Here is a 230686-nt window from a genome sequence, read left to right as displayed (position 1 = left end):
AGGCGGTCCAGCGCAACGTTCATGCGGAAGGTGCCGGAGCCATTCTTCCAGTGCCGGATGCGGCCGAGGAAGTCCGCAGGAAGCGCGTCGGCCGCGACCAGCCGCGTGTAGAGCAGCTTTGGATTGACATTGGCTGCGACATATTTGGCGCGGATGGCCGTGCCGTTCTCCAGCACGACGCCGACGGCGCGGTCGCGCTCGACGATGATCTCGCGGACGCCGGCATCCGTTTCGATCACGACCCCGCGGCCCTGTGCCGCGCGCGCCATCGCCTGCGCGATCGCGCCCATGCCGCCGATGGCGTGACCCCAGACCCCCTTCTTGCCGTTCACCTCGCCGAAGGCGTGATGCAGCATCACATAGGCTGAGCCGGCGGCGTAGGGGCTGGCATAGTTGCCGACGATGGCGTCGAAGCCGAACAGGGCCTTGACCAGATCATGCTCGAAGCGCTCGTCCAGCATCTCGCCGGCCGAGCGGGTGAAGAGATCAAGCAGGCTGCGGCTCTGTTCCAGCGTGAGACCGCGCAGGATGTTGGCCGTCTTCCAGGCGTTGACGCCTTCGCGAACGGCTGCCGCGCCAAAGCCGTCGACGAGGTTCGGCGGCGCGCGGAGCACGAACTGCCGCAGCACGTCGGCGATGTCCTCCAGCTCGCGCGAAAATCCGTCGAGCGCGTCTGCGTCATGCGCGCTCAGCCGCGCGACTGATGCCTTCGTCCGCCCTTCGCCGGTGAGGAGATAGCTGGCATCCGGCGAGGGCAGAAAGTTCTGGGCGCGCCGTTCGACGATACGGAGGCCCTGCTCGGCGAGCTTGAGGTCGCGGATCACTTGCGGATTGAGCAGGCTCACAGTGTAGGCCGCGACCGAATTGCGGAATCCGGGGTGAAACTCCTCCGTGACCGCGGCGCCGCCGACCACCTTGCGGCGCTCGACCACGCGCACGCGCAGGCCTGCGCTCGCGAGATAGGCCGCGCAGGTGAGGCCGTTATGCCCCGCGCCGATGATGAGGACGTCGGTTTCGCTCATGATTCCCTGGTGTCTTTCCGGGGCGCGCGAAGCGCGAACTATGGTGCGGGCTCCGCACCGGAGAATATCGAGGTTCCGGGTTCGATGCTTCGCATCGCCCCGGAACGACATCTCTATATCAAGCATTCCTCGCTGCAACATCACGAGCGCCTTTATTGCCCGTTCAGGCGCCTTGTGCTCCATTGCGCGCGTCCGGCGCCCGCCGGGGAATGTAGGCTGGAGCTTCCATGGATTCGATCGTGCAACCTGCCGCCACGGAGCAGCCGTCGTCCTCGCGCAACCGGTTGCTGCTGACGGTCTACACCGCTGCGATCTTTGTCAGCGCGCTGCTGCTATTCTCGGTGCAGCCGCTGTTCACGAAGATGGTGCTGCCGCGGCTCGGCGGCTCGCCGGCGGTGTGGTCGGTGGCGATGGTGTTCTTCCAGTCGCTGCTGCTGGCGGGCTACGCCTATGCGCATCTGTTGATGCAGGCGAGGAGCCGCGTCGTGCCGGTGGCCGTGCATCTGGTATTGCTGGTGCTGGCCTTCGCCACGCTGCCGCTCGGAATAGCCTCCGCCTATGGCGAGCCGCCCGCTTCGGGCTATGCGTTCTGGCTGCTCGGCCTGTTCGTGGTTTCGATCGGCCTGCCGTTCTTTGCGCTCGCCGCCAACAATCCGCTGCTGCAGGCCTGGTTCGTCCGCACCGGCCATCCCGCTGGGCACGATCCCTACTTCCTCTACGCTTCCTCCAACATCGGCAGCTTCCTCGCGCTGTTGTCCTATCCGTTCCTGCTCGAGCCGATGTTCACGCTGCATGCGCAGAACCGGTTCTGGACCGGTGGCTATGGCCTGTTGATCCTCCTGATCGCCGCCTGCGGGGTGTTGCTGTTGCGCTCGCCGAAGCTCGCAATGGCCGATGCGCGGACCGAGGACGCCAATGCGCCGGCGCCGGATATCGTGACGCGGCTGCGCTGGATCTTCCTGGCCGCGGTGCCTTCGGGTCTGCTCATCGCGGTCACCGCGCACATCTCGACCGACGTCGCCGCGGCGCCGTTGCTATGGGTGCTGCCGCTGTCGCTGTATCTGCTCACCTGGGTCGTGGTGTTCCAGTCGCGGCCGCTGCTGCCGCACAAATGGATGCTGATGCTGCAGCCGGTCGCGATCGCGGGCGTCGTCGTCCTGCTCGCCTTCGGCGGCGAGCAGAATTTGCTGCTGACTCTCGGCGGCCATCAACTCTGCTTCTTCGTCATCGCCATGGCTTGCCACGGCGAGCTGGCGCGGACGCGGCCGGCGGCGAGATATCTCACCGGTTTCTATGTCGCGCTGTCGTTCGGCGGCATGGTCGGCGGTCTCTTTGCTGGCCTCGTTGCTCCCTTCACCTTCTCGTGGATCGCCGAATACCCGATCCTGATCGCGCTTGCCGCGCTGTGCCGGCCGTCCGCGAACGAGCGTCTCGCAGGTGTCGTCAAATGGTACTGGCTGGTGCTTGCCGCGCTCGCGATGGCGCTGGTTGCGCCGTCCTATACCACCGGCGGCCTCCCGACCTGGTTGGAGGATCACCGCGTCTGGGTCGCCGGCGCCGTCGGCGTGCTCGCCGCGCTGCTCGCTCTGGCGCTCAATGCCGGCCGCTGGAAGATCTTCGCCACCGTCGCACTCGCGCTGGCGTTGATCCGCGTCTATCCGGCGGACGAAGGCCGGGTCACGACGGTGCGCAGCTTCTTCGGCGTGCACAAGATCGTGGTGACGCCCGGCGGCTATTTCCACGTGCTGATGCACGGCACCACCATCCACGGCGCCGAGCGCTTCCGCAACAATGACGGCACGCCGGTCACCGGCCGGCCGGAGCCGATCACCTATTATCACAAGGACGGCGGCATCGGTCAGGCCGTCAGCGCGATCCGCGAGCGCAAGGGCGCGCCGCTCAAGGTCGCCGCGATCGGCGTCGGATCGGGCACGCTCGCCTGCGCCGCCGAACCTGGCGAGGACTGGAAATTTTTCGAGATCGACCAGTCGATGGTGGATGCCGCGCGTGACCCCAAAAATTTCCGCTACATCTCGAGTTGTCTGCCGGACATGAAGCCGGTGATCGGCGATGCGCGCCTCACCTTCGCAAAGGAGCCCGACGGAGCCTACGACCTCATCATCGTCGATGCCTATTCGTCGGATGCGATCCCGATTCATCTCGCCACCGAAGAGGCGATGAAGATCTACAAGGACAAGCTCGCGCCGAACGGGGCTGTGGTGATGCACGTCTCCAACCGGCATCTCGATCTCGAGACCGTCGTGGTCGGCATCGCGGACGCCAACGATCTCAAGAGCTGGGTCTTCAACGAGGATTCCGGGCGTGATGGCGACTACATCTTCTCGACCGACGTCGTCATCTCCGCGCGCGAGGAGGCCGACGTCGGTCGGCTCGCGTCCTCCAAGGTCTGGGAGCAGACCGAAGCCGACGACAGGGTACGGGTCTGGACCGACGACTATTCCAACATCCTGGGCGCCCTGTACCGGCGTTTGAAGAATGGAGAGTAGGGCGGCACCCGTCTCCATCCCCGGACGCAGCGCAGCGCTTCCCTGGCGATGCGAAGCATCGTCCAGTTCAGCGGTGCGCTGCAGAGCCGGGGCTGATGGCGCGGCGCTCTGGGTCCCGGCTCTGCGGAGCAGCGTTGCATGCTGACCGCGTCCGGACACGAGACCGACGGTTACGGCGCGATCGGCGTCCCCGCCGGCAGCACAATGCCCTTCTCGCCGGCGACCTCGCGCAGCAGATCGGGCCTGTCGGAAATGATCCCGTCGACGCCGAGCTCCATCATCCGCGCCATGTCTTCGCGCTTGTTGACCGTCCACACCACGACGCGTAATCCGAGCTCGTGGGCTTCCGCGACCAGCGCGGAGGTCACATCGCCGAAATAGGGCGACCAGACTGCGCCGCCCGCCGCCTTGATCGTCCGTGGCAGCGAGCTGACGTGATCGGCCGGGCTGAAGCCTGCCGTCCAGTTGGTGGCTTTGTCCAGCACGACTGTCTGGCCTGTGCCGCGCTGGAGCGTCAGGTACACCGTCGGTATCTTCGGCGCCTGCTGCTGGACGAGCTGCAGGGTCCTCCAGTCGAAGGATTGGATCATGACCCTATCGGAAAACGTTTCGGCGTCGATCAATCCCAGCAGCTTCGCGACAAAGGCCTGCGGATCGAGCGTTTCGTCCGGATGGTTCGGATCGATCTTGGTCTCGATGTTAAGGCGCACACGCGAGTTGCCGGATTTCCGCACCAGCGCGAACAGCTCGCTCAGGGTGGGAATGCGTGTCCCCGGCACGGCGCGCTGGTCGGGGAATTGTTTCGCATAGGCACTGTCCGGTCGGATCTGGCCGACGTCATAGGTCCTGACCTCGTCCAGCCGCAGTTTTACGAACGGCGTGCCGGGCGGAGCAATGTAAGTCCTGCCAGCACTGCGCGCGAGATCCGGATTGAGCCCGCGCTCATGCGAGACGACGACTTCGCTGTCAGCGGTCACGCCGACGTCGAGCTCCAGCGTGTCCACGCCCATCGAGAGCGCGTTGGCGAAGGCCGGCAGGGTGTTTTCCGGCAACAGCGCTCGCCCGCCGCGATGCGCCTCGATATCAAAGGCCATGACCCGCCCCGTTATCAGAACTGAGAGCACAGTCAGAATGGTCGTGGCACGTGACGGCATGGTGCCTCGAATAGCTATCCTGTTGTTCGCGCTGACGACTGACGACGGTGACGGAGCTGCGGCCGCGTCAGTTCTGGTAGTAATAGCCGCGCGGCTGGTAAACCTGCCGCGGCTGCGGTTGATAGTAATAGCCCTGCTGGCCGGAGCCTTGGTCGTAATAGGGACGCGGCTGCTGCTGGTAAACCTGCGCATCATAGAGCGGGCGTGTGCCGCGCGGTGCCGGATACCGTGCGCCGGTGTCGCTGCCGTCGGCCGGATAGATGTAATTGTCGTCCTGCGGCATGTAGCGGCGGGCGGGCTGCGCCGGCGGCGTCAGATTCACGGGATCGCCCGTGGTCGCGTACTGCTCTTCGGCTGGCTGCTGCGGCGCGCGGGCGACGGCATTGTTGGTGCGGCCGCGCGGATTGCGCGCCAGCGCCACCTGCGCCGAGCCGGTCAGCGTCACCGTGGTGTTGAGCACGCCCTGCTGCTGCACCAGCGCATAGAGTGTCGAGGCATTCTGGCGCGACAGCCGCACGCAGCCGTGGGACGCCGGCGAGCCGAGACGGCCGACCGAGTCGGTGCCATGGATGGCGTGGCCGACCTTGGTGAAGAAGATCGCGTGCGGCATCGGCGCGTCGTCGAATTCCTTGGAGTAGTGATCCTCTTCCATCCGGAAGGTGCGGAACGCGCCGTTAGGCGTTTCGCGCGAGGGGATGCCGGTCGACACCGGCCAGTGGTAGCGCGCGACGCCGTCGACCGCGACGGTCATCTGCTGATTGTCCTTGTCGACGGTGATCTCGACCTTGGCCTGCGCGCTGCCTGCGCTCAAAAGCATCAGTGAGGTGAAAGCGATAAAAAATGAACGCATCTGGAAACGCATTTGAATCCTGGCCTCCGGCCTGTTCACGCTAGGCGCCGCGGCTCTCCGTCCCCGACGTGCAATATGCCTGCAATCCGGCTTTCGTTCCAGCGGCCTGCCCGCCCATCGTTAACGCGGCGCCGGGCGTAAGCAAGGCCGCTTTGTGCCGCGCCGCGCGCGGTGGCGCTGACATTTTCGCGAGCGGCGCGCCGTTCATAACGCCGACAATTCGTCACAAAGGCGCAACCATTTGGCCGCCCGGTGCGTTGACGATCACCTGCCTCGACAGGCGGCGCTCGCCGCCATTCACCGTTTGGGATCGAAGATGAACAAAGCCCGCATCGCCGCCGCGCCGTCGCCGGCCGGTTTAGCCTTCCGCCTGGTGTTCGCAGCCGCCGCCATCCTGCTCGCGCTGTTGTCGCTGCCGCAGGCCGGCCACGCCCAGGGCATCGTCCGCGGCGCCCAGGAAGGCTCTTACGAGGGCAACCGGATTGCCGGCCCCGTGGGCGGTGCGGTCGGTGGCGTCGTCGGTGCCGGTGTCGGCGGCGCCGTTGGTGCGGTCGAGGGTGTGCTCGGCATTCCTCATCGTCACTACCGTCACCGCTGCCACGGCTATTACGACGGCTATCACCGCTTCCATTGCTATCGGTGAGGTCGCGTCAATTCTTCAGCCGATACCCCGTCCGAAAAATCCACCAGATCACGACGAGACAGATCACCAGGAACGCCGTCGTCATGCCGACGCTGACGGACATGCTGACGTCCGCGATCTCGTAAAAGCTCCAGCGGAAGCCGGAGATCAGATAGACGACCGGGTTGAGCATCGCCACCGTGCGCCAGGTGGGCGGCAGCATGTCGATGGAATAGAAGCTGCCGCCGAGGAAGGTCAACGGCGTCACCACCAGCATCGGGATCATCTGCAGCTTCTCGAAGCCGTCGGCCCAGATGCCGATGATGAAGCCGAACAGGCTGAACGTCACTGCCGTCAGCACCAGGAAGGCCAGCATCCAGATCGGATGGTGGATATGCAGCGGCACGAATAATCCGGCGGTCGCCAGGATGATCAGGCCCAAGATGATCGACTTGGTCGCGGCGGCGCCGACATAGCCGAGCACGATCTCGAAATAGGAGATCGGTGCCGACAGGATCTCGTAGATCGTGCCGGTGAATTTCGGGAAGTAGATGCCGAACGAGGCGTTGGCGATGCTCTGGGTCAGCACCGAAAGCATGATCAGGCCCGGCACGATGAAGGTGCCGTAGCTGACGCCCTCGACCTGGCTGATGCGAGAGCCGATCGCGGCGCCGAACACCACGAAATAGAGCGAAGTGGAGACCACAGGCGAGACGATGCTTTGCAGCAGCGTGCGCCAGGTGCGCGCCATTTCGAACAGATAGATGGCGCGGATGGCGCGGTGGTTCATGACGTCCTCACGAGATCGACGAAGATGTCCTCGAGCGACGATTGCGTCGTGTCGAGATCGTTGAAGCGGATGCCGGCGGTGCGGAGATCGCCGAGCAGGCTGGTGATGCCGGTGCGCTCGCCCTTGGTATCGTAATCGTAGACCAGCGTCGCGCCGGCATCGCAGAGCTCCAGCTCGTAATGCCCAAGGCTCTCCGGCAGCGCGTCGAGCTTGCCCTGTAGATGCAGCGTCAGCCGCTTCTTGCCGAGCTTCTGCATCAACGTCGCCTTGTCCTCGATCAGCACGATCTCGCCCTTGTTGATGACGCCGATGCGGTCGGCCATCTCCTCGGCTTCCTCGATGTAATGCGTGGTGAGGATGATGGTGACGCCGGACTGCTGGAGGGTGCGCACCACTTCCCACATGCCCTTGCGCAGCTCGACGTCGACGCCGGCAGTGGGCTCGTCCAGGAACAGGATCTGCGGCTCGTGCGATAGCGCTTTGGCGATCATCACGCGACGCTTCATGCCGCCGGAGAGCGTGATGATCTTGTTGTCCTTCTTGTCCCACAGCGAGAGGTCCTTCAGCACCTTCTCGATATGATCAGGATTCTTGGGCTTGCCGAACAGGCCGCGGGAGAAGCTCACGGTCGCCCACACGCTCTCGAAGGCGTCGGTGTGCAATTCCTGGGGCACGAGGCCGATCAGCGAGCGCGCCTTGCGGTATGAGGTCTGGATGTTCTCGCCGCCGACCAGAACCTTGCCTTCACTGGGGTTGGCGATGCCGCAGATGATCGAGATCAGCGTGGTCTTGCCGGCACCGTTCGGGCCGAGCAGCGCAAAAATCTCGCCCCGCTTGATGTCGAGATTGATGTTCTTGAGCGCCTTGAAGCCGGACCCATAGGTCTTCGACAGGTTGGCGACGGAGATGATGGAGGACATGGATGGCCGTCAGGCTGAGGGGGCAAAGGCTGGGGAGGGAGGCTGGAACCTGCCGGGAAGGGCGGGTCAGCGGAGCCCTGAGATAAGAACGCCTTTGCCGGGTCGCAATTGGCGAGAGAAAAATGGTCTCAAAACAGGCCCTTCGGTGGCAGGTTTCGGGCAGGTGTTGCGCGATGGTCACGGGCTGTGGCTAAGATTGCCATTCACGCGGCTCTTTGTTGCGTCTGCGAGCAGGCCATGGCTACGATTCCGACCAATCGCAAAGCGTATTGTCCCCAGGGAAAAGATCGATGAGACCGAACGGCCGTCACACCGCCGGCGTCAGCCAGTTGTCCGCCCTCCGTGTATGGGCGGTGGGCCTGCTCCTGCTGTCAGCTGTTGCCATCAGCCCGACCACGGCCCGGGCGGCCCCGAGCCAGGCCCAGGTCGCGACCACGCATGTCTATCTGCTCCGCGGCGTGCTCAACATCTTCTCGCTCGGCCTCGACACGATCGGCGCCCGTCTCCAGGCGCAGGGCATCCCGGTGACGGTCGCCAACTTCGTCTCCTGGTCCTCGCTCGCCGATGAAGCCGCAACCGCCTACAAGGCCGGCCGGCTCAAGACCATCGTCCTGGTCGGCCATTCCTCCGGCGCGACCGCGCTGCCCGACATGATCGCGAAACTCAACCGGCTGGGCGTGCCCGTGAAGCTGGCGATCGGCCTCGATTCCGTGTTCAAGACCAAGCTCTCGACCGGCGCGGAGCGTTACATCAACATCTATATCGGCGACGGCCCCGGTGAGCCGGTCAAGCGTGCCGACGGTTTCCGCGGCAAGCTCGACAATGTCGACGTGCGCGGCACCGGCGTCGGCCATATCTCGATCGACAAGAACGAGGCGATCCAGCGCCGCGTCATCGCCGAGATCGACGCCGCCATCATGCGCTCGCGCGCGCCGGCGGCGGTCCCGATCGCCGAACCCGGCGCACCGCGGCAGGCGCGCTCGGCGGCCGCAACGGCGCCGGCAAGGAACTGAGCCGTCGCATCCTCCCCCGCGTGATGCCGCCTAAGCGGGCGTCACGCGGACCGGCATGCTCTCCAGCCCGCGCAGGGAATTGTTGAGCCTGCGTTTCGGCTCCGCCGTGAGCTCGATGGTCTTCACGCGCCTCGCAAGCTCGCTGAAGATCAATTCGCCTTCCAGACGCGCGATCATCTGACCGACGCAGGCGTGGATGCCTGCGCCGAAGCCGACATGGCCGGTCGCGGTCCGTTCGACCTCGAAGCGATCGGCTCCGTCCCATCGGGCCGGATCGCGGTTGGCGGAGGCCATGAACAGCAGCACCTTGCGGTGTGCCGGGATCACGCCGCCGCCGATCTCGACGTCGCGCGAGGTGGTTCGAAAGAACGTCTGCACCGGTGAATCGTAGCGCAGGCCTTCCTCGAAAGCGTTGCGCGCCAACTCCGGCCTGTGGTGGAGCTTGCGGTATTCATCCGGATGGGTGGCGAGCGCGAGCAGGGTGTTGCCGATGCCGTTGACGGTGGTGTCGATCCCCGCCGTGAGGAACGGCCGCACCAGATGCGTCGCCTCGTGCTCGGTAATCTCGCCGTCGTCGGCTGCCTGGTAGATCATCATGCCGAGGCTGTCGGGCCGCAACGCATCTCGTGCGCAGCAGTCCATGATCCAGCTCTGGGCGGCGAGGCCTTCCTTGCGTGAAGCCGCTAGCATCTCGTTCTCGGGGCCAAAGCTGTCGAACACGAATGTGCTCCAGGCCAGCAGCTTCTCGCGGCCGTCCGCCCGGATGCCGATCGCATCCGGAAACACCTTCATCGGATAGGCTTCGGCAAGATCGGTGACGGCATCGAACGTGCCTTTGTCGATCAGCTCCGTGACCTTCTTCTCCGCCTCCTGCTGAAACGTCTCGCGCAGCTTCCTCGCGACGCCCGGAGACAGCGTGCGGCCGAGGACCCGCCGGCCCTTGTCGTGATCGGGCGGATCGATCTGGAGCGTCAGCGGCTTTGGCAGCGCAGGGTTCATCCCGTTGAGCCCGACGCCCTCGCCACTGATGAACGTCTTCCAGTCCTTCAAGGCCGGCTCGACCTCGCCATAGCCCGCCATCGCCCACACGCCGTAACGCTCCAGCGCGAACACGGGCCCGAGCGCGCGTAGCGCTTCATAGGCAGGATAGGGGTTCAACAGGAAGTCAGGCGCAAACGGGTCGACCTGACTGGAGGCGATGCCGCTCATGGTCAGCTCCGCGTCTATGGTTTGCTGAGCGGGCACTGGCCATCGCTCTCCGAGCGGAACGCGTCCTCGCCCTTGATGGTGGCGACGACCTTCAGCAGATCCCACGCCGAGGTCGATTCCTCGGGCGACTTGACCTGCAACAGGTAGAGCGGGTGGATCTTGCGTCCGTCCTTGCGGATATAGCCCTTGCCGAACAGAACATCGTCGGTCGGCATCTCCTTCATCGCGGCGACGACGGCCTTGCCATCCTTGGCGCCTCCGACCTTGTCGACCGCTTTGAGATAGTGAATGACCGAGGCATAGACGCCGGCCTGCATGTCGTTCGGATAGGCCTTCGAAGGAATCCGTTCGGCGAAGCGTTTTGCGAAGGCCCGCGTGCCGTCGTTCAGATCCCAGTAGAACGGGTTCATGATCTGCGCGCCTTGCGCAAACTTCAGGCCCAGTGCGGGAAGCCCGTTCATGCCGAGGATCAATCCGACCAGCTTGTGGTCCTTGGTCAGTCCGAACTCGGCGGCCTGCTTCATCGACGTGATGGTGTCGTCACCGGCATTGGCGAAGCCGACGACGTTCGCGCCCGACGCCTGGGCCTGTAGCAGGAAAGAGGCGTAATCGGCCGTTCCCAAGGGATGCCGTACGCTGCCGAGCACCTCGCCACCGGCCGCTTTCACGGCCTCCGCAGCCTGCTTTTCCAGATCATGACCGAAGGCGTAGTCGGCGGTGATGAAGAACCATTTCTTGCCGCCCTGCTGGACGATCGCCTTGCCGAGACCGCGGCCGTAAGAATAGGTGTCGTAGGTCCAGTGCACGGTGTTCGGCGTGCATTTCTCGCCGGTCAGCAGCACTGTTCCGGCGCCCGATCCGACGAAGACCTTGTTCTTCTCGGCGCTCATGCCGGCCACCGCAAGCGCGATCGACGAGTTCGGGAGGTCGAAGATCGCATCGACGCTGTCGTTCTCGTACCAGCGCCGCGCGATGCCGATCCCGATGTCGGTCTTGTTCTGGTGGTCGGCCGCGACGACCTCGACCGGCTTGCCGGCGGCCTTTCCGCCAAAATCCTCGACGGCCATTTTGGCGGCAACGACCGAGCCGATGCCCTGGTAGCTCGCGAACGGACCCGACTGGTCGTTCAGGATGCCGATCTTCACGACGTCCTGGGCCAACGCCGGCGCCGTGGCGAGCGTTGCGGCCAAAATGCACAATTTGTGCAGGAATTTGCTGTTCATTGTGTCCCTCCCATAGGCGGTCTTGGTGCCGCTGAATAATAGTTATATTTTATAGCTATTTTTGAGAGTGTCAATTCGACCGTCCCTGAGATTGAGAATCATGAGCCCGAAGCCTCTAAGCGGAGCCAAATCCGCTCCGCAAAAGTCCGCTCAGCAGACGGAGAAATCGCTGGACCTGCGCGCGCTCCAGCGCACCCCCGGCTTCATGCTGCGCCTGGCGCAGCTGAAATTCTTCGAGGGCTTCTACGAGGAGTTCGCCGCCTTGGGCCTGACGCCCGCGACCTATGCGATCTTCGCCGTCATTCGCGACAATCCCGGCGTGCCGCCGAGCAGCCTCGCCGGCCTGCTGCGGCTGCGGCTGCCGAACCTGATCAAGATCCTGAACGAGCTGGAATCATCCGGCTTCATCAAGCGCAACCGCTCGAAGTCCGATCGCCGCGCCGTCGAGCTCATGCTGACGCCGAAGGGCGCAAAGCTCATTGCGGAGGGTGCAAGGCTGACGGAGCCCTATAATCGGAAGATGCTGGCGCCGCTCAGCGAGGCCGAGCAGCGCACGCTGCTCGAATTGTTGAACCGGATGCTGCCATTTTAGCCGTTCGCGCGCGAGGACTGGGGCCAATCGTCGCAAAGTCCGGTCGCGCCGCCAGGCGTGCGGTGAGAGTTCGCACTCGGAGGAGATAGCCGGTTCCGTGCCCCAAATTCCACCCAATCGGCCGTCACTAAGCCGGCGGGGGAGGTGATCGCCTCCCGTCGTGGGACTGCTGGATTGATGATTGATTTGAGGCGACTAGTCGCGCTGGCAGCCGTTGCGCTGCTCGCCCTGAGCCCCGGCATGGCCGCCGCCTCTCCTGCCAAGTCCAAGGCCACCGCGGCCGCACCCGCCGCACCCGCCGCGCCGCCGTTCGAGCCGTTGCCGCCCCCGAACGTCTATCTGTTCCGCGGCGCCATGGGCCCGATCTTCTCGACCGGCATGGACCGGCTCGGCGAGAAGCTGACACAGGCCGGCTTTTCCGCCGATGTCTACGAATTCACCCTCTGCCGGTTCATCGGCAACCGCGTCATCGCCAGCTACAAGGAGAAGGCGGCGCCGATCGTGCTGATCGGGCACTCCATGGGTGGTCTGTGCTCGATCGTCATCTCCGAGATGGCGGCCAAGGAGAGCATCCCGATCAGCCTCGTCATCGCCATCGATCCCGCGCATGCGACCGGCGACGTGCCGCTCAATGTCGAGCGCTTCATCAACATCTTCCTGTCCGACAGCGTGCTCGGCGGCGGCGACGTCGTCGCGGTCCCCGGCTTTCGGGGCCATTATGCGAGCTACGACTTGAAGGAAAACAGCCGCGTCTCGCACATCAACATCGAGAAATCCGACGACATCCATCGCCAGATCGTCGAGATGGTGACCCAGCTGCCGCGCATTCCGCCGCAGACCCAGGCCGGTGCCGTGCCGCTGCGTTATCTGGTGCCTGCGGATACGCTGGTCGAATTGTGGGATAGTGGCGTCCGGGTGCCGGTGCGGCGCGGCGACACCATGGAGAGCATCGCCGCCGCCAATCGCGTGCCGCTGTGGACGCTCGCGCAGAGCAACTCGCTTGCAGAGAACGCGCAGCTCACGCCCGGACAGACCATCATCGTGCCGCGCCATCTGGCACCGCCGGAGCCGGCCGCCGCGATGGCGACGCCGGCTCCTCCGGCGGGGCGGAGGTAGTTAATTCACACCCGTCATGCCCGGGACAAGCCCGGCCATGACGTCGAGGGGCGATCACACATTCGAGCCGTTGATCGCGTCGATCACGGCATCGGTCACTTCCTTTGTCGTCGCCTTGCCGCCGACATCCGGCGTCAGCACGCCCGCTGCGCAGACGCGCTCGACCGCCGCCATCAGCCTTGAAGCGGCGTCCTTCTCGCCGAGATGCTCGAGCATCTGCGCGCCGGTCCAGAAGGTCGCGACCGGATTGGCGATGCCCTTGCCGGTGATGTCGAAGGCCGAGCCGTGAATCGGCTCGAACATCGAGGGGAAGCGGCGCTGCGGATCGATGTTGCCGGTGGGCGCCACGCCGAGGCTGCCGGCCAGCGCGCCGGCGAGGTCAGACAGGATGTCGGCATGGAGATTGGTCGCGACGATGGTGTCGAGGCTTTTCGGATGCAGCGTCATGCGCACCGTCATGGCATCGACCAGCATCTTGTCCCAGGTCACGTCGGGGAATTCGGTCGCGACCTCGGCCGCGATCTCGTCCCACATCACCATGCCGTGGCGCTGCGCGTTCGACTTGGTCACGACGGTCAGGAATTTGCGCGGGCGCGACTGTGCGAGCTGGAACGCATAGCGCATGATGCGGGTGACGCCGACGCGGGTGAAGATCGCGACCTCGGTGCCGACCTCTTCCGGCAGGCCCTTGTGGGCGCGGCCGCCCATGCCGGCATATTCGCCTTCCGAGTTCTCGCGCACGATCACCCAGTCGAGATCGCCGACACCGACATTGCGCAGCGGCGAGGCGACGCCGGGCAAGATCTTGGTCGGCCGCACATTGGCATATTGGTCAAAGCCCTGGCAGATCGGCAGGCGCAGGCCCCACAGCGTGATGTGGTCGGGCACATCAGGTGCGCCGACCGCACCGAAATAGATCGCGTCGAACTTCTTCAACTCGGTGAGGCCGTCGGCCGGCATCATCACGCCGTGCTTCTTGTAATAGTCCGAACCCCAGTCGAACGTCCTGACGCTGAAGGCGAGGTCGCCGCTGCGTTTTGCCAGCGCCTCCAGCACGCGGATCCCGGCCGAGATCACCTCGGGGCCGATGCCGTCGGCGGGAATGGCTGCGATCGAATGAGTGCGCATGAGAATGCTCCGTGTGAGAGATCGCGCCGGCATATCCGGCTGTCTGCGTCGCCAGCGAATCTAGACGGCAGTGCAGGGCGGACTCAATTGGCGCTGGTTTATACAAAAAAATGATATAATCCTCGCGAGGCGAGAGGATTTGCGGAATGGAATTGCATCAGCTCCGGTGCTTCGTGGCGGCGGCCGAGCAGCTGCATTTCGGCCGGGCGGCGCAGCAGCTCCAGATGCTGCCTTCCGCGCTTGGCCGCCAGATCAGGCTGCTGGAGGAGGATCTGGGCACGCGGCTGTTCGCGCGGACGACGCGTGCAGTGTCGCTCACCGAGGACGGCGCGACGCTGCTGCGCGATGCCCGCGCTATCCTCGCCAAGGTCGAGGCGGTCGAGAGCAATCTGCGCAACCGCTCCCGGGCGGGGACTGCGCGGCGGCTCCGGATCGGCGCCATCGACAGCGCAGCCGCCGGGTTGCTGCCGCCGCTCTTGCGCGACTTCCGCGCCAAGCATCCTGACATCGCGGTGCAGCTGCTCGAGGACAAGACCATCCGGTTGCTGCCGAAGATCCTGACCGGCGCGCTGGATCTCGCCTTCGTTCGCCGGCCCGATCGTGTGGACAAGCGGCTCGAATTCCGCGATCTGCTCCAGGAGACCGCGATCGTGGCGTTCCCGCAGCGCCACGCGCTGGCCGCGCGCAAGTCGATCACGCTGGCCGACATCGCCGACGAGGCGATGCTGGTGCCGGACCGCCGTTCGCGGCCGCACAGCCATGACCTCACGATCAAGCTGTTCGAGCAGGCAGGCCTGACGCCGCGCATCGTGCAGGTCGCCGACGAGAAACAGACCATCATCAACCTGGTGGCCACGAAGCTCGGAGTTGCGATCGTGCCGCGCTGGACGGCGCGCATGGCGGTCACGGGCGTGCGCTTCGTGCCGCTGCGGCCAAGGCAGAGCGGGCCGGTCGGCCGGCTGCCGCTCGCCGCCGCGTGGTTGCGCGGCTCGCGCGATCCGGCCCGCGATGCCATGCTGGCGGTGCTCGAGGCGCGCCTGCGCAGCTATGCGCGGGAGGCGTGAGGGGCTATGACGGAAGCTCGGACCAGAGGTGAGTGCGATGACTGAACAGAGAGCTTCGAGCGCGTTGCGGGTCGCCATTGCCGGGCTGGGCTCGATCGGCACGAAGATCGCGACCGCGCTCGATCAGGGCATTGAGGGACTGGCGCTGTCGGCGGCGGCTGTGCGCGATCCCGCCAAGCATCAGGCCTTCATCGGCGGTCTGCGTCATCCGCCAAAGATCCTGCCGATCGATCAGCTCGGCGAGGTCGCCGACATCGTGGTCGAGTGCGCACCGAGCAGCCAGTTGCGCGCGATCGTCGAGCCCGCCGTGAAGCGCGGCAAGGCGGTGGTCGTCGTGAGCGTCGGTGGCTTGCTCGACAATTTCGATCTCGTCGATCTCGCCCGCGCCAATGGCGGCCGCATCATCGTGCCGACCGGCGCGTTGATCGGGCTCGACGCCGTCAACGCCGCCGCAATCGGCACCATTCATTCCGTGAAGATGGTGACGCGCAAGCCGATCGACGGGCTGAAGGGCGCGCCCTTCATCGTGCAGAACAAGATCGACATCGACAATCTAGGCGAGCCGCTCAAGCTGTTCGAGGGCAGCGCACGCGAAGCGGCGAAGGGCTTTCCGGCGAACGTCAATGTCGCCGTTGCGCTGTCGCTGGCGGGAATAGGGCCCGATCGTACCGAGATCCAGGTTTGGGCCGACCCGACCGTGACGCGCAACGTTCACCGCATCGAGGTCGAGGCGGATTCGGCGCGGTTCTCGATGGGCATCGAGAACATCCCATCCGAAAATCCAAAGACCGGCCTGATCACCGCGCTGTCGGTGATCGCGCTGCTGAAGAAGCAGCGCGCCACGCTGTGTGTGGGGACGTGATCCTTTACGCGCCCGTGACGCGCCAGATCACGTTGCCGACGTCGTCCGCCATCAGCAGTGATTTCTTGTCGGGGCCGATCACGACACCGACCGGGCGGCCGTAGGATTCCTTCTCGTCCGGGGACAGGAAGCCCGACAGGATGTCGCGACCGGGGCCGGACGGCTTGCCGTTCTCGAACGGGATGAACACCAGCTTGTAACCGGACAGCGTGCTGCGATTCCACGAGCCGTGCTGGCCGATGACCATGCCGTCGGGGAAGCCCGGCAGCGTGCCTGCGGGCATCCAGCACAGGCCGAGCGAGGCGGTGTGGCCGCCGAGCGCGTAGTCCGGTTGAAGCGCCTTGGCGACCATCGCAGGATCCTGCGGCACGCGGTCGTCCACCGTCTTGCCCCAATAGCAATAGGGCCAGCCGTAGAAGCCGCCGTCGCGCACCGACGTCAAATAATCCGGCGGCGTCTCGTCGCCGAGCCCGTCGCGCTCGTTGACGACGGTCCAGAGCACACCCGTATTCGGCTCCCACGCAAGCCCGACCGGGTTACGCAGGCCCGCGCCGAAAATGCGGTGCGTGCCGGCAACGAGGTCGAGCTCGTAGACCGCGGCGCGGCCTTCCTCGACCTCCATGCCCATCTCGGCGATGTTGCTGAGCGAGCCGACTCCGGCATAGAGCTTCTTGCCGTCGGGGCTTGCCAGCAGGCTGCGGGTCCAGTGTCCGCTTGGTTTGAACGTCGTGAGCCGCTTGCCCGGCGCGGTGATGCGGTCGGCACCCGCGACATAGGGAAACGCCATCACGCCGTCGGTATTGCCGACATAGAAGGTCTCGCCGACCAGCGCCATGCCGAACGGCTGGCTGAGATTTTCCATGAAGGCGCCGCGTTGCTCGGCGACGCCGTCGCCGTCCTTGTCACGCAGCAGCGTAATGCGGTCGGCGGACACGCCGAGCGCCGCGGCGCGCCGCATCGTTGCCTGCATCGCGTAATGAAACACGCTGCGCGGTGCGCCCGCGATCTGCGTTGCCTCCGCAATCAGCACGTCGCCATTGGGCAGCACCTCGATCCAGCGCGGATGGTCGAGCCCGGTCGCGAACGCGTTGACCTTGAGCCCGGGCGCGACCGTCGGCTTCTGGCCCTCGCTCCAGCCGCGCGCGGTCGGCATCTTCAAGGTCGGGATCGCGCCTTGCGGCTTGGCTTCGGGAATGGCGGGCTTCTCTCCCCAGGCCGGCGCAGGCACGGTGCCCGACAGCTTCCGCCATTGCAGTGCGACGCCGCCGAGGAGCGCAACGAACTGCGCAAAGATGCTGGAGAAGGTCATGAGAGGGCCCCTGTTTGCGCGCGCATCCAACTGGCTGACGGGGCAGACGTCAACCTGTGCGAGGCGCCGGCCGGGCCTATTCCCGCGGAATGGCAGCCGATCGATTTTGCATGGGACGAACGCTGGCGGGGCTTGCCCGGAGATCAGCGAGGGATCTGCCGCTCCAGTCGCCGTGCCGCACGAAAATCGTTGAGGTGATGGATGTTCGGCACCAGCGCGGCCTCCTTGGACAGCAGATGATAGACCCGCGCCACCGTGCGCTGCTTCTGCTTCGGTCGCCCGCGCGGCAGCGCCCGCGCCTTGCGGACAGCGGCGATCGCATGCTCGCGAAAATAATCGTAGGCGTCCGACATGGCTCGATGCTCGCGCAGGTGGCAGCTGTCGAGGGATAACGGGCTTGGGGAGGGGCGGTTCCTTGGTGCGTCCAAGCACGCGCTTGGTGCCCCGGACGCAGCCCGGCGCGTCTTCGCGGTGCGATGCAGAGCCGGGGCCCATCTCACCGCCATGTAGTACGTCGCTATCTGGGTCCCGGCTCTGCGCAGCAACGCCAAGGGCGTTGCAGCGCGTCCGGGACACGAGAGTGAGGCGAGCTGCTAAGCCCTCACCGCGGCGACAGGAACGGGATGATCATCGGCACGCGGCGGCAATAGGCACCGTAGGCGTCTTCGCCAAGCTCCTTGGAGAGGAACACCTCTTCCATCCGGCCCTTCTGCCACATGCCGAGCGAGATCAGGATCGCGCCGAGGATCGCGGTGACGGTGCCGACTGCGATGCCGGTGGCGAGCATGCCCGCGATCAGGCCGGTGTAGATCGGATGGCGCACGATGCCGTACGGCCCGGTGTCGACGACGCGGTGGTCTTCTTTGTGGGTGATGGTGTTCGACCAGAACTTTCCGAGATGCAGCCGTCCCCACCAGGTGAAGGAGATGCCGGCAAGCACGATCAGCGCCGTGATGTAGACGGCGGTATTGCTGAACACCCAGAGCGGCTTCTCACCGAGCACTTCCGCGGTCCACGGCGTGAACAGGATGCCGCCGACCAGGATCGGGATGCGATAGCGGCCCGACTCCAGCGTCAGCACCTGCTTCTGGGTGCGGCCCTGCCAGAACGAGGCGCCGACCCAGCTGGCGAGCCAGGCGAGCCAGATCAGGGCGAGCAGTTGCGTCGGCCAGGTCGTGGTCCAGCCACCCCAGGCGACAGAGAGAAGCTTGCTGAAATCGAAGGACATGAAGGTTCTTTGCGTTGGGCGGCGGCTTCAGCTCGCGCGCGAGGAGAGCGCGTGATGCTTGATGGCGCCGGAGGGCTGCTGGCCGTTGCGGGCGAGCAGATGGGTGATGGTTTCGCGCAGCACGGGCTCGATCGGACGCGGCGCGTAACCGAGCTCGGTGCGCGCCTTGCCGATCGAGAGGTCGCTCGCCGCGAGCGCAATGCGCACGCCCTCGGCGGTGCCGTTGGGCGGCCGGCGCGTGACACGATCGGCGAGGTATTCGAGCATGATGCCCGAGAGCTCGGCGATCTTGCCGGGCACGACGACCGGGAACTGCCGGCGGCCGCTCATCGCCGACATCATCCGCAGGATGTTGCCGAGCGGGACGCAGTCGCCGCCGAGGATGTAGCGCTGGCCGATGCGGCCGCGCTCCATGGTCAGCACGAGTCCCATGGCCACGTCGCGGACGTCGACGAGGTTGACCAGGAAGTTGAGATGCGGCTGCACCTTCTTCTGCAGGAAGTACCACAGCATCGCCGTCGGCGGCGTCAGATTGTGGTCGGCCGCGCCGATCGGCATGGTCGGCGTGCCGATCACGAGCGGAAAGCCGCTGGCCGCCGCGTTCGCGGCATGATGCTCGGCGAGCGACTTCGACCGCGTATAGGCGCCCGGCATCGCGTCGGCCGGCTGTAGCGCCTCTTCGGCGGCTGCGCCTTTGAGGTCGGAATAGGGGAACAGGATCGATTCCGTCGAGCAGTGCAGGAAGCGCGACACGCCGCGCTTCATTGCGGCCGCGAGCACGATTTCGGTGCCGCGACAGTTGACCTCGTGAAAGTCCTGCTTGTTGGCGACCCACATGCCGGGCAGGCCGGCGAGGTGATAGACCTGATCGACCCCGGCGATCGCAGTATCGACTGCTGCGCCGTCGAGCACCGAGCCGTGGACGAATTCAACGTCCGCGTTGGCCGCGGCCGGCGCGCGGACATCGAGAACGCGCACCCGCTGCCCACGGGCGCGGAGCGCTTCGACGAGGTGATGTCCGATGAAGCCACTGCCACCGGTAACCAGTACGAGAGCCATGCAGAAGGTTGCTGTTTCGCGTCTAGAGCTATCGGGTTGAAAGGGAATTGGCCGGAAGAGGCGCCAGAATCGCGGCAAGGTCGCGACGGAAGCCCAATGCAATGAATAATTTTGCCATCACGAACATCGGTCCAAGCAAAAGATGCGAAGGAAAAGTGAACAACGAGGCTTCGCGGCCCTCAAAAACCTTGTGACCGATGGCCTGCGCGGCGAGGCCGAGCGCCACCAGGGCGGCGAAAATCGCCCACATCGTCGCGGTGCCGACTTGCGCCGCAACGGTCGTCGCAACGGAAAACAGCACGATCGAGACCGCCAGAATGCCGATCCCGAGCGCCACATCGAGCAGCAGCCAATATATCAGGACCGGCAACGCCAGGATCACCGCGAGGCTGACATCGAAACCGAACAGCGGAAGCCTGACCAGCGTCAGCGGCATCACGGCGCCGGTGAACAACAGGAGAATACCGACCACATGCATCGCCGTGTTCCGGGGGTCGCGATGGTACTCGACATAAACGGCAAGTTGGCGCTGAAAATAGCCACCCATTTCGGTCTCATGCAGCACGGGGTCGGGGAAGGGCGAACAGAGGCTATAGCACTGGACCGGGCGGTGCACAAACCGGCGCTTTTGTCGCGTGAAACCGCATTTGTGCGCCCCGAACAGGCTACAAAACGATCGGGACTTCAAAGGGTTCCGTCGGGTGCGAAGTTGCGTTTGCTCAGCGCTTCTTGGCGGGCTTTTTCGCCGCAGGCGCAGGCGCCGCAGCCGGATGCGCAGGCGCCTCCTCGGGCACCTTGGCGTAGGTCAGGATCTGCAACTGGCCGTTGACGGCCGAGGTCGGCTTGGCCCGGTCGAGAAACTGCTCCTCGCCGAGCCCGATCGGATGCAGCCGCTTGGTCGAGATCTTGAACGTGTTCACCAGCACGTCGCGGATCGCGTCGGCGCGGCGCTGGCTCAGGATCGCGTTGGCCTCGCGCGTCTTCGAGTTGGATTCGACGTGGCCGACGATCAGGAACGTGTAGGGCAGCAGCGAGGAATGAACCAGCGCGTCCGCGATGCGGCCGACGGTCTGGTAGGAGGCCGGCTGGATGATCGGCGTGTCGGCATCGAACTGGATCTGCGCGTTGAAGGCGGGAAGCTTGGCGAGGTCAGGCGCGATCGGCGGCCGGTTCACCGGACCCGGATCGTTCTTGATCCTGGCCTTGGCGCGCTCCATCACCTGCTGCTTCAGCGCGGGAAGGTCGACCTCGGCGGCTTCTTCGAAATGGTTGAGCTTGCCGACGATGTCGTCGCGGGTCGGCGCCGCCGTCTGGGCACCGGCAGCGCCCGCGAGCAAAGCGAGGCCGAGCGCGACCGCAGTTCCGGCAATGAAAAGCCTGCTCGCGCGCATCAGCGGTACCCCGCGTCGTCGACGGCTTTCAGGCAGTTGTTGCTGATGCCCTTGGGCGTCGAAACCAGGCAGGGGATCGACTTGCTGGTCTCCTTGGTCGAGCCGCCGCAGACCTTGACGATCTCGCGCTGGCAGGCGTTCGCCACCGTAACACGCGCGGCGACGCGCTTCTGGATGGCGTCGAACGCGCCGAGATAGTCGCTCGCGCACTGCTGGGACAGCACGTCGCGGTTGCGCGACAGGCACTCCTTCAGGCGGGTCGAGTCCGGGTTGACGCCGCGGCAATTGGCGACGATTTCCGCACCGCAGCTCTTGGCGAGGAGCCCGATCGAATCGCCAAAGCTCATGGTCTCCGCCGCTGCAAGCGACGGCATCCCCAATGCCAGCAAGATCAGTGTGATGGAGCCCCGGACCATGGCTGCATCTGATACGGGGAAGTTCGGGCTGGTCAAGGGCTGTTCGGACGAGAACTGTCGAAGGCCCGGCGAGTGCGGCGAACAGTCCTCACTCGTCGGCGTCGTCGCGGGGCGGCCATTCGATCAGGGCGACCGTGTGTTTCCTGAGGTCGTCGGCGAACTCAGGGTTGACCTTGAGCTCGTCCAATGTTCTGGGCGGAGGAAGCTGCCGGCCGTCCGCGATCAGCTCCTGCGCATAGAAGGCGAGTGCCTCGGGTGCACTCTCCAGGGCCTCCTCGACATCGTCGCCGCCGGAGATGCAGCCGGGCAGGTCGGGAAACCACAGGCTGACAGCGTCGGGATCGGTGTCTTCGATGATGGCAACATACTGAGCCATATCGGGCGCTCACGCCCGCTGCACAAAGCTGTCCACGACCTTCTTCTCGCCGGCCTTGTCGAAGGCGATGGTGAGCTTGTTGCCGTCGATCTTGGTGACGCGTCCGTAGCCGAATTTCTGGTGGAAGACGCGGTCGGAGAGCGAGAATTCGGAAGTTGTGCCGGTGGATTTGGCGACCAGCTCGCCCTCGATCGTCAGGGGACCGCGGCGGCGCGAGGAGAAGCTGCCGAAGTCGGGGCCTGATGACGAGGAGGATGAGAACGTCGCAGCCTCTTCCTCGAAGCCGCCGCTTCCAACGCTGCCGCCACCGCCGCCATTGCGGCCGCCGCCCCGGTTGCGGTTGGCCTGGGCGCGCTGCCAGCCCGGCGTCGAATAGGTGGAGCCGAACGCCTCCATGTCGTCGAAGCGTGAGGCGCCGTAGCCGCCGGTGCCGCCCCAGGCCGAGCCGCCCTTGGATTCGGTGATCTCGACATTGGCCGCCGGCAGTTCGTCGAGGAAGCGCGACGGGATCGTGGTCGACCAGGTGCCGTGGATCCGGCGGTTGGTGGCGAAATAGATCATGGCGCGGCGGCGGGCGCGGGTCAGGCCGACATGGCCGAGCCGGCGCTCCTCCTCGAGGCCGGCGCGGCCCTGTTCGTCCAGCGTGCGCTGGCTCGGGAACAGGCCTTCCTCCCAGCCCGGCAGGAACACGTTGTCGAATTCGAGCCCCTTGGCCGAATGCAGCGTCATCAGCGACACCGCGTCCTCATCGGCGCCGCTGTCGCGGTCCATCACCAGCGAGATGTGCTCGAGGAACCCTTGCAGGTTCTCGAACTCCTCCATCGAGCGCACCAGCTCTTTCAAATTCTCCAGCCGGCCTGCGGCGTCCGCCGAACGGTCCTTCTGCCACATCTCGGTATAGCCGCTCTCGTCGAGCACGATCTGGGCGAGGTCGGTGTGCGCGGTGACCTCGCGCTGGGCGCGCCAGCGGTCGAACTGGGCGACGACCTCGCGAAGCGAGCCGCGTGCCTTCGGCTTCAGCTCGTCGGTCTCGACTACGGCGCGCGCCGCTTCGAACAAGGGAATGCGGCGCTTGCGGGCGTGGTCGTGCAGCATCTGCACGGTGGCATCGCCAAGGCCTCGTTTAGGCACATTGACGATACGCTCGAAGGCGAGGTCGTCGGCCGGCGAGTTGATGACGCGCAGGTACGCCAGCGCATCGCGGATTTCGGCGCGCTCGTAGAAGCGAGGGCCGCCGATGACGCGATAGGGCAGACCGAGCGTGACGAAGCGGTCTTCGAACTCGCGCATCTGATAGGAGGCGCGCACCAGGATCGCGATCTCGTTGAGCTTCTCGCCCTTGCGCTGGATCTGCTCGATCTCCTCGCCGATGCCGCGGGCCTCCTCTTCGGAATCCCACGAGCCCGTGACCGTGACCTTCTCGCCGTCCTGGTCCTCGGTACGCAGCGTCTTGCCGAGCCGGCCTTCATTGTGCGCGATCAGGTGCGAGGCGGCGGCGAGGATGTGGCCGGTCGAGCGATAGTTGCGCTCGAGGCGGATGACCTTGGCGCCGGGAAAATCGTGGTCGAAGCGCAGGATGTTGTCGACCTCGGCACCGCGCCAGCCATAGATCGACTGGTCGTCGTCGCCGACGCAGCAGATGTTTTTGGTGGGGGGCGTCTGCTCCCTCGCCCCGCTTGCGGGGAGAGGGTTGGGGTGAGGGGGAGTCTCCACGAGCGCGGTGCTCGGAGAGTCCCCCTCACCCGCCGCGCTTTGCGCGTCGGCCTCTCCCCGCAAGCGGGGAGAGGCGAAGGACGGGGACGACGGCGCCTGCGACAGCAGCCGCAGCCACAGATACTGCGCGACGTTCGTATCCTGGTACTCGTCGACCAGGATGAATTTGAAACGCTGCTGGTACTGCCGCAGAATATCCGGATGCTCGCGGAAGATGCGGATATCTTCCAAAAGCAGATCGCCGAAATCGGCTGCGTTCAAAATCTTCAGCCGCTCCTGATAGCTCGCATAGAGCTTGCCGCCCTTGCCGTTGCCGAAGACGGCGGCTTCGCCTGACGGCACCTGCGACGGCATCAGGCCGCGGTTCTTCCAGCCGTCGATCAGGCCGGCGAGCATGCGTGCTGGCCAGCGCTTGTCGTCAATGTTCTCGGCCTGCAGCAGCTGCTTCAGCAGCCGCACCTGGTCGTCGGTGTCGAGCACGGTGAAGTTGGACTTGAGCTGCGCCAGCTCGGCATGGGTGCGCAGGATGCGGCCGCCGATGGAGTGGAAGGTGCCGAGCCACGGCATGCCCTCGACGGCATGGCCGAGCATCTGGCCGAGCCGGTGCTTCATCTCGCGCGCCGCCTTGTTGGTGAAGGTCACCGACAGGATCTCGGCGGGGCGGGCGCGGCCCTGGCTCAGGATATGGGCGATCCGCGTCGTCAGCACGCGCGTCTTGCCGGTGCCGGCGCCGGCCAGCACCAGGACCGGGCCGTCCAGCGTCTCCACGGCCTCGCGCTGCTCGGGATTGAGCCCGGACAGATATTTCGGGCCCACCGAGGCGCGCGCACGCGCGGCGATGCCGCCGGCTGCGGGTTGGTGGTCGGGGACGTTCTGGGACGTGATCTTGCTCGGCTCGGTCATGCGAATCATTGGCCCCACGATGGCACCGCGGGGTGGCGGAAGGGAGCCTTCTAACAGGGATGGTGCCTATATGGGGCGGCGGAATGAGGTTTTCCACGTGCGCGGCAGGCCAATTTGTTCCTGCGGGCCTTTCGAATTTCCACCCTGCGCGGATCGGAACCATCGTTCCCGCCTCGAGATTGTCTGGGCAGGTGGCGCGGCCAGCCGCGCCAAACGCAGACAGACATCAAGACGAGGATTTGACCATGCTTGGCTGGGTTGTGACGTTTCTGGTTATCGCATTGATCGCCGGCATCCTGGGCTTCGGCGGCATCGCCGGCGCCTCGATCGAGATCGCCAAGATCATCTTCTTCATCGCGGTCGTTCTGTTCCTGGTCTCGGCCGTGGTCGGCCTGGCCCGCGGCCGCAACAGGGTCTAGTGCGCCGGATCACGCGCTACCGCTTCGAGGGCATCGCCACGTTGCGGCCGATGCCCTCGGGGCGCGAGACCGCGCTGTGGGCCTTTGTGACCGCAGCGATGCGCTCGCTTATATCCGGCGGAAAAGGCGCAACCTTGCGCGAGTTCATGTCCATATGAAGCGACATGTTCTCGGACGTCGCCGACAGCCAGCCTTCGCTTGCGTGCCGCATCTCCTCGAACGTGTGCAGCCGCTTGTCGTCGGCCTCCAGCAGCCAGACCAAGATCTGCACGGGATCGCCGAGGTGGATTTCGCGCAAGTAACGCACGTGGCATTCGGCGGTGAAGGTCGAGCCGTGGCGTTCCTTCATGTAAGTCGGCCCGATGCCGAGCTCGGCCCAGAGCTGGTCGATCGCGCGGTCGAACATCACGTTGTAATAGGCCATGTTGAGATGGCCGTTATAATCGATCCATTGCGGCTCGATCTGCATGATCGAGGCGCGGAATGGCTGTGCTTGGGGCGCTGAGGCGGCGGTCTCCGGCATGTTTCCTTCCAGCTATGCGTCCGGTCGCTTGACTTGACCGGTTTTATGTCCTTTGCCACGGTTCTTCTGTCGGGAGGAATTCCGTGGGTACGACCATCACCAATAATCCGCCGCGGCCGGAGCCGAAAGCCCTCGCGAGCGCACTGGAGCAGCTTGCCGCACGCTTCGGCAACCGCCTCATCACCTCGCAGGCCGTGCGCGAGCAGCACGGCCATACCACGACCTGGATTCCCAACCAGCCGCCTGATGGCGTGGTAATGGCGCAGGAGACCGCCGACATCCAGGACGTGGTGCGGATCTGCGCCAAGAACCGCGTCCCCGTCATTCCTTTCGGCACCGGCACCTCGCTCGAGGGCCAGGTCAACGCGCCGGCCGGCGGTATCTCGATCGACCTGCGTGACATGAATAAGGTGCTCGCGGTCCACGCCGAGGACCTCGACTGCGTGATCCAGCCCGGCGTCACCCGCAAGGCGCTCAACGAGCATCTACGCGACCAGGGCCTGTTCTTCCCGATCGATCCCGGCGCGGATGCCTCGCTCGGCGGCATGGCCTCGACCCGCGCCTCCGGCACCAATGCAGTGCGCTACGGCACCATCCGCGAGAGCGTGCTGGCGCTGAAGGTGGTGCGCGGCGACGGCGAGATCATCACCACGGGCACGCGCGCCAAGAAGTCATCCGCCGGCTACGACCTCACCCATCTGTTCGTCGGCGCCGAAGGCACGCTCGGCATCATCTCGGAATTGACCATCCGCCTGCGCGGCATCCCCGAGACGATCGCGGCCGGTGCGGTGTCGTTCGAGAGCGTGCACGGGGCCTGTCAGGCCGTGATCCTGGCGATCCAGACCGGCATTCCCGTGGCGCGCATCGAGCTGCTCAATGCCGCGCAGGTGCAAGCCTGTAACGCCTATTCGAAGCTGACGCTGCCGGAGACGCCGCTGCTCCTGATGGAATTCCACGGCAGCGAGATCGAGGTCGCCGAGCAGTCCAAGGCGTTCGGTGAGATTGCGAGGGATTGCGGCGGCGGCGAATTCTCCTGGACCACCAAGCCGGAGGATCGCACGAAGCTGTGGCAGGCGCGGCACGACGCCTATTGGTCGGTGAAGGCGCTGCGGCCCGGCGACAGCATCGGCGTGGTCGCAACCGACGTCTGCGTGCCGATCTCGCGGCTTGCCGATTGCGTCAGCGAGACCGAGGAAGATCTCAAGCGCCTCAATCTGTTGTCGCCGATCGTCGGCCATGTCGGCGACGGCAATTTCCATTGCTCGCTGGTCTGCGACACCAACGACGCGGCCGAGATGGCGCGCGGCGAAGAGTTCATGCATCGCCTGGTCGAGCGCGCGCAGGCGATGGACGGCACCTGCACCGGCGAGCACGGCATCGGCCAGGGCAAGCAGAAATACCTTAAGGCGGAACTCGGCCCCGAGGCGCTCGATGCGATGCGGGCACTGAAGAAGGCACTCGATCCGCTCAACATCTTCAACCCCGGCAAGATCGTGCCGGAGGCGTAGGCCTTCGGCACAACAAAGCCGCCGCAGGGCCCATGCCGTCCACCGGTCGGGGGGCGGGAACTTTCGGCAATCCTGTCGGTTCCAATTCCCGCCAAGTTCCGATGCCTCAATGGCGCGGCTCTGCGGGAGGATGCGATGGTGCGACCGGTCATTGGAATTGCCGCGATGGCGCTTGCCTGCATGCTGGCGGGCGCGGCTCTGGCGAAGGGCGGACATGGCGGTGGCCATGGAGGCGGGCATGGCGGTGGCCATCACGGCGGCGGACATTTCCGTGGCCACGGCGGTGGACATGGGCATGCCGGCGGGCATCATCGCGGCATGCGGTTCACGTCCGGGGTCCGACGCGGCGGGCCCAACTTCGGTCAGATCCGCAATGCGGCGATCCGCCCCGCGAGCTTCCGCAATGCCCTGAACACCAGCGCATTCCGGAACGGCCGGCTGATCAGCAATCCGGCAGCGCGTACACAGATCGTGGCAGCAGCCGCATTGGCCGGCTGGAGCGGCGCAAGCAGCGGATGGTGGCAGCATGCGGGCGGCGGCTATGGCTGGGTCGGGCCGCTGTTCTGGCCGTTCGCCTATAACGACCTTTACGACTACACGATCTGGGGCGACGGGCTCGGCTTCTGGGGGTACGGCTATCCGGACATCTATGCAGGCATTTTCGGCCCCTATGGCTATGATCGCCTGTCGGCCTATCTGCCGCAGCAACCGCAGGGACGACGACGGGGGCGTAGCGCACCGCTCGATCAGCTCTGCGGCAGTGACCGCCGTGCCATCGCCGGACTACCGATCGATCAGATCGCATCCGCGGTGCAGCCGACAGATGCGCAGGGCGCCGCTCTCGATGCGCTCGGCAATGCCTCAGTCGACGCGGCAGCGCTGATCCGCACATCCTGTCCGACGCAGGCCGCAGCGACGGCGCCCGGCCGGCTCGCAGCGATGCAGCAGCGCATCGAGGCGATGCAGAAGGCTGTCGAGCTGGTCCAGCCCGCGCTCGACCAATTCTATGGCTCGTTGAACGACGAGCAGAAGGCGCGCTTCAATGCGCTGGCCGAGGATCAGCGTCGTGCGACGGCACCGAACAATGCGAGGGAAGCGTCGGTGCAGTCTTGCAATGTGACCGCCGCGTTCGATTGGCCCGGTGCTGCGATCGATGAGAGGCTTCGTCCGAGCGACACCCAGCGTGCGGCGCTCCAGGTGCTCCAGGATACCAGCGCCAAGGTCAGCGCATCGCTCAAGGCGGGCTGCGAGCCCAATGATGTGATGACACCGCCGGCACGCATGGCCACAATCCGCAAACGGCTCGATGCGATGCTGGACGGGATCAAGTCGGTGCGCGCGGCGCTCGATGATTTCTACGCCACGCTCAACGACGAGCAGAAGGCGCAGTTCGAGGCGATCGGGCCGCGCCGCACGTCCTGAATAGTGCAAGCCAATAAAGGCCACGGGTGGGGCAATGAAGTGGTTTGCAAGGCGGCAGCCGGCCGACATCTGGGATGAGCCGATCCAGGGACCGATCGGCGATATCGACGCGGCGGAGCGCATTCGTAACATCTGCGAGGCTGCGAGAGCGGGCGCGGAGGCTGTCGGAGGCTCCGCACAGGCTGATAAGCGCGAACGTGAGCGCTTTGAACGTGCAGCCCGCGTCGCGATGGAAATTGCGATGAAGATCGCAGACGATCTGATGCGCGACGATGCGGTCCGCCGCATCGTCGACCTCTGCGTGAAGGCAAATGATATCAAGACGGCGCAGATCCTGTTTCGCGCGATCCAGGCGGGCTGGATCCGGGAGGCCGTCCAACACGACTATCCGGCGCTGGCGCAGTAGATCCGGCTCGCGCGTCGGGCGCGAGCCAGATCAATGTCTATGCCGGACAGTCTCAGTATCTGCGGTAGTCGCCGCGATAATGGTCGCCGCCGCCGCGGCCGCCCATTCCCATGCCGATCCCGATTCCGATGCCGATACCCTGCATCACGGCGCCGGGCGGCGGGCCGGGGGGCGGCGCGCGCTCGTAGACCACTTCCTCGGGCGGCGGGCGGCGCTTCGGCGGTGTCTCGACCACCTTGCGCTTGGGCGGGGTGTCGTCGACGCGCTTCTTGATCACGGGCGCGACGCTCGGAGTGACCGGCGTTGCCGGGCTCGACGGCGTCGAGCACGGGCAGGTCGGGCCCATCGCGACGGCGACCGGGGGCGCTGCGGCGGCGATGGGGACGCCGTAGTTGCGGTTCTGCACGCGGAGCAGCAGCCTGCGCGCGGTTGCCGCGAGATCGCTGTTGTCCCAGTTGGCGAGATAGGCCTCGAACGAAGCGCGGGTGTTGATCGCAGTTGCGCGTTCCCAGGCCAGCATCTGGCGTCGCCGTTCCAGCACCGTGCGCACGCGCGGCGTGCGGGTGTCCTGAGCGTAGAGCTCGATATAGGCCTGATACGCCGGCACCGTGTCGTCGGTGATGACGAGTTCATAGGCGACCATGGCCGGCTTGCCCTGTAAGTCCCTGCGCCAGTCCTCGACGCTGCGCGTGCCGCTGGCGAGCGCCATCGAGGAGGCGCCCGGCATGGCCGGCTGGCTGCCGCTGCTCTCGCCGAAGAACTTGAAGTCGGTTGTCAGCGAAGAGCTTTCCCAGGGGATCTGCCGTCCGTCGGTCGATTGCGCGACGGCGACGCGGATGCGCTTGAACACTTCCTCGATCGGTAGATTGGGCTGCTTGGCAACGGTCAGCGCTGCCGTGGTGTAGGGGCTGTCGATGCCACTGCCGTCCTCGGCCTCGGCGCCGGGCGAGGTTGAATAGGAGATGAAGGAGCCCGGCGCGCCGGCCTTGGTGTCGACGATCGCAAGCCCGTGGCCGGCGCCGCTGAGCGCCGGGAACGGATTGTTGCGGCAGGCATCGAGCATGAAGATGCGCGCCCGCGTCGGCAGCGCGCCGAGCGTGTTGAGCATGTCGTTCAGCCGCACGCCCTGGAGCGGAATGTCGGCCTCGCGCTTGGGATCGAGATCGACCGGCACCAGATAATTCTCGCCGTCGATCTGCAGGCCATGGCCGGCATAAAACACCAATGCCACCGTGTCGGCGCCGCTGGCGCTGACCTTGCCGGCGAAATCCGAGATCGCCGCGCGCATCTCGCTCTGCGCCAGGTTGGAGGCCGTGGTGACGGTGAAGCCGGCATTGCCGAGCAGCTCCGTCATGCCCTTGGCGTCGTTGGCGGCGTTGGGCAGCTCGGGCACGGTGCGATAGGCGGATTGGCCGATCACCAGCGCGAGCCGCGCTTCGGCCGCGGCCCCCGTCGGTGTCATCAACTGTGCGAGCGCAAGAAAACCGGAAGCAAGAAGCAAATTGGGAAGGGCTGGACGGCGCATGATGTCACCTCCATCGGCAATACGTGCGATGATGTCACTTTTTCTAGGGGGCCGCCATGCGCCTGTCTGTGCACTGGATCACGCTCGGCGTGCGGCAAAATGGGGCAGAACGTTTGCCGGAGCTGGAAGGGCATCGTTCTGGGCACATCCATGTGAATTGCGCATTGATCCATGCTCCAATTGGATCGATGCCAAGTCTACGCGAAAGCGCCCTCGCGCAGATGAGGCCGCAGGCCGATCCGCATCGCAAATGCCGGGAATCACAGTCGTTCTGGAGCGCTCGCGGACTGACGGAACGCGCCGCGGGCGCGCTCTGCGGCGGCCGGCCGCCACGCTTGCCTGCGCCGTCGCTTTGGCCATACAGTCCACGCAACAGGCCACGGCAACGACCGCGGCGAACAAAAAATAATGTGGGAGAGACCGCACCATGACCATCGTGCCCGTGAACCGTCGCGCGTTCATCAAGTCATCGGCGGCGGTCACCGCCGGCCTCGTGCTCTCCCCCGCCATCATCGGCCGCGCCGAAGCCGCGACGCTCAAGCTGAAATGCTCCTCCTCGCTGCCGAACGATCCCAAGTTCGCCAACGGCCGCGTCTACTACGACAACCTCGTCAAGAATTTGAAGGGCAACGGGCTCGGCGAGCAAGTCGAGGTCGCGTTCTTCCCCGACAACCAGCTCGGCCAGGAGATCGACGTCATCAACTCGGTGAAGCTCGGCGTCATTGATCTCATGGTGTCAGGCTCCTCGATCTCGGCCAATCTGGTGCCGCTGGTCGGCACCTACGATCTCGGCTTTCTGTTCTCCAGCTTCCCGCAGCAGACCAAGGCGTTCGATGCCGGCGCCGCCAAGCCGATCGAGGACGCCCTGCTCAAGGGCGGCAACATCCGCATCATCGCCTGGGCCTATAATTTCGGCTCGCGCAGCGTATTGGCGAAGAAGCCGGTGAAAACGCCGGAAGATCTCGCCGGCCTCAAGATCAGGACGCTGCCGAACCCGGTCATCACGGAATGCCTGCGGCTGATGGGCGCCGCCGCGACGCCGCTGGCCTTCGGCGAAATCTATACGGCCTTGCAGGCCGGCGTGCTTGACGGCCTGGAGCACGATCCGCCGACGATCCTGGCCAGCAAGTTCTTCGAGACGGCGAAATTCTACGCCCTGACGCAGCACAATTTCTCGCCGCTTGCGATCTACTTCAGCGACATGACCTACAACCGCATGGACCCGAAGCTGCGCGAGGGCTTTCTCGATGCTGCGAAGAAGGCCGCGGCCGACACGCGTGCCCATGGGCTTGCGGTCGAGAAGGAGGCGCTGGCGGCCTTGACCGAGAAGGGCGTGACGGTTGCCGAATGCGACCGCGAGGCCTTCAAGAAGCGGGTCGCGCCGCAGACCGAGAACTTCATCAAGGCCCGGCCGGAATCCAAGGCCGTCATCGACATCATCCGCGCGACGCAAGCCTGATGGCCAGGTCTGAGATGGTGGTGACGGCCGCCGTGCCCGTTTCGGCCGGCCGCCACGGCAGCATCGCCCTGCTGCTTCAGCTCAGCGACGCGATCGCGGCCATCCTGCTCGCCGCCGATCTCGTGGTGGTCTGCGTCTCGGTGCTGCTGCGTTTCTTCTTCAACGCGCCGGTCGAATGGTCCGACGACGTCGCGCGCGGGCTGATGGTCGGTTCGGCCTTCTTCGGCGCGGCGAGCGCGCTCGCGCGCGGCGAGAATGTCGGCGTGTCGTTCTTCCGCGATCTCCTGCCGCTGCGCCTGCGCGCGCTGGTCGATGCCGCCGGCGCTCTGCTGGTGGTGCTGATCTCGGGTTACGTCGCCTATAATGCCATCAAGCTGGGCTCATTGACTGCAGGCCAGACCACCGGTTCCGGCCTGCCGCTGGAGCTGACGTTCTATCCGATGGGCGTCGGCGCGCTGTTCATGACGGTGTTCGCCATCGACCATCTCTGCGCGAGGCCGCTTCCCGATATCGTCAGGGGGATCGTTGCGATCATCGTCGTCACCGGGCTCTATCTCGCCTGGGATTATCTGTCGCCGTCCTCGGTGCCGTCGGCGGGCACCTTGATGCTGATCGGCTTTTTCGTGACGCTGTTCGGCGGATTGCCGATTGGCTTTGCGCTGGCGCTTGCCGCGCTCATCTTCATCTGGGTCGAGGGCGCGCTGCCCGGCGTCATCTTCGCCCAGCAGATGGCGCGCGGCATCGACAATTTCGTGCTGCTTGCGATCCCGTTCTTCATCCTCGTCGGCTATCTCATGGAAGCCAACGGCATGTCGGTGCGCCTGATCGAGCTGTTGCAGCGCGGGGTCGGCCGCATGCGCGGCGGACTGAACGTCGTGATGGTGGCGTCGATGGTGCTGTTCTCGGGCATCTCGGGCTCGAAGATGGCCGATGTCGCCGCGGTCGGCTCGGTGCTGATCCCGGCGGCGCGCCGCTCGAAGCAGAACCCCGGCGGCGCAGTGGCGCTGCTGGCGGCGTCCGCGGTGATGGCGGAGACCATCCCGCCCTGTATCAACCTGATCATTCTGGGCTTTGTGGCCAACTTGTCGATCGGCGGCCTGTTCGTTGCGGGGCTCTTGCCGTCGGCGCTGATGGCGCTGGTGCTGATTGCGGTGTCCATCATCTTCGGCAAGCGGCCGGACAAGGTCGAGGACGTCGAGCCGCAGATGCCGGTGTCGGGGCTGTGGAGCGGCGCGATCGCCTCGTTCGGCCTGATCTTCATGATCTTCTTCGGCTTCAAGAGCGGCTTTGCCACCGCGACCGAGATCTCGGCCTTCGCGGTGGCCTATGCGCTCGTCGTCGGCAGCGTGGTGTTCCGCGAGCTCAGCTTCAAATCGGCCGCGCACAGCTTCGTGCAGGCGGCGACGCGCGCCGGTCTCGTGCTGTTCATCGTCGCCGCCGCGCAGTCGCTCGCGTTCACGCTGACCTTGCAGCAGGTGCCGCATGCGGTCGGCGATTTCATGCTCGGTTTGTCGAAGACCTCAGGCGTCTGGCTGTTCATCCTGCTCGCGATCGCCGTGCTGATCGTGATGGGCTCGGTGCTGGAGGGCGCCGCCGCGCTGATCATCTTCGGGCCGCTGCTGTTGCCGGTGGCCGTGCAGCTCGGCGTCGATCCCCTGCATTTCGGCGTCGTGCTGGTCATCGCCATGGGCATCGGTTTGTTCGCGCCGCCGCTCGGGCTCGGCCTTTACGGTGCCTGCCTGATCGGCAACGTGCCGATCGAGCAGACGGTGAAGCCGATCATGGGCTATCTCGGCCTGTTGTTCCTCTGCCTGCTCGTCATCGCCTTCGTGCCATGGCTGTCGACCGCGCTGCCGCGGGCATTCGGTTACTGAAGGAGTTTTGTCGTGAAGGTTCTGCTCGCTCACACGCCGGAGATGCGGCGCAATTACTATGGGGATCGCAGCCTGAGCGGCCTGCGCGCGGCCGCCGAGGTGATCCTGCACGAGAGCGACGAAACCCTGGACGCCGCCGGCCTCGTGCGCGCCGCGAAAGATGCCGACATCATCGTCGCCGATCGCATGACCGAAGGGCGCGGCGAGATTTTTGCGCAGCTGCCGCGTCTGCGGGCCTTCGTCCGCTGTGCCGTCGACATCCGCAACGTTGACGTCGAGGCGGCATCAAAGGCCGGCGTGCTCGTGACCCGGGCCGGCCCCGGCTTCGTGCAGGCGGTCGCGGAGCTCGCACTCGGCTTCATGGTTGATCTCTCCCGCGGCATATCCCGGGCGACGGCGGACTACCAGGCCGGGCGCAAGGTCGAAGCGCGGATGGGCCGCCAGCTCGCCGGCGGCACAATCGGCATCATCGGTTACGGCAGCATCGGCCGCTATCTCGCCGAGGTCGCAAAAGTGCTGCGCATGGAGGTGCTGGTCTCCGATCCCTTCGCGACCGTCAACGATGCCGCGATCCGGCAGGTCGGCCTCGACGAACTGCTCGCCGCGTCGGATTACGTCGTCTGCCTTGCGATCGCCAACGAGCAGACCGAGAACCTGATCGGCGCGGCGGCGTTGGCGCGCATGCAGAAGCATGCCGTTTTCATCAATCTCTCGCGCGGCAATCTGGTCGACGAGGCGGCGCTGGCGCGGGCGTTGCGCGATGGCCAAATCGCCGGCGCGGCGATGGACGTCGGCCGCGCGCCTGATCAGATGCCGACGCCGGAGCTGGCGAAGCTCCCCAACGTCATCGCGACGCCGCATGTCGGCGGGCTGACGCCGCAGGCGATCGAATATCAGTCGCTGGAGACGGTTCGGCAGGTGGAAGCGATCGTCAAGAGCGAGATCCCGCCGGGCGCGGTCAACGCCGAGCGATGGACGCGGCGGCCCTAGAGCCGATCCACCGCCCTAAACGTTCCGTCCTTCTGGATCACCGTCAAGAACACCTTCGGCGGCGTGTCGATCATGCGCAGGCCGACGGTGACGGCGCTGCCGCTGATGTCGAAGCGGCCGACATCGTTGATGGCGCGGAGCAGGTTTGCGCGCGTTGGCTTCGGCCCGGCCTGTTCCAGCGCCGCGGCCGCGAGGCGGCCGGAGAGATAGCCTTCCAGCGACACGAAGTCCGGTGTCAGCGTCGGATCGAACGCCTTCTGCGCCGCCTGGTAGTCGGCGACGATCTTGAGCGAGCGATCCCATGGAAACGGTACGACCTGCGAGACGATGACGCCTTCACCGTCGGGACCGAGCTCCCTGGCCAGCGCATTGGCGCCGACGAAGGAGACGTTGACGAAGGTCGGATGGAAGCCGCTGCGGTGCGCGAGCTTGATGAACTCCGCGCAGGGACCATAGGTCCCGACCATCACGATCGCCTCGGGTTCGGCGCGCCTGATCACCCGCCAGGCTGCGGTGACCGCGCGGGTGTTGCGCTCGAACGTGCCTTCGGCGGCAAGCTCGAGGCCGCGCTTGGCGAGCGCGCGCTTGACGCCGACCAGACCGTCGCGGCCGAAGGAATCGTCCTGGTAGAAGATGCCGATGCGGGTGAAGTGGCGATCCTCCGTGAGGTGCTTGATCCAGGCCTCGGCCTCCGCACCGTAGCTCGCGCGGATGTTGACGACGTTGGCAAGCTCGAGGTCGCGCAGGAATTCGGCGCCGCTGAACGGACCGATGAAGGGGACGTTTCTGGCGCTGGTGATCGGGATTGTCGCCATCGCGGTTGGCGTGCCCACCGCGCCGATCAGCGCGAACACCTTGTCGTCCTCGATCAGGTGCAGCGTCTGCGCCACCGAACGATCGGGGTCGTAGCCGTCGTCGCGGCTGATGAGCTGGAGCTTGCGGCCGTGGACCCCGCCCTTGGCGTTGATCTCGGTGAATGCTGCGACGATGCCTTGCCGCATGCGCTGTCCGAGCGCGGAGGAGGGGCCTTCCAGCGCGGCGGCCTGGCCGAACAGGATCGCATCCTCGCTGACGCCGGCCTCGTCAGCTCTCGCTGCGAGCATGGTCGCGGCGAGGAGCGCGATGGTCAGGACGAGGGATGTCGCTGATCGAAATCGATACATCGGGGAAGTCTTGCCGAATGATGGGGAGGAGCCTCGCGCAACATATTCCTGCGAGCCTGAATAGCTCGCTAACCGGCGGCGCGTCGGCAGCCCGTAGTACTCCGGGCAAAACCGGCAAGTTGTTTCAACAATGCCGGATCATTCGGGCAGTTCATTAACTAATTCACGCGTTGCGGAATGGTCGGGTTCCGAAATTGTGCAGTTCTTAACCGCGGTCTTGTTCCGATAGCGGCGCCGGTACCTCAACCAGAGGTTCGGTTCGTCGCGGACAGGGGGACGGCGGCTTCAAGATGGGCGATCGCGATCAGAACGATCAGGATCGGAGGCGTATGACCGGATGGTGGCGTGCCGCGCCGCTGCTCGGGCTGTATCGCCCTGCGCTCGTCGCGGTCGGCGTCGGTCTTCTGTTCTCGGTCGTCGGCGCGGCTGCCGTGGCGCGGTGGGAAGATCGCGTCAACAGGATCGAGTTCGAGAACGCGGCCGAAACCGAAGCGATCGTCGTGCAGAATGGCATGGGCGAATACATCTCCAGGCTCGTCGCGCTGCGCACGCTGTTCGAATCGACCAACGACGAAGTCACCCGCAGCGAGTTCGAGACCTTCAGCGCGCGTCTGTTCGAGCGCCATCCCGGCATGCTGCGCATTGCCTGGCTGCCGCGCGTCAACCGCAAGGAGCGCGCCGAATACGAGACCGCGGCGATCGCGGACGGCGTGTCCGGCTATCGCATCAAGTCGCTCCAGAGCGCGGGCTTTGCCACGGCGCCGCAGAGCGACGAGTACTTTCCGGTGTTCTACTCGACCCAGCCGAAGACCTCGCCGGTCTACGGCATGGATTACGCCACCGTTCCGGAGCGCCGCGCGGTGCTGGAGCGCGCGCGCGACAGCGACAAGGTCGCAGCCATTCGCACGCGCCTGTTCGAGCCGAAGGAGGGGGGCCGGCTGCCCGACGTTCTCGTTGCCATTCCCGTCTACGCCAAGGGAACGTCGCGCGAGACGGTTGCGGACCGGCGCCGCAATCTCGCCGGCTTCGTGGTCGGCGTCTTCGACCTGCCGCTGTTGATCCAGGCCATTCGCGTCACCACCGGGGCAAGTCCCGCTGTCAGCATGAACGTCTATCCGCCCTTCACGGCGCAGATCGTCAGCCTGGAGCAGATGCTGCCGGATTATTCCTCGGCGGCCACGGCGCCGCAATCGATGCGGGACGTCGCGCGGGCGCTGCACTGGGCAGGCAGCCTCAAGATCGGCGATACCGACTGGCAGGTGCGGGCGGTTCCAACCGCCGGCGGTCCGCTGGAGACGACTTACGATCGCGCCGGCGCGGTGCTGATCGTCGGCATGCTGCTGACGCTGTCGCTGTCGACCTATCTCATGCTCGCAAGCCGCAATTCGCGGCGGCTGTCGCTGGCGAACCGGCGGGTGCTCGAGCTCGCCCAGACCGACATCCTGACCGGACTGCCGAACCGCGCCTTCTTCCTCACCCGGCTCGACGAGATGAACAGCCAGCTGAGCGTAAGGGGCCTGCCGTTCTCGATCCTGATGCTCGACCTCGACCGCTTCAAGAACGTCAACGACTCCCTCGGTCACGGTGCCGGCGATGCGCTGCTGCGCCAGGTGGCGCAGCGGCTGAAATCCGCCGTGCGCGCCAACGACGTGCTGGCGCGGCTCGGCGGCGACGAGTTCGCCATCATCCAGGAAACCGGCGCCGATCAGCGCGCCTGCTCGACCGAGCTGGCGGCGCGGATCGCCAAGCTCTTGACCGAACCGTTCCTGCTGCCCGGTCACCGCGTCGAGATCGGCACCAGCATCGGCATCGCCATCGCGCCGGATCACGGCAGCGATCAGGAGCAGCTGCTGAAGAAGGCGGACCTTGCGCTCTACCGTTCGAAATCGGCAGGCCGCAACTGCTTCACCATCTATGACGAGGCGATGTCAGCGGAGCTGGAGGCGCGCAACACGCTGGAGGGGGATCTGCGCGATGCCATCGCGCGGTGCCAGCTGGAAGTGCATTACCAGCCGTTCGTCGACGCGCTCAGCGGCGCGCGGCGCGGCTTCGAGGCGCTGGTGCGCTGGCGGCATCCGACACGCGGATTGATTCCGCCGGACCAGTTCATTTCGCTTGCGGAGGAGACCGGGCTGATCGTGCCGCTCGGCGAGTTCGTGCTGCGGCGTGCTTGCGCGGATGCGGCCGGCTGGCCGTCCGGCCTCGCGGTCGCCGTCAATTTGTCGCCGATCCAGTTCAAGGAAGCCCGGCTGTTCGAGGTGATCTGTGCGGCGCTCGCCGATTCCGGCCTGCAACCCCAGCGGCTGGAGATCGAGATCACGGAATCCGTGCTGCTGGAGCGCGGCGGCGAGAACCACGCCTTCATGCAGCGGCTGAAGCAGCTCGGCGTCGAGCTCGCGCTCGACGATTTCGGCACCGGCTATTCCTCGCTCAGCTATCTGACGGCGTTCCCGTTCGACAAGATCAAGATCGACAAGTCGTTCATCCGCAACCTCACCCAGCAGCCGCGCAGCTCCGCCATCATTTCCTCGATCGTGACGCTGGCGCGTGGGCTGGACATGTCGGTCACCGCCGAGGGCGTCGAGACCCGCGAGGAGTACGAGCGGCTGAAGGCGCTCGGCGTCAATTTCGCGCAAGGCTATCTGTTCGGCCGCCCGCAGCCGATCGAGCGGATCCTGTTCGACGCGCCGGCCAAACCCTCACGGCGGGACGCCGCCTGAGATCGCCCTGAAGCATCTCGCCCGACGGGCATGCGCGGAATTCGCTTGACCCGGGCACCCCCGGATGGTCGGTAGGACCGTCCAGGGATGAAACACACAAATATGCGGCTTCCGTTCTTCTACGGCTGGGTCGTGGTCGCCGTGACCTTCGTCACCATGGCCATTGGCGTCAACGCGCGCACCGCCTTTTCACTGTTCTTTCCTCCCATCGTCTCCGAATTCGGCTGGGAGCGCGGCGTCACCGCGGGCGCCTTCTCCTTCGGCTTCGTGGTGTCGGGCGTGGTCAGCCCTCTGATCGGCCGCCTGATGGACCGCGCCGGCCCGCGCGCGGTGATGGAGCTCGGCGTCGTGCTGATGGGCGGTGGGCTGCTGCTTGCGCCGCTCACCAGCGCGCCCTGGCATCTCTATGTCACCATCGGCGTCATGGTCGGCGCCGGCTCGGTGTGTCTCGGCTATTCCGGCCAGTCGCTGTTCCTGCCGAACTGGTTCATCCGCAAGCGCGGCTTCGCCATCGGCATCGCTTTCGCCGGCGTCGGCATCGGCTCGGTGACGTTGCTGCCCTGGGTGCAGCACATGATCGAGCAGACCGGCTGGCGCACCGCCTGCACCGCGATGGGCCTGCTCATCCTGGTCGTGCTGGCGCCGGTCAATCTGCTGCTGCACAAGCGCCCGCAGGACATCGGCCTCGAGCCGGACGGCGATGCCGTCTCGGCCGCGGGCGCGGCCGAACCGATCTCCAACGTCGTCGATCCCGTCTGGGTCGGGACCGACTGGACGCTGAAACGCGCGGTGGCGACCGCGCGATTCTGGTGGATCGCACTCGGCTATTTCTGCGGCCTGTACATCTGGTACGCGGTGCAGGTGCACCAGACCAAATTCCTGCTCGACATCGGCTTCAGTCCCGGTGTCGCGGTGTGGGCGCTCGGGATCGTCAGCCTGCTCGGCATTCCCGGCCAGATCCTGCTCGGCCATGTCTCCGACCGGATCGGGCGGGAATGGGTGTGGGCGATCAGTTGCGCGGGCTTTGTGATCTGCTTTGCGGCGCTGATGGCGTTGAAGTTCCAGCCGTCGCTATGGCTGGTCTACGTGATGGTGTTCACGCAAGGCGCGCTCGGCTACGGCCTCACCTCGATCATGGGCGCCGTGGTGTTCGAGATTTTCCAGGGCAAGCACCAGGGCAGCATCTTCGGCACGATCATGCTGGCGGCGCTGGCGGGCGGTGCGGCTGGACCGTGGGTGACCGGTTTCCTCTACGATCGCACCGGTGACTACACGCTCGCCTTCGCCATCGCGATGATCGTGAGCGCCTTGTCGGCACTCTCGATCTGGCAGGCCGCGCCGCGGAAGGTGCGGGCCGTCGCCGGCCGGCTGCACAAGCTCAAGGCTGGAACTGGCGCGGATTAGGTTCCGCACGCTTCAACATACCGTCGTCGTTTTCGCGGATCGTTAAGCATGCCGCCTCTTGGCGAGGGGGCGATGGCGCAGCAAGAACGTCTTGGACACCATCGGAGCGTTAGCGTCTGAGCGATTGCCGCATTTTCCCGCTCGCCGGGTCAAACGATGTCCGCCTTCGATTGTCTCACTGAAATTCCGGATGTGCTGCGAGCCGCGCTCGAACGCGCCGAGGATGGCGTCGTCATCGTCGATGACGCCCATCGCATCACGCATTTCAACGCCGCCGCGGAGCGCATCTGGAAGCTGGCGCGCACCGACGTGCTCGGTCGCGATGCCGAGATTCTCACCCTCAAGGGCTTCCAGGCCGAGCAGGTGACCGATCTCCGGGACGAGATCAGTCTCGTGCGCCCTGACGGCAGCCGCATCAGGGCGGCTGTCGCGCTGTCTTCCGTGACCATCGGCGGCGCCAATCATTACATCGTGTTTGCGCGCGACGTCACCATCGAAGCCGAGCGGCGCGTCAGGATTGGACTTCTCCACGCCGTCTCCGACCAGACCAACCGGGCGGTGATCATCAGCGACACCGAGCAGAACATCGTCTACGTCAATTCCGCCTTCACGACGTTGTTCGGCTACACCGACGCGGAGGCCGAGGGCCGCCGCGCAGGCGAGCTGATTGCCGGCCGGCACACCGATCGCAAGGCGATCGCGAAGCTCATCAAGCGCCTGATGCATGGCGGTCGCCGCGGCGAAGCCGAGGTGCTGGCCTACGACAAGGACGGCGAGGAGATCTGGGTCTGCGCCCGGATCGATGCCTTCCGCGACATGAAGGGCCGGGTCAGGCACATCTTCGCGCTACTCGAGGACATCACCGAAACCAAGCAGCTGCGCTCGTTGCAGCAGCTCATCATGGGCGCGCTCGCCGACGAGGTGCCGATCGGCGAGATCGCCGACAGGCTGTGCCGTCGCGTCGAGGAGATCGCGCCCGACGTCGTCTGTTCGCTGCTCCATGTCGATGCCGCGGGCCTGATCCATCCGCTCGGCGGCCCGAGCCTGCCCGATGATTATTCCCTCGCGCTGGACGGCGTGGCCATCGGCCCCAACGTCGGCTCCTGCGGCACCGCCGCCTTCTATGGCGAACCGGTGCTGGCGACCGATCTGGAGACCGATCCGCGCTGGCAGCCCTACAAGGCCATGCCGCTTGCGATCGGGCTGCGCGCCTGCTGGTCGACCCCGGTCAAGGCCAAGGACGGCCGGGTCATTGCGACCTTCGCCTTCTACTATCGAGAACCCCGCGCGCCGAGCAATTGGCACCGGCGTATCGTCGAGGCCTGCGTCAATCTCGGCGCCTTCGCGATCGAGCGCAAGGAAGCACGCGCCGAGATCGCGCGGCTCGCCTATCACGACATCCTCACCGGCCTGCCGAACCGCGCGCAGCTGCGGAACCTGATCACCACGGCGATCGATGCCTGCCCGACCGGCAGCCACGTCGCACTCGCTTTCCTCGACGTCGATCATTTCAAGGACGTCAATGACACGCTCGGTCATGCCGCCGGCGACGAACTCCTGATCCAGCTCGCCCAGCGCCTGCGCGAGCAAATCGGCCCGGAGGACATGCTGGGACGGCTCGGCGGCGACGAGTTCGTCATCCTGCTGCCGCAACGCAACGCCGAGAGCGCCGCGCGCGTCGCGGCCGACATCACGGAGGCGCTGGCTGCACCCTTGAAGCTTGGATCGAAGCTGATGCCGATGTCGGCCAGCATCGGCATCAGCCTCTATCCCGACCATGCTACCGACATCGACACCCTGATGCAGCAGGCCGATGCCGCCATGTACATGGCCAAGCAGGCGGGCCGCTCGACCTATCGTATCTTCAGCGCCGAGATGAACGGGCTCACCGAGCAGCGGCTGGCGCTGATCGCGGCGCTCCGCCGTGCCATCGCCGAAGGCGCGCTGACTCTCAGCTACCAGCCGCAGATCCGCAGCTGCGACGGCGCCATCCACGGCGTCGAGGCGCTGTCGCGCTGGCGCGATGCCGTGCTCGGCGACGTCTCGCCGGCAAAATTTATCCCGCTCGCCGAGGAATGCGGCCTGATCGAGCAGATCGGCCTGTGGTCGGTGCGCGAGGCCTGCCGGCAGATGGCGAGCTGGCGCCGCGCCGGGCTCAACATCCCTTGCGTGTCGGTCAACCTGTCGCCGATCAATTTCCGCAACGTCACGCTGGCGGCGCGGCTCAAGGACATCCTCGCCGAATACGATCTGTCGGCGGACGCCTTGATGCTGGAGATCACCGAAGGCGCATTCATGCAGGATGGCGTCGCCGCGCTCGAGACCATGAACGCGATCCGCGAGCTCGGCGTTGGGCTCTCGTTGGACGATTTCGGTACCGGCTATTCCAGCCTCAGCCGTCTCGCGCATCTGCCGATCCGCGAATTGAAGATCGACCGCAGTTTTATGCGCGACATCGAGCGTGACGCCAGCGCGCTTGCGATCGCCACCGCGGTGGTGCGCGTCGGTCAGGGCCTCGGCATGACCGTCGTCGCCGAGGGCGTCGAGACCGAAGGCCAGCGCAAGACTTTGGCCGAGCTCGGCTGCGACGTCGTGCAGGGCTTCTTCTACGCACCCGCACTTCCCCCCGTTGCCTTCGAGCGCTGGCTGATCGAGCACTGCGCCGAGCAGGCGAGGGCGATGCTGGGGCGGCTGGATGTGACGGCGGCGGAGAGCGACGCTGTGCGGAAGTCGGCCTAGTTGCCTTTGAGATATTCCCAGCCGGTAGGAACACATCGGCGGCCGGCGGTTTGGTCCCGCGGCGTCCGCCGCATGGGCACCGCCATCTCTGAGGGGGGCCCTAGATGTCGCAATTCTACTTCGACATCTGGGACGGTGAAGCGATCGTCGTAGACGAAGAAGGCCTGGATCTGGCCAGCCGACGGGCCGCGGAGGTCGAGGCCGCGTTGTCTCTTGCCGACATTGCCAAGCAGCTTGAGCCGTCGCCAGCAGCGATGGCCTGGCCATCAATGTCCGGGATGCGAGCGGTCTGGTGTTGAGAGCGATATCCGTCTGCGTAAGAGACCAGCCGGTCAATTGAGATCACCACAAGCGGCATGCCCGCTGATGGGTCTGGCTAGAGCAGCGAAAGCACGATGATCCCGTCTTCGAGTTCCCCTGAAGCGAGGCGCACCCGCGCCATACGCTCGAACTCCGTGCGATGCTTCTGGAGGTAGCTGAAGGCCTGCTTCTGCGTGTTGAATGTGGTGGCAAGCCGGCACGTCTTCCGGCTTGCGCCAAACGCAAGAAGGAAGGTGATGGTTCCGCCGTCCAGTTTGACTCTCACCCGGCCCCGCAAACAACCAAACCCGCTCAATCCGGAGATTGAGCGGGCAAAACGACCGTTTCAGTACATCCGTGAAACGGCGCCACGATATCAAGCCAGCGAGAGGTTCTCGGCGCTGACTTTACCTCGCATCTTGTCGGTCTTGGTCTCGAAGTTGACCTTTTGCCCCTCTGCGAGGCCGGCAAGGCCAGCTCTCTCAACAGCGCTGATGTGAACGAACACATCATTGCTGCCGTCGTTGGGTTGAATGAAACCGAAGCCCTTTTGGCCGTTGAACCACTTGACGGTACCTGTCGTCATCTTCTTCTCCAAAGCGCGCAAACGCGTTCCACGTGACGATCACGCGGTTATCTTCAACTTCGTCGATGTCGTCGGAAAAGGAGCCCGCGGGCGCATTCAACAAGGCACAGCGGCTAATGGAATCATCTCGATATAAGGGGCTTTCGGGATTTTGCAAGGAGCGAAGGCGGCTTGTTGTTGCGGAGCAGTTCTGGGTGTTCCCCGTCGAGGCGGTTTCGCGTGTGTCTGCCGACCTGCAAGCAAGCCGTTGTCGATTGACAGCGCTGCACGACAATGGTCACGTGGACCTCACCAAGCTGCTTCGCCGTGACAGGCAGGATCGGCTCGTCCGAAGCCGCGACGAGTGTCGCCGCTACTATCCTCAAAAATCGCAATGAAGCTCCTGCGCAATTTGGCTGCCGGCAGGACGTGTCGCATTCGCAGCCTCAGTCAGGAGGATCAATTGCACGTACTTGTCAGGGACAACAATGTTGAGCAGGCACTCCGTGTTCTCAAGAAGAAGATGCAGCGCGAGGGCGTCTTCCGGGAAATGAAACAACGGCGTTCCTATGAAAAGCCGTCAGAGAGAAAGACCCGCGAGAAATCTGAAGCGATTCGTCGCGCCCGCAAGCTTGCCCGGAAGCAGGCGATCAGGGAGGGGTTGCTGCCCGCGCCGCCGAAAAAGAAGCCCTTTGAACGCAAGCCGCCTTTGCCGGAAGTCAAAGCACGGACGGAGTAGAGAAGACCTTGGACCATGTGACGGCGATACCGGGGCCTTCTGCCTTGCATCGGGCGTCGCGGTGTTGCCGTGCTCTAGGGCCTGAAATCGATGCCGCGTAGCACGATGCCGGGCGGCGGGAAATTTCAGGGGCAGGGCTGTCGTTCAATAGCGACAGGACTTTACTCCGATGCCAGCCCCGTCCTCCGCCGCAAATCCGTGATCGCGCGCAGAAAGCTGTCCGCGGGCGTCGTCTCGGGATCGATCAGCCGGTGCAGGCGAAAGCCGTCTTCGAGCGCCAGCACGACGGAGGCCATCCAGGGCGGGTTCAGATTGTCGTTCCGTCCGTTGCTCTTCAACGTCGCCTCGACGATGTCGGCCACCAGCTTGCGCCGCGCGCGCAGGCGTTTGGCGAGCTCGGGGCGGCGCTTCTCGGCGCGCGCGACGAACAGGATCATCTCCATGTGCAGGAGCGGCGAGCGGGCGAGGGGATCCTGCCTGGTGCGGTCCATCGCTTTCAACGCCGCGATGAAGTCGTCGAGATTGTCGTGCCGGGCAAGGATGTCGAGGTTGCGCCGGATCGACTGCTCGACATGGTCCTCGAGCATGGCGATGATCAGCTCGTCCTTGCTTCTAAAGTTGGAATAGAACGCGCCGCGGGTGAAGCCCGCCGCCGCCGCGATCGCCTCGATGCTGGCGCCGCCGATGCCGTCCTCCTCGAACACGCGCGCGGCCGCCTCGAACAATTTGTCGCGCGTGTCGTCCCTGGTCGGCCTGGTTCTCAGCCTTGACATCGGATGAGGTTAGGGCAGAATGCAACTCGATACAACAATGTATCGAGTTGATAAATCTTGGGGATGGTTGCGCCGGGCAGTGGGGCTGCGATCGGCGTATTCGTGTCATCGGCAACCAATTTTGAGGTCACCATGAACGAGCACGTGCAAGGCGCCGGCGGCGCGCCGCTGTTCAACCCGCTGTCGCCGGACTTCATCCGCGATCCCTATCCGCACTATGAACGGCTGCGCACGAACGATCCGATCCACGTGACGCCGTTCGGCCAGTTCGTCACCAGTCGCCACGCCGACGTCAGCCTCGTGATGCGCGACAAGCGCTTCGGCAAGGATTTCGTCGAGCGCACGACGCGCCGCTATGGCGAGAAGATCATGGACGAGCCAGTGTTCCGCAGCATGAGCCATTGGATGCTGCAGGCCGATCCGCCGGATCACACCCGCCTGCGCGGCCTCGTCGTAAAGGCCTTCACCGCGCGCCGGGTCGAGGACATGCGGCCGCGCATCCAGGCGATCGTCGACCAGGCCATCGATGCCGTGATCGATCGCGGCCACATGGACCTGATCGAGGATTTCGCCTTCCGCCTGCCCGTCACCATCATCTGCGAGATGCTCGGCATCCCCGAGGACCATCGCGAGGTCTTCTACAAGAGCTCGCGTGACGGCGGCCGGCTACTCGACCCCGTGCCCCTCACTGCCGAGGAGATCAGGAAGGGCAACGAGGGCAACCTGATGGCGCAGATGTATTTCCAGCAGCTGTTCGAGCTGCGCCGCAAAAATCCCGGGGACGATCTCACCACCCAGCTGGTGCAGGCCGAGGAGGACGGCAACAAGCTCACAAACGAGGAGCTGACCGCCAACATCATCCTGTTGTTCGGCGCCGGCCACGAGACCACGGTGAACCTGATCGGCAACGGCCTTTTGGCGCTCCACCGCAATCCGGACCAGCTTGCGCTGCTCAAGGCGCGCCCCGAGCTGATGGAAGGCGCGATCGAGGAATTTTTGCGCTACGATTCCTCGGTGCAGATGACCGGCCGCGTCGCGCTGGAGGAGATCGAGGATCTCGGCGGCAAGAGGATCCCCAAGGGCGAGACCGTGCTGTGCCTGCTGGGCTCGGCCAACCGCGATCCCGCAGTCTATCCTGACCGGCCGGACCGGCTCGATGTTACCCGCCAGAACGTGAAACCGTTGTCGTTCGGCGGCGGCATCCATTTCTGCCTGGGTGCCCAATTGGCGCGCATCGAGGCCGAGATCGCCATTGCCACCCTGCTGCGGCGGCTGCCCGATCTGCGCATCGACGACGTCGAAAACCCGGAATGGCGGCCGACCTTCGTGCTGCGTGGCCTCAAGCGGCTGCCGGCGAGCTGGTGAGGCGGCCCGGCATTAACCTCCGCGCGCAACAGTCGCTGTGACTTCGCCACACTTCCCTCTATATAAGGGGCTGTTCCGGCGCGCCTGAAGTCCACTAAGGCCAGGGTTTGGTCCGGATGCCGGTTTGGCCGAGGGGAGACCCGTGCAGACGACGCTGCTCGGATTGGCGATTGCCTTCATCATTGCGCTGCTGGCCGCGCTGATCGGGCCTTACTACGTCGACTGGAACCAGTTCAGGCCCCAGTTTGAGGCGGAGGCTGGCAAGATCATCGGCGTACCGGTGCGGGTCGCGGGCGAGCTCGACGCGCGGCTGTTGCCGGCGCCGACGCTGCGGCTGCGCCAGGTCACCTTCGGCGGCAACAACGATCTCGGTCGCCTGCGCGCCGACAAGCTCGACGTCGAGTTCAGCCTGGGCTCCTTGATGCGCGGCGAATGGCGCGCCACCGAGCTTTCGGTGGGCGGCATGGCGGTCGACCTCGGCCTCGATGCCCGGGGGCGGGTCGATTTGCCCTCCACCGCGAGCGGCACCTTCAATCTGGCCTCCCTCGCCATCGAGCGGCTGAATCTCACCGGCCGCATTGCGCTTCACGATGCCGCCAGCCGCTCGACGCTGGAGCTGAACGACATCGCCTTCTCCGGCGACGTCCGCTCGCTCGCGGGCTCGGTGCGCGGCGACGGCAGATTCACCGCCGCCGGGGTGCGCTATCCGTTCCGCGTCTCCTCGGGCCCGAGCGCCGACGGCAGCGCCACCCGTCTCCACCTCAACATCGATCCTGGCGAGCGCGCCATCCTCGCCGATCTCGAAGGCGTGCTCGCCTTCGACAACCGCCTGCCGAAATTCGACGGTGCGCTGACGCTGGCCGTGCCGGCGGTCAAGAAGGCGGGCGAGGCGGGTCCGACGCCGTGGAAGCTCACGACCAAGCTCAAGGCTGATCCGGCCGGCGCGAAGTTCGAGCAGATCGACGCGAACTTCGGCGCTGAAGACAATGCGCTGAAGCTCGGCGGCGTCGGCGACCTCAGATTCGGCGCCGCGCCGCTGCTGCGCGCGGTGCTGTCGGCGCGCCAGGTCGATGCCGACAAGCTCGCGGGCAAGGACGATGCCGAGCCGCTCCGCATCCTGCCGGCGTTGCGCGCGGGGCTGGCTGCCATTCCGCAGGCGCCGATCCCGGCGCAGATCGAGTTCAACTCCGACCAGATCATGCTCGGTGGCCGCCCGCTGCAGAACATCGCGGCCGAGCTTCAGACCGATGGACGATCCTGGACCTTCCAGCGGCTCGAGCTGCGCGCGCCCGGCATGACGCAGCTCTCGCTCAACGGCGCAGCCCCGGGCGCCGACAGTTTCAGCGGCCGTCTCAGCGTCGAATCCTCCGATCCTGACGCGCTGGTGGCCTGGCTCCAGGGCCGCAGCGAGATCAACCGCCGCAGCACGCGGCCGCTGCGTCTTGCCGGCGACGTGACGATCGCCGCCAACCATCTCGCCATCGACAGGCTGAAGGCCGACATCGAAGGCGGCACCGTCGAGGGCCGCATCGCCTTCGTGCAAACAGGCGCGAGCAAGGGCTCGCGGATCGACGCCGAGCTCAAAGCCGACCGTCTTGACCTCGATACCGCCGCAAGCTTCGTGCGCGCGCTTGCGGGGCCGCAAGGCGAATGGCCGGAAGAGGCAAAGCTCTCGCTCGATATCGGCCGCGCGATCTCCGCCGGCCAGGAGCTGCGGCCGTTCGCGGCAAAGCTCGCTTTCGGCCCCGCATCGCTGTCGCTGGAGCAGCTGCGCTTCGGCCAGGCCAGCGGCGTGACCACGGAGGCGAGCGGCAGCTTCGACCGCACCAAAGCCACCGGCAAGCTCGCGCTGAAATCCTCGGCCAATTCGCTGCGCGAGCTCACCGCGTTAGTCGAGCCGTTTGCGCCCGCGGTGCGCGCGCGTTTCGATGCCATCCCGTCATTGCCAGGCGCGACCCGCCTCAAGCTCGATCTCAGCCTCGACAAGAATGCCGAGCATGCCGATCGCAGCAATGCCCGCGCCGTGCTTGATCTCGACGCGCCGCAGCTCAAGGCGACGGCGACGCTGGCCGCGCAGATGCCGGCGGCGGCGGTCAACGGCGTCGATATCGACAAATTGCGCAACAGCGACTTCACGCTGGACTCGAAGGTATCGGCCCCGCAGGCCGGCGCGCTGCTGGTGCTGCTCGGGCTCGATCGCGTGGTGGCTGCAGGCGAGGGCGCTTCGCAATTCGAAGGCAAGCTGACCGGAGCGTGGCGGCGGCCGTTGCAATTGAATGCCAAGCTCAGCGGCGGCGGGCTGGACGCCGATGCGCAGGGCAGCGTCGAATTGTCGGAGTCGAAAGCCAGCGTGAATCTGCGCGTGCGCAAGGCCAATCTGGCGCCGCTGTTCGGGACCAGCCCGGCCGACAAATCGATGCAGGCCGTGAGCCTGTCCTCCCGCCTCACGCTCTCCGGCAACCGCCTGACCTTCGACGATCTCGACGGCAACGCGGCCGGCTCGCATTTGCGCGGTCATCTTGCGGTGACGCTCGATCAGGAAAGGAGCGTCGACGGCGAAGTCGGCCTCGATACGCTCGATCTGGCGCCCGCGCTCGCGATGGCGATCGGCGCCGCCGGGCACGAGTCCGGCGAGCCGCTGAGTGCGGGGTTGTTGGGCGGCTGGCGCGGCCGCATCGCTTTCCAGGCGCTGCGCGGGATGTTGCCCGGTGGCATCGAGCTGCGCCCGTTCGGCGGCACGCTTCGAAGCGACGGCCAGTCGCTCGCACTCGATGCGCTGAAGGGCGGCCTCAGTGGCGGCGAGATGTCGGCGAGCTTCGACGCACGCAACGGCGCGAATGGTCTTGCGCTGAACGCGCGCATCGATCTCAGCAATGTCGATGCGGCGACGCTGCGCTATCGCGATCTCGCGCTGCCGAAGGGGCGCGCCACGGTGCAGATGGCGCTGACCAGCCAGGGCCGCAGCGTCGCGGCGCTCACCGGCGCGCTCGCCGGCAACGGCACGGTGACGCTGGACTCCGCGGAAATCGGCGGCCTCAATCCGCGCGCCTTCGAGATCGCCATCCGCGCCAGCGACGGTGGCCAGGTCGCCGACGACAACCGCCTGCGGCAGCTCGTCGAGCCCGCGCTTGCCGCCGCGCCGATCGCGGTGGCCTCGGCGCAGATCCCGTTCACGATCCGCGACGGACGCTTACGCGTCGGCGCGACCCCGCTCGAAGCGAAGAATGCCCGCGCCATCGTCTCCGGCGGCTACGACATTCCCGCCGATCAGGCCGACATCCGCGCCAGCCTGACGCCGATCATGACCGGGCTCTCCGGCGCGCCGCCCGAAATCCAGCTGTTCGCGGCGGGCCCGCCCGACAGGCTCAATCGCACGATCGACCTTGCGCCGCTGTCGTCGTGGCTTGCGGTGCGCACGATCGACCGCGAGACGCGCCGGCTCGACGCCATCGAGCGCGGCGAGCCGCCGCCGGCGACCGCCGCGCTGCCGACGCTGGTCTCGCCCGATCCCGCGCCGGAGCAGGCGCCGGTCAATGTGCCGCTGCCGGGCCAGGATCCGCGCCGCGCACCGTCAAAGCCGAAAGCCGCGCCGCTGCCAAAGGCCCCGCAGGCCGCGCCCGCCGCGCCAAGCCCGCCGCTCGCCCAACAGCTTGCGCCGCTGCCGCCGGCCATCGACGTGAAGCCTGCACCGGGTCCGCCGCCCGCCAAGCCCAAGCCGAAGCCGCCGCTGGTCCTGACGCCGCAGAATCCGTAAGGGTGATTTTAGTGAGATGAACGCGCGGGCTCGGTTCAACCTCTCCCGCTTGCGGGGAGGTCGGCGCGAAGCGCCGGGTGGGGGCTCTCTCCACATTGGGAGTCTCTCCGTTGAGACAGCCTCTCCCCAACCCTCTCCCGCAAGCGAGAGAGGGAGCGCACCTTCCGAGCCGCCTTGTCCGCCCGTGAATCCATTCCCTCGCATTTGAATGAATTTTGCCCGGCAAAACTGATTTGCCGATTTTACCGAATTCTCGCGTTTGATCTCTAGCGTCAGTTCCCAGAGGAATCCGGTGTCCCGCCACGAGTGGCGGGGCGCCGCGCCAAAAGAACTGCCAAGAATTACTCGCCAAGAACTGGGGTTATCGAGATGAACGGGGCGAAAACGCTTCTACAGGATCTGGACGACGCGATCGCGCGCGGCACTGACGAGAGCCGGGCGAAGGCGTTGTGGCATGCGACCGACATTCTGATCACCGGCCGCTACAGCGACGACGAGATCAGCATGTTCGGCGAGGTCATCGGGCGGCTCGCCGACGAGATCGAGGTCGCCGCGCGCGCGCAGCTCTCGGAGCTGATGTCGGCATGCGATCACGCTCCGCTCAACGTCATCGAAAAGCTGGCGCTCGACGACGAGATCGAGGTCGCCGGTCCCGTGCTGCGCGACTCCACTCGTCTCGACGAGAAGATGCTGGTCGAGAGCGCCATGACCAAGGGCCAATCGCATCTACTCGCAATCGCCCAGCGCAAATCGATCGGCGAGGCCGTCACCGACGTGCTGGTCAAGCGCGGCGATCAGGAGGTCGTGACCTCGGTGGCCAGGAACGAGGGCGCGCGCTTCTCCGGTTCGGGCCTGTTGCACATGGTCCGCCGCGCCGAAGGCGATTCGATCCTCGCCGAGCAGCTCGGCCTGCGCAAGGACGTGCCGCGCCACATCTTCCAGCAGCTGATCTCGAAGGCGTCGGAAGACGTCCGCCGCCGCCTCGAGACCGAGCGGCCCGAAATGATGGCGCAGATCCAGAGCTCGGTGACCGAGGTCACCGGCGATCTTCAGTCCAAGTTCGGCCCGTCCTCGCGCAGCTATTTCGTCGCCAAGCGCGTGGTGACGACGCAGTATCGCCAGGGCAACCTCAACCAGGATTCGATCTCGAACTATGCGCGCCAGCACCGCTTCGACGAGGTGCAGATCGGCCTGTCGCTGCTGTCGGCGCTGCCGGTCGACGTGATCGAGCGCGCGATGATGGACCGCAACCGCGAGATGATTCTGGTGCTGTGCAAGGCGCTCGACTTCTCCTGGGACACGACCATGTCGCTGCTGTTCCTCGGCGCCAAGGATCATCTGATCACGGCGCGCGAGCTGCACGACAACGAGCGGGATTTCGGCCGGCTGAAGATCGAGACCTCGCGCAGCGTCTTGAAGTTCTACCAGTCGCGCAAGACCGCCGGCGATTCCACCGCGGGCGGCCGTCAGCCCGAGCTTCAGGTCCACTGAACAGGTGCACTGAGCATCGTCCCGGACTTCAAAGGGGAGTATTTGCAATGTTGCCTCAATTCGGCACCGCGGTTCGCAAGAAGAACCTCAACAGCGCCGTGACCGCCGATCTCGGCGCGGGAGCGCCCGACAAGGCGTCGGTGGACGCCGCCTGGCTCGTGCTGGAGGCCGCCAACGACCTCGGCGACCACGCCGCGATCGACGCCTGCCGGCGTGTCATCGACGCCGAGCTGAACGGCACGGTGGCCGGAAGCTCGGACATCGATCTCGTGCTGGGGTATTTCCGGTAAGCTGCCTCCCACACCGTCATCATCTCTCTCGCTTCGCCGTGAGGCGTCGCCCCATCTTAGAGGGTGATCAACGTCTTGATCGCGCGCCGTTCGTCCATGGCGCGGTATCCCTCGGCGACATCGGACAGCGGCAGCTTGAGGTCGAACACCTTTCCCGGCTTGATCTTGCCGGCGAGGACGCGGCCGATCAGGTCAGGCAGGAAGCGCCGGACGGGGGCCGGTCCGCCCAGCATGCGCCGCTGCGCGAAGAACATCGCCTGGCCGTCGAAGGTCACGCCGTGCGGCACGCCGACATAGCCGATTGATCCGCCGGGCCGCGAACAGGCGATCGCCTGCGCCATCGATTCCTGCGTGCCGACGCACTCCAGAACGGAATCGGCGCCGACGCCATCGGTGAGGTCCTTGATGCGGGCAATTCCCGCCTCGCCGCGCTCGGCCACGATGTCGGTGGCGCCGAATTCGACCGCGAGCTGCTGCCGCGTCTTGTGTCGGCTCATGGCGATGATCCGCTCGGCGCCCATCTCCTTGGCCGCCAGCACGCCCATCAGGCCGACGGCGCCGTCGCCGACTACGATCGCGGTCGATCCCTTGCGAACGTTGGCGGCATCGGCGGCATACCAGCCGGTGCCAAGCACGTCGGAGGTCGCGAGCAGGTCGGCAATGAGATCGGGTGACGGATGCTCAGCGGTTGCGACCAGGGTGCCGTCGGCCAGCGGAACGCGCGCGTAGGGGGCTTGCGCGCCCGACATGAATTCGCGCTGGACGCAGGAGGAATGGAAGCCGAAGCGGCAATGCGGGCAGGTGTTGTCGGAGATGCAGAACGAGCCGACGACGAACTGCCCGGGTCGCACCGTCTTCACCGCGCTGCCGACCTCCACGACCACGCCGCAATATTCGTGGCCCATGTGCTGCGCACGACCGTCGATCGGCTGCAGGCCGCGATAGGGCCAGAGGTCGGACCCGCAGATGCAGGTTGCCGACAGCTTGATGATGGCGTCGGTGGGCTTGAGGATCTTGGGATCGTCGACCTCTTCGCAGCGGATGTCGCCGGGACCATACATGAGTGCTGCCAGCATGGCTGAACCTTTCGGGTTTGATCGTCAGGAGAGAAGCTCGAGCCGCAGCGGATATTTTCCGCGCGTGAGCAGGGGCTGAGCGCCGCCGTCGAGATGGCCGAGACGGATCAAGCCCTTCGAGTAGCGATAGCTGCCGTGGAAGAAGGCGAGATTGCCCCAGGGCGCGAAGTAGCAGAGATCGCCCGGCGCCTCGTCGGCGAACGGGACGCTGTCGAGCTCCGTCAGCTTGCGCGGCAGATAGGCGGTCTTCTCGTTGGTCGAATAGTCCTCGATGGCGAGGTCGAGCGGCAGCAGAGCGACGAGGTCCCTCGCCGACGGGTTGTCCAGAAGGGTTGCCGTAAAACTGTGGCGGTCGAAGGCGCATCGCATCTGCATGTTCGCAGCTCCCGTCCGCCCGGCGGCGTTCGTCACGGTGAGGCCGGCGACGGAGCCGGGAACCGCGGCGATGGCCACGAGGCCGCCGACAACGGTCCGGCGCGTGAAGCAACGTCTGGACATGATACATGCGCCTGTGGTCGGGGCCGGAGGGCACGAGAGCCGCGGCCGCCTCCGCCATTGGACATAACGCCCGGCGGGCGATCCGATTAGATGGATTAATCCGCTTGCGTTGATCGATGGGAGGCATGAATGGGAACTCTCGGCGGTGGAAGGCGATGGCCAGGCAGGATTCAACGACCTTCGCCGGCGAGCGGCTGCGGCAAGCGATGGCACCGCGCATCGCGAAGATCGAGGCCGACATCGCCGACCTCATGGCGTTCCGCGACAAGCCGTCCGGGCGGACCAGGATGACGATCTCGAACCATGCATTCGAGAGCGTGGTGTGGCCGAAGCTGGAGCCGGTCCTGAAGAACTATCCGGACATCAAGCCCGAAGTCAGCCTCGACAGCGGATTTCGCGACATCGTCCAGGAGGGCTTCGATGCCGGCGTCCGTCTCGGCGAGAGCGTCGAGAAGGACATGGTCGCGGTGCGGATCGAGCCGGATTGGCGCCTGGTGGCTGTGGCTTGACCCGGCTACTTCGCCGAGCACCGCGCGCCCAAGCATCCCCACGAGCTCGTAGGGCACTGTTGCATCAGCCTGCGAATGGAACGGGCGGGCGGGCTTTACGCGTGGGAATTCGCCAAGCGCGGCCAGGAGCTTCGCGTCTGGGTCGACGGGCAATTGACGTTCAACAGCTCCTACACCCAGGTCGAGGCGGCCCTGAGGGGATACGGCATCGCCTACGTTCCGGAGAACATCATGAAGGCGCACATCGCCTGGGGCGACCGCGCGTTGGTGCTGGACGACTGGTCTCCGACGTTCGACGGCCACCACATCTACCATCCGAGCCGGCGCCAGAACTCGCCCGCCTTCAAGGTCATCGTCGACGCACTGCGTCATCGCGGGAAGTGACGGCGGCCGGCGATGCGGTTCGGTGCCGTCCCGTTCGTTCGAAGTCAGTACGAACCCGAGCGCTTTGATCCTGCATCGAGCCGTAGACTTGACCTCGCCGCGCTCAGCGCCGCAGACAGCTCGTCGATGTGGTAGGGCTTCGCCAGGATCTGGATGCCCGCCGCCTGCGCCTCATGGACGGAGGCTTCGGCGTAGCCGCTGGTCAGCAGAACCGGTATGTCGTTGCGACGCCGTTTGATCTCGTGTGCGAGTTCAACCCCATTCATGCCGCCGGGCATCATGATGTCCGAAAAGATCACATCGACGGAGCGACCATCGGCCAAAGCGCCGAGAGCCGCGGCAGCGCTGGCGGCGCGTGTGACTTCGTAACCGAGTTGGCCGAGCATCTCGGCGACCAGTGCGGCAACCTCGTCGTCGTCTTCGACCAGCAGGATTCGGCCCTGGTTGCTTTTCTTCGGTCGCACCCTGGTGAGGTCGATGAGGTGCCGCTCGCTCGAAGGGACATCGAACGATCGCGGCAGGTACAGTTCGATGCTGGTGCCCCGGCCGGCCTCCGATTGAATGCGGACCGTGCCCCGAGACTGCGTCGCAAATCCATGGACCTGCGCGAGCCCAAGTCCCGAGCCCTTGCCGACGTCCTTGGTCGTGAAGAAGGGCTCGAAGACCCGCGACAGGATCTCCGGAGCCATGCCGACACCTGTGTCGATCACGGACAGCCGGACATAGTCGCCGGCGATCTCCGCGTCGTTCAGCTCGGGCAGGTTTTCGCCGCGGACGAGGATCGTGCCGCCGTTCGGCATGGCGTCGCGGGCATTGACGGCCAGGTTGAGGATCACCAGCTCGAGCTCCCCGGGATCGACCTCCACCGGCCACAGCGAATCCGGAAATTCGAACTCGACATGGACGTCGCCTCTCAGGCTTCGATCGAGCAGCTCGCGCATGCCGCCGATCTGTGCGGCGACGTCGACGGGTTCCGGGCGCAGCTTCTGTCGGCGCGAAAACGCCAGAAGCTGCTTGGTCAGGCTGGCCCCGCGCTGCGCCGCCTGGATCATCCCGTCCATCAAGCGGCGACGGCGGTTGGGGTCCGTCTGGCGGTCGAGCATGTCGAGGCCGCCGGAAATCACCATCAGCAGGTTGTTGAAGTCGTGAGCTACGCCGCCGGTGAGCTGGCCGATGGCTTCGATCTTCTGAGCCTGGCGAAGCGTCTCCTCGACGCGAGCGCGCTCGTTCATTTCGAGACGCAGTTGCTCGTTGGCTTCCTTCAGCTCGCGCGTCCGCTCGACCACCAGCTTCTCGAGCTCCTGCGCGGTCTGCTCGCGGGCCTCGAGCAGAGCCCGGATTTCATATTGACGCCGGCGTGCCCTGATCGCCGACTGGATGGCGCTGGTCAGCGTGATTGGCTGAACCGGCCGTTCGAGCAGCGAGACGTTACGGAGAAGCTCGACGATACTGCGTCGCCACGCGACGACCGCCGGCTGTTCTCGATGGCTGGTGAGAACGACAAAAGGGAGGTCGGACCACGGCGGTTGGCGCTCGATCCATTGTGCCAGCGGCGCCGTGTCTCTCCCGAACAATCCTTCCTCGGCCAGGAAGACCGCGCCCACGCCTTCGGTCATCGCGCTGACGAGCGCGGACAGATCGCGGCAGTTGACCGCCTCCAGGCTCGCGCCGCGAAAGAGTTCGGTCGATGCCGGCCCGTCGCGGCCGATCGGGGCGAATACGAGAACGCGGTGATCCGGGTCGAGGCTCATTCGAATGGCCCTTCCGGCAGTGCCCTGCCGGTATAATGCGGATTGCCGGAAAAGATGCCGCTGAACTCCTGCAGTGGCGGGCCGAGCCTGATCCCGCTGCTGCCGAGCCGGAATTCGCGAATGCTATGCTCGTGATTGCCGCTACGCTTCTTGACGACTGACAAGGCGCGCCGCACCGTTCCACCGAATTCGAAATAGCGCAGCATCAGCACTGCATCGCTCAAATAGCTGATGTCGAGCGGCGTATCCATGGGACCTACAAGCCCATGCTGAGCGAGGATCAGGATGGTGAGGACGCCCTGCTGTGCCAGGTAGCTCAGGAGTTCATGCATCTGCAGGATGAGAAAACGTTCATCCGGCATCGCGTTCAGGTAACCGTTCAGGCTGTCGATGACGACAAGGCGGGCGTTGTCGGCCTCGACGCTTCGGCGGAGCGTCGCCGCGAACTCACCGGGCGACAGTTCGGCCGGATCGATCTGTTGAAACCGGATTTTTCCCGAGGCGAGATGTTTCTCCAGAGGCAAGCCAAGTGTCCGTGCACGTGCTTCGACCGTTCCACGGCCTTCATCGAATGCGAAGAATACGGCGTGCTCGCCACGTTCGGCCGCCGCAATGGCATAGGTCAGTGCGACCGACGACTTGCCCGCACCGGCAGAGCCGAGCAGAAGCGCGTTGGTGCCGCGTTCGAGCCCGCCTCCCAAGAGCTGATCGAGCTCGGCGTTGCCGCTGGACATGGGCTCACCGGCGAAGGACTTGTGATGTTCGGCCGCGACGAGCCGGGGGAAGATCCGCAAGCCGCCTTCCGAAATTGTAAAATCGTGGTAACCACCGCGAAACCGGATGCCCCGCATCTTGATCACGCGAAGACGGCGCCGCTCGGCCCCGTAGTCGATGGCGAGCTGTTCGAGCATCACCACGCCGTGCGCAATCGAATGCAGTTGCAGGTCGTCCTGAGAGGACGAGAGATCGTCGAGGAGAACGACAGTGCAGTTGCGGTTGGTGAAAAAGTGCTTCAGGGCCAGAACCTGACGCCTATAGCGCAGCGGGTTCTGCGCCAGCAGGCGCAGTTCGGACAGGCTGTCGAGCACCACGCGGGTGGGATCAATTCGTTCGACCTCCCTGAAGATCAAATTGGTGGTTTCGCTCAGCTCCATTTCGGCGGGATGGAAGACCGTGAGCTCGCGCTCCGGGTCGAGCGTCGTCTCCGGTGGCACCAGTTCGAAGATGTCGACCCCGTCCAGCGACCAGCCATGCCGACGCGCGACGACACTCAGCTCCCTCTTGGTTTCGGACAGGGAGATATAGAGCACGCGTTCGCCATCACGCACACCTCTCAGAAGGAATTGCAGCGCGATCGTGGTCTTGCCGGTGCCGGGCCGGCCCTCGTAAAGATACATCCGATTGGCGTCCAGGCCGCCGCCCAGGATGTCATCCAGGCCGTCGCTGCCGGTCGAAACTCTCGGCGAATCCTTAAGGTCGCTGTCTGGAGCAGCCCTCGACGGACCGGTCATTGAACCCCCTCGCGCATATCTTCCGGAAGCTGATTTTGCCCGAGCGCCCAGAGGCTGGCAGCCGGGGTTGGACCGAAGAAGAGGTCCTTCCAAGGAACTCTTCAGACAGGAACGAGTTCCCGCAAAGAGGTTTGCCCGGGCGATCGGTGGCCCCGGCTTGAGCTATCGTGCAAGAAGCCAGTTGCGGGTCGGGAGCGTCCAAGGGACGAGCCGCAATAGACTGTGCCGATAGCTCGGTGCTGTCGGTTCAAAACTGAACACAAGCTCCTGTGCTCGCCGCAGGTGGATCCGGTCGCATCGTGGCGGTCATCGCCTTGCGCGGTAGATCACCACGTCCTCGCCGTGACGACTCGTGCGCCGCTCGAGCAGGTAATTCGATTTCTCCAGCACGCGGCGCGATGCGCCGTTTGCGGTATAGACGATGCCGATGAGAGACGGCAGCTCGAGTTGTGACAGCCCGATCTCAGTCAGCTCGGTCGCGGTCTCGCTGGCAAATCCCCGGCCCCAGAGACTGGGTGTGAACGCGTAGGCGATCTCGATCTCGTCCACGTCATCCACCAGGATGTGCCGGATGCCGGCCCGCCCGGCAAATGCGCCGTCTTTCGTGCGCAGGGTCCACAGGCCAAAACCGTATTGATCCCAGTGCGCCATGTTGACGGCGAGATATTTCTCCGTTGCCTCCGCCGAACGCACGCCGCCGATGTAACGCGACGCTTCGGGATCCAGATGGAGCGCGACGAGGTCGGCGAGGTGACTTTCGTTCAGCCTCTCGGCGGTCAGGTTGTCGGTACTGAAGCGATCCATGGAAGCAGGGTGTCGCGCGGAGCTGGTCGCGATCTGGATGTTGTTGAGGCCGATGATGCCATCGTGCCGCTGTTTTGCCCGACAGGTCAACCGGCTCGCGGCCTTTAGGTTTTTGTTCAAGCATGGTCCTTTCGGGAAAACCGCCGCGCACTTTTCCGGATCATGCTTTAGACCGGGCCGTGCGAGCCGGGCGGGACCATGTAGAGCGTCATCGCGAAGATCGTGTAGATGCAGAGCAGGAGGGCACCGACGAACCAGGCGGAGCGTCCGCCATTGGTGACGAAGCTCGTCACCACGGTGGCGATCATGACCATGGTCACCGCTCCCGGCCAGAATTGAAGGTCCATGGGCTGCGGCCCGACGACGTAGCTCAGCAGCACGAGAACGGGTGCGACGAACAAGGCGATCTGGCTGGCGCTTCCGAGCGCGATGCTCACGCTCAAGTCGAGCCGGTTGCGGCGTGCCGCGGAAAACGCCACGGCCATCTCGGCCGCAGCCCCGACCAGGGCAACGACGATGAATCCGACGAATGCCGGGGTCATGCCGAGCGTTTCGGCGGCCTTCTGCACCGATGTCACGAAGATCTCGCTCACGAGTGCCACCAGCACGGTGACGATTCCCAGTGTCGGAACGGCGATCGCAATCGGCAGTATCGGGCCGCCTGCCTCGCCATGGTCGCTGCTTGCAAACAGCTCCTTGTGCGTCTTCAGCGAGAACAGCAGGCTGAGACCGTAGGCCGCAATCAGCAGGACCGCCAAGGCGGTGCTCAAGCGCTGCACCGTCGCCTCGTGGCCGGGAAAGTCGAGGTCGGCCACGGCCGAGGGTGACAACAGGGCGATCGTGGCCATCAGCAGCAGCGCGGAATGGAGCCTGCCGCCTGCCCGGTTGTATTCCTGCACGCGATGCCTCAATCCGCCCAGAAACAGCGATGCGCCCAGCATGAATAGCGAGTTGGTCACGATCGCACCCGCAATCGAGGCTTTGACCAGCATGTATTGACCGGCCTGCAACGCCGTGACCGCGATGATGAGCTCCGTGAGATTGCCAAGCGTGGCGTTCAACAGCCCGCCGACCGCATCGCCGGTCTTCTCGGCCACGGCCTCCGTCGCGTGGCTGAGCAGGCTCGCGAGCGGCACGATGGCGATCACGGCCAGCACGAACAGCAGCGTATGCGCGTCCGGCATGACATGCTCGAGCACGATCACGACAGGCACGACAGCCAGCAGCCACAGCAGCGGGCTGTGCCGGATTTCCCTGAGCAGCGCGTTCATGGTCCGTCCTACGCGGTCAGACCTCGACGCTGCCGCCGGAGTGGGGCCCGGTGTTGATCTAGCTCAACGGCTTGTGCGCCCTCGAACCGGCGCCTCAATAGCAGGGCGGATAGGGGTGATATCCACAAGCCCGGCGATAGCCATAGGCGCCATAGGCGGCAGCTCCCGCCGCTGCGGCACCGTAGTAAGCCCGCCGATGGACCCTGCGGTTGACGCCGGCAACGCTTCCCGGCGTGAGCGGGCGTCCGACGCGGGCCTCGGCGGTGTCAACGGACACGGCGAGCGCATCCACCGGCGAGGTGTGGAACGACAGGGGCGCTGCCGTGAACAGCGCGGCGGTGACGAACAGTCCGATCAGCTTGGCATGTCCAGTCATGTGCTCTCTCCCTTTGCAGGACGACGAGAAAGCGTGACAGGCGGGTGAGGTGGACCATTGACCGAAATCAATGGTCGCGGTTTCCTGGGATCGCCTGGCCCGGATGATTCCTGCACTCGCGTAAGCCATTGATTTCACAACCCCGGTCTACTGTGCATGGGGTTGTTTTCGCAATTTTAGTTTTGAGGGCTTCAGCCGGCGCCCAGCGCCACCGCGACGTTGTACGTCAGGAGGCTCGCGGCATAGGCCAGCACCAGCATGTAGGTGAAGGTCACGGCCATCCAGGTCCAGCTTCCGGTCTCGCGCCGGATCACGGCCAGCGTCGAGGCGCATTGCGGCGCGAAGATGTACCAGGCCAGCATCGACAGCGCGGTGGCGAGCGACCACTTCGTCGCCAGCACCTGGCCGATCTGCTCGGCCGCTTCCTTGCCGCCTTCGATCGCATAGACGGTGCCGAGGGCGGCGACCGCGACCTCGCGCGCCGCCATGCCCGGGATCAGCGCGACCGCGATCTGCCAGTTGAAGCCGACCGGGGCGAGCAGGGGTTCGAGCGCCTTGCCGATGATGGCGGCGAGGCTGAAGTCGATGGCGGGCTCGGTGGCGCCCGCCGGCGGCTGCGGGAACGAGGCCAGGAACCAGATCAGCACCATCATCGAGAAGATCGTGGTGCCGGCGCGCACCAGGAACATCTTGGCGCGGGTGTAGATGCCGATCGCGATCGATTTCAGCTGCGGCATCTTGTAGTCCGGCAGCTCCAGCATGAACGGCGCCGGCGCAAAGTCGCGCAGCATGAAGAACTTGATCAGGAACGAGACGGCAAGCGCGCTGATGATGCCGGCGGCGTAGAGGCCGAACATCACGAGGCCCTGCAGGTTGATGAAGCCCCAGACGTCCTTCGCAGGGATGAAAGCCGAGATGATCAGCGTGTAGACTGGAATACGCGCCGAGCAGGTCATCAGCGGCGCGATCAGGATCGTGGTCAGCCGGTCGCGCTTGTTGTCGATCACGCGCGTCGCCATGATGCCGGGAATGGCGCAGGCAAAGCTCGACAGCAGCGGTATGAAGGCGCGGCCGTGCAGGCCGGCGCCGCCCATGATGCGATCCATCAGGAACGCGGCTCGCGCCATATAGCCGAAATCTTCCAGCAGCAGGATGAACAGGAAGATGAGGATGATCTGCGGCAGGAACACAATGACGCTGCCGACGCCGGAGATCACGCCATTCTGCAGGAAGCTCTGCAACAGGCCGTCGGGCAGGGTGGCCTGCACGAGCTCCCCGAGCGCGTCGAAGCCGGACTTGAGCACGTCCATTGCTGGTTGCGCCCAGGCGAACACCGCCTGGAACATCACGAACAGGATCAGCGCGAGCACGATGAGGCCGCCGACCGGATGCAGCACGATCGCGTCGATCCGCGCGGTCCAGGTGTCGGGCCTAGCAGGCAGGCTGACGCAGTCGGCGATGATGCGGTCGGCCTCGCGCTGGGTCGCGCGTAGTTCGCCGACGCTGAGCGCGCGCCAGCTGTTCGCCGCCGCCTCGGCGGCGAGCTTTGCCGAGATCTCGTCGGTCAGCTTCAAGAGGTCGGCGGTGCCGCCCTTGCGCACCGCGATCGAGGTGACCACGGGCAGGCCGAGCTCCTTGGCGAGCCGCTCCGTGTCGACGGTAATGCCGCGGCGGGCCGCGATGTCGAACATGTTGAGCACGAGCAGCATCGGCCGTCCGGTGCGCTTGAGCTCGAGCAGCAGGCGGATGGTTAGCCGCAAATTGGTCGAATCGGCCACGCACAGCACGAGGTCGGGCACAGTCTCGCCGGACGCCTTGCCGAGCACGAAGTCGCGGGTGATCTCCTCGTCGGGGCTGCGGCCGCGCAGCGAATAGGTGCCGGGCAGGTCGACCACCGAGACCTGACGTCCCAGCGGAGTGACGAAGAAGCCTTCCTTGCGCTCGACGGTGACGCCCGGATAGTTCGCGACCTTCTGCCGGCTGCCCGTCAGGGCATTGAACAGCGAGGTCTTGCCGCTGTTCGGCGTGCCCACCAGGGCGAGATGCAGCAGGGGTAATTCCATGGAATCACTGGTCCGGGATCAGAGGTCCGGTCGCTGTCTAGGCGACGATGATGGCCATGGCTTCGCGGCGTCGGACCGCAATCGTGATGCTGTCGACCCGCACGGCGATCGGGTCGCGCCCGACCAGCCCCTCGTGCAGGACCTCGACCCGGGCGCCTTCGACGAAGCCGAGCTCGATCAGGCGGCTCTCGAGCTCGATGTCGGAGAGCGCCGAGCCCGCCTCGCGAGCGGAAAGATGCTGGATGACGCCGGTATAGCCGCGCTGGGCCAGACCCAGCGGCATGTGCGGGCGCGTGTCATTGGTGTCGGTCATGCCCTGTATTTTCAACGCAAGGCATTGAGGTCAAGCGCGCGCGCTCCCTGAAACCGCACCTTAGAGTGATTTTAAAGTGCGGGTGGCGGAGCGCCGTCGAAGGCGCCCCCGAGGGCTGGGTTGGCTACTGGGCCGCGACCTTGTCCGGCTGGGGGGCCATGGCCCGGCTCTTGAAGTAGTCCAGCACGAACAGGCGGATCGCCGACGACAAATTGCCCTGCTGGCGGTTGTTGTCGATCTCGCCGACCAGCTCGGACAACGTCATGTTGCGCAAGCCGGAAATCTCCTTCATGCCGTTCCAGAACGCCTCTTCCAGGCTGACGCTGGTCTTGTGCCCGGCGACGACGATCGACCGTTTCACGACCGGCGACTTCATGGCTGCTCCTCGCGATCGATCTGATGCTGATCCAGATGCGCTTTCGCCTTGTCCGCGCGCGTCTCCTGCGCTGACCGTTCCGCCTTCGTGCGGCCGAACTTCGTCCGGTTGGCGTCCGCCTGCTTCGCCGAGGCTTCCCGTTCGGCGCGCTTCCTGAAACGATTCAGGTTGATGACGTTCCCCATGCCGCGTCTCCATCATCCGATCCTTTCCAGGCAGGATGAAACACTCAGAAACAGGGTGCCGCACTGCGCCCCACAAGACTTGATCGCCATTCGCTTGTCCTCGTCAATCGGCCTCTAGGGCCATCAAACGATGAATTTCGCCCCCGTCGAGGGGCGGAAGGGCTGCGTAGCACGCCGTCCTGCCGGAACATTGACGGTAATCAAATCCCGCCCCCAAAGCCGCACATTTCTAGGGCGCCGAGCGTCCGTATCATTACGGATGGCTATCGGAATTCGGAGTTCTATCCCGGGCTGGTCATCTTCTCGGGGCGTACCAGGCGATCGAACTCATCAGCCGAGACGAAGCCGAGCCGCAGCGCCTCCTCCTTCAGCGTGGTGCCGTTGGCATGGGCCGTCTTGGCCACCTTGGCGGCGTTGTCGTAGCCGATCTTCGGGGCGAGCGCCGTCACCAGCATCAGCGAGCGCTGCATCAACTCACTTATGCGCTTTTCGTCGGCACGGATGCCGCTCACGCAATGCTCGGTAAAGGACCGCGCCGCATCCGCCATCAGGCGGATGGAGTGCAGCATGTTGTGGGCGAGCACGGGCTTGTAGACGTTGAGTTCGAAATGGCCCTGGCTGCCGGCCACCGTGATCGCGGTGTGATTGCCGAACACCTGGCAGCACACCATGGTCATCGCCTCGCACTGGGTCGGATTGACCTTGCCCGGCATGATCGAGGAGCCCGGCTCGTTCTCCGGCAGGACAAGCTCGCCTAGCCCCGAGCGCGGGCCCGATCCCAGGAGGCGGATGTCGTTGGCGATCTTGAACAGCCCTGTCGCGACCGAATTGATGGCGCCGTGCACCAGCACGTAGGCATCGTTGGAGGCCAGCGCCTCGAATTTGTTGGCGGCGCTGGTGAAGGGCAGCTTCGTGATCCCGACCACGTGCTTGGCGAAAAGCTTCGCGAAGCGCGGCTTCGAGTTGAGGCCGGTGCCGACGGCGGTGCCGCCCTGCGCCAGCGGATAGAGGTCCTTCACCGCGACCTTGAGCCGGGCGATGCCGCTTTCGACCTGCGCGGCATAGCCGGAAAACTCCTGGCCGAGCGTCAGGGGCGTTGCATCCTGGGTGTGGGTGCGGCCGATCTTGACGATGTTTGCGAACGCCTTCTCCTTCTTGCGCAGCGCGCGGAGCAGCTCATCGAGCGCAGGAATGAGATCGGCAGTGATGCGACTTGCGGCCGCGATGTGCATCGCGGTCGGAAACGAATCGTTCGACGACTGGCTCATGTTGACGTGATCGTTGGGATGCACCGGCTTCTTGGCGCCGAGCTCGCCGCCGAGCAGCTCGTTGGCGCGGTTGGCGATCACCTCGTTGAGGTTCATGTTGCTCTGCGTGCCCGAGCCGGTCTGCCACACGACGAGCGGGAAATGCTCATCGAGCTTGCCCTCGATCACCTCGCGCGCGGCGCTGATGATCGCATTGGCGCGGCGCCGGTCGAGCAGGCCGAGCTCGAGGTTGGACTGTGCTGCGGCGAGCTTGACGATGCCGAGCGCGTGTACCAGCGAGATCGGCATGCGGTCGGTGCCGATGCGAAAGTTCTGGCGCGAGCGTTCGGTCTGCGCGCCCCAATAGCGGTCGGCAGGGACCTCGATGGGACCGAAACTGTCGGTCTCGATGCGGGTGGCGGGGCGGGCGGTCTTCGCGCGGGCGGCTTTGGCCATGAGCACATCCATTCTACCGCGCGAAACACCGCGCGGCTCTTTCGTGTGCTTCTCTATATAGGGAGTTCGGCCGCGTGCGACGGGCTCGAACCTAATCTAGATCATTTCTTGCGGAAACGATCGAGCCGCACGACTTCGGCGCCGCCCTGGTTCGGGGCCGCCGGCTCCTCCGTGCTTTCCGCCGTTTCAGGGGCGGGCGTCTGCACGGCGACGGCCGATGGCGCGGGAGCTGTCGGCAGCGTCTCGGGCGCGACCTCGGCGACGTCAGACGTGTCGAACTGCAGGCCGAACTTCACGGACGGATCGAGGAAGCTCTTGATGGCGCTGAACGGCACGATCAGCCGCTCCGGAATGCCGCCGAAGGACAGGCCGACCTCGAAGCGGTCCTCGAGCACGGTCAGGTCCCAGAACTGATGCTGCAGGATGATCGTCATCTCTTCCGGATATTGCGCCAGCAGCCGCGACGACAACTTCACGCCCTCGGCCTTCGACACGAAGGTGATGAAGAAATGGTGCTCGCCCGGCAGGCCCTGGGCCGCGGCATCGGTCAGCACCTTCCGCAGCACGCCGCGCAGCGCGTCGCGGGCCAGCACATCGTATCGGATATGATCGGTCGCCATGGTGGTCCTGTTGCATCCCCGAAGCCGGACCGTGCCGACTCGCCAAGCCGCAATAGTACCGCGCCTGACGGGTCAGCAGGAGTCCCCGCCGGGGAAGAAATCAAGAGTAAAGTGGAGGCTTCTGTTGCCAGGTGCCTCCGAACCCCGCCTAACGGAGCTTAACCCGTTAGGACTTTAAGATGGTCTTTCAAACTGCGTTACGCAGCCTGAGCAACCGGAGCAAAGTTGTCGTTGGCAACTATTGCAGTAGCCCGATAACGGCGGAACAATACCGGGAAAAAGTTCGCCCTTTACGCCCTCGTCGATCCTATTTCGCCCCCGCCAAAGCCCGCTTCGGGACGACCCGTTGGTGGGCTTTGGTGGAGGCGCCGGGTACCGCCCCCGGGTCCGAATGGTTTATTGCGACGACCGTTTATTTCCATAGCCGGCGAACCGGCAGCCCCAATATAGGGCGCAAAGGTTTCGAATGACAGGTGTTTCGCGCAGCGATCCCAGGGTTCCCTTTGGATAGGTTCCGGACGGGCAGGGGCCGGAGCTTGGCGGCGTGGCGACCGGCCCTCTAAGCTCCTGTGATGCCCGACGATTCCGCACCGGCGGCCCAACAACCAGATCAGGTGCCGGATCAACCGGCCGCCGGCGCCGCGTCGCCCCGCCTGCTCGCGCTGTTCCTGGCCTTTGCCCGGATGTCGCTGGCCGGCTTCGGCGGGGTCTTGGTGTTTGCCCGGCGGGCGATCGTCGAGCAGCACCGCTGGATGAATGCGGACGAGTTCAACGAGACTTTTGCGCTCTGCCATTTCCTGCCCGGGCCCAACATCGTCAATCTGTCCATGGTGTTCGGATCAAGGCTGCGCGGCATCGCGGGCGGGCTTGCCGCCTTTGCCGGGTTGTTGCTGCCGCCGACGCTGATCATGACGGTGCTTGCGATCATCTACTCCCGTTACGGTGACCTCGACGTGCTGCGCCGCAGCCTCGCCGGCATCTCCTGCGCGGCGGTCGGTCTCTTGATCGCGGTAGTGTTCCGCATGATGACGCCGCTGCTGAAGAGGACGGATCCCCTCGCACTGATCCTGATGGCCGGCGTGTTCCTCGCCATCGGCGTGCTCCGCCTGCCGCTTCCGGCGGTGCTGCTGGTCGCGATCCCCATCAGTGTCGGCGCCACTTTTTTCCTGCGGCGGAAAGTAGCAGCATGAAGCCTGAGAATCCGATCTGGGCGCTGATCTCCACCTTTGGACTGATGTCGCTGTTCGCCGTCGGCGGCGCCGCGGCGGCGGTGCCCGAGATGCACCGCATCGCGGTCGAGGTGCATCACTGGATGACCGACAAGCAGTTCACCGATGCCTATGCGATCGCGCAGCTCTCGCCAGGTCCGAACGTGCTTATCGTGACGTTAATCGGCTATGCCGTCGCCGGCATCCCCGGCGCGCTGGCGGCGACGCTGGCGATGTGCCTGCCGACCGCGTTGCTTGCCTATTATGTCAGCCGCCTCCTGAATCGGCCCAGCAAATCGCGCTGGCCCGGCTTGATCCAGGCTGCACTGGTTCCGCTTTCGATCGGATTGATGGCGGCGAGTGCCCTGATCCTGGCCCAGTCGACCGATCGCACAATTGCTGCAGTGCTTCTGACCGCAATGGTTGCGGTGATCGCCTCGGTCTCGCGCATCAATCCACTCTGGCTCCTGCTCGCCGGGGGACTGTTGGGTTTTGCTGGCATTGTGTAATGAAAATCGCTAGGCAGTGGTCGGGCGGGGGATCCATTTCCAGCCGATTTAGAACAACAGTGCTCGTGACTTACGGGTCGCGGAGGAGACATGCATGGCCGATACGATGGGCCACTCGGCGACTGCCACCCGAAACACATCGGTGGCGCTCGGCTTCTGTCTGCTGGCGATTGCGCCGCAGATTTTCGAATTCATCTGGTCGATAGGGACGATTTTCGGTTGGGGCGCGGGCCGCGGCCCGGCCACGGTCGTGATCAGCCACGCCACCGCGTTGCTCGTCGGTGCGCCCGGTACGTTGATGGGAGCGGCCACCGGTGACACCAAGAAGGCGTCGTCCGAGGTGCTGCTCGCGCTGATCTATTCCTATCCGATCTTTGCGGTGGCGATCGTCACGCTGTTCATGACCATCAAGTCGGCGCAGGACTATGTCGGCGGGGTCATCCTGATGGCGCTGGCCCTGTTTGCACTGTGGGCCTCGAGCGATCTGCAGGGGATGCGCGGCTTCTCCTTCGGCGCGGGCACTGCGCCGCGGATGTTCGGCGGACTGCTGGTCGCCTTGTCCGCCGGCATCGCCCTGACCGGCCTTTTGACCGATGGGCCGGCGATGGCCCATTACTCGTGGCGCGGGCCGATGTTCGTGATGGCGGCGATCCTGTTCTTCGCGCTGGCGATCCGGCCGCTCGGCCTCGTGGTCACGGCCTTTGCGAGCTTCATGATCGCCGCGACGGGGTCGCACGAGACGCGCTGGCTGGAGGCCGCCATCGTCGGCGCCTGCCTGACGATCGGCTGCGCGATCCTGTTTCCGTACGTGCTCGGGCTGCCGATGCCGATGTACCCGCGTTTCCTGATCCAGTGAGGGTGTGATGGATATCTTTGCCAACCTCGCTCACGGTTTTGCAGTCGCGCTCTCTCCGATCAACCTCCTGATGTGCCTGATCGGCGCCCTCGTCGGCACGCTGGTCGGCGTGCTCCCGGGCATCGGCACCATCGCCACGGTCGCGATGCTGCTACCGATCACCTTCGGATTGCCGCCGGTCGGCGCGCTGATCATGCTCGCCGGCATCTATTACGGCGCCCAGTATGGCGGCTCGACCACGTCGATCCTGGTCAATATTCCAGGTGAGGCGACATCGGTCGTCACCGCCATCGACGGTCACCAGATGGCCAAGCAGGGCCGCGCCGGCCCGGCGCTGGCGATTGCGGCGATCGGCTCGTTCTTCGCCGGCTGCGTCGCGACCGTGCTGATTGCCGTGCTCGGCGCGCCGCTCACCAAGCTCGCGCTGGCGTTCGGCCCGGCCGAGTATTTCTCGCTGATGGTGCTCGGCTTGATCTTTGCGGTCGTGCTGGCCAAGGGCTCGGTGCTGAAGGCGATCGCGATGATCGTGTTTGGCCTGCTGCTGTCGATGGTCGGCTCGGACATCGAGACCGGCGCCTCGCGCATGGCCTTCAACATTCCGGAGCTCGCCGACGGCCTCGGCTTTGCGACGGTGGCGATGGGCGTGTTCGGCTTTGCCGAGATCATCCGCAATCTCGACGCCGGTGCCGAGATGAACCGCGACCTCGTGCAGCAGAAGATCACCGGCCTGATGCCGACCAGGAAGGATCTGATCGACTCGACGCCGCCGATCCTGCGCGGCACCGTGCTCGGCTCGATCCTCGGCATCCTGCCCGGCGGTGGTGCGGTCATCGCCTCGTTCGCGGCCTATACGCTCGAGAAGAAGCTTGCCAAGGATCCGAAGCGGTTCGGCCGCGGCGCGATCGAGGGCGTGGCGGCGCCGGAAAGCGCCAACAACGCCGCCGCGCAGACCTCCTTCATCCCGCTGCTGACGCTCGGCATCCCGCCGAACGCGGTGATGGCGCTGATGGTGGGCGCGATGACCATCCACGGCATCGTGCCGGGTCCGCAGGTGATGCAGAAGCAGCCCGACCTGGTCTGGGGCATGATCGCCTCGATGTGGATCGGCAATCTGATGCTGATCATCATCAACCTGCCGCTGGTCGGAATCTGGGTCCGGTTGCTCCGCGTGCCGTACCGGCTGATGTTCCCCTCGATCGTGATCTTCTGCGCGATCGGCATCTACTCGGTGAACAACGCGCCGGTCGACGTCATCCTTGCCGGCGTGTTCGGTCTCGTCGGCTACTGGCTGATCAAGCACGATTTCGAGCCGGCACCGCTGCTGCTCGGCATGGTGCTCGGACCGCTGATGGAAGAGAACCTGCGCCGTGCGCTGCTGATCTCGCGTGGCGACTGGAGCGTGTTCCTGACGCGTCCGCTGTCGGCGGTGCTGCTCGCGATCGCGGCGAGCCTGCTGCTGCTTACGGTGCTGCCTGTGTTGCGGTCGAAGCGCGACCAGGTGTTCACGGAGTCCGAGAACTAGGTCCTGCGTCGGCGCGCCGCATTCGGAAGTCGAATCGACTTGTGTTACGGCTTCGTGAAATGAAAATGCCGGCCTTTGGGCCGGCATTTTGCTTGTGTCCAAGGGAACGACGGGGATCGACATGACCTTCATTCGCGCGCTCACGAGCGCATGTGCCGCAGCGCTCGCCTCGCTGTGCGCTTTTGCTGCGCCCGCCGATGCGCAGACTTATCCGACGCGCAGCATCACCATGATCGTACCGTTCGCGGCTGGCGGACCGACTGACGTGATCTCGCGCATCGTCACCGGGCATATGGCGCAGACGCTGGGACAGAGCGTCATCATCGAGAACGTGGTCGGCGCCGGCGGCACCACCGCAACCACCCGCGCCGCGCGCGCGGCCAATGACGGCTATACGCTCATCACCGGGCATATGGGCACGCATGCCGCCTCCGTGCCGCTCTATCCCAAGCTCGCCTATCATCCCGAGAAGGACTTCGAGCCGATCGCGCTGCTCGCGGGTACCCCGATCCTGATCCTCGCGCGCAAGGACTTTCCGCCGAAGGATTTGAAGGAGTTCGTGGCCTATGTGAAGGCCAACGCCGAGAAGGTGAACGCTGCCCATGCCGGCGTCGGCTCGGTCTCGCACGTCTCCTGCGAGCTGCTGCACTCGATCCTCGACATCAAGCCGGTCGGCGTGCCCTTCAACGGCACGGGACCTGCGATGAACGCGCTGGTGGCGGGGCAGGTCGACTACATGTGCGACCAGATCGTCAATGCCGTGCCGCAGATCAATGCCGGCACCATCAAGGCCTATGCGATCGCAACGCCGGAGCGCAATCCGTCGCTTCCGAACGTGCCGACGACGGCAGAAGCGGGCCTGCCGAAATTCCAGGCCCAGGCCTGGAATGCGATGTTCGCGCCCAAGGGAACCTCGCCGGCGATCCTGGCCAGCCTGAACGCTGCGGCCAACAAGGCGCTCGACGACGAGACCGTGAAGAAGCGCCTGCTCGAGCTCGGCAGCGTCATCCCGGGTCCCGCGGAGCGGACGCCGGAGGCGCTGGCCACCCTCGTGAAGAACGAAATCGCGAAATGGACCCCGGTGCTGAAGCCGGCAACTTAGGCAATGCGATCAAGCTGATAGGGCAAGGGGCGGGACGTAAGTTCCGCCCCTTGTCGTTTGCGCCGGGAGGACTCACTTTTCCGGGTATAATCGGAGCGGACAGCGAATCGCCGCTGTTGCAGCGCGGGGGCGGCCGCTAAGTTCGCCGGCTCCCCAAAGGCTCAGTCGCACATGCACCAGTATCAGGACCTGCTCGAGCGGATTCTTTCAGACGGCGCCGAAAAGACCGACCGGACCGGTACCGGCACGCTCTCGGTGTTCGGCCATCAGATGCGCTTCAATCTGTCGGCCGGCTTCCCGATGCTAACCACCAAGCGGCTGCCGCTGAAGGCGATCATCCACGAGCTGCTGTGGTTCCTGAAGGGCGACACCAACATCAAATATCTGCGCGATAACGGCGTCACCATCTGGGACGAATGGGCGGACGCCAATGGCGATCTCGGCCCGGTGTATGGTCATCAATGGCGCTCCTGGCCGGCGCCTGACGGCCGCAGCATCGACCAGATTGCGAACGTGGTCGATATGATCAAGCGCAATCCGGACTCGCGCCGCCTGATCGTCTCGGCGTGGAATCCAGCCGAGGTCGACAAGATGGCGTTGCCGCCATGCCATTGCCTGTTCCAGTTCTACGTTGCAGGCGGCAAGCTGTCCTGCCAGCTCTATCAGCGCTCGGCCGACGTCTTCCTCGGCGTGCCTTTCAACATCGCCTCCTATGCGCTGCTGACCATGATGGTGGCGCAGGTCACCGGCCTGAAGCCCGGCGACTTCGTGCATTCGTTCGGCGATACCCATCTCTATTCCAACCATCTGGAGCAGGCCCGGCTTCAGCTCACGCGCGCGCCGCGCGCGCTGCCGGTGATGCGGATCAATCCCGATGTGAAGGACATCTTCTCCTTCCGCTTTGAGGATTTCGAGCTCGTCGGCTACGATCCTCATCCGCACATCAAGGCGGAAGTCGCGGTCTAGCGCCGATGTCGCTCAACATCCGCCGTGTGCGCCCGGGCGAAGCCGGGCTCGTTCTCGCTTTCATCCGAGAACTCGCCGAATACGAAAAGCTCTCGCACGAGGTCGAGGCGACCGAGGCCGACATCGCTGACGCGCTGTTCGGCGAGAGACCGCAACTCTATTGCGCGATCGCCGAGTGGGACGGCGAGCCGGTCGGCTTCGCGGTGTGGTTTGCGAATTTCTCCACGTTCAGCGGCCGCCATGGCATCTATCTCGAAGATCTCTACGTGCGGCCGTCGCACCGCGGCAGGGGCCTCGGCAAGGCGCTGCTGGTCCATCTCGCCAAGGAATGCGTCGAGAACGGCTGGTCCCGCCTGCAATGGGCGGTGCTCGACTGGAACGCGCCGTCGATCGCGTTCTACAAGTCGCTCGGCGCGGTCATGATGGACGACTGGACGCTGTGCCGTGTCACCGGGCCGGCGCTGACGCGGCTTGCCGGGAGTGCGCCCTGATGGAGATCGTCTTCGTCGTCGCGATCGCGGAGAACGGCGTCATCGGCGCCGGCAACGCCATGCCGTGGCGCATGAAATCCGACATGGCGCGCTTCAAGGCGCTGACGATCGGCAAGCCCGTGGTCATGGGCCGCAAGACCTTCGAATCCTTGCCCCGGCCGCTGCGGGACCGCACCAACATCGTGATCACGCGCGATGCGGCCTATCGCGCCAACGGCGCCATTGTCACGACATCGGCCGCGGATGCCGGCGCGGTTGCGCTTGGCGACGCCCTGCGGCGTTCGGTCACCGAGATCGCGGTGATCGGCGGCGCCGAGATCTATCGGCAATGGCTCGACCGCGCCGATCGCCTCGAAGTTACCGAAGTGCACGCGCGCCCCGAAGGCGACACGCGTTTCGACATCGACAAGGCGGAATGGGACGAGGTTGAACGTATCCGCCATGCTGCCGGCCCCGACGACAGCGCCGACTTCTCCTATGTGACATATCGTCGGCGGCGCGGCCATTAACCGCTTTCGTCAATGTTTACATTGACTTTTTCGTGCCCGAGCATAGCTCGGAAGACGGGCACCGCTGCGTTGTAAGGGACTTGCCTGTCCCCTATAAAGCCGGACCGGACAAAGCGGGCGGGGGCAATTCCACCCTGCCGAGGAGAGCGTCGAATGCCGTGGAAGAATCAGGGCGGTGGCCCATGGGGCTCGGGTCCGAAGGGACCATGGGGCTCAGGCCCGCAACCGGTCGGGCCGAGGCCGCCGGATCTGGAAGACCTTCTGCGGCGCGGCCAGGACCGCCTCCAGCAGATCATGCCGGGAGGCTATTTCTCCGGCATCGGCATCACGCTGATCGTGCTGCTGATCGTCGCGTTCTGGCTGCTGTCGGGCTTCTTCCGCGTGCAGTCCGAAGAACTCGGCGTCGTGCTGCGCTTCGGCAAGCATGTTCGCACCGTGCAGCCGGGCCTGAACTATCATCTGCCCTATCCGATCGAGACAGTGCTGCTGCCCAAGGCGCTGCGCGTCAACACCATCTCCATCGGCATGACGCTGATCGACGATCCGGCGCGGCGCGGCCGCTCCATTCGTGACGTGCCGGAAGAGAGCCTGATGCTGACCGGCGACGAGAACATCGTCGACGTCGACTTCACCGTGCTCTGGCGCATCAAGCCGGATGGCGTCGGCGACTTCCTCTTCAACATCCAGAATCCCGAAGGCACCGTGAAGGCGGTCTCCGAGAGCGCGATGCGCGAGGTGATCGGCCGCTCGCAGATCCAGCCGATCCTCACCGGCGCGCGCAACGTCACCGAGCAGGGCGTGCAGGAGCTGATCCAGAAGACTCTGGACAGCTACGGCGCCGGCATTCAGGTCAGCCAGGTGCAGATGCAGAAGGTCGATCCGCCGGCGCAGGTGATCGACGCCTTCCGCGACGTCCAGGCGGCGCGCGCCAATCTCGAGCAGTTGCAGAACGAGGCACAGACCTACGCCAACCAGGTGGTGCCGCAGGCGCGCGGACGCTCGGCGCAGATCATGCAAGCCGCCGAAGGTTACAAGGAGCAGGCGGTTGCCGAGGCCAAGGGCCAGAGCGCGCGCTTCCTGAAGGTGTACGAGGAATACAAGAAGGCGCCCGACGTGACGCGTGAACGGATCTATCTGGAGACGATGGAGCGCGTGCTCGGCGGCGCGGACAAGCTGGTCTATGACGGCGGGCCCTCGGGCCAGGGCATCGTGCCCTATCTGCCGCTCGGCGAACTGACGACCAAGCGGCCGCCTACCACCGGTCCGCAGTCGAGCGGAGGTAGCCGATGAGGTCCCCGGTCACAGGTATCGTCACGCTGCTTGGGCTCCTGCTCGTCGTGATCGTCGGCTACATGTCGCTATTCACGGTGCAGCAGACCGAGCAGACCATCGTGCTGCAGTTCGGCCGGCCCGTCGACGTCGTCACCGCACCCGGCCTGCACTTCAAGGCGCCGTGGAATTCGGTGATCAACATCGACAAGCGGATTCTCGACCTGGAGAACCCGTCGCAGGAAGCGATCGCCTCCGATCAGAAGCGGCTCGTGGTTGACGCCTTCGCGCGCTACCGCATCAAGGATGCGCTGCGCTTCTATCAGAGCGTCGGCTCGATCCAGGCTGCCAACATCCAGCTCACCACGCTCCTGAACGCGGCGCTGCGCCGCGTGCTGGGCGAGGTCACCTTCATCAACGTGGTGCGCGACGATCGCGAGAAGCTGATGCAGCGCATCCGCGACCAGCTCGATCGCGAGGCCGACGGCTACGGCATCCAGGTCGTCGACGTCAGGATCCGCCGCGCCGACCTGCCGGAGCAGAACAGCCAGGCGGTCTATCAACGTATGAAGACGGAGCGCGAGCGCGAGGCGGCCGAGTTCCGCGCACAGGGCGGCCAGAAGGCCCAGGAGATCAAGTCCAAGGCCGATCGTGAGGCGACCGTCATCGTCGCGGAAGCGAATTCGCAGGCCGAGCAGACCCGGGGTGCGGGCGATGCCGAGCGCAACCGCCTGTTCGCCGAAGCCTACAGCAAGGATGCCGACTTCTTCGCCTTCTACCGGTCGATGACGGCATACGAGAACGGGCTGAAGTCGAACGACACCCGCTTCCTGCTGCGGCCGGACTCGGATTTCTTCCGGTACTTCAGTAACCCGTCCGGCAAGACGGCGACCGAGACGCCGGCGAAGCCGTAAGCTAGACAAAGGGCGGCGGATCTCGCCGCCCTTCGTCCAGACAAGAATAGCATAACGGGAGGTTCCAATCCGATGAGGTCCATTGCGTTCGCCGACTTCCTCATCGGCTTGGGCATCCTGTTCGTGCTGGAAGGCTTGATGTTCGCGGCAAGTCCTAACTGGATGCGCAAGGCCATGAAGAGCGCCATCGCCACGCCGGACAACATCCTGCGGGCGGTCGGGATCGGTTCGGCCGTCGTCGGCCTGGTCCTGATCTGGGTTATGCGGCGCCCCATTTAGGCGTCGCGCCAACGCCAAAGTGAAGGCGACAGACCGGTTTTCGCCGTATTATCGGGGTTCTGAGGCCCGTTAAGCTCCGCGCTTGCGCCGTCCTCCCGTCAAGCGCAGTCTGGCGCCGAATCCCTCTCTCTGGAGATCACAATGACCGCTGCCACCATTGCCCCGTCCCGCTCGCGACTTGGTGTGCGAATTGGGCTGGCCGCGCTCGCCGTCGCTGCTTTCAGCGCGTTCGGCACGCCGGTCTATGCGCGCGGACCGGAGGGCATCGCCGACGTCGCCGAGAAGGTGATCGACGCGGTCGTCAACATCTCGACCTCGCAGACCGTCGAAGCCAAGGGCGGCGGCAGCAACGCCATGCCGCAATTGCCGCCCGGCTCGCCCTTCGAGGAGTTCTTCGACGACTTCTTCAAGAACCGCAAAGGTCCGGGCGGCAGCAGCAAGGGTGGCGAGCGCGGAGACGGCGGCCCGCCGCCGCGCAAGACCAACTCGCTCGGAAGCGGCTTCATCATCGACACATCAGGCGTCGTCGTCACCAACAACCACGTCATCGCGGATGCCGACGAGATCAACGTCATCCTCAACGACGGTACCAAGATCAAGGCCGAGCTGGTCGGTGTCGACAAGAAGACCGACCTTGCGGTGCTGAAGTTCAAGCCGACCAAGCCGCTGGTCGCGGTGAAGTTCGGCGACAGCGACAAGCTGCGTCTCGGCGACTGGGTGGTCGCGATCGGCAACCCGTTCAGCCTGGGCGGCACGGTGACGGCCGGCATCGTCTCGGCCAAGAACCGCGACATCTCCTCGGGTCCCTATGACAGCTACATCCAGACCGACGCATCCATCAACCGGGGCAATTCCGGCGGTCCGCTGTTCAACCTCGATGGCGACGTCATCGGCGTCAACACGCTGATCATCTCGCCCTCCGGCGGCTCGATCGGCATCGGCTTCGCCGTGCCCTCGAAGACGGTCGCGGGCGTCGTCGACCAGCTCCGTCAGTTCGGCGAGCTGCGCCGCGGCTGGTTAGGGGTGCGGATCCAGAGTGTTACCGACGAGATCGCCGAAAGCCTCAACATCAAGCCGGCGCGCGGCGCGCTGGTTGCGGGCGTCGACGACAAGGGCCCGGCCAAGCCGGCCGGCATCGAGCCGGGCGACGTCGTCGTCAAGTTCGACGGCAAGGACGTCAAGGATCCGAAGGACCTGTCCCGCGTCGTCGCCGACACAGCGGTCGGCAAGGAAGTCGACGTCATCATCATCCGCAAGGGCAAGGAAGAAACCAAGAAGGTCACGCTCGGCCGTCTCCAGGATCCCGAGAAGGTGCAGGCCGCGGTGAAGACCGACGAGCCCGCGCCCGAGAAGCTGGTGACGCAGAAGGCGCTCGGCCTTGATCTTGCGGCGCTGAACAAGGATCTGCGCACTCGCTACAAGATCAAGGAGAGCGTCAAGGGCGTGGTCGTCACCAATGTCGACGCCAATTCCGACGCCGCCGAGAAGCGCCTCTCCGCCGGCGACGTCATCGTCGAGGTGGCGCAGGAGGCCGTCTCCAGTGGCGCGGACATCCAGAAGCGGGTCGACCAGCTCAAGAAGGACGGCAAGAAGTCGGTGCTGCTGCTGGTGTCGAACGCCGACGGCGAGCTGCGGTTCGTGGCGCTGAGCGTGCAGTAGTTTCGGGCGCGGTCTCGTAGGGTGGGCAAAGCGAAAGCGTGCCCACCGTCTTTCCACCGCCGCAGCAAGAATGGTGGGCACGGCGCCAGCGCGCCTTTGCCCACCCTACGGGTGCGGAGTGCGCCGCGAGAAAGGCTACCCCTCCACGAACTCGTCCCGCCGATACCCCTGCGCATACAGCAGCGCGGTGAGATCGCCGTGGTCGATCCGGGCCGCAGCCGCAGCCGCCACGGCCGGCTTGGCGTGATAGGCGACGCCGAGCCCCGCGGCCTGGATCATGGCGAGATCATTGGCGCCGTCGCCGACCACGACCGAGTCGATGTCGTCGAGATCGAACGACTCCATCAGATCCACCAGCGTCGCGAGCTTTGCCGCGCGGCCCAGAATCGGCTCCTTCACCTCGCCGGTGAACTTGCCATCGCGCACGACGAGCTCGTTGGCGCGGTTCTCCTGGAAGCCGATCTTGGCGGCGACTGCGGTCGTGAACAGCGTGAAGCCGCCGGAGACGAGGCAGGTATAGGCGCCGTGGGCGCGCATGGTCGCGACCAGCTCACGGCCGCCCGAGGTCAGCGTGATGCGCTTGGCCAGCACCTCGTCGACCACGCCGGCGGGCAGGTCCTTCAGCAGCGCCACGCGCTCGCGCAGCGCCGGCTCGAACTCGATCTCGCCGCGCATGGCGCGTTCGGTGATGGCGGCGACGTGGGCCTTCATCCCGACGAGATCGGCGAGCTCGTCGATGCATTCCTGGCCGATCATGGTGGAATCCATGTCGGCGAGAAAAAGCTTCTTGCGCCGGGCGCCGACTGGCTGCACGACGATGTCGACGGGCAGGTCGCCGCGAAGCTCTCGGAGCCGCTCCTCGATGGCGTGACGGTCGCCTTCGAGGTTACTGTCGGCGCCGAAGGGAATGTCGACCGCGACCCCGTCGAACAGCCAGTGCGCGGGCGCCGCCTGGGGCAGCACGGCGCGGGCGCCATCGACGATGGTCGAGTCGAGCGCGGGATTGTCGGGATTGCAGATCAGCGTGGCGACGAGGGACATTTGAGGTTTTCGTGAGCGAGGGGCAAGTCAGCAGAAGCCATGTTGGCAAGGCCGTGCTTATCGCAGGCCCGACCGCCAGCGGCAAGTCGGCGCTGGCGCTGGAGCTTGCCCTCAGCACGGGCGGGGTCGTCATCAATGCCGATTCCATGCAGGTCTATCGCGACCTCCGCATCATCACGGCGCGTCCCACACAATTCGAGGAAGCGCGCGCGCCGCATCGCCTGTACGGTCACATCGATGCAGCCGTGAATTTTTCGGCCGGCGCCTGGGTGAGTGATGCCGCCAAGGCGCTCGACGAGGCGAAAGCGGAAGGCCGTCTGCCGATCTTCATCGGCGGCACCGGGCTTTATTTCAAGGCCCTGACGGCGGGGCTCTCCGTGGTGCCGCCAATTCCTGCCGAGATACGCGAGGACGTGCGCGCGCGGCTGGAACGCAACGGTGCGGAGGCGCTGCATGCGGAACTGGCGCGTCGTGATCCCAGCGCGGCCGGGCGATTGAACCTGCGTGACCGCACCCGGATCGCGCGTGCGCTCGAGGTGGTCGAGGCGACCGGCCGTTCGCTGCTCGACTGGCACCGGGAGGGCCAGCCTCCGCTGCTGGCGAAGGACAGTTTTCGCGCGGTGTTTCTCGCGCCCGAACGGGACGAGCTTTATGCCCGCATCGATGCCCGCTTCGACGCCATGCTGGGCGCCGGCGCGCTGAGGGAGGTCGAGCGGCTCGCCGCCAGGCATCTCGATCCGCTGCTGCCGGCGATGAAGGCTCATGGCGTGCCGGCCCTGATGCGGCATCTGCGCGGCGAGCTCAGCCTGGAGGACGCCGCAGGAATCGGCCGCGCCGACACCCGCCACTATGCCAAGCGGCAATTCACCTGGTTCCGGCACCAATTGCCTGAGTTCGAATGGGTGAAGCCCGGGGAGGCGAGGGGATGGCTCGTCGCTATCGTGAACGCGGCCCGCGACCCCGCCTGAGGCGCTTTTCTGTCCGGGTTCCCGAATTTACCTCTCGCCGAACCCGGGGAACACCGCTACACTTGCAAAATCGCGCGGGAACGGCCGCATCGCCTTGACATCCAGGCTTTGGCCGCTATGTTTCGCGCAACCTTTGGGAAGCCGGGCACCTGCCATGCGTAACATTATTACCAAACTCCTTATCGCCGTCGTACCCAGGCACACCGCCGGGGGTGGCTAGCTGCCATCCACATGACAGGCGGTGTGCATGGGCCCTCTTCGGGGCCTTTTTTATTTCCCGAACCCGACACGAACGAAGCCGCTGACAACAGCGCATCCGGAGCAAGCCAATGAGCGACAAGAGCCACGATCCGAACCAGATGACCGGCGCCGCGATGATCGTCCGCGCGCTCATCGATCACGGCGTGACCGACATTTTCGGCTATCCCGGCGGCGCGGTGCTTCCGATCTACGACGAGATCTTCCAGCAGAGCGAGGTCCAGCACATCCTGGTCCGTCACGAGCAGGGCGCGGGCCATGCCGCCGAAGGTTATGCGCGCTCGACCGGCAAGCCGGGCGTTGCGCTGGTGACCTCCGGCCCCGGCGCCACCAACATGGTGACGCCGCTCACCGACGCGCTGATGGACTCGATCCCGCTGGTCTGCATCTCCGGCCAGGTGCCGACCCATCTGATCGGCAACGACGCGTTCCAGGAATGCGACACCGTCGGCATCACGCGTCCCTGCACCAAGCACAATTGGCTGGTGCGCGACGTCAACGATCTCGCCAAGGTGCTGCACGAGGCGTTCTACGTTGCGACCACGGGCCGTCCCGGCCCCGTCTTGGTCGACGTTCCCAAGGACGTGCAGTTCGCGATTGGCACCTATCATCCGCCGCGCAAGTCCGACGTGCACCGCTCCTACGCGCCGCGCGTCAAGGGCGATGCGACCCAGATCCGCAAGGCCGTGGCGCTGCTCGCCCATGCCAAGCGCCCCGTGATCTACAGCGGCGGCGGCGTCATCAATTCCGGCCCCGAGGCGACCAGGCTGCTGCGCGAGCTGGTCGAGGTCACCGGCTTTCCGATCACCTCGACGCTGATGGGTCTCGGCGCATACCCTGCGTCGGGCAAGAACTGGCTCGGCATGCTCGGCATGCACGGCACCTACGAAGCCAACATGACGATGCATGATTGCGACGTCATGCTGTGCGTCGGCGCGCGTTTCGACGACCGCATCACCGGCCGCGTCGACGCGTTCTCGCCGGGCTCGAAGAAGATCCACATCGACATCGACCCGTCCTCGATCAACAAGAACATCCGCGTCGACGTGCCGATCATCGGCGATTGCGGCAACATCCTCGGCGACATCCTCCAGGTGTTCAAGGCGGAGGCGAAGAAGCCCGACATCAAGGCGTGGTGGCAGCAGATCGCGCAGTGGCGCGCCCGCAACTCGCTCTATTACAAGAAGAGCAACGACATCATCCTGCCGCAGCACGCGATCCAGAGCCTGTTCGAGGCGACGCGCGGCAAGGATACCTACATCACGACGGAAGTGGGCCAGCACCAGATGTGGGCGGCGCAGTTCTTCGGCTTCGAGGAGCCGCATCGCTGGATGACGTCGGGCGGTCTCGGCACCATGGGCTACGGCCTGCCGGCCGCGGTCGGCGTGCAGGTCGCCCATCCCGACAGCCTGGTCATCGACATCGCGGGCGATGCGTCGGTGCAGATGACGATGCAGGAGATGTCGACGGCGGTTCAGTACGAGCTGCCGATCAAGATCTTCATCCTGAACAACCAGTACATGGGCATGGTGCGGCAGTGGCAGCAGCTGCTCCATGGCAACCGGCTGTCGCATTCCTACTCGGAGGCGATGCCGGACTTCGTCAAGCTCGCGGAAGCCTATGGCGGCGTCGGCTTCCAGGTGCACAAGCCCGGCGATCTCGACGGTGCCATCCAGGAGATGATCTCGGTCAAGCGCCCGGTGCTGTTCGACTGCCGCGTCGCGTCGCTGGAAAACTGCTTCCCGATGATTCCGTCCGGCAAGGCGCACAACGAGATGCTGTTGCCGGAACAAGCCAACGACGAGGCCACCGCCAAGGCTTTCGCCGGCGGCAAGGCGCTGGTGTGACGCGAGACATTTGAGGGGACGACAATGAACCAGCCCGCATCCGCCTACTTCATCGAAGAGCGTCACGATCCGAACGAGACGCACACGCTTGCCGTGCTCGTGCAGAACGAGCCGGGCGTGCTCGCGCGTGTCATCGGCCTGTTTTCGGGCCGCGGCTACAACATCGAAAGCCTTACGGTCTCGGAGACCGAGGCCCAGAAGCACCTGTCGCGCATCACCATCGTCACCACGGGCACGCCGATGGTGATCGCGCAGATCAAGAACCAGCTCGACCGCATGATTCCGGTCTACCAGGTCGTCGACATGACCCAGACCCGGCGCTCGATCGAGCGGGAGCTGGCGATGGTGAAGGTGCGCGGGCAGGGCGAGCACCGGGTCGAGGCGCTCAGGCTCGCGGATGCGTTCCGCGCCCGGGTGATCGACGCAACGACCGAGAGCTTTGTGTTCGAGATCACAGGCAATACGGACAAGATCAATCAATATATCGACCTGATGCGCCCGCTCGGCCTCGTCGAGGTGTCGCGCACCGGTGTTGCCGCGATCGGCCGCGGGCCTGAAGGGATGTGAACCATGCTGGCGCGCGACTGGTACTATAACGAGCGGAACCGGATGGGGATCGAGCCCGCGGTGGCCTCGATCTACGACGCCCACGACGATGCCGATCTGCGGGCGCGCGCCGCGCTGAAAATGCTGGGAGTCCAGCGCGGCTGGCGCATCGCCGACATCGGCTGCGGCAACGGCGTGCTGGCGACCGAAGCCGCGCTGCTGGGTGCCGAGGTCGACGCCATCGACATCTCGCCGGCGATGCTGGCGCTTGCCGAGATCTACGCGCGTGATCGCAAGGCGCCCGTGCGCACCCAGTCCGCCGGCCTGCTCAGCTTCGCCTATCGGCCGGAATCCTACGATCTGATCGTCAGCGAATTCACGCTGCACCATTTGCCGGATTTCTGGAAGGCGGTCGCGATGTCGCGAATTTTTCGCGCGCTCAAGCCGGGCGCGAGCTTTTATTTGCGCGATATCGTCTATGCCTCCATGCCCGACGCGATCGAGCGCGACGTGGAGCAATGGGCCGACTACCACATCAAGAACCACGATTTTTCGCGCGAGGGCGTGGTGATGCATATGCGCGACGAATATTCCACCTTCGGCTGGGTGATGGAGCGGATGCTGACCGATGTCGGTTTCACGCTGGTCTCGGCCGATTACCACGCACCGATGCACGGCACGTATCTGCTGCGCAAACCAAGAGCCGGCGAGCAAGGCTAGACGACAACAACAGGGCTGCACGACAGGGCAGAACCGAGAACAACAATGAAGCCGGCCGATATCCTCATCGCCATCCTGGTGGCGATCATCTGGGGGCTTGCCTTCGTGGCAAGCCGGATCGCGCTCGACGAGTTTTCGCCGGAACTGATGACCGCGATGCGCTTTTCCATCGCCGCGCTGCCGTGCCTGTTCATCCCCAAGCCGAAAGTCGCATGGTCGCTTTTGATCGCGATCAGCTTCACGTTGTTCCTCGGTCAATTCCTGAGCCAGGCCTATGGTATCGCCCATGGCGTGCCCGTGGGACTGACCAGCGTCGTGGTGCAGAGCCAGGCCCTGTTCACCATCGGATTTGCCGCGATCGCCTTCGGCGAACGGCCGACGCCGGTCCAGACGCTCGGCATCGTCATCGCGGCGATCGGCCTGCTCATGATCTGCGGCACGGTCGGTTATGATTTCAGTGTCGCTGCATTTGCGGTGCTGATGATCGCTCCGATCTGCTTTGCCGTCGGCAATCTCCTGCTGCGCGGCGCCCGCGGCGCGCCGATGTTCGATTTGTTTGCCTGGCTCTGCCTCACCGCCGCGTTGCCGCTGTTCGCGCTTGCACTGGTCGTCAACGGGCCAATGCCGACCTTCGAGTCGCTGATCCACATGTCGCTGACCGGCTTGATCTGCCTGCTGGTGATCGGCGCCATCTCGACCAGCATCGCCTATTGGCTCTGGGGCCGGCTGCTGCGCGACTATCCCGCCGCGCAAGTGGTGCCGTTCGCGCTGCTGGTCCCGTTCGTCGGCTCGGCCGCCTCCAGCATCGTGTTCGGCGAGCGGTTCGGACCCTTGCGGCTTGCCGGCATGCTGACCGTGATCGGCGGTATCGCGGTGATGGTGCTGGCGAAGCGGCCCAAGGCGTTACCCGAAGAACCGTTGCCGAAGACGGCGTGAGGTGAGCATGTCCCAGTCGCTGTTCTACGCCTTCCTGATCTTCATGGTCGTGATGTATTTCACGCCCGGGCCGAACAACATCATGCTGCTGTCCTCGGGCCTGACCTACGGCTTCCGCCGCACCATCCCCCACATTGTCGGCGTCGTCATCGGCTTCGCCTTCATGATCGCCGCCGTCGGCCTCGGGCTCGGCTCGGTGTTCCTGGCCTACCCGATCCTCCAGACTCTCCTGAAATATGCCGGCGCGGCCTATCTCGTTTATCTTGCTGCCGTGATTGCCATGTCCGGCCCGACCAAGCCGGGTGAAGGTGATGGTCGCCGTCCGATGACCTTCTGGGGCGCAGCCATGTTCCAGTGGATCAATGCCAAGGGCTGGGTGATCGTGATCGGCACCATGACCGCCTTTGCGGCCATCGCCCAATTCCCGCTCAACATCGCGATCCAGACCCTGATCAGCCTGCTGGTGGGGTCAGTGTCGTGCGTGGTCTGGGCGCTGTTCGGTACCGCGTTGCGGCCGGTCCTGACCTCCGAGCGGCTGGTCCGCGCCTTCAATATCCTGATGGCGATCCTCCTGCTGGTCTCCCTCTACCCCGTCTTCATGGATGCATGATGCCGCAGTTTTCCATGCAGAAACGGGTTTCCCAGGGGGCTGAAAATGCTCTAGACAGCCCCCGAAATCCGCAAATTTCACTGCCAAGACCTGACCAACGGCCGATTCTGGCCACCTGAACGAGGAAACGACCCATGCGTGTTTATTACGATCGCGACGCCGACCTGAACCTGATCAAGGGCAAGAAGGTCGCCATCGTCGGCTATGGCAGCCAGGGCCACGCCCATGCGCTCAACCTGAAGGATTCCGGCGTCAAGGACGTCGCCATTGCGCTGCGCAAGGACTCGGGCTCGGTCAAGAAGGCGGAAGCCGCCGGCTTCAAGGTGATGGAAGTCGCCGAAGCCGCCAAATGGGCCGACCTCGTCATGATGCTGACCCCGGACGAGCTCCAGGGCGACATCTACCGCGAGCACCTGCACGACAACATGAAGAAGGGCGCCGCCCTGGTGTTCGCGCACGGCCTCAACGTCCACTTCAACCTGCTCGACCCGCGCGCCGATCTCGACGTGCTCATGATCGCGCCGAAGGGCCCCGGCCACACCGTGCGCTCGGAGTATCAGCGCGGCGGCGGCGTGCCCTGCCTGATCGCGATCGCCAAGGACGTCTCGGGCAACGCCCATGACCTCGGCCTGTCCTATGCTTCGGCTGTCGGCGGTGGCCGCGCCGGCATCATCGAGACCACCTTCAAGGAAGAGTGCGAGACCGATCTTTTCGGCGAGCAGGTCGTGCTCTGCGGCGGCCTGGTCGAGCTGATCAAGGGCGGCTACGAGACCCTGGTCGAAGCCGGCTACGCGCCGGAGATGGCCTATTTCGAGTGTCTGCACGAAGTGAAGCTGATCGTCGACCTGATCTATGAAGGCGGCATCGCCAACATGAACTACTCGATCTCCAACACTGCGGAGTATGGCGAGTACGTCACCGGCCCGCGCATCGTCACCGCCGAGACCAAGGCCGAGATGAAGCGCGTTCTCGCCGACATCCAGGGCGGCAAGTTCGCCCGCGACTGGATGCTCGAGAACAAGGTCAACCAGACCTCGTTCAAGGCGACCCGCGCCAAGCTCGCCCAGCACCCGATCGAGGAGGTCGGCGCCAAGCTGCGCGACATGATGCCCTGGATCAAGAAGGGCGCGCTGGTCGACAAGTCGAAGAACTAAGCCGTTGTGCCCCGGACGCAGCGCAGCACTGTGGTGTTGCGCTGCTGATCCGGGGCCCAATGCGGCTCCTGGGTCCCGGCTCGGCGCTTGTCCGGGACATGGGTAAGAATCCAAGGCATGATCGCGTGAACTTCAGGGGAGAAGATCATGCGATCTGTCGTCGTCACCGGTGCGTCCACCGGCATCGGCTGGGCCACAGCAAAATTCCTGATTGAGCGCGGCTTTCGCGTGTTCGGCAGCGTCCGCAAGCAGGCCGATGCCGACAGGCTCAAGGCCGAGCTCGGCGCCAATTTCGCGCCGCTGCTGTTCGACGTCACCGATGAGGCTGCGGTCCTTGCTGCCGCGCGAACAGTCCGCGAGGCGCTGGGCGGCGAGACGCTGGCCGGCCTCGTCAACAATGCCGGCATCGCGGTCGCAGGCCCCGTGCTCGAATTGTCGGCCGATGATTTCCGCCGCCAGATGGACATCAACGTCATCGGCCCCGTGATCGCGACGCAGGCGTTCGGGCCGCTGCTCGGGGCGGACCCGTCGCTGAAGGGGCCGAAGGGGCGGATCGTGATGATCAGCTCGGTCGCGGGCAAGAACGGCAATCCGCTCTCGGCGCCCTACTGCACCTCCAAGCACGCCGTCGAGGGACTTTCGGAAAGCCTGCGCCGCGAATTGATGCTGTTCGGCATCGACGTCATCATCGTCGCCCCCGGCGCGGTGAAGACGCCGATCTGGAGCAAGGCCGAACAGACCGATCTGTCCGTTTACCAGAACTCGCCCTATCTGCCGGCGTTGAACAAGGTCATGGCCTTCATGATGGACCTCGGCGCGAAGGGCCTGCCGGCCGAGCGGATCGCCGAGATCGTGTTCGAGGCGCTGACGGCGGTAAGCCCCAAGGTGCGCTACCAGATCACGCCCGACCCGCTGCGCCATCTGATCGGCGCCGTACTGCCGAAACGGACGGTCGATCGCATCATCGCCAAGCGGCTCGGGCTGCTGCCGCAGGGGTGACTGACGCTCAGTTCGCCCCGGCCGCAAGCCGCGCGGCCTCCGGCCCGCGGTCGAAGCCTGACCATGCCCCGGGCGACCTCCGCCGTGTGCTGATGCGCTGCAGCTTGCACCGGAAGAGCAGGTGGCGGCCCAAGACCCGAGCCGTCCAGCCTGTCCGGCCTGCGGCCCATCGCCGCCCGCGAAACATTAAGCGAAGGTCGGATCACGGCGCGCGTTGCCTGTCCTTGACCGTTCAGTTACAGTTTTATGACACGGTGCAGGCTTTCCGGCTGCGCCGGACGCCCTGGCCGCCCTTATTCCCGCCTTGGGCCGGCCAGACGGCTAGGTATCATTGCGCCGGACCAGCTGTTGCGTGTCGTCGATGGCGTCCGCGCCCAATCCAGGTCCTTCTGCCGCCACCGCCGTCCTCGCCAGCGTCGCCGCGCTCGGCATCTGGCGGCTGCTCGCGGTTGCCGCGCCCCATCTGGCCGCGCTCGCGCTGATGTACCAGACCGAGACCGATTTCGGCTCGCGCCTCTCCTTCGCGCTGGCCTGGGGCATCCTCAATTTTTTCTGGATCACGCTGCTGCGCCGGCCGGCGCTCTCCGGCGCGCTGTCGCTGACCATGGTCGTGGTGCTGGTGCTGCTGTCGCGGCTCAAGCACGACGTCGTCCAGATGACGGTCAACTTCATCGACCTGATGATGATCGACCGCGACACCGTCGCGTTCCTGTTCACGATCTTCCCGAATTTGCGCTGGTCGGTGATCCTGGCCGGCTTCGTCACGCTGCCGCTGATGTATGCGCTGTGGTGGCTCGATCCGTTCCGTATCCGCCGTCTGCCGGCGCTCGCCTGCAAGCTGGCCTGCCTTGCCGCGCTGGTCGGCTATTCGCTCTATCATCCGGACGAAGCCTGGCGCGGCTATTACGACGACGGCTATCTGTCGAAATTCTTCCGCTCCGGCGTCAGCTCGGTCTCCGATTTCGTGCAATACGGCTTCATGGAATCGGCCGCCGCGACCAACGAGCGGCTCAACATGCCGCTGGTCGATTCCTGCCATCCGGCCGGCCGCCGGCCGAACATCATCATGATCCATGATGAATCGAGCTTCGACATCCGCGCCGCCCAGGGCATCAAGGTGCCGCAGGGCTATGGCAGCCACTTCAAATCCTGGGACGGCAGGCAGCGCACGTTCCTGGCCGAGAGCAATGGCGGGCCGAGCTGGTTCACCGAATACAACGTGCTCGCAGGCCTCTCCTCGCGCTCGTTCGGCCGCTTCGCCTATTTCGTGACGCGCATCGCCTCGAACCGCGTCGAGCGCGGCCTGCCGCTGGCGCTGCGCCGTTGCGGCTACGACACGATGTCGCTCTATCCCGCCCATGGCGGCTTCATGGCCGCGCGCAGCTTCCAGATAACGACCGGCATCGAACGCTTCCTCGACGCCAAGGACCTCGGTGCCAAGGACGTCGAGCCCGACGGCTTCTTCTACGACAAGGCGCTCCAGCTGATGGGCCAGCAGCCGCCCAACAAGCCGCTGTTCACCTTCATCTATCTCGGTGCCAATCATTTCCCCTGGGAGACGCGCTTCCGTCCCGACCTGCTGCCGAACTGGCGCGCGCCGGGCAATGTGGCTTCCATCGACGAATATCTGCGCCGGCAGGCGATCAGCGCCGAGCAATACAAGGCGTTCGTCGCGGGCCTGAAGAAGACGTTCCCGGGCGAGCCCTTCCTGATCGTGCGCTATGGCGATCATCAGCCTGAGTTTGCACCGGGTATCCTCGAGCCCGGGCTCGACGAGGGCGCTCTCGGCAAGAAGCTGGACGCCTACGATCCGCGTCTCTACGCGACCTATTATGCGATCGATGCCGTCAATTTCGAGCCGGTCAGAAGCGAGGCCGTGATGGACACGATCGACGGTCCTTATCTGCCGCTGGTGATCCAGGAGGCCGCCGGCATCCCGCTCGATCCGTCCTTCGCCGAGCAGAAGGAGATCATGCTCCGCTGCAAGGGCGTTTTCTACAGCTGCAAGGACGGCGCTGAAGCGCGGCGGCTGAACCGCCTGCTGATCAATGCGGGGATGATCAGGGGGCTGTAGCCGGCTTGCTATGGCCGCAAGCGATACTCTTTGACCGTCCACCCTGAGGTGCTCACCAAGCGGCGTCATATCGTAGGGTGGGCAAAGCGAAGCGTGCCCACCATCCCGTCGTGCGTGTTGAGAGACGGTGGGCACGACGCTTTCGCGCCTTTGCCCACCCTACGAAATCCGGGCCTACCGCCCGCCTACCTTCTCCCATAGCCACTTCGCGACCGCATCCGGCGAGGAATTCGCGTCGTTGCCGCTGGCGCGTAGATTCGCCTCGCGCATGGTGGCGATGTCGATCTTGCCGAGCATTGGCTGCAGCGCTGTCTTGAGCCGCTCGTCGCCGGCACGTTTCGGGGCCAGCAGCAGGATGGCGTCGTAGGGCGGGATGGCGTGCCTGGGATCGTCTAGCGCGGCCAGATCGTATTTCGCGATCAACCCGTCGCTGGTGTAGCCGGCGATCACGTCGACCTCGCCGCTTGCAACCGCTGCATACATGAAGTCGGGCTGCATTTGGCGCTGGGCGCGGAATGAAAGGCCATAGGCCTTTTGCAACGCCGCCCATTCCGGCCGCGAAAAGAACTCGTAGTCGCCGGCAATCGACAGCGTCGATGCGTGTGCGGCGAGATCGGCGATGGTGCTGATATGAAGCGCTTCGGCGCGCTTCTTCGGAAGCACCAGCGCATAGGCATTCTCGAAGCCGAGCTCGCCGAGCAGGGTGATGTTGTCCTTTGCCAGGCTTGTCTTCAAATCCGTCAACAGCTCTGCGCGCGGCTTGATGTTGGTGCGATGCAGCTGGTTGGCCCAGAGCGTGCCGGAATAATCGACATAGAGATCGATGTCGCCGGCCTTCAACGCCCCGAAGATCACGCTGGAGCCGAGGCCCGAGCGCGCCGTCGCGGGCAGACCGGCGGCCTGGAGGCGGTCCCTCATCAACGCCGACAGCACATATTGCTCGGCGAAGGTCTTGGCGCCGACGACGTAGCCCTGCGACGAGCGCCCCATCGTCGGCACCAGCGTTGCGGCGACCAGCGCTGCCATTCCGGCCGCGCCGAGCGCGGTTCGGGCGCGGCCGCGGCGGCGCAGGCCGCTCTCGATCAGGCCGAGCAGCTGGTCGACGGCGAGCGCCAGCAGGGCCGAGGCAAAGCAGCCGAACAGCACGAACACCCAGTTCTGGGTTTGAAGCCCGGCGAAGATGTAATTGCCGAGGCTGGTCTGGCCGATCGGCGTCGACAGCGTCGCGGTGCCGATCACCCACACCGCGGCGGTGCGGATGCCCGCCATCATCACCGGCAGCGCCAGCGGCAGCTCGACCATGACCAGCGACTGCCGCGCGGTCATGCCGACGCCCTTGGCGGCCTCGATCAGCGCGGGATCGATACCATTGAGCCCGGTGATGCCGTTGCGCAACACCGGCAGCATCGAATAGAGCGCCAGCGCCAGCATCGCCGGCAGGAAGCCGAACGCCGAGAAGGACACGCCGAACCAGGCCAGCGTCACCGAGGCGGCCAGCAGCAGCAGCGGATAGAACAGCGCGAGCAGCGCCAGGCCCGGCACCGTCTGCACGATGCTGGCGATTGCGAGCAGGATGGCTCGCGGCGCCGGGCGGTTGCGCGTCAGCATCGCCAGCGGCAGGCTGACGGCAAGGCCGAGCGCGAGCGCGGCAAGACTCACCCGCACATGATTGCCGAGATAATCGGGCAGATGCGCCAGCGCCTCGCCCCAGCGTGGATCGGCGAGGAAGCTCATGCCGCACCGCTTTGTGGCAGCAGCGCGTTCAGCCGCTCGACCTGGCGCCGCGGCGTACGCAGCAGCTCCAGCACGTAAGCGTCGCTGCTCTTCGAGAGCGCGGCGGGGGTGCCCTGCGCGAGCAGCTGTCCGCTGTGCATCACCGCGATGCGGTCGGCGAGCAGGATCGCCTCCGTCATGTCATGGGTGATCATCACGGTGGTCAGGCCGAGCTTGCGATGCAGCGAACGATAATCCTCGCCGAGGGCATCGCGGGTCAGGGGATCGAGCGCGCCAAACGGCTCGTCCATCAGCACGATGCGGGGCCTCGCCGCCAGTGCCCGCGCCACGCCGACGCGCTGGCGCTGGCCGCCGGAGAGCGCCTCCGGCAGACGGCTGCGATGCGCGTTGCGGTCGAGCTGCACGAGACCCAGCAGCTCGTCGACACGTGCTGCGATATCGGCCGCCGGCTCGCCCAGCAGTTTCGGCGTGATCCCGATATTGTCGGCGACGCTCAAATGCGGAAACAGCCCGCCGCTCTGGAACACGTAGCCGATCCGCCGCCGCAGCGCGACCGGATCGACGCTTTGCGCGTCCTCGCCTTCGATCGTGATGGTGCCGCCATCGGCCTCGATCAGCCGGTTGGCGAGCCGCAGCAGCGTGGTCTTGCCGGAGCCCGAGCCGCCGACGATCGCCACAAACTCGCCCTCGGCGATGTCGAGCGACAGATCGTCCACGGCCTTGAGCGAGCCGAAGCTCTTGGTGACGTGGGCATAGCCAATCATCGGCCTGGACAGCATCGGGCAGGGGCTCACCTTGCTGACCCGCCCACGGAGGGAGGGAATGAGAAGACCCATGCGTAGCACGCTTGGCGCCTTGATTGAACTTGGCCGCGCGAGCGGCTAAGGCATCGGGCCAAGTTCGGAGGGAACATATGTCAACGCCAACGGCAGTGGCGCTGGAAGATGCCAAGGTTGCGTTCCGGCTCGGGGACGGGCGGGTCTATACGGCGGTGGAGAAGGCGCATCTTGCGGTCGCGCAAGGCGAGTTCGTCGCCATTGTCGGGCCCACGGGCTGTGGGAAGTCCACGCTGCTCAACGTCGCGGCCGGGCTGCTGAAGCCGGCCGCGGGCAGCGTCAGGATATTCGACCGGCCACTCGCCGGGCTGAACCGGGATGCCGGCTACCTGTTCCAGGCCGACGCGCTGTTCCCGTGGAAGACCGCGCTCGACAATGTCGCGATCGGGCTGGAGATCAAGGGCACGCCGCGCGCCGAGGCACTGCCGCGCGCGCAGAAATGGCTGACCTCCGTCGGCCTTGGCGCGTTCGCGGGTCGCTATCCGCACATGCTCTCGGGCGGCCAGCGCAAGCGCGTGGCGCTGGCGCAGGTGCTGATCGGCGATCCAAAAATCCTCTTGATGGACGAGCCGTTCGGGCCGCTGGATGCACAGACCCGCCAGGTGATGGGCAATCTGCTGCTCGATCTCTGGAATGCCGACCGCAAGGCCGTGCTGTTCGTCACCCATGATCTCGAAGAGGCGATCGCGCTCGCCGACCGCGTCGTGATCATGTCGGCGGGGCCATCCTCGCGCATCATCGGCGACTGGCGCGTGAGCCTGCCGCGCCCGCGCGACATCTTCGAGGTGCGGCTGGACAAGGAGTTCCACGCGCTCCACCGCGAAATCTGGAGCGTGCTCAAGGACGAGGTGATGAAGGGCTACGCGCAATCCACCCAAGCGGCGGAGGCGGTCTGATGTCGCGTCCGACGCTGTTCGCGCTCCAAGTCCTGGTCGCGGTCGTCTGCATCGTGCTGTGGCAGGTGCTGTCGACCGTCCCCGTGTTCGGCAAGATCCTGCTGCCGCCGTTCTTCTTCTCCAACCCGCTCGACGTGTTCAGCCAGATCGTGAAATGGTTCGCCTCCGGCGTGATCTGGAAGCATCTCGGCATCACGCTGGCGGAATCGATCCTGGCCTTCGTGATCGGATCGGCCGGTGGTGTGCTGGTCGGCTTCTGGTTCGCGCGCCAGCCGCTGGTCGCAGCTGTATTCGACCCCTATGTCAAGATGGTCAACGCGCTGCCCCGCGTGGTGCTGGCGCCGATCTTCGCGCTGTGGCTGGGGCTCGGCATCTGGTCCAAGGTCGCGCTCGGCGTGACCCTGGTGTTCTTCATCGTGTTCTTCAACGTCTATCAGGGCGTCAAGGAGGTCAGCCGCACCGTGCTCGACAATGGCCGCATGCTCGGCATGAGCGAGCGGCAGCTGATGCGGCACGTCTATTGGCCGTCGGCGCTGTCCTGGATGTTCTCCTCGCTGCACACCTCGGTCGGCTTTGCCGTGGTCGGCGCGGTCGTCGGCGAATATCTGGGTTCGGCGGCGGGCCTTGGCTATCTCATTCAGCAGGCCGAGGGCGTGTTCGACGTCGCCGGCGTATTCGCCGGCATGTTCGTGCTGTCGGCCTTCGTCATCCTGATCGACTATGGGGTCACGCTGGTGGAGCGGCGCCTGTTGGTGTGGCGGCCGACCGCATCGGATGGGCGAGGCTAGGCGCGAGGCGGGACCCGCGTATCGGCGCGGGCCCCCGGTCGCGAAGCCTCAATCCAGCAGCTTGGTGTCGTCGGGCGCCTGGGGCGGCGTCTTGATTGCGATCGCCTTGACCTGTCCGCTGATCGGCTTGGTGCCGCCATGCGGCGTGCCCTTCGGAATGATGACGAGGTCGCCCGGCTTCACCGTGACCTCCTTGTCGCCGAGCCAGATCGTGCCGGTGCCATCGAGAATGTACTGGATCTCGTTGGTGTTGGGATGCATGTGCTTGGGCACATTGCCGACCTGGATCGAGATCGTGGCGCCGTCGGCACTCGCGAACATTTTTGAGCGGTAGCCGACATTGTTGGCGGCCCCGAGCGCATCGCCTTCCATCTCTCCGGTGTGGATGATCTGCGCGGTGATGTTCTCGGCGGCGAGCGCCGGCCGGAGCAGCTGGTTCGCGCCGCATCCGGCGGCAAAGGCGGCGGCGATCGACAGCCCGATTGCAAGGCGATTCATGGATGATCCTCCCCATCACGAGTTTGTTGTTGTACCCGCATGCTATTGCGCCAAAAGGCCGATGGCCAGTGCCTTAGGCCACGCTTCTCAAGCCCGTCGCGCTGCTCTATGGTGCCGCCGGCCGAACGGAGGAAACCAATGAAGAACACGATTGCCAGGCTCGCCGCGGCACTGCTCGCACTGACGCTCACCACCGGATTTGCCGCGGCGCAAAGCAAGGTCACCATCGCGGTCGGCGGCGGCTCCTGCCTGTGCTATTTGCCGACGGTGCTGGCCAAGCAGCTCGGCGAATACGACAAGGCCGGCCTCGATGTCGAGCTGGTCGACCTCAAGGGCGGCTCGGACGCGCTCAAGGCCGTGCTCGGCGGCAGCGCCGACGTCGTGTCCGGTTATTTCGACCATTGCGTCAATCTGGCTGCCAAGAAGCAGGAGCTCCAGGCTTTCGTGGTCTATGACCGCTATCCCGGCCTCGTGCTCGTGGTGGCGCCCTCGCGCACCAACGATATCAAGTCGGTCAAGGATCTCGCCGGCAAGAAGGTCGGGGTCAGCGCGCCCGGCTCCTCCACCGACTTCTTTCTGAAGTACATGCTCAAGAAGAACGGCATCGATCCGACCAGCGCCGCCGTGATCGGCGTCGGCCTCGGCGCCACCGCGGTCGCCGCGATGGAGCAGGGCCAGATCGACGCGGCCGTGATGCTCGACCCCTCCGTCACCGTGCTCCAGGGCAGCCACAAGGATCTGCGCATCCTGTCCGACACCCGCACGCAGAAGGACACGCTCGAGACCTTCGGTGGCGAATATCCCGGCGGCGCGCTGTACTCGACCGCGGCCTGGGTTGCCAAGCACGAGAAGGAGACCCAGGCGCTCACCAACGCGATCCTCGCCACGCTCGCCTGGATCCATTCGCATTCGCCTGAGGAGATCATGGCGAAGATGCCGGAGGAGACGGTCGGCAAGAACAAGGATCTCTATCTCGCCGCACTGAAGAACACGATCCCGATGTTCTCTGAAACCGGCAAGATGGACCCGAAGGGCGCGGACGCCGTGCTCGCGGTGTTCAGCGTCGGCTCGCCCGAGGTGGCCAACGCCAAGATCGACGTCAGCAAGACCTTCACCAACAGGTACGTCGAGCAGGCCAGGAAGACCACGGGGAACGCCAAATAGCTGACGCGAAGGCGTGATAGTCGCCCCCTCATGACGTCACCGATCATTCATCGCGTCACGACGCTTGCTCTTGCCGTGCGGCCGATCGTCTGGCCGTTCGCCGAAGAGCGTCGCGACGAGATCGCAGCGCATTTCGCCGAGAAGCAGCGCGAACGGCCGAAGATCTGGAACGGCCGCGTCCTGCTCGGGTGCGATCCCGTGTTCACGGACGGCCATTTCGCCTCGACCTATTTCGAGACCGATTTCGCAAGCTTCCTTGCCTGGCGCGACTGGGGCTTTCCCGGCGCGCCCGTGTTCAACGGGTTTGGCATGGGCGCGCTGCGCACGTCCGACGGCGCCTTCCTGATGGGCGAGATGGCGCAGCACACCGCGAACGCGGGGCGCATCTATTTCCCGTCGGGGACGCCCGATCTCGACGATGTCAGGGATGGGACGCTGGACATTCCCGGCAGCGTCGTGCGCGAAATTCAGGAAGAGACCGGCTTGACGGCGGCGGACTATGAGGCCGAGCCGGACTGGTATTGCGTCGTCAGCGGCCCCGCGATTGCGATGATGCAGGTGCTCAACCTCGATATGCCCGGCGACGAGGCTCGCGCCCGGATCGAAGCCAATCTCGCCCGCGAGGACGAGCCTGAATTGTCGGCCATTCATCTCGTGCGCGGGATGGGTGATCTCACGCCGACCATGCCGCGATTTGTCACGGCCTTTATCGAGCAGCAGTTCGCCTCGCGCTGATGCGCGAGGCTTGACATCCCTGCGCTCTGCCCATGTGATGGGGGCAACCAAAAGCAAGACGAATGCAATGCACAATCGTCCAGGGAGGTTTTGATGCGCCTGCGCATGGCTGCCCGATTGGTACGTGGGCTGGTGATCGCGATATCCGCGACGAGCCTGGCGGTGGCCGCCCAGGCTCAGGACAAGAAGATCAAGATCGGCGTCGTTTTTGATTTGACCGGACCTCTGGCCGGCGGCGGTTCCGAACTCGGCTATATCGGCGCAAAGATCATCCTCGACCATTTCGCCAGGACGGGCGTCGAAGGCTACAAGATCGAGGCGGTCTATGCCGATGCGCAGAGCAAGCCCGACATCGCCATCAACGAATCCGTCCGCCTGCTCGAGCAGGAGAAGGTCGACATGGTGCTCGGCTTCTTCTCCTCGGCGCAGTGCGTGCCGGTGGCCGCTCGCGTCGAGCAGCTCAAGAAGTTCATGTGGATGACGACCTGCATCTCGTCCGCCGTGTTCAACGAGAAGGGCTACAAATACGTTTTCCGCCCACAGGCCAGCGGCGACCAGTTCGGCATGATGACGATGGACTTCATCGCGCAGAACGCCAAGGCGAAGTTCGACAAGGAGCCAAAGGACCTGCGCGTCGCCATCATCCACGAGGACGGCGCCTATGGCGTCGACGTCTCGAAGGGCAACGAAGCAGGCGCGAAGAAAGCCGGCTTCAACGTCGTGATGAAGGAGGGCTATTCGGCGACCGCGCCCGATCTCTCCGCGCTGGTGACCAAGCTGAAGCGCGCCAAGCCCGACGTGATCTTCCACACCGGCTACAACCCTGACATCACGCTGCTGCTCCGCCAGGCCCGCGAGCAGGGCCTGAAGTTCGGCGCGCTGATGGGGCATGGCGCGGGTTACGGCGTCTATGAGAAGTTGAAGGAAGGCATGGGGGCGGATGCCACCTACATCTTCAACACCGACCCGATCTCGATCTGGCTCGCCAACCAGAAGACCATGGATCCGAAGCTTCCGCCCGTGATCAAGATGGTCGGCGAGGAGTTCGACAAGATCAGGCCCGGGGTTGCCATCCGCTCCGCCCATGTCGGCATCGGCGCGTCCAATACTTACGTGTTCATGGCCGACGTGCTGCCGCGCGCGATCAAGAGGTACGGCGGCGTCGATCCCGAGGCGCTGCGCAAGGCGGCGCTCGACACCGACATCCCCGAAGGCGGCACCATGCTCGGCTTCGGCGTGAAGTTCTACGGCGAGGGCAGCCCCATGGCCGGGCAGAACGAGCGCTCGTTCCCCGTCGTGATCCAGTACATCGACGACAAATCCTCCGTGGTGTGGCCGAAGAGCCAGGCGCAGCGCGAAGCCGTGCTGCCGCTGCCGAAAGGCACCACCTACAGCAACCAATAGCGGCGGAGTGCTCTGGTGCTGGAGGTCAGTGGGCTGGTGAAGCGGTTCGGCGGCTTCACCGCCGTCAACAACGTGTCGTTTCGGGTTGATCAGGGCGAGATCCTCGGCCTGATCGGCCCCAACGGTTCGGGCAAGAGCACGATCTTCAACATGCTCTCCGGCACGCTGGCGCCGACATCGGGCTCGATCGTGTTCGGCGGCTCCGAGATCGCGGGCCTCGCCCCGCACCGGATCATCAACAGCGGCGTCGGCCGCACCTTCCAGATTCCGCGGCCGTTCCGCCGCCTGACCATCTTCGAGAACGTCGCGCTCGCCGGCTTTTACGGCCAGGGCCGCCACAGCCGCGTCAAGGCCGAGGAAGCGGCCGAACGGTCACTCGCGATGGTCGGCCTGCCGACCGATCGCCATGCCAGCGTCGACGGTCTCGGCGCAGCGGGGTTGAAGAAGCTCGAGCTTGCGAAAGCGCTCGCCACGGCGCCGAAGCTGCTGCTGGCCGACGAGAGCCTCGGCGGTCTCGACGAAACCGAGATGGATCAGGCCGCCGACATGTTGCGCAACATCCGCGACGAGCTCGGCATCACCATCATCTGGGTCGAGCACATCATGGGCGTGCTGATGCGCGTCGTCGATCGCGTCATGGTGCTCGATCACGGCGAGAAGATCTCGGAAGGCTTGCCGAGCGCGGTCGCGGGCGATCCGCGCGTGATCGAGGTCTATCTCGGCACCGATGCCGAGACCACGCAGGCCGCGGCCGCCGAAGCGCGCCGCCGCGCGGGAGGCTAGGCATGCTGGAGCTCCGCGCCGTCAATGCCGGCTATGGCACGTTCCAGGCGCTGTTCGATGTCAATCTCGACGTGAAGGCCGGCGAAGCCGTCGGCGTCATCGGCCCCAATGGCGCCGGCAAGACCACCCTGATGCGTGTCATCTCCGGCCTGATCCGGCCCTCGCGCGGGTCGATCCGGATGGAGGGGACCGACGTCGTGGCAACGCCGCCGCACAAGATCGTCAGCCTCGGCATTGCGCATGTGCCGGAGAACCGGCGACTGTTTCCGCAGCTCTCGGTCGACGACAATCTCAAGATGGGGGCCTTCATGAAGGAGGCGCGCAGCCACTATGCCGATCGGCTCGAAGTGGTGTTCGGCCTGTTTCCGCGCCTGAAGGAACGGCGCCACCAGATGGCGGGCACCATGTCCGGCGGCGAGCAGCAGATGTGCGCGATCGGCCGCGCGCTGATGTCCAATCCAAAGATGCTGCTGCTCGACGAGCCCTCGGCGGGGTTGGCGCCGGTCGTGGTGCAGCAGGTGTTCGAGCTGGTGAAGCGGATCCGCGCCAGCGGGCTGACCGTGCTGATCGTGGAGCAGAACGTGCAGCAGGTGCTGAAAGTGGTCGATCGCGCCTATCTGATCGAGGCGGGCACCATCCGGGCATCCGGCACGTCCGCCGAGATGCTGGCGAGCGACACGGTCAAGGAAGCGTATCTCGGGGTGTGAGGGGGCATGCAGGCATTCTTGGACATCTTCGACATCTACCTGCTGGAGGCCGTGATCAACGGCATCCTGCTCGGCGGCGTGCTGGCGCTGCTCGCGCTCGGGCTGAACCTGATCTTCGGCGTCATCGACGTGACCTGGATCTGCTATGCCGAGCTGGTGATGATCGGCATGTACGCCATGTATTTCATGGTGCAGTATTACGGCGTCAGCTATTTCGTCGCCGCCCCCTTCACCATCCTGCTGGTCGCGATCCTCGGCGCGGCCCTGCATTACCTCGTGATCGCGCCGCTGCTGACCGCGCCGCCGATCAACCAGCTGCTTGCCACCGGCGGCGTGCTGTTCGTGCTGCAGAGCTTTGCCACGGTCGCCTTCGGCATCGACTTCCGCAATCTCGGCATCCGCCTGCCGGTGCTCGCCCTCGGCGACATGAACTTTAGTTACGCGCGACTCCTGTCATTTTTGGCGGCGCTGGTCGGCATGGTCGCGGTCTATCTGTTCATGACCCGCACCTTCACCGGCACCGCGATCCGCGCCATCTCCCAGGACCGGCAGATCATGGCGCTGATGGGCGTCGACACCAAGCGGATCTATCTCATCACCTCTGCAATCGGCGGCGGGTTGGCCGGGCTCGCCGCCTGCCTCCTGGTGCTGCAATATGACGTGCATCCCTTCGTCGGCCTCTCCTTCGGGCCGATCACCTTTCTGATCTGCGTGCTCGGTGGACTCGGCAATTTCATCGGCGGCTTCATCGCAGCCTTCGTGTTCGCCGAGATCATCTCGCTCGGCGGCCTGTTCTCCGATCTGGAATGGGGCTATGTGCTCGCCTTCGCCTTCTTCATCGTCATGATGTTCATCCGGCCCGCGGGCCTGCTCGCGAGGCGCCGATGATGGGGCAAGGGATGATCGAGCAACGGCGGCTTGCAGCATGGGGGATTGGGCTGGCGGCGCTGGTCGCGCTGCCCTTCGTCTATCGCGATCCCTATCATCTGCACATCCTGGTGCTGATCCTGATCTGGTCGTTCGCCTATACGTCGTGGTCGATGATGGGGCGGTTCGGCCTCGTCTCGCTCGGCCATGGCGGCTTCATGGGGATCGGCGCCTATGTCACCGCGCTGCTCTGGAACCACCTCGGCGTGTCGCCCTGGATCGGCATTCCCGTCAGCATGGTCGCGGCCGGCGCACTGGCGCTGATCGTCGGCTACCCCTGCTTCCGCTTCCGCATCACCGGACACTATTTCGTTCTGGTGACGCTGGCGCTGTCAGGCATCGTGCTCCAGGTCATCACGGCGACGCGCGACTACACCGGCGGCTCGCTCGGATACACGCCGAATCGAACCTCGGGCAACAAGCTGCTGGCACTGCAGTTCGACGACAAGATCACCTGGTATCTGATTGCGCTCGGGGTCTGGCTGTTCGGCATCGTGGTCTGGCACTGGGTCGACCGCAGCATGAGCCGCTACGCGCTGGAGGCGATCTCGGAGGACGAGGACGCAGCGGCCGCCGCCGGCGTCGACGTCACCGCGGAGAAGCTGAAGATCACGCTGCTCAGTGCCCTGATGACGGCGCTTGCGGGCGCGATCTACTGCCAGTACCAGCTGTTCATCACGCCCGACACCGTCAGCGGCATCGCGGTATCGCTCCAGATGGTGTTCGCAGCCATCGTCGGCGGCCTGTTCGTCTCGCTCGGCCCGACCTTCGGCGCCGTGATCACCATCCTGCTGGCGGAAACCCTTCGCATCGGCTTCGGCACCAAGGCGGTCGGCTGGGACAACCTCGTCTATGGCGTGCTGCTGGTCCTTTTCATCATATTCCTTCCCAAGGGCATCCTTGGTAGCGTGCTCGACCGATTGAAGCCGCAACGCAAGGTGCCCCGCGCTCATGAGCAAGAAGCCGTCCAAATCGCTCGCCCAGGAACTTGACCGCTACATCACGCCGTTCCGCTACGACGGCTCGGGCAAGTTTCATCTCAAGGCGCACAAGACCGACGAGAAAGGCGATCTCGACAAGGAGAAGGCGCTGGCGATTCTCGACACCAACAAGAAGCGGCTGATCGGGTTTCAGGAGAAGCTCTATGCCCAGGACCGCTGGTCGCTGCTGATCGTGTTCCAGGCCATGGATGCCGGCGGCAAGGACAGCGCCATCAAGGCGATCTTCGAGGGCATCAATCCGCAGGGATGCGAGGTCCATGCCTTCAAGGCGCCGAGCAGCAAGGAGCTCGACCACGATTTCCTCTGGCGCCACGCGATCGCGCTGCCCGAGCGTGGCCATATCGGCATCTTCAACCGCTCCCATTACGAGGAATGCCTGGTGACGCGCGTGCACCCGGAGATCCTCGCCAAGGAGAAGCTGCCGCAAAAGCTCGTCACCAAGAACATCTGGAAGGAGCGGTTCGAGGACATCTCGGCGTTCGAGCGCTACCTCTGCCGTAACGGCACCGTGGTGCTGAAGTTCTTCCTCAACGTGTCCAAGGACGAGCAGCGCGAGCGCTTCCTCGATCGGCTGGAGGATCCGGCCAAGCAGTGGAAGTTCTCCATGGACGACATCAAGGAGCGCGCGCTGTGGCCGCGCTACCAGGCGGTCTATCAGGACATCGTCCGGCACACCTCGACGCCTCATGCGCCGTGGTACGTCGTGCCCGCGGACCACAAATGGTTCGCGCGCGTCGTGATCGGCTCGGTGATCAATGCCGCGCTCGAAAAGCTCGACCTGCGTTTCCCCCGCGCCGACAAGGCCTCGGTGACCGAGTTCGAGCAAGTGCGCAAGGCCTTGGAGAAAGAGGGGACGGGAGGCAAGAAGAAAGCAAAGTGACAGCCAATCGGACCGCCGACCGCAAGACCGTCAATTTCGCGCTCCAGGGCGGCGGCGCGCACGGCGCCTTCGTCTGGGGCGTGCTCGACCAGGTGCTCGAAGACGGCAGGCTCGCGATCGAGGCGGTCAGCGCGACCAGTGCCGGTGCCATGAATGCGGTGGCGATGGCTTCCGGCATGGCGCACGGGGGTGCGGAGGCCGCGCGGGAGAGCCTGCACGCATTCTGGTACGAAGTGTCTCGCATGGACATGGCGTACGATTTGATGTCGCCGCTGAACCAGTGGATCCAGGCCCTGAAGCTGCCGCCGGAATATCATCCGGTTCACGCCGTCATCCACACGTTGACGCACACGCTGCCGCCGGGTCTGCTCAATCCCTTTCATTTCAATCCGCTCCGGTCGCTCTTGCAGCGCGTCGTCGATTTCGACCGGCTCAATTCCTCGCCCGAGGCGCCGCAACTGTTCCTCAACGCGACCAACGTCCGCACCGGCAAGATCAAGGTATTTCAGAGCCCGCATCTCACCGCGGAGACCGTACTGGCCTCGGCCTGCCTGCCGCCCTATTTCCAGGCCGTCGAGATCGACGGCGAGCATTATTGGGACGGCGGCTATCTCGGCAATCCCGCGATCTATCCGCTGATCTACCGCAAGGGCAGCCACGACGTCGTCATCGTGCAGGTCACGGCGATCCGGCGCGACGAGCTGCCGACGAGCGCGGCCGACGTCCTCCATCGCATCAACGAGATCAGCTTCAATTCGTCCCTGATGCGCGAGATGCGCGCGATCGCCTTCGCCACACGGCTGATCGATGATGGCGAGCTCGACAGCGGCAAGCACAGCCGCATGTACATGCACTGGATCGGCAACGACCAGCTGATGTCGCAGCTCGGCACGGCCACGCAATTCCATCCCGAATGGGGCCTGTTGTGCCGCCTGCGCGACGAGGGCCGCTCGTCGGCGCGAAGCTGGCTGGCGCGCAACTTCGACCGGGTCGGGATGGCCTCGACGGTGGATCTGGCCGACATGTTTCTCTAGGCCGCAGACAAAAACTACGAAAACGACCCCATGCACAGTAGCCGGGCGCAGCGGAATCAATGGCTTGCCGGCGGGTGTCATATGAATGCTGATTTTGCGAAATCGAGTTGACGCGGCGGGGCAAAACAGGGACTTGATGTCACCATGCCTATCCAGGGAACCGGCACATTCAAATGTGATCCCTCACATCATTGATCCCGCTTGACAGTGTTGTGGCACAGGAGGAGCATGCCGATGGTCGCAACAAGCGACGCGCAACGTCCACCTCATGAGCAAGGGGAGGTCTATGACTCCACCTCCGCAAATCCAGCCGCGTTAAGTGCGATGGAGCTCGTTCGGACTATCGCATAGCGGCGGAAAACCGCGAACGGCACGCCGGGTCAAGGTTTAGCGGGCTGCATCAGTGAGGCATAGCCCCTACCTTCCCGGCGCTGTATTTTGCATCACATCGATCGTGTCCGGATGGCCGTGACGAGGCTGACCGCGACAGGTGGTTTTGACATCCTGCCTTTCTCCTCCACCTTCCTCCTTGCCGTCATTCCGGGCCGCCTCCCGGAATGACGGAGGGTGTTGCTTGGCAGGTCGGCCGGCCCGAGCGCGCGCCTCGTCCTTCGAGACGACCGCTTTGCGGTCTCCTCAGGATGAGGCTAAGCAGCATTGCAGCTCGTTGAAACGGCTGCCGCGCACTCGGTCCTCATCCTGAGGAGCCCGCATAAGGCGGGCGTCTCGAAGGATGGCCGCAGCGCAATTGCCAGGCAACTGACCTGCGCCGATGTTGCGGTTCCCGATCTTCGCATTGCGGCAAATGCCAAGAGAATGTCGCCTCAAAGGCCTACTTCCGACACAGGCCCCGGGCGAATAGCTGCGATCCGACATGACGCATGTGCTTCGGCGGTGACGGTCCCGACGCCGCCGGCTCATTCATTTTTTCCAGGGAATCCTCGTGTCGCATAAGCTTGCCCCGGCGGTCCTCGCCGCTCTCTTCCTCGCGATCTTCTCTGTCTCCGGTGTCCGCGCCGACACGCCTCGGCCGGCGACGAATAACGCTGCCGCACTGTCGCCCGACGAAGCCAGGCGCGCGCTGGAGACGCTCCAGGACGACAAGAAGCGCGCGCAGATGATCGATACGCTGCGCGCGATCGCGAGTGCGTCCGGTCAGCAGCAGCCTGCGCCGCCCGCGCCCGAGCAGAAGTCGCCGATCCCGCTCTCGGCCGACGGCCTCGGGGCGCAGCTGCTGCTCTCGGTGTCGGAGGAGATCGGCGAAATTTCGAGCGAGATCGCCAGCGTGGCGCGGACGCTCACGCATTTCCCGGCCTTCTACTACTGGATCGTGCGGACCGCGAACGATCCGGCGGCCTATAATCTCCTGATCGAGATCGCCTGGAAGCTCGCGCTGGTGCTCGGTTGCGCGCTCGCGGCCGAATGGGTGATCTTCCGCCTGATCCGCCGTCCGGTTGCGTTCCTGGAGGGACGCGTGCCCCAGACCGCGCGCCTGCCGGCGCAAGCGCTGCCCATCGCCGATCCGCCGTCATCGGTGACGGATGTCATCGCCGAACCGGAGCTGCACAAGCGCCGCCACAGCCTGGCGCGGGTCTGGCAGGTCATGCTGCGACTGCCTTTCGTGCTGGGGCGCTTCGTCCTTGAACTGCTTCCCGTGGTCCTCTTTGTGGGCGTTGCCACGGCGCTGCTCGGCACCGAGATCGGCGAGCCCACGACGGTTCGCCTCGTGATCCTCGCCGTCGTCAACGCCTACGCATTCTCGCGCGGGCTCATCTGCCTGGTTCGGGCGCTGGCGGGGCCGTTCGGCCTGTTTCCGGTGCGCGCCGAGACCGCGGCCTATATCGAGATCTGGGCGCGCCGCATCGTCGGCGTCGGCGTCTCCGGCATCGCCTTTGCCAATGTGGCGCTGCTGCTCGGTCTGCATCGTGCCGGTTATGCCGCGCTGCTCCGCATGGTGATGCTGGTCGTTCACCTCTTCATCGTCGTCATCATCCTGCAATGTCGCCGGCAGGTCGCCGAGGCCATCCGTGCGCCGGCCGAGCGGCAGGGCATCGCGGCCCGCCTGCGCGACCGCATCGCCGGCGGCTGGCATTATCTCGCCATCGCACTGGATCTTGCGCTGTGGGCGGTGTGGGCGCTCAACATCCGCAACGGCTATTCGCTGCTGCTGCAATATTTCGTCGGCACCATCGTGGTCGCGGTGATCACGCGCGTCGCCATCATGCTGACGCTGAGCCTGATCGACCGCGGCTTCCGCATCAGGCCAGAGATCCTGCAGCGCTTTCCGGGCCTCGAGATCCGCGCCAACCGCTATCTGCCGCTGCTGCGCCGGATCGTCTCCAGCGTGATCGTCTTCATCGGCTTCGTGGCCGTGCTCGAGGTCTGGGGTGTGGACGCCATCGTCTGGTTCTATGGCGGCCAGATCGGCAGCCGGCTGATCTCGGCCGTGGTGACGATCGGCGTCGCCGTCCTGATCGCGGCGGCGACCTGGGAAGCCAGCAACGCACTCTTAGACCGCCAGATCAACACGCTGTCGCGGGACGGGCACTACGCCCGTGCCGCGCGGTTGCGCACCTTCCAGCCGATGCTGCGCACCGCGCTGCTGTGCCTGATCGCCACCGTCGTCGGACTCACCGCGCTGAGCGAGATCGGCGTCAACGTCGCGCCGCTTTTGGCGGGCGCCGGCATCGTCGGCATCGCCATCGGCTTCGGCTCGCAGAAGCTGGTGCAGGACCTCATCACCGGGCTGTTCCTGCTGCTGGAGAACACGGTCCAGGTCGGCGACAATGTCAGCGTGTCGGGGCTGTCTGGCGTGGTCGAGAACGTCTCGATCCGCACCATCCGTCTGCGCGCCGGCGACGGCGCCGTGCACATCGTGCCGTTCAGCGCGGTTACGACCATCACCAATGCCAGCCGCGGCGCCGGCAACGCCTCGGTCAGCGTCAACGTCGCCTACAAGGAAGACACCGACCGCGCCGGCCAGATCCTCAAGGACATCGTCGACGAGATGCGCCGCGAACCGGAATTCCGCCCGCTGATCCGCGGCGACCTCGATCTGTGGGGCATCGACAAGGTCGACGGCGCGATGGTGTCGATCGTCGGCCAGATCCGCTGCACCGAGGCCGGGCGCTGGCCGGTCCAGCGCGAATTCAACCGCCGCATGAAGCTGCGCTTCCAGCAGAACGGCATCGACGTCGCATCCGCCACCCAGACCATCTTGATGCACGTCGTGCCGCCGCTAGATGGCGCGGCCAATCTGACGCCGCGGCGGGCGGCCGGATAGTCGCTCGGTCGAAATTTCCGGCTTGCCTCCGCGCACCCGGCAGCGTTCACTCGGCCTCCAGCCCGCTGCCGACATGCGGGCGATGAAAATGGGTGGGTGGAATGCTACGAGGGCTATGGGCCGCCTTGCGCGGTCACGTGATCGTCTTGTGCGCCGTGGTCGGATGTGGGACGTGGATTGCACCGGGCCATGCCCAGCCGTTTCCCTCACGCCCCATCACCCTCATCGTACCGTTCGCCGCGGGCGGTCCGACCGACACGCTGGCGCGGATCCTGTCCGAGCGGATCGCCGCCGAGCTACGCACCACGGTCGTGGTCGAGAACGTGGCCGGCGCTTCCGGCAGCATCGCCGGTGCGCGCGTGGCGCGTGCGGCCCCTGATGGCACCACCATCACCATCGGCCATTGGGGCACCCATGTGCTGAACGGGGCGATCTTCAAGCTGCCCTATGACGTGGTCGCCGATTTCGAGCCGGTCGCGATGATCGCGATGGGAACGCAGCTCATCGTCGGCAGGAAGTCACTCGAGGCGAACAACCTGAAAGAGATGATCGCCTGGCTGAAGGCCAACCCCGGCAAGGCCACCGCCGGGACGGCCGGGGCCGGCACGGGCGCGCATGTCGCCGGCGTCTTCTTCAAGGACAAGACCGGCACCGACTTCCAGTTCGTGCCCTATCGCGGCGCAGGACCTGCGATGATCGATCTCGTGGCCGGCCAGATCGACATCATGTTCGACCAGGCCTCGAACTCGCTGCCGCACGTCAAGAGCGGTGCGATCAAGGCCTTCGCTGTGACCTCGCCGACGCGGCTCGCATCTGCGCCCGATGTGCCGACCGTCGACGAAGCGGGCCTGCCGGGTCTCTACATCTCCTACTGGCACGGCATCTGGGCACCGAAAGCCACGCCGAAGGACATCGTCACGAAACTCAACGCGGCGATCGTCGCCGTGCTCGCCGAGCCCGCCGTCAAGCAGCGCTTTGCCGAACTGGGGCAGGAGATTCCGCTACCGGCGCAGCAGACGCCCGCAGCGCTTGCGGCGTTCCAGAAGGCCGAGACCGAGAAATGGTGGCCGATCGTGAAGGCTGCCGATATCAGGCCGGAATAGCCGCGGCGTTAACCTTTTCCCGCGTGCAACTGCCTGTCGTTATCGAGAGTCTCGCTGCGGTGCGAGATCACAATCGATGCCTCGGTCGCTACGTCCTTGATCTCGATGGAGCGCTGGCCGACAATGTCCGCGGTTCAATGTGAAGCTTTTTGGGGGAATTCGTGAATAGACCTGCCCGGGTCGTTGCCCAATCGACGTCGTCCGATTCGCCGCAAGGCATGACACTGCTGCGCGATCCCTTGCTCAACAAGGGCACCGCCTTCACGGAAGCGGAGCGCGAGGCCCTGGGCCTGCGCGGCCTGTTGCCGCCTTGCGTGCTGACGATGGAGACGCAGGCTCAGCGCGTCCTCACCAATCTGCGCACGCTGCCGACCGATCTGGAGAAATACGTCGCGCTGAACGCGCTGCATGACCGCAACGAGGCGCTGTTCTTCCGCGTCGTCGTCGACAACATCGACGAGATCCAGCCGATCATCTACACGCCGACGGTCGGGCTTGCCTGCCAGAAATTCGGCCTGATCTTCCAGCGGCCGCGCGGCATGTTCATCTCCTCGCGCGATCGCGGGCAGATCGCCGAGATTCTGAAGAACTGGCCCTATCCGGCCAAGCTGATCGTCGTCACCGACGGCGAGCGCATTTTGGGACTTGGCGATCTCGGCGCCAACGGCATGGGTATTCCTGTCGGCAAGCTCTCGCTCTATTCGGCCTGCGCCGGCGTGCATCCGGAGGCGTGCCTTCCGATCGTGCTCGACGTCGGCACCAACAACGAAGAGCTTTTGAACGATCCCTATTATCTCGGCCTGCGGGAGCGGCGGCTGACGGGCGAGGCCTATGACAGCTTCGTCGACGAGTTCATGCAAGCCGCGCGAAAGACCTTCCCGGGCGTGCTGATCCAGTTCGAGGATTTCGCCAATCATTCGGCGTTCAAGCTGCTGCACAAATACCGGGATGAAGCCTGCGTCTTCAACGACGACATTCAGGGCACCGCGGCGGTCGCGCTCGCCGGCCTGTTCTCGGCGCTGCGCGTGAATGGCGGCAAGCTGAAGGATCAGAAGATCCTGTTCTTAGGGGCAGGCGAAGCGGCAACCGGCATCGCCGATCTCGTGGTCTCTGCCATGATGGCGGAGGGTGCTTCGGAAGCCGAAGCACTGCGGCGCAACTGGCTGGTGGATTCCCGCGGCCTCGTCGTCGGCGGCCGCGAAGGCCTCTCCGGCCACAAGCTGCGCTATGCGCACACCGGTCAGGCGCCGATCAGCGACTTCCTCACCGCGATCAAGACGCTGAAGCCGACGGCGATCATCGGGGTTGCCGCGGTCGGCGGCGCCTTCACGCCCGAGGTGCTCGAGGCGATGGCCGAGCTCAACGAGCAGCCGATCGTGTTCGCGCTCTCCAACCCGACCTCGAAGGCCGAATGCTCGGCGGAGGACGCCTATCGCTACACCAAGGGGCGCGCGCTGTTCGCCTGCGGCAGTCCGTATGATCCGGTGACGCTCAACGGCCGCAGCTTCGTGCCGCGCCAGGGCAACAACTCCTACATCTTCCCCGGCGTCGGCCTCGGCGTCATCGCCAGCGGCTCGAAGCTGGTGACCGACGAGATGTTCATGGCGGCGGCCCATACGCTCGCTAATTGCGTCGGCAAGGAGGATCTCGCGCAGGGCAGCCTCTATCCGGCCCTGCCGCGCATCCGCGAAGTCTCGGTCCGCATCGCCGCGGCCGTCGCGGACGTCGCCTATCAACGCGGGCTCGCCGACGGACCCGCGCCCAACGACGTCAAGGCTCTGGTGCAGTCACAGATGTACGAGCCGCATTACTGAGTGCCTCCACACCGTCATGGCCGGGCATAGCCGTCCGAAGGACGGCGTCGCTTCCGCTTGCCTATGTCCCGGCCATCCACGCCGTGCTCCGTGGCACGAAGAACGTGGATGCCCGGGCCTTCGCCTCGCCGAAGCGGCTTCGGCCGCGCAGGCGGGACAAGCCCGGGCATGACGACCTTCTGAATTCAAGCGGCTATTAGGTCAGCCCGGCGCCACCATCACAGGTGGAATCGCCGTTGCCTCGCGCGGCCGCATATGCGACAATCTGTAGCGTTACAAGAAAACTCAATCCGCAAGGTAAGCCGCCATGGACGATCGTTTGCCCGAACTGGGCGACCTCGAGCACGAGGTCATGCAATTGGTTTGGGCCCATGGTCCTGTCACGGCCGAAATCGTGCGCGAGCGGTTGTCCCGGCGTCTGAAGGAATCGACGGTGCGCACGGTGCTGCGTCGGCTCGAAGAAAAGGGCTATGCTAACCACACCGTGGACGGACGCACCTATGTCTACCACGCGGCCGAAGAGCGCTCGCGGGTTGCGGCCAAGGCGGTGCAGCGCATCGTCGACTGGTTCTGCAACGGCTCGATGGAAGAGGTCCTCGTTGGCATGGTGGACAACAAGATGCTCGACCAGCAGCAATTGCGCACGCTGGCCGACCAGGTGGCCAAGGCGAAGAAGGCGAGGGGAGTGAAGAAAGAATGATCGCAACTCTGGCGGAGGCGGCACTGCGCTCCCTTGTGCTGGGAGGCGTCGTCTGGTTCGGTCTCAATCTGTTTCGCGTGCGCAATCCGCACGTTCACATGACGGCGTGGGTCGTCGTGCTGCTGGCGTCGCTGGCGATGCCCTTCGTGATGCACTGGCCGACGCTCACGATCACCCGGCTGCCTTTGCCGGTCGTCGTGCCGGATGATTTTCTGCCGGCCGACATCTCGATGCCGGAGACGCCGCAGCCCGCGCTGCCAGTCGCGCCCGGCATTGCTATCGCGCCGCAAGCCAGAAGCGGGCTCTCGATCAATTGGTGGCTCATTGCCACCATCATCTATGCCGGCATCGCCGGCCTGTTGCTGCTGCGGCTCGCGATCGGGCTCTGCCTGACCTGGCGTCTGGCGCGCGCTGCAAAGCCGATGAATGGCCTGCAGATGATCGCCGCCGACGTGCGCGTCAGCCGCGATGTCGGCGGCCCCGTCACCTTCGGCTCGACCATTCTGGTGCCGCCGCAATTCGCCGGCTGGGACGCGAAGAAGCGCCTCGCGGTGCTCGCGCATGAAGGCGCGCATGTCGCCAATCGCGATTTCTACGTCCTCCTGCTGGCATCGCTCAACCGCGCGGTGTTCTGGTTCAGCCCGTTCTCGTGGTGGCAGCTCGCGCGCCTTGCGGAGCTCGCCGAGATCATCAGCGACGCCGAGGCGATCGAGGTGATCGACGATCGGCTGTCCTATGCGGAAATCCTGCTCGATTTTGCCAGCACCGTGAAGCCGCGGCCGGTCGAGCTAGCGATGGCGCGGGCCTCGACCGTGCGCGCCCGTGTCGAGCGCATCATCGCGGCTGCCGCCATGCCCGTCGCGGTCAGCTGGCGAAAGCGGCTGTGGATCGCGGCTGCGATCGTCCCCGTGGTGATCGTGTCCGCCGGCATGATCGCCTATCGCACGCCGGACGCGGCGCCCGCCGCCGCGGATGCCGGCGAGGTGCCCGCCCAGCATTACCGCCCGTTCGTCAATTTCTACGCTATGGGTCCGGCCTCGGTGTTCGCCATCTTCCGTGAGGGCGACGAGCTCTACGGCCAGCTCACGGGCCAGCGCAGGCTGCGCCTCACGGTCGGCAATGACGGCACGGCGTCCTACGCGGCCTCGTCCGGCGAGATCACCTTCGCGCTCGATGCGGAGCGCCGCTCCTCCGAGCTGACGCTGCGCATGAACGGCCGCGACATTCGTGCGGTTCGTGTCGCCGAGATGCCGGCGGCGGTAGCCGAGCCGGTATCGCTCGATCCGTATGTCGGTTGGTACAGGATTGCGCCAAACCGCGTGCTCACCGTGCGCCGCGACGGCGACCGTCTCTCATTGCGGGAGACCGGCCAGGACGCAACGCAGGTGCTCCCCGAGGGCACCGACGCCTTCTCCTTCCGCGGCGATCATCTCGTGATCTTCCTGCGCGACGAGCAGGCGAAAGTGTCGCGCCTGCTGGTGCAGAGCGCCATCTTCGGTGCCCGCCTGGGAGCCCGCGTCGACCCGGCGGTGGCCCAGGCGGTCGAGGCGGATTTCGCGCGCCGCCTCGCGAAGGTCTCCGACAGATTCAGGGAGCAGGTGCCGGCGGCCGGCAGTAAGGAGATGGTCTTGGCCGGCATCGAGGATCTTCGCCGCGGCACGCCGGACTATGATCGCATGAGCGCGTCGCTCGCGGCCAAGGTCCACCGCTATCTCGCCGAAATGCAAACGACTTTCGTGGCGCTCGGCGCGGTGGAATCGATCTTCTTCCGCGGCGTCGGGCCCGGCGGCTATGACATCTATGGTGTGAAGTTCGCGAACGGCAGCGCGGAATTTCGCCTGATGATCGAGCCGGACGGCAAGGCCGGCGACGTGTTCTTCCGCGCCGACGGCAATGACGAGATCGGCGGCATGGTGTCTTGCGCGGAGGAGGCGAGCGTCCGCGGCCGCGCCGGCACCTCGCCGATCAGGATCATGCTCTATAACGAGTTGGCCGACGACATCCAGGTCTTCAATCTCGATGCGGACGGCAATCGCAAGGCGCAGATCGTCAGGCCCAACATGACCTGGTTCACCACCACCACCGTGAACAATCCCTGGATGATCGCCGACAAGTCCGGACGGTGTCTGGAGATCGTGATGCCGGGGCGGCAGACCCGCTTCCACAATGTCGAAGCCTCGGCTATCGGCGCGCGTCCGGGCCGCGCCGCGCGCCGCGCCGTTCCGATCGCCAATGGCGAGGAGATGCTGCGCCGTTATATCGAGGGCGTCGGCAGGGGGCAGCCGGACTACGCGCACATGACGTCGGAAGTGGCCGACATCACGCGCCAGCAATTGCCGTTCGACCAGGCGATCCTGGCGCGGCTCGGCGCGCTGCGCGCGGTGTCCTTCCGCGGCGTCACCGCGCTCGACAGCGACATCTACATCGCCCAGTTCGCCAACGGTTCGGCGGAATGGCGCATCGGCGTCAGGAACGACACCATCACGAAGATTGCGCTCGGGCCGAATTTCTAGGGACGCCGGCGGCTCCCGATGTCGTGACGGAGGTGCTGCAATCTCCGCTTGTCGGCCAGTGCCTTGAATGCTACGGTCAGTAGCATTACAAATCGTAGCTTAGAGCCGGAACATTCGCCATGAGCAATTCCGCAAGGGCCGAAGCCGTGCTGGCTCTGCATCGTTTCGGGATGGGGCCGCGGCCGGGATCGATCGCCGCCGTCGGGAGCGACCCGCGCGGCGCGCTGATCGCCGAGCTCGACCGCCCGCTCGCGCTCACCGCGGCGAGCGCTCTGCCCCCCAGTGCGAAAGCCTATCGCACCGTGGCCGATGCCAATGCGCGGCGAGCCGCGCGGGCCAAGCAGGCGCAGCAGCAGGCCAAGAAGCAGCAGATGGCGTCGGCTGGCTCGGGCGATCAGGCCGAGGCGCGGCCCGAGGGGCAGGCACAGGGCTATGCCCAGGAAAAGGATGCGGCCGAGATGGCGGCGAAGCAGGCGGCCGACGCCATTCCCGATCCAGGGCGTCCGGTCTACCTGCAGGAAGCCAAGCTCCGCACGGAAGCCGCGCTCACGGCCGATATCGGTTTTGCCGAGCGGCTGGTCTGGTTCTGGTCCAACCATTTCTGCATCTCGGCCAACAAGATCCAGAGCATGTCCGGTGCCTATGAGCGCGAGGCGGTTCGCGCCAACGCGCTCGGCCGCTTCGTCGATCTCCTGCTGGCCGTCGAAGGCCATCCGGCCATGCTGTTCTATCTCGACAATCTGGAATCGATGGGCGCCAACTCGACGGCCGGCATCAATCGCAACCGCGGCCTCAACGAGAACATCGCGCGCGAGATCATGGAGCTGCATACGCTCGGCGTGCGCACCGGCTACACCCAGGACGACGTCATCAGCTTCGCCAACGTGATGACCGGCTGGACGCTGGTGCCGCCCGGCGCCGATCCCCAACATGGCGGCGAGTTCACCTTCAATCCGCGGCTGCACGAGCCCGGCGGACAGACCGTGCTCGGTAAGCGCTACGAGCAGGAGGATGTCGAGCAGGGCCGTGCCGTGCTGCGCGATCTCGCCGCGCATCCGGCGACCGCGACCCATGTCGCGACCAAGCTCGCGCGCCACTTCGTCACCGACGCGCCGCCGCCCACTCTGGTCGAGCAGATGACGAAGAGTTTTCGTGAGACCGATGGCGATCTCAAGCAGATCGCGATCGCGATGGTGTCGTCCGACGAGGCGTGGCGCGCGCCGCCGGCAAAGCTCAAGCGTCCGAGCGAATGGGTCGTCGGCATGGTGCGTGCGACCGGCATCACGCAGGTCGATCCCGTCCTCTACACCGGCGGCCAGCAGCTGCTCGGCGAGCCGCTATGGCGTCCGTCCGCGCCCAAGGGATATCCGGATGACGAAGCGAGCTGGATCGACGGCGTCGGCCGCCGGCTCGACGTCGCCAACAATTTTGCCGAGCGCATATCCGGCATGGCCGATCCGCAAGCCATCGTCGAGGACGTCTTTGCATCCGAGATCGCGGCCGAGGTGAAGCAGGCGGTCGGCCGCGCCGAGAGCCGGCAGCAGGCGCTGGCGCTGCTGTTCATGTCGGCGGATTTTCAGAGGAGGTGAGCATGGGCGTCAATCATCTGCCCACGCGGCGCGAGCTTCTGGTCGGCTCCGGTGCGCTGTTCGCATGGAGCCAGATGCCCAGGATCGCGCGCGCCGAAGGCCGCGACCCGCGCCTGCTCGTCATCGTGCTGCGCGGCGCGCTCGACGGCCTCGGTGCCGTCGCGCCGGTCGGCGATCCCGACTGGATCTCCTTGCGCGGCGATCGCGCGCTGCTGCTGGACGGCAAGCCGCCGGCGCTGCCGCTCGACGCCTTCTTCGCGCTCAACCCGGCGATGCCGAATTTGCACCGGCTCTACAGGAGCGGCAAGGCGGCGATCGTCCATGCCGTTGCGACGCCCTATCGCGAGCGTTCGCATTTCGACGGCCAGGACGTGCTGGAGAGCGGGCTTGTCAAGCCCGGTATGACCAGCTCGGGATGGCTCAACCGCGCGCTGCTCGCGCTGGAATCGGGCGGCCGCGTCGATTCGCGCGGCAGCCGTGCGCTCGGGATCGGCTCGGTGACGCCGCTGGTGGTGCGCGGCTCCGCGCCTGTGATGACGTGGGTGCCGCAAAGGCTCTTGCCGGCGAGCGAGGACACGCAGAGCCGCCTGCTCGATCTCTACCAGCACACCGACCCGAAGCTCGCGACCGTGCTGCAGGCGCGCATGAAGCTCGCTTCGCTCAGCGGGGCGCCGGGCACGGGCGAGGCGATGTCTGACGATCCAACCCTGGCGCCGCCGGGCATCGCACGCGTGCGCGCCTGCTTCTCCGACGCCGCCGGCACGGCCGCGCGCTATCTCGCCAAGCCCGACGGCCCCCGCGTCGGCGCCATGGGCTTCGTCGGCTGGGATACGCATATCGCGGAAGGCGCGGCCTCGGGCCAGCTCTACAATCTGCTCGGTGCGCTCGACGGCGCCTTCGCCGCGATCGAGAGCAACATGGGCGAAGCCTGGAAGGAGACGGTGGTGGCCGTCGTCACCGAGTTCGGCCGCACCGCCCGCATCAACGGCACGCAGGGCACCGATCACGGCACCGGCACGGTCGCCTTCCTGATCGGCGGCGGGCTCGCCGGCGGCCGCGTGATCGCGGACTGGCCGGGGCTGAAGCCGGCGCAGCTGTTCGAGGATCGCGACCTCAAGCCGACCACCGATCTGCGCGCCGTGCTCAAGGGCCTGCTGAGGGATCATTTGCGCGTCGAAGAGACAGTGCTGGCGGAAACGGTCTTTCCCGGCAGCGCAGACATCAAGCCGATGGGGGGCCTTGTGGCCTGAAGCGCGATGTGCACGCTGACGCAACGAGAGCTCGATTTTCTCGCCAGCTTGAAGGCGACTTGGCGACGGCTCTATTGGCGTGAGTTCGCGCGTCTTCTCGAGGAGGGGGCAGAGTCCGGCGAGACTCGTGTCGATATTTGCCCCGCCTCGCAAAGGACATGAGGAGAAGCCTGGATGAGACGCCGCCGGTTCATTTCACTTCTCGGGGCAGCCGCGCTGGCGCCGCTCTCCGCTCCGCCAGTATCTGCGGAGCCATCTGGCGGCTGCGGTGTTCCGCTTGCGCGAGATGATGGCTGGCCTGCCGGCTCCGTCAACGACGATGGGCTCGTCAACCGCGACGTGCTGTGCAGGATGGGGGATCGGCTCGCATCAAGCGATGCCAACATTCATGCAGTTCTGGTCGCCCGCGACGGCAAGCTGGCGTTCGAACGTTACTTCAAGGGCGCCGACGAGATACCCGGCTACATCTACGGCCGCCGGGTCGAAACCATCGCCTTCGATGCCGATACGTTGCACAACATGAAGTCTGTTTCGAAGAGCGTTGCATCTCTCGTCGTCGGGATTGCGATCGATCGCGGGCTGATACGCGGCGTCAACGAGCCGATCTTCAGCTTCTTCCCCGAGCTGTCCGACTTGCGTTCTCCCGAAAAGGACCGCATCCGGCTGGCGCATGTGCTCACCATGTCGATGGGCCTGAAGTGGGTCGAGGCGACACCCGCGACGGGAGACGACGACAATGACGAGACGCGGATGCATATGGCATGGGATCCGTGTCGCTACGTTCTCGGTCTTCCCGTGACCGCCGCGGCAGGGCAGGAGTTCTTCTACAACACCGGCGCGCTCACGCTTGTGTCGGCCATCATCCGCAAGGCGACTGGACGTCCCCTCGACGAATTTGCGCGCGAGAATTTGTTCGAACCTCTGGGTATCACCGGCACGGCGTGGGGCCGGTACAGGGGGGATACCGATGCCGGAGGAGGATTGCGCCTGCGGCCGCGCGACATGGCCAAGATCGGCCAACTCGTGCTTGCGGGCGGTCGCTGGAACGACCGCCAGATCGTTTCCAAGGCATGGATCGAGGCTTCGACGGCGGAGAAGATCAAGGCGACGGACGATCAATCCTACGGATATCTGTGGTGGCGCGGCCAAGCGCGCCTCAATGACCGGAAGGTCGCCTGGGTCGGCGCGCTGGGGCGCGGCGGGCAGTCGATCCGCATCGTGCCGGAACTCGATCTCGTCGTCGCAGTGACTGCGGGTTACTATCAGGACTACAGCCCGAAAGCGTTTCAACTCCAGTTCGGTATATTCAGGGACGTCCTGCGCGCGATCCCGCCTCCGGCCTGAGCTGGAGCCGGCCACCGTCAGGGCAATCGCATATGGCATTTCCGCCAGCTGAGCGCGCGCCTCGTCCTTCGAGACGACGCGCTTCGCGGTCTCCTCATCAGGATGAGGCTAAGCGGCATCGGTGCCCGTCAAGACTGCTGCCGCACACTCCGTCCTCATCCTGAGGGCCCGCCAGCGGCGGGCTGTCCCGATTCAGGACGCGTCACTGTGGTCGAATCGTCACAGCTGACGCGAAACGGCGGCGGCCCCACGCCCGCTTTTGTTCCGACAAGGTTCTGCCCTCATTGCCCACCGAAATTCCGGGCAGTTCGGAGGGCGCATCATGTCTTGCATTGCACGTGCCGAAACTGCCCGGATTTCACTGGCAACCTCGAGCCAGCTGCTGCTGGCCATCGTCGGGGCCGCCTCGCTCGCCGCCTGCGCACAATCGCCGGTCGGCCGCCAGAAGGCCGATCTCGCGGCCACCGGCCGGCAGGCCGCGGTCGAGCGGCCGCACCGGGTGGCGGCGCTGCATCCAAGGCCGATCAGCCGGGTGCGCATTCCCGATGGCGATGCAAAGCAAGCGGCCTCGCACGGCGTTGCCAGCTTCTATTCGGATACGGAGACTGCGAGCGGCGAGAAGTTCGACAAGAACGAATTGACCGCGGCCCATCCGACCCTGCCATTCGGCACCAAGCTGCGCGTCACCGACGTTTCCTCCGGCCGCTTCGTGACCGTCAGGGTCAACGACCGCGGTCCCTATATCCGCGGACGCGTGGTCGACGTCTCGCCTTCCGCGGCCGAGGCGCTCGGCATGGTCGACAGGGGCATCACCAATGTCCGGCTCGACGTCGTGCAATGAGGCCCGGCCCGTCGATCCCCGCACTTAACCGGCTGTTAGCCGCTCTGTCGCACCATGGGTGTCCAACAAGTCGGGGCTCCAGGTTCGGGGTCTTCTGGGGAGGCGGCGCTTGAACACGATCCAGTATCTCGAAGATCAGGCTGCGCGCGCCGAGCGGCTCGCCAAACGGATCACGGATACGCTGACGATCGAAAGGCTACTGACCTTCGCGGGCGAGCGCCGCCGCGAGATCGAGGTCATCGCCGGCAAGCACCGCCGCGCTTAACTCCCGCATCCATGCGCTGAACGCATTCGCCCTCGCTGAGAGGCGCGGAACTTCTTCCTTTTTCCTGCGTCATGACAGTGATTGAAGAGGAGGACGTCATGGGTTTTGGACGAGGTGCTTTGCTTTGGTTGCTTGGCGTGCCGCTGCCGATCGTTCTGCTGCTGGCATTGTTCTGGCACCACTAAAGCATGATCCGGACCCGGAGGGCCGCGTTCGCGCGAAGCGCGAAGCGGTTGTCCGAAGAGATCATGCTCGACTGAAAATGTTGCCGCACGAAAAGCGCCGCGGAAGCGGCGCTTTTTTTGTTCCTGCGAGCCGAGGCAATCGATGAGGTGGATGTGTCCTCAGCTATGGCTCTCGACGAAGTCGCTGAGATAGTCGGGCAGCTCTATGCCATAGATGTCGCAGCGTGCCTTTATCGCGCCGGCGACGTCGGTCGAGATGTCCTTCATCCAATGTTCGAGCGTGTTGAACGAAATCACCTTGATGGGGTCGTTGAAGCAGCCGGCGACGAACTCGCCGATCGTGGCTTCGAGATCGCTCCGCTCGATGCGAATCTCAGTCGCCTGGTCGAGGCGGTCGATCACCACGAACAGGGTCTTGTCTGCGCCATAGGGCACGACCGGGGGTAGTACGCCAGCTGCAAGCATGTGAGGCACTCACGCCTTGACTTCCGATCTCCCCTAACGGGAAGAACCGGCAGAAAGTTCCTACGCGCCTGCATGTGACGCGCCGTCAGAGAAATTCTCTCCAGCGCGAGAGCTCGATGACGTGTTCGGGCGAGAGGATGCCGGTCACGAGCGGCGGCTGTGCCGCTGTCCGGATCTCATAGAGATGCCGGGTCGTGGCCGGCTTCCCCATGAACGCCGAGATGCACTCGTCCAGAGTGCCTTCCGTTATCGGGTATGATTCCCGGTCCGGCCGGCGCTGGTTTGCGAGCGACGGCCATTTATGCAGGGCCGCAAGCGCACCGAAATCGACCTTTGACTCCGCAACCGCGTCCCCCATCGTCCCACCTCACGCAAAAAACACCCCAGCACGCGGATTTGCGTACCGGGGCCCATACCTGTCGCTGCATCTCGACGCCACAACGCAGCAGCCGGGAAAAGGTTCCCGGCCGCGATGTCATGATCAGCTCGCCGCCGCCGCGATTCTCTGCCCCGGGCTGGCTAGCCCGTGGCAGTGCTCGTCACCGCGGCTGACCTCCGGCGGCAGCCCGGCGAAGCGCCGCAAGGCTTCCGCCATCTGCACCCGGCCCGAGACGCCCGTGATCACCACATCGACCATGGTGAAGGACGAGTGGAAATGGCCGTGCGCCTTGAGCTGCTCGACCGGGACGCCTGCGGCCGCCATCGCCTCGGCATAAGCGATGCCTTCGTCGCGCAGCGGATCGAACTCGCAGGTCGTCACGAAGGCCGGCGGCAGCCTTTCGACCTTGCCGCGGAGTGGCGAGGCGCGCGGATCGGTGCGGTCCGCCGGCGAGCAGTAGAGGTCCCAGAACCAGTACATCAGCGAGCGCGTCAGGAAGTAGCCGGTCGCATTGTCGTTATAGGACGGGCGATCGAAGGTGCAGTCGGTGACCGGGCAGATCAGGAGCTGACCGGCGATCTCCGGCCCGCCGCGGTCGCGTGCGAGCTGGCAGGTGACGGCGGCGATGTTGCCGCCGGCGCTCCAGCCCGCAACCAGCACCGGGCCCGGCTTGCCGCCGAGCTCAGTGGCGTGCTCGGCGATCCAGCGCGTGGCCGCATAGCCGTCTTCGGCAGCGGTCGGGAAGCGATGCTCCGGCGCGTGACGATAGCCGACGCTGACGAACATCATGCCGGTCCGCCGCACCATGTCGCGGCAGAACGGCTCGTCCGACTGCTCGTCGCCGAGCACCCAGCCGCCGCCGTGGAAATAGACCACGACCGGATGCGGTCCCGGCGTTGCCGGCTTGTAGACGCGGTATGGCAGCGCGCCATCGGTGACGGGGAGGGTGCCATCGACGATATCGCCGATCGGCCGCCCGGCGGGACGGCCCTTGTTGAACTCGTTCACGAACTCGCGCGCGCCGAGCGCGCCCATCGACTCGATCTGCGGCAGGTTCAGCGATGCGAGCAGGTTCAGCACCAGCCGCACATCCGGCTGCAGCCGCACCACCTCGCCGTCATTGCATTGCTCTGCACCGCCAGGGCCGGTGAGCTTGAAACCGAGCATGCCGCGGCTGACCACCTCGTCGCAGATGCTGCGATAGGGGCCGACGCCGCCGGTATAGGGCATCAGGCCCTGCACCTTGCCGGGGACGTTGGCGCCCGTGTACCAGGTGTTGGCGAGCCGATGCAGCGTCACCATCGAGCAGTCCGCCATGTGCCGGCCCCAGCCGGCCTGCGCCGTCTCGGTCGGCTCGATCGTGGTGAAGCCGGCATCGCGCAATGCGGCGAGCCGGTCGACCACCCAGTCGACATGCTGCTCGATCGACACCGCCATGTTCGACAGCACCGACGGGCTGCCGGGCCCGGTGATCATGAAGAAGTTGGGAAAGCCTTCGACGGTGAGCCCGAGATAGGTCTGCGGCCCCTGCGCCCAGACATCTGTCAGCGACTTGCCGCCGCGCCCGGTGATCGGATGCACGGCGCGGATCGCGCCGGTCATGGCGTCGAACCCGGTCGCGAATACGATGATTTCGACGTCGACGCTGCGGCCGTTCGTGGAGATGCCACTCGCCGTGATCGCCTTGATCGGCTCCTGGCGCAGATTGACCAGCGTGACGTTCGGCCGGTTGTAAGTGGCGTAATAATTGGTGTCGAGGCAGGGACGCTTTGCGCCGAAGGGATGATCGTGCGGCGTGAGCGCCGCCGCTGTCTCGGGGTCCTTGACCGCCGCCCGGATCTTCTCGCGGATCAGGTCCTGGACGATCTTGTTGCCGTCGACGTCGACGGCCTGATCGGCCCAGAGCTGGGTCAGGATGTGGACGAGGTCGCCGGCGGCCCAGGCACGTTCGAATCGCTCGCGACGCTCGGCATCGCTCAATTGCCAGCTCACGACCGTCTGCTGCGGATAGGGCACGCCCGCCATCGACTGGCGCGCCTGCTCGCGATAGGCCGGGCGATCGGACTGCAGCAGGCTCATGCGGTCCGATGGCGCCGGGCCGTTATGCGCAGGCAGTGCGAAGTTCGGCGTGCGCTGGAACACGGTCAGATGCGCGGCCTGCTCGGCGATCAGCGGGATCGACTGGATGGCGGACGAGCCGGTGCCGATCACGGCGACGCGTTTTCCCGCGAGATTGACGCCGCCATGCGGCCAGCGTCCGGTGAAATAGACCTCACCCTTGAAATCCTTGACGCCGTCGATCTCCGGCGGCTTCGGCGCCGAGAGGCAGCCGGTGGCCATGATGTAGTGGCGGCAGGAGACAGGTGGGCCATTGTCCGTGGTCAGCTGCCAGCGCTCGGCCTTCTCGTCCCACTTGGCTTCGGTGACCTTGGTCCTGAAGCGGATGTCGCCCCTGAGATCGTAGCGGTCGGCGACGAAGCCGAGATAACGCAGGATTTCGGGCTGGGTGGCGTATTTCTCCGACCAGGTCCAGGCCGTCTCGAGCTCCGGATCGAAGGTGTAGCTGTAGTCGATGGTCTGGATGTCGCAGCGCGCGCCCGGATAGCGGTTCCAGTACCAGGTGCCGCCGACGTCGCCGGCCTCTTCGAGCCCGACCGCCGAGAGGCCGGCCTTGCGCAGGCGATGAAGGAGATAGAGGCCGGCAAAGCCGGCGCCGACCACGGCGACATCGACCTGCTGAGCGGTTCCGCGCTCATCGGAGGCACGTGTGGCAACCATCGCATCAGGCATGACATCCTCCCGTATGTTTTGTTTTGCCGGCAGGCTATCGCCACATGCACGGCTTGTCATCACAGCAAGTGCAATCTTCGGTAGGCGTTTGCGGCGTCACCGTGGCGCGTGAATGTTGCGGCACTACACGCACCGCGATGCACAATGGCCGTGATTGCCCGGGCTAATCATGCCCGATCCGCCTGTGTATGCTTGCGGTTACAAGCCACGCGTACCGGCCGGGCGTCATGACAGAGTTGAGTGAGCGGACCAAAGCGAACATGGACGTCGTCCTGGAGGAGACGTGTAGGCAATTGCCGCATGGCGGCGATCACGACAGCCGCAGGTTCATCGCCGAACGCCTGATCGAAGCCGCGCGGGCCGGGCACTCCACGCTCGGCGAGCTCGGCATCGTCGCGCGGCACGCACTGGCGGCGATTCTCGCAAAGCGCGGTTAGTGTGAGCCGGCAGGCTTGCTCCGCCGACGGCCGCGGACGTAACCTGCAGGAAACCGTTCCGCGCATCGAGATGCACCGAAGATGCGATCCCTGCTCGCGCTTCTTGCGGCCTCCATTGTCCTGTGTTGCGCTGGCTCGGCCGTGGCGCAGCCGGTCGGACAGTTTCCGTTCGCGCTGACGCGTGAAGGACAGATTCTCGGCGCCGTCGAGGGTGAGGTGGCCTCGTTCAAGGGACTGGCCTATGCGGCGCCGCCGGTCGGCGCACTGCGGTGGCGACCGCCGCAGCCGACGCCCGAAAGTTCGGAGATGCACACCGCCTACGATTACGGCGCGCCGTGCCTTCAGCCGTCCTTGCCTGATGCGGGCGAGGATTGCCTGACGCTGAACGTGTTCCGTCCCTTCGGGGTCGACGGCCCGCTGCCGGTGATGATGTTCATCCATGGCGGCGGCTTCATCGGCGGCACCGCGAATGAGCGGCTGTTCGACGGTGCCAGGCTGGCGCAGGCCGGCCTCATCGTGGTCACCGCAAATTATCGCCTTGGCGTGCTCGGCTGGCTCACTGATCCTGCGCTGACGGACGGCGGCTCCGGCAATTACGGCCTGATGGACCAGATCGCCGCGCTGCATTGGGTTCATGACAACATCGCCGCCTTCGGCGGTGATCCGCACAATGTCACCTTGTTCGGCAGCGATTCAGGCGCGACATCGATCGCGCTTCTGATGCTGTCCGCGCAGTCGCGCGATCTGTTCCAGAAGGCCATTCTGCAATCGGTGCCCGCTCGCGCGCCCCTGCGCTCGGCGCAGGATGCGCAGGCGATGGGCCGGCAGTTCGTGGCGGCGCTCGGACCGCAGGCGGATTTGCGTGCCGCCGGACCGCGACGCCTGCTTGCCGCCGAAAGCCGTCTGCTGGAGCAATCGCGGTACGGCTTCGCGCCGATGATGGACGGAGCTCTGGTGACCGAGGATATCGCGGCAGGCTTTGCGGCCGGACACCAAAGCCGCATTCCCCTGATCATCGGCTCGAACGACGACGAGACGGGTTTCGACGGCGAGTTCGATGTCAAGGAGGAGCTTGCAGCGTCAGGCCTCACAAGCGATGAGCTGCGCAAGCTCTATCCTGATCTCGCCAAGCCTTCTCTCGCCAAGCCTTCTCTTGTTAAGCCTTCGGATGTTGCGGCACGATTCTACACCGACAAGGTCTTTTCCGAGCCCGCAAGACTGCTGGCGCGCCTGCATGCCGCAAGCGGCGCGGCGACCTTTCGCTATCGCTTCGCCTATGTGCCCGAGGCGCGTCGCGCCAATCCTGGGCCTGGGCATGGGCGCGAGCTGCAGTTCATCTTCGGTGCAGAAGGCGTGCCGGGAGCGGGCATCTTCTCGCGGGCTGATCGCGAGGTCGCAAGCCGCATGCGGTCCTATTGGATCAACTTCGCCAGAAGCGGCGATCCCAACGGTCCCGGTCTGCCGCATTGGGATTCCGTCGCTGGCCGCGATCGCCTGCTGCTGATCGCGAACGATCACATCGCGAGCGGAGACGACCCCTGGTCGGAGCGTCTCGACCGTATCGCAGGCGAGAGCAAGAAATGAGCTGGACTTAAGCGGCGAGCTCGACGCGGGGCGCGGGCGTCAGCCGGCCTTCCTCCAGATAGTCCATCGCGCCGTCCTTCTCGACGGCATAGAACTGCTGGCCTTCGCGCGACTTGAAGGCGGCGCGAACGATGCCGCGGCGGCCCTTGTCACTGTTGACGACGTCCCCCAGCGCAAACTTCTTCATCTCACGTCTCACTTGTCTTCAGGCCGACTGCTTCGGCCACGCCGGGGATTTTGGGCGGCAAATCGTTAACGACTTGCTAACCATGCCGGTTTGCCTATGCTCGCCGCCGGACGCGCGGGCACGCGCAGAGTGCCGATGAGACGAAGCCCCATGACGCGATTTCCGACCCTGTTCCTGTCGCATGGCGGCGGCCCCTGGCCCTTCATGGAGGACCGGCGGGTGCAATATGCCAGAACCGCCGAAGAGTTCGGCCGGTTGCCGCAGCTTCTCCCGGAGAGACCAAAGGCCGTGCTCGTCATCACTGGCCATTGGGAGGCCGATGCCTTCACCGTCTCGACCTCGGCGCAGCCGCCGATGGTGTACGACTATTACGGTTTCCCCGAGCATACCTATCATCTCAAATATCCGGCGCCGGGCCGGCCCGAACTGGCGACCGAGGTGAAGGCGCTGCTCACGCGGGCCGGCCTGGAATGCCGGGAAGATCCCAACCAGGGTTTTGATCACGGCACCTTCGTGCCGCTCGGCCTGATGTATCCGAACGCCGACATGCCGATCGTGCTGCTGTCGCTGAAGTCTGCTTACGATGCGGCCGAGCACATCAGGGTCGGCGAGGCGATTGCCTCGCTCCGCGATGAAGGCATCCTGATCGTCGGCAGCGGGCTGACCTATCACAACATGCGTGGCTTCAACCGGCCCGAGTCCAAGCCGGTCTCGTATGACTTCGAGGCCTATCTGAACGAGGCGATCAGCAACCCGGATCCGGCCCGCCGCAACGCGATGCTGGTGGATTGGGAGAATGCACCGAGCGCGCGTCTGGCGCATCCGCGCGAGGACCATCTGCTGCCGCTGATGGTGGCCGCCGGCGCCGCCGGCAGCGATATCGGCAAGCGCGTCTTCGTCGACGAGGTCGCAGGCGTGGCGATGGCGTCGTATGTGTTTGGATGAATTCGTAGGGCGGATTAGCCCGCGGCTGCGCGAAGCGCAGTCCGCCGGCGTAATCCGCCGTCGTGCGGCATTAAGGTGGCGGATTACGCCTTCGGCTAATCCGCCCTACGGCATCCCGCGACCTCATCCGTATTTCAGCTTCATGAACAAAATGCCGCCGGCGAGCAGCATGGTGATGGCGTTGGCGGCGACCAGCGGCGCATCGCCCGAGAGCAGGCCGTAGATCAGCCAGAGCGCGAGGCCCAGCACCATGACCAGGAACATGCCGAGCGAGATGTCTCCGGTGGAGCGGGTCTTCCACACCTTGATGGCTTGCGGCGCGTAGGCCACGGTGGTGCAGGTTGCGGCGGCAAAGCCGATCAGCTTGATCACGAACGGGTCCATGCCGGCTCTATAGCATGGATTCGACGACGGTCATGCTTCCGGAGCGGCCATCCAGGCGGCAGTCTGCGCGCGCGCCTCGTCCTTCGAGACGGCGCTTACGCGCCTCCTCAGGATGAGGCTAAGCAGCGCCGGTGCTGCCGACTTCGTTGCCGTGTACTCCACCCTCATCCTGAGGAGCTCGCGAAAGCGGGCGTCTCGAAGGATGCGCCGCAGGGTGGTTTTCTACATACGATAGTTTTGCGCCTCAGGCACGCTCCGCCGTGAGCCCACGATAGAGCGCGGCATAGTCGCCGGCGCGGTTGCGCCAGGAGACGTCGGTCGCAAGGCCGTGTCGTTGCAGTTGGCGCCAGGTCGGCTTGTCGTGGAAGGCGGTGTTGGCCTTGCGTAAGCTGCCGGCAAGGGCCTCCGCCGTCACGGGTGCGAACTTGAAGCCGGTGGCATCGCGGTCGGCGGCGTCGGCCTCTCCGATGTCGACGATGGTGTCCTCGAGCCCGCCGACGCGTGAGACGATCGGGACGGCGCCGTAGCGTAGCGCGCAGAGCTGGGTCAGGCCGCACGGCTCGAAGCGCGAGGGCACGATCAGCGCGTCCGAGCCGGCCTGGAGCAGGTGCGCCAGGATCTCGTCATAGCCGATCACGACGCCGATCCGTCCGGGATTGGCGCGGGCCGCGGCCTGATAGCGATCCTGGAGATCGCGGTCGCCGCTGCCGAGCAGCGCGAGCTGCATGCCTTCGGCCAGAATGGTCGGAATGGCCTCGAGCAGCAGATCGAGCCCCTTCTGCCAGGACAGCCGGCTGATGACGCCGAGCAGCGGCGCTTCGTCGGAGGAGTCGAGATTGAACTGCTGCTGAAGCACCGCCTTGTTCGCGGCCCGGAAGGTGAGGTCCTCCGCGCCGTAGCGGTAGGCGATGTGCGGATCGTCCTGCGGATTCCACACCGAGACGTCGATGCCGTTGAGGATGCCGCTCAGCACGTTTGCGCGTGCACGCAACAGGCCACCGAATCCCATGCCGCCTTCGTCGCTCTGGATCTCCTGTGCGTAGGTCGGCGACACCGTCGTGATGCGATCGGCGAATTGCAGGCCCGCCTTCAAAAAGCTGATGCCGCCGAAATATTCGATCTCATTGACGTTGAACGCGTGCCAGGGCAGGCCGATCGCACCGATCAGCTCGGGAGCGAACTTGCCCTGATAGGCCATGTTATGGATGGTCATCACGGTGCCGGGTCGCGGGCGATTGTCATAGTGCAGATAGGCCGGCGCGAGCCCGGCCTGCCAGTCATGGGCGTGCACGACATCGGGTACGAAGGCGGGGACGAGGCCGTGGCCGATATCGGCGGCGATGCGCGACAGTGCCGCGAAGCGCACGCCATTGTCCGGCCAGTCGACACCCTCTGTGGTGACATAGGGATTGCCCGGCCGCGCATAGAGATGTGGCACGTCGAGCACGAACAGGTCGAGCCCGTCGTGGGAGCCCGCGAGCAGCCGGCCCGGTCCGCCGAAATAATCCGGCCAGCTCCGGATTTCCTCTGCGTTCGATACGATCCGCGTCACGTCGGGATAACCCGGCATCAAGGTGCGCATCTCGACGCCATGCGCCTTCAGCGCAATCGGCAGCGCGCCGGCGACATCCGCGAGGCCGCCGGTCTTGACGATGGGATAGACTTCAGAAGCGACCGCGAGGACGCGAACAGGCCTCATGTATTGAGCCTGTCGATCATCGGCTGAGTGACGAGCGAAATCCCCTGCTCGGTGGTGCGGAAGCGCTTGGCATCGAACGCCGGGTCCTCGCCGATCACGAGTCCTTCCGGAATCTCGACGCCGCGGTCGATCACGACGTTCTTCAGGCGAGCGCCGCGGCCGACACTGACATAGGGCATGATCACGGCGTTCTCGACATTGGCGTAGGAGTTGATGCGCACGCCGGTGAACAGCAGCGATCGGCGCAGCGAGGCGCCGGAGATGATGCAGCCGCCCGAGACCAGCGAGCTCACGGCCTGGCCGCGCCGGCTCTCCTCGTCATGAACGAATTTCGCCGGCGGCGTGATCTCCGCATAAGACCAGATCGGCCAGGAGCTGTCGAACAGGTCGAGCTCGGGCACGACGTCAGTGAGGTCGATATTGGCGGCCCAATAGGCATCGACCGTGCCGACGTCGCGCCAATAGGCGCGGGGGTCGCTGCCGGAACGCACGCAGGAGGTGGAATATTGGTGCGCCATCGCGCGGCCGTTCTTGACGAGGTAGGGAATGATGTCCTTGCCGAAATCGTGGTTCGAGTTCGGGTCCTCGGCGTCGCGCTTGAGCTCCTCGAACAGGAATTTCGCGTCGAACACGTAGATGCCCATGCTGGCGAGCGAGACGTCCGGCTTGCCCGGCATCGGCGGCGGATCCTTCGGCTTCTCCAGGAACTCCTGAATCCAGCCGTTCTCGTCGATATGCATGATGCCGAAGCCCGAAGATTCCGTCCGCGGCATCTCCAGGCAACCGACCGTGACGTCGGCGCCGCTGTCGACGTGCTGGCGCAGCATCACCTCGTAGTCCATCTTGTAGATGTGGTCGCCGGCCAGCACCACGATAAAGCGGCAGGCGTGGGATTCGATGATGTCGATGTTCTGGTAGACCGCATCCGCCGTGCCGACATACCACATGTTCTCGGAGACGCGCTGGCTCGCGGGGAGGATGTCGAAGCTCTCGTTTCGCTCCGGGCGAAAGAAGTTCCAGCCCATCTGAAGGTGCCGGATCAGGCTGTGCGCCTTGTATTGGGTGGCGACTGCGATGCGGCGGATGCCCGAATTGACGGCATTCGACAGCGCGAAATCGATGATGCGGGACTTGCCGCCGAAATAGACGGCTGGCTTGGCGCGGCGGTCGGTCAGTTCCAGGAGCCGGCTGCCACGTCCGCCGGCCAGGACGAACGCCAGCGCCTGACGGGCAAGCGGCTCGGGTCTCGCGGCACTCATGTCGTCCTCCCCACTCACGCCCGGCGCAGGCCGAGGCTATTTGTCGCGAGAAGCCTCGCGCCATTGGAACCGATAGTAACGGTACGAATAGTCAATCGTGAAGTAGGTTGTTGGTTGCGCAGGCGAGAAGCTTAATGCTTTGCCTTGGCCGCGGGGCTCCGGCATCGCCCCGGTGTCACGTCGGGCAGAGCGGGGCACGTTGGTTCGCCTCGCATGCCGGCAGCCGGCTCGCAGCGAGGCATGGACGAGGCTTGGACGAGGCTTGGACGAGGCTTGGACGAGGCTTGTGCGCCGCACGCAAATCCGGGCTTGAAAATCCGGGCTTTGACTTGGCGCAAAGATGCCCGATCATGCCGCTGCGATCCTTTTCCAAGCAAGACGTCAGACAGGGAGCAAGTCGATGAGGATCTGGAAAACGGCAATTGCTTGTTCGGTCGCCGGCGTGGTCATCGCCGGCCAAATTCAACAGGCGGCAGCGGCACCGCTGCCGACAAACGTCGCGACCATGAAGGCCGCTGTCGGTGACGATGTCGCGCAGGTGCATTGGCGCGGTCGTGGCTGGGGATGGGGCGGAGGTGGCCTCCTCGCCGGCGCGATCATCGGCAGCGCCATCGCCAGCAGCGCGCCTTATGGCTACGGCTATTACGGCGGCGGTCCGTATTACGGCGGCTATGGCTATGGTTATGCGCCCGCCTATTATGGCGGCTATGGACCGGGTTACGCCTATGGTCCGGGTTACGGTTATGGATATCGTTCCTATTACCGTCCCCGTCCGTACTACGGCTACCGCTATGGCTATTACCGGCCGCGCGCGTACTACCGGCCTTATTATCGCGGATACTGGTGATCGCGCGAAGCTACAGCGAGAGCCACACGATCAGGCTCATGCAGGCGAAATGCGTGAGCACGATCGCGGCGAGATGCAGCCGGCCGGCCTTGAGGCGAGGCCGTCTCCATTCTGAGCGCGAAGGATTGAAGTCGAATTGAGTTCGGACAACAGCAGCGCTCTCTCCGCTCCCTCCCCCACAAGGGGGGAGGGAGCGCACCTTTGTTGGGGTGTCAAGTGTCATCCGCTGGAAGTTAATTCGATCCCGCCGCCGCAGCCGTGAAGCTGCGGTCGACGGCTTTGCTGACGTCGAGCTTCTTGGGCAGGATGCCGTAACGCGTCGAGCGATCGGAGGCTTCCTGCACCTCCTTCACCACGTTCTCGTCGATTACGATCGGGCTGGTACGTTGCGCTGTGTAGGCTGACAGCAGCACGTCTTCCGGCAATTTGGTCAGCTCGGCGGTGTTCCTGGCATATTCGGAAACGTGATCCAGCGACCACAGCCGTGCTTTGTTCAGCCGCTGCACCAGGTCCTGCACCACCGCGCGCTTGGTGGCGATGGCGTTGTCGGAGGCGACGATGAAGGTGATGGTCGGCGTCAGGCCCTCGCCGTCGGCGATCACCCGCGCCTTGTCCTTCAGCGTCGCGAACGACACGTAAGGCTCCCACACCGCCCAGGCGTCGATCGAGCCGGCGACCAGCGCGATCTTGGCATCGACGGGGCCGAGCGGCGCGAAGGTCGCATCCTCGAGCTTGATCTGCGCCTTCTCCAGCGTCGCGTCGATCAGGAACTGGCCCCAGCCGCCGCGCGTGCCGGCGAGGCGTTTACCCCTAAGGTCGGCGGCCGATTTGATCGGCGAGTCCTGACGCACCAGGATGGCTTGCGTCTTCGCATCCGACCTGGTGCCGCCGATCGCCTTGATCGGCGCGCCCGCGGCGTAGACCGAGAGGAAGGAGAGATCGCCGGTGTAGCCGACGTCGAGCGCGCCGGCGTTGAGCGCTTCCAGGATCGGCGCCGCGGCGGGGAATTCCGACCATTCGATTCTGTAGGGCAGGTCCTTCGCATAGCCGGAGATCTCGAGCAGCGAGCGGTTGCCGCCCTTCTGGTCGCCGACGCGCAGCACGACGGTGTCCGCGGCAAACGACGCGGCAGTCGCCGATAGCGTGATGGCGGCGGCGAATAGCGAAGCGGCGAGCCGGCGGGTGATGGAATGATCGTGGGAGTTGATGCTCATATAGCCTGTCTTGTTGCGTGCTTGTGACTTTGGCTCACGACGCGTGAGCGAGCGATGCAGCGAGACGATCGAGTCTATGACCGAGCGAAGTGCAGTCAATGAAATGGCCAACCGTATTGCGCGCGCATCGGGCAAGGACGTTTCATTGAATCCTTGCGCGCGAGAACACGATGGTCCTGCGGAAGAAAGATGCACGGGATCTGAGCAGATGCGCGCTTGTGGCGATCGCGGGGAGCAACCGCATTCACGAAAATCGTTTCATCGTTCCCGCGCGAGCTGATGGAGAGAATGACCCTGCTTCGCATCACATTCGAAATTCCATTTCATTGACGATGCGGCGAGCGCGCCGCATGATTTGCGTATCGCATCAACGCGGCGCGACAAACGCCGGCGGAATAATTTTCTCTCAACGCAGCTCCGTACGGACCATGCGCAACGTGAAGCGTTGCGCTAAGGGCGGAGTCGTGCCAGCGCAGGAGTGGGGACTGATGAACAACGACGACAAGCGCGGCGGACGGGGGCTCGACCGGCGCCATCTGCTCCAGGCGGGGCTTGCGGCAGCTTTCGCCGCGCCGCTCGGCGCGCTGGGCGCGCAGGCTTTTGCGCCGCGCGGCATCGCATCCGGCATCGATTTCTCGGAGTTTCCGCTGTGCCGGACGGCGTCCGATGCGCCCGCGCTCACCGGCGCGCCGCGCAAGCTGAAACTGTCGTGGAATGCCGGCGCCGTCTGCCTCGCGCCGGTGCCTGTTGCCATCGAGCATGGCTTCTTCCAGAAGCACAATCTCGACGTCGAGCTCGTCAACTATTCCGGCTCGACTGATCAACTGCTCGAGGCGATCGCGACGGGAAAGAGCGATGCCGGTCTCGGCATGGCGCTGCGCTGGCTGAAGCCGCTGGAGCAGGGCTTTGACGTCAAGATCGCCGCCGGCACCCATGGCGGCTGCATGCGCGTGCTGTCGCGCGCCGATTCCGGTGTTGCCAAGCTCGCCGATCTCAAGGGCAAGATCGTCGCGGTCGGCGATCTCGCCGGTCCCGACAAGAACTTCTTCTCAATCCAATTGGCAAAGCTCGGTATCGATCCGAACAAGGACGTCGACTGGCGCGCCTATCCCGGCAACCTCCTTAACGTCGCCGTCGAGAAGGGCGAGGTGCAGGCGTTCCTGTCCTCCGATCCGCTGGCCTATCTCTGGCTCAAGGACACCCAGTATAAGGAGGTCGCCTCCAATCTCGACGGTGAATTCCGTGAAAAGAGCTGCTGCATCCTCGGCCTGCGCGGCAGCCTGGTGCGGGAGGAGCCGCAGGTCGCGCGCGCCATCACACAGGCGCTGCTCGATGCCGCGATGTTCAGCTCGCAGAATGCGACGGCCGCCGCAAAATCGTTCCAGCCCTACGCGCCGAAGGCGGCCACGCTCGCCGATATCGAGGGCATGGTGCGCTACCACACCCACCATCATCATCCCGTCGGCGATGTGCTGAAGCGCGAGCTCAAGGCCTATGCCGACGATCTCAAGAGCGTGCAGGTCTTCAAGCCGAGCACCGACACGGCCAAATTCGCGGAGCGCATCTATGTCGACGTATTCGCTGTCTGACGGCCTTGCCTCCGGCGCGCCGCGCCTCTCGCGCGCGCCGTTGCTGGCGAACTGGGCGAAGGAATCCGGCGCCGGTGTGCTCGCCAGCATCGCCTGGATCGCCTTCGGCCTGTCCTGCCTGTGGTGGGCGGATGTCGGCGACTGGTCGCGCACGCATTCGCTCGGCATCGCCGCCTTCGTCATCGCGGCCATCGCGCTGTTCGGCACCATCGGTGCCGATTATCTGGGATCGGCGGGCAGGGCCCTGCACAAGCGCGCGCCCTGGCTGGTCGCGCTCGGCGCCTTCCTGACGCTGTGGGAGGTCGCGACGGCAAAGTTCGCCTGGCTGCCGCTGCCGTTCTTCCCGCCGCCGCAGTCGATCATCGAGGTCTATACCGACGATTTGCCAAAGCTGCTCGATAGCGTCTTCGCCTCGGTCAAGCTTCAGCTCGGCGGCTATCTGATCGGCGCCACGGTCGGCTTCCTGACCGGCGTCTCGATCGGCTGGTCGCGCGCGGTCGGCTATTGGGTGCATCCGGTGTTGCGCTTCATCGGCCCGCTGCCGGCAACGGCCTGGCTGCCGATCGCCTTCTTCACCTTCCCGTCGAGCTGGAGCGCCTCGACCTTCCTGATCGCGCTGGCAACGGGCTTTCCCGTCACCGTGCTGACCTGGTCGGGTGTCGCGAGCGTCAGCAATGCCTATTACGACGTCGCGCGCACGCTCGGTGCCAAGCCGTCCTTCCTGGTGCTGAAGGTCGCGATCCCCGCCGCGCTGCCGCACGTCTTCGTCGGACTGTTCATGGGGCTCGGCTCGTCCTTCGCCGTGCTCGTCGTCGCCGAGATGATCGGCGTCAAGGCCGGGCTCGGTTGGTACCTGCAATGGGCGCAGGGCTGGGCGGCCTACGCCAACATGTATGCGGCGCTGATCGTGATGTCGCTGCTCTGCTCCGGTGCGATCACGCTGCTGTTTGCGATCCGCGATCGTCTCTTGGTCTGGCAGAAGGGGACTGTGAAATGGTAGCCGCAGCTTTGGCTGAAGTGGTCACGCATCCGGCCGCCGGCGCCGCGCTCGACATCGAGCAGGTCAGCCACGCCTTCGACATCGACGGCGCAGAGTTGCCGGTGCTCAGCGACGTCAGCCTCTCGGTCGAGCCAGGCGAGTTCGTCGCGCTGCTCGGCCCCTCCGGCTGCGGCAAGTCGACCTTGCTGCGCCTCGTCGCCGGCCTCGACAAACCCAGGGCTGGACGATTGCGCGAGGACGAGGAGCGCATCAGGAGTCCACATCCCTCGCGCGTGGTCGTGTTCCAGGATCCGACGCTGTTTCCCTGGCGGTCGGTCTGGGACAACGTCGCCCTGGGCCTCGAGGCCCAGGGCATTCTCAAGAGCCAGCGTCATCGTGTCGATGCCGCGCTCGATCTGGTTGGACTGGCGTCGTTCCGCAACGCCTATCCGCACCAGCTCTCCGGCGGCATGGCGCAGCGTGTCGCGCTGGCGCGTGCATTGGTCAACGATCCCAAGATCCTGATTCTCGACGAGCCGCTCGGAAAGCTCGACTCGCTGACCCGCATCACCATGCAGGCCGAGCTGGTCTCGCTCTGGCAGCGCAAGGGTTTTACCACGCTGCTCGTGACCCATGACGCCGAGGAAGCCCTCGTGCTCGCCAACCGCGTCATCGTCTTCAGCGATCGTCCCGCACGCGTGAAGGCCGACATCCGCGTCGACCGGCCCTATCCGCGTCATCGCGGCGATCCTTATCTCGCCGATCTGCGCCGCCAGATCCTCGGCCTGCTGGGATTGGACGCAACATGGTGACATCCGTAGCCAAGGGGCGCGCGGCCCATAGCGAGCCCGACTACATCGCGCGTGCCGAAGCGCTGGCCGAAGGTTTCGCGGCACGCGCGGCCGAGCATGACCGCACCGGCAGCTTCCCCTTCGAGAATTTTCGCGAGCTGTCCGAAGCGAACTTGCTGTCGCTGACGGTGCCGGCGGTCCATGGCGGGGCAGGCGCGGGCGCAAGGTACACCGCGCGCGTCATCGGCATCATCGGCAAGACCGACCCGTCGACCGCGCTGGTGCTGTCGATGCACTACATCAACCATCTCGTCATGGCGCGCAGCCCGACCTGGCCGGTGCGGCACTCGCGCAAGCTTGCGCGCGAGAGCGTCGAGGGCATTGCGCTCGTCAACGCGCTGCGGGTCGAGCCCGAGCTCGGCTCGCCCGCCCGTGGCGGCCTGCCGGCGACGGTCGCGCGGCGTACCGAGACCGGCTGGCGCCTCTCCGGCCACAAGATCTATTCGACGGGCTCGCCGATCCTGAAATGGTACCTGGTCTGGGCGCGGACGGATGAGGCCGAGCCGCGCGTCGGGCAATTCCTGGTGCCGGCGGGCCTGCCGGGCACCCGCATCGTCGAGACCTGGGATCATCACGGCCTGCGCGCGAGCGGCAGCCATGACGTCATCTTCGACGACGTCGTGATCCCCCTCGATGCCGAGGTCGACGTGCGCAAGCCGGCGGACTGGCGTGCGCCCGACGTTGCACAGGCCGCCATCCACACGGTCTTCGTCGCGGCGATCTACGACGGTGTTGCCCGCGCGGCGCGCGACTGGTTGATCAGGTTCCTGAAGCAGCGCGTGCCCGCCAGCCTCGGCGCGCCGCTCGCGACCTTGGCTCGCGCACAGGAGATCCTCGGTGCCATCGAAGCCAGGCTCGCGGTCAACGCGCGGCTGATCGCCTCCTTTGCAGGCGATTTCGACGACGGCGTTGGACTCTCTGCCGGCGAATCCAACGTCATCAAGCTCACCGTCACCAACAACGCGATCGCCGTGGTCGAGGATGCACTGTCCCTCACCGGCAATCACGGCCTGTCCCGCGCCAATCCGCTGGAGCGGCACTATCGCGACGTGCTGTGCGGTCGGGTGCACACGCCGCAGGATGATTCCACGCGCATCGGCCTCGGCCGCGCCGCACTGGGCCTCTAGGACATCAACAGGGAGACGATCATGTCGATCGAGTTCATCGGCTTCATCAGCAACAACAATTCGTCGGAGACCGTTGTCCGTGAGGGACCGGTGCTCAACCCCACCCACATCGAGACGGTGGCGAAGGCGCATGAGAATGCCGGCTTCGATCGCGCGCTGCTGGCGTTTCATTCGACCTCGCCCGACGCGCTCCAGGTGGCGCAGCACGTCCTCAACGTGACCTCCCGCCTCAACGTGCTGATCGCGCAGCGGCCGGGATTCACCGCCCCGACGCTGCTGGCGCGGCAGTTTGCCGTGCTCGATCAGTTTTCCCGCGGCAGGGTTGCGCTCCACGTCATCACTGGCGGCAATGCCACCGAGCTCAGGCAGGACGGCAACACGCTCGACGACAAGGACGAGCGCTACGCCCGCACCTCCGAGTTTCTCGATATCCTCAAGCTGGAATGGACCAGCGACAAGCCGTTCACCTACAAGGGCAAGTACTATCAGGTCGAGAACGCCTTCTCGCAGGTGAAGCCGTATCGGCCCGAGGGCATCCGCGTCTATTTCGGCGGCGCCTCGGATGCGGCCATCGACGTTGCCGGCAAGCACGCCGACACGTTTGCGCTGTGGGGTGAATCCTACGCGCAGGTGCGCGATGTGACCTCGCGCGTCCACAACGCCGCTGTCAGGCAGGGCCGGCCGACGCCGCGCTTCAGCCTGTCGGTGCGTCCGATCATTGCCCCCACCGAGAAGCAGGCCTGGGAAAAGGCCGAGGAAATCCTGGCGCGCGCCACCGCGCTGCAGGACAGGACCGGCTATCGCAAGCCCGCCGACGGCCACGCCACTGCCGGCGCGCGGCGCCTGCTCGCGCTGGCCGACCAAGGCAGCCGCATCGACAAGCGGCTGTGGACCGAGATCGCAAAGTTCACCGGCGCCAACAGCAACACCACCGCGCTGGTCGGCACGCCCGAGCAGGTCGCCGAAGTCTTCGGCGATTATTACGATCTCGGCATCAGCCATTTACTGATCCGCGGCTTCGATCCCTTGATCGACGCGATCGAGTATGGTCGTGAGCTGATCCCGCTGACGCGAGAGCTGGTCGCCAGGCGCCAGGCCGTGCGCGGCGAGGCCGCGGAATGATCCGTCTCATGCTGGCCGGCGCGCTACTGTTCGGCTCGTTCGAGCTGACGGCAGCGCAAACCACTTTGCGCGTCGGCGACCAGAAGGGCAATTCGCAGGCCGTGATGGAAGCGGCCGGCGTGCTCAAGGACGTTCCTTACAAGATCGAGTGGAAGGAGTTTCCGGCGGCAGCCCCGCTGCTGGAGGCGCTCAGCGCGGGCGCGATCGAGACCGGGCTCGTTGGCGACGCGCCCTTCACCTTCGCCGCCGCCTCGGGCGCGCCGGTGAAGGCGATCGCCGCCATCCGGCAGACGCGCGAGGGGCTCGCGATCCTCGTGCCGGAGAATTCGCCGATCAGGAGCTTTGCCGATTTGCGCGGGAAGAAGATCGCAACCGGCCGCGGCTCGATCGGCCATCAATTGATCCTCGCGGCGCTGGAGAAGAACGGCTGGAGCGCGAGCGACGTGCAGATCGCGTTCCTCGCGCCGTCCGATGCCAAGATCGCCTACACGCAAGGTTCGGTCGATGCGTGGTCGACCTGGGAGCCCTATGTCAGCCAGGAGGAGGTGCTGTTCAGATCGCGGCGCATCATCAGCTCGGAAGGCCTGACGCCGGGCCTCAGCTTCCAGGTGGCGCGGCCTGACGCGATCAGGGACAAGCGCGCCGAGCTGACCGACTTCATCCGCCGCCTCACCGCGGCGCGCGCATGGTCGCTGAACAATGTCGACAGCTATGCCGCGACCTGGGGCAGGCTGATGAACATCCCGGTCGCCGTGCCGCAGAACTGGCTCTCGCGCGCAAAAATCCGCATCGCGCCGATCGACGACGGCGTCGTCGCGGACGAGCAGGGCACGATCGACCTCTATTTCCGCTGGGGCCTGATCAAGCAGAAGCTCGATGCCGCCGAGATCGTCGATCGCTCCTTTGCGGATGCGATTGCGAAGGCGGGGTTGTAGCGAAGTCCTCGTGTCCCGGACGCGGTGCAAGCTGCTCCGCAGAGCCGGGGCACGATATATCACCAACACTCAAGCATCCGTGAAGTAGGAAGAACCCGTTCCAGCGCAATCGTCTTGCGCGACACGTTCCTTCTGCATTCGTCGCTCCCGACAACATCCTCATTGCTATTTGCATCGCACCTCTTGTGCCACGTCGCGCGCCCTCAAAAATCAATCCGACGACCACATCGGGAGACCGGCCATGGGCCTGCAAGAAACAAGAATCGAATCGCTTCCCTTCGTCACTGCCGAGCTCAACTATCTCGCGCCGACATCCGGCAAGCCGCGAACCTACGCATTCGACCCGCCGCCCGGTGAGCCCAGGAGCACGTCGCTGCCGGAGCCGCATCAGGTGCCGATCTTCGATGCGCGCTTGATCGCGAACAATTTCTCGCTCGATCGCGAAGGCTTTGCGCTGGTGCGCCATCCGACCCGGGTGAAGGATTTCTACGACGACGCAGAGGTGAGGGCGGTCTACTATCCCGCCGTCGAGGCGTTCCTGCGCGCGACGCTGAAGGCCGACCGCGTCGTCATCTTCGACCATACCGTGCGCAAGCGCGTCGAGGGCGCGGCCGACACCCGCGGCGGTGGCCCGCGCCAGCCGGCGACACGCGTCCATGTCGACCAGACCGCCATCTCCGGCGCCAACCGGGTGCGCGAGCATCTGCCTGACGAGGCCGAAGAGCTGCTGAAGGGCCGCGTCCAGGTGATCAACCTCTGGCGTCCGATCCGGGGTCCGTTGCGCGATTCACCGCTCGCCATGGCCGACGGCACCACGGTTGCGCCCGGTGATCTCGTGGCGTCAGACCTGATCTATCCCAACCGCCGCGGCGAGACCTATTCGGTGAAATACAATCCCGATCATCGCTGGTTCTATTTCCCGGAGATGACACCGGACGAGGCGCTGCTGCTCAAATGCTACGATTCCGCAACCGACGGCCGCACCCGCTTCGGGCCGCACACCGCCTTCGTCGATCCGACCACGCCGCTGGACGCCGCGCCGCGCGAAAGCATCGAGGTGCGCACGCTGGTTTTTCACAGACAGTAACAATCTTTGATGGCGTTGCCGGGATCCGTCCCGGCAGTTCCAGGAACTGAAGGGAACAAACTGACGTTTGCGGGACGGGTCTGGGCCAACCGGAGCGGTGCCGTGCGCGCGCAGCCGACGCTATTGTTTTGTCTCGCTACTTTCTCGTTTTCACCATTTTCTGTTGCCCATGCCGAAAACGGGCTCGCCTCCTACTACAGCTACGGAAAAGCCGGCAAGGGCGAGCTCACCTGCGCGCATCGGACGCGCCCGTTCGGCAGCGTGCTGAGGGTCTCCTATGGCAGCCGCACGATCCAGTGTCGCGTCAACGATCGCGGCCCGTTCATCCGCGGCCGTATCGTCGATCTCTCGGTGCCGGCCGCCCGCGCGCTCGGCATGATGAGTGCCGGCGTGGTGCGAGTCTCCGTGGAATAGGCCGGCCGGCGCGCTATAGTGCCGCCCAAAGCAAGGGGGCACTATGGCTGGGATCAGGATCGGACTCGTCGGCTGCGGCTTCGTGTCGGAGCTGCACATGTATGCGTTCCGGCGCGTCTATGGCGTGGACGTCGAAGTCGCGGCGGTGGCCGCGCGCGGCGACCACGTCGTCGAATTCGCTGGCCGTCACAACATCCCGCGGGTCTATCGCGGCTTTGCCGATCTGATCGCCGACCGCGAGATCGACGTCGTCGACATCTGCACGCCGCCCAATCTTCATGCCGAAATGATCGTCGCGGCGATGCAGGCCGGCAAGCACGTGATCTGCGAAAAGCCGTTCGCCGGCTATTTCGGCCGCGACGGCGACCAGCAGCCGATCGGCAAGCACGTGCCGAAGGCGCTGATGTATGAGCGCGTGCTGGAGGAGATGGACAAGACGCGCACCGCGATCGAGCGCACCGGAAAGCTCTTCATGTACGCCGAGGACTGGATCTACGCGCCCGCGGTGACCAAGACCGCGGAGATCATCAAGGCGACTAAGGACAAGATCCTGTTCATGAAGGGCGAGGAGAGCCATTCCGGCTCGCACGCGGCCCACGCCGCGCAATGGGCGATGACCGGAGGCGGCTCGCTGATCCGCATGGGCTGCCATCCGCTCTCCGCCGTGCTCTACCTCAAGCAGGTCGAAGCGAAGGCGCGCGGCGAGAGTATCCGCGTGGCCAGCGTCACCGGCGATGTCGGCAACGTCACAGCCGGCCTCAAGCCGGAGGAGCGCACCTACATCAAGGCCGATCCCGTCGATGTCGAGGACTGGGGCACGCTGACCGCGACTTTCTCTGACGGCACCAAGGCCACCGTGTTCTCCGGCGACATGATCATGGGCGGCGTGCGCAATCTGGTCGAGACCTATACGTCGGGCGGCTCGCTGTTCGCCAACATTACCCCGAACAACCATCTGATGAGCTACCAGACCTCCGAGGAGAAGCTCGCCAGCGTCTACATCACCGAGAAGGTCGACCGCAAAACCGGCTGGCAATATGTCTGCCTCGAGGAGGAATGGACGCGCGGCTATCTGCAGGAGATCCAGGACTTCATGGAATGCGTCGCGACCGGGCGGCAGCCGCTGTCCGACCTTGCGCTCGCCTATGAGACGATCAAGGTGAACTACGCCGGCTATTGGGCCGCGGAGGAGGGGCGACGGGTGGTGTTGTAGGGTACGCTTCTCTTACCCTCCCCTGGAGGGGGAGGGTCGATCGCGCGCAGCGCGAGCGGGGCGGGGTGATCTCTCCACACGGGCAGTGTTCATGTGGAGAGATCACCCCACCCCGCCACGCATTCCGCTTCGCTGCATGCGTAGCGACCCTCCCCTCCAGGGGAGGGTGGAAGCAAGCCGCCCCTACGCCCCGTAGGTCGAGCCCTTCGGCAGCGGGAATACCGGGTCTTGCGTCCTGATGTTCGTCGGCCACACCACCGAGATGTGCTCGCCCGCGTTCTGCATCACCACCGGCGTCGAGCGTTCGTTCTGGCCGGACAGCGGCGTGCCCGGCGGGAAGAATTTGACGCCATAGCCCTGGATGGTGCCGCCGGCGGGGATGTCGACGTCGAGCGCGGCCTTGCGGATCGCCTCCGGCTCGAAGCTGCCGTACTTCTCCTTGGCGACAGGCAGCACGTTGTTGAGCAGCACCCAGGTCTGGTTGAAACCCATCGAGCAGTGCGGCGGCACGTCGGTGGCGCCGGTCTTGGTCTGGTAGCGCGAGACCATGGTCTTGATCAGCTCGCCCATGCCCGGCGCGAGTTTCGCCGCATCGAGCAGCTGCGCCGGCACCGGGTCGATGTTGCAGAAATTGTCGATGTCGGGACCGAAGGTGGCGCGCAGCTTGTCGAGCTGGCTGTAGCCGGCGCCGGCGCCGAACAGCATCTTGAAGCGCAATCCGCTCTCGCGGGCCTGGCGCAGGAACAGGGTGATGTCGGGGTTGTAGCCGGCATGCGAGATCACATCGACCTTGGCCCGCTTGAGCTTGGTCACGAGCACCGAGAGGTCGGGCGCGGACGCCGAATAGCCCTCGCGCATCACCACCTGGATGCCGGCCTGCTTGGCATAGGCCTCGTCGGCGGCGGCGACGCCGACGCCATAGGGGCCGTCCTCGTGGATCAGCGCGACCTTGACGTCCTTTGCCTCCATGCCGAGCTTGGCTTGCGCATGCTCGGCGATGAAGCCGGCAAAGGCCTGGCCGTACTGGTCGGAATGGATCTGCGCGCGAAACACGTATTGCAGATTCTTGTCCTTGAACACGGCGGTCGAGACCGCGGTCGTGATCCAGAGGATCTTCTTCTGCTGCTCGACCTTCGCCGCCATCGGCACCGCATGCGCGCTGGAATAGACGCCGTTGATGATGTCGATCTTCTCCTGGCTGATCAGCCGCTCGGCCTCGTTGATGGCAACATCCGCCTTGCTCTGGGAATCCGCCGCGACCGGCACGATCTTGGTCTTGCCGCCGATGCCGCCCTTCTCGTTGACGAGGTCGATGGCGATCTGCGCGCCGACCGAGGAGGCGACCGAGCCGCCTGCGGCGAAGGGACCGGTGAGGTCGTAGATCAGACCGATGCGCAAATTCTCGGCCTGCGCCTGGGCCCTGGTCCAATCGAGGCTGAGTGTGGCGGCGGCAGCCGCCGTACCCTTCAGCAGCTGCCTGCGTGAAGTCGGCATCCTATCCTCCCTCAAAAACCGTCTTATGATTGGTTGTTATCTTTTTGCGAAGTATGGGGAGCGGGATGGCGGAAAGTCAACATCGCGAAAGTCGGGTCTGTCAGCTGCGCCATGGAACGCAATTGCGAAATGACCGCGAGGCGACCGCATCCGACAATCGTCGCGCGCTACTGCTTCAAGCGCCCCGCCAGATAATGCGCGGTCTTTCCGCCGGCCTTGGCAACCTGGTCCGGCGTTCCCGATGCGACGATGCGGCCGCCCTCGTCGCCGGCACCGGGGCCGAGATCGATGATCCAGTCGCTGTGCGAGACGACGTCCATGTCGTGCTCGACCACGACCACGCTGTTGCCGGTGTCCACGATCCGTTCGAGCTGGGCGATCAGCCGCTCGACGTCCCGTGGATGCAGCCCGGTGGTCGGCTCGTCCAGCACATAGAGCGTATGGCCCCGTTGCGGACGCATCAGCTCGGTCGCCAGCTTGATCCGCTGGGCTTCGCCACCGGACAGTTCGGTGGCGGACTGGCCGAGGCGGATATAGCCGAGGCCGACCTCGCGCACGACCGAGAGCGACCGGTTCAGCGCGGCATCGCCCTCGAAGAACTCGAAGGCCTCGTCGACGCGCATCGCCAGCACATCCGCGATGGATTTGCCGCGGATTGTCACCTCGAGCGTCTTGTCGTTGTAGCGGGCGCCCTTGCAGGTCGGGCAGGGCGCGTAGACGCTGGGCAGGAACAAGAGCTCGACACAGACGAAGCCTTCGCCCTCGCAGGTCGCACATCGTCCTTTCGCGACATTGAACGAGAAGCGTCCGGCATCGTAGCGGCGGGACTTTGCCTGCGGCGTTGCCGCGAACAGTTTTCGGACATGGTCGAACAGGCCGGTATAGGTCGCAAGATTGGACCGCGGGGTGCGGCCGATCGGCTTCTGGTCGACGACGACGAGGCGGTTGATTTGGTCAAGGCCGGCAACGATCCTGCCGCCCAACGTCTCGACCGTCGGGGCCAAGCTGTCGTCATCGGCGTCAGCGGCCAGCGTATGGCCGAGATGCGCGGCAACGGTATCGACGAGGAATTGGCTGATCAGGCTCGATTTGCCGGAGCCCGACACGCCGGTGATGCTGGTGAGAATGCCGAGCGGAATATCGACGTCGAGACCACGAAGGTTGTTGCGGGATACGCCGCTGAGCTTCAGATGGCCCTTCGGCTCGCGGCGCGCCGGCGGCAGCTTCTTGCGCGGACGTCCGAGGTAATGCGCGGTTCGCGATTGCTCGATGTCACCGAGCCCTTCCGGCGGCCCGCTGTAGAGGATGAGTCCGCCGCCGTCGCCGGCGTCGGGGCCGACATCCACCAGCCAGTCGGCGTGGCTGATCACCTCGATCTCGTGCTCGACCACGAAGATCGAGTTGCCGGCGTGCTTCAGCCGGTCCAGCGCCCGCAGCAGCGCCTCGGTGTCGGCGGGATGCAGGCCCGCTGACGGCTCGTCGAGCACGTAGACGACGCCGAACAGGTTCGAACGAACCTGCGTCGCAAGGCGCAGCCGTTGCAATTCGCCCGGTGACAGCGTCGGCGTGCTGCGCTCGCAGGCGAGATAGCCGAGGCCGAGGTCGAGCAGGACGGCGAGCCGCGCCGACAGATCCTCGCAGATGCGCCTGGCGACGACGGTCTTCTCCGTCTTGTCTGTCGAGGCCTTTGCGAACGGCTCGACCAATTCCTGCAATTGCTTGAGCGGCAGGTGCGACATCTCGGCGATGTTGAGGCCGGCGAACCTGACCTTGAGTGCCTCGGGCTTGAGCCGGGTGCCGTGGCAGGTCGGGCAATCCCGCGTGATCATGAATTGCGCGACGCGGCGCTTCATCATCGCGCTCTCGGACTTGGCGTAGGTTTGCATCACGTAGCGCTTGGCGCCGGTGAACGTGCCCTGATAGCTCGGCTCTTCCTTGCGGCGCAGGGCGCGTTTGACCTCAGTGGCGTCGTAACCGGCATAGACAGGCACGGTGGGCTGTTCATCCGTAAACAGGATCCAGTCGCGGTCTTTTTTAGGAAGTTCGCGCCAGGGCTTGTCGACGTCGTAGCCGAGCGTCGTCAGGATGTCCCGGAGGTTCTGCCCTTGCCAGGCACTCGGCCAGGCCGCGACGGCGCGCTCCCGGATCGTCCTGGTGTTGTCGGGCACCATCGACTTCTCGGTCACGTCGAGCATCCGGCCGATGCCGTGGCAGGTCGGGCACGCCCCCTCGGGCGTGTTCGGCGAGAACGCTTCCGCATAGAGCATCGGCTGTCCCCGCGGGTAATCGCCGGCGCGGGAATAGAGCATCCTCAGAAGGTTCGAGATGGTGGTCACGCTGCCCACGGATGACCTTGTCGTCGGCGCCCCGCGTTGCTGCTGGAGCGCGACGGCGGGCGGCAGGCCTTCGATGTCGTCGACTTCAGGGACTTGCATCTGGTGGAACAGTCGCCGGGCGTAAGGCGACACCGACTCCAGATAGCGCCGCTGCGCCTCGGCGTAGATCGTTCCAAAGGCGAGCGAGGATTTCCCGGAGCCCGACACGCCCGTGAACACGACGAGGGCGTTGCGGGGAATGCGAACGTCGACGTTTCTCAGGTTGTGCTCGCGCGCGCCCCGGACGTGAACGAAGCCGTCGTCCTGGGTCAGGCTCTCAGTCTGCTTTGGTCGATCATCCATCTCGCGCCTCTAACCCAGACGGGGGGTAACGACAAGATCGCAGGATGGGTCCTCCGGTGCCAGCGTGGGCTTCGGTTTCTGCACAAAGCGAAGGCCGCCGCGGTAAATGCGACGGGCCCTGCTGGATGTGTTGGCTTGCCGGTGCCGACCGGACTCTCGCCGCACCTCAGACGATGAAATCCCTGGCGTTGAGATCGGCGGCGTGGATGCCGTCCAGCGTGATCGTGTCGTTGGCGGTCAGGTGGATCACCGCATTTCCGGCGTTGTCGTCGCTGATCAGGCTTTTCAGCTCGGCCCAGCCTGCAAAGTCGTAAGCGTGGACGTCGATCACATCGTGCTCCCGCGCCGTGCTGCCGGCCGCCTTGTTGCCCTGGTTGAAATCGTTGATCACGTCCTGGCCCGAGCCGGCGTTGAACACGAACAGATCGTTGTTCGGCCCGCCCCAGAGCTGATCATTGCCGCCTCCGCCGTTCAGGAGGTCGCGGCCGCCGGTGATCGAGCCGGCCGCGGCGGGAGTGTAGATGCGTGCATCGCCATACATCCAATCGCCGCGATCGCTCCCGTAGAGAATATCATTGCCACACTGTGCGTTGCCGGACATCTGCGAGGCATCGCCGACGAGCGCGATGGAGGTCGAATCGGGATTGCCGGCGACGGCTGCGATCAGGATGTCGTCCCCGCCGCGGGCATTGTCGCTCATGTAGTCGCTGTCGCCGAGGAGCGATGCGCCGCCGGACCGCGCACCGGCGCCGACGGTATATATGAGGATGTCGTTGCCGCCGCGTGCATCGCCGCTCATGGTCACCAAGGCATCACCGGATATCGACGCGTTGCCAGAGAATCCGGCCTGGACCACGCTGACGATGTCGTTGCCGCCTTCAGCGTTGCCGCTCATGAGCGATCCGGAATCGCCGCTGAACGCGCCATAGGATCTGTCGCCCATCTCTGCCGTGATGAGGTCATTGCCGCCCTTGGCATCCCCGGTCATGGCGATCTCGGCGTCGCCCGAGAGATAAACGTTTGCATAGGTCGCGTTCGACGCCTCAACATGCAGCACGTCGTTGCCGCCATGGGCTTGATCTGACATGATCTGCGCGTCGCCATCAAAAGACACATAGGGCAAGCGACCCTCGACCGTCGCAACCAGAAGGTCGTTGCCGCCATGCGATCGGCCGTTCAGGATCGCCTCGTCACCGACAAACAGCAGGCTGCTGGGCCCGTCATCGACCGTTGCGATCATGATGTCGTTACCGCCGTGGCCGTCGACCGGCAGGCCGGGGTCTCCGAACGCGATCACGAGTTCCTGGCTTCCAACGCTGACGATGATCGTATCGTTTGGCATACGGCGCATCGCGTAGGCTCCCGGTCCGTGTCAGGCGCGGATCGCGGCGGACTTCATGTCCGCGCACCGCGCTGCGGCCGTGCCGCGTCACGTATCTTCTTTGGTTTGATGGCGGAGATTGGCCCGCGGTGCAGCTTGATTGCGGCCGAGGAGCCGCATCGGAGGATGCGCGTCGTCAAGCTGTCATGAAACGCAGGTGCGCCGGCATGTTTGCGAGAGTGTATTGGCGGGAGGGATCGAAGGATGAATCGATCCGCAGTGCCGTAGGGTGGGCAAAGCGAAAGCGTGCCCACGATCCCTTTGATACGGAACGAGATGGTGGGCACGGCGCGTTGCGCCTTTGCCCACCCTACGATAGCGGTGCACTCTTCGCTCAGCCGGGCCCTGCGCCTTGCGTCGCCGTGAACACCGCGTAGAGCGACTGGCTCGCGGCCATGAACAGGCGGTTGCGCTTGGGACCGCCGAAGGTGATGTTGCCGCACACCTCCGGCAGGCGGATGCGGCCGAGCAGCTTGCCCTCCGGCGACCACACCGTCACACCGCTGTAGCCGACGGCGCGGCCGGCATTGCTGGAAGCCCAGACATTGCCGTTGACGTCGCAGCGCACGCCGTCCGGCCCGCACTTCACGCCGTCGACCACGCAATCGCTGAACTTCTTGAGGTTGGAGAGCTTGTTGTCCCCGCCGACATCGAACACGAAGATCTCGCCCTTGCCGCCGGGGCCGGTATCGCCTGGCCCTTTGCCGGTCGAGGCGACGTAAAGCTTCTTGTAATCAGGCGAGAAGCACAGTCCGTTCGGATCGGGGACCTGCTCCTCGGTGACGACGAGATCGATGCGGCCGGAGGGGTCGATGCGATAGCAATTGGTCGGCAACTCGCGCTTGCCTGGCTGGAAACCGGCCGGCTGTCCGATCCGCGGATTGAGCTTGCCGCCCGCATTGCTCGGACCGCCCGCCGCATCCGGCTCGCCTTCGTAGAGCTGACCGCCATAGGGTGGATCGGTGAACCAGTAACTGCCGTCGGGATGCGCGACGACGTCGTTCGGCGAGTTCAGCTTCTTGCCGTTGTAATTGTCGCAGAGCACGGTGGCGGTGCCGTCGTGCTCATAGCGCGTCACCCGGCGAGTCAGGTGCTCGCAGGAGAGCTGGCGGCCCTGGAAGTCGAAGGAGTTGCCGTTGGAATTGTTGGACGGCGTGCGAAACACGCTGACGCGGCCGTCGTCCTCGCTCCAGCGCATCTGGCGGTTGTTGGGAATGTCGCTCCAGAGCAGATACCTTCCTTGCGCGCTCCACGCCGGGCCCTCCGCCCACAGCACGCCGGTATAAAGACGCTTGATCGCGGTGTTGGGCTGCGCGAGATCGTTGAAGGAGGGATCGACCGCGATGATGTCGGGGTCCCAGAAATAAGTGGTCGGGGCGCCGTGGGGGCCGAAATCGCGCGGCGGGGTGGTGATGGTGGTCGGCGGTGCGGCGGGTCCGGTCTGGGCCAGCGCGGGGCCGGCGACCGTGGCTGCGGCGCCAAGCGCAAGCCCCCGGACAAGCGTTCGTCGTGAAAGCGCAGCATCCTGGTCACGCTGCTCGTGGTCACGAGCCGTGTGGTCACGAGCCTCTTGGCGTGTCATCGCGTCCTCCCAATGATGTTCGCTGGCCGGTTGATCCGGCCGAGCAACCGGAGGTTAATGCGGTCCGGCGCCGGTTGCGAGGGGTGGAATCGGATTCGCGCGGGTCTCAATCCTGTCATATTCGGATGCACTCCGCGTCCGCCTTGTGCCCTTTGCAAGGCGCGAAAATGTTCCGCGGATCGAAGCAAAAATTTGCTTGCGGCAAAGCGCGGCAGGCCGCCCGTTCGGCGAAGTTCAAGCCTTGATTTTGCGCTGATTGCCACGCAGAACCCCTCCGGGGGCGATGGACGGAGTTGATTGTGGCTGGCGTCATCGTATTGATCGTGTTGCTGGGAATCGCGTTCGCGGCCGGCTATTTCACGCGTGAATTCATCTCCAACAAAAGACGCGCCGAAGCGCGCCGCTGGCGCGAATATACCGAGCCGGATTGGCTTCCCGCCAACGCGCCCGCCAACACCAACGAGATCCCCAGCGCCATCACGGCCATCCCCGTGGTCACCGGCGAGCTCGGCCAGATGCTGAACCGCTGGGAAAGCAGGGCCCGCGCCCGCCGCGCGGGATAGGGCGAAGTTCGGAAGTGCCAGTAGCCCCGATGGAGCGAAAGCGTAATCCGGGGCGCTCGCCCGGCGTCTCGCACCGTCCCGGATTGCGCGGAGCCTGTCATCGGGCGGCGCTTCGCGCCGATCCGTTGGCGCCATCCGGGCTGCGGGACCGAGCCTGTGTCGCCCTCTGTCAATCCACTTCGCTAAAAATATTCCACTTTACCGAAATTCGGTTTCGGCGTATGTGTCGCCCATCCCGGCTCACCCAAGAGGGGCGACTATGTGGTCGTCACTGTCGCGAGCCGGGCTTGCGGTGGACGCGGCAGCGTCGGCACGAGAGGCGCGGGCAGGGCGGGTAGTCCCTGTGAGCCCGAGGCTTCGTGCGGACGACGGCGCTGCTAGGCTTCGTCTCGTCTGTAAGTTTCCGGCTTCGTCGACGGGGCCAGGAAAAACTGCGGCGAAATGGCGGGCCGCGCGTACGGCAAAACCGTGTGGTCCTGGCCGTCGTTGCTACGGTCAAGCCTTCCGCGGAGGTGCGAGCGAGCCCAACCGGGCAGACTGCATCATCCAATTCGCGGGGCGAGGGAGGCCAGAAGGAAAGTTCGGCTCCCGGGAGAGCACGGCATAAGCCGTCCGACCACCGCGCAGGGAAGGCCGAGTGTTCGGCACCACCTGTATGCTGCTGTGCGGTTCTTTCTGCGTGTGCATTTCGCGCAGCGGACCGCGGGTGCGAGCTGGCACCCGGCCTTCCCTGCGCCCTCTTGGATTGGAGGGTAGCGAGACCAGGCAAAGCTCGGGTGAATTCAGCCGCGAGGACGAGAAGGCGTGTCCGCGACTTGAGCTGTGTGCCACAAACTCGATATCGTAGGGTGGGCAAAGCGGAAGCGTGCCCACCATCCTCGCACCGCGATTGAATTGGTGGGCACGGCGCTGTGCGCCTTTGCCCACCCTACGGCACTGCACGCTGGGATGTGCATTGGAGCATCGCAATGACGGTGGAGAGACCGGGTGCCGCACTCCGCTATCGTGCCCCGGACGCAGCGCAGCGCCCGCGGCGATGCGAAGCATCGTCGGGGGTGGTGCGCTGCAGAGCCGGGGTCCATCCATCCGCATCGTGCCGTGCCGCCCCTGGGTCCCCGCTCTGCGCAGCAACGCTTCGCGTTGCAGCGCGTCCGGGACACGAGACCCTGCAACCAGGTCAGGTCCCCTGACCATCTTTTGGCGTTGCAGTTGCTGCTATTTCTCGTCTAGAAACGGGTCACTGAGCCTCCCGGCAACCAACCGTCAACGGTTTTGACCGAGGATTTGGGGCTCAAAAGGGTCTGGCAATGCTGATTCGCGGCCAAATTGATGGGATTTCGGGGGGGGTGGCTCTGGCCGCCGCCACGATCCCGGCCGCGCTGCTGCCCACCCTCCTTATTGGCGGCCTCCTTCTTACTTGCCCCTGAGGGCCGGCTGGGCGCGACGCGCCTGGGCACTCAGGGGTTGGTCGAGATCACCGGACACCTCAAGCGCCCAGCAGACTGACGGCGCAAAAGCTCAAAAGGAAATTTGCAATGGCCCCCGCGAACAAGTCCGACAAGGACCGCGTCATCATTTTCGACACCACCTTGCGCGACGGCGAGCAGTGCCCCGGCGCCACCATGACCTTCGAGGAGAAGCTCGAGGTCGCCGAGTTGCTGGACGATATGGGGGTCGACGTCATCGAAGCCGGCTTCCCGATCACCTCGCAGGGTGACTTCGAAGCTGTGAGCGAGATCGCCCGCCGCTCGAAGAATGCCGTCATCGCCGGCCTGTCCCGCGCCCATCCGGCCGACATCGACCGCTGCGCCGAAGCGGTGAAGTTCGCCAAGCGCGGCCGCGTCCACACTGTGATCGCGACCTCGCCGTTGCACATGCGGGTGAAGTTGAACAAGACGCCGGAAGAAGTGCTGGAGACCTCGGTCGCCATGGTCGCCCGCGCCCGCAACCAGATCGACGACGTCGAATGGTCGGCCGAGGACGGCACCCGCAGCGAGATGGACTACCTGTGCCGGATCGTCGAAGCCGTCATCAAGGCCGGCGCCACCACGGTGAACATCCCCGACACCGTCGGCTACACGGTGCCGGAGGAATACACCCACTTCATGAAGACGCTGATCGAGCGCGTGCCGAACTCGGACAAGGCCGTGTTCTCCGTGCACTGCCATAACGACCTCGGCATGGCGGTCGCGAACTCGCTGGCCGGCGTCGTCGGCGGCGCGCGCCAGGTCGAGTGCACCATCAACGGTATCGGCGAGCGCGCCGGCAACGCGGCGCTCGAAGAGATCGTGATGGCGATCAATGTCCGCAACGACAAATTCCCGTACTGGAACAAGATCGACACCACCCAGCTCACCCGGGCCTCCAAGGTGGTGTCGGCGGCTACCTCGTTTCCCGTCCAGTACAACAAGGCGATCGTCGGCCGGAACGCGTTCGCGCATGAGAGCGGCATCCACCAGGACGGCGTGCTGAAGGACGCCTCGACTTACGAGATCATGCGGCCCGAAATGGTCGGCCTGAAGCAGTCCTCGCTGGTGCTCGGCAAGCACTCCGGCCGCCATGCCTTCGTGCACAAGCTGGAGGAGATGGGCTACAAGCTCGGCCCGAACCAGCTGGAAGATGCGTTCACGCGGATGAAGGCGCTGGCCGACCGCAAGAAGGACATCTACGACGAGGACATCGAGGCGCTGGTCGACGAGGAGATGGCAGCGTCCCACGACCGCATCAAGCTGACCTCGCTGACCGTGATCGCCGGCACCCACGGTCCGCAGCGCGCGACCATGAAGCTGGACGTCGACGGCCAGATCAAGATCGAGGAAGCCGAGGGCAACGGTCCGGTCGATGCGGTGTTCAACTGCATCAAGCGCCTGGTCCCGCACGAGGCCAAGCTGGAGCTGTATCAGGTCCACGCGGTGACCGAAGGCACCGACGCGCAGGCGGAAGTCTCGGTGCGGCTGTCGCAGGAGGGGCGTGCGATGACGGCGCGCGCGGCGGATCCGGATACGCTGGTGGCTTCCGCCAAAGCCTATCTCGGCGCGCTCAACAAGATCGTCATGAAGCGCCAGCGCGACACCGTGACGACCGCGGCGGCGAGCTGACGAACATAGTTCGTCATTCCGGGGCGATGCGAGAGCATCGAACCCGGAATCTCGAGATTCCGGGTCTGGTCCTTCGGACCATCCCGGAATGACGGTATTTATGATGAATACCTGCCCTGCTAACGGCCAATAGCGGCTGCGTCTCCCAGCCGCTATTGATGCTGTCGGCAAAAGGATTGGCCGCCCGCGCGCGGGCGGCTTAGATAATAACAGGGAGAGATTATGCGCACCTTCGCGATCGCCGCGTCCATCGCGGCACTGGCACTCGGACTTGCCGGGCCGGCATCGGCGCAATCGCCGATCATCATCAAGTTCAGCCACGTCGTCGCCACCGACACGCCGAAGGGCAAGGGGGCGGAGAAGTTCAAGGAGCTCGCCGAGAAGTACACCGGCGGAAAGGTCAAGGTCGAGGTCTACCCGAACTCGACGCTGTACAAGGACAAGGAAGAGCTCGAGGCGCTTCAGCTCGGCAGCGTGCAGATGCTGGCGCCGTCGAACTCCAAGTTCGGACCGCTCGGCATTCGCGAGTTCGAGGTGTTCGATCTGCCCTACATCCTGCCCGACCTGAAGACGCTGCGGAAGGTGACGGAAGGCCCGCTCGGCACGCGGCTTCTCAAGCTGCTGGATGCCAAGGGCATCACCGGCCTTGCCTATTGGGACAACGGCTTCAAGCAGATGAGCGCCAACAAGAAGCTGATCGCGCCCGTCGACTATCAGGGCGTCAAGTTCCGCATCCAGTCCTCGCGCGTGCTGCAGGCCCAGTTCAAGGCGCTCAGCTCGCTGCCGCAGGTGATGGCGTTCTCGGAAGTCTACCAGGCGCTCCAGACTGGCGTGGTCGACGGCCAGGAGAACACCTGGTCGAACATCTATACCCAGAAGATGCACGAGGTGCAGAAGTACATCACCGAGACCAATCACGGCTACATCGGCTACGTCGTGATCGTGAACAAGAAGTTCTGGGACGATCTGCCGGCCGACATCCGCGAGCAGCTCACCAAGGCGATGAAGGAAGCGACCGACTTCAGCAACGCGCAGTCGCAGAAGGAAAACGACGACGCGCTCGCCGAGATCAAGAAGAGCGGCAAGAGCGAGATCATCAAGCTCACCGGCGAGCAGGACGAGGCGATGCGCAAGGCGATGGAGCCGGTCTACAAGGACGCCGCAGGCCGCATCGGCCAGCCGCTGATCGACGAATTCCTCAAGGAAGCCAAGAGCACCACGAATTGAGCGCGACGAACTGATCGTTTCGAATGATGAACGAAGGCTTCCGTGCGGCCTGCACGGAAGCCTTTTTGTTGCGAATGATGTCCGATTGCGGCCGGAGGTAAAATCCGGCGTTACAATCCAGGTAAGGGCCCGCTTCCTGTCCAAGTTGTAAGTTGCGTGTCAGCGGCGTCGCGCCCATCTTCATGGACATCCTTCCAGAGGAGGTCCGGATGAGGAAGTTCACCATCGCCGCCATCGCCGTGCTCAGCATCGCCGGCTCGGGCGCGGTCTATGCCCAATATCATCGTCCGTGGATGGAGCACATCCGCCACATCCGCATGAACCCGGAAGACCGCGCCGCTTTTGTCGACGCGCGGATCGCCGCCGTCCATGCCGGGCTGAAGCTCAACGCCGATCAGGAGAAGCTGTGGCCGCCGGTCGAGGCTGCGGTGCGCGAATTCGCCAAGCTGCGCATCGACCGCGCCAATGCGCGGATGAACGCGGGCCCCGGCGATGCCGGCAAGGACGCCGACAGGCCGGAGGACCCGGTCGCCCGCCTGCGCCAGCGCGCCGAGGACATGGGCGCGACCTCGGCGGCCCTGAACAAGATCGCCGATGCCGCCGACCCGCTCTACAAGACCCTGGACGAGGGCCAGAAGCGGCGCCTCGCCGTGCTGACCCGCCACCGCGGCCCGTTCGGCGGCGGCGAAGACGGCCCGCACCGCCACTTCATGGAACGCGGCATGGACCGCATGATGGAGCGCGGCATGGAGCACTTCCATCGCGACCGTTTCGACCGCGACGGCGGTCCCGACCGGGATCGCGAGGGCCGGCTCTGAACGGGACTGGATTTTGCGACGATTGACCCTGGAGAAGCCGCTGGAATCCAGCGGCTTTTCGCTTTCTGGGGACTGTGGAAAAACCTTCATTGCATCGCTTGCCAGACCCGGATCGCTTTGCTAAACGACCGACCTCGCAAGGCACTAGCCGCCTTTCGGGCGCATAGCTCAGTTGGTAGAGCAGCTGACTCTTAATCAGCGGGTCCCAGGTTCGAGCCCTGGTGCGCCCACCACCCTTAAGATATTGGCCCGCAAGGGCTTTTTTAAATTCCTCGGCAGAACAAACCGGGTCTCGTGCGACGCTTTTGATGGTCGTACGTCGCACGCCGTGCGACGAGTCGGATAATTAGGCGCGAACATCCGCCGCTGACACGCGCGGCCAAATGAGGCCCACGGGCCTGCGTTCAGCTCTTCATGCCTTCCTTTCGGACCTGCAATTCAAGCCTGTCGATACCGGAATCAGCCCGAGCCGCATTGCGGGCGCGGTAGTGCTTCACGATAGTCTGCGCGCTTCGATATGAATGCCCGGTGATGTCGCAAATCGTCAGCAAGTCGCAGCCAGCGCGATCGAGAAGCATGACGCAAGTATCGCGTAGGTCTTGGTCATGCTTTTGGTCGAGTTCCCCAGCGCCGTTGACGAACATTAGGGTGGGGCAAGGCTTCACGTGCCATGCTGTCTCGTCGCCATTGCTGTCGCGAGCGGTCTGCGCATCCAGCCATTCCGCTAATGCGCGCTTGCGCTGATCGACCGCTCGAGCGCGCTGCGCTTTATTTTCCTCGAGAGGGAACGGCGCGAAGAGCTTGTCGACATCCTTAATCAGTTCGGCGTTCAATCGTTCTGCGCGTACGATTGCCTGGCGCGCGTTGTCGCGCTTCAGAAAGCCGAATATAGCGACAGCTCGGGCGGTCGACACCCAGTGGCGGTAGGTACTCTCGTCATAAGGCTCGCCATTGTCCTCATTGACCACCAGCTCGGGTGGCACCCTATCCAGTTGAAGCCGAAGCTTTAGCTCCTTTACTCGTGCACGCGAGGCATTCAGCCGTGCGCTGAGTTGCGGCGCCTCTTTTATGTCGACAAGCTCGCCAGTTTTGCTCTGCCGGAACGCGTGGCGGCCCTCGACGTCGCTCTCATTGCGCATAATTAGACGATCGGTCTGGCGCTGCCCGGTGAACAATGCCAGGTGAAAGCTATCGCCGATCGAAGGCCGTTCGATCGCATCGGCTGCGGCGACCCACGCGGAAAATTCGGGCATCGTAACCTGCACGATGCGTCCCTCTGGATGATCGAACTCCATGCCTTCTCGCGGATTGGGCCCGAGACGCCACAGTGTGCTTTCCTGTCCCCAAGTGAATGCCGCCGAGAGCGTCGCTATCATCGAGAGCGCCATATGATGGCCGCGAGCCGATTTCGCATAGTTATAAAAGGCTCGGAACTCCGGCTTCCCGATTGATGTCGGAGTGGCAGTCGCGATCGCCTCGAGTGCTCGAACGGGCTCGGCTACGCCGAGCAGCTTGGCGGCACGGATTTCGGCACGCATCTTCGCCGCGGATTCGCGTGATTGCGGTCGGTACAAGATAGCGGAGATACATTTCTGATAGGAAGATTGCGAGGCGGACGACAACGCCTTGAACTCAACCGATTTGCTCCAATCGTCCAGAAGATCTTCGATCGTAGAACGCTTCCGGATCGTAATTTTCTTCGGCAGCTTGCCAGCACGGCGAGCCGCCTCGATTTCCGACTTTCGCTTGTCTGAAAAGTCTGATGCTTCTTGGAGATTGAACCACGCACCGACCGGACGGCCTTTTTCATCGTACGGCGGATGGCGCAAGTCGGCATCGACAAAGCCGAGAGCTCTGGCATAAGCGCCGTGCGACGACCGAGGGCGGCCATCACGCCACTTCACATGGGGAAACTTGGGATCGGCCATAAAGAGCCTCAGTGCCAGTAAGAGATGGCACCCATTGGAATCTAGCGCGATCTAGTCTGTCAAGAGTCGTGCTGGCCGTAAGCTCTCCGCAGCCGCTCGCGGTGATCCTCGTCGCTTGCCGCTGGCGGCGGCGCGAATGCGTCATTGGCAATCGTCTTTGGGCGCATAGGATGATGTCGGGTAAGCCAAGCATCGAAGCCGGTGCGTTCCCATTTCAGGGGTCCTCGCTCGCTGATCGGCGAAGGCAAGCCATCGCGCTCGTGCCTGAGGCGGCGCGTGCGATAGAATGTATCCAGAGAGACGCCGATCGCCGCCGCGACCTCGGTCGAGGAATAGGGTGGCTGCATGCTCTCGGGGCGCAAATGCACAATGCCTCGCCGCTCTTGGCCTTTTGACCGAAGTCTTGGTGAAGCACAATGAGCAGATAAGATTACAGGCGAAAAGCATTCCCCCTCGCGCGGAGGGAATTCGGCTTCTTTGGAGTACGAATGGGATGCCCCGGTGCTAACATGTTCGATGTTCGTCCGCCGCTTTCGGGGATTTGCGTAACTGGCGCGACGAACGAACCCGCGCATCACGAGGGGGCTGATTTCACTGGCCGGTCAGCGGACTCGAACGTGCAACCAGGCCGTTATGAGCGGCAGACCATCAATAAGCTTCGTTGATTTTGCTGCACTTTCTTTTGAATTTGATCGCGTTCGTCGTGGTTTGTTCACGTCGTTTCTGGTGCGAAACTGGTGCGGTCAGTGAGCTTCGGTAGGCACTTTACGCCGTTGGCGACGCAGTCTGTCCCATGATGGATTGGACCGGGGCAGCTCGAAACCTGAAAGCGAAAAAGCGCCGACGAGGCTTTGAGAGCGCAGCGTTGACGCCTAACTTCAGTTTGGCTTTACGGACGCGCAGCCGACCGGATCTGAAGCTTCCCTCATGCATGCAGCGCGGTGGCGTGGTCCCGGCCGAAATAGGCCCGTTCCAGGCGGCGCGGTAGATCGGCCTCGGTGGTTGCCGCTTGTAGAACTACACGTCCTTGGGCCAGCGCGCAAACTCGATCCGCAGCGGCAAGCGCCTTCTCGATCAGCTGTTCGACCAGCAGCACGGCGGTGCCGTTCGCGCGCAGCTTCGCCACCACCGCAAGCACGCGGTCGACAAGCACAGGAGAGAGGCCTGCTGATGGCTCGTCGAGCATCAGCAGGCGCGGCCGCCGCACCAGCCCCTGGGCCACCGTCAGCATCTGCTGCTGCCCGCCGCTCAGCGCGCCGCTGCGCTGATGGCGCTTTTCGGCAACCTCCGGAAAGAAGTTAAGCGCCTCCTCGACGCGGGCCATGCGCTCGCCACGCGGCAGGTCATATGCCGCGAGCAGCAGGTTGTCGGTGACCGATTGCTGGGTGAAGACGCGGTGACCCTCAATCACATGGGCAAGGCCAGCCCGCGCCGTCTCCTGCGGGCCCCAGCCCCGCAAGTCCTGGCCTGCGAAACGCACGGCGCCGGTCCACGGCAGCAGTCCGGAGACGGCGCGGAGAAGCGTGGTCTTGCCGCCGCCGTTAGGGCCGAGAAGGGCGACGACCTCGCCAGGGCCGATCGCAAGATCGATCCCGTGCAGCACGCGAATCTTGCCGTAGCCGGCTTCCAGACCTCGAATGTCGATCAGTGGTTCAGGCACCGAGATAGGCACTGATCACCTCCTTGTGCACGCGGATTTCGGCAGGCGTACCGTTCGCCAGCACGCGACCGAGATTGAGCACGGTAACCTCGTCGCAGATGTCGAAGATCAGGTCGGCGTGATGTTCCACTAGGAGAACGCCGGTGCCCTGGCGGCTGATCTCCTTGATCAACTGGCCGAGCCGCTCGATCTCATCCGTCGCAAGGCCTGCTGCCGGTTCGTCAAGCAGCAGGAAGGCGGGTTTCAGCATCAGCGCGCGCGCGATCTCCACGAAGCGCAGTTCGCTGTGTTGCAGCCGGTCGGCCCTTACATCGGCCAGTTCCTCCAGCCCTACTGCACGGAGCGCAAGTCGCGCGGCCACTTCCAGGCTCCGCTCACCCTGACGATGACGTGGCAGCGACATGAGCGTTTCCACGAAGGCCGATTGTCCCTCAATCCAGCCGCCGATCATCACATTGTCGATGACCGACGCCTCGCCGACAATCCGCGGCGTCTGGAACGTGCGGGCGATGCCGTGCCCGGCCCGAGTCTCGGGTGCGCCTCTCGCCAGAGGCGAGTTGAGCCTGACTTCGCCTTCCTGCGGCGCGTAGTAGCCGGAAATAACGTTCAGCGTTGTGGTCTTGCCGCTGCCGTTCGGGCCAATCAGACCGTGCACCTTACCAGGCTGGATGTTGAGGTCGAGACCGTCAATAGCGCGCACGCCGCCGAAGGTGAGCACGATGCCCTTCAGTGTCATGGGCCTGTCGGCTCCACTGCGTTTCAGGATCTCGCCGAGCAGGGTCGGCCGCGGCTTGATCGCCCGATCGCTTTGAAGCGGCTTGCGGTTCTTGAAGTCGAGGAGCGCGGCAATGCCACCGGGCATGGCGAGGACGATGATCAGGAGTAACGCGGCATAGAGAAAGGTGGACCATGCGGCGAGCGGAGCGGCGATCTCCGGCAGGATGGTGAGAATGATCGTGCCGATGAGCGGACCGAGAATGGAACCCCGGCCGCCGATCAGCACCGCGATAAAGAATAACAACGACAGTTCGAAAGTGAAAGCGTCCGGGGTGATATAAGTCTGGAGGCTTGCGAACAGGCCGCCTGCGACCGCCGCCACTGCGCCACTGAATAGAAAGATGGTGACGAACAGCTTCGGCTTGGAAATGCCGTTTGCCTCGGCCGCCACATCGGCGTCGCGCACGGCGATCAGCGCCCGGCCGAATCGGCTCTTGGCGACATTTGAGGTCGCCCAGGTAACCAGCGCAGCAAGGGCCAGGCAAAGATAGAGAAAGCCCCATGCGGTGTTGAACGGCGCTGGCATTTCCGGCCCGCTGATGCCGATCCCGCCGCCGGTGACGCCCTCCCAGGCCAGCGCCACCTGGGTCGCGATGGTTGCAAAGCCGAGTGTCGCCATGGCGAAATAAAACGTGCGTAGCCTTAGCGCCGGCAGGCCGACGACGACGCCGAACACTGCGCCTGCAACTGCGGCAACTGCCAGCGCCACGAAGGTCGGCAGGGGCGGCAACAAATTGCCGGCGGCGAGCACGCTCGTCGTATATGCGCCGAGCGTCAGGAGGGCGACATAGCCGATGGCCAGCTGGCCGGCGTAGCCAACGACCAGGTTGAGGCCCGAAACCAGAACCCAATAGATCGCCGCACGGGTGGTGATCAGTGCCCAATACTCGTTATCCGTAAGCGGCAGCAGCACCGCGAAGGTGAACAGGGCAATCAAAGGCAGGACCGTCGGCAAGACGACGCGCCAGCCGATATCGGCAGGCGCCTCCGAATGGATCGTTGGTTGACTTGTATCTGGCATTAGACTCTCCGCGCCGCAGGTGCGCCGAACAAGCCCTGCGGTGCCGCGAGCAGGACGACGATGAACAGCACGAAGACGGCAACCGAGGAGAAGATGCCGCCGACCAGGAAATTGGCGGCCTGCTGGAAGACGCCGAGGGCGAGCCCGCCGATGACCGCGCCGCGATTGTTGCCCAGGCCACCAAGTGCAACCGGCACGAAGCCGTAGAAGTTGAGGAGCGGACCGTTGGCAAAGAAGGCGAGCAACAATTGTCCGCCGGCGAAGCCCGCAAGCCCGCCGATGGCACCGGCGAGCGCATAGCTGGCGATTCTCAGATTGCGCTCGGGCAGGCCGAGCGCGCGGGCAGCGAAATTGTCCTCGGCGACGGCCAGGAAGGCGCGGCCGACCAAGGTCTTTCGGTAAAGAAGTTCGAGGCCGGCGATGGTTAGTCCGCAAGCAACGAGCGGGAGCCAGAACTTCTCGTCGAATGCGCCCGAGCCGAAGCCAAAGAGCTTCGGGAAAGGCTGCGGTTCGGTGCTCCATTCGATAGCCGTGACCTGCTGGATCATCAACGCCAGCGCCAGTGTGGAGAGCACATAGAGATGCTGTTCGAGGCTCTTCAAGACGGGACGCACCGCGACGATCTCGGTAACTACGCCGATCAGCGCGCAAGCGCCAAGCGATGCCAGCAAGCCGATCACCGGCGGCCAGCCGAGGCGCAGCATAAAGAGCGAGCCGAAGACGCCGCCGAGCATGCCGAGTTGGCCAGCGGTGAAGCTCATTACACGGGAGGTGGCGAACATCGTGTTGTAGGTGATCCCGATGAGAGCATAGATGGCGCCGACCGCCAGGCCGGACGCCAGGATTGAAGCGAGCATCATCACCTCACTAATACCGAGAAAGCGGGTCCCGCGGTCCGCGGCGCCGGCCGGTTGGGCGCCATTGACTTGGAGCGGTCGAAGTCTTGAAGAGATCGTGGGGATCGCATCCGGCGCGGTGTCGGATGCACGAAACCCAAGTCATCACCGTCCGCCAGAATAGCCGGGCGCCAGCGCGAAGGCGCCGTTCTTGGCCGAACTTGCTGCCGACATCACCACATCTGCGGTCGGATAGCCGTTGTGCTGAGTTGGGCTATAGCTGTAGTCGCCAAAATAGCCGTTATATTTCGAAAGACTGTTCCAGTAGCCGGTGATCGCCTCGCTCGAAGAGGATCCGCTCGCCTCCACCGCCTTGGCCACCAATTCGATGGCGTCGATGCCGCAAGCGACCCACCAGAGCAGCGTGTCCGAAAGGTTCACCTTTCCCGCGAGCCGCTCGACCAGTTCCTGGTTGCGCCCTTGCAGCTTGCCGTCGGCGCCGTAGCTGCAGCTGCGATAGCCGACGGCATAAACCTTGTCCCAATTGGCCGGCTTGTCGATAAGGCTTCCAATTTCCCCGGAAGAGAGCGACGGGTGTCCGACAAAGGGAACGTCCCAGCCCATGGCTGCGCGTGTGTTCATCATACGCGCTTCCATGCCAGTGGAGACGCTCCAGATCACGATCGCCTCCGCCCCGGCATTGCGGGCACGCAACAGGTCGGGTGTCAGGTCCGGCTGGGTGGCGTCAATATTGGCCTGATAGACCACCTCGGCGCCGTCGTTCTTGAATCCGGCGACCGACGCCTTGACCGCCGAGACACCATAGCCGGTCGTGTCGCCGATCACCGCCACTTTCTTCAGCTTGAGGATAGCCAGGCAATAGTTGCGTACCGCGTCGTCCCACTGGGTATTGGACGGCGCGATGCGAAACGCGTTGGGGAATTTCTGGACGTCGATCAGGCTGTCGACCACGCAGGGGTGGATATTGGGCATCTTGGCGCGCGCCATGATCGGAGTCACCGCCAGCGACTCGCCGGAATTCGTCGGGCCCCAGATCGCGTGGACGCGAGCCTGGCTGATCATCTCCTGGGTGGCATTCACCGCCTTCGTCGGGTCGCCCTGGGTGTCGCGGGTTATCAGTTCCACCTTGCGCCCCTTGACGCCGCCGGCGCCGTTGATGGATTCGGTTGCAAAGATGACGCCGCGGTTGAAGCCGACGCCGGGCGCCGAACTCGGGCCAGTGAGTGCGGCCAGCCAGCCGATCTTGATCGGCTCGTTCTGGGCAATGGCCGGACGGGCGAGACCGACCACAGAAGCGCCCATTGCGGCCTTGGTGAATCGACGACGACTGATAATCATTTCGTTCTCCCTGTTATTGTATTCACCGCTCGTCGGTTGCGAGCTTCGGCTTGTCCCTGTCGTATTATTCCTGCAAAGGCTTCGTATCGCCGGAACCTGTCGCTCACGCGCCTTGCAGGCTTGAGGTTCTCAAATGTCCGATGTAGTCGCGGTTGAAGGTGAAGCCCCAGCCGGGCCGCTCGGGCACGATGGCGCAGCCATCGGCAAAGCTCAGCCGTTCATTGTAGAGCGGCGAGAACCAGGGCATGTATTCAAGGAACACGGCATTGGACAGCGCGCCGAGTGCCTGGATGCTTGTCTCAGGGAACAAGTGGCTCGACACCGCCACGTCGTGGCTCTCCGCCATATGGCCGACCCGTATGAATTCGCTCAAACCCCCAACCCTTTGCATGTCGGGCATCAGGATGTCAGCCGAGCGCAACTCCAGCATGCGGCGGAAACCGTAGCGGGTATATTCCGTCTCGCCCGATGCGATCGGCGTGTCGAGCGCGGCTGAGACACGGGCGAGGCCTTCCAGATCCCAGGCCGGTAGCGGTTCCTCGAACCAGGTGAGATCGAATTCCTCCAGCATTCGGCCGAGCCGGATCGCTTGTGCTTCGTTAAGGCCCTGGTTCGCATCGGCCATCAGCTTAATCTTCGGGCCGATCGCCTGACGTACGGCTCGAACGCGGGCGATATCTTCTTTCGGGTCAGCATGGCCGAGCCGCATTTTCATTGCGCCAAAACCTTCGGCCGCGAAGCGGCCTGCTTCCTCGACCAACTCGTCGGTGGCGAGCGACAGCCAGAGTCCGCCGCTGTGATAGACCGGCACGCGGTCCTGGGCGCCGCCCAGTATGCGGTAGAGCGGCAGGCCCGCGGCCTTTCCTGCAAGATCCCAGAGCGCGCCGTCCAGGGCCGAGATGCCGACGACGGGGACCCCCTTGTGGCCGAGGAAATTGATGTCCTTCCAGGCGCGCGCCCAAAAATTCGCGATATGTCCGGCGTCGCGCCCGATAATGAGATCGGCGAGTTCATCGACCATCTGGCGCAGCACGGCGGTGCGCCGGTTGTTCAGCGTGAAGATCAGATTCTCGCCGGTCAGGCCTTCATCCGTCCTGACCGTGACCAGCACGCAGCCGAAATCGCGGATCTGGCCCAGGGCGCTGCCGATCGGCGACGGCAGGGTTACGAGAACGACTTCTGTCTCGACTTTGAGAACCTTCATGAGTGTGCCCGCCATTCATTGCGTATGGTTTCGCCAACGCGGTAACGCCGGAGCACGTCCAGATCCGGTTCACAGCCGAGCCCGGGACCATGAGGCAGGTTGAGTTTGCCGTCCTTGGCGCGCACCCACGGGTCGAACGGATTGGCCTCCATCTCGAGCCAGAGCACTTCGATGAACGGCTTTTCCATGCGCGCGGCAGCGATATGCAGAGTGGCGACGAAGCCCGGACCGAAATAGGGACTATGCGGAGCAACCGCCACGCCATGGGTCTCGCACAAGTCGAAAACCCTGAGCATCTCGCCGATACCGCCCACCTTGGTGACGCTAGGCTGCGCGATGTCGATGGCTCCAGCCTCGATCAGCGACTTGAAACCGAACACCCCGGCGACATTCTCACCGGCCGAAATGGGGATGCCATGGGCACGGATGCTGGCGAGCCCATGCACGTCCTCCGGTGGCCACACCGGCTCTTCCAGCCAGTAGAGCCCATCACCGGCCAGCGAGGCGGCCATTTCACGCGCCACCTGCGGCGACCAGGCACAATTAACGTCAAGCATGATCGCGGCATCGCTCGCGACGCGCTGCGCGGCGAGCACTGCCGGCCTGGTCACCTCATGCAGCTTGATGAAGCGATAGCCGGCGGCGCATGCATCCGCCGTGTTCTTGGACACCAAGGCGTCGTCCCCATAGTTCAAGAGGCTAGCATAGCCGTCCATCGGCCCTGGATCGCGCCCGCAGAGCAAACGATAGAGCGGTTGGCTCGCGCGCTTTCCCGCGAGGTCCCAAAGTGCGATCTCGATGCCGGACCAGCCATACAGAAAGGAGCCGTTGCGGCCGAGCAGATGCAGCGCATGTGAGATTTGGCGTGACAAGCCGTTGATGTCCCCGGCATCCCGCCCGAGTACCAGCGGCGCTACGATGGTGTCGATCGCCGTTTTGGTGACGGGAATGGCGGCATGGCCGAAAGCCTCCCCCCAGCCGGAGCGACCGTCCTCGGTCTCTACCTTGACAATAAGCACGTCGAGCGTCGTCCAGGGCTTGCCGGCAAAAGCGGGCTTCGGGCCGCCCATGTCGAAGGGCAGCGCCACAACGCAGGTCTCAACCGCGGTAATCTTCATGGCTGGTCAGCGTTTCCTCAGGGTTCTTGACCGGCACGCTAGGCATCCCCCGAAATAAGTTCAATTGCGCCTGACTTAATTCTGTATAAGGCAAACTGATGTCACTCAGTCTGCGCCAGCTTCAAGTCGTCCACGCCGTCAGCCGCAGCGGCTCGGTAATGGCGGCTGCGGACGCGCTCGGAATCTCGCAGCCCGCGGTGAGCATGATGCTGAGGGACTGCGCCCGGATCGCCGGCTTTCCCCTGTTCCTGAGAAAGCAAGGGCGGTTGCAGCCGACGGCCGAGACCAAGCTCTTGCTCCCCGACCTCGAACGGGTGTTCGACGGCGTCGACCGCATCGGGCGGCTAATCGAAGACATGGGCGACGCCCATGTCGGCACCATTCAGATCGCCGCGACCGCAACGCTCGCGGACAATATCCTGCCCGTGGCGATCGCCGCGTTTCAGCAGGCGCGGCCGCGCATTCATATCGTGGTGCGCAGCACCGATAGCCCGAGCGTCATCGCGAGCGTCCTGCGCGAGGAGGTCGACCTGGGTCTCGTCCTGTCGCCGCTCATCCATCACGACGCGCTCGCGCTCGATCTTTGCATCGCCGACCTCGTTGCCATTGTCCATCCAGGCCACGAACTCGCCCGCCGCGAGGTGGTCGAGCCATGCGATATGGAGCGCTTTCCGCTGATCTCATTCAGCCGCAGCCAGCCGCTCGGCACGTTGGTCGAGCAGGCCTTTCGGGAGGCCGGCGTACCCCGTCGCATCGCTCTCGAGGTCAACCAGTCGTCAGTCGCCTGTTCGCTGGCGCGAGCGGGCGCCGGTATCGCGGTGATTGACCCGTTCTGGATAATCGAAGCACGCGAGCATGGCGTCGTCTGTCTGAAATTCCGGCCAAAGACGCCGGTCACCGCCCAGGTTCTGGTCAACAAGAGCACGCCCCTGTCGCGGTCTGCGCGTCACTTCCTCGTCACGCTACGCCAAACGGCGCGGTCCCTGCCGCATCAGGGTGCGCTGCGGTGACGATCAGCTGCTGAAATTCGGCCAGGGCTCCATCGCAGACTTTCCTCACGATATCTCAAGCAGAATCGATTTTCCCTCTCAAGGCTGAAACAGGGGTTCGATTCCCCTAGGGAGCGCCAGTAATTTCAACGCCTTAGAACTTTCATCGAAAAGTCGTCGAATATCCGTTGAATAAGCGGCCGACGAACATTGGCGAACTCCGCCACACCAATTCACGGATCCGACCACGCACAGGTTCGCGCGCACGATCCGACAGCTCCGTTCGCAATTTCGAGCGACGGTGATAGCCGCAACGATGCAATCCGCCTCTAAGCACACGAAGTGCTCGCACCTACTTGGCTGCGCTCCACGTGTTGAATGCGCGATGTTTACGGTGCGCAAATGCAAATGAAGTCCGCATCTTCGGCGGTGCAACCTGAGTTCGGACTAGGTCCAGAAGAAGACCGCACCTGCGACAGCGATCGCGAACACCATTTTGTTAGGCTCGACGATTCTGGTTTGCTGGCGCCTCGCCGGTGAAGGTCGACCGCGACCCGGATTCATTTGTGATCGCATCACGCAGCGCGGGCGACTAAGTAGGACCTCGGTGATCCACCGCAGGAGACGGCTCACTCGCATGTCATCACCGTACACAGGAAGACAGGGACTTCTTAGAATGAATTTGTAACGCGCGAGCAGTAGGACTCGAGCCTGCACTTAGATCGTTATGAGCGGCGGACTATCTGACGGCTTTGTTGATTTTGCTGCATTTTCGTTCGAATTTGATCTCGTTGGTGGCGTTTCGTAAGCGCTGTTTCTGGTGCGAAACTGGTGCGGTTGAGGCTCGAGGTTCAGATGCCTAACTTGAGGTCGCTGGCTCAAGTCCGGCCTCCCGCAACCAACAATCCGAGATAAGGCGTCGAAAGTCCTCAACGCAGCGGATTTTGATTCCACCAGGCGTAGGTTCGAATCCTGCCGCCCCAACCACCAAAACATCTTAAGACCTCTGATTTCATCGCAAAATTTGCGATTTAGTCTCAGAGATTCCGGCGTGACGTGGTTCGCAAGAATTTCCGTTTAATTTCAACGATTACCAAGCACTCACGGCGGCTCCACGCAGCATGGACGCAGCATGGAGACGTGCGCGCTCGGTGCTGCTAGGGCTTGCGCCAGCGGTCGGGTCGACCGGCGTTCGTATGCCGCGCCCGCTCGACTAGCGGCTCATGACCAGGCTCGAGTTCGCGGGCGCGGTCAATGGCTTCGCGCTGCGTCTCCAGCACATCGCTGGCACGCTCCGAACCTCCGCGTCGTACGGCGTAGTCGCCTTGCGGACGCCGCTCCACAAAGAGCTGTTTCTTGCTCATAAGCTTTCCTAATCCCTAGTCCTTCAGAGGGGGCACTGATCCATCGCCAGCAGGTTGTCGTTCCAGACGCCGTCGGCGTAGGTGCGCACGTAGGCGGGTCGCCCTTGGGGCCGTACGACGCCGATATCGGCGCGTTTGCCGGTGCGCGGATCGCGCGTGTAGAAGGTGTTGGTCTTCGCTTCGATGCTGGCGATGACCCGCTCCCGAGACCACTTCCAATTCTCCCGCGGATTTCCGAGCTCCGTGATGTGCTCATGGGGGCTGTTCGGGTGCGGTTTGGTGATGCAAGTAACAAGAACGTCGGCCATTCAATTTCCCTTTTGGGTTGCGGCACCTAATTGTGCTCTAATGACCTATGCTGGGCGGATAGGGCTCCGCCGACATTTGACGAAAATAAATTTCGGGCGTGTCCGCGACAGCGTCCGGCCGCCGCATAAGGGTTTGAGGGGGCGAACGCTTGCCTGCTGAGACCGAGAAGACATTCCGACCGCGCGCCGAGATTGAGGCCACCATCAAGGGCTTCTCCACGGCCGAATGGGCACGTCTTCACAAGGTCGGCAGGATCTTTGCCTCGGGTACCGATTGGGACTTTGAGGACTTAATCCAGGAGGCGCAGCTGCGGACCCTCCGGGGAACGCGCAATTGCCCGGTAGACGTGGACGTCATGAAGCACTTAATTGACACGATGAGCAGCATCGCCGACAGCGAGCGAAAGAAGCCTCGCAATCAGATGCCGCACGTGGCGATCCTGCAAGGTGCCGCCGAAGCCGACGCCGAGGACCCCGCATCCCCCGATTGGTCGGCCGAGGACAATGCGGTATTCGAAGGGGAGTACAAGGAGCTACTTGCCCTTTTCGACGACGATGAAAAGGGCCGTGAGCTGGCGGAGGGCATTGTGGCCGGCTTTGGTACTGACGACCTCAAGGAGCTGACGGGTCTGCAGGGCACAGCCTACGACAGCAAACGCACGCTGGTGCGGCGCCGCTTCCTGAAATTTGTTGCGGGACGGAGGGAAGATGTCCGATCCTGATGACACCAAAGCGAGGCTCCGCCGGTTGAAGCTGGCCATGGTCGACGACCTGCTGAAGGCGTCCGACCAGGAAGTTCTGGCTCAGTTCACGGAAGACTTTGGCTCAGCCGAAGCGAACGCGAAGCACATGCGCGAGGCTTTCGAGAAAACCATTCTGCTCGCAAATAAAGATCGTCTTCATGCCGCACGTGCCGGTGTTGCGGCTAGTAAGGCTCCGAGCCCGGCACCTGCCATTCCCATCGCCGAAGCCCGTGCGCGTCTGCGCCAAGTCATGGCGGCTCATGCTGATGATAAGACTTTTACCCTGGCGGCCCGGAAAGAAAGCGAACTCACGGACGCTGACGTACTCGACATGCTCGAAGCCATGCGCGACCTCGGCCTGATTGAATGAGGACAGCACCGTGACGCCGGCGGAAATGCTTCTCCAGGAGCTTGGCGTCACCGACCCGGGCGAAATTGATCTCGAAGCCATTGCCCATTACGTGGGGGCCCGGGTTCGCTATCGCGCGTTGTGCGGCTGTGAAGCCCATATTCTCGGATGCAATGGCGCCGCCGTTATCACGGTCAAGAACGATAGCTCCCCGCGCCGCAAGCGATTTTCCATCGCGCATGAGCTAGGCCATTGGCGCTTTCATCGCGGCAAGACGCTTGTCTGTCGCGTCGATGACTACAAGCCGCGTGATGCGCTATCGCCTGAGAAGGTGGCGGATAGCTACGCGGCAGACCTCTTGATGCCCAGATACCTCTTTCAACCTCGAGCACGCGGCCTTGGCAAACTGACTTTTGATATGGTCGACAAGTTGGGCGGAACCTTCAAGACAAGCCTGACCGCAACATCGATCCGCCTCATTGACCTCGATTACGTGCCAGCTTTCGTCATCTGTCACGGCCCCCGTGGTCGTAAGTGGTTCGCGAGAGCGCCCTGCGTGCCGCGTCACTGGTTTCCACGTGAAGACCTCGACCCGGATAGCTTTGCCTTCGGCGTCCAGTTTGGCCGTCGTCCGGATGATCCAGCCCCCCGCAAGATTGACGCCGACGCCTGGTTTGACCGGTCCGACGCTTCCCGGTTTGTGGTGCGAGAGCAAACGGTCCGTACCGGCGAGGATGAAACGCTTACTTTGGTGCTCGTCGATGATGAGCGGATGCTCGCAGATTAGAGCCGCGTGTGCTTCCAGCTGGCAGCTGCAAGTTCGCGACACACGGCGAGGGTTCGATGACAGCGATCGCGCGATCATCCGGGTGATGGGCATTTCACGGCAATAAAGCGATAACGATGAGGAGATAGCGTTTGGACATTGTTTCATCAGCGGTTACTGGCGCGCTTCGAATTGGAGTCCAAGTTGTCATCGCACGGCGGCGGCCCGTCTTGGAAATCCTCTACCATCTTCACAATGACTACAGGCCTCACGGGCAAGACCATCACTTCCAGCATGTCTTCGTGAGCCTTTTTCTCGTTAACATGGGAGGTGCCAGAGCCGAGAATATAACCTTCCAAACCAGCGGCGAATTCCGTCGCGAGTTGTTTAAGGGAGGGGAGCCAGCATTGCTAAAATCAACAATCGAGCAAATGGCGCCGGGACAGACCCACTATCTCATGAGAATTGAGAAAGGCGATTTGCACGAATGGTTGCAGGACGAAAAGCATCCCACGGCCAAGACGATGGGCAAACTTAAGACGACGAGCCTTGGCATCACTGTGTGCTATGATGCTGAAAGAACCATCATAAGCCGACTGCTTAGACTCGTTCGATCATGGCGTGGCCTTAAGCAGTATGAGACGAAGTTCATATTCAACCCGCAGAATTTCGCGGGCGACCTGCCGCCACCCAATTACCTTTGAGCCGACTGTGAGAAGAAGCGTTCACGGATAAGGTTTGCTTATGCGGGTATCGTTCGACAGCAATGCTTGGGAAAAAATATTCGATCCAGCAGACCGCGATTGGACCTCAATTCGTACGGCGCTAGCGAAAAACCAGATCGCGGGATTCATAAGTGAAGCGGGCTTTCGGATCGAAGCAATCCGAAAGAGCGAACGCACGTCCTATTTCGCCGAGCCCGCAATGCAGGTGCAGTTCTCCATAGTTGAGAGGGACGGCAAGCCTAGTATCCAGATGACAATGGGTCCCGATGACGCCCGACATCCAGGCCTGCACGAGATCCAATCGGCAAAGCTAAAAAGTGCGCTCGACGCAGGTATCAGGCTTATGCGAACCGCATCATGGCTCGGATTGCCTAGCCCGGCGGAGATTGGCGACCCGGCGCTCTTTGCGCATATGGCGCACGGAGACAGCGAGCGCGAGCAACGCCAGATTGATGCCTTGGCACGCATTGAAGCTCAGGGCGTGGGTAGGGCTGCGTTCGATGCCGCTGGTGGGTGGCAGGGGGCCGGCGGAGTGCTCCAGAACGAAAAGAGGTCTCGTAAGGCTTGTGCCGAATGGGCGGACGGAGAGCTCGTCGCTGCCCACATAGCCTATCGAAACGATATTCTCTGCACCAATGATCAAGCCCACGCCGCAGGCCGATCCATTCTTGATCCGACAAACCGAGCCTGGCTCACGACGGAGTTTGGAATTCAATTTGCAACGCTGGATGAGCTTCTAGGTCAGATTAGCGCGACGTGAGCGTTTTCGCCGCAACGATTGCTAGTTACGAAGTCTTCGCTTCGGGAGGCCATGGACGCTCGGACATGACATCTGGGTGCCGACCGTCGTCGGCGGCAATGCCGTGTTCATCCCTAAGCTCATCGATCTCTTTCAGGCATCTTCTCGCTATGGCGGCCTCAGCAGGCGTGCCATCCAACATGCCAAAAAGCGCCTTACGCAATTCGCCTACCGGAGCGGGGTAGACATTATAAGCGTTGGAGTCTTCTCCAATGGGCACTTTTTCCGTCGCTACGGCTTCCAGGGCTCGGTGCATCTGACCGTCGTAAGACTGTTTGGTCGCAGCGTACTTCTTCACCATGGCAACGATGTCGTTCTCTCCCGCCGCCTCGCCGAAGAATTGTTCGAGCACTTTACGGCCTGGGCCATCGCCAATGGTTTCGTATCGCTTCTGCAACTCGGAGTTCAGTTCTGGGGATCTTTGAGCATAGGCCGCGAGCTGGCGTCCGATATGCCACGCGTCGACGCCGTTGGGGCCGCGACCGAACATGCCATCATTATAGAGATCCAGATAGAGCAGCACGGACGCAACAGCGCCCCGCTCCAAGAAGGCCCGCATCCATGTGTGGTCATCCGCGATGTCTCTGTGTTCCCGGGCGAGACGCAACAGCAATTCATCTCCCAGTGGGCCAGGTATCGCGGCAACAGCGGTCAAGACGCGTTCCCACCGCTTTGCCCAGTCGCGACCGTAGAAAGCTTTTACCTTGACCAAGCCCTCAAAAACGGCCTCAGGCTGGGTTGAGAACGGTAGGAGCTCCAGCCATGGTTCAATTTCCCAGGTCTCCTGCCGCTTATGCCAAGCGTTGGGATCTTGATTGGCGGCCGAAAGCCAATCGTTGATAGCCCGCGTGAGGAGGTCCGCATCTATGATCTGTCCATCAAGGACCATGGCAGCGAGAAGCATGGGCTTCGTTGCCAAAGGTTGCGGCAGAGCGACAACGCGGGCGACGAGATCGTCACGGTCGCCATGGGGCATGCCTAAGCCAACGCGCATCAGGTTGATCGCAAGTAGCTGATCTTCCTTTTCCCTCTCCGGTCTCGCCAACCGGTCTATGGCCGCGAAGATCGGCGCCGCGAGGGCATTTGCGGGCGCTGGACGAGGCGAAGCAGCCCGGGCCTTTCGGGCGGCATCGACTCCATCGAACCAGGGCCATCGACGGTTAAAACTCGGTTCGGGCACGTTCAACTGCCGATCGGATATTGACTTGAGGATCAACGCCGCCGAAATGCCAAAGTCCCTGTCCTCGAGGTATTGCGCTGCGACCCTAGCTACTGCGTCCCCGCCGATGCGGATGAATGAGGACCTGTACTGAATGTCGTAGATCATACTCGCGTCTGACGATGCTACGATGTCACCGCGCCTCAAAGCGTCAGCGCGACCCGCTCGCGCGTTTCTTAGCCGCAATAAGTCTTCGTCCAAAAGGCGCTTTAGTTCGGGAACAAGCTCATCAAAGCCCAGACGGCCGATGGCACTCGCTACGTGACTAAGCTCGCGCCGACCTCCCGCAGGTATTGCAAGCACTGTACCTGCCCAGCGTCGCAGAAGTTCGATCCAAGCGCCACGGCTGGTTGGATCAATCACTAGCGGCTTGTCGCCACCTCTGTCGTGAACGCCATGATGGGCGACAAGCGACGCCAATGCATCAACAACATTGGGGTCATCTGACTCGCCCTTGCGCAGAACGGCGGCAGCGAAGATCGCCGGGCGTGTGCAATGGAGCCTGGATTCAATACAAATATATTCATCCGAAAGCGCCCGGTTGGACCGGTCCTCGTGCAACGCTTTTGCAGCTGATAGGAACTTATCGATAAGCGCTTCGATTGTTGTTTGGCCCACCAATGCGGCTGCGGCGTTGATTTTGCGGTCGTCGTGATCGGTATTGAGGACGGCATCGACGATAGGCCCAGTATCGATAACATCCAGCTTTAACAGGACATCGTCGGCGTGAAGTGGCATATCATAGCCCGCCGCCAATCGTTGACGCAGTCCTTCGAGTAGAGCGGCAGGTGCGGCTCGTTGTGCAAGATATAGCCAGCTGCTCTGCGGATTGTTGGTCACAAACTGTTGATCCGCAATCGCCGCGGCAATCGCCGTGTCGCGTCCTGGCACGTCGGCCGATTGTTGAAACAGAAGGCCCAGCCGCTGAGACGGATCGGTCGTCGTACCAACGAGCCTTGACTGAATCTCTTGCAGTCTTTTCGCAACGGCGTCGTCCCTGATCTCCCTCGCATACCCGGCTCTCGCGATCAACTCCCACGTCTCATCATGCGCGGATGATAGCAGATCAGCGACGTGATGATCGGCCCGTCGAAATTGAAGGTTCTGAACGACCTCGGCTTGCACTTTGGAGCTTGAATCAGCCTTAGCGAGCTCCACCGCCAGATCCATTCCATCCAACCCGCTCTCTCCCGCGATCATCGAGAGCAGTTGTTCTCGCGTTTCCTCGGCTAATCCCGCAAGCTTTGCCTGAAGATCGTCGCCGAGGACCCGCGGACGAAAGTACGGTGCCCCGCGCAGCGTCGGAATCTGTATCTGTCTGTCGCTGCTTGACGCGAGGGGCCAAACCTGTGCGGCAAATTCAGGTCGGCCAGTCATGATCATAAAGCGAACGGCACGGTCTGCTTTGCCTGCCTGGTGCCAACGCGCAGCGAACGCGATGATATCGTCTCGCACGAGATCCCAAACTGCGGGTGCGGCGCGGAAGATCATCTCGGCCGCTAGCATCGGATCGATAGGCAAGGCGAGACGTACGGCATGAGCGACGACTTCCGCGCCGTTACTCTCTCGCGATAGCCGTTCGGTTGCGAACAAGACTGACTCTTCCCACGAAGGGCGGTCGAGGACGGATGCACGCAATTCTACGCGGGCGCCTGCATCACCGTTTGCCGCCGCCTTCATCAACTCGACAACCCGGCGGCTCGCATACCATTCCTGAAATTGCTGATGTTGGAACGCAACACCGTCTCCAGAGCGCATCAACAGGTGGTGGCTCGTCAAGGCCTCCAGGACTGCACTCGGCTCAAATGGAGCCGCAATTTGGCCCCTCTCTCGCAGTCCTGCGCTCGCATCTGCCACGAAACGACGCGCATCGGCCTCAGGCAGAGTCGTTGGACCCAGTGCGTTTAAACGACATGCCAAATCTGTCAGAATCTCCGTGTGGCAACCAAGGAGCGCAAACTGCAGCGCGTCGGCGTGTTCGGGCGCCCTCTCGTGTTGCTCCACGAACAAACGAAGCACGGCTTCCTTGGTGTCTGGGGGTGCGCCTTTCGATCCGACCGCGAGCAAGGATGTCAGATAAAGGGGAATCGCGATCAGTGAGCGAACGCCTGGGGTGCGCCATGCATTGTCGACGATCTTCTCGCCGACTGGACCATACAGTGCTGCAGCAATGGCGAGTTGTTGATCCTCGGAGAGTAGGTCGATCTCGACGCGAGGGCCCATTATCGGCACGTCAAGCGCTTGCTGTCGCGTCGTTACGATGATGCGAACGTCGGGCCAGTTACGACGGATCTGCCCCACTTCGACCCGCAGGCGTTTGTGAGCGTCTAAGTCGAGTTCATTCCAGCCGTCGAGTAGGAGTAGTAGTCGGCCGCGCGCGGCCAATGCGTTTATGTCTTCAGCGCTGATGTTTCGGAAAGCGGCGCGATGATGCAAGCTTGCGAGAAGCCCGATTTGGCCGGCAGCCCAGTCGCCCAATCTAAAATACAGCGGCACAAGAGAATTCGCCGTAAGCGCGTGCTTCGCCAGCTGGAAAATCGTCGTCGTCTTACCTGTCCCTGGCGACGCCACTATCGTGACTTCGGGAGCAGCTTCAACAGCCAGTGGCAATCTGCTGATGTTGAAGGAAGGCGTCTCCATGTCGCCCACTATTCCAAGCGACAGTTCGACGGAATCGCGCTCCCACATTGTCCCGCGCGTGCGCGAGGATATATCCATGTTCGCTGCAGCGCGGACCCTGTCAAAGATCGCAATAAATTCAGCATCAGCTTGATCCGTGTCGGCCACGATGGCGGCCTCAATCCGGGCAGGCTCCGCAAAGACCGTACTTGGAGACACCAGTTCACGGAATGCCTGCGTCTGTGCGTCTCGCTTCCATTTAACGAGAGTCTCGACTGGGAAACTCTTCGGATCGGCATCAACCATCCGTCCACAATTCTGGCAAAGCCAGATGCCATTTTCCTTGCTGCGCCGCTCCTCTTGCGTCTGCGCTGCATCGTAGCGAGGACCGCCCGGTGAAGCCGCGCAAATATGAGCCGCGACACCCAGCACCAGGGTCCCGTCCTGAGCAGCATTGGCACTGACGGTTGGTCTGCGGCATTCAGGGTTCGAGCATCGATAACCCACGCCTTTGGCAATTTCCGCAATCGTCTGCCTTGTGAAATCGTCCCGCACGTGCCGTCCAAGATTTTGGGGCTAATCCTCAAAGAATCCCTGACAAAGCAATAGCATAAGTACCTGTGGTTGCACATTGGGCCGAATATTGCTGTCTATGGGCCTAATCCACAGCAAGTCTGAACGAGTGATTCGCATGCCGAAGGTTCTTCCGAGCCATATCGTTAGCGCCGTTGATAATATGTTCGGCGTCGGCCGCAGCGAGCTCTATAGCCAGGCCATCACACCCGACCATCGTGGGGAGGTTTATGCCCTGCTCGACATGCTCGACCAGGTGCCGCGCGAGCTGATTGATCTGTCGTCTACCGACTATTTGGAGCTTTCACGCTGCCGGGCGGTGCTTTCGACGGCGTTGAGCCGATGGAACGGCGGTGACGGCCGCCCGGTGCGCGATGTCGGCAGCAAAGATCCGGTCGAGCGCATCCGGCGCCTTATGCGACTGTGCCAAGACGAGCTGCCGCCGGCCGAGCCTCTGTTACCCTTCATCCAAGATGCTGATATCCGCTTAGGTATCGAAGACCGCATTAGGGCATCCTGGATCGATTTCAACGCTCAGGAATGGATGGGGGCAACGGTTCTCGCCGGCGCGGCGTTAGAGGCGTTGCTTCTATGGGGGCTGAAGAACCGCCCTGTCGCGAAGAGCCCTGTCAAACGGCTCGATGAACTTCATCTCGGCGAACTGATCCGCTATGCCGCGGACAACGGAATAATCGGTGAGGGCACCAAGAACCAAGTCGGCCTCGCTAAGGATGCGCGCAACTTGGTTCATCCCGGCAGAGCACTACGATCCGGCGAAGCGTGTAACAAGACCACAGCGCTAACCGCGTTTGCTGCCGTCTACCGTGTGATCGATGAGCTTAAGGCGTCCGCATAATGGGCGGCGATCCGAAGCTTGAATCCGTGCAGTGTCTAGGGAGGCACAATGCAGCCGAATGAAGTAGTCGAAACGCTGGAGCGTCACAGAGGGGACCTCGATGCGATTTTGTCGCGATTCCAAAAGACCCGCGACGGGATTGATATCGGGGACCGTGACGATGCTCGCTTTAGGGGAATTGTTCTCGAACTGAGGGATATTTTCGATGACTTGTTCGTTGAAGGTGCCCGGCACTCACGGCCGTTGCTCGCATACTACCAGGAGAGCATCTCAAATTTCGTCGGAAGCCCGTCCTATCATGGCGTCGAGTGCGTCAGAGATGTCGTTGGGGCAGCAATTTCCCGAGTGGAACGCAACCCGCTCGCGCTGAAGGCAACTGCCGCCGCTGCGCGGGCCGCCGGCAAGAAAGATCCCGATGTTATCTTGCGGCTAGCCGAACGACTCCATGGGGTCATCCGTCAGCTCCGGGAGAGGCGAGAGGAACGACCGACGCTTGAAGTTGAAAATGAGTACGACGTGCAGGACCTGTTACACGCGTTGCTGGTCATCTATTTTGACGACATTCGAAAAGAGGAGTGGTCTCCAAGCTATGCCGGGGGTGCTTCACGCATGGACTTCTTGCTGCCGGAGGTCGAGACGGTGGTCGAAATCAAGATGACCCGGCCCTCTCTGACGACGAAGCAGCTCGGCGAGCAACTGATCGTCGATATCGCGAAGTACAAGCAGCATCCGATGTGCCGCGGTCTCTATTGTGTCGTCTACGACCCGTCAGGACGTATCGCAAATCCCCGCGGTGTTGAGAACGACTTAAGCGGCGACAACGAGAAAATGAACGTTCGCGTGATGATCGTGCCGAGATAAGCCTTGAAGGCTTGTTCGAAGCAGGCGACTAGTCCGCTGTGACCGGCGGGCCTGGCGGCATCTTTCGCTTGTAAGCGCCGCAGTGCTCGACGAACGGGCAGGTCGGGTTCTCAGGCTTCTCGAACCATTGGTAAGCGAAGCATCGACCGCTATTGAAGTCGAGGGGTTCCGTTGGATCGAGGTATCTCATCAAAATGCGTCCCTCGACGAAGCCGCAGACCTGCTGCACGAGGGCAGATTTCAAAGTCGAATTGAGCAAGTGGAAGATAGCGCGCGTAAAGGCGTTGATTTTCTCGATCGCTTCATCGATCCAGGCAAAGACGTCATTGATAATGAATGCGCTTCCGTTCTGTCGCATGCCCATATGCATGTAGCTGACGGAGCCCGTGTTATGATCCAGCGAACATCCGCCGGTCGCGAGGTGGGTCAACTCATCGCGCCAATAGAGGAGGCCATTGTACCAATGAGCCGAACGGATTGCGTCCTTTAACTCTTCAGGAAAACCGCCGGTCACTTTGTCTATGTTCTGAAACAGCTTCCTTGTGGAGCCCGGAAATGACCGAGAGCCCCTGCTGTAAATGGCATGCAGTACCTTTACGGTGCAGTCGACCGAGGAATAGAGCTCAAGGACAGCCGCTTCGATAACAGTTGACAGTTCGCGAGAGTTTACAGCTGGCGTAAATCCATTCTTGTTGAGTTGGTCTCGGTCGATATCAAGGCCGGGTCTCAATTTGACGGCTAGGGCCCGCAGTGTGATCGCCTTTTCGAGATGTGTACCGACGCCGCTCACGGCACGTCGGTTACGGTCGGAAAACTTGTAGGTCTCTCCGTAAAAGTTGGCAAAGCGGTCGACCTCGCCCCAGAGTTCAGGCGCAAAAACGCGGACGGTCGGTAGCATTTGCTGTGTCATGCTCGACAAAGGCTTACCACAAAAGGCGCGGCTTGTGTACGGGCGTGGCTGCAGGCGGTCCAGCGGACTATTATCCGACGCCGCCGCGCACTGGTCTGTTGCACTCCAATAGGCTCGGCTATTCTGGAACTATGTCTGACACTCTATATTTGCAAGCCATCGAGCTGCTCTTGTCCGCCATGTACCGTACGCGAGGAGACGACGGGCTAGAAAACCGGTTCTTGGTCGGCCCGCCGGGAACGCCGCTTTGGCAGAAGCGCATCAGCACATTTGTGTTCTTTAGACGCCGGTTGCTGGTTCGCGCGGCGCTCTACGTAAGAAAGGTCGGGCCGCCGTATCTCAGATCGACGGCCATGAATGATATTCAAAGCCAACTCAGATCCTTCGCAATTGCGCACTACGGGCTCTTCGCTAGTGAAACATTCCTCAGGCGATTCGAGGAGTCTTACAATGAGCGCATTGGGCAGGACGTAAAGATCAGGCTGGCCGACTTGCTCGCCGCATCAGAACTATTCAATCCCAAGAGTTGCCTTGCGCTTTATCCGCTGGTGCCCGTTGTCGTCGAGACTGATTTTCGTTCGTCGCCGTTCTTTCTCCTTCAGCCGGGCTCAGTCAGCGAAATTGACACGGACATAAAGGTACCGGCGTTCTCGCCCGAGGTATTTCCTCCCGTAGCCAATTGGGACGCAAGGACCGAAAAGGCGTCATCTTGGCTCGGCATACGGTCGCCCATCATTCAGGCGTCTAACAAGATCAAAGCAGCGGTCTTGGGCGCCTTAGCGCTCACGCCTCATCCTCGATGTCGGCATCAATTTTCGATGCGAAGTATGTTCGGTGGACTTTGTTCCTTCGATGCCATGGGGCGCATTAATCTCACGTTTGGCGAGGCGCATACCCCCGCGATGGCCGAGGATATAGTTATCCGACAAGCTGATCACGACTGGCTCGCTATGCTGGCACTCAAACTAGGCCAGACAGATGATCCCACACGCAGACAAATTAGGGCTCTTGAATATTATTATCGGGCATGGCCGCTCGATCCGCACGAGCGCTTCCCTTGGCTCTTCATGACCCTTGATGCCATTTTCGGCGATTCGGGCCGCGCCACTCAGGCTATAATTGACGCGGTCAAACCGGATGGCGGAGCCGGATTCGAGTATAAGAGATTGAGGCTTCTCCTTAGGCTCCGCGCATCGGTGATCCATGGGGGCGCGCCCGACGTCTACGACTCCGACAAATATCACGAATACTACGAGCAGTACGGTGACGACCCGCTCGATGATCTTGAGGTGATTACCGCGAAGTGCCTTCGAGCCCACATATTCGAAGGGGTGTTGGTCGAGCACCCCGATCCTCATGCTGATCTCATTCGAGCGTACCAGGATGGCACCTTGGGTAGGCACTCGTCCTGAGCGCAGGTCCTTCGACGACATTCAGTGGAATCAAGTGGGCGGGTTGGTACCGCGGCGGATTTCCGTTTCACATACGGGAAAGAAGTCGGCACCGGCCGCACCGCCTTTGCCTATGAGAAGCTTGTCCGGTTGAAGCATCTCTACGGCGTCTCGATGTGGGCGCTGCTGTATCGCCTTAAGGACGTCGGGATTATCTCAGAGGCCAACCTGAAAAACCTGTTCCGGACGCCGGCACGGGCGTGGCTCAGGGTTCCACAGCCGCAGTCTCCTGGCCAGCGTGAAGCTTGCTCAATGCCTGGAGGCGTGGCTCAACGACCCCTTAGTACGGCTGCCGGTGGGGCAGCTCAATACCCGACTGCGACTTCTGACAAAGAAGTAACCCAAAAGCGCTGACGTCAGCGGCGAAGCAAAGTGAGATAGAGAATGAAGGCCAGCACGACCACGGCAAGCGAATAGACGGCCGTCTCACCGTTGGCAGAGGCCGAAAAGCCAAAGAGATGAATCTGGAGGCTTTGCGCCGAGGGCATAGGATATCTCCTTGCCGGGCGCACGAGATCGCCCGGCGGTTTTACACGCCTAGGGCGATCTCTGGTTACGCAGTCATCCTACCACTGCGATGGGCGATTAGTCCGCCCCGTCAGAAATCGTATGAAACTCCAATTAGCCCGTCGTTCGGGCTCCGTTTGCGAACCGCTCGAACTCGCATTGGCGAAGGCCTACGGAAAGACCTCTCCCCTCCCTGGGGAAGCCCTGTGCTGCGGGTAGTACGCAGTAGCGAGAGCTGTCCATTAAGTGCGGAAGCGGGAAGCGATTCGCAAGAGGATTGAATGCAGTGACGTGGTCACAAAAAGGCTTTGAAGAATGCCAGTGCGGCAGTGACGAGAGCGCCCAGGGCAACCAGCGGCCCTTTATCGTGTTCAGCAACGCGCCTAGCAACGAACTCGAAGGCAGACAGCGGAAGCAGCAACGCTGCGACGACCAGCACCGCAGTTGACAGGAAAAATTGCTTCATTGCTATAATCACGCCGGTCAGCGACACGCCGGCAATAGCGCCGTGGAGCGCGATGATTTCAGCGCCTCTCCAATCCAAGGTCCTGTCCCACGCGAAAAGCAGTCCGCCCAAGAAGGCCGCGCCGCTCGGGATTAGAAACCACACAAAGACCGCCACCCAGAGCGGCGCTGTGAAGAGCATTACAACGGTCACCAGAGCAGTAATGAGCGGCGTGTCTTCGCGCATGAGCTTGCCGGCGCCCCTGGAGACCAGGGCTTGCCGGCAATGGTCCACCGCAGACCAGGCGCGGATATTCCACAGCGCGAGGGCGCGTTGTTGAGCGTCGGAAAGCAGAATGCTGAGGATCGTCAAACAGAACGCCATCGCGCTCAGCAGCATCAGACTCTTGTTCAGCATCTGACTGGCCTCCTGACCAACGCCACTTTAAAACGAATCGGCTCCAGCTAGCGGTGCACAGCCGACTCCGACGGGCGGTTCAAGAGGGCCGAATAAGCCCTATATATCAGCTGGTTGGAATAGAGCGGTCGGAACCGTCAGTTCACTTTCAAGTTGACAAATCGGGCTTTTCGCCCTATATAGAGACCATTCTCTCCCACTTCGGTATATCCAGGTGGACAGGTCGGTTCCTAAAGGTTCCGGCCTTTTTCATTTTGTGCTACCGTTTCGTGTAATGCGCAAAGTGATGACGGGTTCAACCTCTACCACGCCATCGACGAACTCGGAAAACCCCACCTCAAATGGCTCGACCTTTACGCCCTTGCCAAGAGCATCTGCGGTGAGGGCGAGACGCTGGTCGGGGTGAAATATTTCACCGCCTATGCGACCTGGAAGCAGGGGGCCGTGGGGAGGCACCGAGCTTATGTCGCCGCGCTCAAGCATGCGGGTGTCGACCCGATCATCGGTCACTTCAAGGAAAAGCACCGCCGCTGCAGCAGCTGCGGGGCGACCTGGATCGGCCACGAGGAAAAGGAAACCGACGTCGCGATCGCGGTGACCCTGGTGGCAGACGCCTTTACCGATGCCTACGACCGGGCGCTGATCATCAGTGCGGACTCGGATCTTGGTCCGGCCATCGCCACAGTCGCCGACCACTTCCGAAGAAGAGCCTCAACGTCATTGCTCCTCCTGGCCGCCGCGGCCATGCACGCGATCTGAAGCCGCTTTTTGAGATCACGCCTGGCCGGCTCGCGAAATGTCTGTTGCCGCAGACCGCCAACGGTCAGGATGGCCAGCCGCTTTTTACGCGACCAACCTCTTACGATCCGCCGAAACCGTGATACTCCGCAACGAGTGGTGGGTGAACTGATGGCCATAGGCGGTAACCGAGCCAAGGTTCGCGTTTATCACTTTGCAAATCGGGAATTCGGGCTGGATGATATCCGAAGGCGGCGGCTCAAGATTGCGACCATTGCCGACGTCAACGACCCCTTCGAACTTCTACCTTCCTCAACTGACAAGCTTGTTCGCCAGCGCTTCCGTATCTGGCGAGAACAGTTTGACAAGGCGTTCGGTATGCTCTGTTTCAGCCGGAGCTGGCGAAACCCTGTCCAATGGAGCCACTACGCGGCAAAGCACACCGGCTTGTGTTTCGGCTTCGACATCCCTTCAAATCTTCTGACGAAGGTTCGCTACTCGGCCGATCGCCTAACTCCGAGCGTCGAGGTGCTGGAAGGTGGCGGGCCGAGCGCACAGAAGGAGATGCTGAAGCTGCTTTCAACCAAGTACGAGCATTGGCGGTATGAGAATGAGCTGCGTCTCTTCACCCGGTTGAACGACAAGGACCCTTCCAACGGGTTATACTTCGCTGACTTTTCCTCACGCATGACGCTTAAAGAGGTCATTGTCGGGCCACTGTCCGCTGTGACCCAGGAAGAGTTAAAGGCTGCCCTGGGCGATCTTGAGCCCCGGGTGGACGTCTATAAGGCTCGACTAGCCTTCCGAACCTACACGGTCACGCGCCAGCTCAACCCGACCCTTTGGGAATAGATCGTTGTTCTTTTTGGCCCGGCCGCCGTCGGGCTAAGCCGTCGCCACAGAATCGGAGTCTCTGCCGTCATCGAGCATCTGCAGAACCCTGTGTGAAGCGGTCAGTCCGCCGACCACCCGCATCGCCGCTTCCGGCTCGTGAGGATCGCCGCTGGTGCGAAGACCGCCGAATAGCTGATATTCCCAGATCGACATTTCCGGAAAATCAGCACCTTGCGCGCCCTCATACACGAGAGCGCCAGCGCCAATATCGCCTTTGATGCGGGCGCGGGCATTGCCGGCGAGCAGCTTGCGGTGAATCTCCTCGCCTTGCCGGTTCAAGAGCCCCGCCCAGACGCCATGCTTCTGCCGGTCGAGCGTCACCCCGAAATGGTGATAGAGCAGCCCTTGGGTGATGAATTTGAACAGCTCGCCGACCCGGTTACCGTCGAAGGGCAGGGTCATCGCCGGCACGAAGATGCCGTTCTGAAGCGTCAGCTCCTGCCGGTGTCCGGCGGTAAGCTGGTTCTTGAGCTTCGCATTTCTGTTCAGGCGCGGCTCGACCATCTGAGACAGCACCGTGAGCGCGTCCTGATGGTTGCTGGCGAACGGCAGCACGGACGTCAAATAGTGCTCGTGGCCGCTCTTGACGTTATTGCATGCTCTGCAGGCCGGGACCTTGGGCAAGTTCGCCCGACGATTGACTGGCAGAAATTCCCGCGCGAAGACATGATCCATCGTCTCGGCAGGCGAGATGCCGCAGTAGACACAGATTTTGCCGACGTGCCGCTTGCTCATGACCGCCGTATACCAGGCATCTCAGCTGCGCCGATCGGCAAAAGAGCGGCCGAGTTGATCGGCTGGAGGTCGAGGCGGGGATAATTCGGGACCCGACCGCATTGGCGCAAAGATCGCAAGCGCGGGGCAGACGGTGGCTTGCCTTCGCACACATTCCACTCCCTTTATATGTTGCCGCCAGTCGCGCCTGATAGTGATCATGACGGCCTCCCTTCGTGAACTGCTTCGACCTGCTCGGGGCTGGGAGCCGACAAAGAGGTAGGATTTTCGACCCATGATATCTCGCCTAGACTCAGGAATACGAGTAATCCGCGCTTGGCTCCAGTCGCCTCCAGATAATCCTGGAGCTGCGCGGCGTAGCGATGGCGGATTGCCGAACTTGGGTTGACATCCGACTTCCAATCAACCGCTATCTCCACGCTGTCCTCTCTGGTCGCGAGCGCGTCCGCTCGGCCTGCGACGAGGACACCTTCACGTGAAGCCCAAATCGCGACTTCAGGCACAAGGAAGGGCCGCAACTCCGCGATTTCCGGCAGGGCTAGAGCCCGCAACGCGCATCTCGCCATCTCTGCCGGATCGGGACGGGTCTCCTTCTCGTCCGCGTCCGTTAGCAACTGCACGAGCAACTCTTCGGCCCGGAAAGCCACCAGTCTCTCCTGAACCTCTAGCTCGCCTGTCAGGAACTCCTCCATCAATTTGTGAAGGACAATTCCACGTAGTGCTCCGCCGCCAACCACTTCCATTTGTTCGGCAAGCGAATCGGCCACGACGACGGTGTCGACGGGATCAGCCAGGCGGTCTTGATCGTGATCGCTCGGACGGCGCCAGACAACGGGCGGTGCTCCCTCGTTCACCTTTATCTGCTCTGCCGTGAAAGTGTCGGCGGATTGGTTGTTCTCGTGCGCTGCCGCTTGGCGGACGTCCGATGCGGGGAAGCCCGAAACGTCCAGCTCTGGGATCTCTCCTTGCTGAAGATCAATCGAGCTGAACCATGAGCTTTTCGCAGCCTGAGGGATATGCGGAAGGATAAGGAGATCCCGCGCTCGCGTGCACGCGACGTACCAGATTCTCTCGCGTTGGTTGGCGTCTTCCTGACTTTCCTCCGCGCGCGCCGCGGCCAAATCCGGTGGCGCGACTCCTCCGATCATCCAGTGCAGAGTGTTATCGGACTGCCGATGTACAAACTGATCCGGGCGATAAAGTTCAGTCGTTGAATTGATCGGTATGACGACTGGCCATTCTAGGCCCTTCGCTTTGTGTATGGTGACAACCTCAATCGCGTGCTCAGCAGCATCGATACGCCCCTCTGGCGCCCGTACTTTGCGTTCCCAATCCGCCTGCAAGTCTCGAACGAACGCGCGTAACCCTGCAACTCCATAGCCACGCGCGCGCTCAATGAGTGCGTCCAGATTGGCGAGCGCCCGTGCGTTGCGGTTGCGGTGGCGGGCCGCCATAATCACGCGTGCGTTCAGACGTTCAATCGCCTCAGCCAGGATAAGGCTTGGCGTCGAGATCGCTGCGCGCCGCCGTAGATCTTGCAAACTGACGAGAATTGCTTTCGCGACGGGATGTTGGACCGCCGAAGGATCGGTCCGTACGCTTAAGAAGTTCGGGCGCCCGTTTATCTCCGGCAGTCCGGCGGTGATGTCCAAAAGTTCTTGGTCGGTCAGACCGACCAACGGTCCGCGCGTGAGCGCACCGAAAGCTAGAGTGTCGGAGGAATCGGCCAGCACACGAAGGAGCGCGAGGATATCCTGAGTCTCCTGTCGTCGCATGAGCGACTGACCCGCTTGCGACGATACGGCAAGGTTGCGCTGCTCCAGCGCGCGTTCGTAGCGCCAGAGCTCGGTGTGCCCTGGCGATAAAAGTGCAATGTCCCCGGGCTGAAGGGACGAAAGGGAGCCGTCCGCGCGCCGGATCATCATCTTGCCAATTAAGCGAGCACAGATGTCCGCGACCTTTTCGGCTTCGGCCTCACGGAACATCTCCGCGTAGATACGTCCTTCGGTCGCCACTTGGATCGTGAAGCGGGTCACGCACGGAATGGGATACGAACCGTCAGGGATCGTCGACGCAAGCGCGACATATCTGGGCTGCCCGGTCTTGCCGAAGACCGTTTCAAAACACGAATTGACGTGTCGAATGATCGCCTTCTGAGATCTAAAATTCGCCGTTACTTCGATGACGGCCCCACTCTGCTGTGCGCCAACAAGTCGGCGGCAGAGTTCATAAATCTCGATATCCGCGCCTCGGAACCGGTAGATAGCCTGCTTTGGATCCCCGACCAGGAACAGAGAACCGGGCCGCAACCGACTGTCTTCCCAGCGATCCACACGATCGTCAGTCGCGGCGATGGAGAAGAGGATTTCGCTCTGAACACGGTCGGTGTCCTGAAATTCGTCGACCAGAATGTGCTTGTAACGTCGTCCGATCGCTTGGCGGACTTCTTCGTGGTTGCGAACCAGGGACCGCACATGCAGGAGGAGGTCGTCGAAGTCGAGCACCGCCGCCGCCCGCTTTCGTACCTCGTAGCTTTCGAGCAGCAGATCGAGCGACGCCGACAAAATGCAGACGAGCGAACCTGCGATGTGTCCGATCAGCTCGTTCCAAGCGTCAACGACTATCTGATAGCGCTGGATAGCAGCCTCGCTGCCCGACTCACCGGGATGCGCGCCAAAGATCTCCGCTGCTTCACTATAAGTCTTGAGCTGAAGTCCCTTAGCGAACAGTCGACATGGACCAGCATCGCAAAATCGCCATAAGGTCGCGAAATCGGGTGCGCTATCGAAAGCGTGCTCATATCGCGCCGAGAGCCGACGCAGCTCATGGGCAATTCCCCGGACGCCGTTGTCGTTGTCGATATTTGTTTGCCACCTATAAAAATCATCGACTGCCTGGGAAAACACGATGTCGGGTCGGGCATCTTGTGGCGGGGGAATTGGAGCCGCTTCCGGATGTTCGCGCCGGAGCATAGCAAGTTCACGAATGAGATCGACGACCTTCAGTGGAATCTCCTCCGCGAGCACGACAATCGGGTCGTCCTCAATCGCGCCGCCCTCGGCGAGTCTGCGGGAAAACCACGCAGAAAGCTCGCCGCGAAACAGCGCTTCCGCGATCGTTTCATCGACTATGCGCGCGCCCGGATCGAGGCCGGCCTGTACTGCGTGGCTATGAATGACGGCCTGGCAAAAGCCGTGGATTGTCGTGGCGGTTAATTCGTCAAGCCTCGGTGCCGCCGCAGAGAGTGCCGCTTGCTGCGCGGCTGTGAGGCCCGAAGGGAGTACGGGCTTAATGAAATCGGGTATGTTGCCTGCAAGGAGCGCTTCCACCGTCTCCCGGATACGGCGCGCGAGCTGGCCGGCCGCGAGGTCAGTAAAGGTGATGGCGGCAATATCCCCGGGTGGGAAACCAGCTGCCAACATTATCGCGACGCGCCCGGCCATGAGCGAGGTTTTTCCCGTCCCGGCGGCGGCCTCGACCAGAAGAACCGACGTGAAGTCAGTCATCGCGCGAATACGACCATCCTGATCGACCAGCGTCATTTGGACGAATTCCACAGCTTGCCAAGTCTCTGGTTGGCGGCGCGAAAGTCGCCCCCTTTACGCCGGAGGTAGCTCTCACGATCTGCAGGAAGAGCGAGGCGCATATCATCGTAGTGCGCGTCCTGCTCCCACCGCGGCGCGATGCGTCCACTGCGCAGGATCTCCACCCCTGCCACCAAGAAAGTGGTGGCCTCGACAATCGCATTGTCCAGTTCGTCACCTCTCAATTCGAATTTGGCGGGTTCATCAGCGAGGTAGATCAACCTCGCTACAATCGTTCTGACCTCCGGAAGAAGTGTGCGGACCGCCATGGCGTAGAGCACGCGCTGAAGCTCACGTCCCTGTCCGAGCACGATACGCTGACTTTTCGGAGGCGGCTTGGTGCTCTTGTAATCAGTGATCTGCGCGCCGTCGCCCGAAGCGCGTATATCGAGACGATCGATCCGACCGCCATAGACGAGTCCCGCTTGCGCAATCGGAACCTTGATTGTCTCATTCCAGGGGAGTTCGCTACGTGTTGATGCTTCCTGGCCGAACGGCACCTCGCTCCAGGTTCGGGTGTCGGTCCTAGTCGGATCATCAGACGCAAGCCCCTTGGCCGTGCGCCGGGCTGCTTCCTTCACGGTATGCTGCCAAAGTATAGGCGGCGGTACGGAGCGCTGTAGCGGCCAAGAAGCCATAATCCTGGATGAGGCCGCGGCGATAGCTGCGTCGATCTCATCCGGGTTTGCGCGAGCGAACCCTGGACTCGGTTCAAGCCTCGTGATCGCGCCGCTGATGAGTTCGTGCACGAGTTCACCAAAAGCCATTGGATCCAGCTCAAGGGGTTCTGGCTCCATCCGTATGGAGTGCCAACCCAACGCGTAGCGCCAGACGAAGCCGAGCGGATCGCGCAGAAGGCGCTGCAGCGATGTCGTTGAATTGAGTGCGGCCGAGTGCGGCCAGAACCGCAGGATGGTCGGCCGCGATCAGGCCGTCGTGGCGCGTTAGTGTTGATTCCCGCAGCCAATTCCGCCAGCAAAGCTGGCTTTGGCGAACATGCTCGAGCTGCCCTGCTTCACGAGGCCGGGCCAACAGACGGTCAGCTTCACTGAATGCGTGCGCAGGAATTCGGTCCCGCTTATGGATGACCTCGTCCTCAGGCCAAAGCGAACTCGGGGAAAGGATGCTGCCCTTCGCGTTGCGCTCTGGCCGTGACAGAACCAAGACCTCGCGCGCTGCACCGCGGATCACATCAAAATGCAAACGGTCGCGGTCTGCCGTCGTGAGTCCATGCAATGTCCGCCGGTCGAGAAGATGGTCGGGGATCAGAGGGTCATCACTCTCTAAGCGAGGCCACGATCGATTAGTCAGGCCGAGCAAACGGACAAAGGGTCGCGGGCTCGCAGCCAAGTGCGACGCAGGACACCAAACAATACTGTTCGCCGGATCTCGTCCATCACGTACCCGCAATGCCTGCAGCGAGAGCGCGATTGCGTGGAGCGGCGCGCTCCGTGATGCTTCCTCCCACATGGCCAAGCTGGCGCCGCTGAGTAGCAGCCGGCCTGCCTCTCGGCCCATGTTGGGCCCACGTGCGAGGAGGTCGAGAACCGGGAGGAGGATCGTCTCAGCAAAAATGCCAGCCGTACGATGCGATCGGCCGACGATAAGTGCCTCCCGCCATTGGTCCAGGGTCTTCAGGCCGGCACTCCGAGGTATCGACGAGAACCAATCTTCTGGAAGGGTGCTCATGAAGGGGCGCGCCGGCAGGCGGCGGAAAAGTCGCCAAACGCGTTCTTGGCTCAGGCCGTTCGTCAAGATGTCCGCTAAGGCAGCACAGGCCTGTCCTTCAGGCGTGCTGAGTGCTGGAACGCCGTGCGAGAAATGGAGCGGAAGTCCAGCGTTGTTTGCGTAGGCAAGAAAGTGGTCGTCCCAGTCCGGTGTCGACGTCGCCGCTATCGCGACCTCCTCAGCCTTTGCTTGGCCCGAAGACAGGAGCTGACGCACCCATCGTAGTGCCTCCACGACCTCGGACTTTGGATCGGCGCTCGCCTCAGCCGAAAAGTTGGTCGGAGTAACCTCTGCCCGTGGGCGAAGCGTGCCCTTAAACCATGCATTCTCGGTTCGGACGGGCGTATCCCAGGAAAGTTCGGTGAAGCCGGCGATTTCATTTAGCAAGGGACGCCACACAGCGTCGATCTCCACGACCCCGTCGAGTGTGACAGGCCCAAGCAAGGTCTTCGACCGCGCTGCCCGCGACATCGCAGCGTCACGCAGATCGCGAGGCAGTCTCCTGGAGGCAGGAAGAAGCTTCCTTACGCGTGTCTCGAGCAGATGTAGATCTGCGAAGCGACCGACATGCTGGGGGAGGGATGAAAGGTCGATATCCGCACGCCATACTGCATCGAGCGACTGAAGCACAGCTCGAGGCATGCCCGGCAGGCTCGAAACGTTGCCGAGATCCTGGAAACCGCCAGCGGCCAACGCCGCTTGAATAGCAGGATAGAGAAAGTCTGTAGTGACGGGAGCTATAAACCCGCCAGCAAGACGGGCAGCGACAAGCGGAAGGGTGAGAATTTCACGTCCAATATTTCCGCTACGTGCGGCCGCCAAACGTTGCGTGCGGATAGCCAACGGCCCATGTACGACGAGGGTGGAGCGCACAATCATCAAACAAGATCCTGTAGCGGTTCATTGACCAAACTCGCTTCGACGACTGCTGGATTGTCAATCGGCATCGCTGCTGTGGCAGCAACTATCTGTGCAGTGTGGAGAAGCCGTTGGCAGGCACGCAAGTAAGAAGTGTAGATATCTAGCCGCCTCGTTTGGCCCATTTGGCGACGATTGCATCGAACGGGCGAGAAAACGTCCATCTATTGATGAAATATTTGCGTTCGTCAGCAGGGAACAGCTGCGTGCAATAAAGGTACGCGCGCTTTTGCCAGGCATCCATCCCCTCAAAATCTTCCTTGAACTCCCGGAGCCAATCGGTCGCATTGCTCGTTTTCGCGGCAAGCAAAATTTCGCGCTTCGCAAAAGGGTCGCTTCCGGCGTACCGCTTTGCCAACTCCGAGAAATGGTTAATTGAGGAATTTCGTGAGAAAAGACTCAAAATCGACAATCGAAAGTATTCACTTTCGGCGATCGACTCCGTTTCCAAAAGTTCGATGAACTTCGCGCCGATACCTAGCCAGTCATTTTGAGAAATGTTTTGCACGGATGCTAGGTAAGAACAAATGCTGGCGAAACAGGGCGTCAAGCGCTCAATGTTGTCGAGAGACACCCTAATTGCGCCGGGGTGGCCAATTTGCGCCAAGCGTCGATAGAACCAACGAAGACGAATGAAGTCAGTCTCGGCCGTTGCGATATAATCTTCAATCACGCTTTTCAGCATTCCCTCCGAGAATGCGGTCCAATCCTCCGGTCGTATCTCATCGTAAGAGACTGTGCGATACGGATCTCCGCCTGAGTACCGTCGAACGATATGCAGGATCTGTGCTTCCTCGCTATTGATCGGCCGATCTTCGATCATTCCTGCGCAATATCTGGAAAAGTCGCTAGAATGAAAAAATCTGGTTTTGTGCTTCTGTAAAGTCAGGCGTTGCTGCTTGTCTAAAATGGTTGCGAGGCGTCCAAGCGATCGCTTGCTATCACTAAGGTTGTCGTCAAATATGATGATGTCGTCCGCGTATCTAATGAAGTTCATGCCGACGCTGCTCATGCTGTTGTCTACCGGAATTAGTGATGCTTCCGCGAGCAAATGAGCCGCATGAGGTCCAATGGGCACGCCTCGAGACACGCCAGCTGTAGTGGATTCCATCAAGGTGATGATCCACTTCGTTACTTGGTTAGGAAAACCAGACGCGATTAGCTGATTTTCTAATGTGTGATGATAGATCTGATTATAGAAGTCTGAAATATCGCAGTAGAGTATGCTGCCAGACTCGAGGCCGCGTTCCGCAGCAGTATTCCAGAATTCGTTCCAGGATGAGTGGCGGTCGTACAGGCCGTGTTGCTCTGTCGGATGGAAGCGATAGCTGAATATCTTGGACGGAGGTCCGCGCCGGTTCTCGATGCCTTCGCCATACTGGTGAAGCACAGAACTTAAGATGATGTTGTCTTGTGGGTCTAGTTGTGTGGCCTGCCTGTATGACACCTCGTCTTTTGGAACGATGAAGCGACGATGCGCGCCAGGTGTAAATTCCGTCAGAGGCTTACCTTCAATCAGATTAACGAAATCGTCCGCTAGGTCTGAAATGGCTTCGATTTCGGTTACCCGTGGAAATAGATCTCCGTCGGAATGCGCGGTGACATTGGCGATCGCCCACTTGATTGAATCTCTCGATAGAGACATGTCTACACCTAGAAGCTCTCAATAACATTCGATGTCCGGAAGCGCGGAGCCGCCCTTCGCCAGCGCGGCGTTCAGCGTAGCTTGAATCTCAGCTAAGTTCTTCCCAAGATCGACCGCGCCACTTTGTCCGAGGTAAACCGCCTTCGGGGAGCCGCAAACTGTGAGAGCGTCGAGCTTGGATCCAGTTGGTAACAATTGCGCCATCAGCATTGGATCTCCGTAGACGGGTTGACCGTTTACGACGACCAACTTGATGTCGGCTGGGGTCGCCTTGACGACAGGATCCAAAGGACTCTTCGCCGCGGTGTCGATCTTTGCGTCGACGACGATAAAATCCGCCATCTTTCCAGGTTCAAGACTGCCGATGTAGGTGTCCAAACGCGATATCTTAGCTGCCGACGACGTTGCCATCTTGATCAGCTTATCCGACGCGACGAAGTGGTGGCGTGCTGCGTAGCCTAACTCCTGCACCATTCCTGCGCTGCCGGAAGGGCCCCAATCCGGAGCGATCGCGACTGTGACGTTGGCGAATTGGGCGGAGTCTATGTTGGTTGTCGATCCGTAAAGTTCGTCGTTGCTTCGGGGAGACCAAACTAGACCGACGTTGGTTGAAAATTTTGCGAAGTCCTCTGGCCGCAACGCGGTGCCATGTACGAAAACCAATCCGGCCGGAAGCGAGGCGCTCTTGCTGAACATCGTGAACTCTCTATGCGCACCTGAGTCCTGAGGATTGCCTTCGGAAAGATGAACGATGAGGCTACGTAAGCTTCCGGTTCCGAGTTCGCAGAGAAGATAGTCGAGACGGGTGTGTGGCAATTCCAGCGGGAAGACTTCATGGTCGACTACATCGATCGGTGCATCAGACCCGCTCCCTTTGTTGCACACATCATTGGCAGCGGGGGGCGTGAAGGGAAGGCCTGATGCGGTGTCAAGGTTCCGCGCTAGACCTTTCGCGCATTTCGCATTTTCGGGGTGACCGATCGGCAGCAAGCTACCCACAACCGAAGTTGCCCCGCCCGCAAGCGCTTTAATTTCGGCGTAGATCTCCGACTCACATGCGGCTGCTGCAAGCGCCAGGTTGTGAGGTGTCACCAAGAAGCGATCGTATTCAGCGGTATCCTGCCATTCGTATCGATCGGCAAATTTTCTTCCAGGGACCCAACGGGGCAAAATGTTCCAGGTGAGGTGATTGTGCAGGTCTATGAAGCCGGGAAGTATGATACCTGGCACCTTGATTGATGTTGACAGCGACGGCGCCACCGTCCCGTTACTAATCGCGCTGATCTTTTGCCCCGAAACTACAAGCGTACTGTCGGTAGTGATGCCGTTGGGCGTGAGAACATAGCCCGTAATCGCCCAGTCGTCAGCAGCAGCTTGCCTTAGTCCCAAAAGCGTAAGAATTACTACAACGGCCATTCTGGCCGCGAGCGTGGTCCTTCGATCCATCATAGCCCCCCATCGTTTCTTCAACCGTACATTGTAGTGACCGATACGTGGTTCAGCAACGGCAAGTAGCCCTCGAAACGCTTGGAAAGGATCGCCCTTAGCTTAGATCGCCGCCGCAAACGACGATCGCTCGTTCAAGGGGCACCTCGAATCCAACGTCCCCGTGGTTCGGCCTTGCCCGGTCGTCGGTTTTGCCGATGACGCCGGCGACCCAGGCAAGTCTTCCTTGACGCCCCGGGCGACGATCCGGAGTGTTTCGTCGGCAAGCGGCCGCTGCAGCTTCAGGGCCTCACCTGGAGGAGCCGTCATCCAGGTCTCGACTTCTTCCGGAGTTGTCAGGATAACCGGCATTGCCTTGGGATGGATGGCACCGACCTCGGCGTTCGGCTCCGTCGTGAGGAATGCGTAGAGGTCGTTGGTCGTCTCACCTTCCTTGACTTTCCGCACGGACGTCCAGTTGGTCCATATGCCGGCGAAGCATGCGAGGGGACGGGTCTCATCGAGCGCGAACCAGATATCGCCGCCCTCGGCCTTGTTGAACTCGCTGAAGGAGTTGAACGGCATCACGCAGCGGTTTTCGGTTCCCAGCCATCTCGTCCAGTGCTTGCTCTTTACATTTCGGATGTTGGTCGTCCCGCCGTCCGGCTCCAATCTGAGCAATTCCTTGAAATCCACTGCCTTGCCTTTGGCCTGCAGCTTCTCGGCTCGTTTCTTCGTGGCGTCCATCAGCGCCTTTGATGACGATGGCATCCCCCATCGTGCCGTAGCGAGTTCGCGGCCCTCGGCGCCGTTGCGCACGATCGGTGCCTTGTAGTCGGGAAATACGCCGGGCATCGGCGCCAGGTTGCCGACGTATCGGTTCACGACGCGGAACAGCGCGCTGATCGCGGCTTGGTTGGTCGTGATCGAATAGAGATTGCACATCGTCAGGATTCGGTTCGAGGGTGGCGCGGCTGCCATGTCAACTGTAGCAGAGTCGCGGATGGACGCCGGCCCGCCTTGGCGCATTTGCGGCAGCGCAGCCGGCTGGCGAGATCGTGCACGAAGGTGGTCGGCGGGTGCTTCATCGCCGCGAGGTCCACGTCGCTCGGCGTCTTGCAGCGCGCGCACCTGATCTCCAGCCAGGGGAAGCCTCCGTTCACAGCCTGATCGATGGTCGGCGACGGATCGATCGGTTCGCCGTCACTCCACATCCGCTCGTTCCAGCTTTCGCAAAGCAGCCTATCGGCTTGCTGGATCATTGCCTCGCCTTTGGCCCGCATCTCCGCCGATTGGGTAGCCAGGATGTTAGCCATCGCGCGTGCCTTGCCGAGCTCTTTTGCCAGAGCCTTGCGATCGCCGCCCGACAGGGGCGTAGGGTGATACTTTGGGGCCATCCGGACATCCGCGCAAAAAGATCGGATCGGCAAATGCAGAGCGGCTACGACGTCTCGAACGCTGGCCAGCACCCGTCTTCTTCATGCCTGCCGGTGCGCTGCTGGCAGGTGTTGTCGAGCAACCGCTGCGCCATGTCCTTCCAGAGCGCGTTGGCGCCATACAAGCGGACGGCATCGGCGGTCTGGATTTCCACGGTCCGCTCGCAGCGGCGACAGGAGACGCGGAGCACGTGGTGCTGAATTTCGGAAAGACGCCGCTGCCGCATTTGGGCCTCGGTCGTGCCGGCGCGAGGGTCTTTGAGGACCGATTCCCAGTATTCGGCTGGAAACGGCGCCTCTGGAGCCGCAGTGGAACGGCTGGGCCTACGGGCGGCTTCGGCGGCCAGCTTTTCCATCTGCTTCGGGGTCGGCATGCGCCAGCTCGCGGGTCGGTCGGTCATGCCTGAATTAGAACATAACAAGAACAAATGTCGAGTCCGACTAGGGCAGCTGTTGAGAAAAATCCTCCCATGGGACGGGTCGCGATGTCGGAACCAAGCCGGTTGGTTCGTCTTGAATCCGACATCAGTATCGGAGTTCCCCGGCATGGCCCCCCGCGCTAATTGGAAAGGCTTTCTGCGTCTTTCCCTCGTCACCTGTCCGGTCGCGCTCTATCCGGCCACCTCTGAATCCGAAAAGGTCTCGTTCAACCAGCTGAACCGAAAGACTGGCCATCGGATCAAGTACGCCAAGGTCGACGCCGACACCGGCGAAGAGGTCGACAACGAGGACATCGTCAAGGGCTACAAGGTTGATACTGATACCTTCATCGAGGTGACCAAGGAGGAGCTTGAGAACGTCGCGCTGGAATCGACGCGCACCATCGAGATCGACGAGTTCGTCGACCGCAGCGAGATCGATCCGCGATATCTCATTCGCCCCTACTACCTGCGTCCCGACGGTAAGGTCGGGCACGATGCCTTCGCCGTCATTCGGGAAACCATCCGCGAGATGAACAAGGTCGCGATCGGCCGTGTGGTGCTGACCAATCGCGAGCACATCATCGCGTTGGAGCCTCTCGACAAGGGACTGATGGGCACGCTGCTGCGCTACCCCTACGAAGTCCGGTCCGCGGATGAGTATTTCGACGAAATCCAGGACGTCAAAGTCACCAAGGAAATGCTCGATCTCGCCAAACACATCGTTAATCAAAAGGCGGGCCATTTCGAGCCGGACAAGTTCGAAGACCAGTACGAAACCGCCCTCATCGATCTCATCAATCAGAAGCGCGCTGGCAAACCCATTACCGCGAAAGCGCGTCCTCGAGGTGAGAACGTCGTGGACCTGATGGACGCGCTGCGCAAGAGCCTCGGACGAGAGGAGGCCGCGACAGAGGCACCCAAGAAATCGAGCAAGAAGCCGCGCAAGGCGGCCGCTGGGCAGAAGGAAATGCTGATGCCGATCGCGGGCAAGAAGCCGGCGAAAGAGGCCGCGGTGAAGAAGCCGGCTGCCAAGCCCCAGAGGAAGTCGGCTTAGGTGTCGTGAAGCATCCGGGCACGCCAGACGGTCGCTCCTTCGTCATCGCGCAGGCTCTGGCGGATCGTAAATCCCATCTCGACGAGGTCGCGTGAGACTATCGCGCTGACCGGCAGAAAGGAGACAGCCGGGAAGCCGAACCAACGGCGCATAGAGCCGTCGACCTCGCGATTTGCAATGAGAGGGGACACTTTGCGCGCTGCAGCCCACGCCACTGCGGAAGTTTATCAAGTTGCGTGATTTGCCTTCGGGGAGTGTTTGGGCAGCATAGTCTTTCAGCCTGATCAGCTCGGTTTTGGGGGCTTCGGCCAGCGAGGCGATCCATTGGGGGCGAGACGCAGCTATGGGTGCAGTGCACCGTCAGCAAAGTTTAACATGTTTGAATCCCGAAGCTGACGAAACCGCGTTAGGATTAGATTTTCCCTTAGGGGGCAGCTTATGTTCGATACGGCAACCACCGCGCTTTTGCGCGCGGTTCTCGATGAAGTCTGTGAAAGCGTCTCGGACCGCGAGACCGGGGCACGTGCCCACGTTGCCTCGAAAATCCTAGAGGCTGCGACGAGAGGCGAGATTTCTTCCGAAGGTCTCAAACAGATTGGTCGCGACGCCCTCTCGCACGCGCCGACGATGTGGCGCTGATCGCGGGGCGAGCGTGAACTTTCAAGTCACCGTCCTGAAGATTTTGGTAGCTTATCCGGACGGCTTTGCCGTGATGGAGGACCTCAAGAGGGATATGGCCATCCTGGCAACGAGTGGCCGCGACTGGGCGGACCGGACCAGGCGCCTCGCGGCGAGAGTGCCCGACCTCGACATCTTCTCACAAGGATTGGTCGAACGGATAAGCGGAGGATGGAAGATCACGTCTAAAGGACGGACGTTGCTCGAATTGATGGAAGCGCGGCCAACGGCCTTGGAAAGGGCCGAGGCGCCTCTAGTTCTGGAGACGAGTGCGACCTCGCCGGCGCCTGTTCCTCCGTTGCGGCAGCCCGCCGATCGTGCCAAGCGACGGCGCGAAAGACGTGAACGTCGGCGCGAGGCGCGCGAACGCGCAAGAGCAAACGCGTCTTGAGGTAGCGACTGAGGGAAGAAAAATCCGCCAAATGGGAGCAGCGGTTTGATAGTCCCGGACTGTCGATTTGCCCCGCAGCCCCAAGCATACCGTTACCTTGTTTGCGGCCATGCCGGCCCCGATCTACTCGGGACGGCGACTGAGCACGGGTCCTTCTACCGAGCCGGCGAGCGACAATATAGCGAGGAAATGGAGGCCGAACCCGCGCGGGAGAGCTGGCCGGGTTCCTTTTGAGAGGGCGTTGCGCGGTCGGTGAGGCTGTATAGCTACTTCAGACAATCGCCATAAAGTTCACTGACATGCTCCCCAACAGTCAATCTTCACGAAGGCCGTAATGTCCCAGTACTCACTCGATGTATTGCGTCAGCGCTATGTCGTCGAGAAAAGACCGCTCGAGGCCAGCGTCGAGCAGATCTTACGGGCCGACACCCGCGCCGGGGCGCGAGCCATCCTGGCTTCGATCGATAAACGCCGCTTCGAAAATAGGTCCGAAGGGCAGCGCCTTCGCAAGATGCCCCGCTTCGAGACCTCTCTCTGGGAAAGCGGCCATTATGCCGTGGCAGGTGTGGACGAGGCTGGAATGAGCCCTCTCGCCGGGCCGGTCTCCGCCGGTGCCGTAATCCTGAAACCCGGCACGCGGATCGTCGGGATTGACGACTCGAAAAAACTCGACGCCGCGGCTCGCGAAGAACTCGCCAAGGAGATCAAGGAAAAGGCGGAGTGTTGGTCTGTGGCGTTCGTCGAGGTCGAGGAGATCGACGCGATCAACATCTATTGGGCGGGCATTCAGGCTATGCAGCGTGCGGTCGGGCGGCTAGGCTTGACGCCGCAGCACTTGCTGATCGATGCGAAGCGGTTGAAGGAAATCGATATTCCTCAGCAGGCCATCATCAAAGGCGACGCCAAGTCCGCCAGCATCGCGGCCGCCTCCATCCTCGCGAAAGTCGAGCGCGACGCCGTCATGCGGACGCTCGACGCGCGACACCCCGGCTACGGCTTCGCGGATCACAAGGGCTACCCGGTGCCGGCTCATTATGATGCGCTCGCCAGACTTGGCGCCTGCGCAGCTCACCGGCGGTCGTTCGGACCGGTACGCAAGGCTCTCGGGCTGCCGCCCCTGCCGCCCTGGCCTTCGACATCCGAGCGCGACGCCGGCTGAACAGGTCGTACGCTTCGTTTGGCGGCGCTATTTTCGCGACCACTTCTTTTCGCGTACGACGTCCTTCGCGGTTTTGTCGGCCCGCAGCCCTAGATAGACCGGCTGGCGCAGCTCGCCCTTGCTGGTCCACTCCGCGAACTTCACTTCTGCGACCAACGCAGGACGCACCCAGGTCGTGACCTGCTCATCCTTCACCTTGGCAGGGAACGGTGACTTGGCGGTTTTGAGCTTCATGAGCTTGCCGTGAAGCTCTTCGAGAACTTGGTGGCTGAAGCCGGTGCCAACGTGGCCTATGTACCGCCATGCATCCCCTTCGCGTACCGCGAGGACGAGAGCGCCGAAGAAAGGCCGGGTTCGCCTCGGCGCCGTGAAGCCAGCGATCACGACCTCTTGCCGCTGCGCGGTCTTCACCTTCAGCCAGTCGGCGGTCCGGCGTCCGGACGCGTACGGGCTGTCGGCGCGCTTGGCCATGATACCTTCGAGATGTCTCCGCTCGGCTTCTGCGAAGAACTGCGTTCCCTTGGCTTTGCGGTGGTTGCTGAACGAGATCAGCTTGTGGCGCGGCAGGATGGCCTTTAGCCGCTGCTTGCGCTCAAGGAGCGGCAGTGCACGCAGGTCCTCACCGTCTGCGAACATGAGGTCGAAGGCGCAATACAGGAGCTTCGCCTCATGGCGCAGCGCGTTTTGAAGCAACTGGAAATGCGAGACGCCGTCCTTTCCGATCGCGACGAGCTCCCCGTCGATCACGGCATCGCCCTTCACGCCCTCCAGCGCTTTGGCGACCTCGATATAGCTGCGGCTGATGATCTTGCCATTTCGGCTGTAGAGCGCAACCTTGCCTCGCCGGATTTCCGCGATCATCCGGAAGCCGTCATACTTGTCCTCGAAAACCCAGCCGGGATCGTCGAACGGCGCGTCGGTGAGCGTAGCGAGCATCGGCTGCAGGCGCTTCGGCAGGGTCGACGTCCGGCTCATTCGAGGCCAATCCTTAAGAGCACGTTGCGAAATGCATGGACGTCCTTCAAGGATCAGGGAACGCTTCGGGGCCGCGTCGTGTTCCGCAGGCTTCGTGGCATGCGACGTTGACGCTCGATTAAGGAGGGCGGATCAGACCGATGGCGAGAAAACTGAAAACCTTTCAGACTTCGCTGGGCTTCTTCGATCTGGCGATCGCCGCTCCTTCCATGAAAGCGGCCCTCGAAGCCTGGGGCGCCAACAGCAATCTCTTCCACCAGGGCGCGGCGAAGGAAAGCGACGATCCGGACGTCATCGCTGCGGCCATGAAGAAGCCGGGCGTCGTTCTCAGGCGCCCGGTCGGATCCAACCGATCCTTCAGCGAGCAAGCCGAACTGCCCTCCGATCTCGGCGGGGACAGAAGATCGACGAACGCCCCGCGCAAATCGAAGGGCCAAATTGCGAAGAAGCCTTCCTCACGTCCCGTCGACAAGACGGCCGAGCGGAAGGCTGCGCTTGCCTACGAACGGGAGGAGAGGCGCCGGGAGAGTGAACGGGCGAGGGGGGAGGCCGCCAGGAAGAGAGAACGTGAGCGCCGTCAGCAGGCGGTCGACAAGGCGCAGGCTGCGCTGGACAAGGCGGAGCAGGAGCACGCGAAGCGGGCTGCCGCCATCCAGGCCGAGGTTGAGGCTCTCGCGAAGAGATCGCAAACCGAAGACGATCGCTGGAATAAGGAGAGGGAGCGATTGGAAGCTGCGCTGCAGCGTGCGCGGAGTTAGTTTCTTGGCAGTTCTTGCTCGGCGGCACCGAGGGAAGGCAAAGGGTTGCCGTCAAGCGATCATCGCTCGGGGTCTGGTGCGCGCGCTGCGGCTCGGTTCACCGTGGTGCGGTCCCCTCGCTCCTTGGGAGCGAGCTCCATGACCGCTTGATGCAGCTCGGCCGGAATCGTCAGCGGACTTTCGGGGGGCTTGTTCGCCCACTGCCAGAAGCGATCGAATGCATCCATTACAGGTCCTCCCGCAAGCCCCGGAAGAACGGGTGGCGGACCTTTCCCTCGGCCGACTTCGCGCGATACTCGATCTCGGCCAGAAGTTTGGGTTCGACCCAGATGCCCTTGTGGCCGATGCGCTTGGTATAAGGCTGGGTCTTTCGGATGAGGGGTTTAAGCCGTTTCTGCAGGTCGGCGGCCGAGACCTTGTCGAAGCCGTGGTCGACTTTGCCGGCATAGACCAGATCGTCGCCCTTGCGCCGGCCGACGTAGATGCCGTCCCACTTCGTCCCATCGAGTGCGAAGCCGGCAATGGTCAACGTCTCACGCTGTACGCAGGTCTTTTTGACCCAATCATTCGTGCGTCCCGCCCGATAGGCGCTGCCCCGGACCTTCGAGACGACGCCTTCGAGGCCGAGCTTGCAGGCGTGCGCGAACATCTCGCGGCCGTCTATCTCGAAGCTTTCGCTGAACTGGATGTCGGTGCCGCTTAGAATCTTCTTGAGTTCGGCTTTGCGCTGAAGGAGCGGAAGCTTGCGGATATCTCGGCCGTTCAGATAGAGCAGATCGAACGCGACGAGCACGATGCGCTTCGACTTGCCCTTGAGCTCGTTCTGCAGGACCGAGAAGTCGGTCGTGCCGTCGGCGGCAGGTACCACGATCTCGCCGTCCACCACCGCCGAGTTCGCCTTGATCCGCCAGGCATCATGAGCGACCTTCTTGAAGCGATGCGTCCAATCGTGGCCGCGCCGGGTGAAGATCTTCGCCGTCTCGTTGGCCAGATGGACCTGAACACGGTAGCCGTCGAACTTGATTTCGTGAATCCAGCGCTCTCCGGATGGCACCTTCTCGATCGAGGTGGCCAGGGCCGGTTCGATGAAGCCGGGAAAGGGCGCCTTGACGCCGATGGCCGCCGGCTTGTTACGCTGAAACGCCACTGAAGAACTCCACGCTACAGGCGATTCAAATTGGCACAGTTCGAATCGTTCCGGAACCAGCGAATCCTTGTTGCGTTGCCTCGACGCCACGAACAGGAGGTATCCATGGCGGCAGCTAAGAAGTCGAAGACGGCGCGCGGGCGAAAGCAGGACCGGGCACGGGTGGCCGGCGGGCAGGACTACGAAGTGCAGTACGAGGCGAAGAAGACGCGAAAGTCGGCGTCGGCGGTGAAGAAGGCTGTCAAAAAGGTCGGCAACGCGCGCAAGCGTGTGGAGAAACGGCTAGGCCGCTGAATAGGAGACGGGCTGGCGTCGATGTTTAGCGTCGGTCCTCCTCGTCAGGGGCGCATTCTGGGCAGCTATCACCAATCGAGTCCAGCACGTCGCGAATTGCGGCCTCCGCTGCTTGAGGGGAGACGTCTGCTGGCGGGTCCTGACGGGCGATATCGAAGGCGCGCTCTCGTGCATGCGGATCGGCGCGGTCTTGCATCCAACCGTGCTCCTCGCACTCGCGGATGGCGCCGGCTTCGTTCAGCACGTTGATCGCCCAACCGCGCAGGGTGCGGATCGCCGGCCGTCTCTGCTTGGTCATCAGCATTGAAAGGTTCTCCCACGCTGAGACGAATCGTTTAGTCCCGCAGACGTTCCCTATCGCTAGCACACGACGGGGATTCGGAATCGTGGGATCTCGTGGTTTTTCGAAGGCGGAATATTCAGCTTGGCGAGGTGCTAGGGTGGGCAAGAACGAACTAGAGAAACCGTTTTCCGATCCTTCAGACGTCCGAGCTCAGGTCTCCTTGTCCGTTTAGCGCGTCCGGCTGCCGCTGCACCGGGCTCTCGTGAACCGAGCCGCGCAGCGTCTCGGCCTTGCGGCTTCGATCCCTCGCGCACGAGCAGATCACGCCCTCGCGGGGCAGAAACGCAAAACCGGACCTTTATGCAGCAGCCACCTGCACAAAGGTCCGGCCTTATCTTAGCGTGCCGCGATACCAAACGGCTGCAAAGGACGCTTCATATCCTTTGGGAGGTCTCGCTCTTCATCCGGGTTTCGCCCCGGAGGCGGCAATATATCAGCAGCCCATATGACTACTTCTTTTTCTTTGAAGTCTTCTTTGCCACCTTCTTGGTAGCTGCCTTCGCGGTCTTCTTTGCCTTCTTCGCTTTCTTGGCCATGTCGTCCTCTGTAAGAATTGGCTCTCAGTGAACATGCCCACGCCGTGCATAGACATGCGCACGGGTGAGACGATATCACAAAAGCAAAATTGATACCAAGCAGACGTAAATCCGCATCGAGTCGCTCGCCGGAGGCACTCGCTCTCGGGTCCCACCGTCATTGCATGCCGGCGTCGCTATCACTGCCCCGAGCTCGGGTGCCTTTTTAACCGGTCTCGCGACTGCACTCGGTCCCGGGTCCCGCCGCTACGCGTCGGCGCTATGCTGACCCTCCTGCGGGTGCCTCTTTGCCGGGTCTCGCGACCCTTAGTGGCCTCCGCTTCGCTCCGCCCACAGGCCTCTCTTCCATAATTGTGAGACTCTGTGAAAATTTCGGGCGGTTCTCGTATCATTGCCTGCATCACGTTCGCTCAGGTTTTGGCGCGTGCGGCCAGGGCCGCACCGGGCTCTCGAGAACCGAGCCGCGCAGCGTCTCGGCCTTGCGGCTTCGATCCCTCGCGCTAGAGCTTTGGTGCTCCTCGCCGCGGGCACTCGGGAAAGGGGCTCGCCTGCGGCGATCGCTATCACTGCCCCGTTCCCGGGTGCCGCTATTGAACCGATCTCGTCGCTGCACTCGGACCCGCGTGCCCCTTCGGGCCGCTATGCTCACGCTCTCCGGGTGCCATTTTCCGTTGCGGCGATGCGCCCTTGGGCGCACGCCTGATCGCGAATGAGGCCCCTCGGTAGATGGCGCAAGGGCTGAGAGTAAGAGTGCAGGCTGGTTTTTCCGCGACGGGTTAGCAGTTGCGAGAGAGGCTCGCGGCGCCCGTCGCGGAGACCCGCGATGTCAAACACTACTGCTCGCGCGCGCGCCGGCCAGGACCGGGCAACCCTCTATAACGAAATTACCGACAAGATCATTGCCGAGCTTGAGGCCGGACGCGTCCCCTGGGTTCAGCCCTGGGGTACGTCCGCGGCGAAAGCGCCGCTGGCGATGCCGAAAAATGCGTCGACTAACCGGCAATACAGCGGCGTTAACATCCTCATACTCTGGGGCGCCGTGATTGAGCGCGGATTTTCCGGTCAAAGTTGGCTCACCTTCCGCCAGGCGCTCTCGCTTGGCGGCCACGTTCGAAAGGGAGAGCTCGGCACCACAGTTGTCTACGCGGATCGTTTTGTGCCGAATGACGAAAAGCGACGCGCAGCCGAGACCGGAGAAGATGCGCAGGCAATTCCATTCCTCAAACGATTCACCGTCTTCAACACCGATCAGTGCGAGGAGCTGCCCGACGAGATCGCAAACGCGGCGCCGCCACCGCCGGCCGGCCTAATTGAACCCACGGTCGACGCTCTGATCAAGGGCAGCGGAATTTCATTTCGGATTGGTGGAGATCGTGCATTCTATGCAACCGCCGAAGACTACGTGCAGGTCCCGCCGCCGCAGGCCTATTTCGAACCCATCAACTGGCACCGCACGGCCTTGCATGAACTCGGTCATGCGACTGGGCATCCCTCGCGCCTCAACCGCGACCAGAGCGGATCCTACGGTACGAAGAAGTATGCCTTCGAAGAACTGGTCGCCGAGTTGAGTTCCGCGTTCAGCTGCGCGTCGCTCGGGATCGTCCCGACCGTGCGCCATGCCGACTATATCGGCTCCTGGCTTGAAGTCCTGCGCGAAGACAATCGGGCCATCGTCCGGGCCGCCTCGCAGGCGAGCAAGGCCGCGGACTATTTGCTCGACTTCATTCCCAGGTCCGTTGAGCCCGCGTCGCTGGATTCGGCTGTCGCCGATCGCGAGCCGGCGTGATGCTCGGCCTCGCGCGAGAGCGAGAGGAGGGAAGGCTGTTCGCGACGGGTTGGAAGCCGAGAGAGAGTCTCACGGTCGCCCGTCGTGGAGAGCCGAAATGACGAAAGCCGTACAGAAGATCACGCTGTCGCCTTCCCGGGACATTCCGTTTAACAAGCTCGTGCTCAGCCAGTCGAACGTTCGCCGCGTCAAGGCCGGTGTCTCGATCGAGCAGCTAGCCGAGAGCATCGCGCAGCGTACGCTTCTGCAAAGTCTGAGCGTCCGGGCCGTCGTTGATGCAGATGGCAACGAGACCGGCATGTTCGAGGTGCCGGCAGGCGGCAGGCGCTATCGGGCTCTCGAGCTCCTGGTGAAACAGAAGCGGATGTCCAAGACGCAGGCGGTGCCGTGCGTTGTGCGTGAAGGGGGTATCGCCGCGGACGATTCGGTGGCGGAGAACGATGAGCGGGTTGGCCTGCATCCACTCGATCAGTTTCGGGCCTTCCAGACGCTCCACGACCTCGGCATGAGCGAGGAAGACATCGCCGCCCGGCACTTCGTGAACCCTGCGATCGTGAAGCAGCGGCTGCGGCTGGCGTCGGTGTCGCCAAAGCTGCATGAGGTCTATGCCGAAGACGGCATGACGCTCGAGCAGCTCATGGCGTTCTCGGTCACAGCCGATCACGCTCGCCAGGAGCAAGTCTGGGAGAACGTCAGCCGTTCCGGTTATGACGAGCCTTACCAGATCCGGCGCTTGCTCACCGAGAACACCGTGCGCGGGTCCGATCGCCGCGCCCAATTTGTGGGCCTCGATGCCTATCAGCACGCGGGTGGCGCCGTTCTGCGGGATTTGTTCGAGCACGACGACGGCGGCTGGCTTCAGGACGTCGTGTTGCTCGACCGCCTCGTGACCGAAAAGCTCAAAGCCGAAGCTGAGACGATCGCGGCCGAAGGCTGGAAGTGGATCGCGGTCGCCGTAGAGTTCTCTTACGGTCACACTCAAGGGCTACGAGAAATCGAGGGCAAACCTGTCGATCTCTCGCCTGAGGAGCAGGCCACCATCGATGCCCTGAACGCCGAGCAAGCCAAGCTGGAAACCGATTATCAGGATGCAGACGAGCTGCCCGACGAAATCGACCAGCGTCTCGGCGAAATCGAGGCGGCACTGGCGGCATTCGAAAACCGGCCGATGCTCTACGATCCGATCGAGATCGCCCGAGCTGGTGTCTTCGTCAGCATGGATTCCGAGGGGCGCCTCTCCGTGGACCGGGGTTACGTCCGGCCAGAGGACGAGGTGCCGGCAACTGATTGCGACGTCGGGCAGGACGCCGGTGCGTTCTCGACCGAAGGTCAAGAAGAGGGCGCTTCCGTCCAGCGCACGGTGATCGCGGTCGCGGGTAGTGCTCCCGATGCTGAAGAAGATGATGAGGATGCGGCCAGGCCTCTGCCGGATCGGCTGATCACCGAGCTGACGGCGCATCGTACGCTGGCATTGCGGGATGCACTGGCAGAAAATCCTGCGATCGCGTTCCAGGCGGTGCTGCACAACTTCGTGCTGACGGCTTTTTACCGGTTTGCGTCATCCGGAAGCTGTCTCGAGATCGGCCTTCGCACGCCGAACTTTCCAGCTCAAGCTCCGGGGCTGAGAGAAAGCGTCTCCGCCAAGGCCGTCGAGACGCGGCATGAGGCCTGGAAGGCACGGTTGCCGAAGAGCGAGAACGATCTCTGGGATGCGCTGACGGCTCTCGATGGTGGTGCACAGGCGTCGCTGTTCGCCCACTGTGCATCATTTGCGGTCAATGCCGTCTATGAGCCGGCCAACCGCTACAATCAGGGCCGTGTCTCCGCTCACGGTGTCCGCACGCGTCTCGACCAGGCTGATGTTCTGGCGCGCGCGGTCGGACTCGACCTGGTGCAGGCTGGCTGGCGACCGACCGTCGACAACTATCTCGGCCGGGTCACCAAGCCGCGCATTCTGGAGGCCGTGCGGGAGGCCAAGGGCGAGTCGTCCGCCCAACTGATCGACCACCTGAAGAAGGCTGACATGGCCAAGGAGGCTGAGCGGCTTCTCGATGGCTCGGGCTGGTTGCCGGAACCGCTGCGTCTGGCCGACCCCAGCGCGTCGTCGGTGGAGCAGGAGGGTGAAACGGGCCCTCTGCCCGAGTTCCTCGCCGGCGAGGAAAATCGGGAAAGCGCCGGCGACGATGACCCGCAACAGCTCGACGCGGCTGAGTGACACAGAGCGGGATGGCTCCGGCCGTCCGCAGTTGCTTGGGGACCGGCGTGCCGCGCCGGTTCCCATTTTTGTGGGCGAGCGCCGAGAGGGAGAGCCGGGCCGGGAAGGGTTTGAGCCGTCGGGTTAAAGGAGAGCGCCTGATGGTTCGACCTGTTCCCGCTCTCCGAAAGAAATCCTGTCATGACCGAATCTCTTGCGGGCGGCGCTGCCGCCGCGCCGCTCTCGATGCGTGCCGCTGCTACTCTCACCTCTGCCGCTATCAAGGCCGCCCGACAGCTCCTGACCGAGCTCGAACGCGGCCGTCGCATCGATGCCGCCGTCCTGCGTGGCGCCATGGAAGCGGCCTTCGGCGCCTCGGATGCGGCCGGCGCCTGGAACTGGAAGACCGCGTATGACGTCTGCGAGGCGGCAACCGTTCTCTTCCTGCGCAAGTTCGGTCCGGCCATCCGGGCCAAGGCAGGCTCGACGGCCGCCATGCTGCCAATGCTCGCGAGAATCGCGAGCTGTCTGCCGACCCATACGCGGCGCTCCGACGACAGTCAGGCGCTCCAGCAATTCTCGACCCCGATCCCGCTTGGGCTGGCCGCATGCACCGCAGCCGGCATTACGCCTGCCGACCGCGTTCTGGAGCCATCCGCGGGGACCGGCTTGCTCGCCATCCTGGCCGAGCTCGCCGGCGGCTCTCTGATGTTGAACGAGTTGGCTGAAGGCCGCGCGGCGCTGCTCGATCATCTGTTCGCCAATGTTAAGGTCACGCGGTTCGACGCTGCGCAGATCGATGATCACCTCGATGCGAGTGTAGTACCCAGCGTCGTTCTGATGAACCCGCCGTTCTCCGCGGTGGCGAATGTCGATCGACGAATGGCGGACACCGCTTTCCGGCACATCGCTTCGGCGCTTGCGCGCCTTTGCGATGGTGGGCGCCTCGTCGCCATCGTTGGCGCAGGCCTTGCGCCGGATAACCCGGCGTGGCTAGAGGCCTTTGTTCGCCTCCAGGAGCGCGGGCGGGTCGTGTTTTCTGCCGCGATCGACGGCGCTGTCTACGCCAAGCACGGCACTCAGACCGACACGAGGCTGCTCGTAATCGACAAGTGGCCCGCTGCCGATCCGAAGGCTTTTCCTGCATCGCAGAGCATGGCCGGCGATGTCGCTACCTTGCTCAATTGGGTGACCCAGCACGTGCCTCAGAGGCTGCCCGTCGCCGTGCCGGTCGTGGCCGACATCGTTAGGGGCCCTGCAGTGCCCCGACCGGCCGGCGCCGTTCCACCAAGCCCCTCGTCCACTTCGAGGAGCGCTCCGGAAGGTGCGGAGCTTGCGTACGAGACCATCGAATGGTCGCCGCCGGAAGGCGCCCGCCTCACCGATGCGCTCTATGAGGAGTACGGATTGCAGTCGATCCGTATTCCCGGATCGTGCACACATCCGACCAAGCTCGTGCAATCCGCGGCGATGGCGTCGGTTGCGCCGCCGAAGCCGTCCTACCGTCCGCATCTGCCTTCAAGTTTGGTGGCAGGCGGAGTTCTGTCGGACGCCCAAATCGAGAGCATCATTTATGCGGGCGAGGCTCACTCGGAATTTCTCGCGGGCTCTTGGACCGTCGATACGACGTTTGATGTTGTGGCCGCCGCGCGCGACGACGCAGAGAAAGCCGTTCGATTTCGCCGAGGCTGGTTCTTGGGCGATGGCACCGGTGCGGGCAAGGGACGGCAGGTCGCAGGGATTCTGCTCGACAATTGGCTCAAGCACCGCCGCCGTGCGGTCTGGATCAGCAAATCCGACAAGCTGATCGAAGATGCCCAGCGCGACTGGTCCGCGCTCGGCATGGAGCGACTGCTCGTTACGCCTCTGTCCCGGTTTCGCCAGGGTACCGCGATCCGGCTTTCGGAAGGCATCCTTTTTACCACCTACGCCACGCTACGCACCGACGAGCGTGGCGAGAAGCTTTCGCGTGTCAGGCAGATCGTTGAATGGTTGGGCTCCGACTTCGACGGAGTGATCGTCTTCGACGAGAGCCATGCCATGCAGAATGCGGTCGGGGGCAAAGGCGAGCGCGGCGACCAGGCGGCCTCTCAGCAAGGGCGCGCAGGCCTGAGGCTCCAGCACGCCTTGCCCAATGCTCGCGTGGTTTATGTGTCGGCGACGGGCGCAACCACGGTCCACAACCTCGCTTATGCTCAACGCCTCGGCCTTTGGGGCGGCGCCGACTTCCCATTCGCCACACGCGCCGAGTTCGTCGAGGCAATCGAGGAGGGGGGCGTCGCGGCGATGGAGGTGCTGGCGCGCGACCTCAAGGCGCTCGGTCTCTACGCCGCCCGCTCCTTGTCCTATGAGGGCGTCGAGTACGAGCTCGTTGAACACCTGCTTACGCCGGAACAGGTTCGCGTCTACGACGCCTATGCCAATGCGTTCAGCATCATCCATAACAACCTCGACGCGGCGATGCGGGCCGCCAACATCACCGGCGAAACCGGAACGCTGAACGGGCAGGCAAAATCCGCGGCCCGATCCGCCTTCGAGAGTGCCAAACAGCGCTTCTTCGGTCATCTGCTGACCTCGATGAAGACACCGTCGCTCATCCGATCGATCGACCGCGATCTCGACGCCGGCCATGCCGCCGTCATCCAGATTGTCTCAACAGGCGAAGCGTTGATGGAGCGCCGGCTCGCCGAGATCCCGACCGAAGACTGGGGCGACGTCCAGGTCGATATCACCCCGCGCGAGTATGTGCTCGACTATCTCGCCCATTCCTTCCCGGTCCAGCTCTACGAGCCCTTTACAGACTCGGAGGGCAACCTCTGCTCTCGGCCGGTCTATCGCGATGGCCAGCCGGTTGAGAGCCGGGAAGCCGTAGCACGACGCGGCCGCCTCATCGAGAAACTCGCCTCGCTGCCTCCGGTACCCGGCGCGCTGGATCAAATCGTGCAGCGCTTCGGCATCGACATGGTCGCCGAAGTGACCGGCCGCTCGCGCCGCATCATTCGTAAGGACGACCGGTTGGTAGTCGAAAACCGCGCCGGTTCGGCCAATCTCGCTGAGACATCGGCCTTCATGGACGACATCAAGCGTATCCTCGTGTTCTCCGACGCGGGCGGCACGGGGAGGAGCTACCATGCCGAGCTCTCGGCTCGGAATCGCCGCTTGCGGATTCATTACCTGCTCGAGCCCGGCTGGAAGGCCGATGCTGCGATTCAGGGACTCGGCCGGACCAACCGCACCAATCAAGCGCAGCCCCCGCTGTTTCGCCCCATCGCGACCGACGTGAAGGCCGAAAAGCGCTTCCTCAGCACCATCGCGCGCCGGCTCGACACGTTGGGCGCCATTACGCGCGGCCAGCGCCAGACCGGAGGGCAGGGCCTGTTCCGGCCTGAGGACAATCTCGAAAGCCAGTACGGACGCGATGCTTTGCGTCAACTCTACACGCTGCTGGTGCGAGGCAAGGTCGACGGATGCTCGCTCGAGAGGTTCGAGGATGCTACCGGCCTGAAGCTGACGGATACCAATGGGCTCAGGGATGATCTGCCGCCGATCACGACCTTCCTGAACAGGTTGTTGGCGCTCACCATCGGCCTGCAGAATGTCCTGTTCACTGTTTTCGAGCAGCTCTTGACCGCTCGGATCGAGGGCGCCGTCGCATCGGGCACGTACGATGTCGGGCTGGAAACGCTCCGTGCCGAAAGCTTTGTCGTCAGCGGCCGGAGGATGATCTATGTCCATCCGCGCACAGGCGCCGAGACACGGCTGCTCACCATCGTCCAGCGCCAGAGTAACCATCCTGTTGGTTTGGATGACGCCCTTGCTCGTCTTTCCAATCATGCTGTCCTGCTGATCAACGAGCGTTCGGGAAGGGCCGCCGTGCAGGTTCCGGCCCCGAGCGTCATGCTCGATGACGGCGAGATCGAGCGCCGCGTCCGCCTGGTCCGGCCTATGGAGCAGCACCAGTTCCCTTTGAACATGATGGTGGAGAGCCATTGGGTTGAAGCGGATCGCGAACGTTTTGCTGCGGCCTGGCTGGCGGAGCTTGCTGAGGTGCCTGAGTTCACGGAGAGCACGATCCACGTCGTTGCGGGACTGCTGCTACCCATCTGGAAGCGGCTGCCGGATGAAACGACCCGCGTCTATCGTCTTCAGACCGATACGGGCGAACGTATCATCGGCCGCAAGGTTTCTGCCGCGTGGGTCGCAAACGCCGTCTCGGCGGACGCGCCCACGCTGTCGCCGGACGCTGCCTTTGCAGCGGTGATGGAGGGACGTACCGTCCTCGATCTCGCGGAGGGGCTCCAGCTTCGCCGCGTCCGGGTGATGGGCGCATGCCGCATCGAGCTGTCGGGATTCAACGACACGATGCGCGATCGCCTCCGCGCTTACGGCCTCTTTGGAGAGATCATATCCTGGAAGCTGCGGATGTTCGTGCCCACGGACGCAAGCGGCATCGGGATCCTGACAAAGGTGCTCGACACCTACCCGGTCGCGCGCGTCAGTGAGCGGGAGGCCGCGTGATGTCTCACGGGGCTTCCGAACTGGCACGCCGTCTCGCGCGCGAGGCGGAGGCGGTGTGTCGGCACTATCTCTCCCACGGCAAGCGGGCAGGCCGGTATTGGGTGGTCGGCGATGTTCACAATAATCCGGGCCGCTCACTGTTCGTACGGCTCCAAGAATCGCCGAAGGGCCCCGCCGGCAAGTGGACTGACGCTGCGACCGGCGAGCATGGCGACCTCCTCGACATCATCCGCGAATGCCGGGGTTTGCGCGACTTCAGCGAGGTCGCCGAGGAAGCGAGGCGGTTTCTGAAGCTGCCTCGTCCTGAGCAGCAGCTGGCGCCGAAACCCATTCGTTCGGTGCCGCCGGCCGGATCGCAGGAAGCCGCCCGTCGGCTCTTTGCGATCTCTAGCCCGATCGAAGGCACCGTGGTCGAGACGTATTTGCATCGTCGCGGAATAGCCCACGTCCATCATGGTGGCAGCCTCCGCTTCCACCCTCGTTGCTACTATCGACCGGACGAGCAGTCGCCGACCGAAACCTGGCCGGCGATGATTGCCTGCGTCACGGATCTCGAGGGGCGGATCACCGGCGTGCATCGAACCTGGCTCGATCCAGACGGCTTTGATCGCATTCGTCTCGGCAAGGCTCCGATCGACACGCCACGACGGGCCATGGGCGATCTGCTCGGCAACGCCGTTCGCTTCGGCGTGGTGGACGACGTGCTCGCCGCCGGCGAGGGAATCGAGACCATGCTTTCATTGCGTTACGTGCTGCCGACTCTGCCTATGGCCGCGGCGCTCTCGGCCAATCACCTCTCGGCCATGATGCTGCCGTCTGGTCTGCGTCGGCTCTATATCGCCCGTGACGCAGATGCCGCCGGAGATGCGGTGCAGGCTACTCTCACCCAGCGTGCAAAAGCCGTAGGCGTTGAAGCGATTACGTTGTCGCCCCGGCTGGGCGATTTCAACGAAGACCTGCACATCCTCGGTCTCGAGACCCTCCGAGCAGAGTTGCGGCTTCAACTCGTACCAGAGGACGTCGTCCGCTTCCTGTATTCGTCGACAGTAGCCGCAGAATAGGCCGGTGCTTCGATCGACGTTAATAGGTCGGTCATAACGAGGCCATTGCCGGAAGAGGACGCGACCTCGGCCTTCTAGAGGGCGATCGGACGGCAAGCGGACCGGGCCGGCAATGGCTGCGCCCGGCTATTTTCCGCCGCGCGCCGGCGATGCAGACACAACAGCCATCAAACCGGCGCGCTTTGCATCGCGAAGCAAAATAGCCGGCCTCCGCCATCCTCCGCTGCCGCTTCGGCCCTTGCGGGTTCTGGCCCGCTCCGCCCGCCGTCTGAGTGATCGCCACGAAGGCCGCGATGGGCGCGGCCGATCCGGCAAAGGATCCCTCCAATGACCGTCCACGACGACATTGAACCGCCGCACGCCTCTTCTCCAACTGACCACGTCCTCACCGAGCTACAACTCTTCGGCTACCGTCCCTTCGACGACCAGCCTGACCCACGGCCGCTTCCCGAGGGAAAGATCATCGCCGGTGCTGTCGCCGATATCTTTGATGCCCTGGTCGCGACGTTGAGCGACACCCGGCTTGAACCGGACCTCGACGATCTGCTCTGGTCGACCGTCAACCTGTTCCACCGCGCCGTCGACCGCATCGGACGCCAACTCGACGACAACGAACAGGCGCAGCACAAAAGCCAGCGCGACCAAGACGGCTCCGAAGTGCGATCGGTCGAACTCGAGCGCGTGACGGCCGAAGGCATCACTTTGATCGAGCGCCGCAACTGCCTGGAGCTCTTCCGCGACCAGGCCATCGAGCGCTTTGAGACTCACACCGGATCGCCCTGGCGCCCTCGGTCAGGATCGCTCGTGAACCACCGCACGCTGACCGCGGCGATGATTGACTCCCGCGACTTCATCGCAGCCAAGCGTCGCGCCGAAACCGAGGTCATGTTGCCGCCGGGACCAAAGATCGCGCTTACCGGCGGGCTCGACTTCAATGACCACAACCTCATCTGGGACCGCCTCGACAAGGTTCATGCCAAGCATCCCGACATGGTCCTGCTCCACGGCGGCTCGCCCAAAGGAGCCGAGCTTATCGCCTCTAAATGGGCGACCAATCGCAGGGTGCCTCAGATCGCCTTCAAGCCTGACTGGACAAAGCACGCCAAGGCAGCCCCATTCAAGCGCAACGACGCCATGCTCGAACTCCTGCCGATCGGCGTCATGCACTTCCCGGGCACGGGAATCCAGGACAACCTGGCAGACAAAGCGAAGCGGCTCGGCATCCCCGTCTGGAGGTTCGGCGGCGCGTGAGCGCTGCCTTCTCGCCTCCGGCGTGAACGCGGAGTTGCATGCGCCGCAACTCTGCCTCGTTTCGGCTCCATATCGAAAATTGCGCCGTGGTGGTGGTGGAAGGCGCGACTGTCAGATCTATGCATATGGAGCCACCACTATGCTTGCCCTTGGGCTCGTTCTCAACACACTCGGCATCGGCTTCTTCTGCTGGGCGATCTTTGCGCTCGCTGTGTATGCCCTGCCGTTTTTCGTCGCTCTCAGTATCGGAATAACGGCGTTTCAGAATGGTGCCGGCGTGGTCGGTGCGCTGCTTATCGGAACGGCCGGTGGCGCGTTGACGCTTGCCTTCGGTCAGGCCGCCGTCGCGATTACCCGGTCCTTGGCTTTGCGCATCGCGATCGCAACAGCATTTGCTATTCCCGCCGCCGTGGCCGGCTATCATGTGGTGTTCGCCGTGTCCCAGATCGGGGTGCCTTCGTTGGCTTGGCGTGAGGTCTTCGTTTGCCTGGGCGCGGTTTGCATTGGGGTCACGTCATGGACGCGCTTGATCGTTCTGGCGAAGACCCGCCCGCTCGAGCCGGGTGGAGTGATGGAGAGTCCGTCTAACCAGTTCTTACGGCCGGAAGGCCCGAGGGATGACCGTTTACCGCCTTCGTCGTCGACAGGTTCGCATAAATCGGCGCGCTGAACGGGGGATGATCGAGCCCTGAGCGCGGGGGGCCAGTCCTCCTCGGAACTACTCGATCAAAGCCGCCGGCATTTGGGTCTGGCCCACGCAGCCGCGGCGGAGCCGTGTTGCCTAGCTCCGTTGCTGGGAGACGATACCGCCCTTTGCAGCAAATTGTTTCTTTTTCTGCGCTGAATCGTTCCAACCTCTTGTTCAGCAAAACCGAGATAAGCCATGTCTTCTCCCGAGATTGCGGTTCAGCACGCGGACGCACGTGGCCTCGTTGATGGCTGGATCTGGCCGAAGACCGGCTTCGCCTCGATCGTCTGAGCCGCAACGCCGTTGATGCGACTTTCTTCCCCTGGGCTTCGCCCATTCCTCGCGAGACAAGAAAGTCGCCACAACGGCGTCCTCCGCTCCGCTCCGGCCCGCGAGCGGGTGCGTCGCCGATCGTCTTCGGCCTGCAGATCGCCATCGAGGCCGCGATGGTCGCGGGCTCGAAACACAACAGGAGAAGTGACATGGCTAACATCGGTTCCTTCAAGAAGGTCGGCAACGATTTCCAGGGCGAGATCGTCACCCTGAGCCTGCAGGCCAAGGGCGTCCGCATCGTCGCCGAGACCAACCGCTCCAACGACAACGCTCCCAGCCACCGCATCTATGTGGGTCGCGCGGAGATCGGCGCGGCCTGGTCGAAGCGCTCCGAGGAGGGCCGGGACTACCTCTCGCTCAAGCTCGACGATCCTTCCTTCAACGCTCCGATCTACGCCAACCTGTTCGATGACGAGAGCGGTGAAGGCTACACCCTCCTCTGGTCGCGGCCACGCAAGAGCGGCGAGTAAGAGCGCCTCACCAAGCCCCGTCCGGTCCGCCGGGCGGGGTCTTCGCGGCTGGCCTGAGGCAGCTTGCGATTTACCTCTCAGTCAGGCTCAACGATCCGAACCTAGCGGCCCCCAATCTACGCCTCGCCCGTCAAGATCGAAGGCCGCGAGGGCTTCACCCTGATTTGGTCCCGCCGCAGCGGCGTCTGGTCCCTCCGGGATCATCAGCCCGCCTCTCGGAGGCGAGGCCGGAATCCAGCGGGTATGAGTTTTACTCTCCGATCTTAGCCGAGAATCTCAAGGTACTCAAATCTCGGCCCGGCGGCTGCCCCATATACTTCTTGAACATTGCCGAGAAGGCAGCGGCGGATTCATATCCGAGTTTATCGGCAAAGCTATGATAGGACGCCGGATCGCAATTCCCTCGACGCCATGCCATCAGGAACCGTCGGCCCCATCTGTCGAACGTCATTCCTGTCTCACGCTCAACATGGCGACCCAAACCCTGTTTGCTCATCACGACGACCTCTGCTCAATCGGCGTGTGTTCGCCGGTTTCCGGGGTCTTCGAGTACGATGTAGGCGATCCGTTCAGCTGCGGATCCGCCGCCAGTTGCCATATAGAGGCAATCCATTGTCGCTCGCTCAATTCCTCAATCAGCAAGTCGGCAACGCGGCAATGTCGAGGCCCCGCCGCGTAGTCACCTCCAAGATCGTGAAGATGAACCAACAGAGAAATCTGGCGATCAGTCCAGCCGTTTACTCTCGATGAAATGGGCCTCAGGATAGGCTCAAATTCGGCGAACCTCGTGTCACCAATTGCAAATCCGCGCAAATTTTCCTGCACGATTTCCTTGCCGAGTAGTTCTCGAATTCGCTTCTCCAATTCTCAAGGCAAAAGCAGAAGCAACTGCTGCTCCTGGGCCGGGCGCAGGGATGAGTAGCGCAGTCCCCGAGGGTGCCGAAAATCGCACCCCCAACATTCGGCATCCCCCTCCGAGGTTCTGCTCCTCCATGATGACCGCACACACGCCGGCCTAGCCAAGCGTAGTGCGCTGTCATCCTGGAGTTCTCAAATGCCCGATCCGATGGCCGGTCTCCCCCCGCGATTCCTGCGTACGCCAGAGGCCGCGCGTTACCTTGGTCTGTCCGGCCGCACGCTGGAGAAGCACCGCACATACGGTACTGGACCGACGTATCGTAAGATTGGCGGACGTGTTGTCTACGCCGTCGATGACCTGAAAGCGTGGGCCGATCTCGGCGCCAAGACGTCGACATCGGATCCCGGCAAGGGGACCGTGCTGCCCGCCAAGAAGCATCCGGCCCTGCGTCCCTATGCAGGTCAGGAACGTCGCTGATAGCCGCGTGAGAGCAGTGACTATGCGGCGCAAACACCATGCAGAGCGCGAGCTGCTTGAGCTCTTTCGGGCGCTGCCCGGCGATCTCGCGCCGCGCGATGCGCAGGATCTGATGGCCTATCCGTTCTTCTCGCTTGCAAAAACAAAGCGAACTGTGCCGATCGATTTCCGCGCGGGTGCGATCTCAATTCGTGTCGAAGCCGTGCCGGAACACGGCATGGCGACGATCTGGGATGCAGACGTTCTGATCTGGGCCGCGTCCCAGATCGTCCAAGCCCGTGATACTGGCTTGAAGACGTCGCGCCTGATGGCTGCAACGCCTTACGAGATTTTGACGTTTGTGGGCCGCGGCACCAGCGCACGTGACTATGACCGCCTGAAGGCTGGTCTTGACAGACTTCAGTCAACGACCGTGCTGACGTCGATCCGTCAACCGGCAGAACGGCGACGCCATCGCTTCTCCTGGATCAACGAGTGGAAGGAGACGGCGGATGCAAATGGCCGCCCATTCGGGCTCGAGCTGATCCTGCCGGATTGGTTCTACGCCGGCGTCATCGACGACGCGCTCGTGCTGACGATTGATCGAGCCTATTTCGATCTGACCGGCGGGCTTGAACGGTGGCTCTACCGCCTAGTGCGCAAGCACGGTGGGCGCCAGGACGGCGGCTGGAGTTTTGACCTTGTGCACCTCCATGCCAAGTCCGGCATCCTCTCGCCGCTCAAGCATTTTGCCTACGACGTACGTCAGATCGTTCAGCGCCAGACATTGCCCGGCTATCAGCTCGTGCTCACACGGGATCCTGATGGCACCGAGCGGCTGAACTTCGCGCCAACGCCTGTTCATCCCTTAACGGCACGCTTGCGTCGGCGCGGTCTCATTCCAAATTCGGAGGACAACCTGTGAATCAGCTCGTGCTATCGGGGACCGCAACCCTCGTGCTATCGGGGACCCGATCCTCGTGCTATCGGGGACCGGAATCGAGATTAAGAGCTTGTTTCTCCTCGCTTTCCGGCCGCTCTAACTTTACTAACCAGAAATCCTTCGGATTTCTTCTAACGCACCAGGCCGAAAACCTCGTTGGAGGCGATCGGCAGCAGCAGGCCGCCAGTTCTGTTTGGCTCTCCAAGTCGCATACGCTATTCGCCGAACCCCATGCTTACGGCTGCCAACTCCAGCGTCAGGGAGCCGCGGCATGAGCGATCTCACGGAAGTGGAAGTTCTGTGGCTTGAGAAGCGTATCGAAAACCGCATTCGGTTCGGTCGAGTTGTTGCGGAACGGAAGCTTGATCGCCACCGGCGTGTCCTGTCATTTGCGCCCGGCAGCATCTTTGCCTTCGTCCGATGGACCTCAAACGACTTTGGGACGATCATTTCGCGCATCGACATCTTGCGCGCGGTCGCACCGGGACAGCGCTGCTCGACCATCCCGTATGTGAAGCCGGGTGGGGAGATCTTGCTGCGGCTCGCTGGTTGGCCGAAGGTCGAGCGAGTGCTGCAGATGACCGACGCCATCGAGGCGCTCGGCATCGATCCAGCTGATGTCGCACCTGATCATTGGCATCACGTTCACAACCGTCTGTCCGTCAACGAAAACCCGCGGTCCTACACGAAAGCACGCCACCGGGCCTGGCTTCATCGCCAAAAGGTGATGCGATGACAGGCCGCCTCATGATGCTGGCTATGATGATTGGGGCCGCTGCTGCGCTCGTCGCGACGATCGTCCTGGAGCCGCTTCCGCTTTTCATCTGGAACGCATCCGCGAGCGTTCCGATCGGTCTCTACCGCCTCCGCCCGGCGGACCAATTCCAAGTCACTGAATTGGTCGCCGTGCAGCCGCCGGAGCCGCTCGCGGCCTTCCTCGACCTCAACGGCTATTTGCCCATTGGCGTACCCATGCTGAAGCGCGTGCTTGCTCTTCCCGGCCAGAGTGTTTGCAGAACCGGCCTCAAGATTTCGGTCGACGACATTGCAATGGGCGAGGCGAGGGATCGCGACGGACGCGGGCGGCCATTGCCGAGATGGCAGGGCTGCCGCGTCGTCGGCGACGGCGAACTGTTTCTGATGAACTGGCAGTCGGACGACTCTCTTGATGGCCGGTATTTTGGATTTCTTCCGGCGTCTAGCGTGATCGGCCATGCGATGCCGGTGTGGACGTGGGAGGAGTGATCGTGCGCATTCGACGTGTTCTCCTCGCCATTCCCTTGTTCGATCGATTGCGGGATCATTCCTCCGCCTCGATCGATGTCTGCAAGACCGGCGCGAGCCCGACGGCGTGGTTGGGTCGGTTGGGCACGCGCATTTGTGCTGTCGTGCCCTTGATGCTTCTTCTGACCGCGTTCGACGGTGAGGCTTTGGCCCAGAGTGGATCAGCCGCCCAGCCGGCGATCAGTCAGACCGCTCACTCATTTGCCGGCTTCATCAATGAAGCCTCACAACGCTTTGCGATTGCGCCGAACTGGATCCGATCAGTCCAAAGCATCGAGAGTTCTGGTGATGTGCACGCCAGATCGCCAAAAGGCGCAATGGGCCTGATGCAAATCATGCCGGCGACTTGGGCGGACCTTCGCGAGCGCTACAATCTCGGGAACGACCCCTACGACCCGCACGACAACATTCTGGCCGGCACGGCGTACTTGCGCGAACTGCTCGATCGGTATGGCTCGCCTGGCGTGTTTGCCGCGTACAACGTGGGACCATCACGCTATGAAGAGCATCTCGCAGGCGGCCCTCTGCCAGAAGAGACGCGAGCATACGTCGCAAAGCTTACAAATCTGCTTGCCATCGACCTGCCGGCGAGGTGGACGTCCAGCAGCCATTCATCAAAGGCTGGGACGCTATTCGTCAGGCGACCCGATCTCATGAAAACGCGCCGTCAGTTGCTGGCGCTCGTGCCGCCGGGCGATGTCATGACGGCAATCTCGGCGCCCGATGCGCCCATGGTCCCCCGGCCTATTGGCGTGTTCGTCCCTCAATCGGGTTCGGGAACATCGCAATGATCAGGTGTGCGGGTCCGCAAGCTGACGGCGTATGGGCGATGCCTTCGGCCCGCGCTCTACTCGTCGCTTCGCTCCTCACCGAGCCACCCTTCGGGTGTCTCGGCCCTTCGGGTAACGATCGCTATCGCAAGCGCTCAGAAGCACTCGGGCTTCGCAAGTCGGCTGCCAAGTCGCTGCTGCTCTTTCGCAATGAGGCGGTCAGCCGACGTGCTCGGGCGGGGGCTATTCGAGGATCCGCCGCAATGACCCGAACTGCATTACGTTGCAAATCGCCGCTCCTTCCGAGGGCCTGGTGGCTTGGACGTTGGGTCCTGGGAATCAGCAGCCAGGAGAACGCGATGGCAGGACGGCTAGATAAAAGGGGCTCGCCGGTCGAACCGCAAGCCATTGGCATGGCTTGGGTTCTGGCGTGCCGGTCGGTCGGGGCGCGTGCCGCGCCTAGCAATTTTACGAATGCAATCAAAGGTGTTTTCGGCACCGTTCGTGCTTTTGATCGTTGGGAGGCCCTGTAGTGAGCGTGGGCGACAGCGACCTGCGTATACGGCCTGGACGCATTCGTAGTACCCGCGCGCCGAAGCCCAAGAGCTTCATCAATCAGGTGCTGCGGGCGGCGAAGAAAGCAGGACATACCTCGGGTCAGACAGTGGTGGGCAGGCGCTCGACGGCTTATGGGCACTCGACGTTTGGCCGCGGGCGCCTGGCCTTTAGCCGCGCCAGAATGTTCAATCCAACGCGGCGCGTTGTGGTGAAGGCGCGCGTGGTTCGTCACAAAGGCGGAGCGTTCCGTTCCGCACCATTGACCGCGCACCTTTCATATCTGAAGCGCGACGGCGTGACCCGGAGCGGTGAGCGGGCCGAGATGTTCGATGCCGGCGGCGACCGCGCTGATAGCGCGGCTTTCGCAGAACGCTGCAAGGACGACCGGCATCATTTCCGGTTCATCGTCTCGCCGGAGGACGGCGGCGACATGACCGATCTGAAGGCGTTTACCCGCGACCTCGCCAGGCAGATGGAGACCGACCTCGGCACCCAGCTCGATTGGGTGGCTGTCGATCATTGGAATACCGACAACCCTCACGTCCATCTTCTCGTCCGTGGGATAGATGAGGAAGGGGCGGATCTCGTGATCTCTCGCGACTATATCAGCAAGGGCCTGCGCTCGCGCGCTGAGGAACTGGTCGCCATCGAACTGGGCCCAAAACCGGAGCACGAGATCCGGAATTCGTTGGAGAGGGAAGTCACGGCGGAACGATGGACGCGGCTCGATCGGGAGATCCGGCTGGCGGCCGATGAGACCGGCCATATCGATCTTCGCGCAGAGAATCCCGGCAAGTCCGATTCCGAGATCCGGCGCCTGATGATCGGTCGCCTTCAACACCTGGAGAAGATGGGCCTTGCCGCGTCCGCCCTACCGGGAGAATGGATGGTCGGGCTCGAGGCCGAGCGTAGCTTGCGTGACCTCGGTATGCGCGGCGACATCATCAAGACCATGCACAGGGCCTTTACCGAGCGTGGGGAAGCGCGCGGCGTTGCCGATTTCGTCATCGAGGTTGGACAGCCGGCATCCCAGATTATCGGACGACTGGTCGACCGTGGACTGCATGACGAACTGACCGGCGAGGCCTATGTCCTGATCGACGGAACAGACGGACTGGCGCACCATGTGCGCTTTCGAGGCCTAGAGGCTTTCGAACATGCTCCGCCGGCCGGCGGCATCGTTGAAGTCCGACGCTTCGGTCAAGCCGGCGATCCGCGGCCGACCGTGGTGCTCGCAACCCGTTCCGACCTCGATCTTGGTGAGCAGATCACTGCGAGGGGAGCAACCTGGCTCGACCACAGGCTGGTCGAACGCGACCCCATGCCGCTTGCCATGGGCGGATTCGGCCGAGAGACCCGCGACGCCATGAAAGCCCGTACCGAGCATCTGATCCAGGAGGGCCTGGCGCAGCGGCAGGGCCAGCGCCTCATCTTGCGGCGCGACCTCCTGAACACGTTGCGCCGACGCGAGCTGGACGAGGTGGCTTCAAAAATCTCGGCCGACACCGGCCTTCCTCATGTGAACGACGCGTCCGGGGAGCATGTGGCGGGCACGTACCGCCAGCGGGTGACGCTCACCTCGGGACGCTTCGCTATGATCGATAACGGGCTCGGCTTCCAACTCGTGCCGTGGTCGCGCGAACTCGAGAACAAGCTTGGCCAACACGTCACCGGTGTCGTGAAAGACGGCGGTGGCATCGAATGGGGTTTTGGTCGGAAGCGCGACCTCGGCCTCTAGGTATCTCGCCAATTCAGTTGCGGAAGGGCGCTAGGAATGTCCGGAACCAAAATCCTCTGGGGTCAGCTGATCGTTGTCGGCCTGATCGTCTTGCTGGCCATCTGGGGAGCAACCGAGTGGACGGCCTGGCGACTTGCCTACCAGCCCGAGCTTGGGCGGCCCTGGTTCGAGCTGTTCGGCTTCAAGATCTACTATCCGCCGATCTTCTTCTGGTGGTGGTTCGTCTACGATGCCTATGCGCCGCAGGTCTTTGTCGAGGGCGCCTTCATCGCAGCATCAGGGACCGCCGTTTCGATCGCGGTGGCGATCGCCATGTCGGTGTGGCGCGCGCGTGAAGGGAAAAATGTCGAGACCTATGGTTCAGCGCGTTGGGCTGGTGCGGAAGAGGTCCGAGCGGCCGGACTTCTTGGTCCGGATGGCGTGGTGCTGGGCAAGCTCGATCGCGACTACCTCCGCCATCACGGGCCGGAGCACGTGTTGTGTTTTGCACCAACCCGGTCCGGCAAAGGCGTCGGTCTTGTCGTCCCGTCCCTGCTGGCTTGGCCAGGCTCGGCCATCGTGCATGACATCAAGGGCGAAAACTGGCAGCTGACCGCGGGTTTCCGCTCGCGGCACGGCCGCGTCCTGTTGTTCGATCCAACCAACCCAAAGTCTTCAGCCTACAACCCGCTGCTGGAGGTCCGGCGCGGGGAGTGGGAGGTCCGCGACGTCCAGAATGTCGCCGACGTCCTGGTCGACCCCGAAGGCTCGCTCGACAAGCGGAACCATTGGGAGAAGACCAGTCATGCGCTTCTGGTCGGCGCCATACTCCATGTTCTCTATGCCGAGGAGGACAAGACCTTGGCCGGCGTCGCGGCTTTCCTCTCCGATCCGAAGCGGCCGATCGACGCGACGTTGAGGGCGATGATGACCACATCGCACCTCGGCGAGCAGGGCACTCATCCCGTGGTCGCCTCGACCGCGCGTGAGCTCCTCAACAAATCCGAGAATGAGCGCTCGGGCGTCCTGTCCACCGCAATGTCGTTCCTGGGTCTTTACCGCGATCCGGTCGTAGCCCAGGTGACCTGCCGCTGCGACTGGCGGATCGCCGATCTGATTGCGGATAAAGGCCCGACGACGCTTTACCTGGTGGTGCCGCCTTCCGACATCTCTAGGACCAAACCATTGATCCGTCTGGTGCTGAACCAGATCGGCCGGCGTCTCACCGAGGACTTGCACGCTCGTAACCGCCGGCATCGAGTCTTGATGATGCTCGACGAGTTCCCGGCACTGGGCCGGCTTGATTTCTTCGAGTCCGCGCTCGCCTTTATGGCGGGGTATGGCATCAAGAGTTTCTTGATCGCGCAATCGCTCAACCAGATCGAGAAGGCCTACGGGCCCAACAACGCCATCCTCGACAACTGTCACGTCCGCGTTAGCTTCGCGACCAACGACGAGCGCACCGCCAAGCGGGTGTCGGACGCCCTTGGTACGGCGACCGAGATGCGGGCGATGAAGAACTATGCCGGCCACAGGTTGAACCCATGGCTCGGGCACCTGATGGTCTCGCGCCAGGAAACGGCAAGGCCTCTGCTGACCCCAGGCGAAGTCATGCAGCTTCCGCCGACAGACGAGATCGTCATGGTGGCGGGCACGGCGCCGATCCGGGCGAAGAAGGTCCGCTACTACGAGGATCGGCGGTTTACCGAGCGCGTTCTGCCCCCGCCCGATCCCGAGGCGTCCGGCCGATCACGGCGAACGGACGGATGGTCAACACTTGGAGCGCTCAAGCCAGCGTTCCTTCCAACCAACAGAGGACAAGCAGACGAAGATACCGCGAATAGCGGGCTCCGTCGCGAGCCCGAACTACCCGACCACGTCGCGATCGCCAAGGAAACGACCGAACCAACGCCGGCGGAGGAATTTGCCGCCGTTCTTGACGACGACGAGGCCGCGGTCCGCCGGTCCCGTTTTATACGCGAACAGATGCGCGGTGTCGCCAGTCAAGTCGCCATGGATCCGAATGACGGTATGGAGCTCTGAGGCAATATGCGCGATCGGATGAACGTCTATTTTCCGCCAGAGCTGCTGAAACAGATCTCGGAGCTCGCCGATCGCAAGAAGCTTTCCCGGTCTGCCATCGTGGAAGCTGCGGTCGCCTCCTTTCTTTCACCCGACGGAGCGGACAGGCGGGAGGCAGCGTACGCCCGGCGCCTCGATCGGCTGTCGCGTCAGATGCAGAGGTTGGAGCGCGACGTGGGTTTGACGGCCGAAAGCCTGGCGCTCTTCATACGGTTCTGGCTGACGATCACGCCGCCACTACCGAATGACGCGCAGGCGGCCGCGCAAGTAAAAGGCCGGGAGCGGTTTGAAGGATTTGTCGAGGCACTCGGGCGCCGCCTGCAAAAGGGGCAAAGCTTTCTCCGCGAGATTCCGGAAGATATCCGCCGTCAGGAACCGGTCGACGAATCCTGACCGAGCGTCATGGATGCGCAAACGCGCCGACCCTTCTTTTTCTACGCCAGCCTACGACCGCAGCGATTTAGCCGAACCGCGCAAAGCTGGTCACGCTATCGGCTTGCACGAGCCGACAGAAAGGGGGCCAGCATGCAGATTTCAGGGGCATGGCGCCTCACCGCGCGCGTATTTCTCCCGTTTGCGGTCGGATATTATCTTTCGTATCTGTTTCGAACGATCAACGCTTTGATCGCCAGTCATCTCAGCTCTGATGCCGGGGTTGGGGCTGCCGACCTCGGGTTGCTTACCTCGGTCTATTTCCTCGTTTTTGCGGCGGCGCAGATCCCAGTCGGCATATTGTTGGACCGCTTTGGTCCGCGTCGCGTCCAGAGTGTTTTGCTCTTGCTCGCAGCAGTGGGCGCCGGACTGTTCGCAGTATCGACCGGCTTCCTGTCCCTTTTGATCGCCCGTGCAATGATCGGGCTTGGTGTCGCTGCAGCGCTGACTGCTGGACTGAAGTCCATCATCATCTGGTTCCCCAGGGAGCGAGTTGCCCTGCTGAACGGCTATATGGTCATGCTGGGATCGCTAGGAGCGGTGACCGCTACGGTCCCCGTCGAACACCTGCTCGCCTGGATGGGATGGCGGCAGCTCTTTGAAACTCTGGCGGCCGCTACCGGAGCGACGGCCATTCTCATCTATGTCGTCGTGCCTGAGCGGGTCATTGTCCCACCAACACCGCGCGCCACCCTTGGCTCCGTTTTTGCCGATCGTCGCTTCTGGCGAGTGGCCCCATTTTCGGCGACTTGCATTGGATCAGCCTGGTCTCTGCAAGGACTGTGGGCATCACCGTGGCTGACCGACGTGGAGGGGCTTGATCGCACAAGTCTCGTGAGACAGCTGTTCATAATGTCGATCGTCTTGAGCTGCGGCGCCTTGTTGTTCGGGATGACCGTCCACTACGTCAAGCAAAGAGGAATCAGGGCGGAGACGGTGTTAGCGACGGTTGCGGTGCTGTTTGTCGCAGCGCAGCTAGCTTTGATCCTGCGAGTGCCTCTGCCGTCCATCCTGCCCTGGTCCGTTGTCGCAATTGCCGGCACGGCGACTGTGGTCAGCTTCGCGGTGATAGCGGATTACTTTCCGCCGCAACTTGCCGGTCGTGCCAACGGCGCCTTGAACGTCTTGCACTTTGGTTGGGCTTTTCTGGCACAATACGCGACAGGTCTTATCCTGGAGCAATGGTCGGCGAACGATGGCCATCGGCCGCTCCAGGCCTATCAAGTCGCTTTCGGTCTCAACCTAGCGCTGCAGATCGCGGCGTTGGCCTGGTTCGCGCTGCCCGGGCGCCGATCCATCACTCCGTGGATGAGTTCAATCCTCGTCTTCAAGCCGGCTGATGATTCCCGAGCCGTCGAGTCGGTTGGGTTGTATGAGGATTCGATCATCCTCCTGCCTGCGGATGACGATGCGGAGTGGTGAGCTGCCGGCCGATTAAGTAGGCCTCAAACATGGGTTCTCAGTCTTTCTTTTTCTACGCTAGCCTACGATCACGCAAAGCGCTTGTTGCGCCAAGTCCACTGGTGCTTTTTCTAATCATCCCCATCTGAGGACGCGCTTTGGGCGTCCTCATTCGTGGGGGCGAGCGGTGGCAATCCATTCCATTCAATCGGAAGCGAATTCGCGCGGTGCGCGAATGCTGCGCAGCGCACTTGGCTCGGCGATTGCCGGCTACCTCGAAGACGAAGCGATCATTGAGGTGATGCTCAACCCGGATGGACGGTTGTGGATCGACCGGTTGTCGAATGGCCTGATCGACACAGGCGAAACTCTGTCGGCTGCGGATGGCGAACGCATCGTTCGCCTGGTTGCGCATCATGTCGGCGCGGAGGTGCATGCCGGTGCGCCGAGGGTATCGGCCGAACTGCCCGGGACCGGTGAGCGCTTCGAAGGACTCTTGCCCCCGGTCGTTGCAGCGCCAGCCTTTGCCATCCGCAAGCCCGCAGTCGCCGTGTTTACGCTCGACGACTACGTCGCCAGGGGGATCATGACCTCGAAGCAGGCCGAGATCCTGCAGAGCGCGGTCGCCGCACGGAAAAATATTTTGGTCGCCGGTGGGACATCGACCGGCAAGACAACATTGACGAATGCGCTCCTGGCCGAGGTGGCGAAGAGCTCCGATCGGGTCGTACTGATCGAGGACACTCGCGAGTTGCAGTGCAAAGCGCCCAATCTCGTTGCGCTGCGGACCAAGGACGGTGTGGCGACGCTGTCGGATCTCGTCCGCTCGTCCCTCCGACTGCGTCCTGATCGTATTCCGGTTGGCGAGGTCCGCGGTGCGGAAGCGCTCGATCTGCTCAAGGCCTGGGGCACCGGTCATCCCGGTGGCATCGGCACTATTCATGCGGGCACCGCGCTCGGTGCACTGCGGCGGCTTGAGCAGCTCATCCAGGAAGCCGTGATCACGGTTCCGCGGGCTCTGATCGCCGAGACCATCAACGTTATCGCGGTGCTGGCGGGACGCGGCGCCGACCGTCGCCTCGCTGAACTCGCCCTCATCTCGGGGCTCAGCGCCAGCGGCGACTACAATCTTTCATCAGCAGGAGACTGACATGCGTGTGCAATTTCGTTTTCTTCGAGGTGCATCGCTGGCTGCCTTCGGCACGGTGCTTTTGGCAGCGGTGCCGGCATGGGCCGCTGGTTCGAACATGCCATGGGAGCAGCCACTCAATCAGATCCTGCAATCGGTTGAGGGGCCGGTCGCCAAGATCATCGCGGTCATCATCATCGTCGTGACCGGGCTTACGCTCGCATTCGGGGACTCATCAGGTGGCTTCCGCCGGCTGATCCAGATCGTGTTCGGTCTATCGATCGCGTTTGCCGCCTCAAGCTTCTTCCTGTCGTTCTTCTCCTTCGGCGGCGGCGTGGTGATCTGATGGATGAGCCGATCACAGGCTTTGCCGGGCCCGTTCATCGCGCGCTCACCGAACCAATCCTATTGGGTGGCGCGCCGCGATCGGTTGCGATCGTCAACGGCACGCTTGCGGCAGCCCTAGGTCTGGGGCTGCGGCTCTGGATCGCGGGTCTGGTCCTCTGGTTTATCGGCCACATGGCCGCAGTCTGGGCCGCCAAGCGCGACCCGGCCTTCGTCGATGTGGTGCGCCGACATCTGCGCATCCCCGGTCATCTCAACACCTGAGCTCTCGGTCATGATGAACCTTGCCGAATATCGCCATTCCAATGCCCGGCTCGCCGACTTTCTGCCTTGGGCAGCCCTGGTGGACGAGGGAATCATCCTGAACAAGGACGGCTCGTTCCAGCGGACGGCGAAGTTCCGGGGGCCTGATCTCGACAGCGCAGTGCCGGCTGAGCTTGTCGCGGTCGCCGGTCGCTTGAATAACGCCTTGCGCCGCCTGGGATCCGGCTGGGCCGTATTCGTCGAAGCGCAGCGCCATTTTGCCGGTAACTATCCGCCGAACACCTTTCCGGATGTCGCATCTGCATTGGTCGACGCCGAGCGCAGAGCTCAGTTCGAAGAGGCGGGTGCCCACCATGAGTCCAGTTATTTCCTGACCTTCCTCTATCTGCCGCCGGAGGAAGGAGCGGCTAAGGCGGAGCGCTTGCTCTATGAAGGTCGCGACCGCACCGTTGGCGCCGACGCGCGCGAGGTGCTGCGGGGGTTTGCCGATCAAACGAACCGCGTATTGCAGCTCGTCGAAGGGTTCATGCCCGAATGTGCCTGGCTCGATGATCAGGACACGCTGACCTACCTGCACTCGACGATCTCGATCAAGCGTCATCGGGTTCGGGTGCCCGAAATTCCGATGTACATCGATGCGCTGTTGGCCGACCAGCCGCTGACCGGCGGCCTTGAGCCGATGTTGGGCTCAGCCCACCTGCGGGTTCTGACGATTGTCGGTTTTCCGGGGGCGACGACCCCCGGGATCCTGGACGAGCTAAATCGCCTGCCATTTTCGTATCGCTGGTCAACCCGCGCGGTCATGCTCGACAAGACCGATGCCACCAAGCTGCTGACCAAGATTCGGCGGCAGTGGTTTGCCAAGCGGAAGTCGATTGGGGCCATTCTCAAGGAGGTCATGACCAACGAGGCGTCGACGCTGCTCGATACCGACGCCCACAACAAAGCGCTTGATGCCGACGCGGCGTTACAGGAGCTGGGGTCGGATCAGATTGGGCAAGCCTTTGTCACAGCGACCATCACTGTCTGGGACCGCGATGCCAATGCGGCCGACGAAAAGCTCCGCTTGGTCGAGAAGGTCATTCAGGGTCGCGATTTCACCTGCATGATTGAGACGGTGAACGCCGTCGAAGCCTGGCTCGGCAGTTTGCCGGGGCATGTCTATGCGAATGTGCGGCAACCACCGGTGTCCACCCTCAATCTCGCCCATATGATTCCGATGTCGGCGGTGTGGGCGGGCGAAGCGAGGGATCTGCATTTCAAAGGTCCGCCGCTTCTGTTGGGCAAGACTGAGGGATCAACCCCGTTCCGATTCTCCCTCCATGTCGGCGACGTCGGGCATACCCTTGTGGTAGGACCGACAGGCGCTGGCAAGTCGGTGCTGCTCGCTCTGATGGCGTTGCAGTTCAGGCGTTATCCGAACTCTCAGGTCTTTGCGTTCGACTTCGGTGGCTCGATTCGGGCGACCGCCCTCGCCATGGGTGGTGATTGGCACGATCTCGGCGGCGCACTGTCCGACGAGAGCGAAAAGCCAGTCGCCCTCCAGCCGTTGGCGTGGATTGACGATCCCGCCGAGCGCGGATGGGCGACCGAATGGATCGGCGCGATCCTCGCCCGGGAAAAGGTCGAGATCACCCCGGAGGTCAAGGCTCATCTGTGGTCGGCGCTAACATCTCTCGCTTCGGCGCCGAGGGTGGAGCGTACCCTGACGGGCCTGTCAGTCCTGCTCCAATCGAACTCTCTGAAACGCGCCTTGCAACCATATTGCCTCGGCGGTCCTTCCGGGCGCCTGCTCGATGCCGAATTTGAGCGCCTTGGCGAGGCCTCCGTTCAGGCGTTTGAGACCGAAGGGTTGATTGGAACGAGCGCGGCACCTGCCGTGCTGGCCTATCTCTTTCATCGGATTGGAGACCATCTGGACGGCCGGCCGACTCTTCTTATTATCGATGAGGGGTGGCTTGCCCTCGACGACGATGATTTTTCCGGACAGCTCCGGGAGTGGCTGAAGACCCTTCGGAAGAAAAACGCTTCCGTCATCTTCGCGACCCAGTCGCTCTCGGACATCGATGGCTCTGCAATCGCGCCGGCGATCATCGAAAGCTGTCCAACGCGGCTGTTGCTGCCGAACGAGAGGGCGATCGAACCCCAGATCGCAGCCATCTACAGACGCTTCGGTCTCAACGACCGGCAGATTGAGCTACTGAGCCGGGCAACGCCCAAGCGCGACTACTACTGCCAGTCCCGTCGCGGCAACCGGATGTTCGAACTTGGCCTTGGTGAGATTGCGCTCGCATTCACTGCGGCCTCTGCCAAGACCGACCAGGCTGCCATTACGCAGCTCCTGGCCGAACATGGACCTGATGGCTTCGTACCGGCCTGGCTCCAGCACCGCGGTTTGGCCTGGACCCTCGACCTGCTCCCCAATCTCGTCAATCTGGAGAAATCACTATGAGGCGTCTTGGCCTATTGGCAGCCGCTGGCACCGTCGCGCTGATGCTCGGCATCGCGGTGCCCGCACGGGCGCTGATCGTCTTCGATCCCAACAACTACGTTCAGAACGTCCTGACAGCTGCGCGAGAGCTCCAGCAGATCAACAACCAGATCACCTCGTTGCAGAACGAGGCGCAGATGTTGATCAACCAGGCAAAAAACTTGGCGAACCTGCCGTACTCGTCGCTGCAGCAACTGCAATCCTCGATCCAGCGCACCCAGCAATTGCTGGCCCAGGCGCAGCGCATCGCCTATGACGTCCAGCAGATTGATCGCGCCTTCTCGACGAGCTACGCGCCAGCCGCCAGCAGCCAGTCGGATCAGTTGCTGATCTCCAATGCTCAATCGCGCTGGCAGAATTCATATGCCGCAACGCAGGATGCCCTTCGTGTCCAGGCTGGCATCGTTGGCAACCTCAATACCAATCGAATCCAGACGTCTGCACTCGTGACGTCGAGTCAGAGCGCTAGCGGCGCCCTGCAGGCAACACAGGCCGGCAATCAGATTCTCGCACTGAATGCGCAGCAGCTGGCGGACCTGACGGCTGTCGTGACGGCACAGGGCAGGGCGCAGAGCCTTGAAGCCGCGCAGCGCGCGGCGGCCCAGGACCAGGGCCGCGAACAGCTCCGACGGTTTCTTACGCCAGGGCAGGGCTATCAATCATCCAACGTGCAGATGTTCCACTGATGACTGACATCCAGACATTTAAGGCGCTGTCGCTACTTACGACAATCGGCGTGTTGGTCGTGACTGCCTGCACGATCCAGCTTCGTAGTGGCGAAGATGCGTCTGCGCTCCCAAAGACAGAGCAGACCACGGATGTTGACGTTTCCGATCTCGCCCGCTGCCGCACCGTCACGTCAGACGATGTCGGAGGCTATCAGCATTGCCAAAAGGTTTGGGCTGAGAACCGGCGCCGTTTCTTCGGCCGGAAAGACAGCGCAGCTCCGCTTCGGGGATCCGACCCGGCCGCTGGCCTGACACCCGCGCCAAAAGACCAGAGTCGGATGCCGCAGGGATATCCGTCGGTGGCGCTACCTGAAGCGAGCAAGCCATGACCAGTACAGGCATCATCGACCAGTTCCTTGAGACATTCACGCGCCACATCGATAATGGCTTCGGGCTGCTGGGGGGCGACGTCGGATATCTTGCAACTACGCTTGCCGCGATCGACATCACGCTTGCCGCGTTGTTCTGGAGCTGGGAGCCGGACGAGGACATCATCGCACGCCTCGTCAAGAAGACGCTCTTTGTCAGCGTCTTTGCCTACCTGATCAGCAATTGGAATAGCCTGGCGCGCATCGTCTTCGAAAGCTTTGCGGGTCTTGGGTTGAAAGCATCGGGCGCAAGCCTGTCCGCATCGGATTTCCTGCGGCCGGGAAAGATCGCTCAGGTTGGCCTTGATGCCGGCCGACCATTGCTCGAGTCCATATCCAACCTGATGGGCTACATCAGCTTTTTCGAGAATTTCGTCCAGATCGTCGTTCTCCTGTTCGCGTGGGTCGTGGTGCTGCTCGCCTTCTTCATTCTGGCGATCCAGCTCTTCGTCACCCTGATCGAGTTCAAGCTCACGACACTGGCCGGCTTCGTGCTCATTCCCTTTGGCTTGTTTGGCAAGACCGCTTTCGCGGCGGAGCGCGTTCTGGGCAACGTCATATCTTCCGGCATCAAGATCCTGGTCCTGGCCGTCATCGTCGGCATCGGCTCCACCCTGTTCTCGCAGTTCACCGCAGGTTTCGGCGGTGCACAGCCGACCATCGAAGACGCGATGACGCTGGTGCTCGCGGCGCTTTCCTTGCTGGGCCTCGGCATCTTCGGTCCGGGTATCGCAAACGGCCTAGTGTCGGGCGGACCTCAACTCGGCGCCGGCGCCGCGATTGGAACAGGCCTTGCTGCTGGCGGCATTGTTGCGGCAGGTGCGGGACTTGCTGCTGGCGGTGCCGGTCTCGCTGGCGGTGCTGTTGCAGGAGCCGCGCGCGGTGGCGGCGCTGTCATAACCGGAGCAGCAGCCGCGTATCGAAGCGGCGGCCTTGCCGGCGTCGCGGAGGGTGGCGCTTCCGCTGCGACGAGTCCATTGCGTCGAGCAGCGGCTGCGTTCGGAGGTAGCCAAGCGGGCGACCAGAGCGCGGGCGCTCCGGCCGAAGGGCAGCCTGATTGGGCTCGCCGCATGAAGCGTGCTCAGACGATTCGGCATGGTGCCTCCGCCGCTGGCCACGCCGTCCGCTCCGGCGATCATGGTGGCAGCGGCTCCTCCGTCGATTTGTCCGAAGGAGAACGCTGAGACGCAGTACTGCACCTCCGCCGCACGACAGCGCCTCAAACCTTCTATCGCAAGACTTGAAACCGATCACTCGATATCAGGGGGCAACCAGCGATGTTCAAACGACCATCAGTTCACTACGGGCGCATGCCCGAGCCGATTACGCCTTACCAAAAGGCAGCGCAGGCTTGGGACGAACGCATTGGATCTGCCCGCGTGCAGGCCAAGAACTGGCGCCTAATGGCGGTCGGCTGCCTGATGCTTTCAGCCGGTCTCGCTGGCAGCCTTGTGTGGCAATCGAGCCAGGGATCGATCACGCCTTGGGTAGTAGAAGTCGATCATCTCGGCCAAGCCCAAAGGGTTGCGCCGGCCAACATCGACTATCAACCTACTGACGCTCAGATCGCCTACCATCTGGCGCGGTTCATCGAGGACGTCAGAGGCTTGCCGGCCGACGGTATCGTTCTGCGCCAGAATTGGCTCCGGGCCTATGAGTTTACGACGGATCGTGGCGCGGCTGCGCTCAACGATTATGCACGCAACAATGACCCCTTTGCCAAGCTGGGCAAGGCTCAAATCTCCGTAGACGTCTCGAGCGTCATTCGCGCGTCTTCGGAGAGCTTTCGGGTCGCATGGACTGAACGCAGTTACGACAACGGTTCGCTGAGTTCGACCGAACGCTGGACAGCAATTCTCACGATCGCAATCGAGTCGCCGCGCGATGCCGAACGCCTGCGCAAGAATCCCCTTGGGGTCTACGTCCGCGCCATCAACTGGTCAAAGGAGTTGAGTCAGTGACCAAGACGCCGTCTGACGTTCATTCGAAGCATCCAGGTGCGCAAAGCGGGCTCAATTCGACTCGGCCCAAGTTCGTGTTAGCGAAGCGAGCAAGTTTCCACGCTCTCCTGCTTTGTTCGTCGATGCTTGGTGGATGCGCGACCTACATTCCGCCGGAGATCAGCTATGACGCTGAAGTTCCTCCGCTGCCGGCACCACCGGTGGCTCTCGACGACAAACCGAGACCGCTTCACGTTCCACCCCTCTGGAAGCCAGCTTTCGGCGGTAAGTCAGGAGGGAAGGAAAACGTAGAGCCGGTGAGCCGGGTTGAGATGGCAAACAGTGCGGCCCGTGTTGAACCGCGCAAGCGCGGGTATTTCAACGCGGCGCAAATCTACGCCTACAGTCCCGGGGCGCTTTATCAAATTTACGCCGCACCGGGGCAGATCACGGATATCGCGCTACAGGAGGGAGAACAGTTGACGGGATCAGGGCCGATCGCGGCCGGAGATACCGTACGCTGGGTCGTGGGCGATACCGAGAGCGGGAGCGGCGACACACGGCGCGTCCATATCCTGGTCAAGCCGACCCGAGCTTCGATCGAGACCAACCTGGTCGTCAATACCGATCGGCGGACCTACCTGATCGAACTGCGCTCCCGCGAGCGGCCATATATGCCATCCGTTGCCTGGTACTATCCGGAAGCAGTGCGCGAGCAGTCGCGTTCAGTTGCTCTGAAACCCGTTCTTCCGGAGCCGGCGCGGCGCATCTCCCGCTATGTCATCGAAGGGGACAGTCCACCCTGGCGGCCGATCGCCGCATATGACGATGGCCGCAAGGTCTATGTCGAATTCCCGCAAGGCATCGTGCAGGGCGAGATGCCACCGCTCTTTGTCATCGGCCCGGAGGGCAAGACCGAGCTCGTCAATTATCGCGCCTACGGTAACGTATTGATCGTCGATCGGCTGTTTGCAGCCGCCGAACTCCGGCTCGGCGGTGAGCACCAGCAGAAGGTCCGTATTGTCCGGACCGACGGAAGGCCGTCGTCATGAACACCCGCAATGGAAACGATCACGAGAAAACGGTTCCACCGGAGACACAAGTGGAGCGGTCAGAAAGCTTCCGCTTGAGAGCAGAGCATCCACGCGTGACGCGGTTGTCGCGGAACCTCTTGGCCGGCGGGAGCGCGGTCGTCCTGCTTGTCATAGGTGGGGCTGTGCTGTGGTCGCTGCAGCATAATCGCTCCCGAAATCAGGCGGCGGAGGAGCTTTATAGCACAGACCACCACAATGTTGCCGACGGTATTACGACCCTGCCGAAGGATTATGCTGGCGTTCCGCGCCAGCCAATCCCGCAGCTTGGTCCGCCGCTCCCCGGGGACCTCGGTCGACCGATCCTTGCCGCTCAAGGCCAGTCGCCGGCGATTGGCGCTTATCCGGACCAGCAGCGCCGGGATCAAGAGACCGAGGCAGCCCGCACCAGTCATCTATTCGCTTCGACGAACGGACGTGAAGTACGTCCGCCCACCGCGGCGCTTGTTGGAAGCGATCGCGTCGTGCCATCGAATCCAACGGGGACCGGGGATGACGCATCTGCACAAAGCGGTCAGGACCGAAAGCTTGCCTTCGTGAACGCCTCCGTGGATCGCCGTACGGTCAGCGCTGACCGCGTCACCAGGCCCGCCTCACCATACATCGTGCAGGCCGGGACGGTCATTCCGGGAGCGCTGATCACAGGGATTAGATCAGATCTTCCAGGCCAAATCACCGCGCAGGTGACGGAAAACGTATACGATACGCCCACCGGTCGGTTCTTGTTGGTACCGCAGGGCGCGCGCCTGATCGGGGTATACGATAGCCAGGTCACTTTCGGCCAGTCCCGCGTCCTGCTCGTCTGGACACGGCTGATCATGCCGAATGGACGGTCGATCGTTCTCGAGCGGCAGCCTGGCGCTGACACTGCCGGATACGCAGGTCTCGAAGATCAGGTCGACAATCACTGGGGCGAGTTGTTCAAGGCTGCGGCACTATCGACGTTTCTGGCGATCGGGACCGAACTGGGCGCCGGCTCGGACACCAATAGCAACGACAGTGCAATCATCCAGGCATTGCGACACGGCGCGTCGGACTCACTTAACCAGACGGGGCAGCAGGTGGTTCGCCGCAGTCTCAGCGTCCAGCCCACTCTAACCGTGCGACCTGGCGTCCCGGTTCGTGTTCTTGTCAATCATGACCTCATACTTACACCCTATAGAGGGTAACAAAATGCCAAAACTAAAAATAGGAGAGCTTCCAGACGACAAGCCGGTCAAAGTAAGTGCGGAGCTGCCTGCGGCGGTGCATCGTGATCTCATTGCATATGCAGAAGCGCTTACGCGTCAGGGTGGTCAAGTGGTCGATCCGACTAAACTCATCGCCCCCATGTTGGCGCGCTTTATGGCCACTGATCGAGGATTTTCTAAGCTGAAACGTGAAGCCGCTAGCGAAGGACAGTGATGCTCCAGTTTCCTCGAAGCCGTCGGTCGACGCTAAATAGCTTGCATGCATCAAGCTAGGCGCTGCCGAGTTGGCCTTAAGAGCTGAGATATCGCGTCCGAAAGTGTGTTTTCGCGTTTACCTTAAACAAGTCCGATTGCCAGATTTTCTCGATTTTCAGACGCGAGAGCGCTGGGCGTCGTCGTATAGTCATTCGGTCACCTTCAGGCGCGTTACACTGCTCCGGCCATCGACGCTGACAGGCACCTCACCCTCGATCGTGGCCCGACGTACGACGCGATGCTGGTTCCCGTAATCGTTGACCGCATAATGCTGCGTTGCGCGGTTATCCCATATCGCAATATCCCCCTCTAACCAGTTCCAGCGCACAGTGTTTTCGGGCGCGGTGATGTGAGACTGAAATAGGTCGAACAGCTTTTGTCCGTCGTATTTGGGGACATCAACAAACTGCTTCACCAAGGCGCCGAGCACTAGCGTCCGCTCGCCTGTTTCGGGGTGGACGCGTACGACGGGATGCTCCGTCTCAAAAACGGCTTTGGTGAACACCTCGTCAAAGTGCTTCTTGTCGACCTCGCGGAGACGCGCGATCCCAGCGTAATCGAAAACGTTGCTGTGAACGGCCCATAGGCCCTCGGCGAGCCGTTGTAGGGGCGACGGCAAACCAAGATAAGCGGCAGCTGTGTTAGACCACACGGTGTCGCCTCCGAACGGTGGCATTACCACGGCCCGCAGGACCAAGATCTTGGGATAGGCGTCGGCAAAGGTCCCATCCGCATGCCAAACGTCGGCGCGACCGCCACCGCGAGTGGAGTCCAGTTCGAGGAGCGACGCCCCCTTGGTAGCGCCGAGTATCGGATGTGGCACTAGCTTTCCCAGACGAGCGGAAAAGCGCTCCTGCTCGGCGTCATTGAGATGTCCTTGATTGCGGAAGAAGATCACCTTGTGCTCTAGCAATAAGCTGTTGATCGCAGCTATCGCGTGATCCGGTAGATCGCCTGATAGCTTGATATTCTTGACTTCGGCACCGATGCGCGCTGCACGTTTCACAATATCCGCGCTCGGAA

The 230686-nt window shown here is 63.6% G+C and carries 206 protein-coding genes, 1 tRNA gene, 1 other RNA gene and 1 pseudogene (2 of these 209 running past the window's edge); 128 read left to right on the top strand and 81 right to left on the bottom strand.

Annotated elements, in window-relative coordinates; genetic code table 11:
* A protein-coding gene (locus tag XH81_RS32705; protein ID WP_028145516.1) for a phytoene desaturase family protein crosses the window boundary here: on the bottom strand, positions 1–1022 show its 5' portion. It extends 589 nt beyond the left edge of the window; only the first 1022 of its 1611 coding nucleotides appear in the window; the start codon lies at positions 1020–1022; its stop codon lies off the left edge, out of view.
* 227 nt (positions 1023–1249) lie between these two features.
* Between XH81_RS32705 and XH81_RS32700 the strand changes: the two genes are divergently transcribed.
* A complete protein-coding gene (locus XH81_RS32700; protein WP_028145515.1) occupies positions 1250–3529 on the top strand; it encodes a spermidine synthase in 2280 nt (759 codons plus the stop codon).
* A gap of 170 nt (positions 3530–3699) precedes the next feature.
* Here the strand turns inward: XH81_RS32700 and XH81_RS32695 are convergent, their stop codons facing one another.
* The gene (locus tag XH81_RS32695) at positions 3700–4683 is read right to left on the bottom strand and encodes a glycerophosphodiester phosphodiesterase (protein ID WP_028145514.1); all 984 of its coding nucleotides are present in this window, start codon (positions 4681–4683) and stop codon (positions 3700–3702) included.
* Between the two features lie 67 nt (positions 4684–4750).
* On the bottom strand, positions 4751–5545 hold the full coding sequence (locus tag XH81_RS32690; protein WP_028145513.1) for a L,D-transpeptidase: 795 nt from the start codon (positions 5543–5545) through the stop codon (positions 4751–4753).
* A 304-nt stretch (positions 5546–5849) separates the two neighbouring features.
* Here XH81_RS32690 and XH81_RS32685 point away from each other — a divergent pair, with 304 nt between their 5' ends.
* Positions 5850–6176, top strand: coding sequence for a hypothetical protein (locus XH81_RS32685; RefSeq protein ID WP_028145512.1), 327 nt, complete (start codon positions 5850–5852; stop codon positions 6174–6176).
* 7 nt (positions 6177–6183) lie between these two features.
* Here XH81_RS32685 and XH81_RS32680 read toward each other — a convergent pair whose 3' ends face one another.
* Together XH81_RS32680 and XH81_RS32675 are read right to left on the bottom strand one after the other, a co-directional pair.
* On the bottom strand, positions 6184–6945 hold the full coding sequence (locus XH81_RS32680; RefSeq protein WP_028145511.1) for an ABC transporter permease: 762 nt from the start codon (positions 6943–6945) through the stop codon (positions 6184–6186).
* Positions 6942–7865, bottom strand: coding sequence for an ABC transporter ATP-binding protein (locus tag XH81_RS32675; protein ID WP_028145510.1), 924 nt, complete (start codon positions 7863–7865; stop codon positions 6942–6944). The genes XH81_RS32680 and XH81_RS32675 overlap by 4 nt, the downstream gene beginning before the upstream one ends.
* 290 nt (positions 7866–8155) lie before the next feature.
* On the opposite strand from XH81_RS32675, the gene XH81_RS32670 reads away from it, so the two are divergent.
* Positions 8156–8878, top strand: coding sequence for a hypothetical protein (locus tag XH81_RS32670; RefSeq protein ID WP_028145509.1), 723 nt, complete (start codon positions 8156–8158; stop codon positions 8876–8878).
* 30 nt (positions 8879–8908) lie between these two features.
* Here the strand turns inward: XH81_RS32670 and XH81_RS32665 are convergent, their stop codons facing one another.
* Both XH81_RS32665 and XH81_RS32660 read right to left on the bottom strand, forming a co-directional pair.
* Positions 8909–10087, bottom strand: a complete 1179-nt coding sequence (locus tag XH81_RS32665) for a cytochrome P450 (protein ID WP_097668403.1) — start codon at positions 10085–10087, stop codon at positions 8909–8911.
* 14 nt (positions 10088–10101) lie between these two features.
* The gene (locus XH81_RS32660) at positions 10102–11310 is read right to left on the bottom strand and encodes an ABC transporter substrate-binding protein (RefSeq protein WP_028145507.1); all 1209 of its coding nucleotides are present in this window, start codon (positions 11308–11310) and stop codon (positions 10102–10104) included.
* Positions 11311–11410: 100 nt separating this feature from the next.
* Between XH81_RS32660 and XH81_RS32655 the strand changes: the two genes are divergently transcribed.
* Positions 11411–11902 (top strand): MarR family winged helix-turn-helix transcriptional regulator, encoded by a 492-nt coding sequence (locus XH81_RS32655; RefSeq protein WP_028145506.1) that lies wholly within the window; start codon positions 11411–11413, stop codon positions 11900–11902.
* A 177-nt stretch (positions 11903–12079) separates the two neighbouring features.
* On the top strand, positions 12080–13018 hold the full coding sequence (locus tag XH81_RS32650; protein ID WP_028145505.1) for a LysM peptidoglycan-binding domain-containing protein: 939 nt from the start codon (positions 12080–12082) through the stop codon (positions 13016–13018).
* A gap of 54 nt (positions 13019–13072) precedes the next feature.
* On the opposite strand, the gene XH81_RS32645 is transcribed toward XH81_RS32650, so the two are convergent.
* Complete coding sequence (locus XH81_RS32645; protein ID WP_028145504.1) at positions 13073–14146, bottom strand: tartrate dehydrogenase; 1074 nt, start codon at positions 14144–14146, stop codon at positions 13073–13075.
* 146 nt (positions 14147–14292) lie between these two features.
* On the opposite strand from XH81_RS32645, the gene XH81_RS32640 reads away from it, so the two are divergent.
* Complete coding sequence (locus XH81_RS32640) at positions 14293–15210, top strand: LysR family transcriptional regulator (RefSeq protein WP_028145503.1); 918 nt, start codon at positions 14293–14295, stop codon at positions 15208–15210.
* Between the two features lie 37 nt (positions 15211–15247).
* Positions 15248–16072, top strand: a complete 825-nt coding sequence (locus XH81_RS32635) for an aspartate dehydrogenase (protein WP_028145502.1) — start codon at positions 15248–15250, stop codon at positions 16070–16072.
* 4 nt (positions 16073–16076) lie between these two features.
* Here XH81_RS32635 and XH81_RS32630 read toward each other — a convergent pair whose 3' ends face one another.
* The 9 genes from XH81_RS32630 to XH81_RS32590 all read right to left on the bottom strand — a co-directional run bounded on the left by XH81_RS32630 (position 16077) and on the right by XH81_RS32590 (position 24476).
* Positions 16077–17381 (bottom strand): PQQ-dependent sugar dehydrogenase, encoded by a 1305-nt coding sequence (locus XH81_RS32630; RefSeq protein WP_028145501.1) that lies wholly within the window; start codon positions 17379–17381, stop codon positions 16077–16079.
* 143 nt (positions 17382–17524) lie between these two features.
* Positions 17525–17734 carry a hypothetical protein gene (locus XH81_RS32625; protein WP_028145500.1) on the bottom strand — a complete coding sequence of 70 codons (210 nt, stop codon included), beginning with the start codon at positions 17732–17734 and terminating at the stop codon, positions 17525–17527.
* Positions 17735–17982: 248 nt separating this feature from the next.
* Positions 17983–18609: a methyltransferase family protein gene (locus XH81_RS32620; protein WP_028145499.1), complete on the bottom strand. Its 627-nt coding sequence runs from the start codon at positions 18607–18609 to the stop codon at positions 17983–17985.
* Positions 18610–18636: 27 nt separating this feature from the next.
* Positions 18637–19668: an NAD-dependent epimerase/dehydratase family protein gene (locus XH81_RS32615; RefSeq protein ID WP_028145498.1), complete on the bottom strand. Its 1032-nt coding sequence runs from the start codon at positions 19666–19668 to the stop codon at positions 18637–18639.
* A 28-nt stretch (positions 19669–19696) separates the two neighbouring features.
* Positions 19697–20215 carry an Mpo1 family 2-hydroxy fatty acid dioxygenase gene (locus tag XH81_RS32610; RefSeq protein WP_028145497.1) on the bottom strand — a complete coding sequence of 173 codons (519 nt, stop codon included), beginning with the start codon at positions 20213–20215 and terminating at the stop codon, positions 19697–19699.
* 172 nt (positions 20216–20387) lie between these two features.
* Entirely contained in the window at positions 20388–21059 is a 672-nt protein-coding gene (locus XH81_RS32605) for an OmpA family protein (RefSeq protein ID WP_028145496.1), read from the bottom strand.
* Positions 21059–21475 (bottom strand): hypothetical protein, encoded by a 417-nt coding sequence (locus XH81_RS32600; RefSeq protein WP_028145495.1) that lies wholly within the window; start codon positions 21473–21475, stop codon positions 21059–21061. Before XH81_RS32600 ends, XH81_RS32605 begins: the two co-directional genes overlap by 1 nt.
* 88 nt (positions 21476–21563) lie before the next feature.
* Positions 21564–21851, bottom strand: coding sequence for a type II toxin-antitoxin system HicB family antitoxin (locus tag XH81_RS32595; RefSeq protein WP_028145494.1), 288 nt, complete (start codon positions 21849–21851; stop codon positions 21564–21566).
* A 9-nt stretch (positions 21852–21860) separates the two neighbouring features.
* The gene (locus XH81_RS32590) at positions 21861–24476 is read right to left on the bottom strand and encodes an ATP-dependent helicase (RefSeq protein ID WP_097668402.1); all 2616 of its coding nucleotides are present in this window, start codon (positions 24474–24476) and stop codon (positions 21861–21863) included.
* Positions 24477–24712: 236 nt separating this feature from the next.
* Between XH81_RS32590 and XH81_RS32585 the strand changes: the two genes are divergently transcribed.
* Complete coding sequence (locus XH81_RS32585) at positions 24713–24886, top strand: DUF1328 domain-containing protein (protein WP_018319670.1); 174 nt, start codon at positions 24713–24715, stop codon at positions 24884–24886.
* A gap of 16 nt (positions 24887–24902) precedes the next feature.
* Here XH81_RS32585 and XH81_RS32580 read toward each other — a convergent pair whose 3' ends face one another.
* Positions 24903–25409 carry a thioesterase family protein gene (locus XH81_RS32580; protein WP_028145492.1) on the bottom strand — a complete coding sequence of 169 codons (507 nt, stop codon included), beginning with the start codon at positions 25407–25409 and terminating at the stop codon, positions 24903–24905.
* A gap of 83 nt (positions 25410–25492) precedes the next feature.
* Between XH81_RS32580 and XH81_RS32575 the strand changes: the two genes are divergently transcribed.
* From XH81_RS32575 to XH81_RS32565, 3 genes are all read left to right on the top strand, one after another.
* A complete protein-coding gene (locus tag XH81_RS32575) occupies positions 25493–26917 on the top strand; it encodes an FAD-binding oxidoreductase (protein WP_028145491.1) in 1425 nt (474 codons plus the stop codon).
* Positions 26918–27052: 135 nt separating this feature from the next.
* Positions 27053–28339 carry a Spy/CpxP family protein refolding chaperone gene (locus XH81_RS32570; protein ID WP_271596755.1) on the top strand — a complete coding sequence of 429 codons (1287 nt, stop codon included), beginning with the start codon at positions 27053–27055 and terminating at the stop codon, positions 28337–28339.
* A gap of 34 nt (positions 28340–28373) precedes the next feature.
* The gene (locus tag XH81_RS32565; protein WP_028145489.1) at positions 28374–28745 is read left to right on the top strand and encodes a hypothetical protein; all 372 of its coding nucleotides are present in this window, start codon (positions 28374–28376) and stop codon (positions 28743–28745) included.
* A 52-nt stretch (positions 28746–28797) separates the two neighbouring features.
* Here XH81_RS32565 and XH81_RS32560 read toward each other — a convergent pair whose 3' ends face one another.
* Positions 28798–30270 (bottom strand): caspase family protein, encoded by a 1473-nt coding sequence (locus XH81_RS32560; RefSeq protein WP_028145488.1) that lies wholly within the window; start codon positions 30268–30270, stop codon positions 28798–28800.
* Positions 30271–30697: 427 nt separating this feature from the next.
* On the opposite strand from XH81_RS32560, the gene XH81_RS32555 reads away from it, so the two are divergent.
* The 3 genes from XH81_RS32555 to XH81_RS32545 are packed head-to-tail and all read left to right on the top strand — an operon-like array spanning position 30698 to position 34593.
* Entirely contained in the window at positions 30698–31729 is a 1032-nt protein-coding gene (locus XH81_RS32555; protein WP_028145487.1) for a TRAP transporter substrate-binding protein, read from the top strand.
* Complete coding sequence (locus XH81_RS32550) at positions 31729–33603, top strand: TRAP transporter large permease (protein WP_028145486.1); 1875 nt, start codon at positions 31729–31731, stop codon at positions 33601–33603. Before XH81_RS32555 ends, XH81_RS32550 begins: the two co-directional genes overlap by 1 nt.
* A gap of 12 nt (positions 33604–33615) precedes the next feature.
* Positions 33616–34593 carry an NAD(P)-dependent oxidoreductase gene (locus XH81_RS32545; protein WP_028145485.1) on the top strand — a complete coding sequence of 326 codons (978 nt, stop codon included), beginning with the start codon at positions 33616–33618 and terminating at the stop codon, positions 34591–34593.
* Here the strand turns inward: XH81_RS32545 and XH81_RS32540 are convergent.
* On the bottom strand, positions 34590–35756 hold the full coding sequence (locus tag XH81_RS32540) for an ABC transporter substrate-binding protein (RefSeq protein ID WP_028145484.1): 1167 nt from the start codon (positions 35754–35756) through the stop codon (positions 34590–34592). The two genes, XH81_RS32545 and XH81_RS32540, sit on opposite strands and share 4 nt — an antisense overlap.
* A gap of 329 nt (positions 35757–36085) precedes the next feature.
* Between XH81_RS32540 and XH81_RS32535 the strand changes: the two genes are divergently transcribed.
* The 4 genes from XH81_RS32535 (at position 36086) to XH81_RS32520 (ending at position 42918) form a co-directional block, all read left to right on the top strand.
* On the top strand, positions 36086–38476 hold the full coding sequence (locus XH81_RS32535) for a bifunctional diguanylate cyclase/phosphodiesterase (protein ID WP_049801816.1): 2391 nt from the start codon (positions 36086–36088) through the stop codon (positions 38474–38476).
* 102 nt (positions 38477–38578) lie between these two features.
* The gene (locus XH81_RS32530) at positions 38579–39880 is read left to right on the top strand and encodes an MFS transporter (protein ID WP_028145482.1); all 1302 of its coding nucleotides are present in this window, start codon (positions 38579–38581) and stop codon (positions 39878–39880) included.
* A gap of 156 nt (positions 39881–40036) precedes the next feature.
* Entirely contained in the window at positions 40037–42619 is a 2583-nt protein-coding gene (locus XH81_RS32525) for an EAL domain-containing protein (RefSeq protein ID WP_028145481.1), read from the top strand.
* A 104-nt stretch (positions 42620–42723) separates the two neighbouring features.
* The gene (locus XH81_RS32520; protein ID WP_244429102.1) at positions 42724–42918 is read left to right on the top strand and encodes a DUF6894 family protein; all 195 of its coding nucleotides are present in this window, start codon (positions 42724–42726) and stop codon (positions 42916–42918) included.
* 77 nt (positions 42919–42995) lie between these two features.
* On the opposite strand, the gene XH81_RS32515 is transcribed toward XH81_RS32520, so the two are convergent.
* The gene (locus XH81_RS32515) at positions 42996–43205 is read right to left on the bottom strand and encodes a hypothetical protein (RefSeq protein ID WP_370092875.1); all 210 of its coding nucleotides are present in this window, start codon (positions 43203–43205) and stop codon (positions 42996–42998) included.
* A 90-nt stretch (positions 43206–43295) separates the two neighbouring features.
* Positions 43296–43505 carry a cold-shock protein gene (locus XH81_RS32510; protein ID WP_028145479.1) on the bottom strand — a complete coding sequence of 70 codons (210 nt, stop codon included), beginning with the start codon at positions 43503–43505 and terminating at the stop codon, positions 43296–43298.
* A gap of 442 nt (positions 43506–43947) precedes the next feature.
* Here XH81_RS32510 and rpsU point away from each other — a divergent pair, with 442 nt between their 5' ends.
* Positions 43948–44223, top strand: a complete 276-nt coding sequence (rpsU, locus tag XH81_RS32505; protein ID WP_028145478.1) for a 30S ribosomal protein S21 — start codon at positions 43948–43950, stop codon at positions 44221–44223.
* Positions 44224–44384: 161 nt separating this feature from the next.
* On the opposite strand, the gene XH81_RS32500 is transcribed toward rpsU, so the two are convergent.
* A complete protein-coding gene (locus XH81_RS32500) occupies positions 44385–44996 on the bottom strand; it encodes a TetR/AcrR family transcriptional regulator (protein ID WP_028145477.1) in 612 nt (203 codons plus the stop codon).
* A gap of 132 nt (positions 44997–45128) precedes the next feature.
* On the opposite strand from XH81_RS32500, the gene XH81_RS32495 reads away from it, so the two are divergent.
* From XH81_RS32495 to XH81_RS32480, 4 genes are all read left to right on the top strand, one after another.
* Positions 45129–46361: a cytochrome P450 gene (locus XH81_RS32495; protein ID WP_028145476.1), complete on the top strand. Its 1233-nt coding sequence runs from the start codon at positions 45129–45131 to the stop codon at positions 46359–46361.
* A 142-nt stretch (positions 46362–46503) separates the two neighbouring features.
* Positions 46504–50115, top strand: coding sequence for an AsmA family protein (locus XH81_RS32490; protein WP_028145475.1), 3612 nt, complete (start codon positions 46504–46506; stop codon positions 50113–50115).
* Positions 50116–50484: 369 nt separating this feature from the next.
* Positions 50485–51606 (top strand): DUF2336 domain-containing protein, encoded by a 1122-nt coding sequence (locus XH81_RS32485; protein ID WP_028145474.1) that lies wholly within the window; start codon positions 50485–50487, stop codon positions 51604–51606.
* 47 nt (positions 51607–51653) lie between these two features.
* Positions 51654–51896, top strand: coding sequence for a hypothetical protein (locus XH81_RS32480; RefSeq protein WP_028145473.1), 243 nt, complete (start codon positions 51654–51656; stop codon positions 51894–51896).
* A 56-nt stretch (positions 51897–51952) separates the two neighbouring features.
* On the opposite strand, the gene XH81_RS32475 is transcribed toward XH81_RS32480, so the two are convergent.
* Both XH81_RS32475 and XH81_RS32470 read right to left on the bottom strand, forming a co-directional pair.
* A complete protein-coding gene (locus tag XH81_RS32475) occupies positions 51953–52972 on the bottom strand; it encodes a zinc-dependent alcohol dehydrogenase family protein (RefSeq protein ID WP_271596754.1) in 1020 nt (339 codons plus the stop codon).
* 24 nt (positions 52973–52996) lie between these two features.
* On the bottom strand, positions 52997–53470 hold the full coding sequence (locus tag XH81_RS32470) for a cyclophilin-like fold protein (protein ID WP_085967792.1): 474 nt from the start codon (positions 53468–53470) through the stop codon (positions 52997–52999).
* A gap of 161 nt (positions 53471–53631) precedes the next feature.
* Here XH81_RS32470 and XH81_RS32465 point away from each other — a divergent pair.
* Positions 53632–54363, top strand: a pseudogene (locus tag XH81_RS32465) (LysR substrate-binding domain-containing protein); the annotation flags it as partial.
* 44 nt (positions 54364–54407) lie between these two features.
* Here the strand turns inward: XH81_RS32465 and XH81_RS32460 are convergent.
* The 12 genes from XH81_RS32460 to ssrA form a co-directional block, all read right to left on the bottom strand.
* On the bottom strand, positions 54408–56114 hold the full coding sequence (locus XH81_RS32460; protein ID WP_028145470.1) for an ATP-binding protein: 1707 nt from the start codon (positions 56112–56114) through the stop codon (positions 54408–54410).
* Positions 56111–57625: an ATPase domain-containing protein gene (locus XH81_RS32455; RefSeq protein WP_028145469.1), complete on the bottom strand. Its 1515-nt coding sequence runs from the start codon at positions 57623–57625 to the stop codon at positions 56111–56113. Before XH81_RS32455 ends, XH81_RS32460 begins: the two co-directional genes overlap by 4 nt.
* Before the next feature lie 306 nt (positions 57626–57931).
* Positions 57932–58429, bottom strand: coding sequence for a GNAT family N-acetyltransferase (locus tag XH81_RS32450; RefSeq protein WP_028145468.1), 498 nt, complete (start codon positions 58427–58429; stop codon positions 57932–57934).
* Positions 58430–58596: 167 nt separating this feature from the next.
* Positions 58597–59700: a calcium/proton exchanger gene (cax, locus tag XH81_RS32445; protein ID WP_028145467.1), complete on the bottom strand. Its 1104-nt coding sequence runs from the start codon at positions 59698–59700 to the stop codon at positions 58597–58599.
* Between the two features lie 94 nt (positions 59701–59794).
* Complete coding sequence (locus tag XH81_RS32440; RefSeq protein WP_028145466.1) at positions 59795–60076, bottom strand: hypothetical protein; 282 nt, start codon at positions 60074–60076, stop codon at positions 59795–59797.
* 191 nt (positions 60077–60267) lie between these two features.
* Entirely contained in the window at positions 60268–62139 is a 1872-nt protein-coding gene (feoB, locus tag XH81_RS32435) for a ferrous iron transporter B (protein ID WP_028145465.1), read from the bottom strand.
* A gap of 37 nt (positions 62140–62176) precedes the next feature.
* The gene (locus tag XH81_RS32430) at positions 62177–62452 is read right to left on the bottom strand and encodes a FeoA family protein (RefSeq protein ID WP_018319701.1); all 276 of its coding nucleotides are present in this window, start codon (positions 62450–62452) and stop codon (positions 62177–62179) included.
* 124 nt (positions 62453–62576) lie between these two features.
* Complete coding sequence (locus XH81_RS32425; RefSeq protein ID WP_018319702.1) at positions 62577–62828, bottom strand: ribbon-helix-helix domain-containing protein; 252 nt, start codon at positions 62826–62828, stop codon at positions 62577–62579.
* The gene (locus tag XH81_RS32420) at positions 62825–63013 is read right to left on the bottom strand and encodes a DUF4169 family protein (RefSeq protein ID WP_028145464.1); all 189 of its coding nucleotides are present in this window, start codon (positions 63011–63013) and stop codon (positions 62825–62827) included. The genes XH81_RS32425 and XH81_RS32420 overlap by 4 nt, the downstream gene beginning before the upstream one ends.
* A 281-nt stretch (positions 63014–63294) precedes the next feature.
* Positions 63295–64728 carry a class II fumarate hydratase gene (fumC, locus tag XH81_RS32415; protein WP_271596753.1) on the bottom strand — a complete coding sequence of 478 codons (1434 nt, stop codon included), beginning with the start codon at positions 64726–64728 and terminating at the stop codon, positions 63295–63297.
* An 89-nt stretch (positions 64729–64817) separates the two neighbouring features.
* A complete protein-coding gene (locus XH81_RS32410; protein ID WP_028145462.1) occupies positions 64818–65336 on the bottom strand; it encodes an SspB family protein in 519 nt (172 codons plus the stop codon).
* 110 nt (positions 65337–65446) lie between these two features.
* Positions 65447–65812, bottom strand: a transfer-messenger RNA (tmRNA) gene (ssrA, locus tag XH81_RS32405).
* 96 nt (positions 65813–65908) lie between these two features.
* Here ssrA and XH81_RS32400 point away from each other — a divergent pair.
* From XH81_RS32400 to XH81_RS32345, 12 genes are all read left to right on the top strand, one after another.
* A complete protein-coding gene (locus XH81_RS32400) occupies positions 65909–66526 on the top strand; it encodes a chromate transporter (RefSeq protein WP_028145461.1) in 618 nt (205 codons plus the stop codon).
* The gene (locus XH81_RS32395) at positions 66523–67053 is read left to right on the top strand and encodes a chromate transporter (protein WP_028145460.1); all 531 of its coding nucleotides are present in this window, start codon (positions 66523–66525) and stop codon (positions 67051–67053) included. The genes XH81_RS32400 and XH81_RS32395 overlap by 4 nt, the downstream gene beginning before the upstream one ends.
* 94 nt (positions 67054–67147) lie before the next feature.
* Complete coding sequence (locus XH81_RS32390; RefSeq protein WP_028145459.1) at positions 67148–67909, top strand: tripartite tricarboxylate transporter TctB family protein; 762 nt, start codon at positions 67148–67150, stop codon at positions 67907–67909.
* A 7-nt stretch (positions 67910–67916) separates the two neighbouring features.
* Positions 67917–69431, top strand: a complete 1515-nt coding sequence (locus tag XH81_RS32385; protein WP_028145458.1) for a tripartite tricarboxylate transporter permease — start codon at positions 67917–67919, stop codon at positions 69429–69431.
* Between the two features lie 121 nt (positions 69432–69552).
* On the top strand, positions 69553–70533 hold the full coding sequence (locus XH81_RS32380) for a tripartite tricarboxylate transporter substrate binding protein BugD (RefSeq protein ID WP_271596752.1): 981 nt from the start codon (positions 69553–69555) through the stop codon (positions 70531–70533).
* Positions 70534–70704: 171 nt separating this feature from the next.
* Positions 70705–71499, top strand: coding sequence for a thymidylate synthase (locus XH81_RS32375; protein WP_018319711.1), 795 nt, complete (start codon positions 70705–70707; stop codon positions 71497–71499).
* Between the two features lie 5 nt (positions 71500–71504).
* Positions 71505–71990 (top strand): GNAT family N-acetyltransferase, encoded by a 486-nt coding sequence (locus tag XH81_RS32370; RefSeq protein WP_028145456.1) that lies wholly within the window; start codon positions 71505–71507, stop codon positions 71988–71990.
* Positions 71990–72499, top strand: coding sequence for a dihydrofolate reductase (locus XH81_RS32365; RefSeq protein ID WP_028145455.1), 510 nt, complete (start codon positions 71990–71992; stop codon positions 72497–72499). Before XH81_RS32370 ends, XH81_RS32365 begins: the two co-directional genes overlap by 1 nt.
* 153 nt (positions 72500–72652) lie before the next feature.
* Positions 72653–73789, top strand: coding sequence for an FtsH protease activity modulator HflK (gene hflK / locus XH81_RS32360; protein ID WP_028145454.1), 1137 nt, complete (start codon positions 72653–72655; stop codon positions 73787–73789).
* The gene (gene hflC / locus XH81_RS32355; RefSeq protein WP_028145453.1) at positions 73786–74682 is read left to right on the top strand and encodes a protease modulator HflC; all 897 of its coding nucleotides are present in this window, start codon (positions 73786–73788) and stop codon (positions 74680–74682) included. Before hflK ends, hflC begins: the two co-directional genes overlap by 4 nt.
* Positions 74683–74754: 72 nt before the next feature.
* Positions 74755–74961 (top strand): DUF2065 domain-containing protein, encoded by a 207-nt coding sequence (locus XH81_RS32350; protein WP_028145452.1) that lies wholly within the window; start codon positions 74755–74757, stop codon positions 74959–74961.
* Positions 74962–75102: 141 nt separating this feature from the next.
* The gene (locus XH81_RS32345) at positions 75103–76620 is read left to right on the top strand and encodes a Do family serine endopeptidase (RefSeq protein WP_028145451.1); all 1518 of its coding nucleotides are present in this window, start codon (positions 75103–75105) and stop codon (positions 76618–76620) included.
* 135 nt (positions 76621–76755) lie between these two features.
* Here the strand turns inward: XH81_RS32345 and serB are convergent, their stop codons facing one another.
* Positions 76756–77661 carry a phosphoserine phosphatase SerB gene (gene serB / locus XH81_RS32340; RefSeq protein ID WP_271596751.1) on the bottom strand — a complete coding sequence of 302 codons (906 nt, stop codon included), beginning with the start codon at positions 77659–77661 and terminating at the stop codon, positions 76756–76758.
* 11 nt (positions 77662–77672) lie between these two features.
* Here serB and miaA point away from each other — a divergent pair, with 11 nt between their 5' ends.
* The 9 genes from miaA to XH81_RS32295 all read left to right on the top strand — a co-directional run bounded on the left by miaA (position 77673) and on the right by XH81_RS32295 (position 87773).
* On the top strand, positions 77673–78629 hold the full coding sequence (gene miaA, locus XH81_RS32335; RefSeq protein WP_028145449.1) for a tRNA (adenosine(37)-N6)-dimethylallyltransferase MiaA: 957 nt from the start codon (positions 77673–77675) through the stop codon (positions 78627–78629).
* A gap of 329 nt (positions 78630–78958) precedes the next feature.
* Positions 78959–80734, top strand: coding sequence for an acetolactate synthase 3 large subunit (locus tag XH81_RS32330; RefSeq protein WP_028145448.1), 1776 nt, complete (start codon positions 78959–78961; stop codon positions 80732–80734).
* A 24-nt stretch (positions 80735–80758) separates the two neighbouring features.
* On the top strand, positions 80759–81301 hold the full coding sequence (ilvN, locus tag XH81_RS32325) for an acetolactate synthase small subunit (RefSeq protein ID WP_028145447.1): 543 nt from the start codon (positions 80759–80761) through the stop codon (positions 81299–81301).
* 3 nt (positions 81302–81304) lie between these two features.
* On the top strand, positions 81305–82000 hold the full coding sequence (locus tag XH81_RS32320) for a class I SAM-dependent methyltransferase (protein ID WP_028145446.1): 696 nt from the start codon (positions 81305–81307) through the stop codon (positions 81998–82000).
* A 45-nt stretch (positions 82001–82045) separates the two neighbouring features.
* Positions 82046–82936: an EamA family transporter gene (locus tag XH81_RS32315; protein WP_028145445.1), complete on the top strand. Its 891-nt coding sequence runs from the start codon at positions 82046–82048 to the stop codon at positions 82934–82936.
* A 7-nt stretch (positions 82937–82943) separates the two neighbouring features.
* On the top strand, positions 82944–83546 hold the full coding sequence (locus tag XH81_RS32310) for a LysE family translocator (RefSeq protein WP_028145444.1): 603 nt from the start codon (positions 82944–82946) through the stop codon (positions 83544–83546).
* Positions 83547–83680: 134 nt separating this feature from the next.
* The gene (ilvC, locus tag XH81_RS32305) at positions 83681–84700 is read left to right on the top strand and encodes a ketol-acid reductoisomerase (protein WP_028145443.1); all 1020 of its coding nucleotides are present in this window, start codon (positions 83681–83683) and stop codon (positions 84698–84700) included.
* A gap of 147 nt (positions 84701–84847) precedes the next feature.
* On the top strand, positions 84848–85699 hold the full coding sequence (locus XH81_RS32300; RefSeq protein WP_028145442.1) for an SDR family oxidoreductase: 852 nt from the start codon (positions 84848–84850) through the stop codon (positions 85697–85699).
* A gap of 361 nt (positions 85700–86060) precedes the next feature.
* Entirely contained in the window at positions 86061–87773 is a 1713-nt protein-coding gene (locus XH81_RS32295) for a sulfatase-like hydrolase/transferase (protein ID WP_028145441.1), read from the top strand.
* 174 nt (positions 87774–87947) lie between these two features.
* Here XH81_RS32295 and XH81_RS32290 read toward each other — a convergent pair whose 3' ends face one another.
* Together XH81_RS32290 and XH81_RS32285 are read right to left on the bottom strand one after the other, a co-directional pair.
* The gene (locus tag XH81_RS32290; RefSeq protein ID WP_028145440.1) at positions 87948–89507 is read right to left on the bottom strand and encodes an ABC transporter permease/substrate-binding protein; all 1560 of its coding nucleotides are present in this window, start codon (positions 89505–89507) and stop codon (positions 87948–87950) included.
* Positions 89504–90286 carry an ATP-binding cassette domain-containing protein gene (locus XH81_RS32285; RefSeq protein WP_028145439.1) on the bottom strand — a complete coding sequence of 261 codons (783 nt, stop codon included), beginning with the start codon at positions 90284–90286 and terminating at the stop codon, positions 89504–89506. Before XH81_RS32285 ends, XH81_RS32290 begins: the two co-directional genes overlap by 4 nt.
* A gap of 134 nt (positions 90287–90420) precedes the next feature.
* On the opposite strand from XH81_RS32285, the gene XH81_RS32280 reads away from it, so the two are divergent.
* A complete protein-coding gene (locus XH81_RS32280) occupies positions 90421–91239 on the top strand; it encodes an ABC transporter ATP-binding protein (protein WP_028145438.1) in 819 nt (272 codons plus the stop codon).
* Complete coding sequence (locus tag XH81_RS32275; RefSeq protein WP_038947610.1) at positions 91239–92027, top strand: ABC transporter permease; 789 nt, start codon at positions 91239–91241, stop codon at positions 92025–92027. The genes XH81_RS32280 and XH81_RS32275 overlap by 1 nt, the downstream gene beginning before the upstream one ends.
* A gap of 48 nt (positions 92028–92075) precedes the next feature.
* Here the strand turns inward: XH81_RS32275 and XH81_RS32270 are convergent, their stop codons facing one another.
* Positions 92076–92525, bottom strand: a complete 450-nt coding sequence (locus XH81_RS32270) for a cupin domain-containing protein (RefSeq protein ID WP_028145436.1) — start codon at positions 92523–92525, stop codon at positions 92076–92078.
* A gap of 138 nt (positions 92526–92663) precedes the next feature.
* Here XH81_RS32270 and XH81_RS32265 point away from each other — a divergent pair, with 138 nt between their 5' ends.
* The 19 genes from XH81_RS32265 (at position 92664) to XH81_RS32175 (ending at position 115862) form a co-directional block, all read left to right on the top strand.
* Positions 92664–93689 (top strand): ABC transporter substrate-binding protein, encoded by a 1026-nt coding sequence (locus XH81_RS32265; protein ID WP_028145435.1) that lies wholly within the window; start codon positions 92664–92666, stop codon positions 93687–93689.
* A gap of 30 nt (positions 93690–93719) precedes the next feature.
* The gene (locus XH81_RS32260; RefSeq protein ID WP_028145434.1) at positions 93720–94424 is read left to right on the top strand and encodes an NUDIX hydrolase; all 705 of its coding nucleotides are present in this window, start codon (positions 93720–93722) and stop codon (positions 94422–94424) included.
* 93 nt (positions 94425–94517) lie between these two features.
* Positions 94518–95828, top strand: a complete 1311-nt coding sequence (locus XH81_RS32255; protein WP_028145433.1) for an ABC transporter substrate-binding protein — start codon at positions 94518–94520, stop codon at positions 95826–95828.
* A 15-nt stretch (positions 95829–95843) separates the two neighbouring features.
* On the top strand, positions 95844–96611 hold the full coding sequence (locus XH81_RS32250; RefSeq protein ID WP_028145432.1) for an ABC transporter ATP-binding protein: 768 nt from the start codon (positions 95844–95846) through the stop codon (positions 96609–96611).
* Between the two features lie 2 nt (positions 96612–96613).
* Complete coding sequence (locus XH81_RS32245; RefSeq protein WP_028145431.1) at positions 96614–97318, top strand: ABC transporter ATP-binding protein; 705 nt, start codon at positions 96614–96616, stop codon at positions 97316–97318.
* A gap of 6 nt (positions 97319–97324) precedes the next feature.
* Positions 97325–98206, top strand: coding sequence for a branched-chain amino acid ABC transporter permease (locus XH81_RS32240; protein ID WP_028145430.1), 882 nt, complete (start codon positions 97325–97327; stop codon positions 98204–98206).
* 11 nt (positions 98207–98217) lie between these two features.
* On the top strand, positions 98218–99237 hold the full coding sequence (locus XH81_RS32235) for a branched-chain amino acid ABC transporter permease (protein ID WP_442868219.1): 1020 nt from the start codon (positions 98218–98220) through the stop codon (positions 99235–99237).
* The gene (locus XH81_RS32230) at positions 99197–100126 is read left to right on the top strand and encodes a polyphosphate kinase 2 family protein (RefSeq protein WP_271596749.1); all 930 of its coding nucleotides are present in this window, start codon (positions 99197–99199) and stop codon (positions 100124–100126) included. The genes XH81_RS32235 and XH81_RS32230 overlap by 41 nt, the downstream gene beginning before the upstream one ends.
* Positions 100123–101160: a patatin-like phospholipase family protein gene (locus tag XH81_RS32225; protein ID WP_212428998.1), complete on the top strand. Its 1038-nt coding sequence runs from the start codon at positions 100123–100125 to the stop codon at positions 101158–101160. The genes XH81_RS32230 and XH81_RS32225 overlap by 4 nt, the downstream gene beginning before the upstream one ends.
* 943 nt (positions 101161–102103) lie before the next feature.
* Positions 102104–104443 carry a mechanosensitive ion channel domain-containing protein gene (locus tag XH81_RS32220; RefSeq protein ID WP_028145426.1) on the top strand — a complete coding sequence of 780 codons (2340 nt, stop codon included), beginning with the start codon at positions 102104–102106 and terminating at the stop codon, positions 104441–104443.
* Between the two features lie 101 nt (positions 104444–104544).
* A complete protein-coding gene (locus tag XH81_RS32215; protein ID WP_271596748.1) occupies positions 104545–105546 on the top strand; it encodes a Bug family tripartite tricarboxylate transporter substrate binding protein in 1002 nt (333 codons plus the stop codon).
* A gap of 161 nt (positions 105547–105707) precedes the next feature.
* Positions 105708–107360, top strand: a complete 1653-nt coding sequence (locus XH81_RS32210) for an NAD-dependent malic enzyme (RefSeq protein WP_442868216.1) — start codon at positions 105708–105710, stop codon at positions 107358–107360.
* 307 nt (positions 107361–107667) lie between these two features.
* Complete coding sequence (locus XH81_RS32205; RefSeq protein ID WP_028145423.1) at positions 107668–108060, top strand: BlaI/MecI/CopY family transcriptional regulator; 393 nt, start codon at positions 107668–107670, stop codon at positions 108058–108060.
* Entirely contained in the window at positions 108057–110573 is a 2517-nt protein-coding gene (locus XH81_RS32200) for a M56 family metallopeptidase (RefSeq protein WP_271596747.1), read from the top strand. Before XH81_RS32205 ends, XH81_RS32200 begins: the two co-directional genes overlap by 4 nt.
* A 119-nt stretch (positions 110574–110692) precedes the next feature.
* Complete coding sequence (locus XH81_RS32195; RefSeq protein WP_271596746.1) at positions 110693–112162, top strand: DUF1800 domain-containing protein; 1470 nt, start codon at positions 110693–110695, stop codon at positions 112160–112162.
* 2 nt (positions 112163–112164) lie between these two features.
* Positions 112165–113412, top strand: coding sequence for a DUF1501 domain-containing protein (locus XH81_RS32190; protein ID WP_271596745.1), 1248 nt, complete (start codon positions 112165–112167; stop codon positions 113410–113412).
* Between the two features lie 174 nt (positions 113413–113586).
* Positions 113587–114756, top strand: coding sequence for a serine hydrolase domain-containing protein (locus XH81_RS32185; RefSeq protein ID WP_028145419.1), 1170 nt, complete (start codon positions 113587–113589; stop codon positions 114754–114756).
* Positions 114757–115078: 322 nt separating this feature from the next.
* Positions 115079–115597: a septal ring lytic transglycosylase RlpA family protein gene (locus XH81_RS32180; RefSeq protein WP_271596744.1), complete on the top strand. Its 519-nt coding sequence runs from the start codon at positions 115079–115081 to the stop codon at positions 115595–115597.
* Positions 115598–115706: 109 nt separating this feature from the next.
* Entirely contained in the window at positions 115707–115862 is a 156-nt protein-coding gene (locus XH81_RS32175; RefSeq protein WP_018319756.1) for a hypothetical protein, read from the top strand.
* Between the two features lie 344 nt (positions 115863–116206).
* Here XH81_RS32175 and XH81_RS32170 read toward each other — a convergent pair whose 3' ends face one another.
* The 3 genes from XH81_RS32170 to XH81_RS32160 all read right to left on the bottom strand — a co-directional run bounded on the left by XH81_RS32170 (position 116207) and on the right by XH81_RS32160 (position 119681).
* A complete protein-coding gene (locus tag XH81_RS32170) occupies positions 116207–116512 on the bottom strand; it encodes a hypothetical protein (RefSeq protein ID WP_028145417.1) in 306 nt (101 codons plus the stop codon).
* Positions 116513–116597: 85 nt separating this feature from the next.
* Positions 116598–116870 carry a hypothetical protein gene (locus XH81_RS32165; protein ID WP_028145416.1) on the bottom strand — a complete coding sequence of 91 codons (273 nt, stop codon included), beginning with the start codon at positions 116868–116870 and terminating at the stop codon, positions 116598–116600.
* Positions 116871–116993: 123 nt separating this feature from the next.
* Positions 116994–119681, bottom strand: coding sequence for a flavin-containing monooxygenase (locus XH81_RS32160; protein WP_028145415.1), 2688 nt, complete (start codon positions 119679–119681; stop codon positions 116994–116996).
* Between the two features lie 188 nt (positions 119682–119869).
* On the opposite strand from XH81_RS32160, the gene XH81_RS32155 reads away from it, so the two are divergent.
* Both XH81_RS32155 and XH81_RS32150 read left to right on the top strand, forming a co-directional pair.
* Complete coding sequence (locus tag XH81_RS32155) at positions 119870–120118, top strand: hypothetical protein (protein ID WP_028145414.1); 249 nt, start codon at positions 119870–119872, stop codon at positions 120116–120118.
* A gap of 81 nt (positions 120119–120199) precedes the next feature.
* Positions 120200–121702, top strand: a complete 1503-nt coding sequence (locus tag XH81_RS32150; protein ID WP_271596743.1) for a carboxylesterase/lipase family protein — start codon at positions 120200–120202, stop codon at positions 121700–121702.
* 7 nt (positions 121703–121709) lie between these two features.
* On the opposite strand, the gene XH81_RS32145 is transcribed toward XH81_RS32150, so the two are convergent.
* On the bottom strand, positions 121710–121889 hold the full coding sequence (locus XH81_RS32145; protein WP_028145412.1) for a hypothetical protein: 180 nt from the start codon (positions 121887–121889) through the stop codon (positions 121710–121712).
* Positions 121890–122039: 150 nt separating this feature from the next.
* Here XH81_RS32145 and XH81_RS32140 point away from each other — a divergent pair, with 150 nt between their 5' ends.
* Positions 122040–122834 (top strand): DODA-type extradiol aromatic ring-opening family dioxygenase, encoded by a 795-nt coding sequence (locus XH81_RS32140; RefSeq protein WP_028145411.1) that lies wholly within the window; start codon positions 122040–122042, stop codon positions 122832–122834.
* 123 nt (positions 122835–122957) lie between these two features.
* Here XH81_RS32140 and XH81_RS32135 read toward each other — a convergent pair whose 3' ends face one another.
* The 3 genes from XH81_RS32135 to glgC all read right to left on the bottom strand — a co-directional run bounded on the left by XH81_RS32135 (position 122958) and on the right by glgC (position 126176).
* Positions 122958–123218, bottom strand: a complete 261-nt coding sequence (locus XH81_RS32135) for a SemiSWEET transporter (protein WP_028145410.1) — start codon at positions 123216–123218, stop codon at positions 122958–122960.
* A gap of 244 nt (positions 123219–123462) precedes the next feature.
* Positions 123463–124917 carry a glycogen synthase GlgA gene (glgA, locus tag XH81_RS32130; protein ID WP_028145409.1) on the bottom strand — a complete coding sequence of 485 codons (1455 nt, stop codon included), beginning with the start codon at positions 124915–124917 and terminating at the stop codon, positions 123463–123465.
* Positions 124914–126176, bottom strand: a complete 1263-nt coding sequence (gene glgC / locus XH81_RS32125) for a glucose-1-phosphate adenylyltransferase (RefSeq protein WP_028145408.1) — start codon at positions 126174–126176, stop codon at positions 124914–124916. Before glgC ends, glgA begins: the two co-directional genes overlap by 4 nt.
* A gap of 400 nt (positions 126177–126576) precedes the next feature.
* Here glgC and XH81_RS32120 point away from each other — a divergent pair, with 400 nt between their 5' ends.
* Positions 126577–127023 (top strand): hypothetical protein, encoded by a 447-nt coding sequence (locus tag XH81_RS32120; RefSeq protein ID WP_028145407.1) that lies wholly within the window; start codon positions 126577–126579, stop codon positions 127021–127023.
* 233 nt (positions 127024–127256) lie between these two features.
* Here XH81_RS32120 and XH81_RS32115 read toward each other — a convergent pair whose 3' ends face one another.
* Positions 127257–128237, bottom strand: a complete 981-nt coding sequence (locus tag XH81_RS32115) for an ABC transporter substrate-binding protein (RefSeq protein ID WP_028145406.1) — start codon at positions 128235–128237, stop codon at positions 127257–127259.
* 488 nt (positions 128238–128725) lie between these two features.
* Between XH81_RS32115 and XH81_RS32110 the strand changes: the two genes are divergently transcribed.
* From XH81_RS32110 to XH81_RS32070, 9 genes are all read left to right on the top strand, one after another.
* Entirely contained in the window at positions 128726–129826 is a 1101-nt protein-coding gene (locus tag XH81_RS32110; RefSeq protein WP_028145405.1) for an ABC transporter substrate-binding protein, read from the top strand.
* On the top strand, positions 129804–130826 hold the full coding sequence (locus XH81_RS32105) for an ABC transporter permease (RefSeq protein ID WP_028145404.1): 1023 nt from the start codon (positions 129804–129806) through the stop codon (positions 130824–130826). Before XH81_RS32110 ends, XH81_RS32105 begins: the two co-directional genes overlap by 23 nt.
* A complete protein-coding gene (locus XH81_RS32100; protein ID WP_271596742.1) occupies positions 130820–131617 on the top strand; it encodes an ABC transporter ATP-binding protein in 798 nt (265 codons plus the stop codon). Before XH81_RS32105 ends, XH81_RS32100 begins: the two co-directional genes overlap by 7 nt.
* Complete coding sequence (locus XH81_RS32095; RefSeq protein WP_028145402.1) at positions 131611–132783, top strand: acyl-CoA dehydrogenase family protein; 1173 nt, start codon at positions 131611–131613, stop codon at positions 132781–132783. The genes XH81_RS32100 and XH81_RS32095 overlap by 7 nt, the downstream gene beginning before the upstream one ends.
* Before the next feature lie 21 nt (positions 132784–132804).
* A complete protein-coding gene (locus XH81_RS32090; RefSeq protein WP_028145401.1) occupies positions 132805–133905 on the top strand; it encodes an LLM class flavin-dependent oxidoreductase in 1101 nt (366 codons plus the stop codon).
* Positions 133902–134840, top strand: a complete 939-nt coding sequence (locus tag XH81_RS32085) for an ABC transporter substrate-binding protein (protein ID WP_028145400.1) — start codon at positions 133902–133904, stop codon at positions 134838–134840. The genes XH81_RS32090 and XH81_RS32085 overlap by 4 nt, the downstream gene beginning before the upstream one ends.
* A 241-nt stretch (positions 134841–135081) precedes the next feature.
* The gene (locus XH81_RS32080; protein ID WP_028145399.1) at positions 135082–135927 is read left to right on the top strand and encodes a CmcJ/NvfI family oxidoreductase; all 846 of its coding nucleotides are present in this window, start codon (positions 135082–135084) and stop codon (positions 135925–135927) included.
* A 102-nt stretch (positions 135928–136029) separates the two neighbouring features.
* A complete protein-coding gene (locus tag XH81_RS32075; RefSeq protein ID WP_028145398.1) occupies positions 136030–136341 on the top strand; it encodes a septal ring lytic transglycosylase RlpA family protein in 312 nt (103 codons plus the stop codon).
* A 43-nt stretch (positions 136342–136384) separates the two neighbouring features.
* On the top strand, positions 136385–137554 hold the full coding sequence (locus tag XH81_RS32070) for a Gfo/Idh/MocA family protein (protein ID WP_028145397.1): 1170 nt from the start codon (positions 136385–136387) through the stop codon (positions 137552–137554).
* A gap of 183 nt (positions 137555–137737) precedes the next feature.
* Here XH81_RS32070 and XH81_RS32065 read toward each other — a convergent pair whose 3' ends face one another.
* The 4 genes from XH81_RS32065 to XH81_RS32050 all read right to left on the bottom strand — a co-directional run bounded on the left by XH81_RS32065 (position 137738) and on the right by XH81_RS32050 (position 144689).
* Entirely contained in the window at positions 137738–139048 is a 1311-nt protein-coding gene (locus tag XH81_RS32065) for an ABC transporter substrate-binding protein (RefSeq protein ID WP_028145396.1), read from the bottom strand.
* Between the two features lie 167 nt (positions 139049–139215).
* Positions 139216–141726, bottom strand: a complete 2511-nt coding sequence (gene uvrA, locus XH81_RS32060; RefSeq protein ID WP_271596741.1) for an excinuclease ABC subunit UvrA — start codon at positions 141724–141726, stop codon at positions 139216–139218.
* Positions 141727–141892: 166 nt separating this feature from the next.
* Positions 141893–143077 (bottom strand): calcium-binding protein, encoded by a 1185-nt coding sequence (locus XH81_RS32055; RefSeq protein ID WP_038971175.1) that lies wholly within the window; start codon positions 143075–143077, stop codon positions 141893–141895.
* Positions 143078–143441: 364 nt separating this feature from the next.
* The gene (locus XH81_RS32050) at positions 143442–144689 is read right to left on the bottom strand and encodes an SMP-30/gluconolactonase/LRE family protein (protein WP_038971174.1); all 1248 of its coding nucleotides are present in this window, start codon (positions 144687–144689) and stop codon (positions 143442–143444) included.
* 299 nt (positions 144690–144988) lie between these two features.
* Between XH81_RS32050 and XH81_RS32045 the strand changes: the two genes are divergently transcribed.
* The 5 genes from XH81_RS32045 (at position 144989) to XH81_RS32025 (ending at position 150628) form a co-directional block, all read left to right on the top strand.
* Positions 144989–145252, top strand: a complete 264-nt coding sequence (locus XH81_RS32045) for a hypothetical protein (RefSeq protein WP_038971177.1) — start codon at positions 144989–144991, stop codon at positions 145250–145252.
* Positions 145253–146787: 1535 nt separating this feature from the next.
* The gene (locus XH81_RS32040; RefSeq protein ID WP_038951209.1) at positions 146788–148350 is read left to right on the top strand and encodes a 2-isopropylmalate synthase; all 1563 of its coding nucleotides are present in this window, start codon (positions 146788–146790) and stop codon (positions 148348–148350) included.
* A 222-nt stretch (positions 148351–148572) separates the two neighbouring features.
* Complete coding sequence (locus XH81_RS32035; RefSeq protein WP_028144433.1) at positions 148573–149577, top strand: TRAP transporter substrate-binding protein; 1005 nt, start codon at positions 148573–148575, stop codon at positions 149575–149577.
* A 209-nt stretch (positions 149578–149786) separates the two neighbouring features.
* Positions 149787–150395: a Spy/CpxP family protein refolding chaperone gene (locus XH81_RS32030; protein ID WP_271596740.1), complete on the top strand. Its 609-nt coding sequence runs from the start codon at positions 149787–149789 to the stop codon at positions 150393–150395.
* A 157-nt stretch (positions 150396–150552) separates the two neighbouring features.
* Positions 150553–150628: transfer RNA gene (locus tag XH81_RS32025), tRNA-Lys, on the top strand.
* Between the two features lie 171 nt (positions 150629–150799).
* On the opposite strand, the gene XH81_RS32020 is transcribed toward XH81_RS32025, so the two are convergent.
* The 7 genes from XH81_RS32020 to XH81_RS31990 form a co-directional block, all read right to left on the bottom strand.
* Positions 150800–152323, bottom strand: coding sequence for a hypothetical protein (locus XH81_RS32020; protein WP_271596739.1), 1524 nt, complete (start codon positions 152321–152323; stop codon positions 150800–150802).
* A 925-nt stretch (positions 152324–153248) separates the two neighbouring features.
* Positions 153249–153995, bottom strand: coding sequence for an ABC transporter ATP-binding protein (locus XH81_RS32015; RefSeq protein WP_271596738.1), 747 nt, complete (start codon positions 153993–153995; stop codon positions 153249–153251).
* The gene (locus tag XH81_RS32010) at positions 153976–155781 is read right to left on the bottom strand and encodes a branched-chain amino acid ABC transporter ATP-binding protein/permease (RefSeq protein ID WP_271596737.1); all 1806 of its coding nucleotides are present in this window, start codon (positions 155779–155781) and stop codon (positions 153976–153978) included. The genes XH81_RS32015 and XH81_RS32010 overlap by 20 nt, the downstream gene beginning before the upstream one ends.
* A complete protein-coding gene (locus XH81_RS32005; protein WP_271596736.1) occupies positions 155781–156641 on the bottom strand; it encodes a branched-chain amino acid ABC transporter permease in 861 nt (286 codons plus the stop codon). Before XH81_RS32005 ends, XH81_RS32010 begins: the two co-directional genes overlap by 1 nt.
* Before the next feature lie 141 nt (positions 156642–156782).
* Positions 156783–157976 (bottom strand): ABC transporter substrate-binding protein, encoded by a 1194-nt coding sequence (locus tag XH81_RS32000; RefSeq protein ID WP_271596735.1) that lies wholly within the window; start codon positions 157974–157976, stop codon positions 156783–156785.
* 103 nt (positions 157977–158079) lie between these two features.
* Positions 158080–159195 (bottom strand): mandelate racemase/muconate lactonizing enzyme family protein, encoded by a 1116-nt coding sequence (locus tag XH81_RS31995; protein ID WP_271596734.1) that lies wholly within the window; start codon positions 159193–159195, stop codon positions 158080–158082.
* Positions 159177–160298, bottom strand: coding sequence for a mandelate racemase/muconate lactonizing enzyme family protein (locus XH81_RS31990; protein ID WP_271596733.1), 1122 nt, complete (start codon positions 160296–160298; stop codon positions 159177–159179). The genes XH81_RS31995 and XH81_RS31990 overlap by 19 nt, the downstream gene beginning before the upstream one ends.
* Positions 160299–160396: 98 nt before the next feature.
* On the opposite strand from XH81_RS31990, the gene XH81_RS31985 reads away from it, so the two are divergent.
* The gene (locus XH81_RS31985) at positions 160397–161308 is read left to right on the top strand and encodes a LysR substrate-binding domain-containing protein (protein WP_271596732.1); all 912 of its coding nucleotides are present in this window, start codon (positions 160397–160399) and stop codon (positions 161306–161308) included.
* Positions 161309–162444: 1136 nt separating this feature from the next.
* On the opposite strand, the gene XH81_RS31980 is transcribed toward XH81_RS31985, so the two are convergent.
* Both XH81_RS31980 and XH81_RS31975 read right to left on the bottom strand, forming a co-directional pair.
* The gene (locus XH81_RS31980; RefSeq protein WP_271596731.1) at positions 162445–162651 is read right to left on the bottom strand and encodes a DUF2188 domain-containing protein; all 207 of its coding nucleotides are present in this window, start codon (positions 162649–162651) and stop codon (positions 162445–162447) included.
* A 23-nt stretch (positions 162652–162674) separates the two neighbouring features.
* Positions 162675–162959 carry a DUF3892 domain-containing protein gene (locus XH81_RS31975; RefSeq protein WP_271596730.1) on the bottom strand — a complete coding sequence of 95 codons (285 nt, stop codon included), beginning with the start codon at positions 162957–162959 and terminating at the stop codon, positions 162675–162677.
* A 149-nt stretch (positions 162960–163108) separates the two neighbouring features.
* Between XH81_RS31975 and XH81_RS31970 the strand changes: the two genes are divergently transcribed.
* From XH81_RS31970 to XH81_RS31950, 5 genes are all read left to right on the top strand, one after another.
* Positions 163109–163681: a hypothetical protein gene (locus tag XH81_RS31970; RefSeq protein ID WP_271596729.1), complete on the top strand. Its 573-nt coding sequence runs from the start codon at positions 163109–163111 to the stop codon at positions 163679–163681.
* On the top strand, positions 163668–164072 hold the full coding sequence (locus XH81_RS31965; protein WP_271596728.1) for a hypothetical protein: 405 nt from the start codon (positions 163668–163670) through the stop codon (positions 164070–164072). Before XH81_RS31970 ends, XH81_RS31965 begins: the two co-directional genes overlap by 14 nt.
* Positions 164073–164082: 10 nt before the next feature.
* Positions 164083–164838: an ImmA/IrrE family metallo-endopeptidase gene (locus XH81_RS31960; protein ID WP_271596727.1), complete on the top strand. Its 756-nt coding sequence runs from the start codon at positions 164083–164085 to the stop codon at positions 164836–164838.
* A gap of 131 nt (positions 164839–164969) precedes the next feature.
* A complete protein-coding gene (locus XH81_RS31955; RefSeq protein WP_271596726.1) occupies positions 164970–165521 on the top strand; it encodes a hypothetical protein in 552 nt (183 codons plus the stop codon).
* 40 nt (positions 165522–165561) lie between these two features.
* The gene (locus XH81_RS31950; RefSeq protein WP_271596725.1) at positions 165562–166302 is read left to right on the top strand and encodes a hypothetical protein; all 741 of its coding nucleotides are present in this window, start codon (positions 165562–165564) and stop codon (positions 166300–166302) included.
* Positions 166303–166327: 25 nt separating this feature from the next.
* On the opposite strand, the gene XH81_RS31945 is transcribed toward XH81_RS31950, so the two are convergent.
* Positions 166328–170734 (bottom strand): NACHT domain-containing protein, encoded by a 4407-nt coding sequence (locus XH81_RS31945; RefSeq protein ID WP_271596724.1) that lies wholly within the window; start codon positions 170732–170734, stop codon positions 166328–166330.
* Between the two features lie 136 nt (positions 170735–170870).
* Here XH81_RS31945 and XH81_RS31940 point away from each other — a divergent pair, with 136 nt between their 5' ends.
* A complete protein-coding gene (locus XH81_RS31940) occupies positions 170871–171608 on the top strand; it encodes a hypothetical protein (protein WP_271596723.1) in 738 nt (245 codons plus the stop codon).
* Positions 171609–171656: 48 nt separating this feature from the next.
* On the top strand, positions 171657–172469 hold the full coding sequence (locus XH81_RS31935) for a hypothetical protein (protein ID WP_271596722.1): 813 nt from the start codon (positions 171657–171659) through the stop codon (positions 172467–172469).
* Positions 172470–172497: 28 nt separating this feature from the next.
* Here the strand turns inward: XH81_RS31935 and XH81_RS31930 are convergent, their stop codons facing one another.
* Entirely contained in the window at positions 172498–173367 is an 870-nt protein-coding gene (locus XH81_RS31930) for a hypothetical protein (protein WP_271596721.1), read from the bottom strand.
* A gap of 182 nt (positions 173368–173549) precedes the next feature.
* Here XH81_RS31930 and XH81_RS31925 point away from each other — a divergent pair, with 182 nt between their 5' ends.
* A complete protein-coding gene (locus XH81_RS31925; RefSeq protein ID WP_271596720.1) occupies positions 173550–174791 on the top strand; it encodes a hypothetical protein in 1242 nt (413 codons plus the stop codon).
* A 395-nt stretch (positions 174792–175186) separates the two neighbouring features.
* On the opposite strand, the gene XH81_RS31920 is transcribed toward XH81_RS31925, so the two are convergent.
* Positions 175187–175318: a hypothetical protein gene (locus XH81_RS31920; RefSeq protein ID WP_271596719.1), complete on the bottom strand. Its 132-nt coding sequence runs from the start codon at positions 175316–175318 to the stop codon at positions 175187–175189.
* Positions 175319–175632: 314 nt separating this feature from the next.
* Positions 175633–176199, bottom strand: coding sequence for a hypothetical protein (locus XH81_RS31915; RefSeq protein WP_271596718.1), 567 nt, complete (start codon positions 176197–176199; stop codon positions 175633–175635).
* Positions 176200–176511: 312 nt separating this feature from the next.
* Between XH81_RS31915 and XH81_RS31910 the strand changes: the two genes are divergently transcribed.
* Positions 176512–176958: an NYN domain-containing protein gene (locus XH81_RS31910; RefSeq protein WP_271596785.1), complete on the top strand. Its 447-nt coding sequence runs from the start codon at positions 176512–176514 to the stop codon at positions 176956–176958.
* A 138-nt stretch (positions 176959–177096) separates the two neighbouring features.
* Positions 177097–177789 carry a DUF2971 domain-containing protein gene (locus XH81_RS31905; protein WP_271596717.1) on the top strand — a complete coding sequence of 231 codons (693 nt, stop codon included), beginning with the start codon at positions 177097–177099 and terminating at the stop codon, positions 177787–177789.
* A 33-nt stretch (positions 177790–177822) separates the two neighbouring features.
* Here XH81_RS31905 and XH81_RS31900 read toward each other — a convergent pair whose 3' ends face one another.
* The 9 genes from XH81_RS31900 to XH81_RS31860 form a co-directional block, all read right to left on the bottom strand.
* A complete protein-coding gene (locus XH81_RS31900; RefSeq protein WP_271596716.1) occupies positions 177823–178566 on the bottom strand; it encodes an HNH endonuclease in 744 nt (247 codons plus the stop codon).
* A gap of 197 nt (positions 178567–178763) precedes the next feature.
* Positions 178764–182108 (bottom strand): UvrD-helicase domain-containing protein, encoded by a 3345-nt coding sequence (locus XH81_RS31895; protein ID WP_271596715.1) that lies wholly within the window; start codon positions 182106–182108, stop codon positions 178764–178766.
* Complete coding sequence (locus XH81_RS31890; protein WP_271596714.1) at positions 182105–182968, bottom strand: PD-(D/E)XK nuclease family protein; 864 nt, start codon at positions 182966–182968, stop codon at positions 182105–182107. Before XH81_RS31890 ends, XH81_RS31895 begins: the two co-directional genes overlap by 4 nt.
* Positions 182928–184757, bottom strand: coding sequence for a hypothetical protein (locus tag XH81_RS31885; protein WP_271596713.1), 1830 nt, complete (start codon positions 184755–184757; stop codon positions 182928–182930). Before XH81_RS31885 ends, XH81_RS31890 begins: the two co-directional genes overlap by 41 nt.
* Positions 184758–184899: 142 nt before the next feature.
* Positions 184900–186441, bottom strand: a complete 1542-nt coding sequence (locus XH81_RS31880; RefSeq protein WP_271596712.1) for an RNA-directed DNA polymerase — start codon at positions 186439–186441, stop codon at positions 184900–184902.
* Positions 186442–186459: 18 nt separating this feature from the next.
* Entirely contained in the window at positions 186460–187857 is a 1398-nt protein-coding gene (locus XH81_RS31875) for an amidohydrolase family protein (RefSeq protein WP_271596711.1), read from the bottom strand.
* Between the two features lie 132 nt (positions 187858–187989).
* Positions 187990–188811 (bottom strand): SOS response-associated peptidase, encoded by an 822-nt coding sequence (locus XH81_RS31870; RefSeq protein ID WP_271596784.1) that lies wholly within the window; start codon positions 188809–188811, stop codon positions 187990–187992.
* A 2-nt stretch (positions 188812–188813) separates the two neighbouring features.
* The gene (locus tag XH81_RS31865) at positions 188814–189263 is read right to left on the bottom strand and encodes a hypothetical protein (protein WP_253587629.1); all 450 of its coding nucleotides are present in this window, start codon (positions 189261–189263) and stop codon (positions 188814–188816) included.
* Positions 189264–189307: 44 nt separating this feature from the next.
* Positions 189308–189703, bottom strand: coding sequence for a hypothetical protein (locus XH81_RS31860; RefSeq protein ID WP_271596710.1), 396 nt, complete (start codon positions 189701–189703; stop codon positions 189308–189310).
* Between the two features lie 145 nt (positions 189704–189848).
* On the opposite strand from XH81_RS31860, the gene ku reads away from it, so the two are divergent.
* From ku to XH81_RS31840, 4 genes are all read left to right on the top strand, one after another.
* On the top strand, positions 189849–190778 hold the full coding sequence (gene ku / locus XH81_RS31855) for a non-homologous end joining protein Ku (protein ID WP_271596783.1): 930 nt from the start codon (positions 189849–189851) through the stop codon (positions 190776–190778).
* Positions 190779–191216: 438 nt separating this feature from the next.
* Positions 191217–191417 (top strand): hypothetical protein, encoded by a 201-nt coding sequence (locus tag XH81_RS31850; RefSeq protein ID WP_271596709.1) that lies wholly within the window; start codon positions 191217–191219, stop codon positions 191415–191417.
* Between the two features lie 13 nt (positions 191418–191430).
* Complete coding sequence (locus XH81_RS31845) at positions 191431–191847, top strand: hypothetical protein (RefSeq protein WP_271596708.1); 417 nt, start codon at positions 191431–191433, stop codon at positions 191845–191847.
* Between the two features lie 334 nt (positions 191848–192181).
* The gene (locus XH81_RS31840; RefSeq protein ID WP_271596707.1) at positions 192182–193006 is read left to right on the top strand and encodes a ribonuclease HII; all 825 of its coding nucleotides are present in this window, start codon (positions 192182–192184) and stop codon (positions 193004–193006) included.
* A 27-nt stretch (positions 193007–193033) separates the two neighbouring features.
* On the opposite strand, the gene ligD (XH81_RS31835) is transcribed toward XH81_RS31840, so the two are convergent.
* The gene (gene ligD / locus XH81_RS31835) at positions 193034–193981 is read right to left on the bottom strand and encodes a non-homologous end-joining DNA ligase (protein WP_271596706.1); all 948 of its coding nucleotides are present in this window, start codon (positions 193979–193981) and stop codon (positions 193034–193036) included.
* A gap of 140 nt (positions 193982–194121) precedes the next feature.
* Here ligD (XH81_RS31835) and XH81_RS31830 point away from each other — a divergent pair, with 140 nt between their 5' ends.
* Complete coding sequence (locus tag XH81_RS31830; protein WP_271596705.1) at positions 194122–194739, top strand: cell envelope biogenesis protein TolA; 618 nt, start codon at positions 194122–194124, stop codon at positions 194737–194739.
* Between the two features lie 59 nt (positions 194740–194798).
* Here the strand turns inward: XH81_RS31830 and XH81_RS31825 are convergent, their stop codons facing one another.
* Together XH81_RS31825 and ligD (XH81_RS31820) are read right to left on the bottom strand one after the other, a co-directional pair.
* Complete coding sequence (locus XH81_RS31825; protein ID WP_271596704.1) at positions 194799–194966, bottom strand: hypothetical protein; 168 nt, start codon at positions 194964–194966, stop codon at positions 194799–194801.
* Positions 194966–195886, bottom strand: a complete 921-nt coding sequence (gene ligD, locus XH81_RS31820; RefSeq protein WP_271596782.1) for a non-homologous end-joining DNA ligase — start codon at positions 195884–195886, stop codon at positions 194966–194968. The genes XH81_RS31825 and ligD (XH81_RS31820) overlap by 1 nt, the downstream gene beginning before the upstream one ends.
* A 105-nt stretch (positions 195887–195991) precedes the next feature.
* On the opposite strand from ligD (XH81_RS31820), the gene XH81_RS31815 reads away from it, so the two are divergent.
* Positions 195992–196180 (top strand): DUF3606 domain-containing protein, encoded by a 189-nt coding sequence (locus XH81_RS31815; RefSeq protein WP_271596703.1) that lies wholly within the window; start codon positions 195992–195994, stop codon positions 196178–196180.
* Between the two features lie 25 nt (positions 196181–196205).
* Here the strand turns inward: XH81_RS31815 and XH81_RS31810 are convergent, their stop codons facing one another.
* A complete protein-coding gene (locus XH81_RS31810) occupies positions 196206–196484 on the bottom strand; it encodes a hypothetical protein (protein ID WP_271596702.1) in 279 nt (92 codons plus the stop codon).
* A gap of 1398 nt (positions 196485–197882) precedes the next feature.
* Here XH81_RS31810 and XH81_RS31805 point away from each other — a divergent pair.
* The 7 genes from XH81_RS31805 to XH81_RS31775 all read left to right on the top strand — a co-directional run bounded on the left by XH81_RS31805 (position 197883) and on the right by XH81_RS31775 (position 209360).
* A complete protein-coding gene (locus XH81_RS31805; RefSeq protein WP_271596701.1) occupies positions 197883–198845 on the top strand; it encodes an ArdC family protein in 963 nt (320 codons plus the stop codon).
* A gap of 97 nt (positions 198846–198942) precedes the next feature.
* A complete protein-coding gene (locus tag XH81_RS31800) occupies positions 198943–201060 on the top strand; it encodes a ParB/RepB/Spo0J family partition protein (RefSeq protein ID WP_271596700.1) in 2118 nt (705 codons plus the stop codon).
* A 180-nt stretch (positions 201061–201240) separates the two neighbouring features.
* Positions 201241–205557 (top strand): strawberry notch-like NTP hydrolase domain-containing protein, encoded by a 4317-nt coding sequence (locus XH81_RS31795; protein ID WP_271596699.1) that lies wholly within the window; start codon positions 201241–201243, stop codon positions 205555–205557.
* Positions 205557–206618 carry a DUF7146 domain-containing protein gene (locus XH81_RS31790; protein WP_271596698.1) on the top strand — a complete coding sequence of 354 codons (1062 nt, stop codon included), beginning with the start codon at positions 205557–205559 and terminating at the stop codon, positions 206616–206618. Before XH81_RS31795 ends, XH81_RS31790 begins: the two co-directional genes overlap by 1 nt.
* A gap of 327 nt (positions 206619–206945) precedes the next feature.
* Positions 206946–207869, top strand: a complete 924-nt coding sequence (locus XH81_RS31785; RefSeq protein WP_271596697.1) for a DUF2493 domain-containing protein — start codon at positions 206946–206948, stop codon at positions 207867–207869.
* 139 nt (positions 207870–208008) lie between these two features.
* A complete protein-coding gene (locus XH81_RS31780) occupies positions 208009–208539 on the top strand; it encodes a hypothetical protein (RefSeq protein WP_271596696.1) in 531 nt (176 codons plus the stop codon).
* 500 nt (positions 208540–209039) lie between these two features.
* The gene (locus tag XH81_RS31775) at positions 209040–209360 is read left to right on the top strand and encodes a DUF736 domain-containing protein (protein WP_036006807.1); all 321 of its coding nucleotides are present in this window, start codon (positions 209040–209042) and stop codon (positions 209358–209360) included.
* 250 nt (positions 209361–209610) lie between these two features.
* Here the strand turns inward: XH81_RS31775 and XH81_RS38805 are convergent, their stop codons facing one another.
* The gene (locus XH81_RS38805; protein WP_442868215.1) at positions 209611–209859 is read right to left on the bottom strand and encodes a helix-turn-helix domain-containing protein; all 249 of its coding nucleotides are present in this window, start codon (positions 209857–209859) and stop codon (positions 209611–209613) included.
* Between the two features lie 555 nt (positions 209860–210414).
* On the opposite strand from XH81_RS38805, the gene XH81_RS31765 reads away from it, so the two are divergent.
* From XH81_RS31765 to XH81_RS31670, 20 genes are all read left to right on the top strand, one after another.
* Positions 210415–210696 (top strand): helix-turn-helix transcriptional regulator, encoded by a 282-nt coding sequence (locus XH81_RS31765; RefSeq protein WP_036006809.1) that lies wholly within the window; start codon positions 210415–210417, stop codon positions 210694–210696.
* Positions 210697–210718: 22 nt separating this feature from the next.
* Positions 210719–211600, top strand: coding sequence for a replication initiator protein A (locus tag XH81_RS31760; protein ID WP_225155230.1), 882 nt, complete (start codon positions 210719–210721; stop codon positions 211598–211600).
* Positions 211601–211889: 289 nt separating this feature from the next.
* The gene (locus XH81_RS31755; RefSeq protein WP_271596695.1) at positions 211890–212354 is read left to right on the top strand and encodes a DUF2840 domain-containing protein; all 465 of its coding nucleotides are present in this window, start codon (positions 211890–211892) and stop codon (positions 212352–212354) included.
* Entirely contained in the window at positions 212351–212863 is a 513-nt protein-coding gene (locus XH81_RS31750; protein ID WP_225155232.1) for a S26 family signal peptidase, read from the top strand. Before XH81_RS31755 ends, XH81_RS31750 begins: the two co-directional genes overlap by 4 nt.
* Positions 212860–213693, top strand: a complete 834-nt coding sequence (locus tag XH81_RS31745; RefSeq protein ID WP_333913922.1) for a lytic transglycosylase domain-containing protein — start codon at positions 212860–212862, stop codon at positions 213691–213693. Before XH81_RS31750 ends, XH81_RS31745 begins: the two co-directional genes overlap by 4 nt.
* Positions 213694–214204: 511 nt before the next feature.
* A complete protein-coding gene (locus XH81_RS31740) occupies positions 214205–215968 on the top strand; it encodes a relaxase/mobilization nuclease domain-containing protein (RefSeq protein WP_225155234.1) in 1764 nt (587 codons plus the stop codon).
* 36 nt (positions 215969–216004) lie between these two features.
* The gene (locus tag XH81_RS31735) at positions 216005–217990 is read left to right on the top strand and encodes a conjugal transfer protein TraG (RefSeq protein ID WP_271596694.1); all 1986 of its coding nucleotides are present in this window, start codon (positions 216005–216007) and stop codon (positions 217988–217990) included.
* A gap of 6 nt (positions 217991–217996) precedes the next feature.
* Entirely contained in the window at positions 217997–218422 is a 426-nt protein-coding gene (locus XH81_RS31730; RefSeq protein WP_225134410.1) for a CopG family transcriptional regulator, read from the top strand.
* Between the two features lie 132 nt (positions 218423–218554).
* On the top strand, positions 218555–219883 hold the full coding sequence (locus tag XH81_RS31725; protein ID WP_271596693.1) for an MFS transporter: 1329 nt from the start codon (positions 218555–218557) through the stop codon (positions 219881–219883).
* Positions 219884–220097: 214 nt separating this feature from the next.
* Entirely contained in the window at positions 220098–221012 is a 915-nt protein-coding gene (gene trbB / locus XH81_RS31720; RefSeq protein WP_271596692.1) for a P-type conjugative transfer ATPase TrbB, read from the top strand.
* A 1-nt stretch (position 221013) separates the two neighbouring features.
* Positions 221014–221337, top strand: a complete 324-nt coding sequence (locus tag XH81_RS31715; RefSeq protein ID WP_036006829.1) for a TrbC/VirB2 family protein — start codon at positions 221014–221016, stop codon at positions 221335–221337.
* Positions 221337–221600, top strand: coding sequence for a VirB3 family type IV secretion system protein (locus XH81_RS31710; protein ID WP_036006831.1), 264 nt, complete (start codon positions 221337–221339; stop codon positions 221598–221600). The genes XH81_RS31715 and XH81_RS31710 overlap by 1 nt, the downstream gene beginning before the upstream one ends.
* A 10-nt stretch (positions 221601–221610) precedes the next feature.
* Positions 221611–224052 (top strand): conjugal transfer protein TrbE, encoded by a 2442-nt coding sequence (gene trbE, locus XH81_RS31705; RefSeq protein WP_271596691.1) that lies wholly within the window; start codon positions 221611–221613, stop codon positions 224050–224052.
* Positions 224049–224777 (top strand): P-type conjugative transfer protein TrbJ, encoded by a 729-nt coding sequence (gene trbJ / locus XH81_RS31700; protein ID WP_271596690.1) that lies wholly within the window; start codon positions 224049–224051, stop codon positions 224775–224777. Before trbE ends, trbJ begins: the two co-directional genes overlap by 4 nt.
* Positions 224777–225148 (top strand): putative entry exclusion protein TrbK-alt, encoded by a 372-nt coding sequence (gene trbK-alt, locus XH81_RS31695; RefSeq protein ID WP_271596689.1) that lies wholly within the window; start codon positions 224777–224779, stop codon positions 225146–225148. Before trbJ ends, trbK-alt begins: the two co-directional genes overlap by 1 nt.
* A complete protein-coding gene (gene trbL, locus XH81_RS31690) occupies positions 225145–226371 on the top strand; it encodes a P-type conjugative transfer protein TrbL (protein WP_271596688.1) in 1227 nt (408 codons plus the stop codon). Before trbK-alt ends, trbL begins: the two co-directional genes overlap by 4 nt.
* 93 nt (positions 226372–226464) lie before the next feature.
* Positions 226465–227148 (top strand): conjugal transfer protein TrbF, encoded by a 684-nt coding sequence (gene trbF, locus XH81_RS31685; RefSeq protein WP_271596687.1) that lies wholly within the window; start codon positions 226465–226467, stop codon positions 227146–227148.
* Positions 227145–228179, top strand: coding sequence for a P-type conjugative transfer protein TrbG (gene trbG / locus XH81_RS31680; protein WP_271596686.1), 1035 nt, complete (start codon positions 227145–227147; stop codon positions 228177–228179). Before trbF ends, trbG begins: the two co-directional genes overlap by 4 nt.
* Positions 228176–229387, top strand: a complete 1212-nt coding sequence (locus tag XH81_RS31675) for a TrbI/VirB10 family protein (protein WP_271596685.1) — start codon at positions 228176–228178, stop codon at positions 229385–229387. The genes trbG and XH81_RS31675 overlap by 4 nt, the downstream gene beginning before the upstream one ends.
* A 4-nt stretch (positions 229388–229391) precedes the next feature.
* A complete protein-coding gene (locus XH81_RS31670; protein ID WP_271596684.1) occupies positions 229392–229622 on the top strand; it encodes a DUF2274 domain-containing protein in 231 nt (76 codons plus the stop codon).
* 189 nt (positions 229623–229811) lie between these two features.
* On the opposite strand, the gene XH81_RS31665 is transcribed toward XH81_RS31670, so the two are convergent.
* Positions 229812–230686 carry the 3' portion of a TauD/TfdA dioxygenase family protein gene (locus XH81_RS31665; protein WP_333913958.1) on the bottom strand. The gene runs 31 nt beyond the window's last position, so 875 of the gene's 906 nt are visible here — the last part of the coding sequence; its start codon lies beyond the right edge, outside the window — the gene reads right to left on this strand; it ends in the stop codon at positions 229812–229814.

Origin of the sequence: Bradyrhizobium sp. CCBAU 25360 (assembly GCF_028128695.1) — a bacterium.
GTDB classification, from domain to species: Bacteria; Pseudomonadota; Alphaproteobacteria; order Rhizobiales; family Xanthobacteraceae; genus Bradyrhizobium; species Bradyrhizobium ottawaense.
Note: the sequence above shows the minus strand (reverse complement) of the source record. Positions and strands in the feature narration are given on the sequence as shown.

What these genes read in the sequence shown, in the direction of transcription:
- XH81_RS32700 (WP_028145515.1), top strand. Translation starts at nt 1,250, where the DNA reads ATGGATTCGATCGTGCAACCTGCCGCCACGGAGCAGCCGTCGTCCTCG.
- XH81_RS32695 (WP_028145514.1), bottom strand. Translation starts at nt 4,683, where the DNA reads ATGCCGTCACGTGCCACGACCATTCTGACTGTGCTCTCAGTTCTGATA.
- XH81_RS32690 (WP_028145513.1), bottom strand. Translation starts at nt 5,545, where the DNA reads ATGCGTTTCCAGATGCGTTCATTTTTTATCGCTTTCACCTCACTGATG.
- XH81_RS32685 (WP_028145512.1), top strand. Translation starts at nt 5,850, where the DNA reads ATGAACAAAGCCCGCATCGCCGCCGCGCCGTCGCCGGCCGGTTTAGCC.
- XH81_RS32680 (WP_028145511.1), bottom strand. Translation starts at nt 6,945, where the DNA reads ATGAACCACCGCGCCATCCGCGCCATCTATCTGTTCGAAATGGCGCGC.
- XH81_RS32675 (WP_028145510.1), bottom strand. Translation starts at nt 7,865, where the DNA reads ATGTCCTCCATCATCTCCGTCGCCAACCTGTCGAAGACCTATGGGTCC.
- XH81_RS32670 (WP_028145509.1), top strand. Translation starts at nt 8,156, where the DNA reads ATGAGACCGAACGGCCGTCACACCGCCGGCGTCAGCCAGTTGTCCGCC.
- XH81_RS32665 (WP_097668403.1), bottom strand. Translation starts at nt 10,087, where the DNA reads ATGAGCGGCATCGCCTCCAGTCAGGTCGACCCGTTTGCGCCTGACTTC.
- XH81_RS32660 (WP_028145507.1), bottom strand. Translation starts at nt 11,310, where the DNA reads ATGAACAGCAAATTCCTGCACAAATTGTGCATTTTGGCCGCAACGCTC.
- XH81_RS32655 (WP_028145506.1), top strand. Translation starts at nt 11,411, where the DNA reads ATGAGCCCGAAGCCTCTAAGCGGAGCCAAATCCGCTCCGCAAAAGTCC.
- XH81_RS32650 (WP_028145505.1), top strand. Translation starts at nt 12,080, where the DNA reads ATGATTGATTTGAGGCGACTAGTCGCGCTGGCAGCCGTTGCGCTGCTC.
- XH81_RS32645 (WP_028145504.1), bottom strand. Translation starts at nt 14,146, where the DNA reads ATGCGCACTCATTCGATCGCAGCCATTCCCGCCGACGGCATCGGCCCC.
- XH81_RS32640 (WP_028145503.1), top strand. Translation starts at nt 14,293, where the DNA reads ATGGAATTGCATCAGCTCCGGTGCTTCGTGGCGGCGGCCGAGCAGCTG.
- XH81_RS32635 (WP_028145502.1), top strand. Translation starts at nt 15,248, where the DNA reads ATGACTGAACAGAGAGCTTCGAGCGCGTTGCGGGTCGCCATTGCCGGG.
- XH81_RS32630 (WP_028145501.1), bottom strand. Translation starts at nt 17,381, where the DNA reads ATGACCTTCTCCAGCATCTTTGCGCAGTTCGTTGCGCTCCTCGGCGGC.
- XH81_RS32625 (WP_028145500.1), bottom strand. Translation starts at nt 17,734, where the DNA reads ATGTCGGACGCCTACGATTATTTTCGCGAGCATGCGATCGCCGCTGTC.
- XH81_RS32620 (WP_028145499.1), bottom strand. Translation starts at nt 18,609, where the DNA reads ATGTCCTTCGATTTCAGCAAGCTTCTCTCTGTCGCCTGGGGTGGCTGG.
- XH81_RS32615 (WP_028145498.1), bottom strand. Translation starts at nt 19,668, where the DNA reads ATGGCTCTCGTACTGGTTACCGGTGGCAGTGGCTTCATCGGACATCAC.
- XH81_RS32610 (WP_028145497.1), bottom strand. Translation starts at nt 20,215, where the DNA reads ATGGGTGGCTATTTTCAGCGCCAACTTGCCGTTTATGTCGAGTACCAT.
- XH81_RS32605 (WP_028145496.1), bottom strand. Translation starts at nt 21,059, where the DNA reads ATGCGCGCGAGCAGGCTTTTCATTGCCGGAACTGCGGTCGCGCTCGGC.
- XH81_RS32600 (WP_028145495.1), bottom strand. Translation starts at nt 21,475, where the DNA reads ATGGTCCGGGGCTCCATCACACTGATCTTGCTGGCATTGGGGATGCCG.
- XH81_RS32595 (WP_028145494.1), bottom strand. Translation starts at nt 21,851, where the DNA reads ATGGCTCAGTATGTTGCCATCATCGAAGACACCGATCCCGACGCTGTC.
- XH81_RS32590 (WP_097668402.1), bottom strand. Translation starts at nt 24,476, where the DNA reads ATGATTCGCATGACCGAGCCGAGCAAGATCACGTCCCAGAACGTCCCC.
- XH81_RS32585 (WP_018319670.1), top strand. Translation starts at nt 24,713, where the DNA reads ATGCTTGGCTGGGTTGTGACGTTTCTGGTTATCGCATTGATCGCCGGC.
- XH81_RS32580 (WP_028145492.1), bottom strand. Translation starts at nt 25,409, where the DNA reads ATGCCGGAGACCGCCGCCTCAGCGCCCCAAGCACAGCCATTCCGCGCC.
- XH81_RS32570 (WP_271596755.1), top strand. Translation starts at nt 27,053, where the DNA reads ATGGTGCGACCGGTCATTGGAATTGCCGCGATGGCGCTTGCCTGCATG.
- XH81_RS32565 (WP_028145489.1), top strand. Translation starts at nt 28,374, where the DNA reads ATGAAGTGGTTTGCAAGGCGGCAGCCGGCCGACATCTGGGATGAGCCG.
- XH81_RS32560 (WP_028145488.1), bottom strand. Translation starts at nt 30,270, where the DNA reads ATGCGCCGTCCAGCCCTTCCCAATTTGCTTCTTGCTTCCGGTTTTCTT.
- XH81_RS32555 (WP_028145487.1), top strand. Translation starts at nt 30,698, where the DNA reads ATGACCATCGTGCCCGTGAACCGTCGCGCGTTCATCAAGTCATCGGCG.
- XH81_RS32550 (WP_028145486.1), top strand. Translation starts at nt 31,729, where the DNA reads ATGGCCAGGTCTGAGATGGTGGTGACGGCCGCCGTGCCCGTTTCGGCC.
- XH81_RS32540 (WP_028145484.1), bottom strand. Translation starts at nt 35,756, where the DNA reads ATGTATCGATTTCGATCAGCGACATCCCTCGTCCTGACCATCGCGCTC.
- XH81_RS32535 (WP_049801816.1), top strand. Translation starts at nt 36,086, where the DNA reads ATGACCGGATGGTGGCGTGCCGCGCCGCTGCTCGGGCTGTATCGCCCT.
- XH81_RS32530 (WP_028145482.1), top strand. Translation starts at nt 38,579, where the DNA reads ATGCGGCTTCCGTTCTTCTACGGCTGGGTCGTGGTCGCCGTGACCTTC.
- XH81_RS32525 (WP_028145481.1), top strand. Translation starts at nt 40,037, where the DNA reads ATGTCCGCCTTCGATTGTCTCACTGAAATTCCGGATGTGCTGCGAGCC.
- XH81_RS32520 (WP_244429102.1), top strand. Translation starts at nt 42,724, where the DNA reads ATGTCGCAATTCTACTTCGACATCTGGGACGGTGAAGCGATCGTCGTA.
- XH81_RS32510 (WP_028145479.1), bottom strand. Translation starts at nt 43,505, where the DNA reads ATGACGACAGGTACCGTCAAGTGGTTCAACGGCCAAAAGGGCTTCGGT.
- XH81_RS32500 (WP_028145477.1), bottom strand. Translation starts at nt 44,996, where the DNA reads ATGTCAAGGCTGAGAACCAGGCCGACCAGGGACGACACGCGCGACAAA.
- XH81_RS32495 (WP_028145476.1), top strand. Translation starts at nt 45,129, where the DNA reads ATGAACGAGCACGTGCAAGGCGCCGGCGGCGCGCCGCTGTTCAACCCG.
- XH81_RS32485 (WP_028145474.1), top strand. Translation starts at nt 50,485, where the DNA reads ATGAACGGGGCGAAAACGCTTCTACAGGATCTGGACGACGCGATCGCG.
- XH81_RS32480 (WP_028145473.1), top strand. Translation starts at nt 51,654, where the DNA reads ATGTTGCCTCAATTCGGCACCGCGGTTCGCAAGAAGAACCTCAACAGC.
- XH81_RS32475 (WP_271596754.1), bottom strand. Translation starts at nt 52,972, where the DNA reads ATGCTGGCAGCACTCATGTATGGTCCCGGCGACATCCGCTGCGAAGAG.
- XH81_RS32470 (WP_085967792.1), bottom strand. Translation starts at nt 53,470, where the DNA reads ATGTCCAGACGTTGCTTCACGCGCCGGACCGTTGTCGGCGGCCTCGTG.
- XH81_RS32460 (WP_028145470.1), bottom strand. Translation starts at nt 56,114, where the DNA reads ATGAGCCTCGACCCGGATCACCGCGTTCTCGTATTCGCCCCGATCGGC.
- XH81_RS32455 (WP_028145469.1), bottom strand. Translation starts at nt 57,625, where the DNA reads ATGACCGGTCCGTCGAGGGCTGCTCCAGACAGCGACCTTAAGGATTCG.
- XH81_RS32450 (WP_028145468.1), bottom strand. Translation starts at nt 58,429, where the DNA reads ATGGATCGCTTCAGTACCGACAACCTGACCGCCGAGAGGCTGAACGAA.
- cax (WP_028145467.1), bottom strand. Translation starts at nt 59,700, where the DNA reads ATGAACGCGCTGCTCAGGGAAATCCGGCACAGCCCGCTGCTGTGGCTG.
- XH81_RS32440 (WP_028145466.1), bottom strand. Translation starts at nt 60,076, where the DNA reads ATGACTGGACATGCCAAGCTGATCGGACTGTTCGTCACCGCCGCGCTG.
- feoB (WP_028145465.1), bottom strand. Translation starts at nt 62,139, where the DNA reads ATGGAATTACCCCTGCTGCATCTCGCCCTGGTGGGCACGCCGAACAGC.
- XH81_RS32430 (WP_018319701.1), bottom strand. Translation starts at nt 62,452, where the DNA reads ATGACCGACACCAATGACACGCGCCCGCACATGCCGCTGGGTCTGGCC.
- XH81_RS32425 (WP_018319702.1), bottom strand. Translation starts at nt 62,828, where the DNA reads ATGAAGTCGCCGGTCGTGAAACGGTCGATCGTCGTCGCCGGGCACAAG.
- XH81_RS32420 (WP_028145464.1), bottom strand. Translation starts at nt 63,013, where the DNA reads ATGGGGAACGTCATCAACCTGAATCGTTTCAGGAAGCGCGCCGAACGG.
- fumC (WP_271596753.1), bottom strand. Translation starts at nt 64,728, where the DNA reads ATGGATGTGCTCATGGCCAAAGCCGCCCGCGCGAAGACCGCCCGCCCC.
- XH81_RS32410 (WP_028145462.1), bottom strand. Translation starts at nt 65,336, where the DNA reads ATGGCGACCGATCATATCCGATACGATGTGCTGGCCCGCGACGCGCTG.
- XH81_RS32400 (WP_028145461.1), top strand. Translation starts at nt 65,909, where the DNA reads ATGCCCGACGATTCCGCACCGGCGGCCCAACAACCAGATCAGGTGCCG.
- XH81_RS32395 (WP_028145460.1), top strand. Translation starts at nt 66,523, where the DNA reads ATGAAGCCTGAGAATCCGATCTGGGCGCTGATCTCCACCTTTGGACTG.
- XH81_RS32390 (WP_028145459.1), top strand. Translation starts at nt 67,148, where the DNA reads ATGGCCGATACGATGGGCCACTCGGCGACTGCCACCCGAAACACATCG.
- XH81_RS32385 (WP_028145458.1), top strand. Translation starts at nt 67,917, where the DNA reads ATGGATATCTTTGCCAACCTCGCTCACGGTTTTGCAGTCGCGCTCTCT.
- XH81_RS32380 (WP_271596752.1), top strand. Translation starts at nt 69,553, where the DNA reads ATGACCTTCATTCGCGCGCTCACGAGCGCATGTGCCGCAGCGCTCGCC.
- XH81_RS32375 (WP_018319711.1), top strand. Translation starts at nt 70,705, where the DNA reads ATGCACCAGTATCAGGACCTGCTCGAGCGGATTCTTTCAGACGGCGCC.
- XH81_RS32370 (WP_028145456.1), top strand. Translation starts at nt 71,505, where the DNA reads ATGTCGCTCAACATCCGCCGTGTGCGCCCGGGCGAAGCCGGGCTCGTT.
- XH81_RS32365 (WP_028145455.1), top strand. Translation starts at nt 71,990, where the DNA reads ATGGAGATCGTCTTCGTCGTCGCGATCGCGGAGAACGGCGTCATCGGC.
- hflK (WP_028145454.1), top strand. Translation starts at nt 72,653, where the DNA reads ATGCCGTGGAAGAATCAGGGCGGTGGCCCATGGGGCTCGGGTCCGAAG.
- hflC (WP_028145453.1), top strand. Translation starts at nt 73,786, where the DNA reads ATGAGGTCCCCGGTCACAGGTATCGTCACGCTGCTTGGGCTCCTGCTC.
- XH81_RS32350 (WP_028145452.1), top strand. Translation starts at nt 74,755, where the DNA reads ATGAGGTCCATTGCGTTCGCCGACTTCCTCATCGGCTTGGGCATCCTG.
- XH81_RS32345 (WP_028145451.1), top strand. Translation starts at nt 75,103, where the DNA reads ATGACCGCTGCCACCATTGCCCCGTCCCGCTCGCGACTTGGTGTGCGA.
- serB (WP_271596751.1), bottom strand. Translation starts at nt 77,661, where the DNA reads ATGTCCCTCGTCGCCACGCTGATCTGCAATCCCGACAATCCCGCGCTC.
- XH81_RS32330 (WP_028145448.1), top strand. Translation starts at nt 78,959, where the DNA reads ATGAGCGACAAGAGCCACGATCCGAACCAGATGACCGGCGCCGCGATG.
- ilvN (WP_028145447.1), top strand. Translation starts at nt 80,759, where the DNA reads ATGAACCAGCCCGCATCCGCCTACTTCATCGAAGAGCGTCACGATCCG.
- XH81_RS32320 (WP_028145446.1), top strand. Translation starts at nt 81,305, where the DNA reads ATGCTGGCGCGCGACTGGTACTATAACGAGCGGAACCGGATGGGGATC.
- XH81_RS32315 (WP_028145445.1), top strand. Translation starts at nt 82,046, where the DNA reads ATGAAGCCGGCCGATATCCTCATCGCCATCCTGGTGGCGATCATCTGG.
- XH81_RS32310 (WP_028145444.1), top strand. Translation starts at nt 82,944, where the DNA reads ATGTCCCAGTCGCTGTTCTACGCCTTCCTGATCTTCATGGTCGTGATG.
- ilvC (WP_028145443.1), top strand. Translation starts at nt 83,681, where the DNA reads ATGCGTGTTTATTACGATCGCGACGCCGACCTGAACCTGATCAAGGGC.
- XH81_RS32300 (WP_028145442.1), top strand. Translation starts at nt 84,848, where the DNA reads ATGCGATCTGTCGTCGTCACCGGTGCGTCCACCGGCATCGGCTGGGCC.
- XH81_RS32295 (WP_028145441.1), top strand. Translation starts at nt 86,061, where the DNA reads ATGGCGTCCGCGCCCAATCCAGGTCCTTCTGCCGCCACCGCCGTCCTC.
- XH81_RS32290 (WP_028145440.1), bottom strand. Translation starts at nt 89,507, where the DNA reads ATGAGCTTCCTCGCCGATCCACGCTGGGGCGAGGCGCTGGCGCATCTG.
- XH81_RS32285 (WP_028145439.1), bottom strand. Translation starts at nt 90,286, where the DNA reads ATGCTGTCCAGGCCGATGATTGGCTATGCCCACGTCACCAAGAGCTTC.
- XH81_RS32280 (WP_028145438.1), top strand. Translation starts at nt 90,421, where the DNA reads ATGTCAACGCCAACGGCAGTGGCGCTGGAAGATGCCAAGGTTGCGTTC.
- XH81_RS32275 (WP_038947610.1), top strand. Translation starts at nt 91,239, where the DNA reads ATGTCGCGTCCGACGCTGTTCGCGCTCCAAGTCCTGGTCGCGGTCGTC.
- XH81_RS32270 (WP_028145436.1), bottom strand. Translation starts at nt 92,525, where the DNA reads ATGAATCGCCTTGCAATCGGGCTGTCGATCGCCGCCGCCTTTGCCGCC.
- XH81_RS32265 (WP_028145435.1), top strand. Translation starts at nt 92,664, where the DNA reads ATGAAGAACACGATTGCCAGGCTCGCCGCGGCACTGCTCGCACTGACG.
- XH81_RS32260 (WP_028145434.1), top strand. Translation starts at nt 93,720, where the DNA reads ATGACGTCACCGATCATTCATCGCGTCACGACGCTTGCTCTTGCCGTG.
- XH81_RS32255 (WP_028145433.1), top strand. Translation starts at nt 94,518, where the DNA reads ATGCGCCTGCGCATGGCTGCCCGATTGGTACGTGGGCTGGTGATCGCG.
- XH81_RS32245 (WP_028145431.1), top strand. Translation starts at nt 96,614, where the DNA reads ATGCTGGAGCTCCGCGCCGTCAATGCCGGCTATGGCACGTTCCAGGCG.
- XH81_RS32240 (WP_028145430.1), top strand. Translation starts at nt 97,325, where the DNA reads ATGCAGGCATTCTTGGACATCTTCGACATCTACCTGCTGGAGGCCGTG.
- XH81_RS32235 (WP_442868219.1), top strand. Translation starts at nt 98,218, where the DNA reads ATGATCGAGCAACGGCGGCTTGCAGCATGGGGGATTGGGCTGGCGGCG.
- XH81_RS32230 (WP_271596749.1), top strand. Translation starts at nt 99,197, where the DNA reads ATGAGCAAGAAGCCGTCCAAATCGCTCGCCCAGGAACTTGACCGCTAC.
- XH81_RS32215 (WP_271596748.1), top strand. Translation starts at nt 104,545, where the DNA reads ATGCTACGAGGGCTATGGGCCGCCTTGCGCGGTCACGTGATCGTCTTG.
- XH81_RS32205 (WP_028145423.1), top strand. Translation starts at nt 107,668, where the DNA reads ATGGACGATCGTTTGCCCGAACTGGGCGACCTCGAGCACGAGGTCATG.
- XH81_RS32200 (WP_271596747.1), top strand. Translation starts at nt 108,057, where the DNA reads ATGATCGCAACTCTGGCGGAGGCGGCACTGCGCTCCCTTGTGCTGGGA.
- XH81_RS32195 (WP_271596746.1), top strand. Translation starts at nt 110,693, where the DNA reads ATGAGCAATTCCGCAAGGGCCGAAGCCGTGCTGGCTCTGCATCGTTTC.
- XH81_RS32190 (WP_271596745.1), top strand. Translation starts at nt 112,165, where the DNA reads ATGGGCGTCAATCATCTGCCCACGCGGCGCGAGCTTCTGGTCGGCTCC.
- XH81_RS32185 (WP_028145419.1), top strand. Translation starts at nt 113,587, where the DNA reads ATGAGACGCCGCCGGTTCATTTCACTTCTCGGGGCAGCCGCGCTGGCG.
- XH81_RS32180 (WP_271596744.1), top strand. Translation starts at nt 115,079, where the DNA reads ATGTCTTGCATTGCACGTGCCGAAACTGCCCGGATTTCACTGGCAACC.
- XH81_RS32170 (WP_028145417.1), bottom strand. Translation starts at nt 116,512, where the DNA reads ATGCTTGCAGCTGGCGTACTACCCCCGGTCGTGCCCTATGGCGCAGAC.
- XH81_RS32165 (WP_028145416.1), bottom strand. Translation starts at nt 116,870, where the DNA reads ATGGGGGACGCGGTTGCGGAGTCAAAGGTCGATTTCGGTGCGCTTGCG.
- XH81_RS32160 (WP_028145415.1), bottom strand. Translation starts at nt 119,681, where the DNA reads ATGCCTGATGCGATGGTTGCCACACGTGCCTCCGATGAGCGCGGAACC.
- XH81_RS32155 (WP_028145414.1), top strand. Translation starts at nt 119,870, where the DNA reads ATGCTTGCGGTTACAAGCCACGCGTACCGGCCGGGCGTCATGACAGAG.
- XH81_RS32150 (WP_271596743.1), top strand. Translation starts at nt 120,200, where the DNA reads ATGCGATCCCTGCTCGCGCTTCTTGCGGCCTCCATTGTCCTGTGTTGC.
- XH81_RS32145 (WP_028145412.1), bottom strand. Translation starts at nt 121,889, where the DNA reads ATGAAGAAGTTTGCGCTGGGGGACGTCGTCAACAGTGACAAGGGCCGC.
- XH81_RS32140 (WP_028145411.1), top strand. Translation starts at nt 122,040, where the DNA reads ATGACGCGATTTCCGACCCTGTTCCTGTCGCATGGCGGCGGCCCCTGG.
- XH81_RS32135 (WP_028145410.1), bottom strand. Translation starts at nt 123,218, where the DNA reads ATGGACCCGTTCGTGATCAAGCTGATCGGCTTTGCCGCCGCAACCTGC.
- glgA (WP_028145409.1), bottom strand. Translation starts at nt 124,917, where the DNA reads ATGAGGCCTGTTCGCGTCCTCGCGGTCGCTTCTGAAGTCTATCCCATC.
- glgC (WP_028145408.1), bottom strand. Translation starts at nt 126,176, where the DNA reads ATGAGTGCCGCGAGACCCGAGCCGCTTGCCCGTCAGGCGCTGGCGTTC.
- XH81_RS32120 (WP_028145407.1), top strand. Translation starts at nt 126,577, where the DNA reads ATGAGGATCTGGAAAACGGCAATTGCTTGTTCGGTCGCCGGCGTGGTC.
- XH81_RS32115 (WP_028145406.1), bottom strand. Translation starts at nt 128,237, where the DNA reads ATGAGCATCAACTCCCACGATCATTCCATCACCCGCCGGCTCGCCGCT.
- XH81_RS32110 (WP_028145405.1), top strand. Translation starts at nt 128,726, where the DNA reads ATGAACAACGACGACAAGCGCGGCGGACGGGGGCTCGACCGGCGCCAT.
- XH81_RS32105 (WP_028145404.1), top strand. Translation starts at nt 129,804, where the DNA reads ATGTCGACGTATTCGCTGTCTGACGGCCTTGCCTCCGGCGCGCCGCGC.
- XH81_RS32100 (WP_271596742.1), top strand. Translation starts at nt 130,820, where the DNA reads ATGGTAGCCGCAGCTTTGGCTGAAGTGGTCACGCATCCGGCCGCCGGC.
- XH81_RS32095 (WP_028145402.1), top strand. Translation starts at nt 131,611, where the DNA reads ATGGTGACATCCGTAGCCAAGGGGCGCGCGGCCCATAGCGAGCCCGAC.
- XH81_RS32090 (WP_028145401.1), top strand. Translation starts at nt 132,805, where the DNA reads ATGTCGATCGAGTTCATCGGCTTCATCAGCAACAACAATTCGTCGGAG.
- XH81_RS32085 (WP_028145400.1), top strand. Translation starts at nt 133,902, where the DNA reads ATGATCCGTCTCATGCTGGCCGGCGCGCTACTGTTCGGCTCGTTCGAG.
- XH81_RS32080 (WP_028145399.1), top strand. Translation starts at nt 135,082, where the DNA reads ATGGGCCTGCAAGAAACAAGAATCGAATCGCTTCCCTTCGTCACTGCC.
- XH81_RS32070 (WP_028145397.1), top strand. Translation starts at nt 136,385, where the DNA reads ATGGCTGGGATCAGGATCGGACTCGTCGGCTGCGGCTTCGTGTCGGAG.
- XH81_RS32065 (WP_028145396.1), bottom strand. Translation starts at nt 139,048, where the DNA reads ATGCCGACTTCACGCAGGCAGCTGCTGAAGGGTACGGCGGCTGCCGCC.
- uvrA (WP_271596741.1), bottom strand. Translation starts at nt 141,726, where the DNA reads ATGGATGATCGACCAAAGCAGACTGAGAGCCTGACCCAGGACGACGGC.
- XH81_RS32055 (WP_038971175.1), bottom strand. Translation starts at nt 143,077, where the DNA reads ATGCGCCGTATGCCAAACGATACGATCATCGTCAGCGTTGGAAGCCAG.
- XH81_RS32050 (WP_038971174.1), bottom strand. Translation starts at nt 144,689, where the DNA reads ATGACACGCCAAGAGGCTCGTGACCACACGGCTCGTGACCACGAGCAG.
- XH81_RS32040 (WP_038951209.1), top strand. Translation starts at nt 146,788, where the DNA reads ATGGCCCCCGCGAACAAGTCCGACAAGGACCGCGTCATCATTTTCGAC.
- XH81_RS32035 (WP_028144433.1), top strand. Translation starts at nt 148,573, where the DNA reads ATGCGCACCTTCGCGATCGCCGCGTCCATCGCGGCACTGGCACTCGGA.
- XH81_RS32030 (WP_271596740.1), top strand. Translation starts at nt 149,787, where the DNA reads ATGAGGAAGTTCACCATCGCCGCCATCGCCGTGCTCAGCATCGCCGGC.
- XH81_RS32020 (WP_271596739.1), bottom strand. Translation starts at nt 152,323, where the DNA reads ATGGCCGATCCCAAGTTTCCCCATGTGAAGTGGCGTGATGGCCGCCCT.
- XH81_RS32010 (WP_271596737.1), bottom strand. Translation starts at nt 155,781, where the DNA reads ATGCCAGATACAAGTCAACCAACGATCCATTCGGAGGCGCCTGCCGAT.
- XH81_RS32005 (WP_271596736.1), bottom strand. Translation starts at nt 156,641, where the DNA reads ATGATGCTCGCTTCAATCCTGGCGTCCGGCCTGGCGGTCGGCGCCATC.
- XH81_RS32000 (WP_271596735.1), bottom strand. Translation starts at nt 157,976, where the DNA reads ATGATTATCAGTCGTCGTCGATTCACCAAGGCCGCAATGGGCGCTTCT.
- XH81_RS31995 (WP_271596734.1), bottom strand. Translation starts at nt 159,195, where the DNA reads ATGGCGGGCACACTCATGAAGGTTCTCAAAGTCGAGACAGAAGTCGTT.
- XH81_RS31990 (WP_271596733.1), bottom strand. Translation starts at nt 160,298, where the DNA reads ATGAAGATTACCGCGGTTGAGACCTGCGTTGTGGCGCTGCCCTTCGAC.
- XH81_RS31985 (WP_271596732.1), top strand. Translation starts at nt 160,397, where the DNA reads ATGTCACTCAGTCTGCGCCAGCTTCAAGTCGTCCACGCCGTCAGCCGC.
- XH81_RS31980 (WP_271596731.1), bottom strand. Translation starts at nt 162,651, where the DNA reads ATGAGCAAGAAACAGCTCTTTGTGGAGCGGCGTCCGCAAGGCGACTAC.
- XH81_RS31975 (WP_271596730.1), bottom strand. Translation starts at nt 162,959, where the DNA reads ATGGCCGACGTTCTTGTTACTTGCATCACCAAACCGCACCCGAACAGC.
- XH81_RS31965 (WP_271596728.1), top strand. Translation starts at nt 163,668, where the DNA reads ATGTCCGATCCTGATGACACCAAAGCGAGGCTCCGCCGGTTGAAGCTG.
- XH81_RS31950 (WP_271596725.1), top strand. Translation starts at nt 165,562, where the DNA reads ATGCGGGTATCGTTCGACAGCAATGCTTGGGAAAAAATATTCGATCCA.
- XH81_RS31940 (WP_271596723.1), top strand. Translation starts at nt 170,871, where the DNA reads ATGCCGAAGGTTCTTCCGAGCCATATCGTTAGCGCCGTTGATAATATG.
- XH81_RS31935 (WP_271596722.1), top strand. Translation starts at nt 171,657, where the DNA reads ATGCAGCCGAATGAAGTAGTCGAAACGCTGGAGCGTCACAGAGGGGAC.
- XH81_RS31930 (WP_271596721.1), bottom strand. Translation starts at nt 173,367, where the DNA reads ATGCTACCGACCGTCCGCGTTTTTGCGCCTGAACTCTGGGGCGAGGTC.
- XH81_RS31920 (WP_271596719.1), bottom strand. Translation starts at nt 175,318, where the DNA reads ATGCCCTCGGCGCAAAGCCTCCAGATTCATCTCTTTGGCTTTTCGGCC.
- XH81_RS31915 (WP_271596718.1), bottom strand. Translation starts at nt 176,199, where the DNA reads ATGCTGAACAAGAGTCTGATGCTGCTGAGCGCGATGGCGTTCTGTTTG.
- XH81_RS31900 (WP_271596716.1), bottom strand. Translation starts at nt 178,566, where the DNA reads ATGAGCAAGCGGCACGTCGGCAAAATCTGTGTCTACTGCGGCATCTCG.
- XH81_RS31895 (WP_271596715.1), bottom strand. Translation starts at nt 182,108, where the DNA reads ATGACGCTGGTCGATCAGGATGGTCGTATTCGCGCGATGACTGACTTC.
- XH81_RS31885 (WP_271596713.1), bottom strand. Translation starts at nt 184,757, where the DNA reads ATGATTGTGCGCTCCACCCTCGTCGTACATGGGCCGTTGGCTATCCGC.
- XH81_RS31880 (WP_271596712.1), bottom strand. Translation starts at nt 186,441, where the DNA reads ATGTCTCTATCGAGAGATTCAATCAAGTGGGCGATCGCCAATGTCACC.
- XH81_RS31875 (WP_271596711.1), bottom strand. Translation starts at nt 187,857, where the DNA reads ATGGCCGTTGTAGTAATTCTTACGCTTTTGGGACTAAGGCAAGCTGCT.
- XH81_RS31870 (WP_271596784.1), bottom strand. Translation starts at nt 188,811, where the DNA reads ATGTGCAATCTCTATTCGATCACGACCAACCAAGCCGCGATCAGCGCG.
- XH81_RS31865 (WP_253587629.1), bottom strand. Translation starts at nt 189,263, where the DNA reads ATGGCCCCAAAGTATCACCCTACGCCCCTGTCGGGCGGCGATCGCAAG.
- XH81_RS31860 (WP_271596710.1), bottom strand. Translation starts at nt 189,703, where the DNA reads ATGACCGACCGACCCGCGAGCTGGCGCATGCCGACCCCGAAGCAGATG.
- ku (WP_271596783.1), top strand. Translation starts at nt 189,849, where the DNA reads ATGGCCCCCCGCGCTAATTGGAAAGGCTTTCTGCGTCTTTCCCTCGTC.
- XH81_RS31850 (WP_271596709.1), top strand. Translation starts at nt 191,217, where the DNA reads ATGTTCGATACGGCAACCACCGCGCTTTTGCGCGCGGTTCTCGATGAA.
- XH81_RS31840 (WP_271596707.1), top strand. Translation starts at nt 192,182, where the DNA reads ATGTCCCAGTACTCACTCGATGTATTGCGTCAGCGCTATGTCGTCGAG.
- ligD (WP_271596706.1), bottom strand. Translation starts at nt 193,981, where the DNA reads ATGAGCCGGACGTCGACCCTGCCGAAGCGCCTGCAGCCGATGCTCGCT.
- XH81_RS31830 (WP_271596705.1), top strand. Translation starts at nt 194,122, where the DNA reads ATGGCGAGAAAACTGAAAACCTTTCAGACTTCGCTGGGCTTCTTCGAT.
- XH81_RS31825 (WP_271596704.1), bottom strand. Translation starts at nt 194,966, where the DNA reads ATGGATGCATTCGATCGCTTCTGGCAGTGGGCGAACAAGCCCCCCGAA.
- XH81_RS31815 (WP_271596703.1), top strand. Translation starts at nt 195,992, where the DNA reads ATGGCGGCAGCTAAGAAGTCGAAGACGGCGCGCGGGCGAAAGCAGGAC.
- XH81_RS31810 (WP_271596702.1), bottom strand. Translation starts at nt 196,484, where the DNA reads ATGCTGATGACCAAGCAGAGACGGCCGGCGATCCGCACCCTGCGCGGT.
- XH81_RS31805 (WP_271596701.1), top strand. Translation starts at nt 197,883, where the DNA reads ATGTCAAACACTACTGCTCGCGCGCGCGCCGGCCAGGACCGGGCAACC.
- XH81_RS31800 (WP_271596700.1), top strand. Translation starts at nt 198,943, where the DNA reads ATGACGAAAGCCGTACAGAAGATCACGCTGTCGCCTTCCCGGGACATT.
- XH81_RS31795 (WP_271596699.1), top strand. Translation starts at nt 201,241, where the DNA reads ATGACCGAATCTCTTGCGGGCGGCGCTGCCGCCGCGCCGCTCTCGATG.
- XH81_RS31790 (WP_271596698.1), top strand. Translation starts at nt 205,557, where the DNA reads ATGTCTCACGGGGCTTCCGAACTGGCACGCCGTCTCGCGCGCGAGGCG.
- XH81_RS31785 (WP_271596697.1), top strand. Translation starts at nt 206,946, where the DNA reads ATGACCGTCCACGACGACATTGAACCGCCGCACGCCTCTTCTCCAACT.
- XH81_RS31780 (WP_271596696.1), top strand. Translation starts at nt 208,009, where the DNA reads ATGCTTGCCCTTGGGCTCGTTCTCAACACACTCGGCATCGGCTTCTTC.
- XH81_RS31775 (WP_036006807.1), top strand. Translation starts at nt 209,040, where the DNA reads ATGGCTAACATCGGTTCCTTCAAGAAGGTCGGCAACGATTTCCAGGGC.
- XH81_RS31765 (WP_036006809.1), top strand. Translation starts at nt 210,415, where the DNA reads ATGCCCGATCCGATGGCCGGTCTCCCCCCGCGATTCCTGCGTACGCCA.
- XH81_RS31760 (WP_225155230.1), top strand. Translation starts at nt 210,719, where the DNA reads ATGCGGCGCAAACACCATGCAGAGCGCGAGCTGCTTGAGCTCTTTCGG.
- XH81_RS31755 (WP_271596695.1), top strand. Translation starts at nt 211,890, where the DNA reads ATGAGCGATCTCACGGAAGTGGAAGTTCTGTGGCTTGAGAAGCGTATC.
- XH81_RS31750 (WP_225155232.1), top strand. Translation starts at nt 212,351, where the DNA reads ATGACAGGCCGCCTCATGATGCTGGCTATGATGATTGGGGCCGCTGCT.
- XH81_RS31735 (WP_271596694.1), top strand. Translation starts at nt 216,005, where the DNA reads ATGTCCGGAACCAAAATCCTCTGGGGTCAGCTGATCGTTGTCGGCCTG.
- XH81_RS31730 (WP_225134410.1), top strand. Translation starts at nt 217,997, where the DNA reads ATGCGCGATCGGATGAACGTCTATTTTCCGCCAGAGCTGCTGAAACAG.
- XH81_RS31725 (WP_271596693.1), top strand. Translation starts at nt 218,555, where the DNA reads ATGCAGATTTCAGGGGCATGGCGCCTCACCGCGCGCGTATTTCTCCCG.
- trbB (WP_271596692.1), top strand. Translation starts at nt 220,098, where the DNA reads ATGCTGCGCAGCGCACTTGGCTCGGCGATTGCCGGCTACCTCGAAGAC.
- XH81_RS31715 (WP_036006829.1), top strand. Translation starts at nt 221,014, where the DNA reads ATGCGTGTGCAATTTCGTTTTCTTCGAGGTGCATCGCTGGCTGCCTTC.
- XH81_RS31710 (WP_036006831.1), top strand. Translation starts at nt 221,337, where the DNA reads ATGGATGAGCCGATCACAGGCTTTGCCGGGCCCGTTCATCGCGCGCTC.
- trbE (WP_271596691.1), top strand. Translation starts at nt 221,611, where the DNA reads ATGATGAACCTTGCCGAATATCGCCATTCCAATGCCCGGCTCGCCGAC.
- trbJ (WP_271596690.1), top strand. Translation starts at nt 224,049, where the DNA reads ATGAGGCGTCTTGGCCTATTGGCAGCCGCTGGCACCGTCGCGCTGATG.
- trbK-alt (WP_271596689.1), top strand. Translation starts at nt 224,777, where the DNA reads ATGACTGACATCCAGACATTTAAGGCGCTGTCGCTACTTACGACAATC.
- trbL (WP_271596688.1), top strand. Translation starts at nt 225,145, where the DNA reads ATGACCAGTACAGGCATCATCGACCAGTTCCTTGAGACATTCACGCGC.
- trbF (WP_271596687.1), top strand. Translation starts at nt 226,465, where the DNA reads ATGTTCAAACGACCATCAGTTCACTACGGGCGCATGCCCGAGCCGATT.
- XH81_RS31675 (WP_271596685.1), top strand. Translation starts at nt 228,176, where the DNA reads ATGAACACCCGCAATGGAAACGATCACGAGAAAACGGTTCCACCGGAG.
- XH81_RS31670 (WP_271596684.1), top strand. Translation starts at nt 229,392, where the DNA reads ATGCCAAAACTAAAAATAGGAGAGCTTCCAGACGACAAGCCGGTCAAA.